The 199,781-nt window shown below is 71.4% G+C and carries 201 protein-coding genes; 82 read left to right on the forward strand and 119 right to left on the reverse strand.

Annotated features, from left to right (window positions below):
- Positions 1 to 151: 151 nt before the first annotated feature.
- From ACWEN0_RS24295 to ACWEN0_RS24310, 4 genes are read right to left on the reverse strand one after another with little or no spacing between them, the layout of a single operon-like run.
- On the reverse strand, positions 152 to 454 hold the full coding sequence (locus ACWEN0_RS24295) for a hypothetical protein (protein ID WP_451977611.1): 303 nt from the start codon (positions 452 to 454) through the stop codon (positions 152 to 154).
- A gap of 50 nt (positions 455 to 504) precedes the next feature.
- Positions 505 to 1,500, reverse strand: coding sequence for a methylmalonyl Co-A mutase-associated GTPase MeaB (meaB, locus tag ACWEN0_RS24300; protein WP_451977614.1), 996 nt, complete (start codon positions 1,498 to 1,500; stop codon positions 505 to 507).
- A gap of 3 nt (positions 1,501 to 1,503) precedes the next feature.
- Positions 1,504 to 3,672 carry a methylmalonyl-CoA mutase gene (gene scpA / locus ACWEN0_RS24305; protein ID WP_451977617.1) on the reverse strand — a complete coding sequence of 723 codons (2,169 nt, stop codon included), beginning with the start codon at positions 3,670 to 3,672 and terminating at the stop codon, positions 1,504 to 1,506.
- Positions 3,669 to 5,504, reverse strand: coding sequence for a methylmalonyl-CoA mutase family protein (locus tag ACWEN0_RS24310; protein ID WP_451977620.1), 1,836 nt, complete (start codon positions 5,502 to 5,504; stop codon positions 3,669 to 3,671). The genes scpA and ACWEN0_RS24310 overlap by 4 nt, the downstream gene beginning before the upstream one ends.
- Before the next feature lie 123 nt (positions 5,505 to 5,627).
- Here ACWEN0_RS24310 and ACWEN0_RS24315 point away from each other — a divergent pair, with 123 nt between their 5' ends.
- Positions 5,628 to 7,349 carry a serine/threonine-protein kinase gene (locus ACWEN0_RS24315; RefSeq protein ID WP_451978158.1) on the forward strand — a complete coding sequence of 574 codons (1,722 nt, stop codon included), beginning with the start codon at positions 5,628 to 5,630 and terminating at the stop codon, positions 7,347 to 7,349.
- On the opposite strand, the gene ACWEN0_RS24320 is transcribed toward ACWEN0_RS24315, so the two are convergent.
- Positions 7,346 to 7,978 (reverse strand): MerR family transcriptional regulator, encoded by a 633-nt coding sequence (locus ACWEN0_RS24320; RefSeq protein WP_451978161.1) that lies wholly within the window; start codon positions 7,976 to 7,978, stop codon positions 7,346 to 7,348. The two genes, ACWEN0_RS24315 and ACWEN0_RS24320, sit on opposite strands and share 4 nt — an antisense overlap.
- A gap of 113 nt (positions 7,979 to 8,091) precedes the next feature.
- Between ACWEN0_RS24320 and ACWEN0_RS24325 the strand changes: the two genes are divergently transcribed.
- From ACWEN0_RS24325 to ACWEN0_RS24335, 3 genes are read left to right on the forward strand one after another with little or no spacing between them, the layout of a single operon-like run.
- A complete protein-coding gene (locus tag ACWEN0_RS24325; RefSeq protein ID WP_451977623.1) occupies positions 8,092 to 9,033 on the forward strand; it encodes a hypothetical protein in 942 nt (313 codons plus the stop codon).
- Positions 9,030 to 9,449, forward strand: a complete 420-nt coding sequence (locus ACWEN0_RS24330) for an ABA4-like family protein (protein ID WP_451977626.1) — start codon at positions 9,030 to 9,032, stop codon at positions 9,447 to 9,449. The genes ACWEN0_RS24325 and ACWEN0_RS24330 overlap by 4 nt, the downstream gene beginning before the upstream one ends.
- Positions 9,446 to 10,225 (forward strand): purine-nucleoside phosphorylase, encoded by a 780-nt coding sequence (locus ACWEN0_RS24335; protein ID WP_451977629.1) that lies wholly within the window; start codon positions 9,446 to 9,448, stop codon positions 10,223 to 10,225. Before ACWEN0_RS24330 ends, ACWEN0_RS24335 begins: the two co-directional genes overlap by 4 nt.
- Positions 10,226 to 10,265: 40 nt before the next feature.
- On the opposite strand, the gene ACWEN0_RS24340 is transcribed toward ACWEN0_RS24335, so the two are convergent.
- Positions 10,266 to 11,426 (reverse strand): glycosyltransferase, encoded by a 1,161-nt coding sequence (locus tag ACWEN0_RS24340; protein WP_451977632.1) that lies wholly within the window; start codon positions 11,424 to 11,426, stop codon positions 10,266 to 10,268.
- Between the two features lie 30 nt (positions 11,427 to 11,456).
- Between ACWEN0_RS24340 and ACWEN0_RS24345 the strand changes: the two genes are divergently transcribed.
- The 8 genes from ACWEN0_RS24345 to hisS all read left to right on the forward strand — a co-directional run bounded on the left by ACWEN0_RS24345 (position 11,457) and on the right by hisS (position 18,870).
- A complete protein-coding gene (locus ACWEN0_RS24345; protein ID WP_451977635.1) occupies positions 11,457 to 13,091 on the forward strand; it encodes a phospho-sugar mutase in 1,635 nt (544 codons plus the stop codon).
- Positions 13,091 to 13,543: a flavodoxin family protein gene (locus ACWEN0_RS24350; protein ID WP_451977637.1), complete on the forward strand. Its 453-nt coding sequence runs from the start codon at positions 13,091 to 13,093 to the stop codon at positions 13,541 to 13,543. Before ACWEN0_RS24345 ends, ACWEN0_RS24350 begins: the two co-directional genes overlap by 1 nt.
- A gap of 325 nt (positions 13,544 to 13,868) precedes the next feature.
- On the forward strand, positions 13,869 to 14,273 hold the full coding sequence (locus tag ACWEN0_RS24355; protein ID WP_451977640.1) for an XRE family transcriptional regulator: 405 nt from the start codon (positions 13,869 to 13,871) through the stop codon (positions 14,271 to 14,273).
- Positions 14,270 to 14,791: a hypothetical protein gene (locus ACWEN0_RS24360; RefSeq protein WP_451977643.1), complete on the forward strand. Its 522-nt coding sequence runs from the start codon at positions 14,270 to 14,272 to the stop codon at positions 14,789 to 14,791. The genes ACWEN0_RS24355 and ACWEN0_RS24360 overlap by 4 nt, the downstream gene beginning before the upstream one ends.
- The gene (locus tag ACWEN0_RS24365; RefSeq protein ID WP_451977646.1) at positions 14,788 to 15,915 is read left to right on the forward strand and encodes an MAB_1171c family putative transporter; all 1,128 of its coding nucleotides are present in this window, start codon (positions 14,788 to 14,790) and stop codon (positions 15,913 to 15,915) included. The genes ACWEN0_RS24360 and ACWEN0_RS24365 overlap by 4 nt, the downstream gene beginning before the upstream one ends.
- Position 15,916: 1 nt before the next feature.
- On the forward strand, positions 15,917 to 17,080 hold the full coding sequence (locus ACWEN0_RS24370; protein ID WP_451977649.1) for an amidohydrolase family protein: 1,164 nt from the start codon (positions 15,917 to 15,919) through the stop codon (positions 17,078 to 17,080).
- Between the two features lie 86 nt (positions 17,081 to 17,166).
- Positions 17,167 to 17,556 (forward strand): hypothetical protein, encoded by a 390-nt coding sequence (locus ACWEN0_RS24375; protein ID WP_451977652.1) that lies wholly within the window; start codon positions 17,167 to 17,169, stop codon positions 17,554 to 17,556.
- A 24-nt stretch (positions 17,557 to 17,580) separates the two neighbouring features.
- Positions 17,581 to 18,870, forward strand: coding sequence for a histidine--tRNA ligase (gene hisS / locus ACWEN0_RS24380; protein ID WP_451977655.1), 1,290 nt, complete (start codon positions 17,581 to 17,583; stop codon positions 18,868 to 18,870).
- Between the two features lie 124 nt (positions 18,871 to 18,994).
- Here hisS and ACWEN0_RS24385 read toward each other — a convergent pair whose 3' ends face one another.
- The 8 genes from ACWEN0_RS24385 to ACWEN0_RS24420 all read right to left on the reverse strand — a co-directional run bounded on the left by ACWEN0_RS24385 (position 18,995) and on the right by ACWEN0_RS24420 (position 27,497).
- Complete coding sequence (locus ACWEN0_RS24385) at positions 18,995 to 20,185, reverse strand: sensor histidine kinase (RefSeq protein ID WP_451977658.1); 1,191 nt, start codon at positions 20,183 to 20,185, stop codon at positions 18,995 to 18,997.
- Positions 20,182 to 20,829 carry a response regulator transcription factor gene (locus tag ACWEN0_RS24390; protein ID WP_451977661.1) on the reverse strand — a complete coding sequence of 216 codons (648 nt, stop codon included), beginning with the start codon at positions 20,827 to 20,829 and terminating at the stop codon, positions 20,182 to 20,184. The genes ACWEN0_RS24385 and ACWEN0_RS24390 overlap by 4 nt, the downstream gene beginning before the upstream one ends.
- Positions 20,830 to 20,893: 64 nt before the next feature.
- Positions 20,894 to 22,174 (reverse strand): cation:proton antiporter, encoded by a 1,281-nt coding sequence (locus ACWEN0_RS24395; RefSeq protein WP_451977664.1) that lies wholly within the window; start codon positions 22,172 to 22,174, stop codon positions 20,894 to 20,896.
- Complete coding sequence (locus tag ACWEN0_RS24400; RefSeq protein WP_451977667.1) at positions 22,171 to 23,436, reverse strand: cytochrome P450; 1,266 nt, start codon at positions 23,434 to 23,436, stop codon at positions 22,171 to 22,173. Before ACWEN0_RS24400 ends, ACWEN0_RS24395 begins: the two co-directional genes overlap by 4 nt.
- Positions 23,433 to 24,503: an alpha-hydroxy acid oxidase gene (locus ACWEN0_RS24405; protein ID WP_451977670.1), complete on the reverse strand. Its 1,071-nt coding sequence runs from the start codon at positions 24,501 to 24,503 to the stop codon at positions 23,433 to 23,435. Before ACWEN0_RS24405 ends, ACWEN0_RS24400 begins: the two co-directional genes overlap by 4 nt.
- Positions 24,503 to 26,041: an NAD(P)-binding domain-containing protein gene (locus tag ACWEN0_RS24410; RefSeq protein WP_451977673.1), complete on the reverse strand. Its 1,539-nt coding sequence runs from the start codon at positions 26,039 to 26,041 to the stop codon at positions 24,503 to 24,505. The genes ACWEN0_RS24405 and ACWEN0_RS24410 overlap by 1 nt, the downstream gene beginning before the upstream one ends.
- An 80-nt stretch (positions 26,042 to 26,121) precedes the next feature.
- Complete coding sequence (locus ACWEN0_RS24415) at positions 26,122 to 27,045, reverse strand: aldo/keto reductase (protein WP_451978164.1); 924 nt, start codon at positions 27,043 to 27,045, stop codon at positions 26,122 to 26,124.
- 50 nt (positions 27,046 to 27,095) lie between these two features.
- On the reverse strand, positions 27,096 to 27,497 hold the full coding sequence (locus tag ACWEN0_RS24420) for a MerR family transcriptional regulator (protein ID WP_451977676.1): 402 nt from the start codon (positions 27,495 to 27,497) through the stop codon (positions 27,096 to 27,098).
- 83 nt (positions 27,498 to 27,580) lie between these two features.
- On the opposite strand from ACWEN0_RS24420, the gene ACWEN0_RS24425 reads away from it, so the two are divergent.
- On the forward strand, positions 27,581 to 28,189 hold the full coding sequence (locus ACWEN0_RS24425; RefSeq protein ID WP_451977679.1) for a TetR/AcrR family transcriptional regulator: 609 nt from the start codon (positions 27,581 to 27,583) through the stop codon (positions 28,187 to 28,189).
- On the opposite strand, the gene ACWEN0_RS24430 is transcribed toward ACWEN0_RS24425, so the two are convergent.
- Genes ACWEN0_RS24430 through ACWEN0_RS24440 form a run of 3 tightly spaced genes read right to left on the reverse strand, consistent with a single transcriptional unit; the run spans position 28,171 to position 30,174 of the window.
- Positions 28,171 to 29,148, reverse strand: coding sequence for a pentapeptide repeat-containing protein (locus ACWEN0_RS24430; RefSeq protein WP_451977682.1), 978 nt, complete (start codon positions 29,146 to 29,148; stop codon positions 28,171 to 28,173). The two genes, ACWEN0_RS24425 and ACWEN0_RS24430, sit on opposite strands and share 19 nt — an antisense overlap.
- Positions 29,123 to 29,746, reverse strand: a complete 624-nt coding sequence (upp, locus tag ACWEN0_RS24435; protein ID WP_361101620.1) for a uracil phosphoribosyltransferase — start codon at positions 29,744 to 29,746, stop codon at positions 29,123 to 29,125. The genes ACWEN0_RS24430 and upp overlap by 26 nt, the downstream gene beginning before the upstream one ends.
- A 5-nt stretch (positions 29,747 to 29,751) precedes the next feature.
- Positions 29,752 to 30,174: a protein-tyrosine phosphatase family protein gene (locus ACWEN0_RS24440; protein WP_451977685.1), complete on the reverse strand. Its 423-nt coding sequence runs from the start codon at positions 30,172 to 30,174 to the stop codon at positions 29,752 to 29,754.
- An 85-nt stretch (positions 30,175 to 30,259) separates the two neighbouring features.
- Here ACWEN0_RS24440 and ACWEN0_RS24445 point away from each other — a divergent pair, with 85 nt between their 5' ends.
- The gene (locus tag ACWEN0_RS24445) at positions 30,260 to 30,874 is read left to right on the forward strand and encodes a DUF1707 SHOCT-like domain-containing protein (RefSeq protein ID WP_451978168.1); all 615 of its coding nucleotides are present in this window, start codon (positions 30,260 to 30,262) and stop codon (positions 30,872 to 30,874) included.
- Here ACWEN0_RS24445 and ACWEN0_RS24450 read toward each other — a convergent pair.
- Positions 30,871 to 31,506 carry a Uma2 family endonuclease gene (locus ACWEN0_RS24450; protein WP_451977688.1) on the reverse strand — a complete coding sequence of 212 codons (636 nt, stop codon included), beginning with the start codon at positions 31,504 to 31,506 and terminating at the stop codon, positions 30,871 to 30,873. The two genes, ACWEN0_RS24445 and ACWEN0_RS24450, sit on opposite strands and share 4 nt — an antisense overlap.
- 108 nt (positions 31,507 to 31,614) lie before the next feature.
- Between ACWEN0_RS24450 and deoC the strand changes: the two genes are divergently transcribed.
- The 4 genes from deoC to ACWEN0_RS24470 are packed head-to-tail and all read left to right on the forward strand — an operon-like array spanning position 31,615 to position 35,144.
- Entirely contained in the window at positions 31,615 to 32,589 is a 975-nt protein-coding gene (gene deoC / locus ACWEN0_RS24455; RefSeq protein WP_451977691.1) for a deoxyribose-phosphate aldolase, read from the forward strand.
- On the forward strand, positions 32,589 to 34,022 hold the full coding sequence (locus tag ACWEN0_RS24460; protein ID WP_451977693.1) for an aldehyde dehydrogenase family protein: 1,434 nt from the start codon (positions 32,589 to 32,591) through the stop codon (positions 34,020 to 34,022). The genes deoC and ACWEN0_RS24460 overlap by 1 nt, the downstream gene beginning before the upstream one ends.
- Positions 34,015 to 34,881 carry an aldehyde dehydrogenase family protein gene (locus ACWEN0_RS24465; protein ID WP_451977696.1) on the forward strand — a complete coding sequence of 289 codons (867 nt, stop codon included), beginning with the start codon at positions 34,015 to 34,017 and terminating at the stop codon, positions 34,879 to 34,881. Before ACWEN0_RS24460 ends, ACWEN0_RS24465 begins: the two co-directional genes overlap by 8 nt.
- A 32-nt stretch (positions 34,882 to 34,913) precedes the next feature.
- Positions 34,914 to 35,144, forward strand: coding sequence for a hypothetical protein (locus ACWEN0_RS24470; RefSeq protein WP_451977699.1), 231 nt, complete (start codon positions 34,914 to 34,916; stop codon positions 35,142 to 35,144).
- On the opposite strand, the gene ACWEN0_RS24475 is transcribed toward ACWEN0_RS24470, so the two are convergent.
- On the reverse strand, positions 35,141 to 36,010 hold the full coding sequence (locus ACWEN0_RS24475; protein ID WP_451977701.1) for a GH12 family glycosyl hydrolase domain-containing protein: 870 nt from the start codon (positions 36,008 to 36,010) through the stop codon (positions 35,141 to 35,143). The genes ACWEN0_RS24470 and ACWEN0_RS24475 overlap by 4 nt on opposite strands.
- Before the next feature lie 63 nt (positions 36,011 to 36,073).
- Positions 36,074 to 36,724: a TetR/AcrR family transcriptional regulator gene (locus ACWEN0_RS24480; protein WP_451977704.1), complete on the reverse strand. Its 651-nt coding sequence runs from the start codon at positions 36,722 to 36,724 to the stop codon at positions 36,074 to 36,076.
- 179 nt (positions 36,725 to 36,903) lie between these two features.
- Here ACWEN0_RS24480 and ACWEN0_RS24485 point away from each other — a divergent pair, with 179 nt between their 5' ends.
- Genes ACWEN0_RS24485 through ACWEN0_RS24495 form a run of 3 tightly spaced genes read left to right on the forward strand, consistent with a single transcriptional unit; the run spans position 36,904 to position 39,563 of the window.
- Positions 36,904 to 38,124: a cytochrome P450 gene (locus ACWEN0_RS24485; protein ID WP_451977707.1), complete on the forward strand. Its 1,221-nt coding sequence runs from the start codon at positions 36,904 to 36,906 to the stop codon at positions 38,122 to 38,124.
- 10 nt (positions 38,125 to 38,134) lie between these two features.
- Entirely contained in the window at positions 38,135 to 39,334 is a 1,200-nt protein-coding gene (locus ACWEN0_RS24490; protein ID WP_451977710.1) for a cytochrome P450, read from the forward strand.
- Positions 39,335 to 39,368: 34 nt separating this feature from the next.
- The gene (locus ACWEN0_RS24495; RefSeq protein WP_284747985.1) at positions 39,369 to 39,563 is read left to right on the forward strand and encodes a ferredoxin; all 195 of its coding nucleotides are present in this window, start codon (positions 39,369 to 39,371) and stop codon (positions 39,561 to 39,563) included.
- Between the two features lie 61 nt (positions 39,564 to 39,624).
- On the opposite strand, the gene ACWEN0_RS24500 is transcribed toward ACWEN0_RS24495, so the two are convergent.
- Genes ACWEN0_RS24500 through ACWEN0_RS24520 form a run of 5 tightly spaced genes read right to left on the reverse strand, consistent with a single transcriptional unit; the run spans position 39,625 to position 44,803 of the window.
- Positions 39,625 to 40,698: an ABC transporter ATP-binding protein gene (locus ACWEN0_RS24500; protein ID WP_451977713.1), complete on the reverse strand. Its 1,074-nt coding sequence runs from the start codon at positions 40,696 to 40,698 to the stop codon at positions 39,625 to 39,627.
- A gap of 2 nt (positions 40,699 to 40,700) precedes the next feature.
- On the reverse strand, positions 40,701 to 41,543 hold the full coding sequence (locus tag ACWEN0_RS24505; protein ID WP_451977716.1) for a carbohydrate ABC transporter permease: 843 nt from the start codon (positions 41,541 to 41,543) through the stop codon (positions 40,701 to 40,703).
- Complete coding sequence (locus ACWEN0_RS24510) at positions 41,540 to 42,472, reverse strand: carbohydrate ABC transporter permease (RefSeq protein ID WP_451977719.1); 933 nt, start codon at positions 42,470 to 42,472, stop codon at positions 41,540 to 41,542. Before ACWEN0_RS24510 ends, ACWEN0_RS24505 begins: the two co-directional genes overlap by 4 nt.
- Positions 42,472 to 43,806 carry an ABC transporter substrate-binding protein gene (locus ACWEN0_RS24515; RefSeq protein ID WP_451977722.1) on the reverse strand — a complete coding sequence of 445 codons (1,335 nt, stop codon included), beginning with the start codon at positions 43,804 to 43,806 and terminating at the stop codon, positions 42,472 to 42,474. Before ACWEN0_RS24515 ends, ACWEN0_RS24510 begins: the two co-directional genes overlap by 1 nt.
- Complete coding sequence (locus ACWEN0_RS24520; RefSeq protein ID WP_451977724.1) at positions 43,799 to 44,803, reverse strand: zinc-dependent alcohol dehydrogenase family protein; 1,005 nt, start codon at positions 44,801 to 44,803, stop codon at positions 43,799 to 43,801. Before ACWEN0_RS24520 ends, ACWEN0_RS24515 begins: the two co-directional genes overlap by 8 nt.
- Before the next feature lie 128 nt (positions 44,804 to 44,931).
- On the opposite strand from ACWEN0_RS24520, the gene ACWEN0_RS24525 reads away from it, so the two are divergent.
- Positions 44,932 to 45,912, forward strand: coding sequence for a sugar-binding transcriptional regulator (locus ACWEN0_RS24525; protein ID WP_451977727.1), 981 nt, complete (start codon positions 44,932 to 44,934; stop codon positions 45,910 to 45,912).
- Positions 45,913 to 45,988: 76 nt separating this feature from the next.
- A complete protein-coding gene (locus tag ACWEN0_RS24530) occupies positions 45,989 to 46,534 on the forward strand; it encodes a suppressor of fused domain protein (RefSeq protein WP_451977730.1) in 546 nt (181 codons plus the stop codon).
- Between the two features lie 4 nt (positions 46,535 to 46,538).
- On the opposite strand, the gene ACWEN0_RS24535 is transcribed toward ACWEN0_RS24530, so the two are convergent.
- From ACWEN0_RS24535 to ACWEN0_RS24545, 3 genes are read right to left on the reverse strand one after another with little or no spacing between them, the layout of a single operon-like run.
- Positions 46,539 to 46,667, reverse strand: a complete 129-nt coding sequence (locus ACWEN0_RS24535; protein WP_451977733.1) for a hypothetical protein — start codon at positions 46,665 to 46,667, stop codon at positions 46,539 to 46,541.
- Positions 46,661 to 47,785, reverse strand: coding sequence for a C45 family autoproteolytic acyltransferase/hydolase (locus ACWEN0_RS24540; RefSeq protein ID WP_451977735.1), 1,125 nt, complete (start codon positions 47,783 to 47,785; stop codon positions 46,661 to 46,663). The genes ACWEN0_RS24535 and ACWEN0_RS24540 overlap by 7 nt, the downstream gene beginning before the upstream one ends.
- A 38-nt stretch (positions 47,786 to 47,823) precedes the next feature.
- A complete protein-coding gene (locus ACWEN0_RS24545; protein ID WP_451977738.1) occupies positions 47,824 to 50,328 on the reverse strand; it encodes a DEAD/DEAH box helicase in 2,505 nt (834 codons plus the stop codon).
- Positions 50,329 to 50,479: 151 nt separating this feature from the next.
- Here ACWEN0_RS24545 and ACWEN0_RS24550 point away from each other — a divergent pair, with 151 nt between their 5' ends.
- Positions 50,480 to 51,739, forward strand: coding sequence for a primosomal protein (locus tag ACWEN0_RS24550; protein WP_451977741.1), 1,260 nt, complete (start codon positions 50,480 to 50,482; stop codon positions 51,737 to 51,739).
- 231 nt (positions 51,740 to 51,970) lie between these two features.
- On the opposite strand, the gene ACWEN0_RS24555 is transcribed toward ACWEN0_RS24550, so the two are convergent.
- Together ACWEN0_RS24555 and ACWEN0_RS24560 are read right to left on the reverse strand one after the other, a co-directional pair.
- Positions 51,971 to 53,182, reverse strand: coding sequence for an MFS transporter (locus ACWEN0_RS24555; RefSeq protein WP_451977744.1), 1,212 nt, complete (start codon positions 53,180 to 53,182; stop codon positions 51,971 to 51,973).
- A 101-nt stretch (positions 53,183 to 53,283) separates the two neighbouring features.
- Positions 53,284 to 54,378 carry an adenosine deaminase gene (locus tag ACWEN0_RS24560; RefSeq protein WP_451977747.1) on the reverse strand — a complete coding sequence of 365 codons (1,095 nt, stop codon included), beginning with the start codon at positions 54,376 to 54,378 and terminating at the stop codon, positions 53,284 to 53,286.
- A 213-nt stretch (positions 54,379 to 54,591) separates the two neighbouring features.
- Here ACWEN0_RS24560 and ACWEN0_RS24565 point away from each other — a divergent pair, with 213 nt between their 5' ends.
- Positions 54,592 to 55,683 carry a PA containing protein gene (locus ACWEN0_RS24565; protein ID WP_451977749.1) on the forward strand — a complete coding sequence of 364 codons (1,092 nt, stop codon included), beginning with the start codon at positions 54,592 to 54,594 and terminating at the stop codon, positions 55,681 to 55,683.
- A gap of 104 nt (positions 55,684 to 55,787) precedes the next feature.
- Here ACWEN0_RS24565 and ACWEN0_RS24570 read toward each other — a convergent pair whose 3' ends face one another.
- The 7 genes from ACWEN0_RS24570 to ACWEN0_RS24600 all read right to left on the reverse strand — a co-directional run bounded on the left by ACWEN0_RS24570 (position 55,788) and on the right by ACWEN0_RS24600 (position 64,931).
- Positions 55,788 to 57,071 carry a thymidine phosphorylase gene (locus ACWEN0_RS24570; protein WP_451977752.1) on the reverse strand — a complete coding sequence of 428 codons (1,284 nt, stop codon included), beginning with the start codon at positions 57,069 to 57,071 and terminating at the stop codon, positions 55,788 to 55,790.
- Positions 57,068 to 57,457 (reverse strand): cytidine deaminase, encoded by a 390-nt coding sequence (locus tag ACWEN0_RS24575; RefSeq protein ID WP_103353020.1) that lies wholly within the window; start codon positions 57,455 to 57,457, stop codon positions 57,068 to 57,070. The genes ACWEN0_RS24570 and ACWEN0_RS24575 overlap by 4 nt, the downstream gene beginning before the upstream one ends.
- Positions 57,458 to 58,735 carry an ABC transporter permease gene (locus ACWEN0_RS24580; protein ID WP_451977755.1) on the reverse strand — a complete coding sequence of 426 codons (1,278 nt, stop codon included), beginning with the start codon at positions 58,733 to 58,735 and terminating at the stop codon, positions 57,458 to 57,460.
- Entirely contained in the window at positions 58,735 to 59,832 is a 1,098-nt protein-coding gene (locus ACWEN0_RS24585; protein ID WP_451977758.1) for an ABC transporter permease, read from the reverse strand. Before ACWEN0_RS24585 ends, ACWEN0_RS24580 begins: the two co-directional genes overlap by 1 nt.
- On the reverse strand, positions 59,829 to 61,400 hold the full coding sequence (locus tag ACWEN0_RS24590) for an ABC transporter ATP-binding protein (protein ID WP_451977761.1): 1,572 nt from the start codon (positions 61,398 to 61,400) through the stop codon (positions 59,829 to 59,831). The genes ACWEN0_RS24585 and ACWEN0_RS24590 overlap by 4 nt, the downstream gene beginning before the upstream one ends.
- Before the next feature lie 79 nt (positions 61,401 to 61,479).
- Positions 61,480 to 62,622 carry a BMP family lipoprotein gene (locus tag ACWEN0_RS24595; RefSeq protein WP_451977764.1) on the reverse strand — a complete coding sequence of 381 codons (1,143 nt, stop codon included), beginning with the start codon at positions 62,620 to 62,622 and terminating at the stop codon, positions 61,480 to 61,482.
- Positions 62,623 to 62,939: 317 nt separating this feature from the next.
- Positions 62,940 to 64,931, reverse strand: coding sequence for an NPCBM/NEW2 domain-containing protein (locus tag ACWEN0_RS24600; protein ID WP_451977767.1), 1,992 nt, complete (start codon positions 64,929 to 64,931; stop codon positions 62,940 to 62,942).
- A 393-nt stretch (positions 64,932 to 65,324) separates the two neighbouring features.
- Between ACWEN0_RS24600 and sdhC the strand changes: the two genes are divergently transcribed.
- The 5 genes from sdhC (at position 65,325) to ACWEN0_RS24625 (ending at position 69,793) form a co-directional block, all read left to right on the forward strand.
- Entirely contained in the window at positions 65,325 to 65,768 is a 444-nt protein-coding gene (sdhC, locus tag ACWEN0_RS24605) for a succinate dehydrogenase, cytochrome b556 subunit (protein WP_285456018.1), read from the forward strand.
- Position 65,769: 1 nt separating this feature from the next.
- Positions 65,770 to 66,183, forward strand: coding sequence for a succinate dehydrogenase hydrophobic membrane anchor subunit (locus ACWEN0_RS24610; RefSeq protein WP_451977770.1), 414 nt, complete (start codon positions 65,770 to 65,772; stop codon positions 66,181 to 66,183).
- A 19-nt stretch (positions 66,184 to 66,202) separates the two neighbouring features.
- Entirely contained in the window at positions 66,203 to 67,957 is a 1,755-nt protein-coding gene (gene sdhA / locus ACWEN0_RS24615; protein ID WP_451977773.1) for a succinate dehydrogenase flavoprotein subunit, read from the forward strand.
- Positions 67,957 to 68,727, forward strand: coding sequence for a succinate dehydrogenase iron-sulfur subunit (locus ACWEN0_RS24620; protein WP_451977776.1), 771 nt, complete (start codon positions 67,957 to 67,959; stop codon positions 68,725 to 68,727). Before sdhA ends, ACWEN0_RS24620 begins: the two co-directional genes overlap by 1 nt.
- Positions 68,728 to 68,878: 151 nt before the next feature.
- On the forward strand, positions 68,879 to 69,793 hold the full coding sequence (locus ACWEN0_RS24625; RefSeq protein WP_451977779.1) for a hypothetical protein: 915 nt from the start codon (positions 68,879 to 68,881) through the stop codon (positions 69,791 to 69,793).
- A 287-nt stretch (positions 69,794 to 70,080) separates the two neighbouring features.
- On the opposite strand, the gene ACWEN0_RS24630 is transcribed toward ACWEN0_RS24625, so the two are convergent.
- Both ACWEN0_RS24630 and ACWEN0_RS24635 read right to left on the reverse strand, forming a co-directional pair.
- Complete coding sequence (locus tag ACWEN0_RS24630) at positions 70,081 to 71,475, reverse strand: S8 family peptidase (RefSeq protein WP_451977782.1); 1,395 nt, start codon at positions 71,473 to 71,475, stop codon at positions 70,081 to 70,083.
- Positions 71,476 to 71,538: 63 nt separating this feature from the next.
- Positions 71,539 to 71,772 carry an SCO4848 family membrane protein gene (locus ACWEN0_RS24635; protein WP_451977785.1) on the reverse strand — a complete coding sequence of 78 codons (234 nt, stop codon included), beginning with the start codon at positions 71,770 to 71,772 and terminating at the stop codon, positions 71,539 to 71,541.
- Positions 71,773 to 71,815: 43 nt separating this feature from the next.
- Here ACWEN0_RS24635 and ACWEN0_RS24640 point away from each other — a divergent pair, with 43 nt between their 5' ends.
- A complete protein-coding gene (locus ACWEN0_RS24640) occupies positions 71,816 to 73,057 on the forward strand; it encodes a D-alanyl-D-alanine carboxypeptidase family protein (RefSeq protein ID WP_451977788.1) in 1,242 nt (413 codons plus the stop codon).
- Here the strand turns inward: ACWEN0_RS24640 and ACWEN0_RS24645 are convergent.
- From ACWEN0_RS24645 to ACWEN0_RS24675, 7 genes are all read right to left on the reverse strand, one after another.
- A complete protein-coding gene (locus ACWEN0_RS24645; protein WP_451977791.1) occupies positions 73,054 to 73,491 on the reverse strand; it encodes a winged helix-turn-helix transcriptional regulator in 438 nt (145 codons plus the stop codon). The two genes, ACWEN0_RS24640 and ACWEN0_RS24645, sit on opposite strands and share 4 nt — an antisense overlap.
- On the reverse strand, positions 73,488 to 74,492 hold the full coding sequence (locus ACWEN0_RS24650; protein ID WP_451977794.1) for an NADP-dependent oxidoreductase: 1,005 nt from the start codon (positions 74,490 to 74,492) through the stop codon (positions 73,488 to 73,490). Before ACWEN0_RS24650 ends, ACWEN0_RS24645 begins: the two co-directional genes overlap by 4 nt.
- A gap of 8 nt (positions 74,493 to 74,500) precedes the next feature.
- Positions 74,501 to 75,607, reverse strand: coding sequence for an acyl-CoA dehydrogenase family protein (locus ACWEN0_RS24655; RefSeq protein WP_451977796.1), 1,107 nt, complete (start codon positions 75,605 to 75,607; stop codon positions 74,501 to 74,503).
- A gap of 56 nt (positions 75,608 to 75,663) precedes the next feature.
- Positions 75,664 to 76,674, reverse strand: a complete 1,011-nt coding sequence (gene yhjD / locus ACWEN0_RS24660) for an inner membrane protein YhjD (RefSeq protein WP_451977799.1) — start codon at positions 76,672 to 76,674, stop codon at positions 75,664 to 75,666.
- Between the two features lie 45 nt (positions 76,675 to 76,719).
- Positions 76,720 to 77,220 carry an AAA family ATPase gene (locus ACWEN0_RS24665; RefSeq protein WP_451977802.1) on the reverse strand — a complete coding sequence of 167 codons (501 nt, stop codon included), beginning with the start codon at positions 77,218 to 77,220 and terminating at the stop codon, positions 76,720 to 76,722.
- Complete coding sequence (trpS, locus tag ACWEN0_RS24670; protein ID WP_451977805.1) at positions 77,217 to 78,251, reverse strand: tryptophan--tRNA ligase; 1,035 nt, start codon at positions 78,249 to 78,251, stop codon at positions 77,217 to 77,219. Before trpS ends, ACWEN0_RS24665 begins: the two co-directional genes overlap by 4 nt.
- 313 nt (positions 78,252 to 78,564) lie before the next feature.
- Positions 78,565 to 78,954, reverse strand: coding sequence for a hypothetical protein (locus ACWEN0_RS24675; protein ID WP_451977808.1), 390 nt, complete (start codon positions 78,952 to 78,954; stop codon positions 78,565 to 78,567).
- A 468-nt stretch (positions 78,955 to 79,422) separates the two neighbouring features.
- Here ACWEN0_RS24675 and ACWEN0_RS24680 point away from each other — a divergent pair, with 468 nt between their 5' ends.
- Complete coding sequence (locus ACWEN0_RS24680) at positions 79,423 to 80,151, forward strand: chitinase (protein ID WP_451977811.1); 729 nt, start codon at positions 79,423 to 79,425, stop codon at positions 80,149 to 80,151.
- Between the two features lie 57 nt (positions 80,152 to 80,208).
- Here the strand turns inward: ACWEN0_RS24680 and ACWEN0_RS24685 are convergent, their stop codons facing one another.
- Positions 80,209 to 80,706, reverse strand: a complete 498-nt coding sequence (locus ACWEN0_RS24685) for a MarR family winged helix-turn-helix transcriptional regulator (RefSeq protein WP_451977814.1) — start codon at positions 80,704 to 80,706, stop codon at positions 80,209 to 80,211.
- Between the two features lie 81 nt (positions 80,707 to 80,787).
- Here ACWEN0_RS24685 and ACWEN0_RS24690 point away from each other — a divergent pair, with 81 nt between their 5' ends.
- Positions 80,788 to 81,261 (forward strand): cupin domain-containing protein, encoded by a 474-nt coding sequence (locus tag ACWEN0_RS24690; protein WP_451977817.1) that lies wholly within the window; start codon positions 80,788 to 80,790, stop codon positions 81,259 to 81,261.
- Here the strand turns inward: ACWEN0_RS24690 and ACWEN0_RS24695 are convergent.
- Positions 81,258 to 82,064 (reverse strand): exodeoxyribonuclease III, encoded by an 807-nt coding sequence (locus ACWEN0_RS24695; protein WP_451977820.1) that lies wholly within the window; start codon positions 82,062 to 82,064, stop codon positions 81,258 to 81,260. The genes ACWEN0_RS24690 and ACWEN0_RS24695 overlap by 4 nt on opposite strands.
- 63 nt (positions 82,065 to 82,127) lie before the next feature.
- Here ACWEN0_RS24695 and ACWEN0_RS24700 point away from each other — a divergent pair, with 63 nt between their 5' ends.
- The 3 genes from ACWEN0_RS24700 (at position 82,128) to ACWEN0_RS24710 (ending at position 84,499) form a co-directional block, all read left to right on the forward strand.
- On the forward strand, positions 82,128 to 82,886 hold the full coding sequence (locus tag ACWEN0_RS24700) for an MBL fold metallo-hydrolase (RefSeq protein ID WP_451977823.1): 759 nt from the start codon (positions 82,128 to 82,130) through the stop codon (positions 82,884 to 82,886).
- A gap of 409 nt (positions 82,887 to 83,295) precedes the next feature.
- On the forward strand, positions 83,296 to 83,871 hold the full coding sequence (locus tag ACWEN0_RS24705; RefSeq protein WP_451977826.1) for a TetR/AcrR family transcriptional regulator: 576 nt from the start codon (positions 83,296 to 83,298) through the stop codon (positions 83,869 to 83,871).
- A gap of 79 nt (positions 83,872 to 83,950) precedes the next feature.
- Positions 83,951 to 84,499: a permease gene (locus ACWEN0_RS24710; RefSeq protein ID WP_451977829.1), complete on the forward strand. Its 549-nt coding sequence runs from the start codon at positions 83,951 to 83,953 to the stop codon at positions 84,497 to 84,499.
- A gap of 6 nt (positions 84,500 to 84,505) precedes the next feature.
- Here the strand turns inward: ACWEN0_RS24710 and ACWEN0_RS24715 are convergent, their stop codons facing one another.
- A complete protein-coding gene (locus tag ACWEN0_RS24715; protein ID WP_451978171.1) occupies positions 84,506 to 84,802 on the reverse strand; it encodes an SH3 domain-containing protein in 297 nt (98 codons plus the stop codon).
- 194 nt (positions 84,803 to 84,996) lie between these two features.
- Entirely contained in the window at positions 84,997 to 86,220 is a 1,224-nt protein-coding gene (locus ACWEN0_RS24720; RefSeq protein ID WP_451977832.1) for an NADP-dependent isocitrate dehydrogenase, read from the reverse strand.
- 256 nt (positions 86,221 to 86,476) lie between these two features.
- Between ACWEN0_RS24720 and ACWEN0_RS24725 the strand changes: the two genes are divergently transcribed.
- Genes ACWEN0_RS24725 through ACWEN0_RS24740 form a run of 4 tightly spaced genes read left to right on the forward strand, consistent with a single transcriptional unit; the run spans position 86,477 to position 88,693 of the window.
- On the forward strand, positions 86,477 to 86,986 hold the full coding sequence (locus tag ACWEN0_RS24725) for a hypothetical protein (protein ID WP_451977835.1): 510 nt from the start codon (positions 86,477 to 86,479) through the stop codon (positions 86,984 to 86,986).
- Between the two features lie 25 nt (positions 86,987 to 87,011).
- Positions 87,012 to 87,392, forward strand: coding sequence for a DUF2203 domain-containing protein (locus ACWEN0_RS24730; RefSeq protein ID WP_451977838.1), 381 nt, complete (start codon positions 87,012 to 87,014; stop codon positions 87,390 to 87,392).
- Positions 87,393 to 87,401: 9 nt separating this feature from the next.
- Positions 87,402 to 88,019: a class I SAM-dependent methyltransferase gene (locus ACWEN0_RS24735; protein ID WP_451977841.1), complete on the forward strand. Its 618-nt coding sequence runs from the start codon at positions 87,402 to 87,404 to the stop codon at positions 88,017 to 88,019.
- Positions 88,016 to 88,693: a hypothetical protein gene (locus ACWEN0_RS24740; RefSeq protein WP_451977844.1), complete on the forward strand. Its 678-nt coding sequence runs from the start codon at positions 88,016 to 88,018 to the stop codon at positions 88,691 to 88,693. Before ACWEN0_RS24735 ends, ACWEN0_RS24740 begins: the two co-directional genes overlap by 4 nt.
- 84 nt (positions 88,694 to 88,777) lie before the next feature.
- Here the strand turns inward: ACWEN0_RS24740 and ACWEN0_RS24745 are convergent, their stop codons facing one another.
- Positions 88,778 to 89,191: a DUF2000 family protein gene (locus ACWEN0_RS24745; RefSeq protein WP_451977847.1), complete on the reverse strand. Its 414-nt coding sequence runs from the start codon at positions 89,189 to 89,191 to the stop codon at positions 88,778 to 88,780.
- 49 nt (positions 89,192 to 89,240) lie between these two features.
- On the opposite strand from ACWEN0_RS24745, the gene ACWEN0_RS24750 reads away from it, so the two are divergent.
- Both ACWEN0_RS24750 and ACWEN0_RS24755 read left to right on the forward strand, forming a co-directional pair.
- The gene (locus ACWEN0_RS24750) at positions 89,241 to 90,017 is read left to right on the forward strand and encodes an AraC family transcriptional regulator (protein WP_451977850.1); all 777 of its coding nucleotides are present in this window, start codon (positions 89,241 to 89,243) and stop codon (positions 90,015 to 90,017) included.
- 48 nt (positions 90,018 to 90,065) lie between these two features.
- The gene (locus tag ACWEN0_RS24755) at positions 90,066 to 90,647 is read left to right on the forward strand and encodes an HhH-GPD-type base excision DNA repair protein (RefSeq protein WP_451977852.1); all 582 of its coding nucleotides are present in this window, start codon (positions 90,066 to 90,068) and stop codon (positions 90,645 to 90,647) included.
- 18 nt (positions 90,648 to 90,665) lie between these two features.
- On the opposite strand, the gene ACWEN0_RS24760 is transcribed toward ACWEN0_RS24755, so the two are convergent.
- Positions 90,666 to 91,298, reverse strand: coding sequence for a spermidine synthase (locus ACWEN0_RS24760; protein WP_451977854.1), 633 nt, complete (start codon positions 91,296 to 91,298; stop codon positions 90,666 to 90,668).
- A gap of 12 nt (positions 91,299 to 91,310) precedes the next feature.
- Positions 91,311 to 91,745, reverse strand: a complete 435-nt coding sequence (locus ACWEN0_RS24765) for a TrmH family RNA methyltransferase (RefSeq protein WP_451977857.1) — start codon at positions 91,743 to 91,745, stop codon at positions 91,311 to 91,313.
- Positions 91,746 to 91,940: 195 nt separating this feature from the next.
- Between ACWEN0_RS24765 and ACWEN0_RS24770 the strand changes: the two genes are divergently transcribed.
- The gene (locus ACWEN0_RS24770; protein WP_451977860.1) at positions 91,941 to 92,129 is read left to right on the forward strand and encodes a DUF1918 domain-containing protein; all 189 of its coding nucleotides are present in this window, start codon (positions 91,941 to 91,943) and stop codon (positions 92,127 to 92,129) included.
- Here ACWEN0_RS24770 and ACWEN0_RS24775 read toward each other — a convergent pair.
- Positions 92,126 to 93,292 carry an MFS transporter gene (locus ACWEN0_RS24775; protein WP_451977863.1) on the reverse strand — a complete coding sequence of 389 codons (1,167 nt, stop codon included), beginning with the start codon at positions 93,290 to 93,292 and terminating at the stop codon, positions 92,126 to 92,128. The genes ACWEN0_RS24770 and ACWEN0_RS24775 overlap by 4 nt on opposite strands.
- A 110-nt stretch (positions 93,293 to 93,402) precedes the next feature.
- Here ACWEN0_RS24775 and ACWEN0_RS24780 point away from each other — a divergent pair, with 110 nt between their 5' ends.
- The gene (locus tag ACWEN0_RS24780) at positions 93,403 to 93,726 is read left to right on the forward strand and encodes an ArsR/SmtB family transcription factor (protein WP_451977865.1); all 324 of its coding nucleotides are present in this window, start codon (positions 93,403 to 93,405) and stop codon (positions 93,724 to 93,726) included.
- A gap of 202 nt (positions 93,727 to 93,928) precedes the next feature.
- Positions 93,929 to 95,110 (forward strand): MFS transporter, encoded by a 1,182-nt coding sequence (locus ACWEN0_RS24785; RefSeq protein WP_451977867.1) that lies wholly within the window; start codon positions 93,929 to 93,931, stop codon positions 95,108 to 95,110.
- Here ACWEN0_RS24785 and ACWEN0_RS24790 read toward each other — a convergent pair.
- Positions 95,107 to 95,430 carry a DUF3017 domain-containing protein gene (locus ACWEN0_RS24790; RefSeq protein ID WP_451977870.1) on the reverse strand — a complete coding sequence of 108 codons (324 nt, stop codon included), beginning with the start codon at positions 95,428 to 95,430 and terminating at the stop codon, positions 95,107 to 95,109. The genes ACWEN0_RS24785 and ACWEN0_RS24790 overlap by 4 nt on opposite strands.
- Positions 95,430 to 96,284 carry a bifunctional methylenetetrahydrofolate dehydrogenase/methenyltetrahydrofolate cyclohydrolase gene (locus ACWEN0_RS24795; RefSeq protein ID WP_451977873.1) on the reverse strand — a complete coding sequence of 285 codons (855 nt, stop codon included), beginning with the start codon at positions 96,282 to 96,284 and terminating at the stop codon, positions 95,430 to 95,432. Before ACWEN0_RS24795 ends, ACWEN0_RS24790 begins: the two co-directional genes overlap by 1 nt.
- A 187-nt stretch (positions 96,285 to 96,471) precedes the next feature.
- Here ACWEN0_RS24795 and ACWEN0_RS24800 point away from each other — a divergent pair, with 187 nt between their 5' ends.
- Positions 96,472 to 99,477, forward strand: a complete 3,006-nt coding sequence (locus ACWEN0_RS24800; RefSeq protein WP_451977876.1) for a glycohydrolase toxin TNT-related protein — start codon at positions 96,472 to 96,474, stop codon at positions 99,475 to 99,477.
- 43 nt (positions 99,478 to 99,520) lie between these two features.
- On the opposite strand, the gene ACWEN0_RS24805 is transcribed toward ACWEN0_RS24800, so the two are convergent.
- Both ACWEN0_RS24805 and ACWEN0_RS24810 read right to left on the reverse strand, forming a co-directional pair.
- The gene (locus tag ACWEN0_RS24805) at positions 99,521 to 100,108 is read right to left on the reverse strand and encodes a pentapeptide repeat-containing protein (protein WP_451977879.1); all 588 of its coding nucleotides are present in this window, start codon (positions 100,106 to 100,108) and stop codon (positions 99,521 to 99,523) included.
- A 23-nt stretch (positions 100,109 to 100,131) separates the two neighbouring features.
- The gene (locus ACWEN0_RS24810; protein ID WP_451977882.1) at positions 100,132 to 100,590 is read right to left on the reverse strand and encodes a VOC family protein; all 459 of its coding nucleotides are present in this window, start codon (positions 100,588 to 100,590) and stop codon (positions 100,132 to 100,134) included.
- A gap of 75 nt (positions 100,591 to 100,665) precedes the next feature.
- On the opposite strand from ACWEN0_RS24810, the gene ACWEN0_RS24815 reads away from it, so the two are divergent.
- The 4 genes from ACWEN0_RS24815 to ACWEN0_RS24830 are packed head-to-tail and all read left to right on the forward strand — an operon-like array spanning position 100,666 to position 102,652.
- Positions 100,666 to 100,971, forward strand: coding sequence for a hypothetical protein (locus ACWEN0_RS24815; RefSeq protein WP_451977885.1), 306 nt, complete (start codon positions 100,666 to 100,668; stop codon positions 100,969 to 100,971).
- Entirely contained in the window at positions 100,968 to 101,474 is a 507-nt protein-coding gene (locus ACWEN0_RS24820; RefSeq protein WP_451977888.1) for a helix-turn-helix domain-containing protein, read from the forward strand. The genes ACWEN0_RS24815 and ACWEN0_RS24820 overlap by 4 nt, the downstream gene beginning before the upstream one ends.
- Positions 101,443 to 101,871, forward strand: coding sequence for an acyl-CoA thioesterase (locus ACWEN0_RS24825; protein WP_451977890.1), 429 nt, complete (start codon positions 101,443 to 101,445; stop codon positions 101,869 to 101,871). Before ACWEN0_RS24820 ends, ACWEN0_RS24825 begins: the two co-directional genes overlap by 32 nt.
- A gap of 31 nt (positions 101,872 to 101,902) precedes the next feature.
- Positions 101,903 to 102,652, forward strand: a complete 750-nt coding sequence (locus ACWEN0_RS24830) for a class I SAM-dependent methyltransferase (RefSeq protein WP_451977893.1) — start codon at positions 101,903 to 101,905, stop codon at positions 102,650 to 102,652.
- On the opposite strand, the gene ACWEN0_RS24835 is transcribed toward ACWEN0_RS24830, so the two are convergent.
- From ACWEN0_RS24835 to ACWEN0_RS24850, 4 genes are all read right to left on the reverse strand, one after another.
- Positions 102,624 to 105,929 (reverse strand): error-prone DNA polymerase, encoded by a 3,306-nt coding sequence (locus ACWEN0_RS24835; RefSeq protein WP_451977896.1) that lies wholly within the window; start codon positions 105,927 to 105,929, stop codon positions 102,624 to 102,626. The genes ACWEN0_RS24830 and ACWEN0_RS24835 overlap by 29 nt on opposite strands.
- Entirely contained in the window at positions 105,930 to 106,346 is a 417-nt protein-coding gene (locus ACWEN0_RS24840) for a hypothetical protein (RefSeq protein ID WP_451977899.1), read from the reverse strand.
- Positions 106,347 to 106,348: 2 nt separating this feature from the next.
- Entirely contained in the window at positions 106,349 to 107,956 is a 1,608-nt protein-coding gene (locus ACWEN0_RS24845) for a DNA polymerase Y family protein (protein ID WP_451977902.1), read from the reverse strand.
- A gap of 247 nt (positions 107,957 to 108,203) precedes the next feature.
- Positions 108,204 to 108,902, reverse strand: a complete 699-nt coding sequence (locus ACWEN0_RS24850) for a hypothetical protein (RefSeq protein ID WP_451977905.1) — start codon at positions 108,900 to 108,902, stop codon at positions 108,204 to 108,206.
- A gap of 215 nt (positions 108,903 to 109,117) precedes the next feature.
- Between ACWEN0_RS24850 and ACWEN0_RS24855 the strand changes: the two genes are divergently transcribed.
- The 3 genes from ACWEN0_RS24855 to ACWEN0_RS24865 are packed head-to-tail and all read left to right on the forward strand — an operon-like array spanning position 109,118 to position 110,906.
- Entirely contained in the window at positions 109,118 to 109,585 is a 468-nt protein-coding gene (locus ACWEN0_RS24855) for a GNAT family N-acetyltransferase (RefSeq protein WP_451977908.1), read from the forward strand.
- Between the two features lie 47 nt (positions 109,586 to 109,632).
- Positions 109,633 to 110,403, forward strand: a complete 771-nt coding sequence (locus ACWEN0_RS24860; RefSeq protein ID WP_451977911.1) for a hypothetical protein — start codon at positions 109,633 to 109,635, stop codon at positions 110,401 to 110,403.
- Positions 110,400 to 110,906 (forward strand): GNAT family N-acetyltransferase, encoded by a 507-nt coding sequence (locus tag ACWEN0_RS24865; protein ID WP_451977915.1) that lies wholly within the window; start codon positions 110,400 to 110,402, stop codon positions 110,904 to 110,906. Before ACWEN0_RS24860 ends, ACWEN0_RS24865 begins: the two co-directional genes overlap by 4 nt.
- Here the strand turns inward: ACWEN0_RS24865 and ACWEN0_RS24870 are convergent.
- The 5 genes from ACWEN0_RS24870 to ACWEN0_RS24890 form a co-directional block, all read right to left on the reverse strand.
- Entirely contained in the window at positions 110,903 to 111,604 is a 702-nt protein-coding gene (locus ACWEN0_RS24870) for a hypothetical protein (protein ID WP_451977918.1), read from the reverse strand. The genes ACWEN0_RS24865 and ACWEN0_RS24870 overlap by 4 nt on opposite strands.
- Before the next feature lie 30 nt (positions 111,605 to 111,634).
- The gene (gene purH / locus ACWEN0_RS24875) at positions 111,635 to 113,194 is read right to left on the reverse strand and encodes a bifunctional phosphoribosylaminoimidazolecarboxamide formyltransferase/IMP cyclohydrolase (protein WP_451977921.1); all 1,560 of its coding nucleotides are present in this window, start codon (positions 113,192 to 113,194) and stop codon (positions 111,635 to 111,637) included.
- Complete coding sequence (gene purN, locus ACWEN0_RS24880) at positions 113,184 to 113,801, reverse strand: phosphoribosylglycinamide formyltransferase (protein WP_451977924.1); 618 nt, start codon at positions 113,799 to 113,801, stop codon at positions 113,184 to 113,186. Before purN ends, purH begins: the two co-directional genes overlap by 11 nt.
- Before the next feature lie 77 nt (positions 113,802 to 113,878).
- The gene (locus ACWEN0_RS24885; RefSeq protein WP_451977927.1) at positions 113,879 to 115,330 is read right to left on the reverse strand and encodes a cell division protein PerM; all 1,452 of its coding nucleotides are present in this window, start codon (positions 115,328 to 115,330) and stop codon (positions 113,879 to 113,881) included.
- Between the two features lie 60 nt (positions 115,331 to 115,390).
- A complete protein-coding gene (locus tag ACWEN0_RS24890) occupies positions 115,391 to 116,017 on the reverse strand; it encodes a TetR/AcrR family transcriptional regulator (RefSeq protein WP_451977930.1) in 627 nt (208 codons plus the stop codon).
- A gap of 72 nt (positions 116,018 to 116,089) precedes the next feature.
- On the opposite strand from ACWEN0_RS24890, the gene wzt reads away from it, so the two are divergent.
- The gene (gene wzt, locus ACWEN0_RS24895; RefSeq protein WP_451977933.1) at positions 116,090 to 116,833 is read left to right on the forward strand and encodes a galactan export ABC transporter ATP-binding subunit Wzt/RfbE; all 744 of its coding nucleotides are present in this window, start codon (positions 116,090 to 116,092) and stop codon (positions 116,831 to 116,833) included.
- A 34-nt stretch (positions 116,834 to 116,867) separates the two neighbouring features.
- Here wzt and ACWEN0_RS24900 read toward each other — a convergent pair whose 3' ends face one another.
- The 5 genes from ACWEN0_RS24900 to ACWEN0_RS24920 form a co-directional block, all read right to left on the reverse strand.
- Positions 116,868 to 117,647, reverse strand: a complete 780-nt coding sequence (locus ACWEN0_RS24900; protein ID WP_451977936.1) for a DUF5336 domain-containing protein — start codon at positions 117,645 to 117,647, stop codon at positions 116,868 to 116,870.
- A gap of 208 nt (positions 117,648 to 117,855) precedes the next feature.
- Positions 117,856 to 118,746, reverse strand: a complete 891-nt coding sequence (sucD, locus tag ACWEN0_RS24905) for a succinate--CoA ligase subunit alpha (RefSeq protein ID WP_451977938.1) — start codon at positions 118,744 to 118,746, stop codon at positions 117,856 to 117,858.
- Position 118,747: 1 nt separating this feature from the next.
- A complete protein-coding gene (gene sucC, locus ACWEN0_RS24910; RefSeq protein WP_451977941.1) occupies positions 118,748 to 119,917 on the reverse strand; it encodes an ADP-forming succinate--CoA ligase subunit beta in 1,170 nt (389 codons plus the stop codon).
- A 119-nt stretch (positions 119,918 to 120,036) separates the two neighbouring features.
- Positions 120,037 to 120,360 carry a hypothetical protein gene (locus tag ACWEN0_RS24915; protein ID WP_451977943.1) on the reverse strand — a complete coding sequence of 108 codons (324 nt, stop codon included), beginning with the start codon at positions 120,358 to 120,360 and terminating at the stop codon, positions 120,037 to 120,039.
- Positions 120,350 to 122,221 (reverse strand): hypothetical protein, encoded by a 1,872-nt coding sequence (locus ACWEN0_RS24920; protein ID WP_451977946.1) that lies wholly within the window; start codon positions 122,219 to 122,221, stop codon positions 120,350 to 120,352. The genes ACWEN0_RS24915 and ACWEN0_RS24920 overlap by 11 nt, the downstream gene beginning before the upstream one ends.
- Positions 122,222 to 123,059: 838 nt before the next feature.
- Between ACWEN0_RS24920 and ACWEN0_RS24925 the strand changes: the two genes are divergently transcribed.
- Complete coding sequence (locus ACWEN0_RS24925) at positions 123,060 to 123,740, forward strand: M23 family metallopeptidase (protein WP_451977949.1); 681 nt, start codon at positions 123,060 to 123,062, stop codon at positions 123,738 to 123,740.
- A 274-nt stretch (positions 123,741 to 124,014) separates the two neighbouring features.
- On the opposite strand, the gene ACWEN0_RS24930 is transcribed toward ACWEN0_RS24925, so the two are convergent.
- Together ACWEN0_RS24930 and pcrA are read right to left on the reverse strand one after the other, a co-directional pair.
- A complete protein-coding gene (locus tag ACWEN0_RS24930) occupies positions 124,015 to 124,146 on the reverse strand; it encodes a hypothetical protein (RefSeq protein WP_451977952.1) in 132 nt (43 codons plus the stop codon).
- A 417-nt stretch (positions 124,147 to 124,563) separates the two neighbouring features.
- Positions 124,564 to 126,975, reverse strand: coding sequence for a DNA helicase PcrA (gene pcrA, locus ACWEN0_RS24935; RefSeq protein WP_451977955.1), 2,412 nt, complete (start codon positions 126,973 to 126,975; stop codon positions 124,564 to 124,566).
- A 155-nt stretch (positions 126,976 to 127,130) separates the two neighbouring features.
- Here pcrA and ACWEN0_RS24940 point away from each other — a divergent pair, with 155 nt between their 5' ends.
- From ACWEN0_RS24940 to ACWEN0_RS24970, 7 genes are all read left to right on the forward strand, one after another.
- Positions 127,131 to 127,556 carry a DUF1707 SHOCT-like domain-containing protein gene (locus ACWEN0_RS24940; protein ID WP_451977958.1) on the forward strand — a complete coding sequence of 142 codons (426 nt, stop codon included), beginning with the start codon at positions 127,131 to 127,133 and terminating at the stop codon, positions 127,554 to 127,556.
- 161 nt (positions 127,557 to 127,717) lie between these two features.
- Positions 127,718 to 128,014, forward strand: a complete 297-nt coding sequence (locus ACWEN0_RS24945; RefSeq protein ID WP_451977960.1) for a chorismate mutase — start codon at positions 127,718 to 127,720, stop codon at positions 128,012 to 128,014.
- A 64-nt stretch (positions 128,015 to 128,078) separates the two neighbouring features.
- Positions 128,079 to 128,396 (forward strand): hypothetical protein, encoded by a 318-nt coding sequence (locus ACWEN0_RS24950; RefSeq protein ID WP_451977964.1) that lies wholly within the window; start codon positions 128,079 to 128,081, stop codon positions 128,394 to 128,396.
- A gap of 337 nt (positions 128,397 to 128,733) precedes the next feature.
- Positions 128,734 to 129,894: a hypothetical protein gene (locus ACWEN0_RS24955; protein ID WP_451977967.1), complete on the forward strand. Its 1,161-nt coding sequence runs from the start codon at positions 128,734 to 128,736 to the stop codon at positions 129,892 to 129,894.
- A 260-nt stretch (positions 129,895 to 130,154) separates the two neighbouring features.
- Positions 130,155 to 131,015 (forward strand): hypothetical protein, encoded by an 861-nt coding sequence (locus tag ACWEN0_RS24960; protein ID WP_451977970.1) that lies wholly within the window; start codon positions 130,155 to 130,157, stop codon positions 131,013 to 131,015.
- Between the two features lie 215 nt (positions 131,016 to 131,230).
- Complete coding sequence (locus ACWEN0_RS24965) at positions 131,231 to 132,871, forward strand: serine/threonine-protein kinase (protein WP_451977973.1); 1,641 nt, start codon at positions 131,231 to 131,233, stop codon at positions 132,869 to 132,871.
- 13 nt (positions 132,872 to 132,884) lie between these two features.
- On the forward strand, positions 132,885 to 133,964 hold the full coding sequence (locus ACWEN0_RS24970; RefSeq protein WP_451977976.1) for a serine/threonine-protein kinase: 1,080 nt from the start codon (positions 132,885 to 132,887) through the stop codon (positions 133,962 to 133,964).
- Here ACWEN0_RS24970 and ACWEN0_RS24975 read toward each other — a convergent pair.
- A complete protein-coding gene (locus ACWEN0_RS24975; RefSeq protein ID WP_451977978.1) occupies positions 133,961 to 134,863 on the reverse strand; it encodes a LysR family transcriptional regulator in 903 nt (300 codons plus the stop codon). The two genes, ACWEN0_RS24970 and ACWEN0_RS24975, sit on opposite strands and share 4 nt — an antisense overlap.
- Positions 134,864 to 134,966: 103 nt before the next feature.
- Between ACWEN0_RS24975 and ACWEN0_RS24980 the strand changes: the two genes are divergently transcribed.
- Positions 134,967 to 135,935, forward strand: a complete 969-nt coding sequence (locus tag ACWEN0_RS24980) for a DMT family transporter (RefSeq protein ID WP_451977981.1) — start codon at positions 134,967 to 134,969, stop codon at positions 135,933 to 135,935.
- A 278-nt stretch (positions 135,936 to 136,213) separates the two neighbouring features.
- Here ACWEN0_RS24980 and ACWEN0_RS24985 read toward each other — a convergent pair whose 3' ends face one another.
- Positions 136,214 to 136,894 carry a response regulator gene (locus ACWEN0_RS24985; RefSeq protein WP_451977984.1) on the reverse strand — a complete coding sequence of 227 codons (681 nt, stop codon included), beginning with the start codon at positions 136,892 to 136,894 and terminating at the stop codon, positions 136,214 to 136,216.
- 7 nt (positions 136,895 to 136,901) lie between these two features.
- A complete protein-coding gene (locus ACWEN0_RS24990) occupies positions 136,902 to 138,203 on the reverse strand; it encodes a PspC domain-containing protein (RefSeq protein WP_451978174.1) in 1,302 nt (433 codons plus the stop codon).
- A 130-nt stretch (positions 138,204 to 138,333) separates the two neighbouring features.
- Between ACWEN0_RS24990 and ACWEN0_RS24995 the strand changes: the two genes are divergently transcribed.
- Positions 138,334 to 139,632 (forward strand): PspC domain-containing protein, encoded by a 1,299-nt coding sequence (locus ACWEN0_RS24995; protein WP_451977987.1) that lies wholly within the window; start codon positions 138,334 to 138,336, stop codon positions 139,630 to 139,632.
- Positions 139,625 to 139,861 carry a hypothetical protein gene (locus tag ACWEN0_RS25000; protein ID WP_451977990.1) on the forward strand — a complete coding sequence of 79 codons (237 nt, stop codon included), beginning with the start codon at positions 139,625 to 139,627 and terminating at the stop codon, positions 139,859 to 139,861. Before ACWEN0_RS24995 ends, ACWEN0_RS25000 begins: the two co-directional genes overlap by 8 nt.
- Before the next feature lie 55 nt (positions 139,862 to 139,916).
- Here the strand turns inward: ACWEN0_RS25000 and guaA are convergent, their stop codons facing one another.
- Entirely contained in the window at positions 139,917 to 141,473 is a 1,557-nt protein-coding gene (gene guaA / locus ACWEN0_RS25005) for a glutamine-hydrolyzing GMP synthase (RefSeq protein WP_451977993.1), read from the reverse strand.
- A 107-nt stretch (positions 141,474 to 141,580) separates the two neighbouring features.
- Between guaA and ACWEN0_RS25010 the strand changes: the two genes are divergently transcribed.
- Both ACWEN0_RS25010 and ACWEN0_RS25015 read left to right on the forward strand, forming a co-directional pair.
- Positions 141,581 to 142,126, forward strand: a complete 546-nt coding sequence (locus tag ACWEN0_RS25010) for a DinB family protein (protein WP_451977996.1) — start codon at positions 141,581 to 141,583, stop codon at positions 142,124 to 142,126.
- A gap of 87 nt (positions 142,127 to 142,213) precedes the next feature.
- The gene (locus ACWEN0_RS25015; RefSeq protein ID WP_451977999.1) at positions 142,214 to 142,669 is read left to right on the forward strand and encodes a hypothetical protein; all 456 of its coding nucleotides are present in this window, start codon (positions 142,214 to 142,216) and stop codon (positions 142,667 to 142,669) included.
- Here the strand turns inward: ACWEN0_RS25015 and ACWEN0_RS25020 are convergent.
- Positions 142,657 to 143,265, reverse strand: a complete 609-nt coding sequence (locus tag ACWEN0_RS25020) for a rhomboid family intramembrane serine protease (RefSeq protein ID WP_451978002.1) — start codon at positions 143,263 to 143,265, stop codon at positions 142,657 to 142,659. The genes ACWEN0_RS25015 and ACWEN0_RS25020 overlap by 13 nt on opposite strands.
- Before the next feature lie 74 nt (positions 143,266 to 143,339).
- On the opposite strand from ACWEN0_RS25020, the gene ACWEN0_RS25025 reads away from it, so the two are divergent.
- Both ACWEN0_RS25025 and ACWEN0_RS25030 read left to right on the forward strand, forming a co-directional pair.
- Positions 143,340 to 144,374 (forward strand): zinc-dependent alcohol dehydrogenase family protein, encoded by a 1,035-nt coding sequence (locus ACWEN0_RS25025; protein WP_451978005.1) that lies wholly within the window; start codon positions 143,340 to 143,342, stop codon positions 144,372 to 144,374.
- 42 nt (positions 144,375 to 144,416) lie between these two features.
- The gene (locus ACWEN0_RS25030) at positions 144,417 to 145,862 is read left to right on the forward strand and encodes an aldehyde dehydrogenase family protein (protein ID WP_451978008.1); all 1,446 of its coding nucleotides are present in this window, start codon (positions 144,417 to 144,419) and stop codon (positions 145,860 to 145,862) included.
- On the opposite strand, the gene ACWEN0_RS25035 is transcribed toward ACWEN0_RS25030, so the two are convergent.
- From ACWEN0_RS25035 to ACWEN0_RS25045, 3 genes are all read right to left on the reverse strand, one after another.
- Positions 145,859 to 147,331: an FAD-binding oxidoreductase gene (locus ACWEN0_RS25035; protein ID WP_451978011.1), complete on the reverse strand. Its 1,473-nt coding sequence runs from the start codon at positions 147,329 to 147,331 to the stop codon at positions 145,859 to 145,861. The two genes, ACWEN0_RS25030 and ACWEN0_RS25035, sit on opposite strands and share 4 nt — an antisense overlap.
- A gap of 161 nt (positions 147,332 to 147,492) precedes the next feature.
- Positions 147,493 to 148,200, reverse strand: coding sequence for a maleylpyruvate isomerase N-terminal domain-containing protein (locus tag ACWEN0_RS25040; protein WP_451978014.1), 708 nt, complete (start codon positions 148,198 to 148,200; stop codon positions 147,493 to 147,495).
- 10 nt (positions 148,201 to 148,210) lie between these two features.
- Positions 148,211 to 149,920 carry an FAD-dependent oxidoreductase gene (locus tag ACWEN0_RS25045; protein WP_451978017.1) on the reverse strand — a complete coding sequence of 570 codons (1,710 nt, stop codon included), beginning with the start codon at positions 149,918 to 149,920 and terminating at the stop codon, positions 148,211 to 148,213.
- A 165-nt stretch (positions 149,921 to 150,085) separates the two neighbouring features.
- Here ACWEN0_RS25045 and ACWEN0_RS25050 point away from each other — a divergent pair, with 165 nt between their 5' ends.
- Positions 150,086 to 150,280: a DUF397 domain-containing protein gene (locus tag ACWEN0_RS25050; RefSeq protein ID WP_451978020.1), complete on the forward strand. Its 195-nt coding sequence runs from the start codon at positions 150,086 to 150,088 to the stop codon at positions 150,278 to 150,280.
- On the opposite strand, the gene ACWEN0_RS25055 is transcribed toward ACWEN0_RS25050, so the two are convergent.
- The 4 genes from ACWEN0_RS25055 to guaB all read right to left on the reverse strand — a co-directional run bounded on the left by ACWEN0_RS25055 (position 150,264) and on the right by guaB (position 154,101).
- Complete coding sequence (locus ACWEN0_RS25055; RefSeq protein WP_451978023.1) at positions 150,264 to 151,397, reverse strand: GuaB3 family IMP dehydrogenase-related protein; 1,134 nt, start codon at positions 151,395 to 151,397, stop codon at positions 150,264 to 150,266. The genes ACWEN0_RS25050 and ACWEN0_RS25055 overlap by 17 nt on opposite strands.
- A 92-nt stretch (positions 151,398 to 151,489) precedes the next feature.
- Positions 151,490 to 152,020 (reverse strand): hypothetical protein, encoded by a 531-nt coding sequence (locus ACWEN0_RS25060; RefSeq protein WP_451978026.1) that lies wholly within the window; start codon positions 152,018 to 152,020, stop codon positions 151,490 to 151,492.
- Positions 152,021 to 152,094: 74 nt separating this feature from the next.
- On the reverse strand, positions 152,095 to 152,538 hold the full coding sequence (locus tag ACWEN0_RS25065; protein WP_451978028.1) for a DUF3574 domain-containing protein: 444 nt from the start codon (positions 152,536 to 152,538) through the stop codon (positions 152,095 to 152,097).
- Between the two features lie 51 nt (positions 152,539 to 152,589).
- The gene (gene guaB / locus ACWEN0_RS25070) at positions 152,590 to 154,101 is read right to left on the reverse strand and encodes an IMP dehydrogenase (protein ID WP_451978031.1); all 1,512 of its coding nucleotides are present in this window, start codon (positions 154,099 to 154,101) and stop codon (positions 152,590 to 152,592) included.
- 129 nt (positions 154,102 to 154,230) lie between these two features.
- Between guaB and ACWEN0_RS25075 the strand changes: the two genes are divergently transcribed.
- Positions 154,231 to 154,626, forward strand: a complete 396-nt coding sequence (locus ACWEN0_RS25075) for a DUF5319 domain-containing protein (protein ID WP_451978177.1) — start codon at positions 154,231 to 154,233, stop codon at positions 154,624 to 154,626.
- Positions 154,627 to 154,703: 77 nt separating this feature from the next.
- Here the strand turns inward: ACWEN0_RS25075 and ACWEN0_RS25080 are convergent, their stop codons facing one another.
- From ACWEN0_RS25080 to ACWEN0_RS25100, 5 genes are all read right to left on the reverse strand, one after another.
- Positions 154,704 to 155,645, reverse strand: coding sequence for an anti-sigma-D factor RsdA (locus tag ACWEN0_RS25080; protein ID WP_451978034.1), 942 nt, complete (start codon positions 155,643 to 155,645; stop codon positions 154,704 to 154,706).
- Positions 155,645 to 156,217 (reverse strand): sigma-70 family RNA polymerase sigma factor, encoded by a 573-nt coding sequence (locus ACWEN0_RS25085; protein WP_026468912.1) that lies wholly within the window; start codon positions 156,215 to 156,217, stop codon positions 155,645 to 155,647. Before ACWEN0_RS25085 ends, ACWEN0_RS25080 begins: the two co-directional genes overlap by 1 nt.
- Before the next feature lie 400 nt (positions 156,218 to 156,617).
- A complete protein-coding gene (locus ACWEN0_RS25090) occupies positions 156,618 to 157,214 on the reverse strand; it encodes a response regulator transcription factor (protein WP_003073605.1) in 597 nt (198 codons plus the stop codon).
- 131 nt (positions 157,215 to 157,345) lie between these two features.
- Positions 157,346 to 158,200 (reverse strand): hypothetical protein, encoded by an 855-nt coding sequence (locus tag ACWEN0_RS25095; RefSeq protein WP_451978037.1) that lies wholly within the window; start codon positions 158,198 to 158,200, stop codon positions 157,346 to 157,348.
- A gap of 62 nt (positions 158,201 to 158,262) precedes the next feature.
- Entirely contained in the window at positions 158,263 to 159,207 is a 945-nt protein-coding gene (locus ACWEN0_RS25100; RefSeq protein ID WP_451978040.1) for a MerR family transcriptional regulator, read from the reverse strand.
- A gap of 209 nt (positions 159,208 to 159,416) precedes the next feature.
- Here ACWEN0_RS25100 and ACWEN0_RS25105 point away from each other — a divergent pair, with 209 nt between their 5' ends.
- Positions 159,417 to 159,719 (forward strand): WhiB family transcriptional regulator, encoded by a 303-nt coding sequence (locus ACWEN0_RS25105; RefSeq protein WP_043792619.1) that lies wholly within the window; start codon positions 159,417 to 159,419, stop codon positions 159,717 to 159,719.
- Between the two features lie 111 nt (positions 159,720 to 159,830).
- Here ACWEN0_RS25105 and groL read toward each other — a convergent pair whose 3' ends face one another.
- Together groL and groES are read right to left on the reverse strand one after the other, a co-directional pair.
- On the reverse strand, positions 159,831 to 161,444 hold the full coding sequence (gene groL, locus ACWEN0_RS25110; RefSeq protein ID WP_451978043.1) for a chaperonin GroEL: 1,614 nt from the start codon (positions 161,442 to 161,444) through the stop codon (positions 159,831 to 159,833).
- A gap of 89 nt (positions 161,445 to 161,533) precedes the next feature.
- Positions 161,534 to 161,827 carry a co-chaperone GroES gene (groES, locus tag ACWEN0_RS25115; protein WP_007031106.1) on the reverse strand — a complete coding sequence of 98 codons (294 nt, stop codon included), beginning with the start codon at positions 161,825 to 161,827 and terminating at the stop codon, positions 161,534 to 161,536.
- Positions 161,828 to 162,150: 323 nt separating this feature from the next.
- On the opposite strand from groES, the gene ACWEN0_RS25120 reads away from it, so the two are divergent.
- Positions 162,151 to 164,016: an N-acetylmuramoyl-L-alanine amidase gene (locus ACWEN0_RS25120; RefSeq protein ID WP_451978046.1), complete on the forward strand. Its 1,866-nt coding sequence runs from the start codon at positions 162,151 to 162,153 to the stop codon at positions 164,014 to 164,016.
- Between the two features lie 19 nt (positions 164,017 to 164,035).
- On the opposite strand, the gene ACWEN0_RS25125 is transcribed toward ACWEN0_RS25120, so the two are convergent.
- Together ACWEN0_RS25125 and xrtP are read right to left on the reverse strand one after the other, a co-directional pair.
- Positions 164,036 to 165,412, reverse strand: a complete 1,377-nt coding sequence (locus ACWEN0_RS25125; protein WP_451978049.1) for a glycosyltransferase family 2 protein — start codon at positions 165,410 to 165,412, stop codon at positions 164,036 to 164,038.
- Entirely contained in the window at positions 165,409 to 165,918 is a 510-nt protein-coding gene (xrtP, locus tag ACWEN0_RS25130; RefSeq protein WP_451978180.1) for an exosortase P, read from the reverse strand. Before xrtP ends, ACWEN0_RS25125 begins: the two co-directional genes overlap by 4 nt.
- A gap of 364 nt (positions 165,919 to 166,282) precedes the next feature.
- Here xrtP and ACWEN0_RS25135 point away from each other — a divergent pair, with 364 nt between their 5' ends.
- The 3 genes from ACWEN0_RS25135 to wecB all read left to right on the forward strand — a co-directional run bounded on the left by ACWEN0_RS25135 (position 166,283) and on the right by wecB (position 168,480).
- Positions 166,283 to 167,050, forward strand: a complete 768-nt coding sequence (locus ACWEN0_RS25135) for a choice-of-anchor P family protein (RefSeq protein WP_451978052.1) — start codon at positions 166,283 to 166,285, stop codon at positions 167,048 to 167,050.
- A 2-nt stretch (positions 167,051 to 167,052) separates the two neighbouring features.
- The gene (locus ACWEN0_RS25140; RefSeq protein ID WP_191315657.1) at positions 167,053 to 167,232 is read left to right on the forward strand and encodes an LPXTG cell wall anchor domain-containing protein; all 180 of its coding nucleotides are present in this window, start codon (positions 167,053 to 167,055) and stop codon (positions 167,230 to 167,232) included.
- 96 nt (positions 167,233 to 167,328) lie between these two features.
- The gene (gene wecB, locus ACWEN0_RS25145; protein ID WP_451978184.1) at positions 167,329 to 168,480 is read left to right on the forward strand and encodes a non-hydrolyzing UDP-N-acetylglucosamine 2-epimerase; all 1,152 of its coding nucleotides are present in this window, start codon (positions 167,329 to 167,331) and stop codon (positions 168,478 to 168,480) included.
- A 1-nt stretch (position 168,481) separates the two neighbouring features.
- On the opposite strand, the gene tsaD is transcribed toward wecB, so the two are convergent.
- From tsaD to tsaB, 3 genes are read right to left on the reverse strand one after another with little or no spacing between them, the layout of a single operon-like run.
- Positions 168,482 to 169,528 carry a tRNA (adenosine(37)-N6)-threonylcarbamoyltransferase complex transferase subunit TsaD gene (gene tsaD / locus ACWEN0_RS25150; protein ID WP_451978054.1) on the reverse strand — a complete coding sequence of 349 codons (1,047 nt, stop codon included), beginning with the start codon at positions 169,526 to 169,528 and terminating at the stop codon, positions 168,482 to 168,484.
- Entirely contained in the window at positions 169,528 to 170,007 is a 480-nt protein-coding gene (gene rimI / locus ACWEN0_RS25155; protein WP_451978057.1) for a ribosomal protein S18-alanine N-acetyltransferase, read from the reverse strand. Before rimI ends, tsaD begins: the two co-directional genes overlap by 1 nt.
- The gene (gene tsaB / locus ACWEN0_RS25160) at positions 170,004 to 170,669 is read right to left on the reverse strand and encodes a tRNA (adenosine(37)-N6)-threonylcarbamoyltransferase complex dimerization subunit type 1 TsaB (protein WP_451978060.1); all 666 of its coding nucleotides are present in this window, start codon (positions 170,667 to 170,669) and stop codon (positions 170,004 to 170,006) included. The genes rimI and tsaB overlap by 4 nt, the downstream gene beginning before the upstream one ends.
- 99 nt (positions 170,670 to 170,768) lie before the next feature.
- Between tsaB and ACWEN0_RS25165 the strand changes: the two genes are divergently transcribed.
- On the forward strand, positions 170,769 to 172,193 hold the full coding sequence (locus tag ACWEN0_RS25165) for an acyl-CoA synthetase (protein WP_451978063.1): 1,425 nt from the start codon (positions 170,769 to 170,771) through the stop codon (positions 172,191 to 172,193).
- Positions 172,186 to 173,517: a carboxyl transferase domain-containing protein gene (locus ACWEN0_RS25170; protein WP_451978066.1), complete on the forward strand. Its 1,332-nt coding sequence runs from the start codon at positions 172,186 to 172,188 to the stop codon at positions 173,515 to 173,517. The genes ACWEN0_RS25165 and ACWEN0_RS25170 overlap by 8 nt, the downstream gene beginning before the upstream one ends.
- A gap of 15 nt (positions 173,518 to 173,532) precedes the next feature.
- Here ACWEN0_RS25170 and tsaE read toward each other — a convergent pair whose 3' ends face one another.
- The 8 genes from tsaE to glmS are packed head-to-tail and all read right to left on the reverse strand — an operon-like array spanning position 173,533 to position 182,953.
- Positions 173,533 to 173,997, reverse strand: a complete 465-nt coding sequence (gene tsaE, locus ACWEN0_RS25175) for a tRNA (adenosine(37)-N6)-threonylcarbamoyltransferase complex ATPase subunit type 1 TsaE (RefSeq protein ID WP_451978069.1) — start codon at positions 173,995 to 173,997, stop codon at positions 173,533 to 173,535.
- Complete coding sequence (locus tag ACWEN0_RS25180) at positions 173,994 to 175,091, reverse strand: alpha/beta fold hydrolase (protein ID WP_451978072.1); 1,098 nt, start codon at positions 175,089 to 175,091, stop codon at positions 173,994 to 173,996. The genes tsaE and ACWEN0_RS25180 overlap by 4 nt, the downstream gene beginning before the upstream one ends.
- Positions 175,088 to 176,203 (reverse strand): alanine racemase, encoded by a 1,116-nt coding sequence (gene alr, locus ACWEN0_RS25185; RefSeq protein WP_451978075.1) that lies wholly within the window; start codon positions 176,201 to 176,203, stop codon positions 175,088 to 175,090. Before alr ends, ACWEN0_RS25180 begins: the two co-directional genes overlap by 4 nt.
- 28 nt (positions 176,204 to 176,231) lie before the next feature.
- Positions 176,232 to 177,326 (reverse strand): ABC transporter ATP-binding protein, encoded by a 1,095-nt coding sequence (locus tag ACWEN0_RS25190; RefSeq protein WP_451978078.1) that lies wholly within the window; start codon positions 177,324 to 177,326, stop codon positions 176,232 to 176,234.
- 3 nt (positions 177,327 to 177,329) lie between these two features.
- Complete coding sequence (xylB, locus tag ACWEN0_RS25195; RefSeq protein ID WP_451978081.1) at positions 177,330 to 178,760, reverse strand: xylulokinase; 1,431 nt, start codon at positions 178,758 to 178,760, stop codon at positions 177,330 to 177,332.
- Positions 178,750 to 179,583, reverse strand: a complete 834-nt coding sequence (locus ACWEN0_RS25200; protein ID WP_451978083.1) for a DeoR/GlpR family DNA-binding transcription regulator — start codon at positions 179,581 to 179,583, stop codon at positions 178,750 to 178,752. Before ACWEN0_RS25200 ends, xylB begins: the two co-directional genes overlap by 11 nt.
- 56 nt (positions 179,584 to 179,639) lie before the next feature.
- Positions 179,640 to 181,079 carry an NAD(P)H-hydrate dehydratase gene (locus ACWEN0_RS25205; RefSeq protein WP_451978086.1) on the reverse strand — a complete coding sequence of 480 codons (1,440 nt, stop codon included), beginning with the start codon at positions 181,077 to 181,079 and terminating at the stop codon, positions 179,640 to 179,642.
- A 14-nt stretch (positions 181,080 to 181,093) separates the two neighbouring features.
- The gene (glmS, locus tag ACWEN0_RS25210; protein WP_451978089.1) at positions 181,094 to 182,953 is read right to left on the reverse strand and encodes a glutamine--fructose-6-phosphate transaminase (isomerizing); all 1,860 of its coding nucleotides are present in this window, start codon (positions 182,951 to 182,953) and stop codon (positions 181,094 to 181,096) included.
- A 343-nt stretch (positions 182,954 to 183,296) separates the two neighbouring features.
- Between glmS and ACWEN0_RS25215 the strand changes: the two genes are divergently transcribed.
- Positions 183,297 to 184,121 carry a dienelactone hydrolase family protein gene (locus ACWEN0_RS25215; RefSeq protein ID WP_451978092.1) on the forward strand — a complete coding sequence of 275 codons (825 nt, stop codon included), beginning with the start codon at positions 183,297 to 183,299 and terminating at the stop codon, positions 184,119 to 184,121.
- Positions 184,122 to 184,146: 25 nt separating this feature from the next.
- On the opposite strand, the gene ACWEN0_RS25220 is transcribed toward ACWEN0_RS25215, so the two are convergent.
- From ACWEN0_RS25220 to ACWEN0_RS25240, 5 genes are all read right to left on the reverse strand, one after another.
- Positions 184,147 to 184,620 carry a hypothetical protein gene (locus ACWEN0_RS25220; RefSeq protein ID WP_451978095.1) on the reverse strand — a complete coding sequence of 158 codons (474 nt, stop codon included), beginning with the start codon at positions 184,618 to 184,620 and terminating at the stop codon, positions 184,147 to 184,149.
- A gap of 19 nt (positions 184,621 to 184,639) precedes the next feature.
- The gene (locus ACWEN0_RS25225) at positions 184,640 to 187,177 is read right to left on the reverse strand and encodes a WXG100 family type VII secretion target (protein ID WP_451978098.1); all 2,538 of its coding nucleotides are present in this window, start codon (positions 187,175 to 187,177) and stop codon (positions 184,640 to 184,642) included.
- Positions 187,177 to 187,455, reverse strand: coding sequence for a hypothetical protein (locus ACWEN0_RS25230; protein ID WP_451978101.1), 279 nt, complete (start codon positions 187,453 to 187,455; stop codon positions 187,177 to 187,179). The genes ACWEN0_RS25225 and ACWEN0_RS25230 overlap by 1 nt, the downstream gene beginning before the upstream one ends.
- Positions 187,456 to 187,630: 175 nt before the next feature.
- Entirely contained in the window at positions 187,631 to 187,891 is a 261-nt protein-coding gene (locus tag ACWEN0_RS25235) for an acyl carrier protein (protein WP_451978104.1), read from the reverse strand.
- On the reverse strand, positions 187,884 to 189,425 hold the full coding sequence (locus tag ACWEN0_RS25240; protein WP_451978107.1) for a fatty acyl-AMP ligase: 1,542 nt from the start codon (positions 189,423 to 189,425) through the stop codon (positions 187,884 to 187,886). Before ACWEN0_RS25240 ends, ACWEN0_RS25235 begins: the two co-directional genes overlap by 8 nt.
- 30 nt (positions 189,426 to 189,455) lie before the next feature.
- Between ACWEN0_RS25240 and ACWEN0_RS25245 the strand changes: the two genes are divergently transcribed.
- Positions 189,456 to 190,334 (forward strand): cytochrome P450, encoded by an 879-nt coding sequence (locus ACWEN0_RS25245; RefSeq protein ID WP_451978110.1) that lies wholly within the window; start codon positions 189,456 to 189,458, stop codon positions 190,332 to 190,334.
- A gap of 47 nt (positions 190,335 to 190,381) precedes the next feature.
- Here the strand turns inward: ACWEN0_RS25245 and glmM are convergent, their stop codons facing one another.
- From glmM to rplM, 3 genes are all read right to left on the reverse strand, one after another.
- Positions 190,382 to 191,716, reverse strand: coding sequence for a phosphoglucosamine mutase (gene glmM, locus ACWEN0_RS25250; RefSeq protein WP_451978113.1), 1,335 nt, complete (start codon positions 191,714 to 191,716; stop codon positions 190,382 to 190,384).
- Between the two features lie 169 nt (positions 191,717 to 191,885).
- On the reverse strand, positions 191,886 to 192,386 hold the full coding sequence (rpsI, locus tag ACWEN0_RS25255; protein ID WP_451978116.1) for a 30S ribosomal protein S9: 501 nt from the start codon (positions 192,384 to 192,386) through the stop codon (positions 191,886 to 191,888).
- 14 nt (positions 192,387 to 192,400) lie between these two features.
- Positions 192,401 to 192,853: a 50S ribosomal protein L13 gene (gene rplM / locus ACWEN0_RS25260; RefSeq protein ID WP_257927182.1), complete on the reverse strand. Its 453-nt coding sequence runs from the start codon at positions 192,851 to 192,853 to the stop codon at positions 192,401 to 192,403.
- 262 nt (positions 192,854 to 193,115) lie between these two features.
- Here rplM and ACWEN0_RS25265 point away from each other — a divergent pair, with 262 nt between their 5' ends.
- Both ACWEN0_RS25265 and ACWEN0_RS25270 read left to right on the forward strand, forming a co-directional pair.
- On the forward strand, positions 193,116 to 194,009 hold the full coding sequence (locus ACWEN0_RS25265) for a hypothetical protein (RefSeq protein WP_451978119.1): 894 nt from the start codon (positions 193,116 to 193,118) through the stop codon (positions 194,007 to 194,009).
- Between the two features lie 28 nt (positions 194,010 to 194,037).
- Entirely contained in the window at positions 194,038 to 194,727 is a 690-nt protein-coding gene (locus tag ACWEN0_RS25270; protein ID WP_451978122.1) for a DUF4333 domain-containing protein, read from the forward strand.
- Between the two features lie 75 nt (positions 194,728 to 194,802).
- Here the strand turns inward: ACWEN0_RS25270 and ACWEN0_RS25275 are convergent, their stop codons facing one another.
- The 5 genes from ACWEN0_RS25275 to eccCb all read right to left on the reverse strand — a co-directional run.
- Positions 194,803 to 195,096, reverse strand: a complete 294-nt coding sequence (locus ACWEN0_RS25275) for a WXG100 family type VII secretion target (RefSeq protein WP_451978125.1) — start codon at positions 195,094 to 195,096, stop codon at positions 194,803 to 194,805.
- A 60-nt stretch (positions 195,097 to 195,156) separates the two neighbouring features.
- Entirely contained in the window at positions 195,157 to 195,474 is a 318-nt protein-coding gene (locus ACWEN0_RS25280) for a WXG100 family type VII secretion target (protein WP_451978128.1), read from the reverse strand.
- Positions 195,475 to 195,724: 250 nt separating this feature from the next.
- Positions 195,725 to 196,081, reverse strand: a complete 357-nt coding sequence (locus tag ACWEN0_RS25285) for a hypothetical protein (protein WP_451978131.1) — start codon at positions 196,079 to 196,081, stop codon at positions 195,725 to 195,727.
- A 16-nt stretch (positions 196,082 to 196,097) separates the two neighbouring features.
- Positions 196,098 to 198,086, reverse strand: coding sequence for a type VII secretion-associated protein (locus ACWEN0_RS25290; protein WP_451978134.1), 1,989 nt, complete (start codon positions 198,084 to 198,086; stop codon positions 196,098 to 196,100).
- A 97-nt stretch (positions 198,087 to 198,183) separates the two neighbouring features.
- Positions 198,184 to 199,781: type VII secretion protein EccCb (gene eccCb / locus ACWEN0_RS25295; RefSeq protein ID WP_451978137.1), on the reverse strand; the 1,598-nt coding region annotated here is incomplete at its 5' end.

Here is a 199,781-nt window from a genome sequence, read left to right on the forward strand (position 1 = left end):
TCACGCATCGTGCCGATCGATCTGTCGTACGCATTTGCAGACGATCGTGCACCATGCAGGAGGCAAGGCGCGCCTCCAACGTGGCCGTCCGAGATGGCCGGTACTGGATCTGCGTTGAACGGCGTGCAGGATTTCGGCAAAGCCGAAGGCGTCAGGACCCCTTGGCCCGCTTCGAACGGATCCGCCGGCCCCAGATGACGACGCCGAGCAGGACGACCGCGATCAAGCCCGCGATCAGCTTGTTCTTCGTCTTCTGGGTGTTCGCCTTGTCGGTCTGGGCCGGGTCGAGGACCGGGCCCGGCGGCTGGGTCTGAGCAGGCGCGAACGCCGCTCCGGCGTGCGTCACGGCCACCGTGACGGCCGCCGGGCGCACCGGCTCGGCCAGCGCCGGCGACGCGGTGAACAGCACCGCGCCCAGCAGCCCGACCAGGACCAGACCCCGCAGTTTCGCCATGTCATCCCTTCGCCACGACCAGGCATTCTCCCCGCGGACCGCCCCGGCTGTCAGCCACCACGAGGTGGACTGAACGCGTCGAGGATCCGCTGAGCACCGAGGGTAGCCGTCAGCTCACCGTCTCGCACCGCCCGTTCGACGTCGGGAACGACCGTTCGCACGTCCGGATGTGCCGCCAGGCGACTCAGCAGCTGCTCGCGGACCATCGCCCACGTCCAGTCGACCTGCTGCTGCCGGCGGCGGGCGTCGAGTTCGCCGGACGCCGAGAGCGTGTCGCGGTGCGTCTCGATCGCACCCCAGACTTCGTCGAGACGCAGGTTGTGCAGGCCGCTGCAGGTCAGCACGGGCGGGGTCCACGACGCCTCGGGCCCGTAGATCATCCGCAGCGCGCCCGAGAGCTCCCTGGCGGCCTTGCGGGCGTCCCGCTCGTGGTCGCCGTCGGCCTTGTTGACCGCGATGACGTCGGCGAGCTCCAGCACGCCCTTCTTGATGCCCTGCAGCTGGTCGCCGGTGCGGGCCAGCGTCAGGAAGAGGAAGCAGTCGACCATGTTCGCCACGGTCACCTCGGACTGCCCGACGCCGACCGTCTCCACCAGCACGGTGTCGTAGCCGGCGGCTTCCATCAGGACGATCGTTTCGCGCGTCGCCCGCGCGACGCCGCCCAGCGTCCCGGACGTCGGCGACGGCCGGATGAACGCCCGTTCGTCGACCGCCAGGCGCGCCATGCGGGTCTTGTCGCCGAGGATCGACCCGCCGGTGCGCGTCGACGACGGGTCGACGGCCAGCACGGCCACGCGGTGGCCGGCCGCGGTCAGGTCGGTGCCCAGCTGGTCGATGAATGTCGACTTGCCGACACCGGGCACGCCGGTGATCCCGATGCGCCGCGCGCCGCCGGCCGACGGCAGCAGCTCGACCAGCAGCTCCTGGGCCAGCGCGCGGTGGTCTTCCCGCTGCGACTCGACCAGCGTGATCGCCTTCGACAGCGTTCCGCGGTCGCCCGCCAGCACGCCCTTCGCGTAGGCGGTGACGTCGATCTTGCGCGGCAAGGGTCAGGACTCCTGCGCCGTCAGCTGGCCGAGCAGGTCGATGGCCGCGTCCGCGAGCACCGTGCCGGGCCCGAAGATCGCGGCGGCGCCGGCCTCGCGCAGCGCCGGGTAGTCCTGCGGCGGGATGACGCCGCCGACCACGACCATGATGTCCTCGCGGCCCAGCTCGGCGAGCTCGTGGCGCAGCGCCGGCACCAGCGAAAGGTGCCCGGCGGCCAGCGACGAGACGCCGACGACGTGCACGTCCGCCTCGATCGCCTGCCGCGCGACCTCGGCCGGGGTGGAGAACAGCGGGCCGACGTCGACGTCGAAGCCGATGTCGGCGAAGCCCGTCGCGATCACCTTCTGGCCGCGGTCGTGCCCGTCCTGGCCCATCTTCGCGACCAGGATCCGGGGCCGGCGGCCCTCCTCCGCGGCGAACTCTTCGACGAGCTGACGCGCCTTCTCGACGTTCTGCGACTTACCCACCTCTTCGCGGTAGACGCCCGAAATCGTCCGGATCTGCCCGGAGTGCCGGCCCCAGAGCTTCTCGAGCGCGTCGGAGATCTCGCCGACGGTGGCCTTCGCCCGGGCCGCGCCGATGGCCAGCTCCAGGAGGTTTCCGCCGTTCCCGGCGCCCTCGGTCAGCCGCCGCAGCGCGTCCTCGGTCGCCTGGGAGTCGCGCTCGTCGCGCAGCCGCCGCAGCTTCTCCAGCTGCTGCGTCCGGACGCCCGCGTTGTCGACCTTGAGGACGTCGATCTCTTCGTCGTCGGTGACCTGGTACTTGTTGACGCCGATGACGGGCTGGCGGCCGGAGTCGATGCGGGCCTGCGTGCGTGCGGCGGCCTCTTCGATGCGCAGCTTGGGGATGCCCGCGTCGATCGCCTTGGCCATGCCGCCGGCCTGCTCGACCTCGCTGATGTGGCCCCACGCCTTGCGCGCGAGGTCGTAGGTCAGCTTCTCGACGAAGGCGCTGCCGCCCCACGGGTCGATCACGCGCGTGGTGCCGGACTCCTGCTGCAGCAGCAGCTGCGTGTTGCGCGCAATCCGCGCGGAGAAGTCGGTCGGCAGCGCCAACGCCTCGTCGAGCGCGTTCGTGTGCAGCGACTGCGTGTGCCCCTGGGTCGCGGCCATCGCCTCGACGCACGTCCGCACGACGTTGTTGTAGACGTCCTGCGCGGTCAGCGACCAGCCCGACGTCTGCGAATGCGTCCGCAGCGAAAGGGACTTGGAGTTTTCCGGCGAGAAGCCCTTCACCAGCTTCGCCCACAGGAGCCGTGCCGCGCGCAGCTTCGCGACCTCCATGAAGAAGTTCATGCCGATCGCCCAGAAGAACGACAGCCGCGGCGCGAACTTGTCGACGCTCAGCCCGGCGTCGACGCCCGAGCGGAGGTACTCGACGCCGTCGGCGAGCGTGTACGCCAGCTCCAGGTCGGCGGTCGCCCCGGCTTCCTGCATGTGGTAGCCGGAGATGGAGATCGAGTTGTACTTCGGCATGTGCTGCGAAGTGAAGGAGAAGATGTCGGAGATGATCCGCATCGACGGCTGCGGCGGGTAGATGTAGGTGTTGCGGACCATGAACTCCTTGAGGATGTCGTTCTGGATGGTCCCCGCGAGCTGCTCCGGTTTGACGCCCTGCTCCTCGGCCGCGACGACGTACAGCGCGAGCACCGGCAGCACCGCGCCGTTCATCGTCATCGACACCGACATCTTGTCCAGCGGAATCCCGTCGAAGAGCTGCCGCATGTCGTAGATCGAGTCGATCGCGACGCCCGCCATGCCGACGTCGCCGGAGACGCGCGGGTGGTCGGAGTCGTAGCCGCGGTGGGTGGCCAGGTCGAAGGCGACCGAAAGCCCTTTCTGCCCGGCGGCGAGGTTGCGGCGGTAGAAGGCGTTGGACTCCTCGGCCGTCGAGAACCCGGCGTACTGGCGGATGGTCCACGGCTGGTTGACGTACATCGTCGGGTACGGGCCGCGCAGGAACGGCGCGATGCCCGGGTACGTGCCCAGGAAGTCCACATCGGACAGGTCGTCCGCCGTGTAGACCGGCTTGACGCCGATGCCCTCGGGCGTCTCCCAGTCCAGGGCGTCCGGGCCCTTGCCGGTGGCTTCCTGGACCGCGCGAACCCAGGCGTCGCGGTCACCCGGCGACGGCGTGCCGAGGTCGAGGCCGGCGAAGTTCGGGATGCTCATCGGGTGACTCCCAGCTTGACGTGCAGGCCGTTCAGGACGTCGAGGGCATCGCAGCCGGCGAAGACGTTGGCGTCCACTCCGTCATAGGTACCCTTGCCCGCCACCAGCAAAAACTCGGCGCCGAGGGACGCGGCGACTTCGGCCGCCGAAGCGGCGTACGCGTCGTCCGTGCCGCAGAGACAGGCGATCTTCGCGCCGGACTCGCGGAACGCGCCCGGCAGGTCGTCGGTCGCGCCCGGGTTGACGGCTTCGATCCCGCCCGCCTGGAACAGGTTGGCCGCGAACCCGGCCCGCGCCGTGTGCGCGGCGACCGGGCCGAGCGTCGCGAGGAAGATCTTGGGCCGCTCACCGTGCGAAGCGAGGTACGCGTCCGAAGCGTCGCGAAGCGCCTCGAAGCCTTCGGCGTAGCGGTGCCGCGGCAGCCCGCCTTCCACAGTGGACTCGAGTGGCTCCCGGGTCACCGGCTTCTCGGCCAGGTTCGGGAACTCGCTGACGCCGGTGAGCGGGTCGCGGCGGGTGGCGATCCGCTTCGAGCGCTTCTCCCACGTCGAAGCGAGCCGCCCGGCCAGCGCGCCGGAAGAAAGCTCCTCGACCAGGCCACCCGCGGATTCGATGGCGGTGAACTCCGCCCAGGCCGCGTGCGCGAGGTCGTCGGTCAGCTTCTCGACGTACCAGGAGCCGCCCGCCGGGTCGGCCACGCCGGCCAGCTTGGACTCCTCCAGCAGCACGGCGTGGGTGTTGCGGGCGATCCGCGCGGCGAAGGCGTCGGGCTTGCCGATCGCGGCGTCGAACGGCAGCACCGTGACGGCGTCCGCGCCGCCGACGCCCGCGCCGAAGCAGGCGACCGTCGTGCGCAGCATGTTCACCCACGGGTCGCGGCGCGTCAGCATCGCCGGCGACGTCACGGCGTGCTGGCGCATCGGCGACGAGAAGCCGCACACCTCGGCGACGCGCGCCCAGAGGCGGCGGGCCGCGCGCAGCTTCGCGATGGTGGAGAACTGGTCGGCCGTCGCGGCGATCCGGAACTCGAGCTGCCCGGCCGCGGCCTCGACGTCGAGACCCGCGTCCGTCAGCGAACGCAGGTAGGCGACGCCGGCGGCGACCAGCGCGCCCAGCTCCTGCGCGTCCGACCCGCCGGCCTCGTGGAACGGCAAGCCGTCGGCGACGATCGTGCGCACCTTCGGGTACTTCGCGGCGACACGCGCGGCGAGCGCGGCGGCCGGTCCGAGGTCGGCGGGCGAGCCGGTGCGCGCCGCCAGCCCGATCGGGTCGGCGCCCAGCACGGCGGTGGCCTCGCTCGCCGGGATCTCGCGCTCGTCGAACAACTCGAACAACGCGGCGGCGGCTTCTTCGTACGAGGCGCCCGCGTCCAGGACGACCGGCGCCAGGTCGAGGTAGACCTCGTTGAGCGCGTCGGCCAGCGAAGCGGGCGGGACGGACAGCCAGATCGACGTCACGCCGCCTTCGAGGTCGGCGAGGATCGCCTTGTTGACCGCGCGCGCGTCCTCGCCGGTGAAGCGGGCGCGGACGTCCCAGCCGGTGCTGACCTGGCCGTCCGGGCGGGACCCGCGCACGAACGGCGGCAACCCCGGGAAGCCGGTTTCGCCCGGCACGTCTTCCGCCGTGTACAGCGGCTGGATCTCGATCCCGTCGTAGGTCCGCGTGACGAGCTTGCTCTCCGGGGCACCCGCGAAGTCCTCCGGCAGCTTGCCGCTCTTGCGCAGGACACCGGCGACGAGCTCCTGCCACTGCTCGCGCGTCGCCTGGGGGAACTCGGCCGCCAGGTCGAGTTCGGAGATCGGCGCTGACTCCGGACCGGCCACTTCAGTCATACCCAGTGATGGTAGAGGCACGGGCCGCGTCCGACCTGTGACTCTAGTCGCGCCCCTAAGCAGATAAGGGTCGGTCGCGTACGACACAATCAGGGGGTGCCCCCCTCCAGCGAAGAGACACGAGTGGTCGCCGGTCGTTACCGGCTGCGTTCGGTGCTCGGCTCCGGCTCGATGGGCACGGTGTGGTCGGCCTACGACGAGTTCCTGCACCGCCAGGTGGCCGTCAAGGAGATGAAGGTGCCGCCGGGCATCCCGGCGTCGCAGGCGGACGAGCTGCGGGAACGCACCCTGCGCGAAGCCCGCGCGATCGCCGTCCTCTCTCACCCGAACGTGATCATCCTGCACGACGTCGCCCGCGAGGACGACCAGCCGTTCGTGGTCATGGAACTGCTGCCTTCGCGCAGCCTCGCGCACATCCTGCGCGACCACGGGCCGCTGACCGTCGGCCAGGCGGCCGCCGTCGGCATCGCCGTGGCGTCCGCGCTGGAGGCCGCGCACGCCGCCGGGATCACCCACCGCGACGTCAAGCCCGGCAACGTCCTGGTCGCCAGCGACGGCCGGATCAAGCTGACCGACTTCGGCATCGCGCGCAACGTCTCCGAGGCGACCATGACCCGCACCGGGATCATGCTCGGCTCCCCCGCCTACATCGCGCCGGAGGTCGCCTCGGGCGGCGCCGTCACGCCGGCCGCGGACCTCTGGGGCCTGGGCGCGACGCTGTTCGCCGCGGTCGAGGGCGCGCCGCCGTACGACGCCGACGGCGACCCGCTGGAGACCGTCGGCAAGGTCGTCAACGGCAAGGTGCCCGCCCCCAAGGCCGGTCCGCTGGCCGACGTCATCGGCGCGCTGATGAAGAAGGAGCCCGGCGACCGGATCACCCTGCGCGACGTCCGCCACCGGCTCTACCCGCTGCAGACGAAGACGCCGCTCGACCTGTTCGGGCCCGAGCTGTTCCACACGCCGGACGGCAAGAAGACGTCCGCGCAGCCGGACGCGTCCGACACCCAGGTGATCAAGACCGTCCTGCCGGAGAAGCCGGAGAAGAAGGCCGAGGGGTCGAGCAGCGAGCTCGCCGCCGACCCCGGCCCGCTGCCGTTCCTGCGGCCGCCCGCCCCGGCACCCGCGTCCACCCCGGAGCCAGCAACGGTGTTCGTCCCGCAGCCGCGGCCCGGACGGCGCACCACCGCGGCGACCGTCGTGCTCATCGCCGTCGCCGTGCTGCTGTTCCTGGTGGCCGCGGGCGGCGGGTTCGCGCTGGCCAGGACGGTCGGCGGGCAGTCGCTCTTCCCCCCGGCCGCCGCGCCGGCGGGCACGCCGAACGAGCCGACCGAGGTGCCGGCGCCGAACCTGGTGTCCCAGACCGGCAACGGCAGCTACACCAACGGCGACGGCGGGCAGTTCACCCTCGACGTGCCGGAGGGCTGGCAGCGGTTCGTCGCCCCGCACAACACCAAGTTCGGGCTGAGCCTGGCCATCCAGTACGTCTCGCCGGACGGGCGCCGGTCGCTGCGGCTCGAGCGGCTGACGAAGTACTTCGCCCAGTTCGACAACGACGACGAGTACATCGCCTGGCTGAAGCAGTCCAACGCCGACAACGGGCTCGTGTTCTTCCCGACGCAGAAGATGCCGGACGGCAAGGGCACGTCGCTGACCTACCGCGTCACCGAGGGCGCCGCCCTGCCCCAGGGCGAGCAGACCGGCGGCGCCCGCGTGACGTTCGCGAACCTGATCGAGGCGGGCACCAGCCTGTGGGTCCTCTCGGTCACCGCGCCGGCCGTGCAGGAGACTGCGGCCAGGGAAGACGTCTTCGACCGCGTCGCGCCGACGCTGAAGGTCTCGGACTAGGGTGCCCGGTCCAGGATCTCGCGGGAGACGCGTTCCTGGGCGAGGTGCCGCAGGCCGGTGAAGATCCGGTCGCCCAGCACGGTGGCGACCAGGCCCGCCTCGATGATCTTGTCGAACGACGTCAACCCGGTCACGACCTCGACGTCGAGTTCCGCGACGCGCACCGCCAGCCCGAAGTACTCGTCGAGGCGGTCGGCGAACTTCTCGTGCCCGAGCTCCTTCGCCGTGGCCAAGGCGGCGACCAGGTTGCCGACCGTCCGGTTCTCGGGCTCGTGCCACTTCCAGCCGTGGCGCTCGGCGAAGTCCCGGAGCAGCGCGGTCGCCCACGCGGCGGCCTCTTCCGACACCTTCGGCGGGGTCCCGGCCAGCTCCTGCTGGACGACGCCCATCGTCTCGTGCGGGGTCTGGTCGCCGTCGATCGCCGCGAGGACCGCGCCGACCGAGGCCAGCGGCAGTCCGCCGACTTCGGTCAGGGCCTTGACCAGCCGCAGCCGCTGGACGTGCGCCGCGGAGTAGCGGGCCTGGTTGGGGCTGGTGCGCTCGCCCGCCGGGAGCAGGCCTTCGCGCAGGTAGTACTTGACGGTCGCGACCGGCACGCCCGACTCGGCGCTCAGTTCGGCCATCCGCATGCGCATCCGCTCCGATCCCAGGGTGGGACTCCGGGTCAACCCTGAAGACTTCTCAGTATGGATAGCTTAGCTTCCCATAACGGAGAGTTTGACTATCCGTTCTGGGAGGGACCATGACCATCCTCGCCGACGTCCGAAGCCGGACCCACGGGTGGCACCGGCCGTCCGCGGTCGCCGCCGCCACCTTGGGGGTGGTCGCGGTGCTGTGCGTCGCCGCGCTGCTCCTCGACCAGCGGACCCTCGAGGGCGCACCGATCTGGGCCAAGCCGTTCAAGTTCGCGGTGTCCGGCGCGCTCTACTTCGCCACCTGGAGCTGGCTCGTCTCGCTGCTGCCGCGGTTCCGGCGCACGGCGGGCCGGCTGACGAACTTCCTGGTGCTGATCTTCGGCGCCGAGTACTTCCTGCTCGTGGTCCAGGCCGTGCGCGGCCGGGCGAGCCACTTCAACGTCGCGACCCCGCTGGACGCCGCGATCTACGGCGTGATGGCCAAGATGATCATCGGGCTCTGGGTCGCGACGCTGGCGCTGACCGTGCTGGTGATGTTCACGAAGCTCGAAGACCGGGCGAGCTTCTGGGCCGTGCGCGCCGGCGCCGTGCTGTCGCTCGTCGGGATCTCGCTCGGCATCCTGATGACGAACCCGACCGCGCAGCAGCTCGCGCAGTGGCAGGCGGGCGGGCGGCCGGACATGGTCGGCGCGCACACGGTCGGGCTCCCCGACGGCGGCCCCGGCCTGCCGATCCTCGGCTGGAGCACGGTCGCCGGCGACCTGCGGATCCCGCACTTCGTCGGGATGCACGCGCTGCAGGCGCTGCCGTTGCTGGCCATCGCGCTGGCGGCCCTGGCCCCGCGCTTCGCCCGGCTGCGCGACGACGTCGTCCGCGCGCGGCTCGTCCTCGTCGGCGCGGCCGGGTACGCGGGCCTGACCGGGCTGGTGACGTGGCAGGCGCTGCGGGCGCAGCCGCTCGTGCACCCGGACGCGCTGACGCTGGGCGCGTTCGCCGTGCTCGTGGCGGGCGTCGGGCTCGGGTCCTGGGCCGCGGTGCGCGTCCGATGACCCTCTTCGGCCTCGCGTTCCCGCTGGCGGCGCCGTTCTGGGCGCTGATGATCCTGGCGCCGGAGTGGCGGTGGACCGCGCGCGTCATGCGGTCGCCGTGGGTACCGCTCCTGCCGCTCGTCTGCTACTTCGCGCTCGAACTGTCGCACTTCGGCGAGTGGGGCCGGGCGATGCTCTCGCCCGACCTCGGGGTGCTGCGGACCCTGCTGGCCACGCCGTGGGGCGCCGGGCTCGTCTGGGCGCACCTCATCGCGTTCGACCTGTTCGTCGCGCGGTGGATGTACTTCGAGGGGCGCGAGCGGGGCATCTCGCCGTGGGTCGTCAGCCCGATCCTGCTGCTGACGATCTTCCTCTCGCCGTTCGGGCTGGTGGTGTTCCTCGTGGTCCGGGCCGTCCGGATACGCTCCCTGGCATGACTGAACACGAGGCCGCGGCCGCCATCGCCAAGCGCACCGGCGTGGACGCGCACGACATCGCGGTGGTCCTGGGATCGGGCTGGCGCCCGGCGGCGGACGTCATCGGGGAGTGCGAGACGGAGATCCCGTTCGCCGAACTGCCCGGCTTCACCACGCCCGGCGCGGTGGGCCACGGCGGCACCATCCGCTCGCTGAAGATCGACGGCAAGAACGTCCTGGTCATGCTGGGGCGGACGCACTTCTACGAGGGCAAGGGCATCGACCCGGTCGTGCACAACGTGCGCACGGCCGCGGCGGCGGGCGTCCGGACGGTGCTGCTGACCAACGCGGCGGGCGGGCTGCGCGAAGGGTTCCGCGTCGGGCAGCCGGTGCTGATCTCCGACCACCTGAACCTGACGGCGCGTTCCCCGATCGTCGGGGCGAACTTCGTCGACCTGACCGACCTGTACTCGGCGCGGCTGCGCGGCATCGCCCGCGAGATCGACCCGTCGCTGGAGGAAGGCGTCTACGCGGGCCTGACCGGGCCGCACTTCGAGACGCCGGCGGAGATCCGGATGCTGCGCACGCTGGGCGCGGACCTGGTCGGCATGTCGACGGTCCTGGAGGCGATCGCGGCCCGCGCGGCCGGCGTCGAGGTGTTCGGCCTGTCCCTGGTCACGAACCTGGCCGCGGGCATGACCGGCGAGCCGCTGAACCACGAAGAGGTCCTGGAAGCCGGCCGCGCCGCGGCCACGAAGATGGGCTCCCTGCTGCGGGAGCTGGTCTCCCGCGCCTGACCGGAATGGCGGCACTTCCCGGGGAAGTGCCGCCATCGGCTCAGGCGAAGCCGGGGAGCTGGGCGGCGACGTCGGCCGGGGAGGGCATGGCCGCGACTTCCGCCGCCAGGGTGCGGGTCGCGTCGGCGACCGCGGTGTCCGTGAGCAACGTGCGGGCCCGGGAGGCCACGGCTTCGGCCGTGACCTCGGCGGCGAGCAGGCGCGCGCCGACGCCGGCCGCGACGACCGCGTCCGCGTTGCTGAACTGGTCCGCGCCCTGCGGGAGCAGCAGCTGCGGCCGGCCCGCGCCGAACGCGCCGAGCGTCGTGCCGCTGCCGCCGTGGTGGACCACCAGGTCGACGTGCGGCAGCAGCTCCGACTGCGGGACCCACGCTTCGAGCCGGACGTTCGACGGCACCTCGCCGAGCGCCGCCGGGTCGACTGTCGGGCCCGTCGCGACCAGGACGTCGACGTCCAACCCGGACAGACCTTCGATCGCCGCGCCGAGGACGCCCGCGTGACCCATCGCCGTGCCGAGCGTCAGGTAGACCAGTGGCCGCGAGCGGTCCAGCACGCCCGCGGGCAGCTCGCCCGGCTCGCTCCAGCCGACCGGCCGCAGCGGGACGCGCTTCGTGCGGGCCAGGAAACCCGGCTCCTGCACCGATTCCGGGCAGATGTCGACGAACGGGCCGCCGAACGCGAGGTCTTCGCCGACGGTGATGCCCAGTTCCGCGGCGTGGGCGCGGATCGCGTCGCGGATCTGCACGACCATCGGGTCGTCGGCCGACACCCGGCCGAACCCGTGCGCCACCACCGGGATCCCGGCCTTCATCGCGGCGAACGCGCCGCCCGAGTTGCCCGACTCGCTCACCACCAGGTCCGGCCGGACCTGCTCGAACAGCGGCAGCAGGTCGGCGACGAACCGGCCCGGCATCAGCTCGCCGAACACCTTCGCGACGATCGGGCCGAGCACCTCCGGCGGGATTTCGCCCGGCGGGCGCCGCGGGCCGGCCGGGCCGGCTCCGGCGAACGCCTGGCCGAACGCGTCCCTGATGGCGAGCCCGGCCGCGGCCGTCTCGAGCCCGGCTTTGGTCAGCTGTGGCAGGAAATCTTCGGACGTGGCGAAGACGACGTCGTGGCCCGCGTCGCGCGCGGCGACCGCCAGCGGGACGAGCGGGAACGTGTGACCGTAGGACCCCAGTGAGGTGAAGAGCAAGCGCACTCCCCCGACCCTAGCCCGTAGGCTGGCGCGGTGACTGTGACCTCCACCCTGCGTGACGCCGCGTTCCGCTGGATCGCCGACGACCCCGACGACGACGCCCGCGCCGAGCTGCAGGACGTCCTCGCCCGGGCGATGGGCGGCGACGCCGCGGCCGGCGACGAGCTGGCGGACCGGATGGCCGGGCCGCTCGAGTTCGGCACCGCGGGGCTGCGCGGGCCGGTGCGCGCCGGGCCGAACGGGATGAACGTCGCCGTCGTCACCCGGACGACGGCCGGGGTCGCCCAGTGGCTGAAGGCGCACGGGCACGCGGGCGCGCTGGTCGTCGTCGGCCGCGACGCGCGGCACGGCTCGGAAGCCTTCGCGACCGCGGCCGCCGAGGTGCTGTCCGCGGCCGGCTTCGACGTCAAGGTGTTCCCCAAGCCGTTGCCGACGCCGGTGCTCGCGTTCGCCGTCGGCCGGCTCGGCGCGGTGGCGGGCATCCAGATCACCGCGTCGCACAACCCGCCGGCGGACAACGGGTACAAGCTCTACGACGCGACCGGCGGGCAGATCGTGCCGCCGTCCGACGGCGAGATCGAGCGGGCCATCGAGGCCGCGCCCGCCGCGGTGAGCGTGCCGCGGGCGCCGGGTGCCCAGGTCGTCGACCTGCTGGACGCCTACCTCGAAGAGGTGGCGGCGCTGCCGATGGGCGCGGACCGCGTGGTGCGGGTGGCCGCGACGGCGCTGCACGGCGTCGGCGCCGACACGCTGCACGCGGCGTTCGAGCGGGCCGGGTTCACCGACCTGCGCCTGGTGGCCGACCAGGCGTCACCGGACCCGGACTTCCCGACGGTGTCGTTCCCGAACCCGGAGGAACCGGGCGCGACGGACCTGCTGCTCGCACTGGCGTCCGATGTGGACGCCGACCTGGCGATCGCCCTCGACCCGGACGCCGACCGGTGCGCGCTCGGCGTCCGCGAGCGCGACGGTTCCTGGCGGATGCTGCGCGGCGACGAGACGGGCGTGCTGCTCGGCTCGTACTTGCTGTCCACAGTGGACCGCACGGTCCTGCCGGACCCGCTGGTCGCGACGACCATCGTCTCGTCGTCGATGCTCGGCGAGATCGCGAAAGCCGAGGGTGCCCGCTACGCCGAGACGCTGACCGGGTTCAAGTGGCTGGTCCGCGCCGGCGAAGGGCTCGTGTTCGCCTACGAAGAAGCGCTCGGCCTGTGCGTCAACCCGGGCTTCGTGCGGGACAAGGACGGCATCGCCGCCGCGACGCTGGCCGCCGGGTACGCCGCGCGACTGAAGGCCGAGGGCCGCACGCCGCTGGACGTCCTCGACGACCTGGCGCGACGGTACGGCGTCCACCTGACCGACCAGGTTTCGCTGCGCGTCACGGACCTCGCCGTCCGCGGGCAGCTGATGGCGAAGGTGCGGGCGACGCCGCCGGCCGAGCTGGGCGGGGTCGCGGTGACGCTCGAAGACCTGCTGCCGGACGCGGACGTGCTGCGCCTGACCGGCGAAGGCGTCCGCGTCGTCGTGCGCCCGTCCGGGACCGAGCCGAAACTGAAGGCGTACCTGCAGGTCGTGACGCCGGTGACGGGCTCGTTGGCGGACGCGCGGGCCGCGGCGCAGGAACGGCTGACGGCGCTGCGCCGGACCGTCGAGGAGCTGCTCGCCTGATGCCGAGGCTGCTGATCGTCCACCACACGCCGTCGCCGTCGACGCAGGCGTTGTTCGAGGCGGTGCTGGCCGGGGCGGCGCACCCGGACATCGAGGACGTGGAGGTCGTGCGCCGGCCGGCGCTGGCGGCGACCGTGCCCGACGTCCTCGAGGCGGACGGCTACCTGCTGGGCACCCCGGCGAACCTGGGCAGCATGAGCGGCGCGCTGAAGCACTTCTTCGACACGGTCTACTACCCGTGCCTGGACGCGACGCGCGGCCGTCCGTTCGGCTACTGGATCCACGGCAACAGCGACACGTCCGGGACCGAGCGCCAGCTGCTGGCCATCACGACGGGACTGGGCTGGGCGAAGGCGGCGGACCCGGTGATCACGACGGGCGATCCGGACAAGAAGACCCTCGACGCCTGCACCGAACTCGGCGGCACGCTCGCCGCGACGGTGATGGCCTGACGGAGACATTCAAACGGAGACATTCAAGAAGATTAGGGGGCCTGTCACCGGAAGCCCTGGGGGTCGACCTCCGGCAACAGGCCGTTGGCCAAGGGATCGCCGCGAGGGCGTTCAACCTTGGCTCCCGAAGCGTACTACAGACGGCCGATCATGACGAGTCGGCGGACACGACGGCCTCTCGTCTTGCGGTTCCGTACACCCCCAGGGTACGGAGAGCAAGACGAGAGGCGCGCCAACTGTAAACCACTGCATACGATAGCTGTCAACATGTGCGTACAGTGGTTTCCCGGCTAGAATTTTCACGGCGGAAACCTAGGGGGCGGAGATGGCACGGGAACGCACCTTCGCGGAGCGCCTCAGCGCCCTGATCGAGGCGGCTCGGGTGGACGGCCGCGCGCCGCACAGCTACCGGGAGATCTCGGCGGCCGTCGAGCGGGCCGGCGGGCCGGCGATGTCGCCCGCCTACCTGCAGCAGCTGGCCACGGGCAAGCGCGTCAACCCGAAGATCCACTACGTTGAGGCGCTGGCGAAGCTGTTCGGCGTGCCCGTGACGTACTTCTTCGACGAAGAGGCGGCCGCACCCCCGGCCGGGGAAGCGCAGCTGATGGCGATGCGGGCACAGGAGCTTTCGCCGCAGGGGCGAAGGCAGGTCATGGACCTGCTGGATCTGGTGGAGCGCTACGAACGGGCCGAACGCGAGGGCCGGAACCCGGAGGACGCCGCGCGATGAAGGAACGGGAGCTGCGCCGCCGCTGCCGCAAGCTGCTCAAGCAGCTCGACATCGGCCCGCCGCTCGACGTCGAAGTCCTGTGCGCGCGGCTCGGGGAGCAGCGCGGGAAGCCGATCCGCCTGATGGCCTACCCGCTCGAGGTGCCGGGCCCGTTCGGCTGCTGGATCGCGACGTCGGCGGCCGACTACATCTTCTACCAGGCCGAAACGACGAAGTCCCACCAGGACCACATCATCCTGCACGAGCTCGGCCACATGCTGGCCGACCACCACCCGCACGGCGACGCCGAGCCGGCGGACTTCCTGCGCGGCCCGGTTCCGGATCTTGACCCGGATGCCGTACACCGCGCGCTGCGCCGGTCGTCCTACGATGACGCGCACGAGTGGGAAGCCGAGACCGTCGCGACCATCATCCTCGAGTGGGCGTCGGTCCTGAACTACACGATCCCGCGGCGCGCTGCGGACCGGGATCTCCGCCGGATCCAGGGGGCGCTCGGCGATCACCAAGGGTGGTTGTGAGCACACTTTTCAGCCCCGTGAACATTGTCGCGCTGGTGCTGTTCGCCGCCGCGCTCGCGTGGCGGATCTACCAGGTGCAACGTGCGCCGACGGTGCCGAACTGGGCGGTGACGGCGTGCGTCGCCGGGTTCGCCGCGGCGTTCCTGCTGCAGCAGCCGGTGGTGTCCGACGAGGTCGACGCGGTCCTCGGTCTCGGTGCCGCGCGCGTGGCCAACAACGCGCTGCTGGCGTGCGGCGTGTGCGCGCTGGTCATCTTCTTCCTCGGCTCGGCGCTCGGCCCGCGGCGCTACCGCCGGGTGGCGGTGGAGCTGGTGCCGCTGGCCGCGGCGATCGCGCTGATGATCGTCGCGATGGCCCTGACCCCGCCGCAGCTGCGCGGGCTCCCGCTCGGGCCGTCGACGATCCACGACTCCGGGATCGCCGTGTTCTACCTCGGCGCCGGCCTGTACCTGATCTACGGCCTCATCGCCTGCACCGCCTGGATCGTGCGCTACCAGCGGGTGGCCGACCGGCACCTGCGGATCGGCCTGCGGCTCAGCGCGGCCGGCATGGCCTGCGCGGCGATCGGCAGCATCTTCCGCGCGCTGTACATCGTGGTGGCGTGGGCGTTCGGGCCGGTCGTCAAGGTCCTGCTGCTGCTCGGGGTGCCGTTCGTGATCATCGGCGGGATGCTGTTCCTGCTCGGCGTCACCTACCCCGGCGTCCGGGCGCGCGTTGCGGCGCTGCGACGCCGGCGTCAGCACCGCCGGGAGCACCAGGCGCTGGGTCCCTTGTGGACGGTCCTGGTCCAGGCCTTCCCCAGCATCGTGCTGCGGACGCCGCCGCGCCGCCGGAGCGAACGGCTTTCGCCGCGCAGCATCCACCGCGTCCACTACCGCCGGGTGATCGAGATCCGGGACGGCCTGGTGCAGCTTTCGCCCTACCTGGACGCGGACTTCGGCGAGGTCGTCGCGACCGACCCCGGCGCCGCGGCGGCCGCGTTGAAGACGGCGCTGGAGCGGCACGCGGCCGGCGAGGAGAGCGACGGCCACGCCAAGCAGATCCTGCCCGCGCCGGCGGACGACATCGAATCCGACGTCCGGCCGCTGCTCGCGCTGTCGGCCGCACTGGAGAACGGGGCGTGACGTGGACATCCTGATCACCGCCGGCCGGGTGCTGCCCCGGCCGTCGGCGCCGGTGGAAGACGGCGCCGTGCTGGTCCGCGACGACGTGATCGTGGCGGCCGGCCCGCGCGCGGACGTCGTCGCGCAGGCGTCACCGGACGCCGAGCGGCACGACTTCCCCACCGCCACCGTGCTGGCCGGGCTGTTCAACGTCCACGTGCACCTGGCTTTCGACGCGTCCCGGGAGATGCTGGCGCACTTCTCGGCCGGCACGTCGGTGGATGACGCGCGCTCGCGGCTGTCTTCGATGCTGCGCAGCGGGGTCACGACGGTGCGGGACCTCGGCGACCGCGGGCACCTCGGTGCGGCGGTCCGCCAGTCGTTCGACGGCGAGGCCGCGCCGCGGCTGCTCGTGTCGGGGCCGCCGATCACGGTGCCGGACGGGCACTGCCACTTCTTCGGCGGGGCGGTCGCTTCCGACGACGAGATCCGCGCGCTGGTCGACGCCAACGCCGAGGCGGGCGCGGACGTGATCAAGGTGATGGCCAGCGGCGGCCAGATCACCGAGGGCGGCGCGGACATGTGGGAGTCGCAGTTCTCCGAGCGCGAGCTTTCGGTGGTGGTCTCCCACGCGGCTTCGTACGGGCTCCCGGTGGCCGCGCACGCGCACGGCGCGGACGCGATCGAGGCGGCGGTTTCGGCCGGGGTGTCGACGATCGAGCACTGCAGCTTCCTGACCGGGCCGCGCTCGTTCGACCGCCGCGACGCCGTGGCCGCGCGCATGGCGGCGTCGGGGATCTCGGCGTGCTCGACGAGCAGCCGCAACTGGCGGGTGATCGTCGAGAAGCTGGGTGACGACGCGGCGCAGGCGATGTACGGGCGGCTCCCGTGGCTGGAGGAACACGGCGTCCGGCTGCTGTCGGGGACGGACGCGGGCCTGCCGGGCTCGGTGTTCGACGACCCGGTGGGCGCGCTGGAGCTGTACGAGTGGCTGGGCTTCCCGCGGCGGCGGATCCTCGAGATCGCCACCTGCGACTCCGCGGCGGGGCTGGGCCTCGCCGACGTGACCGGGCGGCTCGAAGCGGGCCTCGCCGCGGACGTGCTCGTCGTCGAGGGCGATCCGCTGGCGTCGCTGTCCGCGCTCCGGAACCCGCTCTTGGTGCTGGCCCGCGGCCGGGCGGCCTAGGTCCCCGATCGGGGAACGGCTGATTTGGTGACAGCGTTTTAAAACAGTGTTACTGTTGCGCTCACCCACCTCGAAGGAGTCCCCCGATGCACGGACCGACCCAGCTGTTCACGGTGATCGCCCTGGTCTCGCTGCCGACCGTGATGTACGGCGGCTACGCGCTGATGGGCGTGCTGCGCGAGAAGAAGCTCACCGAACACCAGCGCGCGATGTTCCGCGCCGGCCACGCGCACGCCGGCGTCCTGCTGATCCTCGCCCTGGTCGCGCTGCAGATCCTGAGCCGGACGACCTTCTCCGGCAGCACGCTGTGGATCGCCTGCTTCCTGCTGCTCTTCGGGATCCTCGCCCAGTCCGGCGGGTTCTTCCTGCACCTGGTCCCGGGCCGGGGCAAGCTCGGCGGGCGCGTCACGTCAGCCGGCGCGGTGCTCCTCGGCGCCGCCACGCTGCTCACGGCCTACGGGGTCGCCTTCGCCTGAGCGCCGGTCGTTAAGCTGGGTGACGTGCCTGAATACCTGCCGACCGCGCCCTACAAGGGGACCCGGGACTTCCTGCCCGCCGAGATGTCCGTGCGCACCCAGGTGTTCGGACATCTCTACGAGGTCCTCGAGCGCCGCGGCTTCCTCCGCTACGACGGCCCGATCCTCGAATCGGCCGAGATCTACGAGCGGAAGTCCGGTCAGGAGCTCGCCGACAAGCAGCTGTACACGCTGACCGACAAGGGCGGGCGGCGGCTGGCGCTGCGCCCGGAGATGACGCCGTCGGTGGCCCGGATGATCGCCGGGAGCGCGAAGTCGCTGTCGTTCCCGGTCCGCTGGTACAGCCACCCGAACTGCCACCGGTACGAGGCGCCGCAGCGCGGCCGGGTCCGTGAGCACTGGCAGATCAACGCGGACATCTTCGGCTCGGACAGCGCGAACTGCGAGATCGAGATCTTCGAGCTGGTGCACGACCTGATGGCCGCGCTGGGCGCGACGCCGGACATGTTCGTGCTGCGCGTCAACGACCGGAACCTGCTGACGTCGGCGCTCACCGACGTCGCGGGCGTCTCCGAGGACCACTTGGCCCAGGTGTTCGCGCTGGTCGACCGCTGGGAGAAGTACCCGCGCGAGAAGCTGGCGGAGAGCGCCGCCGAGATCGGCCTGTCGGACAAGGGGTTCGAGAAGCTGGCCGAGACGCTCGGTGCGGGCGAGGCGCTGCTCGACGAGCTGCCGGCCGAGGTGCGCGAGCAGTCGAACCTGGTGCGCGTCTTGAACGGCAGCGCGGGCAGCCTGGTGAAGTACGAGCCGATGATCGTGCGCGGGCTGGCGTACTACACGTCGACCGTGTTCGAGGTCTTCGACACCTCGCCGGAAAACCGCCGCGCCCTCTTCGGCGGCGGCCGCTACAGCGACCTCGCGTCGATGTTCACGCCGCAGCAGATCCCGGGCATCGGGTTCGGCATGGGTGACGTCACGCTGATGGACTTCCTCGACACGCACGGCCTCACGCCGGCGCCGCGCAGCGAGGTCGACGTCATGGTGATCCCGGTGACCGAAGACCTGTCGGACGAGGCCCGTTCGGTCGCGCAGTCCCTGCGCGCCGCCGGGCTCCGCACGTCGACGCCGATCGAGCACCGCAAGCTGGGCAAGGAGCTCGGCCGCGCGGACAAGGCGGGCGCGGTCGCGGTGGTGATCGTCGGCCAGGAGGACTGGGCGGCGGGCAACGTCACGGTCCGCAGCCTCGCCACGCGCGAGCAGAACCCGGTCGCCATCGCCGACGCCCCCGCCGCGGTCCAGGCCCTGCTGGCCTGAACCCCGTGCTCAGCGGGGCATCACGCGTGTTCCCAGAGGCATCACGCGTGATTGGGGAGGCATCACGCCGATGCCCCTCCAATCACGCGTGATGCCCGTCCAATCACGTGTGATGCCTCTCTGATCACGCCGGGTCGGCGCGGAGCAGGCGCAGGGTGAACGTGGCTCCGTCGCCGGGACGGCCTGCGGCCGCGATCGTGCCGCCGTGGCCCGTCACCACTTCGCGGACCAGGGCCAGGCCCAGGCCGAAGCGGCGGCCGTCGCCGTCCGAGCCGCGGGCGAACCGCTCGAAGATGCGTTCCGCGTCGGCCGCCGGGAAGCCGACGCCCGTGTCGCGCACCCGCAGCTCCACGTGCCGCTCGTCCGGCACGCCCAGCCACACCTCGATCGAGCCGCCGGGTGGGGTGTGGCCCAAGGCGTTGTCCAGCAACGCCGAAAGCACGCGCCGCAGCGCCGTCGGAACGCCCTGGACGACGTACTCGCGCCGCTCGCGCGTCACCGCCAGCCGGACGTGGCCCTCCCCCGCGCGCACCGCCTCCGCCGCGACGGCTTCCTCCGCCAGCGACCCGAGTTCCACCAGCTCCAGCGATTGCCGGTCGCACGCCTGCGCCGACAGCAGCAGGTCTTCGACGACGTCGCCGAGCTCCCGCGTGCCGCGCACCAGCTGGTCGAGGTCCGCCGCGTCGCGGCCGGACGCGCGCCGGGCCAGCAGTTGCGCCCGCGTGTGCAGCCGGGTCAGCGGGGCACGCAGCTCGTGGGAGGCGTCCGCGACGAACGTCCGTTGCCGCCGCAGCGCGTCGGCCAGCGGGCGGATCGCGCGGCACGCCAGCACGCGGCCGCACAGCACGGCCGCCAGCAGGGCGAGCACCTCGGCGACGATGAGCCCGGACACCAGCGCCGAACGGTCCTGGATCTGGTACAGCTCCTCGAAGAACGCCTGCGAGACGACGCCGCCGCGGTTCTCGACGCGGATCGTGTAGGTCATGCCGCCGATCGAACGCCGTTCCGTGTGGACGTCGCCGGGGGACGGCACGGTCGCGGTCAACGCCGGGATGGGCATCCCGGCCGGCGGCGGGCCCGCGGGCGCGTGCAGGGCCGGGGTGAACAGCCAGACGCACCCCGGCGGGGTCGCGGCCGGGCCCAGCTCGGTCGTGCGGGCCAGCGTGCGGTCGGCCTCGGCGTGCTGCCGCGAAATCAGCATCCCGTAGGCGATCCCGCCCGCGACCGCCACCAGCAGCGAAACCACCACGGCGATCTGCGCGGTGATCGCCCACCGCGCCCGCCGCAGGGCCCGCTCTTCGGGGTCGGGTCTCATACCGCGCCGATCTGGTAGCCGAGGCCGTGCACGGTCCGGACGACGTCGCGGCCGAGCTTGCGCCGCAGGTAGTACACATAGGTGTCCACAATGGACTCCCCGGTGGAGTCGGCGAAGACGCTCGTGCGCAGTGTCGCGCGCGGGTGGATCGCCTTGGGCCGCTGCGCCAGGGTCCGCAGCAGCTCGAACTCCCGCCCGGACAGCGTGATCCGCTCCCCGCGCGGCAGCACGACCTCGTGCCGCCGCAGGTCGAGGGCCGCGGTGCCGACCGGCAGGCACTCGGCACCCTCGAGGTCGCGACGGCCGAGCGCGCGCAGCCGGGCCAGCAGTTCCTCGGCCTCGAACGGTTTGACGAGGTAGTCGTCGGCACCGGCGTCGAGGCCGCCGACGCGGTCGGCGAGCTCGCCCAGCGCCGAAAGCACCAGGACCCGCGTGGTCACCCCGCGCGCCCGCAGCCGGACGAGCAGCTCGAGCCCGTCCAGCACCGGGAGGCGGCGGTCGATGACCATCACGTCGTACTGCCCGGTGAGCCCGAGGTGCAGGCCCCGCTGGCCGTCGTGCGCCGCGTCGGTTTCGTAGCCCTCCTCCGCGAGCAGTTCGGCGAGCAGGCCCGCCAGCTCGCGGTCGTCCTCGACCAAGAGCACTCTCGGTTTAGCCGCCCCATCGTGCACGAACCCATACTGGCAGTGATCTTCCGGAATTGAACCCTCAACTTTTCCCGGTTACCGGGACCGGCTCGGCCGTCGGGAGCACCTCGCTGGTCCCCTTGCGGGCATCGCGCCGGTCGAGCCACCCGAGCACCGGCGCGGTCATCACGGTCGTGACCAACGCGACGAGCACCAGCACCGTGAACAAGGCGGGCGAGACGATCCCGGCGGCCAGTCCGACGTTGAGCGCGATCAGCTGCATCAGCCCGCGCGCGTTGACGAGCACGCCGACGCGCGAGGCGATCGCCGGCGGCTCCCCCGCCAGCCGAGCCGCGCCCCAGGACGCCCCCAGCTTGCCGACGATCGCGACGAGCACGCACACCACCGCGAACGCGAGCAGCTTCGGGTCCGCGAGCAGCGCGAACCGGGTGTTCAGGCCGGAATAGGTGAAGAACAGCGGCAGGAACACGATCCGCCCGATCGGCATGATCTTCGCGAGCACGGCGTCGGCCGCGGGCGCGCGGGGGAACGCGATGCCGACGCAGAACGCGCCGAACACCGCGTACAGCCCGATGGTGTCGGTGAACCAGGCCGCCGCGAACAACGTCATCGCGGTGATCAGCACGCGCTGGTCGACGCTGACGCGCTCGCTGCTCATCGCCTTGGCCAGCAGCCGCCGCCCGACGATGAACACCAGCCCCGCGAACAGGACACCGCCGCCGAGCGCGAGCGCGACCGGCCCGGCCGAGCCGGCGTGCATGCCCAGCACGACGGCCAGCAGGACCCACGCCAGCACGTCGTCGAGCGCGCCGCAGGCCAGCGCCAGCGAGCCGAACCGGGTCGAGGCGATCCCGCGTTCGGTGATGATCCGCGCCAGCATCGGGAACGCCGTGATCGCCAGCGCGACGCCGACGAACGCCATCGACGTCACCGGCGAAACGCCCTCCTTGCCGATGCCGACCCAGCTCAGGCCGACGGCGCTGACCCCGAAGCCGAGTACCAGGGGCACGAGCGTCCCCGCCGAGGAGATAGCGGCGACCGCCTTGCGCGACTTCCCGATGCTGCTCAGGCTGAACTCGTAACCGGCGCCGAACATGTAGATCACCAGGCCGATCTGGCCGCCGACGTAGAGCAGCGACCGGATGGCGTCGGGGAACAGGGCGGCCTGCACGCCCGGCAGCAGCAGGCCGAGCAGCGACGGGCCGAGCAGCACGCCGGAGATCATCTCCCCGACCACCGGCGGCTGGCCGAGCTTGACCGCGACCAGGCAGACCAGCCTGACCACGACGAGGATCACCACGACGGCCAGGAAGAAGACCGGCGCCGCTTCGGACGGGCTCATGACTCACCTCCGGCGAAGTACCTGGAACAGAGGGCTTGCTTCCGCGCGTCGAGCACCATGTACGTCCCGAAGACCAGCTGGGCGAAGCTGCGCCAGACGTCTTCCCAGCGGTCGCGGACCGCGAGCCACACCAGCGGCGCGTGCTTGCGGCGGGCGCCGCGCGGCGTGAGCAGCACCGGGCCGCGGTTGGGGATCGAGCGCGTGTGCCCGGCCGTCGAGGCGAGGCTGAACCGGCGCAGGACCTCCTGGGCCACGACGCGCATGGTCACCGGGGCCAGGCCGCGGGCCGGGCAGGCGCGGTTCTGCGCGACCCCGAACGGGATGAAGTCGTCCTTCGCCGTCTGCGCGGCGAAACCCGGGTAGCTGAAGCACAGCACCGTCCCGGCGGGGATCGTCAGGTCCGGCAGCTCGATGTCCGCGGTCGAGATCCGGTGCGCGATGCCGAACAGCGGGAACGTGCGCAGGCCGTCGAAGATCACCTGGTCCAGGTAGGCGTCGTCGTCCGGGTGCGCGGCGAGCCGGGCTTGGACGTCCGGGTCCTGCGCGATGATCATCAGCAGGTGCGCCATCGCCTCGGACATCTGCACGACGGCGGTGTTGAAGAACGTGCCCTGGAGGTAGAAAGCCTGCTCCTCCGGCGTCAGCGAGTCCGGCAGCGGGTGCGGGATGTCGGCGAGGCGCCGGCGCAGGTACTTCGTCAGCCGGGCCCGGCGGCGCATGTTCCGCGGCCGCACGCACTTCAGGGCCGAGACGACGTCGTCGGCGTGCCCCACGATGAGGTCCCGCGCCTCCGGCGGGCACGGCTCGTCGAACACGAGCTCGTAGTACAGCTCGGCCCAGATCGGCATCATCTCGTCGCGCAGCCGGACCAGCCCCGGGCCGAGGCCGTCGAGGACGTGCGCGGCCACCCGGCGGGCCAGCTCTTCGGAGTCCTTTTTGGACTTGACCAGGATGTGCCGGGTGCACTTGGCGACCTCGTCGTAGCGCGGCCCGGGTTCGAGGTGCTCCTGGTGCACCTCGGGCCCGGGTGCGAGCCAGTACCAGAACAGGTCGGACAGCGCCGCGCCCTGGCTGCGGCCGTTCGCCGCCGGGTCGGCGTAGACGCGCTTGAAGTCGCGGGCGCCGACCTGCTCGCCCGGGATCGTCACCGTGTCCTCGCCGTTGACCAGCGCGAAGATCTTCATGCGCAGCGCCACGACCCGGCCGGGCAGCCACGCGGGCGCGGTCGCCACGGCGGCCGCCGCCAGCGCCTTGCCGATCATCGCCGCACCTGGTCCGGGGTGAGGTCGGCCGGGTGCCGGCCGCCGCACATGGCCAGCGCTTGGTCGAAGTCGTCACGCAGCAGCTCCAGGACCTGCGTGACGCCGTCGCGGCCGGCCGCGGCCAGGCCCCAGACGACCGGGCGGCCGACGCCGACCGCGTCCGCGCCCAGGGCGAGGGCCTTGACGACGTCGGTGCCGCGGCGGATCCCGCCGTCGAGCAGCACCGGGATCGCCCCGCCGACGGCCGCCGCGATCTCGGGGAGGACGTCGACCGTGGCGGGCACGGTGTCGAGCTGCCGCCCGCCGTGGTTGGACACGACGATCCCGGCGACGCCGTGGTGCACCGCCAGCCGCGCGTCCTCGGGGTGCAGGACGCCCTTGATCAGCACCGGCAGCTTCGTCTTCCCCCGCAGCCACGCGATGTGGTCCCAGTTCAGCCCGGCCGACATGACGATCTCGCGGACGTGGCTGGTGTTCCCGCCACTGCGGTTCTCGCCGATGTTGCGCAGGTTCTCCACGACCAGCCCGGCCGGCAGGTCGTGGAAGTCGTTGCGGTCGTCGCGCTCGCGGCGGCCGAGCACCGGCGAATCGACGGTCACGACGAACGCCTTCACCCCCGCGGCTTCGGCGCGCCGCACGATCGCCTCGGTGAACTCCAGGTCCGGCTGCAGGTAGAGCTGGAACCACAGGCCCGGATCCGGCGCGACCTCGCGGGCCGCCGCGGCGATGTCCTCGATCGCCGTGGTCGAGGCCATGCTGACGATCATGATCGTGCCCGCCCGGGCGGCGGCCCGGGCCGTAGCCACCTCACCATCGGCGTGCGCGAGCCGGTGGAACGCCGTCGGGGCGACGAGGATCGGCATCGAGGACGGCGTCCCGAGCAGCGTCAGGCTCAGGTCGCGCTTGTCGCTTCCGCGCAGCACCCGGGGCAGCAGCCGCAGCTTCTTGAACGCCGATTCGTTCTCCGCCAGGGTGATTTCGTCCTGCGCGCCGCCCGCGAAGTAGTCGTAGTGCACCGGGTCGAGGCGTTGCCGGGCCGCCGCCTCGAACTCCGCGACCGTCCGCATCACAGCTCCCGCGCGAAGAACGCGGTCAGCGGCTCGACGTGCACCTCTTTGTCCCATTCGTTCTCGAGGTTCTCGGTGACGTGGTGGGTGGCGACGAGCTCGCCGCGGCGGTAGTGCCGGACGATCGGGTGCAGGTAGTGGCCTTCGCCGTGGTCGTTCGCCTTGTCCTGGGCCGCGCGCGCGACGAAGTCGAACGGGTCGATCTTGTCGTGGTCGGGGCCGTAGTCGAGGGTGACGACGTAGGCGTCCTCGGGCGGGTTCGCGAGGACCCGGTCCACCGGCACCTCTTCGCGGTAGCGGGCGGTGTCGCCGTCGACCTCGAGGACGTCACCGAGGAAGCCGAACTGCTGGTACAGCGCCGAAGTCCGGTTGATCCGGCCGATCACGGCGTCGGTGAGCGCGTCCGGCTTGGCGGGCAGTTCGACGCTCGGCCACGGCGTGTCGTGGTACCGCTCGTCCAGGACCTTCGCCAGCGCGCGGACGCCGTAGCGGAAGCCGTGGATGAACGCGCTCGTGGCCTTCTTGAAGTCGCGGACCTGCGTGATCGTGCCGGCGAAGAAGAGACCGGGCACGTTGACCGACTCCCAGTCCGGCGTCTGCGCCGGGAAGCGGTCGTTGATCGTCAGCTCGGGACGGCAGTCCTCGTCGAACAGAGAAGCGTCGAAGCGGAAGCCGGTGCAGCCGATCACGCGGTCGTAGCGGATCTCCTTGATGACCTCGTCGGCGCGGGCGAAGGCGAACTTGACGTGGTAGCCGTCGGCGTCCTTGCGGATCTCGCGGACGTCGCCGTCGAGGATCGCGTGCTGGAGTTTCAGCTGGTACATGTCGAGGATGCCCGCGTTGTACGCGCGGAGGTGCCCGACGAAGTGGGTGCGCCACGCGAGCTTCACCGGCCGCGGCCCGCCAACGTGCACGACCGCGGCGGTCTCGCACAGGTTGTCGGCGGTCTCGAAGGCGGAGTTCCCCTTGCCCAGCACGAGAACACGCTGGCCGGTGAAGCTCTTCGGGTCGACGTCGACGTCCGCGTACTGGTCGATCAGCTCGACGCCGGGGAACTGCGGGATGTACGGCTTGGTGACGCCGGTGGCCAGGACGAGCCGGCGCGCCTGCCATTCGTCATCACCGGCGGTGACGACGAAGAGAGCGCTTTCCGGATCGCGGCGGATGCGCGTCACCCGGGTGTCGTAGCGGACCTGCACTTGGTGTTTCGCCGCGTAGTCGGCCAGGTAGCGAAGCAGATCCGGGGCGTCCGGGAAGAGCTTCTCGCTGTAGTCCGTGAACAGGACCGGCTCGTCGTCGCCTTCCGCGAGGATCGAGTTCCAGTCCATCCGCAGGCGCAGCTCGGGATCGCCGTACCCGGTGTGCTTCTTGTTGATGGAGATGAGGGTCCGGTGCCGGGGGAAGGTCTCGAAGAAGTGGCCGGGCGCGGAACCGGCCTCCAGCACCAGGTACCGGTGCCCGGCGTGGCCGAGGTGCTGCCCCAGCTGCAGCCCGGCCGGCCCGGCCCCGACGACCAGACAATCGAGCACTTCCGCCACGACGACCTCCTGCAGGCTCGGCACCTTGATCGATGCCGAGCCTGCTCCGGAGATCTCAGAAAAGGCTCAGAAGGAGTTGCCTACCGGCCGGCGGCGCGCGCCAGCCGCTCCGGGTAGCGCTCCCCCGCGACGGCTTCCGCCGGCGCGGCCGCTTCGATGGCCGCGAGGTCGTCCGCCGTCAGCTCCAGCGAAGCCGCCGCCACGTTCTCCTCGAGGTACTTGCGGCGCTTGGTCCCCGGGATCGGCACGACGTCCTCGCCGTGGGACTGCACCCAGGCGAGCGCCAGCTGACCGGCCGTGACGCCCTTCTCCTCCGCCAGCTTCCGCAGTGCGTCGACGATCGCCGTGTTGCGCTCGAAGTTGCCCTCCGCGAAGCGCGGCAGGCCGCGGCGCATGTCGTCCTCGGGCAGGTCCGCCACGGACTTCACCGCGCCCGTCAGGAATCCGCGCCCCAGCGGCGAGAACGGCACGACGCCGATCCCCAGCTCCCGGCAGGTGCCGAGGATTTCGCCTTCGATGCCGCGGGTCCACAGCGACCACTCGCTCTGCAGCGCGGTCACCGGGTGCACCGCGTGCGCGGCGCGGATCGTCGCCGCGCTCGCCTCGGAGATCCCGGCGTACCGGATCTTCCCGGCGGCCACCAGCTCGCCCAGCGCGCCCCAGGTCTCCTCGATCGGCGTGGCCGGGTCGACGCGGTGCTGGTAGTACAGGTCGATGTGGTCGACGCCGAGCCGGCGCAGCGACTCGTCACAGCTCTTCTTGACGTACTCCGCGTCACCGCGCGCGCCCATCGCGCCGTCGGTCCACACGATGCCGAACTTCGTCGCGAGGACGACCTCGTCGCGCCGGCCGGCGATCGCGCGGCCGACCAGCTCCTCGTTGACGCCGTTGGCGTAGACGTTCGCGGTGTCCAGCAGCGTGACCCCGAGGTCGAGCGCCCGGTGGATCGTCGCGACCGACTCCTGCTCGTCGTCGCGGACGCCGTAGGACTGGCTCATCCCCATGCAGCCGAGCCCCTGGGCGCTGACCTCCAGGGCGCCGAGCTTCCTGGTCTTCACGCGGAAATCTCCTCCATGCCGGGTTCGACGCCGAGCACCTTGCGCTCGACCTGGGCGTAGTTGTCGATCTTGTAGTCGAGGACGTCGAGGCAGGCCTGCAGCTCGGCGATCCGCTCGGCGACCGACCGGCGCTGCTCCACCAGCAGGGCCTTGCGGCGGCCCGCGCTGGCCACGCCGTGCCGGCGCAGCGACGCGTACTCGCGCATGCTCTTGATGGGCATCCCGGTGGTGCGCAGCTTGGTCAGGAACCCCAGCCAGCCGAGGTCCTCGTCGGAGTAGGCGCGGCGCCCGGCGGTGTCGCGGGCGGGCGGGTCGAGCAGTTTGATGCGCTCGTAGTACCGGAGGGTGTCGATGGACAGTCCGCTACGTCGCGCGGCTTCCGCTATCGAGTAGCTCATGACCTCGACACTACGACCTGGAGTGCACTCCAGGTCAACTCCCGGCCTGGCGATTCATAACAGTGTTGCGCTACGCTGCGTGGATGGCTCGACCACGCACGCACGACGAAGCGCTGCGGCTGAAACTGCTCGACCGCGCCGGTGAGCTCATCGCCGCGGACGGGCCGAAGGCGCTTTCCCTGCGCAAGCTGGCCGCCGACGCCGGCACGTCGACCACCGCCGTGTACTCCCTCTTCGGCGGCAAACCCGAACTGGTGAACGCGCTCTACACGGAAGGGTTCCAGCGCTTCGGCGCCCGCATGGCGGGCACGCCCCTGACCGGCGACCCGGTCGAAGACCTCGTCGCGCTCGGCAGCGCCTACCGCGCCAGCGCGCTGGCCGACCCGAACCTCTACGGGATCATGTTCACGAAGTCCCTGCCGGGGTTCGAGCCCAACGAAGACGCCGAGAAGCTGGCCCGCAAGACGCTGGAGCCCCTGGAGGCGATCATCCGCCGCGCGATCGCCGACGGCGTCTTCCTCGACGTCCCCCCGGAGACCGTCGCGGTCGGCTGCTGGGCCTTCGTGCACGGGCTCGTCTCCCTGGAACTGACCGGCAACCTGCCGGAGGGCTTCGACGTCACGAGCTCGTACGAAACGGCGTTGCGCGCGAACGCCTCCGGCTGGCTTCGGCCTCAGGAACCGCCGTCCTGACCGAACTCCGCCCCCGCCAGTTCGAGGCCGTCGTGCTCGCCGTCGTCGAATTCGGCTTCGCCGTCGAAGACGGCGTGCGCGAACTCGAACCGGCCGCCTGACCGGGTCCGGGTGAAGACGGCGTCGCCGCCGAAGTGCGCCCGGGTGAAGAACGCGCCTTCGGCGAAGACCGTGCGGTCGAAGTTCGCGAGCGCGGTGAACTCCGTGCCGTAGAAGCCGGTCCGGCGCGCGAAGGTCGTGCCGCGGATGTGGACCGCGCCGACGAACTTCGCCCGGCTGAAGTCCGCGGAGTCCACGCTGCAGCCGCTCAGCCGGAAGTCGACGAGGGTGGCCCGCTGCAGGTCGAGCGACATGCCGGGCCAGTAGCCGGCCGCGTCGTGGGTCAGGTGCGCCTTGAGCAGGTCCTGCGCGGCCAGGCGGACCAGCGTTTCGCCCGCGTCGGGGTCCTCGGCCAGCCGGCGGGCGGTCGTGCCCCTGAGCCCCGCGGGCGGCCCGTCGAAGGGCATCCGGAGGTAGGCGCACAGCACGTTGACGATCGTCTGGCGCTGCTTCGGGTTGTCCTGCCCGAGCCGCTCCAGCGCGTACAGCCCGCCGAGGCGCACCGGCGGCTTGTCACTGCCGAGCTGCTCGACGGCCTTGGTGTACAGCTCGGTGACGCGCCGCTCCTCCAGGTCCCGCTCGGTCACCCCCGCGACGCGGGTCGTCTCGGCGAGCTGCAGCTCGAGCGTGCGCTGGCGGCGCGTCGCCAGCCACAGCGCGAACACCCCGCCCGCGCCGGCGCCCACGCCGAACGCCGTCTTGACCGCGTCGATGCGCACCGGCGCGTCCGGTTGCCCGGACCAGGCCAGGAAGAGCCAGAGCAACCCGGCCGTCACGACCGCGACCCCGGCGGCCGTCACGGCGATCCACCGCCACTTCAGGACCGGCAACGGCTCAGACGGCGCCGTACTGGCGGTCACCCGCGTCGCCCAGGCCCGGCACGATGAAGCCCGAGTCGTTGAGGCGCTCGTCGATGCTGGCCGTGACCACCCGGACCGGCAGGCCGGTCTTCTCCAGGTGCGCCAGGCCTTCCGGCGCGGCCAGCGCGCAGATGGCCGTGACGTCGTCGGCGCCGCGGTCGGTCAGCAGCCGGATCGTGTACTCCATCGAGCCGCCGGTGGCGAGCATCGGGTCGAGCACCAGGACCGGCCGGTCGGCGAGCGACTCCGGCAGCGACTCGAGGTACGGCGTCGGCTTGAGCGTCTCCTCGTCGCGCGCGAGGCCGACGAAGCCCATCTGCGCGTCCGGGATCAGCTTGTGCGCCTGGTCGGCCATGCCGAGGCCGGCCCGCAGCACCGGGACCAGCAGCGGCGGCTTGGCCAGCGTGTAGCCCTCGGTGCGGGCGACCGGCGTGTGGATCCGCTCGGTCTTCACCGGCACGTCGCGCGTGGCTTCGTAGACCAGCATGACGGTCAGCTCGTGCAGCGCGGCCCGGAACGCGGCGCTGTCCGTGCGCGCGTCGCGCATCGTGGAGAGCCGGGCCTTCGCGAGGGGGTGGTCGACGACGTGCACATCCATGCGGGTCAATCTAGTCGTTTCGCGAAGCTCTTCACCCAGCCGCGCTGCCAGGGCGTTTCGACGGCGCGTTCGTGGTAGTGCTCTCGTGTCCAGGCGACGGCTTGGTGTGCGGGGACGCCGGACAGGATCGCCAGGCAGGCCATGACCGTGCCGGTGCGCCCCGCGCCGCCGTAACAGGCGACTTCGACGGATTCGGTCTTGGCGCGCGCGTGGAGGGCTTTGATCTTTTCGCGGGCTTCTTCGGGGTTGACGGGCAGCAGGAAGTCCGGCCAGGTGATCCACTCGTGCGGCCACGTGATACCGCCGCCGTGCTTGCGCCGCAGCCGGCTCGTACCCAGGTAGAGCCCGAAATCCGGCTCGGGTCCCTCCGGGCGTGGCTTGCCCAGCCCCCGGCCTCGTACGCGGGTGCCGTCCGGAAACTCGACCATGGGCTCAGTGTCCTCCGGAAGATGGACACACAGGGTGGTTTTCGCCGCTAGGCTGCCCCGGGTGAGCGAACTGACGCCCGACCAGATGCGGGCTTCCGACGCGGACCGTGAACGCGTCGCGCAGGTGCTGCACAACGCCCTCTCGGAAGGCCGGATCACGGTGAACGAGCTGGAAGAGCGGCTCTCGACGGTCTACGCGGCTAAGACGCTCGGCGAACTCAAACCGGTGACGGCGGACCTCCCCACGTCGCCGGCGGCCATCGAGCCGGCGACCACGCGGGCGCTGGCCTTCCCGGACCAGCGCATCGGCGGCCACCCGGGCAGCCCGGTGTCGATCGGCGTGCTGTCGGGCGCGGTCCGCAAGGGCAGCTGGGTCCTCCCCCCGCAACACAACAGCTTCGCGTTCTGGGGCGGCACGGAGATCGACCTGCGCCAAGCCCGTTTCGCGGACCGCCAGTGCACGATCACGGCCGTGGCCATCATGGGCGGCATCCAGATCACGGTCCCGGACGACATCAACGTGGACGTCACGGGAATCGGCTTCATGGGCGGGTTCGTGCTGGAGGACAAGTCGGGGGCACCACCCGCACCGCCGACCGCACCGACGGTGAAGATCAACGGGCTCGGGTTCTGGGGCGGGGTCGTCGTCTACCGGAAGCCGGCCAAGCGGTCGGAACCACCGCAGATCGAAGGGGCTTAGAGCAGCCCGGCGAGGTCGACGTTCACCGTGAAGGGGTCGGTCACGGTGAACGGCCCGTCGTGCACGGCCGCGGGCGCGTAGGTCTTGGTCGTGGGGTCGAGCTGGTAGCGGAAGACACGGAGCTTCCCGGGGTCGTCGGTGTTCTCGACGCGCCAGAAGTGCTGGATCCCACCGGCGGCGTACTCGCCGGGCTTGTCGATCTGGTCCGCGGTGACCGAGCCGGGTGACATGACCTCGACCACGAGACTGCAATGTTCCGGCCTGAGCACCGCTTCGCCCGGCAAGCTCGAGCTGTACACCACGACATCCGGACGCCGGTTGAGCAGCGGCACGTCACGCAGCCGCAGGTCGACGTCGGTGGCGACCTCGAGGTCAGGGCCGGATGCCGCCTCGAGGACGTTCGCCAACCGTCTGGCGAAGATCTGGTGCGGGCGGCGAGGTGCCGGGTTCACGACGATGGCTCCATCAACGATCTCGATGCGACGGCAGATTTCTTCTGGCAACGCATCGTAATCGGCGACACTCAAGCCCGTGACCGGAAGCTCCATCCAGTCAGGCAGAGCAGTCATCTCGGCTCCCAACCCGCGCCAACCACTTTTCTGGCCTAAATAGAACCACAGTTGTTGCGACATTCCTTGGTCCCCAGCCACCAATGTGACACGACCTGCCGACAACGTCACACCGAGTGACCCACCTCCGGACCCCGCACACTGTCGGACCCGCCGCCTAGACTCAGCGGCATGACAGCCACGACCAGCACGTCAGCGGCGCCGGCCACCCCGGCACCGCTGGCGGACGCGACTCGCGACGAAGCGAGCCTGCGCCGGTTCCTGCTCGGGCTGCCCGGTGTCGACCAGGTCGGCGTCGAGCAGCGCGCGGCGGGCCTCGGCACGCGCAGCATCAAGAAGGATGCCAAGCGGTGGGCCATCGACACCGCCATCTCCATGGTCGACCTGACCACGCTGGAGGGCGCCGACACCCACGGCAAGGTCCGGGCGCTCGCCGCGAAGGCGGTCCGCCCCGATCCCGAGCGCCAGGACACCCCGCGCGTCGCCGCCGTCTGCGTGTACCCGGACATGGTCGCCACGGCCGTCGAAGCGCTCAAGGGCAGCGGGGTGCACGTCGCGAGCGTCGCCACCGGCTTCCCCGCCGGGCGCACCAGCCGCGAGATCAAGCTGGCCGACACCAAGATCGCCGTCGACGCGGGCGCGCACGAAGTCGACATGGTGATCGACCGCGGCGCCTTCCTCGAAGGCCGGTACATGGACGTCTTCGAGGAGATCCAGGCGATCAAGGCCGCGTGCGGCGACGCCCACCTGAAGGTCATCCTCGAGACCGGCGAGCTGGCGACCTACGACAACGTGCGCCGGGCGTCGTGGCTGGCGCTGCTGGCCGGCGGCGACTTCATCAAGACGTCCACCGGCAAGGTCTCCCCGGCCGCGACGCTGCCGGTCACGCACATCATGCTGCAGGCCGTCCGCGACTGGTTCGTGACGACCGGCGAGCTGCGCGGCGTCAAGCCCGCGGGCGGCATCCGGACGACGAAGGACGCGATCAAGTACCTCGTCGCGGTGCACGAGGTCGCCGGCGAGCAGTGGCTGGTCCCGGACCTGTTCCGCTTCGGCGCGTCCAGCCTGCTCAACGACCTGCTGCTGCAGCGCCGCACCCAGGTGGACGGCCACTACAGCGGCCCCGACTACGTGACGGTGGACTGATGCCCGTTTTCGAGTACGCACCGGCGCCCGAGTCGCGCGCCATCGCGAACCTGAAGGACCACTACAAGCCGTTCGTCAACGGCCAGTTCGTCGACGGCTCGGGTGAGCCGCTCAAGACGATCAACCCGGCCACCGAAGAGGTCCTCGCCGAGGTCGGCACCGCGTCGAAGTCCGATGTGGACACCGCGGTGAAGGCCGCGCGCAAGGCGTACGACTCGGTGTGGTCCAAGATGCCGGGCACCGAGCGCGCCAAGTACCTCTTCCGCATCGCGCGGCTGATCCAGGAGCGCTCACGCGAGCTGGCGGTGCTGGAGAGCCTCGACAACGGCAAGCCGATCAAGGAGTCGCGCGACTCCGACGTCCCGACGGCGGCGGCGCACTTCTTCTACCACGCCGGCTGGGCGGACAAGCTGGAGTACGCGGGCTACGGGCCCAACCCGAAGCCCCTGGGCGTCGCGGGCCAGATCATCCCGTGGAACTTCCCGCTGCTGATGCTGGCCTGGAAGATCGCCCCGGCGCTGGCCACCGGTAACACCGTGGTCCTCAAGCCCGCGGAGACGACCCCGTTGACCGCGCTGGTGTTCGCGGAGATCTGCCAGCAGGCGGAGCTGCCGCCGAGCGTCGTCAACATCCTGCCGGGCGCGGGCGACATCGGCGCGTCCATTGTGGAGCACGCCGGCATCGACAAGATCGCGTTCACCGGCTCGACCGAGGTCGGCAAGGCGATCCAGCGCCAGGTCGCGGGCACGCCGAAGAAGCTGACCCTCGAGCTGGGCGGCAAGGCGGCGAACGTCGTCTTCGAGGACGCACCGCTCGACCAGGCCGTCGAAGGCATCGTCAACGGCATCTTCTTCAACCAGGGCCACGTCTGCTGCGCGGGCTCGCGGCTGCTGGTCCAGGAGTCGATCGCCGAAGAGGTGCTGGAGAAGCTGCGCTACCGGGTGTCCACGCTGCGCATCGGCGACCCGCTGGACAAGAACACGGACATCGGCGCGATCAACTCGGCCGAGCAGCTGGCGAAGATCCGCGGGCTCGTCGAGTCCGGCGACGCCGAGGGCGCGCAGCGCTGGACCAGTCCCTGCCCGGTGCCGGACCGCGGGTTCTTCTTCGCCCCGACGGTGTTCGCGAACGTCCACCAGTCGATGCGCATCGCGCGTGAAGAGATCTTCGGCCCGGTGCTGTCGGTGCTGACGTTCCGCACGCCGGACGAGGCCGTCGCGAAGGCGAACAACACGCCGTACGGGCTGTCGGCCGGTATTTGGACCGAAAAGGGCTCCCGGATCCTGTGGATGGCGAACCAGCTGCGCGCCGGCGTGGTCTGGGCCAACACCTTCAACCGCTTCGACCCCGCCGCGCCGTTCGGCGGCTACCAGGAATCCGGCTTCGGGCGCGAAGGCGGCCGCACCGGCTTGGAGGCCTACCTCGATGTCTGACCGGATTTCCGTCGCCAAGACGTACAAGCTGTACATCGGCGGCAAGTTCCCGCGATCGGAGTCGGGCCGGGTCTACCCGGTGACGGACCCGAAGGGCAAGTTCCTGGCGAACGCGGCGCACGCGTCCCGCAAGGACGTCCGCGACGCGGTGGTGGCGGCCCGCAAGGCGTTCCCGGGCTGGTCGGCGGCGACGGCCTACAACCGCGGCCAGGTGCTCTACCGGGTGGCCGAGGTACTGGAAGGCCGCCGCGACCAGTTCATCGCCGAGGTGTCGGCGTCCGAGGGCCTGACCGCGAAGAAGGCCGAGTCCACTGTGGACGCGGCGATCGACCGCTGGGTCTGGTACGCGGGCTGGACGGACAAGATCGCGACGGTCCTCGGCGCGGCGAACCCGGTGGCGGGCCCGTACTTCTCGTTCACGGTCCCGGAGCCGACGGGCGTGGTGGGCGTCTTGGCGCCGCAGCAGTCGTCCCTGCTGGGCCTGGTCGAGGTCCTGGCCCCGGTCCTGGCGACCGGCTCGACGGCGGTGGTGGTCTCGAGCGCGGAACGCCCGTTGCCGGCGATCACCCTGTCGGAGGTCCTGGCAACGTCGGACGTCCCGGGCGGAGTGGCGAACATCCTGACGGGCCACGCAGCCGAGCTGGGCCCATGGCTGGCATCGCACGCCGACGTCAACGCCCTGGACCCGACGGGGGCGACCCCGGAGGACCGCCCAGGGTTGGCACGCGAAGCGGCGAACACGGTGAAGCGAGTGCTGACGGTCCCGGCATCCGAGCCGGACTGGACAGCAGCCCCCGACCTGACCCGGCTGCGGAGGTACCTGGAGGCCAAGACGGTCTGGCACCCCCTGGGCGTCTGAGTTCCCCGACGACGGAGGCCATCGCCCAGGCGGTGGCCTCCGTCGCTTCGTTGCTGTGCACCCTCTTCTTCGGCGCTACCTTCACGGCGAACATCACCTGGAACGACGCCCCGCATCCGGCGAACGTGCACCCGGTGACCCCGGCGATCGCTCTCTACCCGATGCTTCCGCTCGTCGCCGTCGGGCTGACAGTGACAAACCTCGTGGTCGGCTGGCCGCTGTTCCGCCCGTCGCAGCGGACGATCCTGCGGTACGCCCGCTAGCTCATCGTCACCGAGAAGTCCGTCAACGTGAACCGGGCCTTGCCGCCGCCCGTTGAGCAGAACTCGATGCCGTAGCCGATCTGGTTGACCGTCGGGTTCGCCGGGATGAGGCCCTTGCCGATCGCCCACGCGATCATCGCCTTCAGGTCCACGCTTCCCGAGTACTGCGTCGCGCGGGACACGAACGCCAGGTAGCCGCCGTCGTTCGCCCAGACGTCGTACGTCTCTCCGGCCGCCGTGTACGTCGTCAGCTTGTCGCCCGACGGGACCTGCTTCAGGTTCTCCGTCCACACCATCAGCTCGCTGACACCCGGGCCGTCGCCGACGCCGTTCAGCCACAGGTCGTACGCCACGTCGTAGATGCCGACACCCGGACCGCGGCCGGCGAACGTCGATTTGATCACGGAATAGTCGTTGAACGGTTTTCCGTTGAGGTCGTTAATGTCCTTGTGGACGTTCGGGTAGGTTTTCACCGACGTCGAATCGGGCTGGCTGGAATCCACGTACCAGTTGTCGTACGCGCACGCCCGCAGCGTTTCCGGGCCCGCCTCGTCGGAGTTCCACATGTTGTTGTGGACGTAGTAGCCGCCGTCCGACCAGCCGCCGTCGGGGTCGCTCGTCGAGAACTCCGGGCTGCGGCAGCCGCGCACCGGCGTCGTCGACGGTGCGGCCGGAGCCGGTACTGCCGCACGGGAAGAAGGCGTGGTCGAGGCCGGCGAAGACGGCGGTGACGACGAAGACGGCGAGGTGGTCGCCGGCACCGGGACCGAGGCCGGCGCGGCCACGCCGCCCACCGGGCCGTCGCCGCAGCCGGCGAGCACGAGAAAGGGAATCGCCCACAACGCGGCCAGCATTCTTCGTCGCATTTTCCCGCCCGCAGCCTGATGTCCGGCAGAACGAGGCGGGACCTTAACACGCGAATCTGAGAATCAGGTGTGGTCGTCCGCGGGATCCAGATCGTGCGACGTGATCGGCCGCCCGGGCAGTTCCGAGCCCGGCCGCGCCGAAAGCCCGTCGATCATGATTCCGACGCACCGGCGAGCCGCCATCTCCGCCACTTCCGGCGACTTCGCGCGCATCTGCCGCAGGAGCGTCGCGAACAGGATCGCGATGTCGCCCGCGCCGACGTCCGGGCGCAGCATGCCCTCGGCCTTGGCGCCGTCGACGAACTCGTCGAGGACCGTCAGGATCTCGTCGCGCAGCCGCCGGACCTCGGGGTCGCTCTTCAGGATGACCAGCGCCCGCTGCGACACCATCGCCAGTTGAACGCTCAGCTGCAGCTCCACGGACTGGCGCAGGAGCCGCTCCAGCGCGCGCCACGCGGACGTCTCCTCGGCGGCGATCACCCTGGCGTCGACGAGCACGCGCTCGAAGTTGTCCATCGCGACCGCGCGGACCAGCGCGTCGCGGTCGGGGAACCGGCGGTACAGCGTGCCGACACCGACGCCGGCGGCGCGGGCGATCTCCTCCATCGGCACTTCGGGCCCGGAGAGGGCGAAGATGCTCTTCGCGGCGGCCAGGATCTGATCGCGGTTGCGCCGCGCGTCCGCCCGCAGGGTGGTCTCGGGGTCTGCCGTCATGCCGTTCGCCTCTCGCTGAATCGCGCGGGGTGATTCTCGCATGGTCAAGGGGCCACGCACTCGAACTCCAGTGGGTCACCCGTTAGCTAGTGGACGACTTCCTTCCACTTCGGTACCTTGGGGACTAGAACCGGAATGTAATCCTCCGCATACGTTACGTCCGATTTAGGGGGCCCGAAATGACCGAAGTCGCCGAACCCACCACGAAGGGTGACGTCTTCCCGCTCGCCCGCACGTGCCCGTTCGCCCCGCCGCCGTCGTACGAAAAGCTGCGCGCGGCAGGTCCGGTCCAGCGCGTCGGCCTGCCCGACGGCTCCGAGGCGTGGGCCATCACCCGGCTGGAAGAGGTCCGCGAGATGCTGACCGACCCGCGGTTCAGCTCGAACCGGTTCAACCCGGGCTTCCCCATCCTGACCCGCGAGGGCCGCCCGCAGCGCCGCCGCTTCACCGCGTCGCTGATCAACATGGACCCGCCGGAGCACGGCGCCGCCCGCCGCGAGGTCGTCGGCGAGTTCACCGTCAAGCGGATGAAGGCGCTGCAGCCGCGGATCCAGCAGATCGTCGACGAGCACATCGACGCGATCCTCGCCGGCCCGAAGCCCGCTGACCTCGTCTCGGCGCTGAGCCTGCCGGTGCCGTCGCTGGTCATCTGCGAGCAGCTCGGCGTCCCGTACGCCGACCACGACTTCTTCCAGTCGCGCAGCTCCACCCTGCTGAACCGGGAGGTGACGCAGCAAGCGCGCATGCAGGCGGTCGAAGAGATGCAGGGTTACCTCGACCAGCTGGTCAGCGCCAAGGAAGCCGACCCGACCGACGACCTCCTCGGCCGCCAGGTCCTCAAGCAGCGCGAGGAGCACGGCGACGTCGACCACGACTCGCTGGTCTCGCTGGCGTTCCTCCTGCTCCTCGCCGGGCACGAGACGACGGCGAACATGATCTCGCTCGGCACCGTCGCGCTGCTGGAGAACCCCGACCAGCTCGAGCTCATCAAGAACGACCCCGGCAAGACGCTCGACGCCGTCGAGGAGCTGCTGCGGTACTTCACGATCGCGGAGTTCGCGACGTCGCGCGTCGCCACCGAAGACGTCGAGATCGGCGGGCAGCTGATCCGTGCGGGCGAGGGTGTCCTGGGCCTGAGCTACTCCGGCAACCGCGACGAAAGCGCGTTCGAGGACGCCGACAAGCTCGACCTCGAACGCGGCGCCCGCCACCACGTCGCGTTCGGGTTCGGCCCGCACCAGTGCCTCGGGCAGAACCTGGCCCGGATGGAGCTGCAGATCGTCTTCGACACGCTGTTCCGCCGCATTCCGGAGCTGAAGCTGGCCGCGCCGGTCGACCAGCTGCCGTTCAAGCACGACTCGCAGATCTTCGGCCTCTACTGCCTGCCCGTGACCTGGTGAGGGGGACGCCATGACCACCGTCGAAAAGCACGAGTTCCCGATGACCCGCACGTGCCCGTTCGCACCGCCGCGGGCGTACGAGGAGATCCGCGAGGGCGGCTCCGTCGAGCGGGTCCGGCTGCCCGACGGCGGCCACGCCTGGGTCGTCACCCGGCTCGAGGACGTCCGGACCGTGCTGAACGACCGGCGGTTCAGCGCCGACCGGCAGCACCCGGACTTCCCGCAGCTGGTCAAGGGCGGGTTCCGCCGCCAGGGCGACGAACGCACGATGATCACCATGGACGCGCCCGAGCACGGCCCGGCGCGCAAGGCCGTGCTCGGCGAGTTCACCGTGCGCCGGATGGAGGCGCTGCGGCCGCGGATCCAGGAGATCGTCGACGGCCAGATCGACGCACTGCTGGCCGGGCCGAAGCCCGGCGACCTGGTCGAGACGCTGTCGCTGCCGATCCCTTCGCTGGTGATCTGCGAGATGCTGGGCGTGCCCTATGCCGACCACGACTTCTTCCAGACCCACACGGCGAGGCTCATCAAGCGCGCGACACCGCCCGAGGAGCGGCGGGCGGCGTTCGACACCATCCGCGGCTACATGGCGGACCTCATCGCGGAGAAGGAGCAGAACCCGCCGGACGACCTGCTCGGCAGGCAGATCGTCAAGCTCCGCGAGGACGGCACGTACCGCCGGGAGTCGCTGGCGGCGACCGGGTTCCTGCTGCTGGTGGCCGGGCACGAGACGACGGCGAACATGATCTCGCTGTCCACCGTGGCGTTCCTGCGCAACCCGGAACAGCTCGCGGTGATCAAGGCCGACCCGGGCAAGACGCTCGACGCCGTCGAGGAGATGCTGCGCTACTGGACGATCGTCGACGCGGCCACCGCGCGCCTGTGCGTCGAGGACATCGAGGTCGGCGGGCAGCTGATCCGCGCCGGCGAAGGCGTCCTGGCGCTCGGCTACGCGGCCAACCGCGACCCGCGGGCGTTCTCCGACCCGGACGAGCTCGACATCGAGCGGGGCGCGCGCCACCACGTGGCGTTCGGTTTCGGGCCGCACCAGTGCCTGGGCCAGAACCTCGCCCGGATGGAGCTGCAGATCGTGTTCGACACGCTGTTCCGGCGCGTTCCTTCGCTCGGACTGGCCGCGCCGGTGGACGACCTGCCGTTCAAGGACGACGCGAACATCTACGGCCTGTACCGGCTGCCGGTGACCTGGTAGAGATCGAAGGGCCATCCCACCACAGGAGAGAACCATGAAGATCATCGCGGACACCGGCAAGTGCGTCGGCGCCGGTCAGTGCGTGCTCACCGAGCCCGAACTGTTCGACCAGAGCGAGGACGACGGCACGGTCATCGTCCTGAACGAAACGCCCGAGGGCGCGCTGGTCGAAAAGGCCCGCGAAGCGGTGCACGTCTGCCCCAGCCAGGCCCTCTCCCTGCAGGAGTAGCGACGGAAACGGCCACCTCGCGGGCAAGGGGTTTCCCGCGAGGTGGCCGTGGTCTGTTCTTTCAGGAGAGGCGGAGGGTGGTCTCCGGGTTGAAGGCGTGGGTTTCGCCTTCGCCGCGCAGGCCGACCCGGACGTTGTCGCCCATCCGCGGCGGCGTGCGGCCGTCGACGCGGACGACGAACCGGTCGTCGCCCACCTTGCCGTGCAGGTAGGCGTCCGCGCCCAGCTCCTCGACCAGCTCCACCACCAGCTCGAAGCCGCCTTCGGAGACCAGCTCCAGCGACTCCGGGCGCACCCCGAACACCACCTCACGCAGGTCACCTGCCGCGGAGAGCACCGACCGCGGCAGCGGCAGCACGACGTCACCCAGCTTGACGCCGCCTTCGGTCAGCGGCAGTGTCGCCAGGTTCATCGCCGGTGAGCCGATGAACCCCGCCACGAACGAGTTCTTCGGGTTCTCGTACAACTCGCGCGGCGACGCGCACTGCTGCAGCACGCCGTCCTTCAGGACCGCCACCCGGTCACCCATCGTCATCGCCTCGACCTGGTCGTGCGTGACGTAGATGGTCGTCGTCCCGAGCCGCTGTTGCAGCTGGGCGATGTTCGCGCGCGTCTCCACCCGCAGCTTCGCGTCCAGGTTGGACAGTGGTTCGTCCATCAGGAACACGCTCGGCTCGCGCACGATCGCCCGGCCCATCGCGACGCGCTGCCGCTGCCCGCCCGACAGCGCCTTCGGCTTGCGCTCCAGGAACTTCGACAGGTCCAGCAGCTTCGCCGCTTCGGCCACCTTGGCGTCGATGTCCGCTTTGGACAGTCCACGCAGCTTCAGCGCGAAGCCCATGTTCTCGGCCACGGTCATGTGCGGGTACAGCGCGTAGGACTGGAACACCATCGCGATGTCCCGGTCCTTCGGCGGCAGGTTCGTGACGTCCCGGTCGCCGATGTGGATGGCGCCCTCGTCGACGTCCTCGAGCCCGGCGAGCATCCGCAGCGCCGTCGACTTGCCCGAGCCCGAGGGCCCGACCAGCACCAGGAACTCGCCGTCCGGCACGGTGAGGTCGAGCTTGTCGACCGCGCGCACTTCCTGGGCGCCCGGGTAGATCCGCGACGCCTGTTCGTAGCTCACTCCGGCCATGACTACTTCACCGCTCCCATCGACAGGCCCCGGACGAGGTGGTTCTGGGCGATCCAGCCGACGATCATCACCGGCAGCGAGGCCAGCAGCGCGGCGGCGGAAAGCTGGGCCCAGTACAGGCCCTCACTGGTGATGAACCCGACGAGGAACACCGGCACGGTGCCGGCGCGCGCCGCCGTCAGGTTGACCGCGTAGAAGAACTCGGTCCAGGAGAAGATCACGCAGATCAGCGCCGTCGCCGCGATCCCGGGCGCGACCACCGGCATGATGATCTTGCGCAGCAGCGTCGGCAGGTTGGCGCCGTCGATGCGGCCCGCCTCGATCATCTCGTGCGGGACTTCCAGGAAGAACGACCGCATCATCCAGATGGCGAGCGGCAGGTTCATCGACGTGTAGAGGATGACCAGCGCCCACACCGTGTCCAGCAGCTCGGTGTTCTGGGAAATGATGTACAGCGGGATGATCGCCGCGACGATCGGCAGCATCTTCGTCGAGAGGAAGAACCCCAGCGCGTTCGACGTGCCCTTCACGGGCGCCAGCGACAGCGCGTACGCCGCCGGGACGCCGAAGAGCAGCACCAGGATCGTCGACAGGATCGTGACGAACGCCGAGTTCGACACGTACGGCAGGAACCCGCCGTTGAGGACGTTCGAAATCTGGTCGAACGTCGGGCTGAACAGCAGTTTCGGCGGGTCGGTGTAGGCGTCCGCTTCCTGCTTGAACGCCGTGAGGATCATCCACAGCAGCGGGAAGACGAAGAGGATGGCCAGCACCCAGGTCGCCAGGGTCAGCGACCCCTTCCCATAAGCGCGCTTGCGCGGACGGCTTGCGACAGCGGCAGTCATTTCACGCCTCCGCTCACGGAGAAGGTGCGGAACATCAAGCGCAGCGCGAAGGTCGCGACGATCATCGTCAGGATCACGACGATCACGCCCATCGCCGACGACTGGCCGACGTCGAAGCCCTCGAACGCGCGCTGGTAGATGTAGTACGGCAGGTTGGTGCTCGCCGTGCCCGGCCCGCCCTGGGTCATCAGGAAGATCGCGTCGAAGCTGTTCACGATGTAGATCGCGCCCAGCAGCGTCGCCAGCTGCAGGAACCGCGACAGGTGCGGCAGCGTGATGGAGACGAACGTGCGCCACCGGCTGGCACCGTCCACAGAGGCTGCTTCGAGGACCTCCTTGGACTGGCTCTGCAGGCCCGCGAGGATGAGCAGCATCATGAACGGCGTCCACTGCCACACGATCTGCGCCATCACCGAGGCCAGCGGGAACTCCGAAAGCCAGTCGACGTCGGTGCCGAAGACGAAGTGCAGCAACCCGTAGGTCGGGTCGAACATCGTCGTCTTCCACAGCAGCGCGCCGGCCGCCGGCAGGATCAGGAACGGCGTGATCAGCAGCGTCCGGACGACGCCGCGGCCGAAGAACTTCCGGTCCAGCAGGATCGCCAGGCCGAGGCCTAGCAGCAGCGCGACCAGCACGCACACGACGGTCAGCACCACCGTGTTGAGCAGTGCGACCAGGAACGTCGTGTCGCTGAAGACGTCGATGTAGTTGTCGAGGCCGACGAAGTGCCGCGAACCCGGCCGGACCAGGTTCCACGACTGGAACGAGTAGAACACGGTGAGCAGGAAGGGCAGCTGCGTCACCGCGATGACGAAGATCAGCGCGGGCAGCAGCGGCAGCCGCCGCTTGGCCGCCGTGCTCAGGCCCTTCTTCTCCTCGACCTTCGCGTGGGTGTGGGACTGGGGCGTGTCTACGGAGAGCGTGGACATCACTGCACCGCCTTGTAGGAGTCGCCCACCGTCTGGGCGTAGTCCTGGGACTGCTTCAACGCGTCGTCAACGGACTCGCGGCCGGCGATCGCCGCCGACAGCTGCTGGCTCACCCGGGTGCCCAGGTCCTGGAACTCGGGGATGCCGACGAACTGGATGCCGGGGTAGGGCACCGGGTTCGCCATGGCCTTCTGCTGGTTCGCGTCCGCGATGCCGTCCAGCGTCGGCTTCGCGTAGGCCGCGGCGGCCTTCGCGTAGTCGGGGATGTCGTAGGTCGACTGGCGCACGCCCGGCGGGACGCGGTTCCAGCCGTAGGTCTGGCCGACCTTCTGCACGTACGCCTTGTCGGTCATCCAGGCCATGAACTTCCAGGCCGCGTCCTTGTCCTTGGCGACCTTCGGGATGCCCAGCGCCCAGGTGTAGAGCCAGCCGCTGGCCTGCGTCTTGACGACCGGGGCGGGCGCGTAGCCGGACTTGCCGACGATCTTGCTGCTCGACGGGTCCTCGTTCGTGCCCGCCATGACCGTCGCGTCGTACCACATCGCGGCCTGGCCCTGCGTGTAGCGCGTGCCGCACTCGGAGAACCCGGCGCTGGAGGCGCCGACTTCGCCGTGGTCGCGGATCAGGTTGACGTAGAAGTTCGCGGCTTCCTTGAACTCCGGCGACGTCAGCTTGGCGTTCCAGTCCTTGTCGAACCACTGCGCGCCGAAGGTGTTCGCCACGGTCGTGAACGGCGCGAGGCTCTCGCCCCAGCCGGGCTTGCCGCGCAGGCAGATGCCGCTGACGCCGTTGGCCTTGTCGTCGAGCTTCGCGGCGTACTCGGCGATCTGCTGCCACGTCGGCTTGGCCGGCATGGTGATCCCGGCCTTCTCGAAGAGGTCCTTGCGGTAGGCCAGGAACGACGACTCGCCGTAGAACGGCACCGCGTACATCTGGTTCTGGTAGGACAGCGACTGCTTGATGCTGGGGATGAAGTCGCCTTCGTCGTAGCCCTGGGTGGCCGCCATGTGCGGTTCGAGGTTCTCGAGCCAGCCGTTGGCCGCCCACTGCGGGGCCTCGTAGTTGCTGATCATGACGACGTCGAACTCGCCGCCCTCGGTGGCGGTCGACGCGGTGATCTTCGCGCGGGCCTGGTTTTCCGGCAGCGACACGAACTTCAGGTTGATGCCGGTGGCCTTTTCGAACTCCGGCGCGAGCGAGATCGCGTCCTTCATCTGCGGGTTGGACACGATCGCGATGACGAGCGTGCTGCCCCCGGTGCCGATCGAGCCGGCGCCCGCGCAGCCGGTGGCCAGCAGCGACGTCGCGGCGAGGAGGGTGAGGAGCTTACGCACGGCCGCCTCCCGGGAGTACTTGGACCTTGAGGCCCGAGCCGCTGCGCATCTTGGCCAGCGCTTCGGGGTACTGCTCCAGCGGCAGCGTGTCCGTGAGCAGCGAATCGGTGTCGATAGCGCCGCCGGCGACGAGGTCGAGCGCGGTGCCGAAGCTGTGCAGCACGGCCATCGAGCCGACCACGGTGATTTCGTCGTTGTAGATGCGGAACGGCGAAAGCGCGACGCGGGCCTCGGCCGGTGCGACGCCGAAGACGAGCAGCCGGCCGCCGCGCCGGATCGAGTCGAAGGCGGCTTCGATGGCGGGTGCGGCGCCGGTGGCGTCGACGGCGACGTCGAACTTCTCGCCGTTCAGCTCGCCGACGTCGGTCGCGGTGGCGACGGCGCCGAGGCTGGTCGCCCGCGGCAGCCGGGCCGCGTTGCGGTCGACCACCGTGACCTGCGCGCCGGAGCGCTGCAGCAGCTGCTGCATGATCAGGCCCATCGTGCCGGCGCCGACGACCAGGAACCGTTCGCCGGCCTCGACGCCGACGCGGCGCACGCCGTGCACCGCGCAGGAGACGGGCTCGACCAGCGCGCCCTGCTCCCACGTCATCGAGTCGGGCATGCGGTAGCAGTTGGCCGACGGGACGGCGACGAACTCCGCGAAGGCGCCGTCGACGGTGTCGCCGGTGGCGCCCCAGTTCGCGCAGAGGTTGCCGTGGCCCGCACGGCACGGGCCGCAGTAGCCGCAGAACAGGGACGGGTCGACGGCGACGCGGTCGCCGATCTTCCACTCGCCCGGCACGTCGGCGCCGAGCTCGACGATCTCCCCGGCGAACTCGTGACCGGGGACGATGGGGTACGGGGTGGGCGGGAAGTGCCCGTCCGCGATGTGCAGGTCGGTCCCGCAGATCCCGCACGCTCCGACCTTGACGACGACCTGACGTTCTCCGGGTTTCGGATCGGGCACCTCGCCGACCCTGATCTCACCGGGCCGGTCGACGATGGCGGCACGCATGCCTAGCCCCTTCCTCGCGCTCATATGAGCGGCGTTGACCTATGGCGTCGAGAACATGTGAAGGCATTACAGGTCTGACGTCGGTGTTACGTCAACCTTTCGGGCAGATTTCGGTCTATAGTGCTCATATGAGCGCGTCTAAGAAGCAGTCTTCGCTCACGGAGGCGATCCTGCTGGCCACCATCGCCCGGCGCTTCTACGTGCAGGGACGTTCCAAGCTGGAGATCGCCGACGAGTTCGGCGTCAGCCGCTTCAAAGTCGCGAGGATGCTCGACACGGCCATGGAGTCCGGCCTGGTGCGCGTCGAGTTCTCGCTGCCGGCGCCGGTGGACCTGGCGCTGTCCGACGAGGTGCGCTCGGCCTACGGGCTGAAGCAGGCTTTGGTGCTCGAACGCTCAACCGAGCGCGAGCCGAAGGAGGTGGTCCGGGCCAAGATCGGGACCCTGGCCGCCCGGCTGCTGGAGGAGATCGTCCGGCCGGACGACGTCGTCGGGCTGTCGTGGGCGCGTTCGGTGAACGCGATGACCGAGGCGATCCGGTCGCTGCCGCGGTGCCCGGTCGTCCAGCTCTGCGGGGTGCAGGCCGGGATGGACATGCGCGGCCGTTCGGTGGAGACGGTCAGCCGCGTGACGGCCGTGTCCGGCGGCGACGCCTACCCGATCTTCGGCCCGCTGGTGCTGCCGGACCGCCGGACCACGGAGACGTTGCGGCGTCAGCCCGGCATCGCGGAAACGTTCGGGCAGTTCCGGCACCTCACGAAGGCCGTGGTCAGCATCGGCGCGTGGCAGCCGGGAGAGTCGACGGTGTACGACGCGCTGGACGAAGCCGAGCGAGCGGCGATCGCGGCCCGCGGCGCGACGGCGGAGGTGGCGGCGCGCCTGTTCGACGCCTCGGGGAACGCGTTGTCGACGGGGCTGGCGCACCACGTGCTGGCGATCAGCCACGAGGAGCTGATGGCGGTCCCGGAGGTGATCGCGCTGGGCTACAGCCGTCCGAAAGCGGCGGCGGTGGACGCGGTCCTGCGGTCCGGCATGGTGTCGACGCTGATCACCGACGCCGCGGCCGCGGTGCCGCTGCTGACCCTGGCCGCGAAGAACCCCCCGTCGTGAGAGCCCGGGCCGCGCCCGATGTGCCGTCGCCGTGAGCGTCCGGCCGTCCTCGCGCCGGCCGGGTGAGAATGACGCGGTGGGACTGATCGAACACCTCGAGGAGCGGCTGGGCCCGCTCACCGGCGGCTGGCGACGCGACGGCTTCCAGGTCGGCGCGTACGCCGGCGCCTTCGGCGCGAAGTGGTTCGCGACCGCCGGGCTGAGCCGGCACCCCCTGCATTCTCCCCGGTCGGGACGGCACCTGTGGCTGGAACTGGTCGCGGGCAGCTACCCGGGCGAGTTCGCCGAAGGCCTGCCGCACCTGCTGGGCCAAGTCGCGGACGAGGTCATCGCGTCGGGGCGGCCGCTGCTGCGCGGTGACGTCCTCGGCCCGCGCGGGCCGTTCACGCCGGGCAGCGCGATGGAGGCGCTGTACGCGGCGAGTCCCGTGTACTTCGACGACGCGTTCGCGGCGGTCGACGTCGACGACGGGAACCGGGCGGCCATCGTCTGGCTGGTGCCGATCTCGGCCGGCGAGGCGGCTTACGTCGCTTCGCACGGTTGGAAAGCCTTCGAGGACGAGCTGATCCGGCTCGACCCGGATCTGCTGGACCCGGGCCGCGCCGGGCTACCGCCGGCCTGACCGGTCAGAGGCCGTATTCGATGGCGGTCGCGTCGGTCGCGTACTCGACCGCCGTCGCCGCCGTCGCCGCTGGGGCGAGCACGAACGCCAGCACTCCCGCGGCGAAGATCCCCGCCAGCAACCGCTTCACCATGGTTCCCTCCCAGGTTCCGGAGCTTCCACGCTAGCGCGGGAAGCGCCCTGCCCGGCGGCGATTGCGCCGTTGAGCGCACCGACTGCGTCGATGTCGCCCACGGCCAGCTCCGCCGCACGGGCGCGCAGGGGTTCGCCGCCGCGCGGGACCACGGTCACCAGCCCCGAGTCCAGGTCCGCGACCAGCGTGCTCACCGTCATCAGGTCGTCGCCGCCGGTGGCGTTGCGGTACACGCTGCCGGTCAGCGCCGAGACCAGCCACGCGGCGTCCGGGTCCGGCGCGCTCAGGTGCGCGCACAGCTCGGCCCGGTTCAGGCTCTCCTCCGGCGCGGCGTCCAAAGTGGGCGGCAGCTGCCGGAAGTGGTTGGTGTGCCAGGAAAGTCCACTCGCGACGGTCAGCACGGCCGTCTCGTTCCCCGCCTTCTCCACCACGGTGACGGACGGCGAGCCGACCTGTCCCATCGTGTACGCGAACCCGCCCGCCGACGACCGCCTGCGCAGCAGGGACACCGCCTCCCGGACGTTCGTCGCGCGTTGCGCCGAGCGCGCCACGAAGTGCCGGCCCGCGCACGGCGAAGGCGCCACCACGCTCACGCTGTCGATCCCCCACACCAGCCCGTGGGTCGTGATGGTGAACGTGTTGGCCGGCAGGAAACCCGGGTACCACCAGACGCACACGCCGGGCTCGCCCTCGATCAGCAGCGTCAGCAGCCGCCCGATGCCGTCGAACACCGGGGCGCCGTCTTCGTTGTGCCCCAGCAGGCTCGGCGAACCCACCCACGCGAGGTCGGTGCACCCGGTGCCGTCGCCGGTGCCGAGGTCGCCGCGCAGGTTGGCCAGCAGCAGGTCGTCGAACGGCACGCCCGCGCCCGCCGCCAGCGCCGTCAGCTCGGCGTACGCGTCGGGGTGCTCGACCTGCGACGCCGATTCGACGGCCCGGAACAGCACCGGCGACCGCTTCGCCCGCGCGGTCACCGGCCACTGCGAGAGTCCGTCGAGGACGGTCCGGATGTCCTCGGCGGCGTACTCCCCCAGCGCCCGGAAAGCGGCTTCCCGGGGACCCCGGACGATCGTCCAGCGCACGTCGCCGATCCGGTGCTCCCGCACTGTCGCCACCATGTGATCACGATGACTGAGCGGTCAGGAATCCGCAACGGTTACTGCGGCCCCACCTCGGTCACCCGGACCACCGCGGCGCCGGCCTCGTCCGACGCCGCCAGGTCGACCTCCGCGCTGATGCCCCAGTCGTGGTCGCCCGCCGGGTCGTCGAAGATCTGCCGCACCTTCCAGACGTCCGGCTGCTGCTCGATCATGAGCAGCTGCGGGCCGCGCGCGTCCGGGCCCGTGCCGAGCGAGTCGTACTCCTCGAAGTAGTCCTCGACGGCTTCCTGCCACGCGTCGGCGTCCCAGCCGGACGCCGCGTCCAGCTCGCCGAGCGGGAACCACGCCCGCCGCGCGAACAGCTCGACCCGGCGGAACAGCTCGTTGCGCACCAGGACGCGGAACGCGCGCTCGTTGCGCGTGACGGCGGGCGGCTCGGCCGGCGGCCGGTGCGACACCGGGCCTTCCTCTTCCGGGTGCCGCAGCGCCTCCCACTCGTCCAGGAGGCTCGAGTCGACCTGCCGGACGAGCTCGCCGAGCCACTCGATGAGGTCCTGCAGCGCCTCGGTCTTCGCCTCGTCGGGCACGGTGTGGCGCAGCGCGTCGTAGACGTCGGCGAGGTAGCGCAGCACCAGGCCTTCCGACCGGGCGAGCTGGTAGAACCCGATGTACTCGACGAAGTTCATCGCGCGCTCGTACATGTCGCGCACGACCGACTTCGGCGAGAGCTCGTAGTCGGCGACCCACGGGTGGCCCTGCCGGTAGCTGCGGAACGCCGCTTCGAGCAGCTCCTCGAGCGGCTTCGGGTACGTGACGTTCTCGAGCAGCTCCATCCGCTCGTCGTACTCGATGCCCTCGGCCTTCATGGCGTTCACGGCCTCGCCGCGGGCCTTGAACTGCTGCTGCGAGAGCACCGGCCGCGGATTGTCCACAGTGGATTCCACGATGGACACGACGTCGAGCGGGTACGACGGCGACTCCAGGTCGAGCAGCTCGATCGCGGCCAGCGCGAACGGCGAAAGCGGCTGGTTGAGCGCGAAGTCGAACTGCAGGTCGACGGTGAGCCGGATGATCCGGCCCTGGTCGTCCGGTTCGGACAGCCGCTCGACGACGCCGGCGGCGAGCAGCGCGCGGTAGATCGCGATCGCGCGCAGGATCAGCTTGCGCTGCGACGGCCGGTCCTCGTGGTTGTCCTCGAGGAGGTGGCGCATCGAGTCGAACGCGTTGCCCGGCCGCGAGATCACGTTGAGCAGCATCGAGTGCGTGACCTTGAAGCTGGAGGTCAGCGGCTCGGGGTCGGCCGCGATCAGCCGGTCGAACGTGCTCTCGGTCCAGTTGACGAAGCCTTCCGGCGCCTTCTTCCGGACGATCTTCTTTTTCTTCTTCGGGTCGTCGCCCGCCTTCTCCAGCGCCTTCGCGTTCTCGACGACGTGGTCGGGCGCCTGCACGACGACGTAGCCGTCGGTGTCGTAGCCCGCGCGCCCGGCGCGGCCCGCGATCTGGTGGAACTCGCGCGCCTTGAGGTGGCGCTGGCGGACGCCGTCGTACTTGGTCAGCGCGGAGAAGACCACCGTCCGGATCGGCACGTTGATGCCGACGCCGAGGGTGTCGGTCCCGCAGATCACCTTGAGCAGCCCGGACTGCGCCAAGGTCTCGACCAGCCGCCGGTACTTCGGCAGCATCCCGGCGTGGTGGACGCCGATGCCGTGGCGGACCAGCCGCGAGAGCGTCTTGCCGAAGCCGGCGGAGAAGCGGAAATCGCCGATCAGCTCGGCGATGGCTTCCTTTTCCGCCTTGGTCGTGACGTTGATGCTCATCAGCGTCTGCGCGCGCTCGATGGCCGCGGCCTGCGAGAAGTGCACGACGTAGACCGGCGCCTGACCGCCGTTGAGCAGCTCGGACAGCGTCTCGTGCAGCGGCGTGAGCGCGTACCGGAAGGTCAGCGGCACCGGGCGCTGCGCCGACGTCACGACGGCGGTCGGCCTGCCGGTGCGGCGGGTAAGGTCCTTTTCGAAGAAGGACACGTCGCCCAGGGTCGCCGACATCAGGACGAACTGGGCGTTCGGCAGCTCCAGCAGCGGCACCTGCCACGCCCAGCCGCGGTCGGGCTCGGAGTAGAAGTGGAACTCGTCGGCCACGACCTGCCCGACCGGCGCGTCCGCCCCGAACCGTAACGCGATGTTCGCCAGGATTTCCGCCGTGCAGCAGATGATCGGGGCATCCGGGTTGACGCTCGAGTCGCCGGTCATCATCCCGACGTTGTCGGCACCGAAGATGTCGATGAGCTGGAAGAACTTCTCCGACACCAGCGCCTTGATGGGCGCGGTGTAGTAGCTGCGGCGGCCCTGGGCGAGCGCGGTGAAGTGCGCGCCGACGGCCACGAGGCTCTTCCCGGACCCGGTCGGCGTCGAGAGGATGACGTTCGATCCGGAGACGACCTCCATCACCGCCTCCTCCTGCGCCGGGTACAGCTCGATGCCCCGCTCGGCCGTCCAGGCCGTGAAGGCTTCGAACAGGGCGTCGGGGTCGGGATCCGCAGGCAGGAGGTCTGTGAGAGTCATCAGACGTCCATCGTGCCATCCGCTCGTCGCAAAGTCGGCAGGGGCGATCGCATCGCGCGTGGTAAACCCGTAGGCTTCGCGGTACCGCGATGGTCCCGGGAGATACTTCCGGTCTCGCGCGCACACGGGCGGTACTCCGGAGGGCTAAGGAATGGCACAGGACATCATCCCGATCGAACTCGGGCTGCCGCAGGGCGACGTCGTCACCCTGTGGGCGCCGCGCTGGCGGGAAGACGGCGAGGAGTGGGAAGCGTTCCTCGGCGACGAGGACGACCTGTACGCCTTCCCGGACGCCGCCCACCTGGCCGCCTTCGTCCGCACGTCCGAGCGGCACGACCTGATCGACCACCCGGCGTGGGACGCGGTGCCGTCGCTGAACGTGCCGGAGCTGATCCCGGACGAGGACCACACCTACGACCTCGTCGGCGTGCCCGAGCTCGTCGCCGAGGAGCCGGACGTCTGGCACATCGCCGAGCTGGCCGAGATCGTCGGCATCGTGCGGTCGCTCGCCGACGTCTGCGACCTCGAAGAGGTGCACGAGATCCTCGACTCGACCGAGGGCTTCTCGCTGCTGGACCAGGGCACGTTGCCGTTCACCGGGAGCGTCGGCGTCCAGGTGTGGAACGACCTGTCCGAGACGGTGTCGCAGAAGTGGGACACCGTCCTCGACGCGATCGACGGCCTGGTGACCCAGCCGGACGTCGACGAGAAGGTCCTGGAGCAGACGGCCGAAGAGCTGGCGGCGTTCCACGAGGAGTCCGCCGAAGCCGAGGCCGGTGCGGAGGGCGAAGAGGACCTCGAGGCCATCGATTCCGCGGACTCCGACGACGAGGACGAGGAAGACGACGCCCCGGTCGGCTTCTGGGCCGAGGTCGGCATCGACCCGATCAAGATCATCACGTCCGGCGCGGAGTACTACACGCTGCGCTGCTACCTCGACGACGCGCCGGTGTTCCTCGGCAGCGAAGGCGAGATCGACGTCTTCACGTCGGAGAAGGCCCTGGCGCGCGCCCTGGCCGACGGCAAGGACCTGGCCGACACCGACCTCGCCGACGTCTCGACGTGGGAAGAGGTCCTGGCGAAGGCGACGGCGGGCGAGCTCGAGATCGAGGTCGACACCGAGAACACGTACGTCCTCACGGGTCTGGACGCGGACATCGCGGAAGGCCCCGAGGCGATCGACCCGACGCAGCTGGAGCTGGCGGTCGAGCTGATCACGGACGCGGCCGACTGGGCGGGCGACGACTCGGCGGAGACGGCACTGGCGGGCAACGAAAGCCTGGGCTGGCTGGTGTCGTTCGTGCTGCGCCCGGACCCGACGCGCCTCGAGCCGTCGGCGCCGTTCGACGCGGAGCAGAGCGCGTGGCGGAAGCTCGTGGAGACGTTCGAGAACCGCCTGACGGTCGCCTGACTTTCGCCTGATTTTTCCCGCCGAAGGCCGCCTCCCGGACCCGTCCGGCAGGCGGCCTTCGCCGTGTCGACCCCCTAATCACGCGTGTCGACCCTCCAGACACGCGTGTCGACCCTCCAGTCACGCGCGGCCGGAGCCGGTTCACGTGCTCAGCCGGGCATCTCGCGTGATTGAGCGGGCCTCTCGCGTGATTGAAGGGGCATCACTCGTGATTGGAGGGTCGACACGGGGTCAGTCCTCCGACGGGTGTTCGGCGCGGGTCGGGACCACCAGGACTGCCAGGGCCGGGAAGATCGCTGCCACGCAGAAGGCCAGCGCGTAGCGGCTGTCGCCGATCACCAGGCCCAGCAACGGCGGTGTCAGCGAGGCCGCGATGTTCTGGCCCGTGTTCTGCGTGCCCATCGCGCGGCCCGACCACGCCAGGCCGGCCAGCTCGGCGGAGGCCGTGAAGCCCAGGCCGTTGTCCGCCACCGTGATGACGCCCGCCAGCGCCAGGGCCAGCAGCACCAGCCACGGCCAGGAAACGTCGCCCAGCGCCACCAGCAGCATGACCAGACAGCTCAGCACCGCCAGCTGACGCATCGGGCGCAGCCGGCTGCCGACGCGGTCGGACCACCAGCCCGACCCGAGCCGCCCCGCCGCGCCCAGCACCTGGACCACCGCCAGGTACCAGCCCGCGGACAGCGGGCTCCAGTGCTGCACCGCCACCAGGTACACCGGCGCGAACGCCGACACCGCGAACTGCGGCACCACCAGCAGCGCGCTCGCGCCGTGCACCCGCCACAGCGCCGCGTGCCGGTACGGCGAAGGCGGCTTCTCCCCCGAAGCCGGCCGCGGCGGGCGCGGCGGGTCCGTCACCAGCCACGCCACCAGCAGCGCGACGACGATCGCCAGCCCGGCCGGCAGCAGGACGGCCGCGCGGAACCCGAAGTGCGCGGCCAGCGGCGGCAGCCCGAGCGCGGCGACGCCGACGCCGAGCGGCTGGGCCGTCTGGCGGATGCCCATCGCGACGCCGCGCTCGGACTTCGCGAACCAGCCCATCACGACGCGACCGCTCGCCGCGTTCACCGAAGCCGTGCACGCTCCGGCCGCCAAGAACACTCCAAAGAGGAGGCCGACCGGGTGAGTGCCGACGCCGGCGTACACCAGGAGTAACCCCGACGCCCCCAGTCCGAGCGCCATGATCAGACGCTCTCCGTAACGGTCCGCAGCCGCGCCCCACACGATCAGGGTGAACAGCAGCCCGATGCTCGGCGCCGCGACGACCGTGCCCGCCTGGGCCAGCGACAGCCCCTGGTCCGCCTGCATGGCCGGGACCAGGAACGGGATGCCGTAGAGGAACGAGCAGCTCGCGGTCTGCGCGGCGAGGCCGAGCGCGAGGATGAGCCACCGCCGTGAACTCGCGTGCACCTGCTCACCCGCATCGCCAGCGACCTGCGCCATCATCGTCACCGTCTCAAATATTGAGAAGCACTTCCTACATAGTGAACGATAGTTGGCATGGCTAAGGACCGCAAGCGAGTTGCGGTCCGAAGCGGAAAGGCTCAGCTCAGCGCGGCGTAGCCGGGCTTGATGACGTCGTCGATCAGCGCGAGCCGGGAGTCGAAATCGATGAACGCGGATTTCATCGCGTTGATCGTGAACCAGCGGAAGTCGTCGAGGCCATACCCGAAGGTCTCGTGCAGCGCGGTGAATTCGCTGGTCATCGTGCATCCGCTCATCAGCCGGTTGTCCGTGTTCACGGTCACCCGGAAGCGCAGCCGCTTGAGCAGGCCGATCGGGTGCTCGGCGATCGAGCGGACCGTGCCTGTTTGGACGTTCGACGTCGGGCAGATCTCCAGCGGGATGCGGCGGTCGCGGACGTAGCCCGCCAACCGTCCAAGGTGGACCGTGCCGTCCGCGTCGGTCTTGATGTCCTCGACGATCCGCACGCCGTGCCCGAGCCGCTCGGCACCGCAGTGCTGAATCGCCTCCCAAATGGACGGCAACCCGAACGCTTCGCCCGCGTGAATCGTGAAATGCGCATTGTTCTGACGCAAATACTCGAAAGCGTCGAGATTCCGGGTCGGCGGGAATCCGTCCTCCGGCCCGGCGATGTCGAACCCCACGACGCCGGCGTCGCGGTAGCGGACGGCCAGGTTCGCGATCTCGAGCGCGCGGGCGTGCTGGCGCATCGCGCAGAGCAACGTCCCGACGCGGATCGTGCCGCCGTTCGCGGCCACCCGGCGTGTGCCCTCCGTGAACCCCGCCTGGACAGCCTCGACCACCGCATCGAGTGACAGACCGCGTTCGACGAACAACTCCGGTGCGTAGCGCACCTCGGCGTAGACGACGCCGTCGGCGGCCAGGTCCTCCACCGCCTCCGCGGCGACCCTGACCAGCGCTTCCTCGGTCTGCATCACCCCGCAGGTGTGCGCGAACGTCTCGAGGTAGGACACGAGTGAGCCGGAGTCCGCCGCCCGGCGGAACCAGGTGCCCAGCTCGGCGGGATCGGTGGTGGGCAGACCGGCGTAGCCGGTGGCTTCGGCGAGCTCGGCGACGGTCGCCGGGCGCAGACCGCCGTCGAGGTGGTCGTGCAGGAGCACCTTGGGGGCTCTGCGGAGTGTCTCGCTGGTCAGAACAGGGCTTTCGTCAGGCATCCCCCAACGGTAACCTCGTTGTCATTCCCCTACATGGCCGTAACTCTCAGCCTCACGCTAACCCTCAGCGTCGACGATCATGTGACGAATCGGCCATCCGGGGGCTGCCTCCGCAATAGGCTCTTCACGGGGGCCATACAGACAGCAATTTTTGCAATCGATAAGCTTCGTGGCACGTCCCTCCATTTCCCCGCCGACGAAGGACACACAGCAGTGACCACTGACAACCACATTGCCGCCCCGTCCTTCGACCGGATGCGCAACATGCTGGTGCGCGCGGCCGAAGTGCGTGAGAGCGAGCAGCAGCAGATCTTCGACGCGCTCGACGACATCTACGCCCGCCTCGCGCCGGTGGACTCGCTGGGCGCGGTCCGCAAGCGGCTGTCCGAGATGCCCGACCGCACCGAGGTCAGCGTCCTCGCCGAGCGCCTCGACGAAGCGATGTCCCGCCTCGAGGCGCAGGACAACGTCCTCGCGGCGCTGACCCGCGCGATCGAGGCCCTCCCGGACAAGCTCGCCAAGCCCTTCGCCCAGCTCGACGGCCGCCTCGACGGCGTCGCCGCGCGCTTCGAGGGTGTCGCGGGCCGGATGGACGGGCTGGAGGACAAGCTCCAGAACATCCACCGCCGGCTCGACGAGCTGGGCGGGCACCTGGACAAGCAGGACGCGAAGCTCGAGTCGCTGCCGCAGTCGGTGCACGGCCCGGTCCGCGAGCGGATCGACCAGGCCGAGTCGACGCTGCGCGAGCGCGTCGACACCGCGGACCACGAGCTGCGCGCGAAGGTCGACGAGCTCGACCGCGCCACCAAGGAGCGGATCGGGGCCAACACCGAGGCGCTCAAGACCGCGCTGACTGAGACCGGCGAGATGATCGACGCGTCCGACCGGCTGGAGAACCTGGGCAACCGGCTCGAGACGGTCACCACCCGCCTCGACGAGCTGGCCGGCCGCCTCGACAAGGTGGAGGACGGCTTCCTCTCCGGCATCGGCGAGCTCGACGGCGCGCTCAAGAGCGGGCTGTCCAAGGTCGAGGACACGCTGGCGAAGCAGCCGGACTCCGACTCGGTCGACTCGCTGGTCCGCAAGAGCAACGACGAGAGCGTCCGCCGCATCGGCGGCCAGCTCGACGAGGCCATGGCGACGTTCGCGGAGCTCATGCTCGGCGGCGGCCCCGCGGTCCAGCAGATCGCCCCGCCCCCGCCCGCCCCGCGCCAGCCGCGTCGCAGCTCGCGCAACGGCCGGGCCCCGAAGGCCGCGGACCCGAAGGCCAAGACGGGCGAAGGCGCCGAAGAAGCCACTGAATAAGCACTCATGAAGAAGGCCCCCGCCGGCGAACGGCGGGGGCCTTCTTCATGGCCTTCGAGAGGCGCGGGCGTCACTCGGACGGGTGATCATCTCGGCGATGAGCCTCACAGCTCGCCGCGGATCGTCTCCCGGACGATCGGCGCCGGCTCGGGCGCCGACGAAGCTACCGAGTAGGCGCCTTCCAACGCCTCCAAGGCCGCCGGAACCGCTTCCGGGGTGTCCGTGTGCAACTCCAGCAGCGGCTCACCCTCGGTGACGGCGTCCCCGGGCTTGGCCAGGCACAGGATGCCCGCCGCCGCCTGGACCGGGTCCTCCTTGCGGGCCCGGCCCGCGCCCAGCCGCCACGCCGCGACGCCGACGCCGTACGCGTCCAGCGAAGCCAGCACGCCCGAAGCCGGCGCGACGACCGTGTGGACGTGTGAAGGCGTCGGCAGGGGCGCCGCCGGGTCGCCGCCCTGGGCGGAGATCATCCGGCACCACGTCTCGTACGCCTCGCCCGACGCCAGCACCGCCGCCGGGTCCGTCGAAATCCCGGCCAGGGCCAGCATCTCCCGGGCCAACGCCAGAGTCAGCTCGACGACGTCCGCCGGCCCGCCGCCCTGGAGCACCGAAACCGATTCCGCGACCTCCACCGCGTTCCCGACCGCGCGTCCCAAGGGGACGTTCATGTCGGTCAGCAGGGCCGTCGTCGGTACGCCGTGGTCGACGCCGATCGAGGTCAGGGTCGTCGCCAGCGACCGCGCCTGGTCGAGGGTCTTCATGAACGCGCCGGACCCGAACTTGACGTCCAGGACCAGCCCGGACGCGCCCTCGGCGATCTTCTTGCTCATGATGGAGCTGGCGATCAGCGGGATCGACTCCACTGTGGACGTCACGTCCCGCAGTGCGTACAGCTTCTTGTCCGCCGGGGCCAGCCCGGACGTCGCCGCGCAGACCACCGCTCCGACGTCCTCGAGCTGCGCCTGGATCTCCGAAGTGGACAGTGCGGCCCGCCAGCCGGGGATCGACTCCAGCTTGTCGAGCGTCCCGCCGGTGTGGCCGAGCCCGCGCCCGGACAGCTGCGGCACGGCCGCCCCGCACGCGGCCACCAGCGGCGCGAGCGGCAGCGTGATCTTGTCGCCGACACCGCCCGTCGAGTGCTTGTCGACCGTCGGCCGCGAGACGTCCAACGAGAGCCGCTCACCGGACGCGATCATCGCGCCGGTCCAGCGCGAGATCTCGCCGGAATCCATGCCCCGCAGGAAGATCGCCATCGCGAGCGCCGACATCTGTTCTTCGGCGACCACGCCGCGCGTGTACGCGTCGACGACCCAGTCGATCTGCTCGTCGGACAGCCGGCCGCCGTCCCGCTTGACGCGGATCACGTCGACCGCCGCGAACGCGCTCACGGCAGGTCGTCCGGGCCGAACGCGTCCGGCAGGACGTCCGACATCGGCAGGATGCCGCTGGGCGTGTCCACCAGGCACGCGGATCCGCCCAGCTCGAACAGGATCTGCCGGCAGCGGCCGCACGGCATCAGCAGGTCACCGGCGCCGCTGCGGCACGCGACCGCGACCAGGCGCCCGCCGCCGGACAGCCGCAGCTGCCCGGCCATCGTGCACTCGGCGCACAGCCCGAGCCCGTAAGAGGCGTTCTCGACGTTGCACCCGGTCACCACGCGTCCGTCGTCGACGATCCCGGCGACCCCCACGTGCAGCCCCGAATAGGGCGCATAGGCGTGGGAAGCGGCCTCGATCGCCTGAGAGCGCAGCGCGTCCCAGTCCACAGTAGACACTCAGTCCTCACCCCGCCGGTACGGCTGGCCGTCGGCCTTCGGCGGCCGCAACCGCTGCGATGCCACCGCCAGCACGATCAGCGTCACGAAGTGCGCGGTGTACGGGATCAGGTCGGACGGCAGCGTGTCGTTCGACCAGTAGATCGCGTACAGCACCCCGGCGCCGACGACGCCGAGCCCGGCCGCGATCCACTGGCGGCGGAACAGCTGCACGACGACGATCACGCCGACCAGGATCACCGCGCCGTACAGCAGCGCGAGCACCGCTTCGCCACCGCCGGCGAGCTGGAGACCGTCCGCGTAGCCGAACAGCGCCGCGCCGCCGAGCAGGCCGCCCGGGCGCCAGTTGCCGAAGATCATCGCCGCGAGGCCGATGTACCCGCGGCCGTTCGTCTGGTTCTCGAGGTAGTCCGCGCCGCCGCGCAGCAGCACCAGCGACGCGCCGCCCATGCCGGCCAACGCGCCGGAGATCAGCATCGCGATGTACTTGTGCCGGTAGACGTTGACGCCCAGCGACTCCGCGGCCACCGGGTTCTCGCCGCACGAGCGCAGCCGCAGGCCGAAGCGGGTCTTCCAGAGGACCCAGAAACTCACCGGCACCAGGATGATCGCGATCATCGTCAGCGGCGCCACCTCCGTGACCAGGCCCCGCAGGATGCCCGCGACGTCGGAGATGCCGACGCGCTGCTCCTTCTCGAGGTCGCCCAGCCAGTCCGAGAGGAACGTCGCGGAGTAGGTGTCGAACTTCGGCACCACCGGCGACTGCCGCGGGTTGCCCGACAGCGGCTCGAAGATCAGGTTCGCCAGGTACTTCGTGACACCGAGGCCGAGCAGGTTGATCGCGACGCCGGAGACGATGTGGTTGACGTTGAACGTCACCGTCGCCACCGCGTGCAGCAGCCCGCCGAGCGCGCCGAAGACGAGTGCGGCCACGAGCCCGGCCCAGACCCCGCCGTTGTACGAACCCCAGGCGGCGCCCCAGGTCCCGAGGATCATCATGCCCTCGAGGCCGATGTTGACGACGCCCGCGCGTTCGGCCCAGAGACCGCCCAGCGCGCACAGCAGGATCGGCAGTGCGAGCCGCAACGCCGTCGACGCGGTGTTCGACGACGTCAGCGCGGAGACGCCGGTGGAGTACGACGCCGTCGAGATGACGGCGATGGCGACGACGGCCCAGATCACGCCGCGCAGCCAGCCGGGGATGCGGGACCGCTTGCGGTGCACCGGCATCGTCGTGCCGGCCCCCGGTTCCGGCCGGGAGAAGTCGGTGACGGCCATCAGACCGCACCCCCTTCGGCGACCGAAGCGCCCTTGCGGCCGTTGCCGCCGAGTGCGCGGCCGACCCTGCGTTGTTCGGCGGCCAGGTCGGCGCGGCGCACGACCTCGTACGCCACGACGACCGACAGCACGATGATGCCCTGCATGATCGTCGCGATCTCCTTGGACACGTTGATCTGCTCCAGCGACACCGCGGAGGTGTCGAGGAACGCCCACAGCAGCGCGCCGAGCGCGATGCCGCCGGGGTGGTTGCGGCCCAGCAGCGCGACCGCGATGCCGGTGAACCCGTACATCTGGGTCGAGGTGATGCCGTAGCTGTAGTCGCGGCCGAGCAGCTCCGGCATCGCGACCAGGCCGGCGACGCCGCCGGAGAGCAGCATCGCGATCAGCGTCATCTTCTTGGCGTTGACGCCGCCCGCGGCGGCCGCGGTGGTGGACTCGCCGGACGCCTTGAGCTCGAAGCCGAACCGCGTGCGGTTGAGCATGAACCAGTAGGCGCCGCCGATGACCGCCGCGATGACCACGAACCCGAAGAGCGTGCCCGAGCCGAGCGGGATGCCCGGGATCCGGCCGGACGGCTCGATCACGCGGGTGCCGATGTTGTTGCCGGTCTGCACGCCGAACTGGTCGGCGTTGATGAGGAACGCGATGATGCCGCCGACGATCGAGTTCAGCATGATCGTCGCGATCACCTCGCTCACCCCCCGGGTGACCTTGAGGATCGCCGGGATCGCCGCGTACGCCGCACCGGCGACCACGGCGACGATGAGGATCACCAGCGTGTGGATCACGGGCGGCAGCTTCAGCGCGCCGCCCGCGATGGCCGCGACGACCGCGGCGAACCGGTACTGGCCCTCGACACCGATGTTGAAGAGGTTCATCTGGAAGCCGATGGCCACCGCGAGCCCGGACAGGTAGTACACCGTCGCGAGGTTCACCGTGTCGACCGCGGTGGAGCCCTTGAACATCTGGCCGATCATCGTGCCGTACGCGGTGAGCGGGTCGGCCCCCGAAATGATCAGCGCGATGGCCGACAGCAGCACGGCGAAGACGATCGCCAGCAGCGGTGGCAGCAGTTTCGTGCGCCAGGAGGTCATTCTGCGTCACCTTCTCCGGCGCCGGTCATCGCCGAGCCCAGTTCCTGCGGGGTCACGGTCGCGGGGTCGGCCTCGCTCACGAGACGGCCGCGCAACATGACGCGGATCGTGTCGGACAGGCCGATCAGCTCGTCGAGGTCGGCCGAGATCAGCAGCACGGCGAGGCCGGCCGCGCGGGCCAGGCGGATCTGCTCCCAGATCAGCGCCTGCGCGCCGACGTCCACGCCGCGGGTCGGGTGCGAAGCGACCAGCAGCACCGGCTCGCCGGACAGCTCGCGCCCGACGATCAGCTTCTGCTGGTTGCCGCCCGAGAGCGCGGCGGCCGGGACGTCGATCCCGGGCGTGCGGACGTCGTAGTCGCGCACGATCCGCTCGGTGTCGGCGCGGGCGCCCGCGATGTCGAGCAACTGTCCTTTGGAGACCGGTTCGCGGGTCTGGTAACCGAGGATCCGGTTGACCCACAACGGTTGCGTGAGCAGCAGGCTGTGCCGCGTGCGGTCCTCGGCGATGTAGCCGATGCCCGCTTCGCGCCGCGCCAGCGTGCCCGCCTTGGTGATGTCGCGCGCCTTGCCGTCCGCGTCGACGAGTTCGATCGTGCCGCCGGACGGCTTGCGCATGCCCATGATCGTCTCGACGAGCTCGGTCTGGCCGTTGCCCTCGACGCCGGCGACGCCGAGCACCTCGCCCGCGCGCACGGTGAAGGTGACGTCGTCGAGCGCGTTGCGGTCGGAGCCCTCGGCGCCCAGCGTCAGCCCGGTCAGCCGCAGAACGGCGCGGTCGGTGACGGTGGACTCGCGGGTCTCCGGGCTGGGCAGCTCCGAGCCGACCATCATCTCCGCGAGCTGGCGGGAGGTGATGGTCTTCGGGTCGGCGGTGCCGACCGTGGTGCCGCGGCGGATCACCGTGACGGTGTCGGCGATCGCGCGGACCTCGTCGAGCTTGTGCGAGATGAAGAGGAACGTATAGCCGTCGGCCTTCATCTCCCGGACGGTCGAGAACAGCGCGTCGACCTCCTGCGGCACGAGGACCGCGGTCGGCTCGTCCAGGATGATGATCTTCGCCCCGCGGTAGAGCACCTTGACGATCTCGACGCGCTGGCGGTCGGCGACGCCCAGCTCTTCGAGCAGCGTGTCCGGCTTCGCGTGCAGGCCGGTGCGCTGGGCCAGCTCGGCCAGCCGGGCGCGGGCCGCGCGGCCGATGCCGTGCAGGGCCTCGGCGCCGAGGAACACGTTCTCGCCGACGGTCAGGTTGTCGGCCAGCATGAAGTGCTGGTGCACCATGCCGATCCCGGCGCGGATGGCGTCCTGCGGGTTGCGCAGGCGCACCTCTTCGCCGTTGATCGCGATCGTGCCCTCGTCCGGCGGCTGCATGCCGTAGAGGATCTTCATCAGGGTGGACTTGCCGGCGCCGTTTTCGCCACAGATGGCGTGCACCTCGCCCGTGGCGACGGTGAGGTTGACGTCGGAGTTGGCCACCACACCCGGGAACCGTTTGGTGATCCCGGTCAGCTGGACGGCGGGCGCGCCCCGGTCGGGGACGGCCTCGGCCGGGGCCTCGGCAGTGCTCATGGGCGGGAGAATTCCATATCTCGTCTAAACGCGTGAGGGGCCCGGAGGAGAAATCCTCCGAGCCCCGACGCGAACTGCCTTACTTCTGCGGCTTGTCCGAAACGGTGATCGCGCCCGAGATGATCTGGGCCTTGTAGCCGTCGAGGACGTCCTTGATGTCGTCGACCTTGCCGCCGGAGGTGGCGTAGCCGACGCCGTCGACCTTGAGGTCGAACCGCTTCGGCAGGCCGCTCAGGTCACCCTTCGCGACGGCCTGCACGTAGTCGAAGACCGCGACGTCGACGCGCTTGAGCATGGACGTGATGATGACGTCCTTGTCCGCCTCGACGGTCTTCTGGTTGTACTGGTCGGAGTCGACGCCGATGGCCAGCGCGTTGCCCGACTTCGCGGCGTCGAAGACGCCCTTACCGGAGGCGCCGGCGGCGTGGTAGATCACGTCCGCGCCCTTGGCGATCTCGGCCTGGGCCTTCGCGTTGCCCTTCGGCGGGTCCTGGAACCCGGAGAAGTCACCGGCCGGGGTCAGGTACTCGTCCTCGATCTTGATCTTGGACGAAACCGTCTTCGCGCCCTGCAGGAAGCCGGCCTCGAACTTCTGGATCAGCGGGGTGTTGACGCCGCCGACGAAGCCGATGTGGCAGCTCTTGCTCTTGTACGCGGCGGCGACGCCGGCCAGGAACGAGCCCTGCTCCTCGGCGAAGACCAGCGGCGTCACGTTCGGCAGGGTGATCGAGTCGTCGTCGACGATCGCGAACTTGGTGTTCGGGTACTTGGCCGCGACGACCTTGACCGACGGCGCGTAGGCGAAGCCCACCGCGATGATCGGGTTCAGGCCCGAGGAGGCCATCTGGTCGAGGCGCTGCTGCTTGGCCGACTCGGCCTCGCTGGCGCTGGCGGTGCTTTCGCTGACCGTCGTGACGCCGAGGTCGCTCTTCGCCTTGTCGGTGCCCGCGGCGGCGGCGTCGTTGAAGGACGCGTCACCCCGGCCGCCGACGTCGAAGGCCAGGCCGATCTTCAGCTTGCTGCCGTCCACCTTGCCGCCCGCGGCGGCCGTGCTGCTCGACGCGGCGGGGGCCGCGGGCGGCTTCTGCGCGGTGACGCAGTCCGAGCCGCCCGACGAAGGCGCGGCGCTGTTGTTGCTACTGCCACCGCTCGAGTCCTTGGCGCACCCGGCCAGGGCGAGCACCCCGGCCATGGCCGCGGCGGCCAGCGCGGTTCCACGCATGCGACGCAACGTGTTTCTCCCTCCCCGCTGATCCAGCGGATGTCCAGGGCACGACCGGGCCCACTGCCGGGTCGACTGGTGGACCGTACCCAACGGACAGGAATGCGCCATAGGAACGGCACGCTACGTAACACAAACGTTTACTCACGAGTCTTGCGCGCGACGAACTGGACACCGAACGTGATCATCGAGCACGCACGGGCCTGCTTTCGGCGAGCGACCTCACTCTGGGACGGCCAAACTGCCGTTTTGTGTGACTCAGTGTGCCGGAATGTCCGAGGGTTGGGCCAGTCCGGTCACCCAGTGAGATCGCGGGTTCAGCCGCAGGTGAGCCGGGCGGCGGCCCAGTCGCTGCGGTCGTAGGAGTTCCCGTCGCCGCCGTCGGTGATCACCAGGCGCAGGTACTGGGCGCCGTGCAGGTCCGCCGCCAGCGGCAGCGCCGGGTCCTGCCAGGTGCGGACGCCCGTGGCGGCCACCTTCGAGCCGTCCGCCCAGATCTCGAACGTCGCCGAGCCCTGCTTGTTCGTCGCCTTGCGCTCGTCGTCGATGCCGACGTCCGCCGTGAACGCCGTGCACCGGCCACCGACGTAGAAGACCAGCTCGCTCGGGGCGTGCGCGCCCAGGCCCTTCGGGTAGCCGACGCCGTTGATCGTCAGCGGCTTGCCGTCGCCCGCCGGGATGCCGCCGTTGGACATGTCGCGCTCGACCGGGCCGTAGCCGTTCTTCTCCGCCGCCCAGCGCAGGTCGCTCGCCCAGGCGGGCGCGCCCGGGGGCGCCGCGGGCACCGTCAGCTGCTGGTCGCCGTGCCACGAGACCTGGCCGAAGCCGAGCGTCCGGTAGGTGACGCCGCTGTTCAGCACCGCCGTCGTGCCCTCGGTGCCGGACGGCGGGGTCACGCGCCAGCGCCCGGCCGCCGTGTCACCCGTGGCGAGGACGAACGCCCGTGGCCGGGCCAGCTGCTCGACCCGCCACCCCGCGGGCGCGGTCAGCGTGACCCGCGGGTCGAACACCGGGACGCGCGCTTCGTCGGTCGCGGACACCGTGACCTCGAACGGCTTCCCCGCCGGGGTGATCTCCCCCGGCACGCCCGGCACCGGCGCGGCCAGCTCGACGCCCGTGCTCACCATGGGCGCGTCGCCCAGCCACGCGCCGCCCGCGTGCACCCGGTAGACGACTGTCGCGTGTGGTGGGACGACCGCGGAGATCCGGCCCGCCGTCTGGAGATCGCGGTGCGCCCAGAGGTCACGCGCGGAGTACCCGGCGGCCTTCGGGAGCCCGGCGGCGGCGGCCGTGGTGCCGATCGTGGCGTTGGCGGACGTCTCGTTGAAGAGCGCGACCGCGACGTCCCCGTTCTGCAGCGGCTTCGCGAAGACCCAGCGACCGTCCTGGTTGGACAGCACCCGCGCCTGGACGCCACGCCGGTCCTGGTCGAGCGCGATGACCTCGGCGTTGCGCAGGACGTCGAAGTTCTCCGGCGACACCTTGCGCAGGTCGGCGCCGATGAGCAGCGGCGCGGCCATCATCGCCCAGAGCGAGAAGTGCGACCGGTACTCGACGGTCGTCATGCCGCCGTTGCCGACCTCGAGCATGTCGGGATCGTTCCAGTGGCCCGGCCCGGCGTACGGCGCGAGCGGCGCGTTCGCCTTGAGGATCTGGAGCACCTTGGCCCAGTTGTCCTTGATGTCGCCGGTCGTGCGCCACAGGTGCCCGACGTCCGCACCCCACTCCCACGGCTTGTTCTCGCCCCACTCGCAGAGCGAGTACACGATCGGGCGACCGGTCTTCGCGAGCGCGTCGCGCATCTTCGTGTAGCGCTCGAGCGCGGGCCGGCCCTGGTTGTTGCAGTTGTCGTACTTGAGGTAGTCGACACCCCAGTCCGCGAACGTCTGCGCGTCGACGTCTTCGTGGTCGAGCGCGCCCGGCTGGGTTTTCGCGCAGGTCAGCGTGCCCGCGCTGGTGTAGATGCCGAACTTCAGGCCCTTCGAGTGGACGTAGTCGGCCAGCGCCTTGATGCCGTGCGGGAAGCGCGCCTTGTTCGCCTGCATCCGGCCGTCGGCGTCGCGCTGGGCCTCCGCCCAGCAGTCGTCGACGTTCACGTACTGGTAGCCGGCCGCTTCGAGGCCCTGCGCGACGAAGATGTCGGCGGTGTCGCGGATGATCTGCTCGTCGACGGCGCACCCGGTGGTGTTCCAGTTGTTGAAGCCCATCGGAGGACTGAGCGCCAGCCCGTCCGGCAGGGCCCGGGCGGGAGTGACCGCCACCACGGGGAGCAGGGCCGCGACGGCGATCACCAAGCCGAGTCGTCTCACCAGAACGTCACCCCATCGTGAGAGATCCGATGTATATGCGAGTGACAGTAGGAATAGGCCGCTAGTTGGTCAACAACAAACCGGACGTACCAGCCTATCGGCCTAGCGCATCAGATATCAGATGCTGCAGAGATCGGATCACCAGTGAGGAGCGTGGACAGTTGGGCCGCACGGCCGAGTGTGCTGCGCCACACCGCCGGGTGGTGGGGCGGGAATACCGGTGTCTGGTCCATCACAGACAGGAACCCGGAGGTGAGCCGCGTGCCGGGTGCGGGTCTAGCATCCGATTCATCCAGGCTCGATGACGTTGATCTCGGCACTGCCGCCGCTTCACGGCGACTGCGGACCTCACGGCCACCGGGCACATAGTCAGACGTTGGAGGCCGTTCACCGATGTCCACCACGGCGAGCACTGCCCCCGAGGCAGGCGCGAGCGATCGGGCGGGTGCCTCACGCCGGCAGGGGACCTTCTACCGGGGTGACCCCGGCATGTGGTCCTGGGTGCTGCACCGCATCACCGGCGTGCTCACATTCTTCTTCCTGTTCGTGCACGTGCTCGACACCGCGCTCGTGCGCGTGTCGCCGAACACCTACGACCAGGTCATCGAGACCTACAAGACGCCGATCGTGAACCTCCTGGAGGTCGGCCTCGTCGGCGCGGTGCTGTTCCACGCTCTCAACGGCATCCGCGTCATGCTGGTCGACTTCTGGTCGAAGGGCCCGAAGCTGCAGAAGGCGATGCTGTGGGTCATCGGCGTGGTCTGGGTCGTCGTGATGGTCCCCGGTGCGTTCTTCATGCTGAAGCGCACCGTCGAAACGCTCTTCGGGGGTAACTGACATGGCCGACCTCGCCCTCGCGAACCCCCGCACGCCGAAGCGTCCCGCCGCGCGCCGCAGCAACTTCGAGCTCTACAGCTGGCTGTTCATGCGGATCTCGGGCCTGGCGCTGATCATCCTGGTGCTCGGCCACCTGCTGATCATGAACATCCTCGACGGCGGCGTCCACCGGATCAACTGGGGCTTCGTCGCCGGCCGCTGGGCCTCGCCGTTCTGGCAGTTCTGGGACCTGGCCATGCTCTGGCTCGCCGAGATCCACGGCGGCAACGGCCTGCGGACCATCATCGACGACTACGCGCGCAAGGACAGCACGCGGTTCTGGCTGAAGATCGTGCTGTACGTGTCCATGGCGCTGATCCTGGCCGTCGGCACGATGGTGATCTTCACCTTCGACCCGAACATGCCCGCGAACTGAAGCCCGGAGAGCTCCCACCATGCAGTTCCACAAGTACGACGTGGTGATCGTCGGCGCCGGCGGCGCCGGCATGCGCGCGGCCATCGAGTCCGGCCAGCGCGCCCGCACCGCGGTCCTCACCAAGCTCTACCCGACCCGGTCCCACACCGGCGCGGCCCAGGGCGGCATGTGCGCCGCGCTGGCGAACGTCGAAGAGGACAACTGGGAGTGGCACACCTTCGACACGGTCAAGGGCGGCGACTACCTCGTCGACCAGGACGCCGCGGAGATCATGGCCAAGGAAGCCATCGACGCGGTCCTCGACCTGGAGAAGATGGGCCTGCCGTTCAACCGGACGCCCGAGGGCAAGATCGACCAGCGCCGCTTCGGCGGGCACACGCGTGACCACGGCAAGGCCGCGGTGCGCCGCGCCTGCTACGCCGCGGACCGCACCGGGCACATGATCCTCCAGACGCTGTACCAGAACTGCGTCAAGTACGGCACGGAGTTCTTCAACGAGTTCTACGTGCTCGACCTGATCACGTCGGAGGACGAGAACGGCAACCCGATCGCCTCCGGCGTCGTCGCCTACGAGCTGGCCACCGGCGAGCTGCACGTCTTCCAGGCGAAGTCGATCGTGTTCGCCACCGGCGGCGCGGGCAAGATCTTCAAGACGACGTCGAACGCGCACACCCTCACCGGTGACGGCCTCGGCATCATCTTCCGCAAGGGCCTGCCGCTGGAGGACATGGAGTTCTTCCAGTTCCACCCGACCGGCCTCGCGGGCCTGGGCATTCTCATTTCCGAAGCCGTCCGCGGCGAAGGCGGGATCCTGCGCAACGCCTCCGGCGAGCGGTTCATGGAGCGCTACGCCCCCACCATCAAGGACCTCGCGCCGCGCGACATCGTGGCGCGCTCGATGGTGCAGGAAGTGCTGCAGGGCCGCGGGTGCGGCCCGAACAAGGACTACGTCGTCCTCGACGTCACGCACCTGCCGGTCGAGGTCCTCGAGACCAAGCTGCCGGACATCACCGAGTTCTCGCGCACCTACCTGGGCGTCGACCCGGTCAAGGAGCCGGTGCCGGTGTTCCCGACCTGCCACTACGTGATGGGCGGGATCCCGACCAACGTGCACGGCGAAGCGTTGCGGGACAACGAGAACGTCATCCCCGGCCTGTACGCGGCGGGCGAGGTCGCGTGCGTGTCCGTGCACGGCTCGAACCGCCTGGGCACGAACTCGCTGCTGGACATCAACGTGTTCGGCCGCCGCGCCGGCATCGCGGCCGCGGAGTACGCGCTGGCGCACGAGCACGTCGAGCTGCCGGAGAACCCGACCCAGCTGGTGGAAGAGCAGCTGGCGGGCCTGCTGTCGGAGCACGGTGACGAGCGCGTCGCCGACATCCGCAAGGAAATGCAGCAGACGATGGACTCGCACGCTTCGGTGTACCGGACCGAGGACACGCTGAAGCAGGCGCTGACCGACGTCCAGGCGCTGAAGGAGCGGTACCAGCGGATCACGGTGGCGGACAAGGGCAAGCGGTACAACACCGACCTGCTCGAGGCCGTCGAGCTGGGCTTCCTGCTGGAGCTGGCCGAGGTCCTGGTCGTGGGCGCGCTGGCCCGCAAGGAGTCCCGCGGCGGCCACGCCCGCGAGGACTACCCGACCCGCGACGACACGAACTTCATGCGGCACACCATGGCCTACAAGCAGGGCACCGGTCTGGCGTCCGACATCCGGCTCGACTACAAGCCGGTCACCTTCACCCGCTACGAGCCGATGGAGCGGAAGTACTGATGACTAGCGTTGCCGAAGCTCCTTCGTCTTCTGCCTCGGACGAGCACACCCCGATCACGGTCACGCTGAAGATCCTCCGGTTCAACCCGGAGGTCGACACGGAGCCGCACTGGGAGTCCTACGACGTCCCGGCGCAGCGCACCGACCGGCTGCTGAACCTGCTGTTCTACGTGAAGGACTACATCGACGGGACGTTCTCGTTCCGCCGGTCGTGCGCGCACGGCGTGTGCGGCTCCGACGCGATGCAGATCAACGGCATCAACCGCCTGGCGTGCAAGGTCCTGATGAAGGACCTGCTCGAGAAGGACGGCAAGAAGACGACGATCACGATCGCCCCGATCAAGGGCCTGACGACGTTGAAGGACCTGTACGTCGACATGGACCCGTTCTTCGAGGCGTACCGCGCGATCAAGCCGTACCTGATCACGTACGGGAACGAGCCGACGCGCGAGCGGATCCAGTCCCAGGCCGACCGCGACCGCTTCGACGACACGACGAAGTGCATCCTGTGCGCCTGCTGCACGTCGTCGTGCCCGGTGTACTGGAACGACGGCTCGTACTTCGGCCCCGCGGCGATCGTCAACGCGCACCGGTTCATCTTCGACTCGCGTGACGAGGGCTCGGAGGAGCGCCTGGACATCCTGAACGACGGCGAAGGCGTTTGGCGCTGCCGCACGACGTTCAACTGCACCGACGCCTGCCCCCGCGGGATCCAGGTGACGAAGGCGATCCAGGAAGTGAAGCGCGCGCTGCTCTTCAAGCGCGTCTGACACCTTCCGCAACATCGAAGGGCCCTCCGGCGACTATGTCGGAGGGCCCTTCGTTTGTTGCGCTCCTGGGAAACGGTGCGTAGTTGGGCTAACGTGAAGAGTTGCTGGTGGGAACGGTCTCTCTACGGGCCGACTACGGAATGCGAGCGCAATGGGTGCTGCTTCGGACATCCGGAGACTCGTCGCGCGCCGGTTGGTGCCCCTGGTCGCAGATCTCGAAGAGTACGTTTTCCGGCACGGCTACTTCCGCGCGCTGGCCGGAGCACTGGCCTCCCTCGGAACCGTCGGCCTGCTCGGCCAGATCCTCGGGCTGACTTGGCTCCGGATCACCTTCGCGACCTTGGCGGCCGGCCTGTTCGTGCTGGTCAGCGCCATTTCCTTCGCTGGGACGCAACGACTGCGCAGCCAGCTCAAGCACATTGAACAGCTCTTGCACACCTACGCCGACCAAATGCACTCCACTTCACCCCTCGCGGTGCGGGAATGGCGGCAAGAAGTGGTCGTCGACGAGAACGGCGACGCCCGATGCCGGCGCGAACTGGTCCTCGACGCCGCTTCCAACGGCACTCTCCGGTACGTCTCGGTCAACCTCGTCTACTACGGGAGCACCCGCCTGACGAACCGGGCCAGGCGGAAGGTGCAGTGCAAGGCGTTCCATGCCGGGGAGGACGACACCGAAGAGCGCACACGGGCGAACGCCACCTCCGTGTGGACGTTCTCGCGGGAAGGAAAGCCCCGGCTGGACATCTACATCCACCTGGGTTCCGTGGTCCAGGCCGGCGACCTCGTCACGGTCGAGTGGGACTGGCCGGGATTCTCGGCGGACCTGATGAACGGCACGAGTCCGGAGAGCTTCGACGTGCTCTTCGCCAAGGAAATCGGGCAGTTCGAACACCGGGTGATCTTCCGGAACATCCGGTACCCCAACGCCTTCAAGGTGCGAAACCAGGGTGCCCAGAACCTGCAGCGGCTCCGGCGCGGCCAAGACGTGATCGTCGAGTTCTCCGCGCGCGAACCCGAGATGAACCAGCGGATGGGGTTCGTCGCCGACTATTCGCAGTCCTGACACGAGAAAGCCCGGAGCCACCAAGGCGGTCCGGGCTGCGGAGCACCGATCGAAACGATCAGTTGCCACCCGTCTCGGAGCCGCCTGACATGGAAATCCATTCCCGAGCCGCCGTTCCCGGTGGCTCTTTGTTCGGGCCAGTTGGTCCGGTCAGGTTACACCGGGCGCGGGAAAACAGCTCTCCTCCGCTGCGAAATTACACTCGGTCAGGCGAAGAAAGCGTTCAGTGGTCCAGATAAGTGAAGGGCTCCTCGTCCACATCGGACGAGGAGCCCTTCGTCTCACGGTCAGCGCACCGCGTCCAGGGCGTTCACCAGGCCGTGGCCGTAGTACGAGTTGTTCTTCGCCGGGCCTGTGCACTCCGTCTCCGCCGATGCGCACTTCACCGGGTCGGCCTCGCCTGTCAGGAGCCGGGAAAGCAGCTGCGGCGGCAGGCCGCGGAACTTCGATGCCAGCAGTGCCGCGACGCCGGCAGCGTGCGGCGAAGCCATCGACGTTCCGCACTTCGAGCCATAGGGCCCGCCGAACACCGTCGTCGAGAGGGGGCAGGCCGGACCGGCGCCGTCAGGAGGCTGCTGGGAGAAGTCCCCACCGGGGGCCGTCACGTCGATCTCGCCGTAGTTGCTGAACGAGGACTTCGTGCCCGCGTAGCCCACCGATGACACCGTCACCACGCCGTCGATCGCCTTCGGCAGGATGCCGCACGACGAATCCACCGGGTGCGGGCGGTTCGGGTCCGTGGTCTGCGTCCGGGTGTCGAAGCCCGAGTTGCCGGCCGCCGAGACGTTCAGAACGCCGTGGCGCGTCGAGAACTCGATCGCCCGACGCACCGCCTCGTATGCCGCCGCGTCGCCCGGCTCGTGCGAGCAGAAGAACATGCCCGGGTCGATGTAGTAGCTGTTGTTCGTCACCTGGAAGCCGTGCTTGGCCGCCCACACGAAGCCGCAGACGGCCGACTCCGGGAAGATGTAGCCGTCGTCGTTGACCACCTTCACCGAGGCCAGGCGGACCCCCGGCGCGATGCCCGTGAAGCCCGCTGCCGGGTCCTTGCCCGCGATCGTGCCCGCCACGTGCGTTCCGTGGTCGGACGTCGTCGGGGCCCACGAGGCCGGCGTCAGGTCAGGGGCGCCCGTGACGCAGCCCGCCGACGAAGAAGGCGAAACAGCGGCACGGAGAGCCGGGTGCGTGGCGTCGATGCCCGAGTCCAGCACGCCCACCGTCACCGACGAGCTGCCCTGGTAGACCTTGTTCGCCTCGGGCGCGTGGATCGCCTTCATGTCCCACTGCTGCGCCGAAAGGTCACCCGCCGCGGTGACGGACCGCGTGTCCTCCAGCGTCCGGACCGCCCCCAGCGAGGACCGGGCCGAAGCGGCGGAAGCCACGTCCTTGCCGCCCGAATAAGCCCGGTAGACGCCGATCTTCTGCTGGAAGTCCGCGTTGCGCGAGCTGGCGATCGCGACGCCGATCTCGCCGTAGTACGCCACCTTCGTGCCGCACTTGGCCGCCAGCTCCTTGTCGACCGCCGACGCGCGCGTGCCCGGCTGGTAGGTCACCACGTAGGTGTACGGCGTGCTCGTCGTGTCGCAGGCGACCGGCGCGGCCTCGGCCGCCGGTGCCGCGGCGAACAGGCCGCCCCCGACGACCAGTGCCAACGGGGCCGCCATTCGGCGTAAACGGGACATTCCACCTCCAGAGTCAGTGGCGTCAACCTAAACCGGCCCCGGGGACCGCGCCACCGACCAAAGTCAGGAAGCGGCCCGCGCACGCACCCCGCGCCACCCCAGCACGCCGATGATCGTGCCCAGCACGAACGACACCACGGTCAGCACCGCGTGCACCACGAAGTACGCCGTCGGCGAGCCGTCGGGCGTCCAGGACCGGTCGCTGTCCCACAGGTTCTTGGCGAACGTGATCCAGATGATCCAGGACCACACGCCGAAGGCCAGCAGGAACAGCGACGTGCCTCGCGAAATGCGCATGCCCCTGAGTATGCGGCCCGGGCCGCGGCGCTAGATTGCGTGGGTGCACTCCGCTGTTTCCCGGTCGCTCAAGGTCCTCACGACGACGCTCGCCGCCGCCCTCCTGGCCCTGAGCACGCCGGCCTTCGCGGCCGCGGCGCCGCAGCAGGGCCAGTGCGCGAACCGGCAGGCCCCGCCGGCGCCGGTCGACACGTCGGAAAAGCCGGCCCCGGGCCGCCAGGCCCCGGCGCCGCTCGCCGTGCCCGCCGACCCGGTCGGCGGCCCGCGGATGGCCGAGTGCGGCCTGATCACCCCGCAGGGCGCGCTCAACCCGCCGGACGGCAACACCGCGGCCTCGTGGGTGGTGCAGGACCTCGACACCGGCGCGATCATCGCGGCGAAGGACCCGCACGCCCGCGAGCGGCCGGCGTCGCTGATCAAGACGCTGCTCGCGCTCGTCGTCGTCACCCAGCTGAACCCGCAGCAGGTCGTCGTCGCGACGAAGGAGGACGCCGAGCAGGAGTGCACCTGCGTCGGGCTCGTCGCCGGCGGGCAGTACACCGTCGACCAGCTGCTGCACGGCCTGCTGATGCACTCGGGCAACGACGTCGCGCACGCCTTCGCCACGCAGCTCGGCGGGGTCGACGCGGCGGTGGCGAAGATGAACGCGCTCGCGGCCCGCATCGGCGCGCTCGACACGCGCACCGCGACGCCGTCGGGGCTCGACGGGCCGGGCATGTCGACCTCGGCCTACGACCTCAGCCTGATCTTCCACTACGCGATGAAGCAGCCGGAGTTCGCGAAGACCGTCTCGACGAAGAACTTCGAAATCCCGGCGACCGGCGGCAAGCCCGCCATCCCGATCTTCAACGACAACAAGCTGCTCGGCGTCTACCCCGGCTTCCTCGGCGGCAAGACCGGCTTCACCGACGACGCCCGCCACACCTACGTCGGCGCGGCGCAGCAGAAGGGCAAGCGGCTCGCGGTCGTCATGCTGCGCGCCGAGCAGAAGCCGACGCGGGTGGTCGACCAGGCCGCCAAGCTGCTCGACTACGGCTTCGCGCTGGAGGCCGACCACGCCGAGCCGGTCGGCAAGATCGACTACCAGAACGCCCAGGCGACGCCGCAGGGCAACAACCCGACGTCGCTCGCCGACGGCACCGGCGGCAGCGGGACGTCCTCGACCGCGGCCGCCGCCAAGGAGGACCCGTTCGGCACGACCGGCTGGATCATCACGCTGGTGGTGTTCCTGATCATCGTCGGCGGGTTCGTCGTCGGGCACCAGCGCAAGAAGGCCGCGGGCTAGCGGAACCCCGGGCCCGGCTCGGGGGTCACCTTGTCGGTGGCGATCGCGCCCCCGCAGTGTCCACACGCGACATACGTGTCGGCGATCTCGCCGCAGTCCTTGTGCCGCAGCAGGATCGGCGGTCCTTCCGGCCCGGCGAGGTGCTTGTCGCCCCACTGCATGAGGGTGACGACCGCGCCGAACAGGTCGCGCCCCGCCTTCGTCAGCACGTACTCGGGCACGGGGTCGACGCGCTCGAGCACGCCCGCGTCGACGAGGGTCTTCAGCCGGGCCGACAGCGTCGGGCGCGGGATCGACAGGTGGCGCGCGAATTCGCCGTAGCGCCGCACGCCGAAGAACGACTCGCGCAGGATGAGCAGGCTCCACCGCTCGCCGACCAGGTCGAGCGCGCGCCCGACCGAGTCCGCGGTGAACCGGTGCCGCAGGTCGGTCACAGCGCGAGCACCAGCTTGCCGGTGTTCTCGCCGCGGAACAGCTTAAGCAGCGTCTCCGGGAACTTCGCGATCCCGCCCGCGACGACGTCCTCGCGCGACTTCAGCTTGCCTTCGCGCAGCCAGCCGGCGAGTGCGTCGACCGCTTCGGCGTACCGGTCGGCGTAGTCGAAGACGACGAACCCGGTCATCGACGCGCGCCGCACCAGCAGCTGCATGTAGTTCGCCGGCCCGCGCGGCCCTTCGGTGCTGTTGTACTGGGAAACCGCGCCGCTGAGCACCACGCGGGCGCCGCGCGCGAGCCGCGCCAGCGCCGCCTCGAGGACCTCGCCGCCGACGTTGTCGAAGAAGACGTCGATGCCGTCGGGCGCGTGCTCCTTGAGGTCGGCGCGGACGTTCCCGGCGCGGTGGTCGACGGCGGCGTCGAAGCCGTGCTCCTCGACGAGCATCCGGCACTTCTCCGGCCCGCCGGCGATGCCGACGACGCGGCAGCCGTGGATCTTCGCGAGCTGCCCGGCGACGATCCCGACCGACCCGGCCGCGGCGGACACCACGACCGTCTGGCCCGGCTCGGGCCGTCCGACGTCGAAGAGCCCGAAGTAGGCGGTGATCCCGCTGATCCCGAGCGTGCCGAGGAACGTCGGCGCCGGGGCGCGCGAGGTGTCGACGACCTGGACGTCCTTGCCGTCGGAGACCGCGAAGTTCTGGACGCCGAAGGTGCCGAAGACGTGCTGCCCGGCCGTGAACCCGGGGTGGCGCGACTCGACGACCTCCCCGATGCCGGCCGCGCGCATCACCTCGCCGATCCCGACCGGCGGCACGTACGAGCGGCCGGCGTTCATCCAGGTGCGCATCGCGGGGTCGAGCGAGAGGTACTGGACCTCGACCAGGAACTCCCCTTCGCCGGGCGACGGGACGGCTTCCTCGGTGTACTGCCAGTCGGTGTCCTTCGGCAGCCCGGCGGCCGGGCGGGCGGCGAGGCGGTACTGGGCGTTGACGGGCACGGGACTCCTCAGAGCTGTTCGGTGCGGGCGGGCACGCCCAGCAGGAGCTTGCCGGACAGCTCGAAGCTGGCCGGGTTGACCTGGAAGTGCGCGGTCGCCGTGTGGGCGTCGCGGAACCGGCGCTGCAGCGGCGAAGTCTCGTAGATCGCGGCGCCGCCGCCGAGGTCGTACATGCTTTCGGCGACCTTCGCGGCCGTGCGCGTGACGTGCGTGGCGGCCAGGCGCAGACCGAGTTTCAACTGGTCCGGCACGGGTTCGGTGCCTTGCGCGGCCTGCCAGGCGTCGTCGATGCTCGTGTAATACAGCAACCGCGCGGCGCGCAGGGCGGCCTCGGCCTCGGCGACCGCGGCTTGTGTCTGCGACCGTTCGGCGAGCGACCGGCTGGAGCCGAGCGGCCTGCGCGTCGAGGCGAGCTCGACGAGGTCGTCGATCGCGCCGCGCGCGTTGCCGAGCGCGGCCGCCGCGACCGACAGCGCGAAGTAGCCGAAGAGCGGGAACCGGTGCAGCGCAACGGCTTCTTCCGGCGGCCCGCCCAGCACCGAGAAGACGCGGTGCTCGGGGACGAACAGGTCGTCGGCGACGCAGTCGTGGCTGCCGGTGCCGCGCAGGCCGGTGGTGTGCCAGGTGTCGAGCACCTCGATGTCGGCCTTCGGCAGCGCCGCCACGGACAGCGCGCCCTCGTGCACGAACCCGGCGAAAAGCCAGTCACAGTGCGGGATACCGCTGCAGAACGCCCAGCGGCCGGAGACGGTGTAGCCGCCGTTGACCTTCTCGCCGGTGCCGCGCGGTGCCCAGACGCCCGCCGCGACCGTGCGCGGGTCCCCGAAGACCTCCTCGGCGCACTTACGCGGCGCGTAGGCCGAGAGCAGGCTGCTCGTCACGGCGATCGAGACGCACCAGCCCGCCGACGCGTCGCCGCGCGCGACCGTCTCGGCTGTTTCGAGGCTGAGCGCCGGCGGCGCTTCGGGGCCGCCGAGGTAGCCCGGGACGCCGCTGCGCAGGAGCTGGGCGTCGGTCAGCTTCGCGACCAGTTCGGCGGGCAGGGCGCGCTGCCGTTCGGTGACGGGTGCGAGCGTCCGGGCGAGCGCGGCGCACTCGCGGGCGGCGTCCAGCATGAAACCTCCGGTTCAGATTTCTTACCGGTTCAGTTTCTTTACCGCCGTGCTCGCTGTCAAGGCTTGCGGCGGCCCCCGAGCCACGCGAGCAGCGCACCGGCGCTGAACGCACCCGCGACGGCACCCAGGCCCGGTCCGCGCTGGACCGTGACGCTCTGCTCGAGCCGCACTGGCGGCGGGGGCACGACGACCCGGCGCTCGTTCTCCTTCGCCGTCGCGGTCCAGGCCGTGATGAGCAGGAGGAAGCGCGAGACGAGGTTCGCGAACACGAGCAACCCGATGACCGGCCCGAAGATCGCGGCCGCGGGCGACTTCGTGACGCTCGCCAGGTAGACGGTGGCGACCTGCTGCAGGACGACGAACCCGACGGACGCGACCACGGCGCCCTTCACGGCACTGCGCAGTGCGACCCGCTCACGCGGCAGCCGCGCGATCACCCAGAGGAAGACGAGGGTGTTGGCGAGCAGGCCGAGGACGATCGTCGCGACGCGGAGCAGGAAGTTCGCCCAGCCGGCCCCTTCGAGCCCGACGAGCTTGAGCAGGCTGTGCCCCACGAACCCGCCGACGGCGGTCAGCGCGAACGAGACGGCCAACGCGACGCCGAGCCCGATCAACGCGACGAGGTCCTTGAGCGTCTGCTTGACGATCGGCTGCGACTGCTTTTCCTGGCCCCACTGCGCGGTGAGCGCGTCCCGCAGGTTCGACATCCAGCCGATACCGGAGTAGAGGGCGAGGAGGAGACCGAAGATCCCGATCCCGCCCCCGGAGTCGACCGCGCCGTTCACGATGCTCATGACGAGACCGCGCAGGCCCTCGGGCACGGAGTCGTTGATGCTCTGGGTGATGTTGTGGATGATCGCCTGGTCGTGGTTGACGACCAGCCCGAACACGGCGAAGCCCACCATGAACAGCGGAAACACCGACAGCACGCTGAAGTAGGTGATCGCGGCGGCGTAGTGGTTGCCGTACCGCTCGGTGAAGGCGTCGTTGGCGCGGATCAGGTGGTCGAGCCACGGGTACTTCCGCCGCAACCGCGGCAGGAGCTTTTCCTTCTCTTCGTTCGCCACTGTGAAACGCTAACCACGGCCCGTGACTCCCGCAACGCGAGCGGCCTACGCGAGGGAGGCGAGCAGGCCCGGGTAGGCGTCCTCGGCGGTGAGGGCCGGCACCCCGCGGCTCGCGGCGAACGCCTCGACGGCGTCGTAGGCCGCGTCCAGTTCGGACCCGCCCAGCGGCACGACGGTCTCGATCTCCGACGTCCCACGCTCGGTGAAGCGTTGACGAGCCACTTCGCGCCCCGGCAGGAGCACGAACTCGTGGAAGGTCGCCTGCGTCTCGCGGGCCAGTTCCTCGAGCCGTTCCGGAAAGCCCGGCCGGGCGACCAGCTGCGGCACGACGACGTCGTGCCCCGCGATCAGGTGCGCCCGCGCGGCCGCGACGGCGACGTCACGCGCCAACAGGCCCGCGTGGCCCGGCTCCGCGCGCCAGCCGCCCACCATCGCGCGGAGCCGGTCGACGTCGAGGGCCAGCGCCGGCGGGTGGTCGTCGGCGTACCGCCGGGCGAGCGTCGACTTGCCGCTGCCCGGCGGGCCGTTCAGCAGGAGCAGCTTCACCGCACCGGCGGCAGGAACCCGATCCGGCGGTAGGTCTTGGCCAGGGTCTTCGAGGCCACCTCACGGGCTCGCTCGGCGCCCGCGGCGAGCACCTTGTCGAGCTCGGCGACATCGTCCAAATAGGACTTGGCGCGCTCCTGGATGGGCGTGACCCACTCGACGAACAGCTCGCCGAGGTCCTTCTTCAGGTCGCCGTAGCCCTTGCCCTCGTACGCGGCTTCGAGGTCGGGGATCGTCCGCTCGCTCAACGCCGAGTAGATGGTCAGCAGGTTCGAGACGCCCGCCTTGTTCTCGGGGTCGAACCTGACCTCACGGCCGGTGTCGGTGACCGCCGAGCGGATCTTCTTCGCCGAGCGCTTCGGGTCGTCGAGCAGCTCGATCAGGCCGTTGACGGTGGGCGCCGACTTGCTCATCTTGGCCGTCGGGTCCTGGAGGTCGTAGATCTTCGCCGTGTCCTTGATGATGTACGGCTCCGGCACGACGAACGTGGCGCCCAGCCGGTTGTTGAAGCGCTGCGCGAGGTCGCGCGTCAGCTCGAGGTGCTGGCGCTGGTCCTCGCCGACCGGGACCGCGTCGGCCTGGTAGAGCAGGATGTCCGCGGCCTGCAGGACCGGGTAGGTGAAGAGGCCGACGCTGGAGCGGTCGGAGCCCTGCTTCGCGGACTTGTCCTTGAACTGCGTCATCCGGCCGGCCTCGCCGAAGCCGGTCTGGCACTCCATGACCCAGCTCAGCTGGGCGTGCTCCGGGACGTGGCTCTGCACGAACAGCGCGGTGCGCTGCGGGTCGATACCGATGGCGAGCAGCTGCGCGGCCGAGACGCGGGTGCGCTGCCGCAGCACCTTCGGGTCCTGCTCGACGGTGATGGCGTGCAGGTCGACGACGCTGTAGAAGCACTCGTGGGTGTCCTGCAGCCGCACCCACTGGCGCAGCGCACCGAGGTAGTTCCCGAGGTGGAACGAGTCGGCGGTCGGCTGGATCCCGGAAAGAACCCGCGGACGACGTGCGGCGGCGACGGTCTGCTCATCGGACACGCAAGGATTCTTCCAGGCCCGGGGCGGCAGCGGGCGCGGAGGGGGCCCAGCCTTGGGGTTTCCCCCAAGGACGGCCGGGGTTCTCCGCGGCGACGCAGGGCCGTCCTGCGGCGAGCGACGCCGAGAACTTCCGGCCGGTTCTCGCCGGGACTGGGGGGTCGCCCGCGGCGAGCGGGGACCTCAGTCAGGTTCTCGGCGGTGGGCAGGGCCGCCCCGCGGCGCGCGAGCCGGGACCTCCGGCCGGTTCTCGGCCACAGCAGGGCCGTCCCGCGGCGAGCGCCTCCAGCCGGGTACTCCCTGCGGAGAGGCTGGGTCAGGCGTGCGGGCGCTGGGTGAACAGCGGGCGGGTCGGCGTCGCGTCGGGGTCGGCCAGGACCGCCTCGGCCATTGCCGTGACCGGGCCTCGGACCTCCGGGGCCGCCACCCTCGGGTCGACCGGTGGTGCGGCCGGGGCTTGCGCCGCCGTCGCCGCGGCTTCGCGGGTCTTGCGGCGCTGGCGCAGCACTCCCAGCGTCATGCCGACGATGCCGAGCGCGACCGCGACCAGCCCGACCGGGCCGAGCACGCCGAAGGCTTCCGCGTTGGTGTCGGCCTGCACGGTCGTCGCGTCGGCGAACGCGCTGCCGGCGCCGGCCAGGAGCAGCCCGGCCGGGGCGAGCGCGACGACGGCGGCCGCGCGGAATCCGCGCAGCGTGGACCGCATCAGGAGTTGACCTGGGTTGCGCACCGGAGTGCCTCCCGCGAGTGACGAGCGCAGTGTCTTCACCCAAAGTCTCACCCATACGAGTGAGACGCTGCGTGCTACTGGTCAAAAAACTACCGAGTGTGTCAAGGCCCGGAGGTCCCTGTCGACTCGGTGGCCGAGGGTATCGCCCAACCGAGAACACGATCCGGGCACCCCCGCGGTTCACTTCGCCACCCGAGTGGGTGTTGCGGAAGGCGGAACGCTCATACTCAAAGTAGAGAGTGGCCGATCCTTGTCCGGTCGTTCATCACCCGTTCAACCCAATCGGCTCTCACCCTCTGCCATTTGCCGCAGTGCCCACTGCTCCGATCGCGCCCTCTTATTCGGAAAACTTTTCACACGATAGTGATTGGTCTATACCTCTTGGAGTAGCCCATTCGGCTCGGTCGGACCGCGCACGACCGGCGTGATCAAGAGGAGTCCCGAATGTCTATCCCCCGGTTCCTGAAGCGCGCCGGAGTGGCGGTGAGCGCGCTCGCCGCCGCGGCCGCGGCCATCGTCCTGCCCGGCACGACCGCGTCCGCCGCCGCCGACGCCTCGTTCGTCGTCAGCGAGGCCCAGTTCAACCAGATCTTCCCGGGCCGCAACAGCTTCTACACCTACAGCGGCCTCACCGACGCCCTGTCCGCGTACCCCGCCTTCGCGAACACCGGCGACGACACCGTGAAGAAGCAGGAAGCCGCCGCGTTCCTCGCGAACGTCGACCACGAAACCGGCGGGCTGGTCTACATCGTCGAGCAGAACACCGCGAACTACCCGCACTACTGCGACGCGAGCCAGTCCTACGGCTGCCCGGCCGGCCAGGCTGCCTACTACGGCCGTGGCCCGATCCAGCTGAGCTGGAACTTCAACTACAAGGCCGCGGGCGACAACCTCGGCATCGACCTGCTCAACAACCCTTACCTCGTCGAACAGGACGCGGCCGTCGCGTGGAAGACCGGCCTCTGGTACTGGAACACGCAGACCGGCCCGGGCACGATGACCCCGCACGACGCGATGGTGAACCAGCGCGGCTTCGGCGAGACCATCCGCAGCATCAACGGCTCGATCGAGTGCAACGGCGGCAACCCCGCCCAGGTCCAGAGCCGGATCGACAAGTACACCCAGATCACCGGGATCCTCGGCGTCCCGACGGGCGACAACCTTTCCTGCTGAGCCGGGCGCGGCGAGAAGGGCCTTCCCGGGTTCGCCCGGGGAGGCCCTTCTTCGCGCTCAAGGCGTGTCGAACGCGGCGAGGAGCTTGCGCAGGACGTCGTCGAGCAGGGTGATTTCCTTACCCCCCAAGGAAGACAACAGCTCGGTGACGTTCGCCGTGTGCTCGGTCATCGCGGCGTCGACGGCCTCGAAACCCTTGTCGGTCAACCGGATCCGGAAGCTGCGCCGGTCGTTCGGGTCGAGCGCGCGCTCGACGAACCCGGCCTTCTCCAGCCGGTCGAGGCGGCTGGTCATGCCGGCGCGGGACATCATCAGCGTCGCGGACAGCTCGGACGGGATCAGCGTGTACGGCGACCCCGACCGGCGGAGCGCGGCCAGGACGTCGAACTCCCCGCGTTGCAGGCCGAACTTGCCGAACACGCGCTCCTGGGCCGGCCCGAGCACGAGGCTCAGCCGCCCGAGCCGGCCGGCCACACCGATGGCGGTCAGGTCAAGGTCGGGGCGTTCGCGTTGCCAGGCCGACACGACGGCGTCGACGGCGTCTTCGTCACTCACCGGCCCAGCTTATTCGATGCCAGCACTATTCGTCGCCTGATAGTTTGACAGCGAACTATCAGGCGTGGAATTATCTTGGGCATGACGACATTGCTGGTACGGCACGACGAAGCCGAGACGCTCGGCTCGACCCCCGACACCATGACCTTGCTCGCGGACGTGTCCCACACCGGCGGGCACCTGAGCGCGAGCCGCGCGTCACTGGGCCGCGGGCGCGACGGCGCGACGCCGCACTTCCACACGTCCTCGGCGGAGATGTTCTTCGTGCTGGACGGCGAACTGGAAGTGCTGAACGGCGAAGGGATCGTGACGGTGCGCGCGGGCGACATGCTGTTCGTGCCGCCGCACAACAACCACGCGTTCGGGGCGACGTCGAGATCCGGCGCCGACGTGCTGATCGTGTTCACGCCCGGCGTCGAGCGCTTCGAGTACTTCCGGATGATCGACCGGATCCGGCGGGGCGAGGCGTCGCCGGCGGAGATCCTGGCGTCGCAGGACCGGTTCGACAACCACTTCGTGGACAGCGAGGTGTGGCGCGCCGCCCGCGCGGCCTAGATGTCGTAGGTGGCGGTGACCGGCGCGTGGTCGGACCACCGCCGGTCGTAGGAGTCGGCGCGCTCGACCACGACCTCGACGACCTTCTCGGCCAGGCCGGGCGTCGCGAGCTGGCAGTCGATGCGCCAGCCGGAGTCGTTGTCGAAGGCCTGGCCGCGGTAGGACCACCAGGTGTAGGGGCCGGGGCCTTCGGGGTCGAGGCGGCGCTGGACGTCCGTGTAGCCGGCTTCGGCGTAGACGCGGCCGAGCCAGGCGCGTTCCTCGGGGAGGAAGCCGGAGTTCTTGCGGTTGCCGCGCCAGTTCTTGAGGTCGATGGTGTCGTAGGCGATGTTCCAGTCCCCCACGACGACGACTTCGCGCCCGGCCGCGGCGGCCTTCGCCCGGAGTTCGACGAGGTAGGGCAGGAACGCGGCCATGAAGCGCTCCTTTTCGTCCTGGCGTTCGGTGCCGACGTCCCCGCTGGGCAGGTAGAGGCTCGCGACGACGACGTTCGGCAGGTGCACTTCGAGGTACCGGCCGCTGTCTTCGAACTCGGGCTCGCCGAAGCCGACGCGGACTTCCTCGGGCTCGACCCGGCTGTAGACGGCGACGCCGTTGCGCCCCTTGGCGGCGGAGGGCGCGTGCACCGCGAACCACCCCTCGGGCTCGACGACGTCCGCGGGAAGCTGCTCCGCCGTGGCGCGCACTTCCTGGCAGCAGACGACATCCGCCTTCGTGGCCGCGAGCCATTCGACGAAGCCCTTCTTGGCGGCGGCGCGGAGGCCGTTGACGTTCACGGTGGAGACGGTCAGCACGTCCTGCACGCTACCCGGCGAGGCGTCGCGCGTTGACCCGGGTGGCAGGCCCCGCCGTGCCAGACTGCCGCCATGGACGAGAGTCGGCTGACCGTGCTCGGGAGTTGCGGTGCGTGGCCGGAGCCCGGGCGGGCGTGCGCCGGATTCCTGTTGTCGCACAACGGCTTCCGCGTCGTCCTCGACCTCGGGTACGGCGCCGCCTCGCGGCTGTTCGCGCACAGCCGCGACCGGCTGCCGGACGCCGTCGTGGTGACGCACGAGCACCCGGACCACTGCGCCGACGTGAGCGCGCTCGGGCGGGCTTGGCACTACACGGTCCAGGCCGAGGCAACCGGCGAGCCGCCACGGCTGCCGATGTTCTGCACGCCCGGCACGGTCCATCGCCTCGAGGCGATGGAGCCGCGGCCGCACCCCACGGAACTGTTCGACGTGCACGACATCGCCACACCGGCCGACCTCGGCCCGTTCCGCATGACGGCGTTCTCGTTGCCGCACTACGTGCCGAACTTCGGCGTGCGCCTCACCGCACCCGGGCTCACGGTGGTCTACACCGGCGACACGGGCACCTCACCGGCCCTGGCCGACCTCGGCCGCGACGCGGACCTGGTCATCTGCGACGCCACCCTCCGCACCCCACCGGCGGAGGGGGAGCCTCGCTTCTTGATGACCGCGACCGAGGCCGGCGAGTGGGCCGCACGCGCCGGAGCACGCCGGTTGCTGTTGACCCACTTCTGGCCGGGGACCGACCGCGCCGCGGCCGCCGCGGAAGCCGCCGCCGAGTTCGGCGGGGAGGTGCTGGTTGCCGAGGAGGACCTCACGGTCGAACTCTGACGCGCGCGGAGGACATCATGGTCGACCTCATGACGCGCGCGAGGACCTTTCGGTCGACCTCATGACGCACGCGAGGACCTTTCGGTCGATCTCCGAACCGCGCGAGCGAAGTGAATCTCACCCCGCGCTCGGACCCCCGTCCGAGCGCGGTCCCCAGGCTCGATCCCCCGGCAACCAGGATCCACCTGCCCGCGAGACTCCCCCTGGAGACCCCACGGACACAGCCGCACCCCTGCCGCATTCAGTTGTCACCCGTCCCCGGGCGGGCACCTCCTCTTCCGCGGCCCAACGCCGCCGACCTGCGAACTTCCACTGACCAAAGTTCTAGCACCCACCACCGACAAAAACGGCGCCTTGACGACTCAGGCTACGGCAATTAGCTTTAAAGCTATGCATAGTAGCCAAGCAGATGTCACCTAGAGCGGGCCTGACCACCGAAGCGGTGGTCGACCTGGCCCTCACCCTCATCGACGAGGCCGGCCCGGAAACCCTGAGCCTCGCCAAGGTCGCCGAACGCGCCGGGGTTGCCGCGCCGTCGCTCTACAAGCACGTCAAGAACCTCGCCGACCTGCGGCGGCTCGTCGACCTGAGGGTCGTCCAGGAGATGGCTGAAGCACTCCGGGACGCCGCCACCGGAAGGGAAGGGGCGAAAGCCGTCGAGGCCGTGGCCGATGCCTACCGCGACTACCTGCGGCGGCACCCGCACCGCACCCGCGCGCTCGTCACCGCTCCTGACGAAGCCGATGCCGAACTGAGCAAGGCCACCCACGCCGTCGCGGAAGTCGTCTTCGCCGTGCTGCGGCCGTTCGGCTTCGACCACGTCCAGGCCGTGCACGCGACCCGGTGCCTGCGCGCGGCCGTCCAGGGCTTCGCCGGGCTCGAGGCGTCCGGCGGCTTCGGCCGGCCCGAGGACGTCGACCAGAGCTTCGAGGTCCTCAAATCCATGCTCGTCCAAGGTCTCACGAACTACGCGGAGCAACCATGAGTTTCATCCTCGCCGTCCTGCTCTTCACCGTCGTGCTCGGCGTGCTCGACGCCCGTTTCCCCTGGACGGAGGCCCGCAGATGATCGCCGGGCACTTCGGGCTCGCCGCGGCCGTCAAGGCGGGACGGCCGGCCATTCCCGTGTGGACGCTCATGCTCGCCACCGCCTGGCTCGACGTCGTCTTCGTGCCCCTCTACCTGACCGGCGTCGAGACGGTCGATGGCGAGGGCTACGGAGGCGGCGTCATCCACGCCGACTACACGCACTCCCTCGTCGGCGCACTCGTGCTCGCCGCGCTCTTCGGCCTGGTCGCGAGCCACTGGCTCGGTCGCGAAGCCGGGCTCATCTTAAGCGGCGTCGTCTTCTCGCACTGGCTGCTCGACCTCGTCGTCCACCGCGCCGACCTGCCGATCCTGCCCGGCAACGCCGGCGACCTGCCGACGTTCGGCTTCGGGCTCTGGCGGCTGCCCGCTGTCTCGGCCGTCGTCGAACTGCTCCTGCTGGCCGTCGGCATCGGCCTCTACTGGCGCGCCGCCGCGAAACGCGACCCGAAGCGCGCCCGCACGCTCGGCCTGTCGGCCGCGGCGTTCGGTGTCGTGACGCTCGCGGCCGACCTGATCGGGCTCTGAACGCGCTCAGCAGGTGGAGCCGGCGACCGGCTGGGTGAACGCCGCGGCGACCCACTTGTCGTCGGCCACCTTCCGGAAGCCGTTCTGCACGCCCGGCAGCGCGTCGAACTGGGCGTCCCGCAGGTACTTCCCGACGATCTTGGCGTTGCCGTCGGCTGTCTCGCGGGCGTTCAGGACGTCCGCGGTCACGGTCACCTTGCACCCGGTCGCCGAAGCTCCCGAGGCCTGCTTGTCGGTGTTCAACGCGTAGATGACGACGACCGCGATGACCGCACCGATGATGATCAGCGTCTTCTTCGACAACCCGAGCATGACGCCTTCCTCCAACCGCGAATCCCGTCCCGTGCCAAGGGTAGGCAATCCTTTACCCGGACGGACAGCGCCGGACGCAGCAACCACCCGGAGGCGCCAGCGGCGTCACTCCGTGGTGACACGGCGTGAACACGAAGAGGGCCCCTCCCCGGCGGAACCGGGAAGGGGCCCTCTTCGAAAGCGACTCAGCCCTGGGCGATCTTCTTCGCCAGGTTGTCGTCCAGCGTCGCGAGGAACTCCTCGGTCGTCTGCCACGGCTGGTCCTTGCTGATGAGCAGCGCGAGGTCCTTCGTCATCTGGCCGCTCTCGACGGTCTCGACGACGACCTGCTCCAGCTTGTTCGCGAAGCCGATCAGCTCCTGGTTGCCGTCCAGCTTGCCGCGGTGCTCGAGGCCGCGGGTCCAGGCGTAGATCGACGCGATCGGGTTGGTCGACGTCGGCTTGCCCTGCTGGTGCTGGCGGTAGTGCCGGGTGACCGTGCCGTGCGCGGCCTCGGCCTCGACGGTCTTGCCGTCCGGCGTGCGCAGCACCGACGTCATCAGGCCGAGCGAGCCGAAGCCCTGCGCGACCGTGTCGGACTGGACGTCACCGTCGTAGTTCTTGCACGCCCAGACGTAGCCGCCCTCCCACTTCATCGCCGCGGCGACCATGTCGTCGATCAGGCGATGCTCGTAGGTGATGCCCTTGGCGTCGAAGTCGGCCTTGAACTCGTTCTGGAAGATCTCCTCGAACACGTCCTTGAACTGGCCGTCGTAGGCCTTGAGGATGGTGTTCTTGGTGGAGAGGTACACCGGGAGCTCGCGGTCGAGGCCGTACTGCAGCGAGGCGCGCGCGAAGTCCTCGATCGACTTCTTGAAGTTGTACATCCCCATGGCGACGCCGCCGCCCTCGGGGAACTGCGCGACCTGGAACTCCATCGGCTCGGAGCCGTCGTCCGGGGTGTAGCTGACGGTCAGCTTGCCCGGGCCGGGGACCTTGAAGTTGGTGGCGCGGTACTGGTCGCCGTGCGCGTGGCGGCCGATGATGATCGGCTTCGTCCACGTCGGGACCAGGCGCGGGATGTTCTGGATGACGATCGGCTCGCGGAAGATCACGCCGCCGAGGATGTTGCGGATCGTCCCGTTCGGGGACAGCCACATCTTCTTGAGGCCGAACTCCTCGACGCGCGCCTCGTCCGGGGTGATCGTGGCGCACTTGACGCCGACGCCGTGCTGCTTGATGGCGTTGGCGGCGTCGATGGTGACCTGGTCGTCGGTGCGGTCCCGCTCCTCGATACCCAGGTCGTAGTAGTCCAGGTTCACGTCCAGGTACGGGTGGATCAGCTTGTCCTTGATGAACTGCCAGATGATGCGGGTCATCTCATCGCCGTCGAGTTCGACGACGGTGCCCTGGACCTTGATCTTGGCCATGAGCAGCGGTGCTCCTTCCGCGGATCTTCGCGTTCTTCTTTAAGTCTTCGCCGGTAGCGGTACAAGCGTACTGCTTGACGGACCTGGATGGTTCAAGTAGTGGTCGGTATCAAGTCTCCACCCGCGCGTTGTGGCGAGCCTCACGGGGCGGTACCGCCGTTCGCCGGATCCGACCGCTCGCCGAGCGACCGTCGCGCGATGGGGTGAACCAGGGCACGATGCCACCCGTGAACTCATCATGCGGGAGGTGACGGCCTTGTCGACCCATCGGTACGCGGAGTACGAAGACGACTACGAGGACTACGACGACACCACGGACGTGCTGGACGAGCGGCCGCGCCGCGGTGTCGCCCACCTGGTCAGCGCGCTGGGCGGGCTCCTGCTCACACCGGTCGCGCTCGGCCTGCTGAGCTGGGGCGGCCTGCGCCAGCAGCAGCTGATCCAGGCGACGCTGAGCACCAACCGCGACCCGCTGGGCATCGCGCTGCTGGCCGGCGGGGCGATCCTGCTGCTGGTCGTCGCCGCGCTCGGCGCGCTGTCCGCGGTCGGCCCGATCCTGGGCGGGCTGATCTACGGCGTCCTGCCGGGCGTGGCCGCGATGGCCGTCCCGGAGTGGGGCTTCAAGCTGGTGAACCTGATGCCGAAGAGCGACATCGCGTACGGCGTCATGGACTTCCTGTTCATCGGCGGCCTGCTCGGCGTGGGCTTCCTGCTGGTCGGCAGCGGGCTGGCCAACGCGCTGGTGCGGCGGCGCCGAGAGGCCTGAGCGACGCCGGTGGGATCATCGCGCGATGGGTTTGTTCACCGTCGCGGAGGCACGCGACGAACTGGCGCGGCTGCGGCCGGTCCTCGACGAACTGGTCCGCGTCCGGGCCGACGCGGCCGAACTGGCGGCGTCGCTGCGCCCCGGCGGGCGGGCCACGGAGCTGGGCGGGCTGCCCGAGTGGAAGGCCGCGCAGGCCCGGCTCGACGACCTGATGACGACGGTCCAGCACACCGGCGCGGAGCTGAAGGGGTTCGCGCCGCTGCTGGTCGACTTCCCGGCCGAGCTCGACGGCGTCGACGTGCTGCTGTGCTGGCTGGAAGGCGACCCGGAGCTGGGCTGGTACCACCGCACCGACCTGGGGTTCGCGGGCCGCCGTCCCCTGAAATTCGCTGGTGAGCCCCACTAGGTTGGGTCCGTGGACCACGACTCGAGAGCAGCCCTCTTCGACAGCACGGCCGAGCACTACGACGAAGACGAATTTCACGCTTTGGTGGCCGACGCGCTGGTTTCACCACTCCCCTCCTCGCCGGGACTCGTCCTGGATGTCGCCGCGGGGACGGGCTTCGCGGCGTACGCGGCATTGCAGCTGAAGCCGTCGCGCGTGCTGGCTGTCGACTTGTCGCCGGCGATGGTCGAGCGGGCCACGGCGAAGGCGGCTTCGCTCGACCCGGACGGGGTCATCGAGTGGCGGGTCGGGCCGGCGGTGCCGATGCCTTCACCGGACGCGTCGGCCGACGTGGTGCTGTGCGCGTCCTCGCTGCACTTCCTGGGCGCGGTCGCGTTCGCGGACTGGCTGCGCGTGCTTCGGCCGGGTGGGCGGCTGGCGTTTTCGGTGGTTTCGGGGTCGCGGTTCAAGCCGTCCGGCCCGTTCGCCGAGTTCGTGCCGGCGGACCTGTCGTTCCCCCTGGACGAGGCCGGCGCGGGGGCCCTGGCCTCGGCGGCGGGCTTCGTGGAGGTGTCAGCCCGGACGTTCACCGCCGAAGGCGGCGACCGGGTCCGCAGCGTCTTCCTGGTGCACGCCACGGCGCCGTGAGGCTGGACCGGTTCGCCGACGGCCACCTGACGGCGATCACCAGTGTCGGCGGCCGGGTCTCGGTGCTGCTCGAGGCGTACGCGGAGTACCGGCGGGTGCCGGGCGACGTTTCGGTGGTCGAGGTGTTCGAGCTGAGCGCCGATCAGGCCGAGCTGGAAATGGCCGAGCCGCCGGCTGCGGACCACACGATCGAAGAACCTTCATGGTGGGAGGACGGCGGGCGCACGACCGTCGAGTTCTTCGCCCCGCTACGGATCCGGGTCTCCGCCGCCGCCTTCGAGCTGAAGTCGCTGGGAATCGAGCGGCGGACCGTGCTTCCCAAGCCGTCCGCAAATGTTTGCACCCTCGCCATCGCCGAGATCCCGGCACTGGGTCCCGACGTCGTGTGGCGCACCTTGGGCGGCGAGGCGGGGGCGCCCGCCGATCCCGACGGCTGGTTCCTCCAGCGCCGGGACCGGCTGACGTCCTCCACCACCGGCGTCTTCTGCACGACCTCCGCGGACCGCGTCACCTTCGAGCGCCGCGACGCCGACGACGACCTCTGGCGCGCGGTGCAGCTCCTCGGCGGCCACGCGAGCCGCGTGTGGTCCGGGAACTGCGTGTTCCAGCCCACCGACTGGGTCACCTGGTTGACGACAGGCCAGCTACCGCCGGTCGGGCGGCTCAGGCCGTGAAGTGGACCTCGCCGCGGGTGGCCGGGCCGTCCGGGGTGCCGTCCTCCGAGGTGCTTGCGCCGTTCACCACGCTTTCCAGGACGTCTACTTGTGCAGCGAAGCACCCTTGAGGATCTTGTCCACCGCGTTCTTCGGGCCGTGCACCGCCAGCCCGGCCAGGGCGAGCTTCTCCCCCGGCACCGCGCGGACCGTCGCCCGGTTGTCGACGTCGTTGCCCGTGTGGAACAGCTCGTCGGTGAAGATCGAGATGCGCAGGCCGCGGCCCAGCGCGCGGGTGTGCGCCGCCGTGAGAACGTCGCCCGGACCCGAGAAGACCAGCACCGGCTGGCCGAACATCGGCAGGTACTCCGTGTCGTCGGCGTCGCGGTAGGGCTCGCCCATCAGCTCCGGCGTCACGTGGGCGATCCCGCTCACCAGGAACGCGGTGACGTTGAGCCGCTGCCAGGACGCCAAGTCGTCGCGGAGCAGGACGGCGATCTTCGTGTCGAAGGAACTCATGGGCCCAGACTCGCCCGTCGGGGACCCGCGCGTCTTGTACGTTCTTGACATGGCCCACGTGGAAGCTTGGCGGCCGGCGGTCCCGGGGATCGCCGAGGTCTTCCACGCCCGCTTCACCACCCACGCCTACCCGCCGCACACGCACGACACGTGGACGCTGCTGATCGTCGACGACGGCGTCATCCGCTACGACCTCGACCGCCACCACCACGGCGCGCTCGGCCCGGCCGTGACGCTGCTGCCGCCGAACGTCGCGCACGACGGGCGCGCCGCGACCAGCCACGGCTTCCGCAAGCGCGTGCTCTACCTCGAGACGTCGGTGCTGGGCGAGGACCTCGTCGGCGCGGCCGTCGACCGGCCGAGCGTCGCCGACGGGCTGCTGCGCACGCGGATCCACCAGCTGCACGAGTCCCTCGCCCACCCCGGCGACGCGCTGGAGGCCGAAAGCCGGCTGGTGCTGGTCGCCGAGCGGCTGCACACCCACCTGGGCAGGCCGGCCCGCCACGAGCCGAAACGCGGTCTCGCCGACGACCTGCGCGACCTCCTCGACGCGAAGCTGCCCGAAGCGCTGACGCTCGCCGAAGCCGCCGAGACACTCGGAGCGCACCCGGCGTACCTCGTGCGCTCTTTCGGCGCGCGGTTCGGCCTGCCGCCGCACCGCTACCTGACCGGCCGCCGCGTCGACCGCGCCCGCCGGCTGCTGCTCGCCGGGGCACCGGCCGCCGACGTCGCCGCCGTCACCGGGTTCACCGACCAGGCGCACCTGACGCGGCACTTCAAGCGGTACCTGGGCACGACCCCGTCGAGGTACCGGAAAACCCCGTGACGGGCAAGAGCGCACGTAAGAAGAGGTCTCTTGTGTCAAGATGACGACATGCTGCGCGAACTGCACCTGACCGGCGACCCGGCCGCCGACAAGCTGCTCAACGACGACCCGTTCGCCCTGCTCGTCGGCATGCTCCTCGACCAGCAGTACCCGATGGAGCACGCGTTCGCCGGCCCGCGGAAGATCGCCGACCGGATGGACGGGTTCGAGCTGGCGAAGATCGCCGCGACCGACCTCGACACGTTCGTCGAGATGTGCGTGGTCCCGCCGGCGATCCACCGCTACGGCGGTTCGATGGCCCGCCGCGTCCACGCGCTGGCCGAGCACATCATCGAGAACTACGACGGCCGCACGGAGGGCATCTGGCTCGACGGGCGCCCGAAGCCCGACGGCCCGACGGTCCTGAAGCGCCTGCGCGCCCTGCCCGGCTTCGGGGAGCAGAAGGCCAAGATCTTCCTGGCGCTGCTGGGCAAGCAGCGCGGGGTCACGCCCAAGGGCTGGCGTGAGGCAGCGGGCGCGTACGGCGACCGCGGGTCGCGCCGGTCGATCGCCGACGTCACCAGCGCCGAATCCCTTGCCCAGGTCCGGGCGTTCAAGAAGGCCGCCAAGGCCGCCCCGGCGGCGGGCTGACGCACCAGGAAGGCAGGGCTACCGCGTCGCGAACCACAACACGTCCGGTTCGCCGCGGGGGACCTCCACCGGCACCTCGCGGACGTCGGCGAAGTGCTCCCGTAGACGCGCGGCGAACGCCGGGGCCGTGGCCGCGCTCCACACCGCCAGCACGCCGCCCGGGTTCAGCACCTCACGCAATCGCGCCAGGCCGGCGTCGGAGTACAACGCGGTGTTGTTCTCCGTGACCGTCCACTCAGGACCGTTGTCGATGTCCAGGCACAGCGCGTCGTACCGCGCCGAGGTCCCGGCGAGCCACGAGACGAGGTCCGCCTCCACCACCGTGACCCGAGGGTCGGCGAGGGCGTCGCCGTGGACCGTCCGAAGTGGACCCGAGCGGTTCCAGGCGATCACCGCCGGCTCCCGTTCCACCACCACGACCGAAGCCGCGCCGGCGTCGAGGGCCGCGCGCAGCGAATAGCCGACGCCGAGGCCGCCGATCAGCACGCTCGCCCCCGGCGACAGGGCGCCCGTCACCAGGAGGCGCTCGGACTCGCCGTTGCGGGTGTCCATCAGGAACACGCCGTTCTCGATCACTTCGAACGCTTCGCCGTCGCGCCGCAGCACCAGTTCGCCGCCGCGGCCCGCGACCGTCTCCACCACCTCGGCCACCCGTCGACCTTCTCACAGCAGGCCGGCGAGCTTGTACAGCACCAGACTCCCCGCCACCGCGACGTTCAGGCTCGCGCCGTGGCCCACCATCGGGATTTCGACGACGGTGTCGAGGAAGTCGAGCGCTTCCGGCGGGATGCCGGTCCGCTCGTGGCCGAGCACGGCGATCGTGCGGCCGCGGGCGGCCGGGAGGTCCGCCAGCCGCACCGCCTCCTCGGCCAGCTCGACGCCGACGACCGCGGTGCCGGCGGCTCGTTCCCGTGCCAGCCAGGCCGGCGGGTCGTGCACCCAGTGCACGCATGCCGGGCGCCGCAACGTGTTCCCGCGGCGCAGCGCCTCCGGCACCCACGGGAACCGCGGTACGGCCAGGCACGCGCCGACCGCGTCACAAGTGCGCAGGAGGGTGCCGAGGTTCGCGCCGTGCATCGGCCAGAGCGGGGCGGCCACGAGGTGACCCCAACAGGGATGTGGCTGGGTTCGCCGGGACTTCCGCAGCTCGCGGGGCGTGCGGACCCGGATGGCGGGGCTCACCGGCGCCGAGGCGCGGCGCCTCCGTTTTCGTCGATCATGCCCTCGATTCTAACCCGTTCGCCGGGACCGCAGACCGGTTCGCGCTCCTACCCTGGACACGGAGGTGAAGCCATGTACGCAGGAGTAGGAGACGAAATCCAGGTACACGGCCGTACCGTCGGGTCGGCCGAGCAGCGCGGCGAGATCCTCGAAGTCCGCGGGCCCGACGGCGCCCCGCCCTACCTGGTGCGGTTCGCCGACGGGCACGAAGGACTCGTCTACCCCGGGCCCGACTGCGAAGTCCAGGCCCACGCCGACTAAGCGGCGACCGGCTCGCGGACCCGGCCCCACGCGGCCCCGACGAGCACCAGCGCGACCAGGGTCAGCGCGGCCGCGACCTCGGGCAGCACCAGCGGGCCGCCCGAGTCGAGCACCGCGCCCCCGACGACGCCCGACAAGCCGACACCGAGGTAGATCGCCGACGCGTTGAGCGACAGCACCAGACCCGCGTGGCCCGGAGCCAGCTCGATCAGGCGGTGCTGCACCGGCGGGCTGAACGACCACGTCGCCACGCCCCACACGAACAGCGCGACGCCCGCCACGACCGGCGTCGTCGTCGCGATCGGCAGCAGCGCCAGCACGACCGTGATCCCGGCCGTCACGACGAGCAGCGGCGCGCGCGAACCCCAGCGGTCGGCCGCCCGGCCGCCGGCGAAGTTGCCGACCGCGCCGCCGACGCCGTAGCAGAAGAGCAGCACCGTGACCGCCGTGCCGTGCAGGCCCGCGGTCGCGGCCAGCAGCGGTGACACGAACGTGTAGACCATGAACGCGGCGAGGCACCCGAGGACCGTGACGGCCAGCATGACGAGGACGCGCGGGTCGCGGCCCGCGGCGAACCGCTCGGAGAGGCGCACTCGCGGCGGCGCGGCGACCGGCGGCAGCGCCATCCGCACGGCCAGGGCGCTCGCCAGCGAGAACGCCGCGACCAGCGCGAACGCCGCCCGGTAGCCGAGGTGCTGCGAGATCAGGCTGCCCAGCGGGACGCCGAAGATGAGCGCGACGGTCAGGCCGCCGAACACGAGCGCGATCGCGCGGCCCCGGCGTTCCGGGCCGGTCAGCTGGGCCGCCACGGCACTCGCCGCGGGGGTGAACACCGCGGCGCCGATCGCGGTCACCACCCGGGCCACCAGGAGCGTGCCGTAGCCGGGCGCGAGGGCCGCGAAGAGGTTGCCGGCGGCGGTGACGGCGAGGGCGGCGACCAGCAGCGTCCGGCGTTCCCAGGTGCCGGTGACGGCGGCGAAGAGCGGCGAGCCGACCGCGTACGCGATGGCGAAGGCGGTGACGAGCTGCGCCGCGGCCGTGGCCGAGACGTGCAGCTCGCCGGTCAGCGCGGGCAGGAGCCCGGCGACGATGTAGCCGCTGGTCCCGACGCCGAACGCGCCGAAGGCGAGGACGGAGATCCTCGACGACGTGGGTGTGGACATGGGTGGGTCCCCCAAAGCAGGAGCAGGGCTTGGTTCGACGAACGTCGTAGTTCGACGATCACCGTACTACGCGGCCCCGACAATTTCGACCGGCGTCGTACAATGGACCCATGGCCAAGCCCGCGACCCTGCCGCCGCTCGTGCACCCCGAGCGGGACGAGATCACCGTCGAAGGCGTGCTCCGCGCCCTGGCGGACCCGGTGCGGCTGGCGATCGTGCGCCAGCTCGCGGCCGCGGACCACGAGATCGCGTGCGGCGGGCTGACCGTGCCGGTGACGAAGTCCACAATCACCCACCACCTGAGCATCCTGCGCCAGGCCGGCGTCGTGGCCGGCCGCCAGGAGGGGACCACCCGGTTCAACTCGTTGCGCCGCAACGATCTCGACGCGCTGTTCCCGGGGCTTTTGGCAGGCGTGCTCGCCGCTCCCCGCTGATTACGTCGTTACGGTGTGGATCGTCACCCGAATACCCGGATGACAACGACCCCCTCCGTCGGTTGGACTGTCGGTGGGCAGCTCACGGCGCTGGGGCCGGATGGCTGTCTTCCTTTTTGAAACTTCACTGAACCGATCCAGTGACCCCGGCCACGAGATCGGCCAAGTAATCGATTTCCCGCACAACCCTGGAAGGAGTGCCGTGCCCGTCGCGCTGCTCGCGCTCGCCATCGGAGCTTTCGGCATCGGGACCACCGAGTTCGTCATGATGGGCGTGCTGCCCCAGGCGGCCGCCGACTTCGGCGTCGACATCCCGACCGCCGGCTACCTGATCTCCGCCTACGCCCTCGGCGTCGTCGTCGGCGCCCCGCTGCTCACCGCGGTCGCCGTCCGGCTGCCGCGCAAGACCATGCTGCTCGCCATGATGGGCCTGTTCACGCTGGGCAACGGCCTGTTCGCGCTCTCGCCCAACCACGAGTTCGGCGTCGCGTTCCGGTTCCTCGCCGGGCTGCCCCACGGTGCGTTCTTCGGCGCCGGCGCGGTGGTCGCGTCCAGTCTGGTCGGCCCCGGCCAGCGCGCGAAGGCCGTGTCGATGATGTTCCTCGGCCTGACCCTGGCGAACGTCATCGGCGTGCCGCTGGGCACGCTGCTCGGTCAGCAGGTCGGCTGGCGCGCCACCTTCGGCGTCGTCGCCGTGATCGGCCTGGTCGCCGCGGCGGCCATCTGGAGGCTGGTGCCCCACCAGGGCAAGCCCGCCGACGCGTCGTTGCGGGGTGAACTGGGCGCGTTCAAGCGGCCGCAGGTGCACCTCGCGCTGGCGATCGTCACGTTCGGGCTGGGCGGCGTGTTCGCCTGCCTGTCCTACATCACGCCGATGCTGACCGACGTCGCCGGCTACTCGCCGTCGAACGTCACGCTGCTGCTGTCCCTGGCCGGGGTCGGCATGACGATCGGCAACCTGCTCGGCGGCCGCCTGGCCGACCGCGCGCTCATGCCGGGCCTGTACGCGGCGCTGCTGTCCCTGGCGTGCGTGCTCGGGATTTTCACGATCACCGCGCAGGGCAAGGTCGGCGCGGCGATCACGATCTTCTTCGTCGGTGTCGCCGGGTTCATGATCGGCCCGATGATGCAGGCGCGGATCATGGAGAAGGCGGGCGGCACACCGTCCCTGGTGTCGGCCGCCGTCCAGTCCGCGTTCAACATCGCGAACTCGATCGGCGCCTACCTCGGCGGCCTGGTCATCGCGGGCGGCCTCGGCCTGGTCGCCCCGAACTGGGTCGGCGCGCTGCTGGCCGTGTTCGGGCTGAGCCTGGCCATCGTCTCCGGCACGCTCGACCGCCGCGAAGCCCGCGCCGACAAGCGCGAGCTGGCGATGGCGTCCTAGCTCGGGCTGAACGGGCCGCCGATGATCGTCAGGGCCACGTACAGCACGGCTGCCGCGAGGCCGGCGTAGGTCACCACGTCCACGACCTTGCCGCGGATCGCGAGCAGGCCCGCCCTGGCGGTCGGCAGCACCGCCCGCAGCACCCCGGCGAGGAGGAGCGCGGCGCCGATCAGCGCCGCGCCCTCCCGCCAGTGGTACTGCACGATCCGCAGGGCCGCCACGGCCACCACCAGCAGCACCACCGCGAACGGGAGCTGGGTGAACCGGGCCCGCCCGCGCCGGCGGTCGGACGTGTCCCGCCGGTCTTCCGTCATCGTCATCAGCCTTGGACCGAGCGCTCGGCCGCTTCGACCACGTTGCTGACCAGCATCGCCCGGGTCATCGGCCCGACCCCGCCCGGGTTGGGCGAGATCCACCCCGCCACCTCCGCCACGTCCGGGTGAACATCGCCGGTGAGCTTGCCGTCCACGTGGGACACGCCGACGTCCAGCACCGCCGCCCCCGGGGCGACCATGTCCGGCGTGATGATCCCCGGCACACCCGCCGCGGCGACCACGATGTCGGCGCGCCGCACCTCGGCGGCCAGGTCGCGGGTGCCGGTGTGGCAGAGCGTGACGGTCGAGTTCTCGCTGCGGCGGGTCAGCAGCAGGCCCAGCGTCCGGCCGACGGTGATCCCGCGGCCCACGACCGTGACGCGCGCGCCGTTCAGCTCGACGCCGTGGCGCTTGAGCAGCTCGATGATCCCGTACGGCGTGCAGGGCAGGGCGCCCTGCTGGCCGAGGACCAGGCGGCCGAGGCTGACCGGGGCGAGGCCGTCGGCGTCCTTCTCCGGGTCGATGCGCTCGAGCACGCGGTTCGCGTCGAGGTGCTTCGGCAGCGGCAGCTGGACGATGTAGCCGTGGCAGGCCGGGTCGGCGTTCAGCTCGTCGATGACGGCTTCGAGCTTCTCCTGGGTGATGTCGGCCGGCAGGTCGCGGCGGATCGAGTTGATCCCGATCTTGCCGCTGTCGGCGTGCTTCATCCGCACGTACGAGTGCGAACCGGGGTCGTCGCCGACCAGGACGGTGCCCAGGCCCGGCGTCACCCCCTTCGCGGCCAGCGCCGCGACGCGCGGCTCGAGCTCCGCGAATATGGCGTTCTTGGTGGCCTTGCCGTCGAGAATCTTCGCCGTCACGCGCCCCATTCTGGCAAAGGGAGCCCCGCGCGTCGCTCCTGGCTCAGCCGGGCGCGGCGCGTAAAGTGATCGGCATCCCCGCTCGGTCCACTCGCGACGGCGACCGCGATCAAGCTGTGATCTACCGCACGTCGCATCACGCGAGGTCAGACCGTGTGCCACCGGGTCCCCGGGCGGCAAAACCCACATGCGGGGTGCACACGCGCGCGCGAACAGTCAAAATGTCCCCGTGGCACAACCGACGACGCAGCTGAACGCGACCGAGCAGGACACCCTGGTCAAGCAGATCGGCCTTGCCCTGCTCCGTGCCGCCCCGCGCGACTGGCGCAAGGTCACCGCGGAGTACCGGGCGGTCGGGAGGTACCACGAGCTGACCGGCGAGATCGTCACCGAAGACGGGACGGTCCACGAGTGGCTCGCCACCCACGACATCGCGACGCTGTTCGGGCGCCTGCGCGGCGGCATGTACCGCGACGGCCGCGGCACCTGGTTCAACGCGCGCTACCAGCTCGACCACCCGTCCAGTTACAACCTCGAGTACAACCGCGACGAGCCGGTGTGGAACCTCGCGCCGCCGCCGCAGGCCTACTCGGACGAGCTGCGGATGTTCCCGCGCACCGAGGACAACGTGCCCGACTGGCTGATCCGGCGGATGTCCGGGCTCGGCCCGGAGCAGCCGGGGCCGCACTTCCGGATCGCGCGGATCTTCGACACGATCGGCCCGGCCGGCCGTCCGGTCATCAACCGCCCCGACCTCGAGGTCGAGGAGCAGGACCGGTTGCTGGAGTATCTGGACCACGCGCCGCTGGTCGTCACCGAGCGCGGCTACGACATCGACCGGCTGGCCGCGACGCCCGAGGCGACCGTGCCGGTGGCCTTCCACAGCGACGGCCAGTGGATCTGGCCCGCCGCCGTCAACTTCTACCTGCGCAAGTACGGCGTTTCGCCGGAATCGGACCTGGTCGAGCACGTCCGGGCGGTCGGCTTCGCGCTGCCACCGGTCGACGAGCCGACACTGCAGGCCGCCGGCGCGTACCTGACCCGGGGCAACCAGCCGCCACCCCAGCAGCAGCGCCCGGCCGGGCCGCCGCCGCAGGGCCCGCCGCCCCAGCAGCAGGCGCCCGTGGGCCCGCCGCCCGTCATGGCGGCGCCGCCCCAGCCCGTCGTGCCGCCGCAGCAGCAGCCGCCCGGGCCGGTGGAGCCGCCGCTCGCGGCGCGCGCCCCCGAGCCCGAGGCCCCGGCCGAAGAGCACGAATACGCCGAAGAGGCCTACGACGACCAGGAGTTCGACGACCGCTTCGCCGACGAAGACCACCAGTACGGCGAAGAGGAGTACGACCAGGCCGAGCACGCCTCCGGCACGAACGGCTCGTCGCCGGAGCCGGGCCGCGTGCCCGACCTCGACGAGACCGCGGAGTACGTCCCCGACCAGCCGATCGGGCACGGCGAGCAGCCGCGGGACGACGAGGGCGGCCACGACGAGCACCCCTCGCACCGCGAGGACGAGGCACACCCCGCCTTCGACGCCGGGTCCCACCGGGACGACGAGCCGGCGCACGCCGCGTTCCAGCCCGGCCCGCGGGACGACGAGCCCGGGCACGCCGGATTCCAGCCTGGTCAGCGGGACGTGGAGCCAGGGCACGACGCCTTCCAGCCCGGTCAGCGGGACGTGGAGCCAGGGCACGACGCCTTCCAGCCCGGCCAGCCGGACGACGAACCCGCGCATGCCGGATTCCAGCCCCAGCGGGACGACGAGTCCGGGCACACCGGCTTCCAGCCTGGTCAGCGGGACGTGGAGCCGGGGCACGACGCCTTCCAACCCGGCCAGCCGGACGACGAACCCGCACGCGCCGGATTCCAGCCCCAGCGGGACGAGGCGCCCGCGCGAGCCGCGTTCGAGTCCGGCCAGCCGCGCCGGGAGGGCGATGAGCCCGGCGGCTTCTCGCCGCGACGCGACGAAGCCTTCGAGCCGGACGAGCCGGCGCACGCCGCGTTCGACCCCGGTCCGCCGACCATGATCACGCAGACCGAGGTGCCCGGCGTGCTGCCGGTCCCGGAGCCCCCGGCGCCCGCCCCGGCCCAGCCCGCCGAGGCGCCGCAGCAGGCACCGCGGTCGGGCCGTCGCGCGCTGCGCCGCGAGACCCCGGACCACCCGGTGCTCGCCGGCCTGCAGAGCAAGCTGGACGAGCTCGAGGTGCCCGAAAGCGGCTACAAGCTGGGCGAGCCCGCCGAGCACGGCTGGAGCGTCGAGCAGGTCGACGAAGGCTGGCGCGTCGGCTGGTACGACGGCAAGCTCAGCAACCCCGCGGTGTTCGGCGACGCCGAGGACGCGGCCGCGTTCATGCTCGGCAAGCTGCTGCTCAACCCGGAGGGCCACGTGCCCGACGAAGAGCCGCCGCCGCTCGCCGAGCCGGAACCCGAGCCCGAGCCGGAGCCCGTGCCGCAGCGGGTCGTCGCGACGGTGTCGCCGGAGGTCGCGACGGGCTCGTACCCGGTCCGCAAGCCGGACCCGGTGCCGCCGCAGGAGCAGACGGCGTTCACCAGCGCCGAGGAGCTCTTCGGCGACCTCGAAGACGACGAGCCGACGGCCCCGCCGCACCAGCCCGGCTCGCCCACGCCCGTCCCGGCTGGGCCGCCCCCGGTGGCCCAGCAGCAGGCCGGCCCGCCGCCCGCGGCCCCCGCGCCGCCCCGGCGGGAGCCGCCGTCCGCGCCGACCGTCCTGGCCCCGCCGGTTTCGCCGGGTGCCCCGCCGGTCCCGCCCGCGCCGCCGGCCCCGCCGCAACGTCGTGACGAGCCGGCCCGCCCGGCCGTCAACGGCGGCGGTGGCGGCGGCCAGCAGCAGTGGCCGATCGGGCCGATGGCCGGCGAGCCGCCGCTGACGCTGTTCCGCGGCAAGGAGCTGCGCGAGCTGCCCGCGGGCAGCGAGCTGGACCGCTTCGGCGGCCCGAACGGCAACCTGACGTACGCGGCGGGCACGCCCTTCGCCGAGCGCTCGCTGGTGCCCGAGTGGGTGAACCGGCCGTACCACGTCTACCGCGTGCAGCGGCCGCTCGAGACGCTGGCCGGCGTCGCGATCCCGTGGTTCAACCAGCCGGGCGGCGGGTCGGCGTACCTGCTGCCGGCGTCGATCGAGGAACTGCTCGCCGAGGGCGACCTGATCGAGCTCGACCCGGGCGAACCGCCGATCGACTGAGTCCCGCTTCGAAGGCCCCGGCGCTGCCGGGGCCTTCGTCGTGTCAGCGGATGACCAGGCCGTGGGCCGCGGCGAACGCCAGGGCCGTCTCGACGTCGACCTGCGCGCCCCGCAGGTCGGCCTGCACCAGGGCGTTCGCGTCGAGGCGGGCGCCGCGCAGGTCGGCGCCGTCGAGCTTCGCGGCCTGCAAGCGGGCGCCCGTGAGGTCGCTGTCCCGCAGGTCGGCGCCGGTGAGGTCGGCCTCGGTCAGGTTGGCTTCGCGCAGCCGCAGCCCGGACAGCCCGAGCCGGCGCAGCCGCGCCTTGGACAGCGACGCCAGCGAGAGGTCGCACTCGGTGAGCGCGATGCCCGCCAAGCCGCTCTCGGTGAACGACGAGCCGAGCAGCGAGCACGACGTCCAGCGGCTTTCGACGAGCACGGAGCGGTCGAAGGTGCAGGAGCGGAACGCCGACGCGTCGTGGCGCGACCGGGCCAGGTCGGCCCGGGTGAACACGCAGTCGTCGAACGTGCAGCCGCGGGTCCGCAGCCCGCTCAGGTCCGCCCCGGTGAAGTCGCAGCCGGTGAACCGGCGCTTTTCCCACCACTGCCCGGACAACACCGCTTCGCGGTAGTCCTCCCCCGTTTCCAGCACGGGGCCCAGGGTGCCACACGCGATCAGAGCCGCACGCCCTGGACGTAGTTCATCGCCTCGACGTACTCGGGCAACCGCGCGCGCCGCGCCATTTCGGCCGCGTCCAGGTTCTCCAGGCGGGTCTGGATCCACCACAGGTTGCCGAACGGGTCGCGCACGCGGCCGACGCGGTCGCCGAAGAACAACACCGTCTGGCGGGTCACCTCGGTGGCGCCGGCCGCGATCGCACGCCGTTGCGTCTCTTCGCTGTCCGGCACGTAGAGCCGCAGGAAGGCCGGGGTTTCGGCCCAGCCAGCGGGCGAGTCGAACGCCATCACGACCGCGTCGCCGATGCGGACCTCGGCGTGGTCGATCTTCCCGTTCTCGCCGAGCACCCTGGCGATCTCCTCGGCGTCGAAGGCCGCCTTCAGGAAGTCGATCAGGGCGGCGGTGTCGCGGCCGATGATCCACGGGGTGACCGTCGTGTAGCCGTCGGGAACCATGTTTCCTCCTCGTCGGGTGTGGTCACGACCGCAGGATCGAATTAGGTCGGTTCCTGACCGCTGCATACTGGGTTCATGGGAGTTCCCCTGCGGCCGGTGGCGGCGCGGTCGGTGTACCGCGAGGTCGCCCCGCCCGCCGCGCTGGCCGGGGTGCTGGCCTGCGGCTGGCACGGGAGCACCGGCTGGGCGCGGTCGCTGCGCGTCCTCCCCGACGGCTGCGCGGACCTCGTCTGGGACGGTGCCGCGCTCACGGTCGTCGTCACCGTCGGGCGCCGTTGCGGCTGTGGGTTCCGGCGTCCGCGTCGCGGGTCGGGGTGCGGCTGCGGTGCGGCGCCGCGGCCGCCGTACTCGGGACCGCCGTGCCGGAACTGCCCGCCGTGACCAGGTTGAGCGACCTCTGGGGCCCGGACGCCCGACGCGCCGAAGAGCAGCTCGCGTCGTCCGGTCCCGAGGCGCAGCGCGGAATTCTCGAATCGCTCGTCGCTCGCCGCGGCGCGATGCCGGACCGGCGGGTGCTGGCCGCCGCGCACGCTCTCGGCACGGCCGCGCGGACGTCCGATGTTGCGGTGGGCATCAGCGAGCGATCGTTGCGGCGCCACTTCGTCCACGCGGTCGGTGCCGGCCCGAAGCAACTGCACCGCGTCCGGCGGTTCCAGCGGTTCCTGCGCCGGGTGGAACCCCTCGCGGGCGGGCGGACGACGCTGGCCCGCGTCGCCGCCGAACTCGGGTACGCCGACCAGTCCCACCTCGGCCGCGAATGCCGCCGCCTGTCCGGCTCCTCCCCCGCCGCCCTCGTACGGGTGGCCGAAAAGTTCCAGACACCCGCGGCGACCGCACGCCACGATCGACCGCATGTTCCGAGTCACCATCGAGGTGCGCGCTGACGACCTCGACGTCAACGGGCACGTCCGCGGCCCGGCCTACCTCGCCTACGCCGACCACGCGCGCTGGGTGTGCGTCCGGGCCGCGGGCATCGACCCGGCCGCGCTGGCCGCGCGCCGGATCGGCCCGGTGAACCTGGAGACGACCGTGCGGTTCCGCCGTGAGCTCGTCCCCGGCAGCGAGGTGTCGGTCGGCTGCGAATTCCACTGGGGCACCGGCAAAACCTCCCGCGTGACGCAGGAGTTCCACGCCCCGGACGGCACGCTCGTCGCGTCGGTGTCGTCGGTCTCGGGGCTGCTCGACCTCGACCGGCGACGGCTGCTCCCCGACCCCGGCGCGTACTGGCAGGAGCTGGCGGCGCGGCCGGAGCTCCTCGGCCTGGCCCCGAAAACGGCGTGATCTTCGCGGGCCGGCTGGCTACGGTGACGCCGTGCCCGACCACGACTACGTCGACCCGTACCTCGCGTCGCTGTACGACGCCTTCAACCCGCGGGAGAGCTCCGGCGACTTCGAGTTCTACCTGCCGGTGATCATGGCCGCGGAGTCGGTGCTCGACGTCGGCTGCGGCACCGGGTCGCTGCTGCACTGGGCGCGCGAGTCCGGCCACCGCGGACGGCTCGTCGGGCTCGACCCCGCCGAGGGCATGCTCCTCCAGGCCCGCCGCCGCGACGACGTCGAGTGGGTGCACGGCGATTTGTCGACCGTGGCTTGGGAGAGCGAGTTCGACTTCGCCGTGATGACCGGGCACGCGTTCCAGGTGCTGCTGACCGACGACGAGCTGCGGACGGCGTTCGCGGCGGTCCGGCGGGCCTTGAAACCCGGCGGCCGGTTCGGCTTCGAAACGCGCAACCCGGCGGCTCGCGGTTGGGAACGCTGGACGCCTGCGCACGTTTGGAAAGCCGGCGACGTGCGGTCGTGGAACGACGCCGGGCCGTTCGAGAACGGGTACGTCACCTTCAAGACCACGTACGAAAGCCCGAGCTGGGACGCACCGCAGTACAGCGAAAGCACGCTGCGGTTCCTCGACGTCCCTGCGCTGAACGCGTTCATCGAGGACGCCGGCTTGGTCGTCGACGAGCAATACGGCTACTGGGACCGCACGCCGGTGACGTCCGAAAGCCCGGAGATCGTCACGATCGCGCGGCGCCCGCTCACTGGAAGTCCCGCGACTTCGCCTTGATCCGCATCGGCAGCGCCTCGACGCGGTGGGCGAGCACGCTCACCACGCCGTCGGCCTTCTCCAGCACGCCGCGGACCAGCAGCGCCGAACTGGCGCGCGCGACGCGGTGGTAGCGCTGCCACAGACCGAGCGTGCAGATCACGTTCACCATCCCCGTCTCGTCCTCGAGGTTGAGGAAGGTGACGCCGCCCGCGGTCGCGGGGCGCTGCCGGTGCGTGACCGCGCCGCCGACCAGCACCCGCGCGCCGTCTTCGAGCTCGGCCAGACCGCTCGCCGGGACGACACCCATCGCGTCGAGGCTGTTTCGGATGAACTCGGTCGGGTAGCTGCCCGGCGACACCCCGGTCGCCCACACGTCCGCCGCCGCGACGTCGAGGCCGTCCATCCCCGGCAACACCGGGGCCTGCCCGCCGACCAGGCCCGGCAGCTTCTCCGGGCGTTCCCCGGCGACCGCGCCCGCGGTCCACAGCGCCTGCCGCCGGTCGCCGCCGAAGCCGGCGAACGCACCGGCCGTCGCCAGCGCCTCGATCTGCGGCGTGGTCAGCCGCACGCGGCGGGCGACGTCGGCCATGTCGGTGTAGTCGCCGTTCGCCAGCCTTTCCGCGACGATCGCCTTCGCGAGGTCCTCGCCGATCAGCCGGACGGTGCTCAGCCCGGTGCGCACGTCGTGGACCTTCCCGGCGCCCGCCTCGAGGGTGGCGTGCGGCAGGCTGCGGTTGATGTCCGGGCCGTGCACGGTGACGCCGTGGCGCCGCGCGTCGGCGACCAGCGACTGCGGTGAGTAGAACCCCATCGGCTGCGCGCGAAGCAGGCCCGCCAGGAACGCGTCCGGGTGGTAGAACTTGAAGTAGGCACTGGAAAACACGAGGTGCGCGAAGCTCAGCGCGTGGCTCTCCGGGAAGCCGAAGTTCGCGAACGCCTTGAGCTTCAGGAAGATCTTCCCGGCGAGCTCCTCTTCGACGCCGTTCGCGATGGCGCCTTCGAGGAAGCGCTGCCGCAGCCGTTCCATCTTGCGGTCCGATCGCTTCGACCCCATCGCGTGCCGCAGCTGGTCGGCCTCCGCCGCGGTGAAGTTCGCGACGTCCAGGGCGATCTGCATCATCTGCTCCTGGAACAGCGGCACGCCTTTCGTTTTGTGCAGCGCGTTTTTCAGCAACGGGTGGTCGTAGTCCCACTCCTCGATCCCCTGCTTGCGGCGGATGTACGGGTGCACCGAGCCGCCCTGGATCGGACCGGGCCGGATCAGCGCGACCTCGACCGCGAGGTCGTAGAACTCCGTGGGCCGCAGCCTCGGCAGCGTCGCCAGCTGCGCCCGGCTTTCGACCTGGAACACGCCGACCGCGTCGGCGCGGCAGAGCATGCCGTAGATGTTCTGGTCGGTGAGGTCCAGCTCGGCGAGGTCGATCTTCTCGCCCTTGTACTCTTCGACGAGGTCGAGCATGTAGTGCAGCGCCGAGAGCATGCCGAGCCCGAGCAGGTCGAACTTGACGAGCCCGGCGGCCGCGCAGTCCTCCTTCTCCCACTGGATGACGCTGCGGTCGGCCATCCGCGCCCACTCGACCGGCACGACCTGGCTCACCGGCTCCTCGCACATGACCATCCCGCCGGAGTGGATGCCGAGGTGGCGCGGGAAGTCCTCGAGCGCGAACGCGAGCTGCACCACCTCGTCCGGGATGTCGTGGTCGTGGTCCTTTTCGGTGGTGCGCAGGGAACCCCAGCGGTCGATCTGCTTGCTCCAGGCGTCCTGCTGACCGGGCGAATAGCCGAGCGCGCGGGCGGCGTCGCGGACCGCGGACCGGGCGCGGTAGGTGATCACGTTCGCGACCTGGGCCGTTCGGAGGCGGCCGTGCTTCTCGAAGACGTACTGGATGGCCTCCTCGCGGCGGTCGGACTCGATGTCGAGGTCGATGTCCGGGTAGCCGTCGCGGTCCGGGGCGAGGAAGCGCTCGAACAGCAGCTTGTTGGCCACCGAGTCGACCTTTGTGATGCCGAGCGCGTAGCAGACGGCCGAGTTCGCGGCCGAGCCGCGGCCCTGGCACAGGATTTTGTTCTCGTTGCAGAACCGGACGATGTCCCAGACGATCAGGAAGTAGCCGGGGAAACCGAGGTCTTCGATGATCGCGAGCTCGTGCTCGATCTGTTCGTTCGCCTTGTCTTCGTGGTCTTTGCCGCTGAACCGCTCCGCCGCGCCCTTCTCGGTCAGCTTCCGCAGGTAGGTTGCCTCGGTGTGGCCGTCGGGGACGTCGAAGGGCGGCAGCTTGGGCGCGATGAGCTTGAGCGGGAACGAGCATTCCATGCCCAGCAGGGCCGAACGCCGGACGGCGCCGGGGTAGCGCCGGAACAGGACGTCCATTTCGGCGCCGCTGCGCAGGAACGCCGTCCCGGCCGCGGGCAGCCAGCCTTCGAGGTCGTCGATCCCCCGCCGGGCCCGGATGGCGGCGAGCGCGTCGGCGAGCGGGGCGCGTTCCGGCCGGGCGTAGTGCGCCGCCGTGGTGGCGACGGTGGGCAGGTGCATCTCTTCGGCGAGCTTCGTCAGGAGGTCGTTGTGCGTGCTGTCGAGCGGCTGGCGGTGGTCGGTGAGCTCGACGTAGACGTTGTCACGGCCGAAGCGCTCGACGAGGTTCCCCAGCGCCTCGGCGGCAGCACTCGGGCCCTTCGTGACGAGCGCGGAGCGCACCGCGCCCTTGCGGCACCCGGTGAGGACGACGCACTGCCCGGCGACCTCCTCGGCCACCGCACCGAGGTCGTAGATCGGCTTGCCCTTTTCGGCGTCCCGGTGGATCTGCCCGGCGGTGATGGCGCGGCAGAGGGCCCGGTAGCCCTGGTCGCCGCGCGCGAGCAGCAGGAGGTGCTCGCCTTCGGGGTCGGCGAAGCCGTTCTGCGGGCCGCTCAGCCCGAAGCTGAGCTCGGTCCCGAAGACGGTGTTGACGCCGAGTTCCCGCGCGGCCTCGGCAAAGCGGACGACGCCGTACATCCCGTCGTGATCGGTGAGGGCGATGGCGTCGAGCTGCAGGCGCGCCGCCTCTTCGACGAGCTCCTCGGGATGGCTGGCACCGTCGAGGAAGCTGAAGTTGGAGTGGCAGTGCAGCTCGGCGTAGGGGACGCGGACGGTCTCGCCACCATCGTCGTTGCGCCGCGTGAGGACGTCGTCCGGCCGCTGGTAGGCCTCGCGCCGCCGCCCCCAGGCGGGGCTGTCACCGTGGTCGCCGGGAGGAACCCCGCCGGCCAGGGTGCGGGCGAGGTCCTTCCAGCGCACGGGCGGGTTGTTCCAGCCCATTCAGCGGTTCCCGTCGCGGTGTTCATCGGCGGCCGCGCGGCGTCGCCGATGCCAGTTGGAGGGGTGGTTCCAGCGACTGCGGGCTTCGGCATCGCTCATGCGGCAGCCGTTTTCGTCGGAGACGCGTGGGATCGGGAGGTCGATCACCGGACAGACCCACTCTTCGTCGAGGTCGGCTTCCGGTAGCTGTCCCCACACCGACCACTTCTCGGAGCCGGTCTGCGGATCCCGGTCGGCGGTTGGTCGCTCATCGCCGGTGCCGGGTTCCGGGAGCCGTTGGCCGGGCGTCCACCTGCCCTCGGCGGGGCCTGGCTCCGGGATCTCCCGCAGCCATTCGCGCTCGTCCGCTGGGCGGGGTGCTGCCTCCGGTTCGGCGCGCAGCCAGGCGCGGAGCTTGCGTGCGTAGTCCTCGTCCATGCTCAGTCGTACACTCCCTCGACCGTCCACAGTGGATTTTCCGTGCCCGCGCAGTGCACCAGCACCGCCTCGGGCGGGTCGTCCGCCTCGCCCGCGAGCAGCAGCTGCAGCCGCGCCCGCCGCGGGCCGGGTCTTCGGCGGTCGGCCGCCAGCGGCCACGGGCCCGCCCATCCCACGACCGCCCTCGACGGGCCGCCCGTGATGCTCAGCCCGTGCGGCGGCGCCGTGACCTGCTCGCGCGGGGTGATGCCCACCGGCCGGCCGGTGGCGTCGAAGACCTGGGCCGGCACCGGGCGGTCGAGGACCGTCGCCGGGGACGGCGCCGGCAAGCGTCCCGGCCAGGTCGCGTCCGGCGGGGTCGTCCGCTCGCGCGGGTCGCCCCACGGCACCAGGCGGACGCGGCCCGCCGGGTCGCGGCCGCCGTCGAGCAGCGGTGTCACCACACCTTCGGGGCCGAGCAGGCCCTGGACCCGCACGAACGCCCGCGCCGCGCGCTCGTCGTCCTCCTCCGAACCGCCGTTCTGCCACAGGTCGAGCTGCAGCGACCGCCCTTCGACGGTCTCCTCGGGTTCGAGCCGCAGCCGCACCACGCCGGACGTCGGGCGCTGCCCCGGGGCTGCGCGCAGCCAGCCTTCGAACTGCCAGCGCACGCGGTCGGCGACCCCGGCGGGCGTCAAGGGTTCCGCGCAACGCCACGCGCGCCCGAGGTGTTCGCCGTCTTCCGTGACCGCGTAGATCCCGAGCCGGGTGCAGGCCAGGCCATGGCCGGCGAGGGCGGCGCAGAACCGCGTCGCGAGGCCCTTGGCGAGGAACGCCGCGACGTCGACCCGCTCGACGACCGGGTCGAACTCCTCGGCCAGCGTCAGTTCCGGTGGTGGGCGACGGCGCAGCGGCGGACGTTCCGAGCGTCCCCGCGCCAGCCGGTGGGCCAGCAGCCCGGCGGCGCCGAAGCGGTTGGCGACGTCGCGCTCCGGCAGGTCCGCGAACGCGCCGAGCGTCCGCAACCCGAGCCGGCGCAGGAGATCGACGAGCTCCGTGCGGTCGGCGCCGGGCTGGTCGAGCTCGGTGACCGGCAGCGGCGCGAGGAACTCGGCGACGCGCCCGGGTTCGACGAACTCCCCGCACCGAGCGGCGAGCGTCGCGGCGAAGAGCCCTTCGGCGACACCGACCTGACACTCGACGCCCGCGGCGGCCGACACCTCGTCGACGAGCCGCTCGACGAGGGCGTGCTCACCACCGAAGTACCCGGCGGCCCCGGCCACGGGAACGGCGACGAGCCCCGGCCGCACGACCTCGACCCCGACGACGAGCGCCTCGACCGCCCGCGCGACGGCCTCGAAGAGCCGCGCGTCCCGTCCGTCGTCGGCGGCGAAGACGGCCAGGTCCGGACAGTTCGCCTGCGCCTCCCGCCGCCGCATGCCCCGCCGAACGCCGTTGCTCCGCGCGACGGCGTTGCACGCGACGACCCGGTTGGCACTGAACACGGCAGCCGGTTCGGTGACGGGCACCTGCCCCACGGCCGCGGCGGCGACGGCGGGCCAGTCCGGGCACCAGAGGACGAGCATCCGGGTGGGCTGCTCGGAAGTACTGCGCTGCGCGGGGACGGTCATGCGACCTCCCAGCCGGGACGGCTCGCACACGCCGAGGGGTGGCTCGCCCGCCCGGCCAGTCGGCTCGCGTGATTAACAGGTCGACACGCGTACCGGCCGGGTCGGCTCGCGTGCCCAGAGAGTCGACGCGCGTGATTAACGAGCCGACTCGCGTGACTGGAGGGTCGACTCGCGTGATTAGCGAGTCGACACGGGGTTGGGTGTGGGGCTGGGAGGCGGGTGGGGGTCCACTTTGGACGGGAGGGGCTCATGCCGTCGCCTCGGTTCGGAGGGTCAGGCGGGGTGAGGCGGGAGCCGCGGCGCCGGACGGGCCGGGGAGGTGGAGGGTCGCCGTGAGCGGACGGGCTGCCGCGCCGCGGCCGTGGGCGCGGACCGTCACCCGGCGCTCCTGGAGGTGGCCGTACCCGTCTTCGAGACCCGTCCACGGCTCGACGCGGCAGGACAGCTCGACGTCCGCGCCCGGCCAGGCGCCGAACGCCAGCAGGACCGCGCCGCGGTGCCGGGCGCGGGCCGACAGCCGCCGCGCCACGGCTGCCTGGACCGCCCCCGCGTGGACCGCCACCACGTCCACGCCGTCGAGGAGGGCCGCGACCACCGCCGGCAGCTCCGCGCCCGGACGTGGGACCAACGCCACCCGGGCGAGGTCGACGCCGTGCTCGGCCGCCGCCGCCAGCCCCAGCGACGGCATGCCGACCACGGCCGCCCACGACCCGGCGGCGGTGGCTTCGGCGAGCAGGGCGAGCAGCAGTGACGTCGCCCCGTGGACGGCCACCGTGCTCCCCCGCCGCAGCCCGGCCGCGGGCAGCAGCCCGGCCAGCGCCGGGGCGACCGGGAGCACCCTTCCCGTCGCCCGCGCCTGGCCGGCCTGGGCCGCGACCCGGCTCGCCGTGCTGACCCCGGGCAGGGCCGCCAGCCGGGCCACGGGCGGCTCCACCACAGCGGTCACCGCACGCACCTCCCCACCACGGACTGGGCCGGCGGTCGGGCCTCTCCCAAAAACACGACCGACGGCTCTGGTCCGCCGCGGGGAAGGCGGCGGTTCTACGTCGAACACTTGTTCGACGTAGACCAGTCAATCGTGAACCCCGGGACCTGTCAAGTCACCCACAAGCGGGGTAATGCAGTTGCCCGGGCGACCTCCCGATCGCTAGACAGACCCGCGTGGAGCTCACCGGAATCCGGCCCGAAGACTGCGCCGAACTGCTCGTTCTGCAGCGCTGCTGCTGGGTCCAGGAGGCCGTCCTCAACGGCACCCTCGACATCCCCGCGCTGCACGAAAGCCTCGAAGACGTGCGCGACTGGACGAAGACCTGGTCGGTGTGGGTCCTGCGGCAGGAGCACCGCCTCGTCGGCGCCGTCCGCGCCCGGCTCGAAGGGGACTGCTGGGAGATCGGCCGGCTGATGGTCGCACCGGACCTGGCCGGGCGCGGGCTCGGCCGGCGGCTGCTGGCGCACGCGGAGTCGCACGCGCCCGCCGAAGCCCGCCGGTTCGCGCTGTTCACAGGGGCCCGCAGCACCCGCAACATCACGCTCTACCAGCGCGCCGGCTACCGGCTCACCGACGCGCCCGCGGCCGGCGGCCACATCGCCGGCGCCGTGTACCTCGAGAAGGACGTCACACAGCGCTAAAAACTCGGTCCGCCCTTCTGACGCTGTGGGTTCGGCTAGATTGCCCGGTGGACTTCTGGGGGGTGACGATGGCCAAGGGACCGGTTCTGTGGATCGCCGGGGCACTGGTCGTGGCGGGCGCGGTGGTGGCCGTGGTGGTCACCGCCGGCGGCGGGGTGCCCGGCGCCGACGCCGCGGCCCCGGCGCCGACGACCATCGGCGCGGAGTGGCGCTCGTTCCGCGCCGACGTCACCGGGATCCGCCCGGGCCCCGACGACGTCAGCCTGTTCGTGCAGGTCGCCTTGCCCGGCAAGGATCCCGGGTGCGTCCGGGAGCCGCGGATCGAGCAGGTCGTGGAGTCGAAGACGGACGTGCGCGCCGACGTCGTCTACTCGACGCGGCCCGCGTCGGGTGGCTGCCAGGACAAGGTGCCCGCGGAGCTGCGGCTGACGACGGCCGAGCCGGTCGCGGACCGGACCGTGATCCTCAACGGCGACAACGGGAACGCCTGGCACAAGCTCGGCGCCGGCTGGGGCCACTGCGCGCCCCAGGGCACCTGCGCCCCGCCCGCCGACCACTGCGACCCGGCGTGGATCGGCGCCGCCGTGTCCGCGACGGGCGCCGAAAGCGCGGGCACGACCCGCGCCTGCGACCCGGGCTGGCTGGTCCTCGACCTGGCGCCGCACCAGGCCGCCCCGCCCGCCCGCTCCGTGTTCCGCTGGAGCGACACCGGGTGGACGGCGTTCGCGCAGGTCAAGTCGGCCGGTTGCGCGGAGATCCGGGCGGCCGAGCCGAAGTTCCCCGTGGCGCTCTGCAAGACGCTGCCCGCACCCGCGTGAACGAGGTCGCGCTGCGCCCCTTCCGCGAGGAGGACCTGCCGGTCCTGGACCGGTTCTCGACCGACCCGGCGGTGCTGGGCCCGCACCAGTGGACCGGCTTCACCGACCCGCGGGCGCGCCGCCGCCGCTGGGCCGAAGACGGTTACCTCGGCGCGCACGACTCGGCCCTGGCCGTGACGGCCGGCGAGGTCGTCGCCGGCCTGGCGAGCTGGGAGGCGGCCGACCGCGGCGGACCGGCGGGCGGCTGCTGGGAAATCGGCCTGACGCTGCTGCCGGAGCACCGCGGCCGCGGCCTCGGCACGGCCGCGCACCGGCTGCTCGTCACGTACCTGTTTTCGGTCACCCGCGCCCACCGGCTGGAGGCGTTCACCGACGGCGAGAACGTCGCCGAGCAGAAAACGCTGGAGCGGGCCGGGTTCCACCGCGAAGGCGTGATGCGCGAGGTCACCTGGCGCGGCGGGAGCTGGCGCGACGAGGTGGTTTACGCGCTCTTCCGCTCCTAGCCCAGGCGCTTGACGACCTCGGTGCCGACCGTCTTCACCGCGTCGTCGGTTTCCTGCTGCGGCATCGGCGAGTTGGAGAAGAAGCCCTTGTCCCAGCCGGACACCTCGACGATGACGACCGTCGTGCCCGTGAGCACGTGCAGTTCGGAGCCGCTGAACGCGCTCTTGGTGACCAGGCGGACCAGCGCCGCCTTGTCCCCGATCCCCTGGACGCCCGTCGGCGGCAGGGCCGGGTCCCGCGGCTGGAACAGGGTGTTCGCCTGCTCGCGCGCGTTCTCGCCGGAGTACGCGGTGATCCGGACGCTCAGGGTGGCGTCGCGGACGTTCTCGTCCGGCCCCGGCTTCCAGCTGCAGTTGACCTGCTTCAGCCCGGGAACGTCGGCCGTGCCCGGACCGCCGGCGGCGAAGCTCGGGAAACCTGCCTTCGCCAGCGCCTGGGGCGGCACCTGGCACTCGGCGGGCACCGGCGTCGAAGCCGGTGCCGCGCCGGTGCTCTTGAAGTAGTCCTTCGCGAAGATGCCGAGCGGGATGCCCGCGCCGAGCAGCACGACGACGACGCCGATGATCGCGAAGATCAGCCCCGTGCGCTTCTTCTTCGGGGGCGGCATCGGCGGGTCGTAGCCGGGCGGCGGGTACCCGGGCGGACCCGGGTACCCCTGCCGGCCTTGGCCGTAGCCGTACTGCGGCGGTTGCTGCATCGAGCCCTCCCTCTCGAAGCGAAGCCGGGGTCAGTGCGCGAAGTGGCGCGTGCCCGTCAGGTACATCGTGACGCCCGCCTTCTCGGCGGCCGCGATCACCTCGGCGTCGCGGACCGAGCCACCGGGCTGCACGATCGCGCGCACGCCCGCCTCGACCAGCACCTCCAGGCCGTCCGGGAACGGGAAGAACGCGTCCGACGCGCCGACCGAGCCCTTGGCCCGGTCACCCGCGCGCGAAACCGCGAGCCGCGAGGAGTCGACGCGGTTGACCTGGCCCATGCCGACGCCGACGGTCGCGCCGTCCGCGGCGAGCAGGATCGCGTTCGACTTCACCGCGCGCAGCGAGCGCCACGCGAACTCGAGGTCGCGCAGGGTCTGCTCGTCGGCCGCGGTGCCGGTGGCCAGCGTCCACGACGCCGGGTCGTCGCCCGGCGCGTCGATCGCGTCGACGGTCTGGACGAGCACGCCGCCGGAGATCTGGCGGAACTCGATCGGCGCCTGCGCGGTCTCGGGCAGCTTCAGCAGCCGGATGTTCTTCTTGCGCTGCAGGATCTCCAGCGCTTCGGCGTCGAAGTCCGGCGCCAGCACGACCTCGGTGAACACCTCGGCGATCTGCTCGGCGGCCTCGCGGCTGACCGGCCGGTTCGTCGCGATGACGCCGCCGTAGGCCGAGACCGGGTCGCAGGCGTGCGCCTTGCGGTGCGCCTCGGCGACGTCCGTGCCGACCGCGATGCCGCACGGGTTGGCGTGCTTGATGATCGCGACGGCGGGCTCGGCGAAGTCGAACGCGGCGCGGCGGGCGGCGTCGGTGTCGACGTAGTTGTTGTAGGACATGGCCTTGCCGTGCAGCTGCTCGGCGTGGGCCAGGCCGGCCCGGTGTCCCTTGTAGAGCGCGGCCTTCTGGTGCGGGTTCTCGCCGTAGCGCAGCACCTCGCCGCGCTCCCAGCTGACGCCGGAGAACTCGGGGAAGCCGGAGTCGTCCGCGGGCGCGTAGACGTTCGAGAACCAGGACGCGACGGCGATGTCGTAGGACGCCGTGTGCGCGTACGCCTGCGCGGCGAGGCGCTTGCGGTCGTCGAAGTCGAAGCCGCCGTCGGCGACGCGCTCGAGCACCCACGCGTAGCGGGCCGGGTCGACGACGACCGCGACGCTGCCGTGGTTCTTCGCCGCCGCGCGGACCATCGCCGGGCCGCCGATGTCGATGTTCTCGACGCAGTCCTCGACGCTCGCGCCGGACGCGACGGTCTGCTCGAACGGGTACAGGTTCACGACCAGCAGGTCGAACGCCGCGATGTCCAGCTTGCGCAGCTGCTCGACGTGGTCGGGGTTGCCCTGGTCGGCGAGCAGGCCGGCGTGCACGCGCGGGTGCAGTGTCTTGACGCGGCCGTCGAGCGACTCGGGGAAGCCGGTGACGTCTTCGACCGGCGTGACCGGGACACCCGCGTCGGCGATGACCTTCGCCGTGCCGCCGGTGGAGACGATCTCGACGCCGGCCGCGTGCAGGCCGGTCGCGAGGTCCAGCAGGCCCGCCTTGTCCGAGACGCCGATCAGCGCCCGGCGGACCGGGCGCCGTCCCAGGTCAGTGCTCACGAAATGTCACCTTTCGTCCGTCCACGGTGCAGCCACCGCGGCCGAGTCGCTCGATCGTTTCCACCAGCAGCCTGCGCTCGACGGCCTTGATCCGTTCGTGCAGGACGTCTTCGGTGTCGTCGTGCTCCACGACGACCGCTTCCTGGGCGATGATCGGCCCGGTGTCGACCCCGGCGTCCGCGAAGTGCACGGTCGAGCCGGTGACCTTGACACCGGCCTCGAGCGCGTCGCGCACCGCGTGCATCCCGGGGAAGGACGGGAGCAGCGCCGGGTGGGTGTTGACGACCGTGAAGCGGCCGAGGAACTGCTCGCCGAGGATCTTCATGAACCCGGCGGAGACGACCAGGTCGGGCTCGTACGCGGCGACGGCCTCGGTCAGCGCCTTGTCCCAGGCGGCGCGGTCGGGGTGGTCGGCGACGCGGACGGTGAACGACGGGACGCTCACGCGCTCGGCGCGGGTCAGCGCCTCGATGCCGGTGCGGTCGGCGCCGACGGCGACGACCTTGGCCGGGAAGCCGGACCGGCCGGTGGCGTCCAGCACCGCCTGCAGGAGGGTGCCGGAGCCCGACGCGAGCACGACGAGCTTCACCGGAGTGGGCAGCTCCAACCGTTGAGACAGAGCGGGCTCCTTGCCGCGGGCGGTGCGCAGCCGGGCGCACGGCGCTTCACCAGGTCACGTCAACCCTAACGGTCGGTCTCGTCCGGCTCGACGTCGCCGCAGGTCTCGGTGCCTCCGGTCACAGCTTCGTCCTCGACCGGCTCGTCTTCGAGGCCCAGTTCGGCGTCGGCCTCGGCTTCGAGCTCCGCGTCCTCGGGAGACTCTTCGGGTTCTTCTTCGGGTTCTTCTTCGTCCTCTTCGGACGCTTCGAGCTCTTCGACGGCTTCGGCCGCTTCCTCGGCGTCGACGTCTTCGGCGTCCTCGAAGGCTTCGTTGTCTTCGAGGGCTTCAGGCGGCGCGGGCGGCTCGTGCTCGCCCGTGAAGAACGCCGTGAAGGAGCCCGGGATGACGATCCAGCAGAACGTGACGACCGAGGCGACCCCGACCGGCACGCTCACCGGGTCGAACGGACCGTCGCCGAGCCGGCCGCCGGACAGCGTGCCCAGTGCGAGGCAGCCGAGCGCGACGACCGTGCCGGCCACCGCGACCGTGCGGATGCGCTGCGCCGGGTCGGCGTCGGCCTTGCGCAGCGTCCAGCCGATCAGCACGCCGGTCGCCGCGGGCAGCACCAGCAGCGCGGGCCACCACGCCGAGTGGTGTTCGGGCAGGCCGCCGAGCAGCGGCACGCCGGGCACGGCGCCACCGCGGTAGCCGAACATCCCGACGTTCAGGTCGCCGATCGAGAAGCCGGGCCCGGTGACGAACGAGAGCGCGGCCGTCACGGCGTTCGGCAGGTACAGCACGGAAAGCAGGAACAGGCCGAAGCTGCTGCCGAACGCGGGCTCGTAGATGTCGGCGACCGTCCGCCAGGACAGCGCGGTCGCGACGGTGAACACGGCGGCGCCGCAGGCCACGAGCACCGCGAGGGCCAGGGCGCCGGCCTTCAGCCCGCGCACGGCCAGGGGGTCGAGGCGTTCGGCGACGGCGTCCGGCAGCCCGCAGCGCCAGATGATGCCCGCCGCCGACGCCAGCCCGGCGAGCAGACCCGGCACGGCAAAGGCGACCAGCGGGTTCGCCGTCACCGGGGAGCCCTGCGCGCACAACGCGATGACCAGGCCGAACACGGCGTGCGCGCCGGTGACCGTGCCGAACACCGGCAGCGCTTCGCGCGGTGAGCGGCACCCCAGGCGCTGCACGGCACCGGACGCCGTCCGCGCCGCCAGCGCGAGTGCGCCCAGCGTGGGCAGCAGCGGCAGCACGCCGAGCGGGTGCCCGCCGATGTCGAGGCGCACCTGGTGCGCGGCGAGCCAGCCGGGGCCGGCGGCCAGCAGCACGCCGATGCCGGAGAAGACGGTGCGCTCGGCGGTGAGCGTGACGAGCGTCAGCACGGTCGCGACCGCGGCGTAGCCGGTGACCAGGGGACCGAGCGCGGCGGCGAGCAACACCCGCACCCGCGCCGCCCGCGAGAGTCCGACGCCGGGTTCGAGGTCGCCCACCGGCTCTTCGCGGGAGTCGGTGAGCACATCCATGATCCGCACCCTGACATCCGCGCTGGTCCGTCCGGGTGAGCCACGCCGCCGCGCGGCGACGTGGGGAAGCTAACCCACCCGGTCGAGTGGCCCCGCCAAGTAGGCCAGGACCAGCGCGGTCGTCTCGGCGGCCCACGCGTCCCAGGTCAGGTCGTCGGGCCAGTACCGGCCGCTGGCGGCCCGGTGCACGCACGAGCCGATGATGGTCCGGCCGGCCATCCGGACGGCCGCCGCGTGGTCTTCGCCGAGGCCGGTCCGGACGGCTTCGACGAAGGCGTCCAGGATCGTGGCCAGCGCCTCGAGGCCACGGTCGCGGCCTTCGGCCCGCTGCGCGTCGAGCAGCTCGGGGAAGATCCGGTCGTGCCGCGCGAACGTGCGGGCCATGGCCTGGACGAACGCGCCGACGATCCCGCTCAGCCCGGGCCCGGGTGCGCGAAGCGCTTCGCCCACGGCGGCCTCCAGCTGGCCGAGCAGCTCGTCCTTCACGGCGTAGAGCAGCTGCTCCTTGCCGGCGAACCGGCGGTAGATCGCGCCGACCGACAGGCCGGCCTGCTCGGCGACCGCCGCGACCGTGAACTCGTCGAGGCCCTGTCCGGCCAGCACGTGCTCGGCGGCGGCCAGCACCTTCCGCAGGGACTCCCGGCTGCGCGCCTGCTGCGGCGGGCGGAAGGCCGGCTCGGCGGACTGCTCACTCACCGGCCGCACGTTACCTCCCCTCACCTGAATGCGAATGATAACGTGCATTCGCATACCAACCGAGGGGGCACCATGGTGAGCATCGAGGTGCGGGACGCCTGCGTCGATTTCCCGGTCTTCGACGCCAGGACCCGGTCGCTGAAGAAACAGGTGTTCGGCAAGGCGGGCGGGCCCATCGGCGCCGACGCGAAAGTGCCGGTCATCGAGGCCCTGCGGGACATCACCCTGACGCTGGGCGAAGGCGACCGGGTCGGCCTGGTCGGGCACAACGGCGCCGGGAAGTCGACGCTCCTGCGGCTGCTGTCCGGCATCTACGAACCGACCCGCGGCAGCACGCGCGTCGTCGGCCGGATCGCGCCGGTGTTCGACCTCGGCGTGGGCCTGGACCCCGAAGTCTCGGGCCACGACAACATCATGATCCGCGGCCTGTTCCTCGGCATGAGCCGCCGGCAGCTGGCGAAGCGCGTCGACGACATCGCGGAGTTCACCGAGCTCGGCGACTACCTGCAACTGCCGTTGCGCACCTACTCCGCGGGGATGCGGGTGCGGCTCGCGCTCGGCGTGGTGACCACCATGGACCCCGAAATCCTCATCCTCGACGAAGGCCTCGGCGCCGTCGACGCGGCGTTCATGGCCAAGGCCCGCGACCGGCTGGTGGACCTCGCCCGCCGCGCCGGCGTCCTGGTGTTCGCCAACCACTCCGACGAGCTGCTGCGGGAGCTGTGCACGAGCGCGCTCTGGCTGGACGAGGGCCGGATCCACTTCGCCGGGCCGTTGGACGAAGTCCTGGCCGCATACAAGAAACACCCGCTGTGACCGGGCGTCACAGCGGGTGTTTCCAGGACCAACGTCAGTTCGACTTGCCGAACCCGCCCGGCGGCGTGCCGGGGTTCTCCGGCGGCGGCTGCTGGAAGAACTGGCCCTGCTGGGGGGCGTAGGTCGTGGCCTGCTGCCCCGGCGGCGGCGTGGTCGACGGCGGGTTCGGCGAGCCGTACTGGCCCGGCTGCGAGAACGGCGCCGACGGCTCACCGGTGGACGCCACCGGCCCCGGCTGGACCTGCGTCCCCTGCGGGTAGCCCTGGCCGGGCTGGCCGTACTGCTGCTGACCGGGCTGGCCGTACTGGCCGTACTGCGGCGCGGCGGGCTTCGGCGCCGGCGGCTTGATCACGTCGTACTCGAGCAGCAACGCGCCGACCGCGACGATCATCTGCAGGATCCCCAGGATCAGGATGACGGTGACGACGCCCGGCGACGTCTGCATCCCGACCAGCGTCTGCAGGACCTCGAGCGCGCCGAGGACGCTGAACAGCGCCGCGAACGGCAGCGTCTTCGGGCCCTTCGGCAGCGCGTGCAGCCCGGCGAGCAGGCCGCCGCCGAGCAGGAACGTGCCGCCGAGACCGACGTCACCGGTTTCGGCGAAACCCAGGAAGTACTCGACCAGACCGAAGACCGCGACCACCAGCGCGAGCAGCAGCGGCAGGTTCTGGGGCAGGCCCGCGGCTCCGCCGGGCGACGGCGCCTGGTGCGAGTGCGGCGGCTGCTGCGCCGGGAAGCCACTGGACGGCGGTCCGGGGGGCTGCTGGCCGCCACCCTGCTGGGGGTAGCCAGGCCCACCGCTGGGGAAGGTCATCGGATGCACTCCTGTCGGTTCGACCGGCACTCCGGGGTACGAAGACACCCGGGGGAAGACGAGGCGGCTTGTGTGCGCAGAACGCTAGCGCACTACGCGGCCGCCGACCCAACAGACGCGTGAATACCTCGAGAGGTTTCGTCCCCAAACGCGGTGAGGCCGGGCACCGCGGTCGGTGCCCGGCCTCACCAGGAGCAATGCGTCGAATTCAGCCGAGGCTGTTGTACAGCTCACGTGCGAGGACGGCGGTCTCGCTCGGGGTCTTGCCGACCTTGACGCCGGCGGCCTCGAGGGCCTCCTTCTTCGCGGCGGCCGTGCCGGAGGAACCCGACACGATGGCGCCCGCGTGGCCCATGGTCTTGCCCTCGGGCGCGGTGAAGCCCGCGACGTAACCGACGACCGGCTTCGTCACGTTCTCCTTGATGTAGGCCGCGGCGCGCTCTTCGGCGTCGCCACCGATCTCGCCGATCATCACGATGACCTTGGTCTCGGGGTCCGCCTCGAACGCCTCGAGGGCGTCGATGTGCGTGGTGCCGATGATGGGGTCACCGCCGATGCCGACCGCGGTGGAGAAGCCGATGTCCCGCAGCTCGTACATCATCTGGTAGGTCAGCGTGCCGGACTTCGACACGAGGCCGATCTGGCCCGGGCCGGAGATGTCGGCCGGGATGATGCCGGCGTTCGACTTGCCGGGGCTGATCACGCCGGGGCAGTTCGGCCCGATGATCCGGGTCTTGTTGCCCTTCGCGACCGCGTGCGCCCAGAAGTAGGCCGAGTCGTGCACCGGGATGCCCTCGGTGATCACGACGGCCAGCGGGATCTCGGCGTCGATCGCCTCGACGACCGCGTCCTTGGCGAACTTCGGCGGCACGAAGATGACCGACACGTCGGCGCCGGTCTCCTTGATGGCCTCCTCGACCGTGCCGAACACGGTGAGGTCCTTGCCCTCGATGGTGACCGTCTGGCCGGCCTTGCGGGCGTTGACGCCGCCCACGATGTTCGTGCCGGACTTCAGCATCTTGGTCGCGTGCTTCATGCCCTCGGAGCCGGTGAGCCCCTGGACGATGACCTTGCTGTTCTCGTTGAGGAAGATCGACATCTCACGCACCTGCCGCGGCGAGCTCGGCAGCCTTGTCGGCCGCGTTGTCCATTGTGTCCACCACGGTGACCAGCGGGTGGTTCGCGTCGGCCAGGATCTGGCGACCCTCGACGACGTTGTTGCCGTCCAGGCGGACGACCAGCGGCTTGGCAGCCTCGTCGCCCAGGATCTTCAGGGCCTCGACGATGCCGTTCGCCACCGCGTCGCAGGCGGTGATGCCGCCGAAGACGTTGACGAAGACGCTCTTCACGTCGGTGTCGTTGAGGATGACGTCCAGCCCGGCCGCCATGACCTCGGCCGACGCGCCGCCGCCGATGTCGAGGAAGTTCGCCGGCTTCACGCCGCCGTGCTTCTCGCCCGCGTACGCCACGACGTCCAAAGTGGACATGACGAGCCCGGCGCCGTTGCCGATGATGCCGACCTCGCCGTCGAGCTTGACGTAGTTGAGGTTCTTGGCCTTGGCCTTCGCCTCGAGCGGGTTCTCCGCGTCCTTGTCCACCAGGGCCTCGTGGCCCGGCTGGCGGAAGGAGGCGTTCTCGTCGAGGGTGACCTTGCCGTCGAGGGCGATGATCTTGTCCTGCGGGTCGCGGACCAGCGGGTTGACCTCGACGAGGGTGGCGTCCTCGGAGACGAAGGTCTCCCAGAGCTTCACGACGACGTCGGCGGCCTCGTCGATGATCTCGGCCGGGAAGTTGCCGGCCTTCAGGATCTCGAGCGCCTTCGCCTTGTCGACCCCGGCGATCGCGTCGACCGGGATCTTCGCGAGCGCGTCGGGGCGCTCGACCGCGAGCTGCTCGATCTCCATGCCGCCCTCGGAGGACGCCATCGCCAGGAACGTGCGGTTCGCGCGGTCCAGCAGGAAGGAGAAGTAGTACTCGGACGCGATGTCCGAGGCTTCGGCCACCAGCACGCGACGCGTGATGTGGCCCTTGATGTCGAGGCCGAGGATGGCTTCCGCCTTCTCCTTCGCCTCGTCGGGCGTCTGGGCCAGCTTGACGCCGCCCGCCTTCCCGCGGCCGCCGACCTTCACCTGCGCCTTGACGACGACCTGGTTGCCGATCTGCTCCGCGGCGGTCTTGGCTTCTTCGGGGGTGCTAGCCACCGAGCCCGGCAGAACCGGTACTCCGTGGGCGGCGAAGAGATCCCTCGCCTGGTACTCGTAGAGGTCCACTACTCCAGTCTCCTGACGACACGCCACTGTGGTGGTCCGTGTTACCGGACCGCGCTGTCGGACCAGTCGAGGTTAGCGACCTGCGCAGACGCAGGGGACTCCGCACCTGGTGAAGTCGGTCACCGTACGCGGTCAGGCGGTGTTCCCGCGGTGTGAGACCGCCCACCGGCCAACGATTCCACGACTTCTCCGGGGTCCGCGGCGGTGAACACGCGAACGCCGTTCAACGCCCCGGCGAGCTCCGGCGGCGGTTCGTCGCCGAGCACGCCGACGGCGTCCGGGTCCTCCTGCTCGGCGGTGCGGACGATCTGCTCGACGGTGTCCACCCGGCCGGCATGGACGACCTCCATACCTTCGTCGCGCAGGACGCGGCCCAGCGCGACGGCGGCCGGGTCGGGCCGGGTGAACTCGACGAGCAGCACCCGGAGGCGGTCACGAGGCACGGCGTCCGCCCGCGGCCGAGAGTCCCGCCGCGACGAGCAGCGCGACCACGGCGGCCAGTGCGACCCAGAACCCGGTCGACGGGCTCGCGCCGCCGAGCGCGCCACCGACGAGCGGCAGCTCCGCGGCGTGCAACGCGACGAGCAGGGCGGCGCCCGTCAGCAGGGCCGCGGCCGGCTTCGGCCGGGACCTCAGCGCCAGCAGAGCGGCGCCGACGACCACCACGGCAGCGGTCAGCAGCCCCCACGAAGGCGTGTCGAAGTCCGACCAGAGCCCGGGCGCGACGTAGCCGGGAACGCTGAAGACGGGCAGCCCGAACGCGGCGACGGCCAGCACCGCGCCGGCGACGACGGGGGTGAGCACGTTCTTGTCCGGCGCGGCGCCGTCCCCGGCGTCTTCGCGTTCGACGACGCCGGTCCCGACGGCGGCGAGCCCGGTCAGCGCGGCGAGCACCAGCGCGGCGAACGTCCAGGCCGCGCCGGCGCCGAGGTCGTAGGTGAAGGCCGGGGTGGCGCCCGAGGTGCCGCCGAGGTTCGCGCCGCCGAACCCGGCGAGGTTGCCGGCCTGGGTGGCCGTCAGCGCGGTGTTCAGGACGGCCGTCCCGGCCAGCACGATCCCGGCCCAGGCGAGCCCGAGCACGGACCGCGCGCCCGGCGCCGTCTTCGGGACGAGCGTGCCAAGGGACGGGACGGCGACCACGAGCGCGGCGACGAGCAGGAACCACCGCGCGGGACTTTCGGCGGCGGCGCTGACCGGCGCGGCGGCACCCGGGTTCAGCGCGCTGACGGCGACCTGCGGCGCGAAGGTCCCGACCAGGGCGGCGACGGCGGTGGCGAGGCCGAGCACGCCGGTCGTCAGCCGCCACCAGAAGAGCCCGGGCAGCTTCGCGCTGCCGGCGAGGTCGCCTTCGGGCTTCTCGGGGGCTTCGGCCAGGGGCGTGAAGGCGAGGCCGGCGATGACGAGCGTCGCGCCGAGCGCGAGGAGCGGCCCCCAGGTGACGTCGAGGTCGGCCCGGAAGAGGGCGGCCAGCACGGGCGGCACGGCGACGGCGAAGGTCCCGGCGGTCAGCCCGAGAAGCGCACCCCGGGCCGTGCGCTCGGACGGCGCGGCGAGCGCGACGACGGCGGTCAGCGGCAGCGCGGCGGCGAGCAGCAGGTAGCCGCCGAGCGCGAGCCAGGGCCCTTCGAAGGCCGCGCGGGCGAGGAGGAAGCCGTTGGCGGAGTCGACGGGCTCGGTCAGCAGCCCGACGGACGCGGTCACCGCGAGCAGCGGGACGAACAGGCGCCACCGCCGACGTTCGGGTTCGTCGTCTTTCCGGCTCGCGCGCCAGGCGGCGACGCCGGCGGCCCCGGTGAGGACGTGCCCGGCGACGAGCAGCCAGAACCCGGCCCCCACGGCCGAGCCGCCGACGAAGTGGTCGGGCAGGTAGAGCTCGGGCCGGATGGTGAGCGGCCCGTTGACGGCGAACTGCAGGTCGAGGACCAGCCGCCCGGGAGCGAGCGCGGCGAGCCCGAGGACGATCCCGGCCCCGAGCCCGGGCTTCCCGGCGGCGGAGACCCAGACGGCGGCGACGACGGGGGCGAGCGCAAGCAGGACCAGCCACGGCCAGCCGGCAAAGCCGGGACCGGCGGCGGGCGAGACGCGAACGAAGGCCGCGGCGGAGAGAGCAACGGCCCCGAGCCCGGCGAGCCCGAGCGCGACCGTGGGCCGGCGGTCGTCTTCGGCCCAGGTGAGCGGCTCGCTGCGGGTGTCCGGCTGCGCGCGCTTTCGCTCACCGGAGGGCGGCCGGGAGGCGGGATCGTGCTCGTCCGGAGTGGCCGGGGATCCGGGCGCGGTGCCGGGAGGCTCAGATCGTGGGGGCATTGGCAGCGACGCTAGCAAGCCCGAGGGTCGAGGGAGACGCCCGCGGGGTGGCGGGGCGTCAAGCGGCGGCAGAGGCCGGGCCGGACGGAGGGCAGCGGGCCGAGCAAGGCGCTGCCGGGCCCGCGCGGGTGGCCAGTGGTCGCCGGGGCGTTACCCAGGTGCGCGAGTCACGCCGTCACGGGCGGGCGGGTTCGGCCGAGAGGCCGCGAAAAGCGACAAAACGGACTACTGACGACCGCTTCCGTACCCGAGTCGGCGAGCGGTCAAACTCCGTCGTTGAACGGTCGGCTCGCGTCGCGGCTCGACAGTCGCCGTCGCCGTCGCGAGAGGGCGGGACGCGGGCGCGAGACGTCGAAAGTGCTCGAACATCCGCAGGCAAACCCTTATTCCGCCCCTTTCCGCCACCACTGCCCATAGGTGGTTTCGCACCGAGCACAAGAGCTGTAAGCCAAGTCACAACGATCGTTGTAAACCCCTTCTAACTTTGGGTAATTCCCACAGGTGGGCGCCTGATCGATGCCACCCGATCGGCCGACGCGCGGGGCAGATCTTGCTTACAGCGGTGCCCCTTCGTTACTGTCCCCCGGTCCCCATTACAGTCAGGTCACGAAGCAGGACGACGAGCGAACCACCCCCGAGGTTGGCTCACCGGGTTCCCCCGCCCGCAGTCCTCAGACCCGGCTCCCCGACGATGGAAGGCTCTGTCTTGGCTTCACACCGCTCCCCCGGCGGCCAAGCTCCTTCCCCGGCACTGAAGGACGCACTCGAAGGTGCGGTCGTCCGTGTCCGGGGTGCGCACCGCATCGCCCCGCCCTCCTCGGCCCTTCGTGGCCGTGTCGTGGTCGCCGCCGTGGCGGCCGGTGCGTTCGCCGCCGCAGCTGCGGGACAGACCCTCAAGACCGTCACCGATTCCGACGCCGCCGTGACGCCGCTGGCCAACAGCCAGGACGCCAGCGCTTCCCTGACCGCGGGAGGTGCGGGCTCCGGGGGTGCCCCCGAGCTCCTGCCGACCGGGCACGCCGTCGACGCCTCCGCCGAGGCCGCGAAGATCGCTGACAGCGCCTCCATCACGCAGGCCCGTGAGCAGCGCGAAGCCGACGCCGCCAAGAAGGCCGCCGAAGACGCCGCTCGCCCCAAGACCTGCCTCCCGGCCCACGGGACCTTCACCTCGGGCTTCGGTGCCCGGTGGGGCACGAGCCACCTCGGCATCGACATCGCCAACGCGATCGGCACCCCGATCTACGCCGCCTCCGACGGCACCGTGATCGAGGCCGGCCCGGCCAGCGGCTTCGGCCTCTGGGTGCGCGTCCAGCTCGACGACGGCACGATCCAGGTCTACGGCCACATGAACAGCTTCTCCGTCAAGGAGGGGCAGAAGGTCAAGTGCGGCCAGCAGATCGCCGAGATCGGCAACCGCGGTCAGAGCACCGGCCCGCACCTGCACTTCGAGGTGTGGCAGAACGGCACCAAGAAGATCGACCCCCGGCCCTGGCTGGCCGCGCGCGGCATCGTCATCTGATCCGTTCACCCCATTGCGATCTTCGTCCGCGAAGACGCCGCGTTCGAACAATCCGGCTGCAGCGCCATGATCCGCCGCTGAGGGCCGACGACGTCCCTCGGCCGCGCGAAGAACGGCAGCCCGCAAGGGAACGCCGTGGCTGATCAAAAGGTGGCTGGTCAACAGCCGAAGAATGGTCCAGACCGGCGCAGCCCGCCCGAAGTCCCTCAGGGCGCCCGAGACCTTCTTGAGCCCCCGCAAGGCCGTCAGAAACGGCCTCAGGGCCCGGAACCGGCTAGCGCTGCCCGCCCGGCAACCGGCGGATGAAGTACGCGACCGCGACCTGCCACACCGTGCACAGCCCCGCGCGCCGCCGCACGGGCAGCCGGTCCCAGAACAGCCGGTCCCAGAGCCGCCGACCCTGCACCTCGGCGCCCCCCGCGGAGCGGACACGCGCGGCGCGACGTGTCGTCCAGCGGCGTCCCCGGCCGCAGGACACACAGTGCCCACAAGTGACGCAGTGACCGTCCGCGCCCAGCTCGTGCTGCCTGAGCAGCGCTTGCCAGGCGGCGGCCAGCCGGCACGCCTCCGCTCCCGCACGCGAAGGATTTCCCGGGGCCCCCGAAGGCGCCCGACCCCGATCGGGAACCGCAGTCCCCAGGACTCCTCGCAAGTATTTCTGTACCCCTTCGGCCAACAGGTGAAACAGCACCGCGTCCACACCACACTACCCCCTCCGTCGAACTCTTGTTCGATCACGGGGTCAGTTGTACCGGGTGGGTACGACGATTTCGGCGGCGATCGCGAGGATCGCCGCCGGATTCACTCGTCCGGGTAACGCGCGCTAGAGCTTCACCATGGGGACGCTGCCGATCAGCATCAGGCGGACCTTGCCGGCCGCGCCGAAGTCGATCGTCGCCGTGGCCCGGGGGCCGACGCCGTCGCACGAGATCACCGTGCCCAGGCCGTACTTGTCGTGGCTGACCCGGTCGCCGACGTCCAGCTTCAGCGCCACCGTGTCCTTCCAGCCCTTCCCGAACGGCGACGTGCCCGAAGACGGCGAAGGCGAAGACCGGCGCCCGCCCCACGTCGTGGCCGCCCGCGGGGTGCCGCGCGAACCGCCGCCGAAGCCGAACCCGGGGCTGGACGGCTCGAGCCGCCGCCAGTCGACGAGGTCCGGCGGCAGCTCGTCGAGGAACCGCGAAGCCGGGTTCATCGACGGCTGGCCCCAGGCCGAGCGCGTGATCGCGCGCGAGACGTACAGGCGCTTCCGGGCCCGCGTGATCGCGACGTACGCGAGCCGCCGTTCCTCGGCCAGCTCGGTCGGGTCGCCCAGCGCGCGCATGTGCGGGAAGACCCCGTCCTCCCAGCCCGTGCAGAACACCACGGGGTACTCCAGGCCCTTCGCGGTGTGCACGGTCATCAGCGTGACCACGCCCGCGCCGCCGTCGCCTTCCTCGCCGCCGTCGGGCGAAGGCACCGAGTCGGCGTCCGCGACCAGCGACACGCGCTCGAGGAACGCCGGCAGCGAACCCGGCGCCGGGACACCCTCGTCCACGACCAGCTCGGCGTTCTCGTCCGCGACGACCTCGGCGGTGATCTCGGTGAACTCGCGCGCCACCGTGACGAGCTCGTCCAGGTTCTCCACGCGCGTGTGGTCCTGCGGGTCCTCGGACTCCTCGAGTTCGATCCGGTAGCCCGTCTTGTCCATCACCGCTTCAAGGACGTCGTGCACCTCGGCGCCGTCCGCGATCAGCGCGCCCAGCTCGTCGAGCATGGCGACGAACCCGCCGATCGCCTTGACCGAACGCGGGTTCAGCAGCGCCACCTTGCCGTCGACGGCGTCGCGAAGCGCCTGCGCGAAGGAAATGCGCTCGCGCTCGGCGTGCGTCGCCACGACGGCTTCGGCACGGTCGCCGATGCCGCGCTTGGGGACGTTCAGCACGCGGCGCAGGCTGACCGTGTCCTCCGGGTTCGCCAGCACGCGCAGGTACGCGATCATGTCGCGGACTTCGCGCCGCTCGTAGAACCGCACGCCGCCGACGACCTTGTACGGCAGGCCGAGCCGGATGAAGATCTCTTCGAAGACGCGGGACTGGTTGTTGGTGCGGTAGAAGACGGCGACGTCGGAGTAGTCCGCCTCGCCCTTCTCGGCCAGCGAGTCGATCTCACCCGCGACGAACGCGGCTTCGTCGTGGTCGTTGTCTGCGACGTAGCCAACGATCTTCTCGCCGTCACCCGAGTCGGTCCACAGCCGCTTCGCGCGGCGGTTCGGGTTCCGCTCGATGACGGCGTTCGCCGCGGACAGGATCGTCTGCGTGGAGCGGTAGTTCTGCTCCAGCAGGATGGTGTGCGCGTTGGGGAAGTCCCGCTCGAACTCCTCGATGTTGCGGATCGTCGCGCCGCGGAAGGCGTAGATCGACTGGTCCGCGTCACCGACGACGACCAGCTCGGCGGGGTCCACCCCCGCCTCGTTCGGCGCGGTCCCGGCCAGCTCGCGGACCAGGGTGTACTGCGCGTGGTTCGTGTCCTGGTACTCGTCGACCAGCACGTGGCGGAACCGGCGGCGGTAGTACTCGGCGACCGCCGGGAACGCCTGCAGCAGCGAAACCGTGCGCATGATGAGGTCGTCGAAGTCGAACGCGTTGGCCAGCGAAAGCCGCCGCTGGTACTCGACGTAGACCTCGGCGACGCGGCGCTCGAGGTCGTTGGCCGCGTTGGCCGACGCCGTGTCCGGGTCGGTGAGCTCGTTCTTCAGGTTCGAGATGTGCACGGCGAGCGTGCGCGCCGCGTACTTCTTCGGGTCGATGTCGAGGTCGCGCGCGACGAGCGTGATGAGCCGCTTCGTGTCGTCCGAGTCGTAGATGGAGAAGTTCGACGACATGTCGAGCGTTTTGGCTTCACGGCGCAGGATCCGCACGCACATCGAGTGGAACGTCGACACCCACATGGCGTTCGCGCGGCGCCCGACGAGCGCGGCCACGCGCTCGCGCATCTCGGCGGCCGCCTTGTTGGTGAACGTGATCGCCATGATTTCGCCCGGGTGCACGCGGCGTTGCCCGAGCAGGTAGGCGATCCGGCGGGTCAGCACCCGGGTCTTGCCCGATCCCGCGCCCGCCACCACCAGCAGCGGGCCACCGGCGTGGGTGACGGCTTCGCGCTGGGCGGGGTTCAGGTCGTCGAGCAGCTCGGCCTGCCCGCCGGAAGCGGGCTTGCGCGCGGGGGTCTCGGCGGGGAGATCGAAGAGGGTGTCCATCGTCCGTCCACGCTACCCCGGGCGGGTCCGGCTCCGGGCAAAGCGTGCCGGGGTGGCGGCTCCGGGGCCCGCCGCGGCTACCGCGCCGGGCGTAGCGCGAGGTGTCGCCTGGCGTCCGACGCGCCGGCGGCCCGCCGCGCGGAGCATCGGCGGACATGGAAGACAACCGCACCGCCCGCATCCGGGCCGCCGACGCCGATCGCGAACGCGTCGCCACCGCCGTCCAGACCGCCGGCTCCGAAGGCCGGCTCACCCTCGAAGAGGTCGAAGAGCGCCTCACCCACGTCTACGCCGCGCGGTTCACCGACGAGCTGACCGCGCTCACCGCCGACCTGCCGCGGCCCGCGCCGGCCGCGCCCGGGTTCCCGCTCACCTTCGCCGCGCTGCGGCGGCATCCCGCGCTGCGGCTGCACCTCGCCGTGGTCGTGGCGATCGCGGTCGTGGCCATCGTCCGGTGGGCGGTGCTGGGCGCCGGGTTCTTCTGGCCCGCGTTCCCGGTGTTCTGGCTCGCGGTCAGCGTCTTCGTTCATGCCCGGGTGCGCTCGTTCCGGGAGACGCGCGGGACCGCTGTGCCATACTGAACCCATGCGGCACCACGCAGAGCGATTTTTTTACGGGACCCGGACTCCGGCTCCCGTGATCGCGTAGTGCCCGAACCGCCATCACGCCAGCCCCGGAGTCCACGGACCCGGGGCTGTCGCCGTCCCAGGGGCCGGGTCCGGGCACCGAGGGAGAGGTCCCGATGAACGCACAAGCGACGAACGCCGACGGCCAGCCCGCCGAGCACACCCCCGCCGGGGACGACATCGCGTCGCTCCGCGAGGAGATCGACTGGCTGGACAAGGAGATCCTGCGCCTGGTGAAACGCCGGGTCGAGGTGTCCAAGACGATCGGGGCCGCGCGGATGGCCGCGGGGGGCACGCGCATCGTCTACAACCGCGAGATGGACGTGCTCGCGCGCTACCGGGAGCTCGGCCCGGACGGCAGGCAGCTGGCCATGGCGCTGCTCAACCTCGGCCGCGGGCGGCTCGGCCGGTAACGGTTGTCCGAATTCGGGGTCTTCCCTGAGGCACCGGCGGCCCGGCTGCGGGCAGACTGGACGCATGGACTGGCTCGTCAACCTCATCGCCGTCATCGTCGCGCTCGCGAGCGTGCTGGCCGCGCTGGGCCATGTGGGTTATCTGGCGCTGCTGAACAACGCGGCGGGTAAGCGCGGTGCCAGTGGCGCCCCGGTCGGGCAGTACGTCCGCAGCCGCTGGGCCATCGCCGGTGGTACCACAGCGGCGTCCTTGTTCGCCTGGCTGCTCACGGCCGGGGGACCGACGCTCGACGTGGTGGCGATCATCGTCGCTGCGGGTAGCGGTGTGGTGGCGACGAAGGCCCTGCAGTCCACGCGGGACCGTTACCGCTCCGGAGGCTGAATCCCCTGACCTGGGGTGATGGCGCTGAGTGAAACTCCGCAGCGTCAGCTTCCCCCTATCGGTCGCGCCCGACCGAGTGAAACCTGTGCAACTTGCAGGTTTGGGGGCGACTTTCTACGCCGGATGCTCCTAGGGTTGACGCCGTGAGGACCCTTGCGTCTGGGTCGGGCGAAGCCCGGAGGACGCGCGGGGGCACCGGCCCCGCGCGCCCAGTCTCGCATGCGCGTGCATCTGCGCAGGATTCGGAACGCGAAGCCGCTCGTGAGGATGGTGCTCCGATCGGGTCGTCCTGCGGCCGGACGGCGTCAGGACCGGGCCGCCGGGTGGTCGAGCCCACATGACCCACGGCACGGAGTTCCACGGACGCGGCACCGCGCCCGCGCATCCCGGGCGGCACCGGCTCGGCGGTTCGGACGGCTGGACGCCGCCCCTGCCCCCGGCCCGCGCCCCGCGCCACCACGCGGCCGGCCCGGCGCCGGTCGACCCGCCCGTCTCCGGGTCCCTCCCGCTCCCCCAGCCGCTGCCGCAACCCCGCGACCGGCGGCCCGCGGCCCCGCTCTTCCCCGCGTCGCAGGGCAGCCTGCCGCTGGAAGACGAAGCCGAGATCACCACGGAGTCGCGCGCCGACCAGGCGGCCCGGCGCACCCGCGTCTCGCTCGCCACCCCGCAGGCACGCGGCGTGGAGGAGGACGAAGACGTCCGGATCTACGCCGCGCCCCCGATCGACGGGCTCGGCGGCTTCACCATCGGCTCGGTGCCGGCGTCCGTGACCCCGCCCAAGACGTGGAAGAAGGCGGCCTGGTTCGCCACCGGTGCCTCCGGTGCCGTCGTCGTCGGGCTGCTGTTCGCCGGGTCGTACCTGGTCGGGAAGCCGCCGGCGGACGACGCCGTGCAGGGCGCGTGGCCCGGCTACCAGGGCGCCCCGACCGTCATCGACCCCTCCGGCGAGCCCCCCACCGACTCCCGGCAGGGCGGTTCCGCGGCGGGCCCCGACAGCTCGTCCCGGCCGGACAAGGAGGCCGGGCGGACCAGCGGCGGCGGCGCGGGCCCGGTCGACGGCGTCGCCCCGCCTCCCCCGGCGAGCACCGACGGGCCGCGGACGACCGACACCACGACCAGCCCGAGCGCCGCGCCGCAGAAGCCCCCGGTCACGCCCGCCCAGCGCGAAACCCCGGCCAAGGCGCCGTGGTGGTACTCCTTCCCGCCGGACGCCCAGACCATGGGCGACAACTCGGAGAAGTTCTTCAACACCGTCACGACGGACCCCGCCACGGCGTCGTCGGTGACCACCGGCCAGCTGCACGACCAGGGCGCGCAGGCCCTCGCGGAGCGGTACGCCGGCATCGCCTACTTCGAGGTCAAGAAGGTCAGCATCGACCAGCAACGCGGTGTCACGGTGAACACGGTCGAGATCACCCACACGGACGGTTCCAAGACGATGGAACAGCGCACGCTGACGTTCGGGGACGGCGACAAGATCACTTATGACGGTCAGTAGCTGCACCTGCACGTGCGGTTCGCCCGTTCCGATGCACGTGCGGTGCGCTGAGCGGTTATCCCTGGTCCGGGTGGGTGACATAAGCTGCCGCTCGTCGTATCGCGACGGCATTCCGGCGACAGAGCCTGGTGATGCCCGTCCGCACAGGGTTACCTGACGACAGCGGATCCGGAACCGGCCACGAGTCGGCCATCCGGACCAACGGAAGCCCGGCCGAACGGCCGAGCCGCCGTCCCCGGAACCCCAGAGCGAGGACATTCGTGCTTGATCGGCAGCGAACACGGCGTGAAGCACCGCACGCCGTCCGCGTCGAGGACGTGATCCCGGCCGAGATACTCGACGGCGTCGGCGACGCCGACCGCGACTATCTCGAGCAGGTCTTCCGCGACCCGCAGAAGTTCCTGCCGCCGCGCACGGAGCCCGTCCGTGAGCCGGAACAGGACGACGACGCGGGTGACCCGGAGAGCCGGTTCGTCCGCCGCGCCAAGCTGGCCGGGCTCGTCGCCGCGGGGGCGCTCGTCGCCGGCGCGGTGGTCGCCGCGCCGATGCTGACCAGCGCGCACCGGGCGGTGTCCGACACCGCCCAGGCCACACCCAGTGGCTTCAGCGGCGCCGCGGAGCTCGGCGGCCTCGCCGTCCCGCAGCACCAGGCCGGGGGCGGCGCGCCCGAGCAGCGCAGCGTGCCCACGGCGAGCACGCACTCCGGCGGCGCGCCGTCGGCGGAGGAGTCCAGCGGCGGCAGCCCGCAGCCCCAAGCCGGGCCGGCCCCGGCGGACGCGGTGCCGGACGCGGCGGCCGACGCGCGCAGCGCGGCCCGGAAGATCCAGGCCGTCAAGGACTTCTACGCCGCCATCGCGCGGGATTCGGCGGGCGCGCTGGCGCTGCTGAGCCCGTCCCTGGCCGACGGCGCGGCCGGCGAGCTGGTCCGCACCTGGAGCTCGATGGACGCCATCGACGTCCAGGAGGCCGACACGCAGATCAAGCCGGACGGCTCGATCCTCGCGGTCGCCACGCTGCACCGGCCGGACGGCGCCCTCGTGCGCGTGACGCAGCTGTTCCGGGTCGCCGACGCCGGCGGGCTGATCACCGAGGCCGAGCTCATCTCGGCCCAGTACATGTAGCCCTCGGCGATCACCCCTTCACCCGTGGTTCAAGTGCCTGTACCGGATTCGTGTGCGCAGAGTGAGCGCCTAGCCTTGTCACGGGCCGGTCTCAGCGAAGCCGGCACACAGCCCACGACATGTGCATACGCTCCAGCGAAGCGGCGTGCGCGTGGCCGCGTCACCAGGCACCGATCCTCACGCCCTGGTGAAGTCGGAGCCCAAAGGGAGGTCGCGTGAGCGACGAGGGTCGCCTGGTCGCCGATCGATACCGCATCGTCGGCCGGATCGGCACGGGCGCGATGGGGGCGGTCTGGCAGGCGCACGACGAGGTCCTGGGCCGCACCGTGGCCATCAAGCAGCTCCTGCTCCAGCCGCACCTGGACGAGCACGACAAGGAAGACGCCCGGCAGCGCACGATGCGCGAGGGCCGGATCGCGGCTCGCCTGCACCACCCGAACGCGATCTCCGTCTTCGACGTCGTCACCGACGACAACGGCCAGCCGTGCCTGATCATGGAGTACCTCAACTCCACCAGCCTGGCCGCCGTGCTGCAGGAACGCCGCACGCTGCCGCCGACCGAGGTGGCGCGCATCGGCGCCCAGGTCGCGGCGGCCCTGCGCGAGGCGCACGCGGTCGGCATCGTGCACCGCGACATCAAGCCGGGCAACATCCTGCTGGCCGGCAACGGCACCGTGAAGATCACCGACTTCGGCATCTCGCGCGCCAAGGACGACGTCACGGTCACCAAGACCGGGATGATCGCCGGTACCCCCGCCTACCTGGCCCCCGAGGTCGCGATCGGCGGCGACCCGGGGCCCGAGTCGGACGTCTTCTCGCTCGGCTCGACGCTCTACGCGGCGTGTGAAGGCCAGCCGCCGTTCGGGCTGTCGGAGAACACGCTGAGCCTGCTGCACGCGGTCGCGGCCGGGCAGATCATCCCGCCGCGCCAGTCCGGGCCGCTGGCCAGCGTGCTGGCCGTGCTGCTGCACCCCGACGTCCAGCACCGGCCGACCGCCGAGGAGTGCGAAGAGCTGCTCGCGGCCGTCGCCCGGGGCGAGACGCCGCTGGGCGCCCCGGCGGACGAGACCGTGATGTCGCCGTCCGCGGGTGTCCTCGGGGCCGGTGCGCTCGGGGCCGGCGCCCTCGGCGCGGCCGCCGCCGCGGACCCGAACGCGACCCAGATGTTCGACGAGGTCCCGGCGGGCCACTCGGGCAGCCTCCTCGACGGCGGTCAGGCCCCGACGCAGGCCGTGCCGTACTACGACGAGGACGACTACCCGGAGGGCTCCGGCTACCCGGAGGACGACTACGACGGGTACGACCGCTACCCCGAGGACCACCAGCCGCAGCAGTACGTCGGCGGCGTGCCGCCGGGCCTGGCCGCGACCCGCGCCGTGCCGGTGCCGCCGCACGAGCAGGGCCCGTACGCGGACGACCCGTACGACGACTACGACGACGAGCCGCCCCCGCCGCCGCGGCGCGCGACCGGCCCGGTCGACGACGAAGACGAGCGGCCCGGCGCCTGGAAGCGCCCGGCGATCATCGGCGGCGTCGTGGTCGTGGCCCTGGTCGCGCTGGCCGTCTGGCTGCTGAGCCCGAACAACCCGGAGGCACCGGCGGCGCCGGTGTCGAGCAGCAAGCCGAAGCCCGCCGCGACGTCGGAGTCGCTCCCGTCCACGACGGAGGAGCCGATCAGCACGGCGGAAGTGCCGCCTCCGGCATCGGAGACGACCTCGTCGAGGCGGACGACCACGCGGAGCACCGAGCCGAAGACGACTCCGAAGACCACGACGCCTGAGACGACGACGTCCGAGTCGACCAGCGAGAAGCCGACTACGTCGACCTCGGCGCCGCCCACATCCACCACGCCGTGACCCGAGGTAACACTTGAGTTCTGAAGGAACCATCGTCGGCGGCCGGTTCCGGCTGGACCAGCCGATCGGCCGTGGCCGCGCGGGCATCGTGTGGCTGGCGTTCGACACGCGGCTGTTCCGCACCGTCGCGATGAAGCGGATGTACCTGCCGGTCGGGCTGACCGGCGAGCGCGCCGAGCAGGCCCGCGCGGCCGCCATGCAGGAGGGCAAGGACGCGGCGCGGATCGAGCACCCGTGCGCGATCAAGGTGTTCGACGTGCTGCCCGACGGCCAGGACGTCTGGCTGGTGATGGAGTACATCCCGTCGCGCAGCATGGCGACGTTCCTCGCCGAGCACGGCCGGCTGACGCCCGACCAGGCGGCGCTGCTGGGGATCCAGCTCGGCAACGCGCTCGCCGCGATCCACGCGGCCGGGTTCGTGCACCGCACGCTCGAGCCGGGCACGGTGCTGCTGGCCGACGACGGCGGCGTGAAGCTCACCGACATCGGCATCAGCGGCGGCGGGCCGCACGCGGCGTACGTGGCGCCCGAGGTGGCGCGCGGGCTGCCGCCGACGCCGCCCGCGGACGTCTTCTCCCTCGGCTCGACGCTCTACACCGCGGTCGAGGGCGTGCCGCCGTTCGGCGACGACGGGCAGTCCTCGGAACGTCCGCCGCAGAACGCGGGCGTGCTCACCGAGGCGCTGCGGAAGATGCTGCGCCCGGACCCGACGACGCGCCCGACCATGGCGGACACGGTCCGCTCGCTGAAGGCGATCACCGAGGGCCGGGAGACGGCGTTCATCCCGCCGACCGCGCCCGCCATGCCGACGATGCCCGTGGGCCGGCCGCCGATGCCGCCGTCGGGACCGCAGTTCCAGCAGCAGATCCCGGTCACGCCGCCGCCCGGCTACGCGGCCCAGGGCGCGACGCAGCAGATCCCGCCGGTGCACGCACCCCAGGCGACGCAGTACGCGCCGCCGCCGGCTCCTCAGCCGCCGCAGCAGCAGGGCGAGTGGACGCTGCCGGTGTCGAAGAAGACGCTGATCACCGTGGCCGCGATCCTGGCGGCCGTGCTGGTCGGCATCCTCGTCTCGGAGCTGTTCTTCGTCTAAGCCACCTTGGCGGTCGCCGCGCGCATGGCCTCGAGCAGCGTGCGGACGGCCGGGTGGCCCCACGCGCGCGACGCCACGGCGGCGTGGATCGCGCGCGCCGGCTCCGGGTTGCGGATCTTGCGGACGACCACGCCCGGGTGCTGCGCGCCGAGCCCGAGTTCCGGGATCAGCCCGACGCCGATGCCGGCGGCGACGAACCCCTGCGCCGTCTGGTAGTCCTCGGATTCGACGACGACGTTCGGCGCGAAGCCGGCGGACGCGCAGGCGCTGTCCAGGATGTCGCGGCAGACGCCGGGCAGGCCGTCGACGCCGACCCACGGCTCTTCCGCGAACTCCGTCAGGTCGAGCACGCGCTTGCGGGCCAGCGGGTGGGTCTTGGGCAGCACGGCGCGGTAGGGGTCGTCGAGCAGGTGCACCAGCTCGACGCCCTTGGCGGGCGGGGTCCTGCGCGGGAAGACGGTGATCGCGACGTCGGCTTCGCCCGCTTCGACGTCGGCCATCGGGTCCTGCGGCTCGACCAGCTTGAGGTCGAGGCGGACGCCGGGGTGCTCGCGCCGGACGGCGGCGATGGCGGGCGGCACCAGGGACGCGCCGGCCGTCGCGAAGTAGCGGATCGCGACGCGGCCGATGCGGCCCTCCTTGAGCTCGGTCAGCGCCGCCTCGGCCTTCGCGAGCTCGGTGCTCAGCGTCTCGGCGTGTTCGGACAGCAGCGCGCCGGCCGCGGTCGGCCGGACGCCGCGCCCGACGCGTTCGAGCAGTTCGGTGCCGGCTTCGCGTTCCAGGGCCGACAACTGCTGGCTGATCGCGGACGGCGTGTAGCCGAGGTTGCGGGCCGCGGCGGTGATCGACCCGCTGGTGATCACGGCGCGGAGGACCTGCATGCGGCGGACGTCGAGCATGGCCCGATCGTACAGCTGAGCTTAAGCGTCCCTGCAGTTATTTTCGCTTGTCCTTATGACTCCGCGGCGCGAAGCTGGCGCTTGATCGGAGAAGGAGGACCGGGTGGGAGAGACGAAGACCCTGCTGAGGATCGCCGCGCTGGCGTTGATGTGGGGCTCGAGCTTCTTCTGGATCAAGCTGGGGCTGGGGATGTTCTCGCCGGTGCAGCTGGTGCTGGCGCGGCTGGTGCTCGGCGCGGCGACGCTGGTGCTGCTGTGCCGGCTGCAGGGAGCGCGGCTGCCGCGCGGCCGGCGGATGTGGGGGCACCTGGCGGTCGCGGCGTTCTTCCACAACGCACTGCCGTTCCTGCTGTTCGCGATCGGCGAGACGACGGTCGACTCGGGGATCACCGGCGTGCTGAACTCGACGACGCCGCTGTGGGTGCTGCTGGCGGCGCCGCTGATGGGGACGTCGTCGCGGATGACCGGGACCCGGCTGGCGGGCCTGGTCGCCGGGCTGGGCGGGATCCTGCTGATCTTCGCGCCGTGGCAGGCGTCGGGACTGCTGAGCTGGGGCGCGCTGGCCTGCCTCGCGGCGGCGGCGAGCTACGGCTTCGCGTTCGTCTACGAAGGCAAGTACCTGTCTTCGACTTCGGTTTCGCCGTACGCGATTTCGGGCGGGCAGATGCTGCTGGCCAGCGGGATGCTCGTGGTGGCGCTGCCCGCGGGCGGGTTCACGCCGGTGCACGTCTCGCCGGTGCCGCTGCTGGCGATGCTGGTGCTCGGGGTGGGGTCGACGGGCATCGCGTTCGCGCTCAACTACCAGCTGCTGGCGAGCGAAGGCGCGGTCGCGGCTTCGGTGGTCGGCTATCTGCTGCCCGTGGTCTCGGTGCTGCTGGGCGCGGTGTTCCTGGGTGAGCAGCTGAACCTGCGGGTGATCGCGGGCATGCTGGTCGTCCTCGGCGGGGTCGCGCTGACCCGCCTCCGGAAGCCGGAGCGAGGGGCCCTGGAGGAGCCCGGTGACCAGGCGGATGGGCTTGGTGACGACACCGCCGGGCGCACACCCCGGCCTCTCGCTCCCCTGGCCGACTGATCGGGTCGGTCCGGCGATGAACGATCCGGTTCGTTAGCAGCGGCTTTCTCGGGCGTGCTGTTAACGATCTAGTTCGTTAGCGTCCACGGCCAATGAACGTTCCAGTACGTTAACGAGCTCGGCGCGATGAACGAACCGGTGAGTTAACGCCGAGCCGAGGCCAATGGACGATCTAGTTCGTTAAACCGCCGGGCAGGGCGGCCGCAATGAACGATCTGGTTCGTTCGGGGCGGACGGTGGGGAGCGAACGGGCGGCGGCCGGGGCGACGGCTGGGAACTCAGACCAGGCGGCGGTCGGAAGCCCAGCGAGACAGCTCGTAGCGGTTCGAAAGCTGAGTCTTCCGAAGAACGCTCGAAACGTGCGTCTCGACGGTCTTCACCGAGATGAACAGCTCCGACGCGATCTCCTTGTACGCATACCCCCGCGCCAGCAACCGCAGGACGTCGCGCTCCCGCGGCGTCAGCAGGTCCAGCTCCGGATCGTTGATCGGCGCCGAACCGGGACGGTCCGCGAACGCGTCCAGCACGAACCCGGCCAGGCGCGGCGAGAAGACCGCGTCGCCGTCGGACACCCGGACGACCGCCCGGACCAGTTCCTTGGACGAGATCGTCTTCGTCACGTACCCGCGGGCACCCGCGCGGATGACCGCGATGACGTCCTCGGCCGCGTCGGACACCGACAGCGCCAGGAACACCACGTCCGGCAGCTCCGGGCGGACCCGGCGCAGCACCTCGGCGCCGCCGCCGTCGGGCATGTGGACGTCGAGCAGCACCACCTGCGGCTTCGTCCGGGCGATGCCCGCCACCGCCTCGGCCACCGAACCGGCTTCGCCGACCACCTTGACCTCGTTGGTGATCGAGTCGAGCTCCGTGCGCACCCCCGCGCGGAACAGCGCGTGGTCGTCGACGAGGAACACCTTGACCGGTTCGCGCTGGGTGTCAGTCACGTCGTCGAGCATAGCCGCCTCACGCTGCCCCCTTGCCCGCTTTCACCGGCATGGCGAGCTGCACTTCCGTGCCCTCCCCCGGCGCGGTGCGCACCTTGCACGTGCCGCCGTGGCGGGTCATCCGGCCGCGGATCGAGTCCGCGAGGCCGTGGCGGTCGTCCGGGACGAGGTCGGGGTCGAAGCCCTTGCCGCGGTCGCGGACGAACACCGTCACCGAGGTCGGCTCGACCTCGGCGAAGACGCTGACCTCCTCGACCCCGGCGTGCTTCGCCGCGTTGACGATCGCCTCGCGCGCGGCCTGGACCAGCGCCACCAGGGACTCGTCCAGCTCGGCGTCGCCGACGACCACCTGGCCGACCGAGATCGCGAACGTGTCCTCGACTTCGCCGCACGCCGTCGCGAGGGCTTCCGACAGCCGGCCGGTGGTCTGGGCTTCCTCGGCCGGGGACTTCTCGGCCGGCTTGCCGTAGCCGTTGGGGCCGTAGAGCCAGCCGCGCAGTTCACGCTCCTGGCTGCGGGCGAGCCGGGCGACCTCGCGGGGCTGCTCGCTCTGCTTCTGGATCAGGGCCAGGGTCTGCAGGACGGAGTCGTGCAGGTGCGCGGCGATCTCGGCGCGTTCGTCGGTGCGGATGCGGGCCTTGCGCTCGTCGGACAGGTCCCGGACCAGCCGCAGCCAGAACGGCACGGTCAGCACGGCGACGCCGATGAGCGTCGCGACGACCGCGATCAGCGCGAACTGGACCTGGTCGAGCGTGCCGCTGCGCAGCACGACGACCGTGATGCCGGTGATCACCAGCGCCACGCCGGCGACGATCCGGATCGCGGCCGACCAGCCGCCCCCGCCGAGGAACGCCCCCGCGAAGCCGTCCTTCGCCCCGACGCGCCAGCGGCGGCGCTGCGACTCGTCGGCCTCCCGCCAGACGACGGCGAGACCGATCATCGCGACCGCGAGCGGCACGGCGACCCAGCCGCTGATGAACCCGGTGAGCGTCCCGCTCGCGACGGCGAGGCCGACGCCCAGCGCGATCAGGCCGAACGCCTGCTGGCGCTCCTTCGACGTCGGCGCCTTCGCGGTTTCTTCGGTCTGCTGCTGGACGAACACCCAAAGGAGCCCGTACGCGAGCAGGCCGGCGCCGTTGAGGGCGGCGAGCAGCGCGAAGGCCGTCCGCACCCAGACGACCGGCACCCCGAGGTGGTCGGCGAGACCACCGGCGACCCCGGCGATCGCCCGCCCGGACCGGCGCCGGAACATCTTGGGCTTCTCCGGGACGGCCACCTGCTCGGTGGTGACGTGGTCGAGGGACTCCTGCACGGGGTCCATGGTCACACGCACGGGCCTGGGGTTCCATCGGGGAAGCCCCTGATCCGGTCCCCGGGGCGCGCCCCTCTCCGGGGAGAATCAGGGACCATCCCGGATGTCCGCCGGACCGGCGTGCCGCATGCTCTTCGGTATGAGTGGTGCGAGTGAGACACGGGCACCGAAGCCGAGTCCTCTGAACGGCTTCGAGGAAACCGTGAAGGACTTCTGGGTCAGCCGTCCGCGACGGCCGCACGCGGGGCGGAAGGTGGCCGGGGTGGCCGCCGCGATCGGGTACCGGTACGGGATCGACCCCGTCGTCGTGCGGGTCGCCTTGGTGGTCGCGACGATCTTCGGTGGGTTCGGTGTCCCCTTCTACCTGCTGGGGTGGCTGTTCCTGCCCGGCGAGAGCGACGAGGTCTCCGGCTTCGAGTCGCTGATCGGGCGCGGCCGGTCGTCCGTGTCGCCCGCGTTCGCCGTGGTGCTCTGCGTCCTCACCGTCGTCAGCGTCGGGGGCAGCTTCAGCGGCTCGTGGTTCGACGGCGGGGCCCTCATCAGCTTCGCGCTCATGGCCATCGCGCTCTACCTGCTGCACCGCAGCCGCGGCCAGGAGAACCGGCCCGCTCCGGTCGTCTCACGGGCGCACTCGACGTCCTTCACCGGGAACGGAGCCTTCACCATGACCGACACCGCGACCGCCGAGGCGAAGTCGCCGTCCCAGGGCTGGGATCCCCTCGCCGCCGACCCGGCCGGCTGGGACCTGCCCGAGCCGCCGTCGTCGCAGCCGCCGCCCGCGCCGCCGACGTCGGCGCACGAACCACCGCGCCACCACCCGCGCCGCCGCAACTCCAAGGTGGGCTCGGCGACCTTCGGGCTCGCCGTGGTCACCGCCGGCGGTGGCGTGCTGGCGAACCTCAACGGCGCCACCTGGTTCTCCGCGCAGCACATCATCGGCCTGGTGCTCGGCGTGGTCGGGATCGGCCTGGTCGTCGGGGCGTTCGCCCGCGGCGGGCGCGGCCTGATCGGGCTCGCGGTGCCGCTGGCGATCGCCGGCATGATCCTGACGACCGTGCCGTTCCAGAACTTCGACTTCCGCGGCGGCGCGGGCGACCTCAAGGTGACGCCGCGCTCGGCGACCGACGTGAAACCGCTCTACCAGCACGCCGCGGGCGACATCGACCTCGACCTGACCGCGCTGCCCGCCGGCTCGCCGATCACCACCGAGGTGGTCAACGGCGCGGGCGACACCAAGATCACCGTGCCGGACACCGCGGACGTCACCTACGACTGCCACACCGGCGCCGGCACGACCGACTGCTTCGACCGGTCCGTCGACGGCATCAGCCAGGACACCCTGAGCGGCACCGACTACGGCACGGACGGCCCCGGCGGCCAGAAGATCACCCTGCACGTCAAGAACAGCGTGGGCAACGTGGAGGTGCGCCGTGGCTGACCAGAACCCCTACGCCTACGACAACCCGGCGGAGGCTCCGCCCGCGCGGCGCGGCGTGGACGTCTTCACCCTGATCGTCGGGGTCGCGACGCTGCTGATCTCGGCCTACGTCCTCTCGGACGGCGCGAGCTGGCTGCCGACGTTCGACTTCCGCTGGGTGATCGCCGGCGGCGCGGTGCTCGTGGGGCTCATGCTCCTCGGCGCGTCCTTCGGGAAACGCCGCCGCTAGCACCGGAAACCACCACTCTCTCGAGGCCCCGGATCCCACGCCGGGGCCTCGAGTCCTATTCCCACTCGATGGTGCCCGGCGGCTTGGACGTCACGTCCAGGACCACGCGGTTGACCTCCGCGACCTCGTTGGTGATGCGGGTGGAAATCCGCTCCAGAACGTCGTAGGGCAGGCGCGTCCAGTCCGCGGTCATCGCGTCCTCGGACGACACCGGGCGCAGCACCACCGGGTGGCCGTACGTGCGGCCGTCGCCCTGGACGCCGACGCTGCGGACGTCCGCGAGCAGGACCACCGGGCACTGCCAGATGCTGCGGTCCAGCCCGGCCGCCGTCAGCTCCTCGCGCGCGATCAGGTCGGCCGCGCGCAGGGTGTCCAGGCGCTCCTGGTCGACCGCGCCGATGATCCGGATGCCCAGGCCGGGGCCGGGGAACGGCTGGCGCTGCACGATCGTCTCGGGCAGGCCCAGCTCCAGGCCGACGCGGCGGACCTCGTCCTTGAACAGCAGCCGCAGCGGCTCGACGAGCTCGAACTGCAGGTCGTCCGGCAGGCCGCCGACGTTGTGGTGGCTCTTGATGTTGGCCGTGCCCTCGCCGCCGCCGGACTCGACGACGTCCGGGTACAGCGTGCCCTGGACCAGGAACTTGTAGTCGCCCTGCGCCTTGAGGTCGCGCTCGGCCTGCTCGAAGACGCGGATGAACTCGCGCCCGATGATCTTGCGCTTCTCTTCGGGGTCGGTGACGCCGGCGAGCGCGTCGAGGAACCGCTCGCGCGCGTCGACCGTGACGAGGTTGACGCCGGTCGCGGCGACGTAGTCCCGCTCGACCTGGGTGCGCTCGCCCGCGCGCAGCAGGCCGTGGTCGACGAACACGCAGGTCAGCCGGTCGCCGATGGCGCGCTGCACCAGAGCCGCGGCCACCGCGGAGTCGACGCCGCCGGAGAGGCCGCAGATCGCGCGGCCGTCGCCGATCTGGTCGCTGATCCGCTGGATCTGCTCTTCGACGATCGACGACGTCGTCCACTGCGGCTTGATGCCCGCGATGTCGTGCAGGAACCGGCGCAGGACCTCCTGGCCGTGCGGCGAGTGCGCGACCTCGGGGTGGTACTGGACGCCGGCGAAGCGGCGCTCGACGTCTTCGAAGCCGGCGACCTCGGCGCCGTCGGAGGACGCGGTGACGACCGAGCCTTCCGGCGCCTTGGTGACGCTGTCGTTGTGGCTCATCCACGCGGGCTGGTGCGCGGGCAGGCCGGCGTGCAGGACGCCGCCGTCGCCGGTCACGCGGACCTCGGTGCGGCCGAACTCGCGGACCCCGGTCGGCTCGACGACGCCGCCGAGCGCGCTGGCCAGCAGCTGGTGGCCGTAGCAGATGCCGAAGATCGGGACGCCCGCTTCGGTGAGCTTCGGGTCCATGCTCGGGGCGCCTTCGGCGTACACGCTCGAAGGGCCGCCGGAGAGGATGATCGCCGCGGGGTTCTTCGCGAGCATCTCCTCGACGGTCGCGCTGTGCGGCACGACCTCCGAGTAGATCTGTGCCTCGCGGACGCGCCGGGCGATCAGCTGCGCGTACTGCGCCCCGAAGTCCACGACGAGAACCGGACCGGTGGGACTGGGCACCTGGCGACCTCCTGGCTGCGGCGGGATTGACGTCCATCGTCCCAGGTGGGCTGGGTCACCCGGGATTCAGGGCCGCCTCTGTCCTCGATCCTTCCTATGGTTCCCGCATGGCTGTGAACTGGACCAAGGAACTGACCGACCAGCTCGACTTCCACTGGCAGGTGCACACGCGCCCGAAGCTCGAGGGCCTCACCGACGAGGAGTACCTCTGGGAGCCGGTCGCGGGCTGCTGGACCGTCCGGCCGCGGAAGTCGGACGACGAACCCGGCACCGGGCCGTTCACCATCGACTTCGCGTTCCCCGAGCCGGCCCCGCCGCCCGTCACGACGATCGCGTGGCGGCTCAACCACGTCCTCGTCGGCGTCCTGGGCATGCGGACGGCGTCCCACTTCGGCGGCCCGGCGATGACCTACGACGACTACCCGTACCCGGGGACGGCGGCCGAGGCCATGGCGTTGCTGGACGAGTACTACGCCCGGTGGGTCGAAGGCGTGAAGTCACTCGACGACGAAGGCCTCGCGAAGGCGTGCGGCCCGGCTGAAGGCCCGTACGCGGAGTACCCGATGGCGACGCTCGTGCTCCACATCCACCGCGAGATGATCCACCACTGCGCCGAAGTCCTCCTCCTGCGCGACCTCTACCGGAGCCGGTGATCTGTAACGCCGAGTCACCGTCGGCCCGACACAACGGGTATCGAGGGCGGCGCCGACCCGGGGCCCGCCACCGCCGAGGGGGCCCGCATGCTCTACCGACTCCGCCCGCCCGGCCGTCTGACCTGGTGTGACGTGCCGGGTTACGCGGTCTGCCGCCCCGACGACCAGCCCCTGCCCGACTGGGAACGGCTGTCGTGGGTGCCCGCCGAAACGCGTGCGTTCAGCAACGACCTCCTGCGCATCGCCGTCCGCTACGGCACCCGGTCGGGCAGCGGGATCGTCCTGGACGCCCGGCACACCGAGGACCTCGGGCGGGCCGACGAGCTGCGGTGCGAGCAGATCGCCGTCGCCCAGGCCCGGGTGGACCTCCACCGGGGCACCGGAGTGGACGTGCTCGACGCGGGCCGGGACGCCCAGGCGTGGGACCGCGCCGAGGAAGCGGCCCGCCAGGCCGAAGCGGACCTCGCCGAGCTCCTGGCCGTGCCCCCGCAGCCGCACCTGGTCGCGCACTGGTGCCGCCTCGGTGGCCACTACCCGGACTGAACACTCCCGACCGGCCGCGGCAGGCTCAGGAAGCCGAGTGCCATTCCCAGCAGCAGGGGCAGGCCGTGGTTGTCGTGGACGAGCGTGTCGACCACGGCCAGCACCGGCGCCGCGAACGCCAGGACGCGGAACTGCACCGGCAGCGTGACGCCGTAGCGCCGCGAGGCCACCAGCACCACCACGGCCAGTGCGCCGACCAGGCCGGCCACGCACATCGAGTTGCCCGCGCCGACCGGGTTCAGCCAGACGTAGCTCATGAACTGGCCGAACAGCCCGCAGCCGAAGTAGAGCAGCAGCCACCGCGCGCGCCCGAAGACGCGCTCTGCGAGCGTGCCGGACACCGCCAGCCACACGAGGTTCGAGACCAGGCCGAACGCCCGGCCGTCCTGGAAGAACATGCCCGTCACCAGGCGGTACCACTGGCCGTCGTCGATGCGGGCCGCGTCGCGGACGACCGCGTCGTACAGCGGCGGGTGCACCAGCTGCGCGATCCCGCACGCCAGCGTCACCGCGAAGACCGCGGCCGTGAGGTACGGGCGGCGGGCTCCCGTGGCGAGGGCGGCGAACGGGTTGCGGGATGCGGCGCCGGTGGTCATGGACGAAAATCTAGGCGCGCCACCGCCGTCGCACCCCCGACGTTTGTCACGTTCCGCCCAGGGAAGGCCCCAGTATGCGAGCGACACTCATCTACGGCGCCGGCGACGTCCGGGTCGAGACCGTGCCGGACCCGAAGCCGGCCGAGCCCACCGACGTCGTCCTGCGCGTCGTGCGGTCCTGCATCTGCGGCAGCGACCTCTGGCCGTACGCCGACATGCCGCCGCGCGAGCACGGGCGCCGGATCGGGCACGAGTTCCTCGGGATCGTCGAAGAGACGGGCGCCGACGTCACGACCGTCAAGAAGGGCGACCTCGCCGTGGCGCCGTTCGTCTGGTCGGACAACACCTGTGAGTTCTGCCGGGAGGGCCTCCAGACGTCGTGCCTGCACGGCGGCGGCTGGGGCGCGAAGGGCGTCGACGGCGGCCAGGGCGAGGCCGTCCGCGTGCCGCAGGCCGACGGCACCCTGGTCAAGCTGCCCCACACCGAGGACGACGACCTGCTGGCGTCGCTGCTGACCCTGTCGGACGTCTTCTCCACCGGCCACCACGCCGCGGTGAAGGCGCGCGTGAGCGAGGGCCAGAACGTCACCGTGATCGGCGACGGCGCGGTCGGCCTCTCCGCCGTCCTCGCGGCGAAACGCCTCGGCGCCGCCCGGATCGTCCTCATGGGACGCCACCAGCCGCGAACCGACCTCGGCCGCGAGTTCGGCGCGACCGACGTCGTCGCCGAGCGCGGTGAGGAGGGCATCGAGAAGGTGCGCGAGCTGACCAACGGCCGGGGCACGCACGCCGTCCTCGAGTGCGTCGGCACCAGGGGTGCCTTCGAGATGGGCGTCGGGGTCGTGCGCGCGGGCGGCGCGGTCAGCCGCGTCGGCCTGCCGCAGTACGAGGACGCCCCCGTCGGCGTGGGCGTGTTCCGCCGCAACGTCACCATCACCGGCGGCGTCGCGCCGGCGCGGCACTACATCCCCGAGCTGTTGCCGGACGTCCTCGACGGCAAGTACCAGCCGGGCCGGGTGTTCGACCGCACGATCGACATCGAGGGTGTGCCGGACGGCTACCGGGCCATGGCGGACCGCGAGGCGTTGAAGGTGCTCATCAAGCCGTAACCCGTCCGGGTGGGGGTTCCCACCCGCATTACGTTGGTGGGTATGGACACGATCACCCCCGAGCCGCGCCCCGCGTGGATCGCCGGCCGCCCGGAGGCGGGCGCCACCACCCTCGTCGTGCACCACCCGTACGACGGCAGCGAGGTCGCCACGGTCGCTGTGCCCGGGCCGGAGCAGGTCGAACGCGCGGTGACCGCGGCGGTGGCCGTCGCGAAGGAGCTTCGCAGCACGCCGGCGCACGTCCGCGCGGGCGCGCTCGAGCACGTCTCGCGCGTGCTCGCCGGGCGCGCCGAGGAAATCGCCGAAGTGATCACGGCCGAGAACGGCAAGCCGCTCAAGTGGGCCGAAGCCGAGGTCAAGCGGGCCGTTTCGGTGTTCCGCATCGCGGCCGAGGAGGCGCGCCGGTTCACCGGCGACGTCCAGCGCCTCGACACCGACCCCGCCGGCGAGGCGCGGCTGGCGCTGACCCGCCGCGTCCCGCGCGGGCCCGTGCTCGGCATCGCGCCGTTCAACTTCCCGCTCAACCTGGTGGCGCACAAGGTCGCGCCGTCGCTGGCGATCGGCGCGCCGATCATCGTCAAGCCCGCGCCGCGCACGCCGTTGTCGGCGCTGATCCTCGGCGAGGTCCTGGCCGAGACGGACCTGCCCGAGGGCTCGTTTTCCGTGCTGCCGCTGGGAAACGAGGAGACCCAGGCGCTCGTCGCGGACCCGCGGCTGCCCGTCGTGTCGTTCACCGGCTCGGGCCCGGTCGGCTGGTCGCTCAAGGACGCCGCACCGCGCAAGCACGTCGTGCTGGAGCTCGGCGGCAACGCGGCGGCCGTCGTGCTGCGCGACTGGCCCGACCCCGAAGGCGCCGCGCACCGCATCGCGACCTTCGGCAACTACCAGGCCGGCCAGTCCTGCATCGCCGTGCAGCGCGTGATCGTGGACGCCGCCGTGGCCGAGGAGTTCGTCCCCGCCCTGGTGGAGGCCGTGGAGTCGCAGCGGACGGGCGACCCGTACGACCGCAACACCGACGTCGGCCCGGTGGTCGACGAAGCCGCCGCCGAGCGGATCGTCGCGTGGGTCGACGAAGCCGTCGAGGCGGGCGCGAAGGTCCTCACCGGCGGTACCCGCGACGGTGCGACCGTCGCCCCCACGCTGCTCACCGACGTCCCGCCGGACACCAGGGCGTGGAACGAGGAGATCTTCGGGCCGGTGCTCGCGGTGTCCGTTGTGGACGGTGTCGACGAAGCCTTCCGCGCGGTCAACGAATCCGCGTACGGCCTGCAGGCCGGCGTCTTCACCACCGACGTCCAGCTCGCCTTCCACGCCTCGGCGGAGCTGGAGGTCGGCGGCGTGATCATCGGCGACGTCCCGTCCTACCGCGCCGACCAGATGCCCTACGGCGGCGTCAAGGGCTCCGGGGTCGGCCGCGAAGGCGTGCTCGCGGCGATGAACGACCTGACCGAGGAGCGCGTCACGGTCTTCACCGGCATCGACCTCTAGGCCTGGACGCCCTGCCCGAACCGGAAGACGTTGAAGGGGTCGTACTTCTTCGCGATGTCCCCGAGGCGTTTCGCGTTGTCGCCGTAGTAGGCGGCCTTCCAGTCGGGCAGGGCGGGGTCGATGTAGTTGACGTACCCGCCACCCGCGCCCGCCGCGGCCAGGCCCGCCACGACCTCGCCGATCGAATCCGCGACCTGCGAGCGCGTCTTCGTCGTCGCGGGCGCGTAGACCTGCACGCTCGCCAGCGCGTCGCGGTGCCAGAACGCCGTCGCGTCCTTCGCCGGCTCGGCGACCTTGCCGCCGAGGCCGTCGATGAGCAGGTCCATGCCCGCGCGCCCGTCGGCGAGCGCGACGACCTTCCCCGCGTCGACGGGGGACGTGATGATCCGCGACGACCCGAGGAACGACTGCCGTTCGGAACTGCCCGCGAAGTAGTTCATGGCGCCGAGGTAGTCCAGGCTCTTCACGGTCCGCTGCGTCGGGCGCGCGCCGGCGTTGGCCGTGAGGTTGTTCAGCAGCGTGTTCAGCCCGGACGCGCCGCCGACGTAACAGCCGCCGACGCGGCACTGCACGGGCGATCCGCCGGAGAGCACGCAGTTCGCCCACAGCTCCGGCGGCATCGCGGCGATCCACTGCTGCCACGCACCGAGCACATCGGCCGCCGAACCGGCCGGGAACCGCAGGGAGAACACCGTGACGTTCGGCGCGGGATCGGTGTCGAAGGTGAACTCGGTGACGATCCCGAAGTTGCCGCCACCCCCACCGCGCAGGGCCCAGAACAGGTCCGGCTCCGAGCTCGCCGACGCCGTCACCAGCTTGCCGTCGGCCGTGACGACCTGCGCGGAACTCAGGTGGTCGCAGGTCAGGCCGTACTTGCGGGAGAGCACGCCGATTCCGCCGCCGAGGGTCAGCCCGGCGATCCCGACCGTCGGGCAGGAGCCGGCGGGCAGCGCGCGCCCGGCCCGCGCCAGTCCGGCGTAGACGTCCTTGAGCTTCGCGCCGGCGCCGATCACGGCCTGCGTGCCCTGGACGTCCACGTTGTTCAGGGCGGAGACGTCGACGATCAGGCCGCCCTCGGGGACGGAGTAGCCCGCGTAGCTATGCCCGCCGCTGCGCGCGGCGAGCGTCAGCCGCCCGGCGGCCCCCTGGACGCAGGCCTGGACGTCCTGGGGCGTCGCCGCCGTCGCCACCGCGACCGGGTTGTTGCCGTCGAAGAGCGGGTTGAAGGCGTGCTTGGCCGTGTCGTAGCCGTCGCCGCCCGGGCGCAGCAGGCCGCCGGTCAGCTTGGTGCGCAGGTCGTCCCAGTTCGGCGGGCCGGTCGGCGGGCGCGAGATGGGCGGCCCGGACGTCGTCGGGAGCGGCGGCGCGGTCGAGGCCACGGGATCCGAAGGCGAGCCTGAGCCGCACGCGGCCGCGACGGCACCGGCCGCCGAGACGCCGGCGACCCGGAGGAACGCCCTTCTGTCCATACGGGGGTGGACGTGCGGCCGTCCGGCGGGTTGCCCGGTCACCGGACCGGCCTGCTCACGCTGTCCACATCGGACTCCTCGCTGCCGGGGACGCCCAGTTTAGGACCGGACCCGAGCGTCGCGCGCTCCCGACCGGTACACGGAGGACGGTCGCGGGAAGTTCACCCCCACGCGGGGATGCGCGGCACGGTCCCGTCGAGGCGCTCGCCGCCGGAGCGCCCGCTGAGCCAGGCCAGCAGCTCCCCCGCCGGCCCGGTGACGGTCGCCCCGGGCGCGGCCCCCATCGACCACTCGAACCCGTCGGCGGCCAGGCGCAGCGCGGGCAGGTGGGCGCCGCGGGAGACGATCGCGTGCTGGACGACGTCCTCGGTGAGCGGGCCGAGCAGGCCGAGCACCCGGTCGAGGTCGTAGCCCCGGTCGAGGTCGGCGAGGTGGATGGTCAGCTCGGACAGCCGCATCCGCGCGACGACGGTTCCGGTGACGGGCGCGCCCTGCCGGTTGCGGGCTTCGCGCGCCCAGGCGTCGTCCGGCATGGCGACGGCGTACTCCTCGAACCGCGCGGCGGAGGCGACGAAGTCGGCGAGGATGTCGGCGGCACCGCGCTGGGCGCCGGCCTCGATGTCCGCGTCACGGGCTTCCGCGCTGGCGTACATCGGCGTCTCGACGCCGGTGTTCGCCCAGGTCAGGAGGTTCTTGAGACCATCGGCGTTGCGGGCGACGTGCGCAAGCACGTGCGCCCGCGACCAGCCGGGCAACGCGCTGGGTTCGCGCAGCTCCGGTTCGCCGAGGCCCCCGATGGCCCGGGCCCATTCGTCGTCGAGCAGTTTGATCCCGTCGAGCAGCGCGTGTGCCTTCTCGGATGCCGTCACGGCCCCGAGTCTAGGACCGGCGCAGCGCCGCCGGTGCGTCCGCCGGAACCGCCGGGTTCTTCGGTGCGACCGGCTCCAGCCGGACATAGGCCGAGTCCTGGGCGGGGCGGGCGTCCGGCTCGCCCTTGTTAGGCCAGAACGAGAACGCCCGCTCGGCCTGGGCCGTGATCGTCAGGGACGGGTTCACGCCCAGGTTGGCCGTGATCGCCGCGCCGTCCACCACCGACAGGCCCGGGTAGCCGAACACCCGGTGGTACGGGTCGATGACGCCGTCTTCCGCGGTGGCGCCGATCGGGACGCCGCCGATGAAGTGGGCCGTCAGCGGGATGTCGAAGATCTCGCCCCACGTGCCGCCCGCGATGCCGCCGATGTGCTCCGCCGTGCGCTCGTTGGCCTCGTGGCCGGCCGGGATGAAGCTCGGGTTGGGCTCGCCGTGGCCCTGCTTGGACGTGTACTTGCGCCGTCCGAACAGGCCGCGCCGCGTGTACGTCGTGATCGAGTTGTCCAGGCTCTGCATCACCAGCAGGATCACCGTGCGCTCGCTCCAGCGGTAGCCGTTGAGCAGCTTCGCGGCCTGGACCGGGTGCTTGAGCATGAACGTGACCGCCTGGCGCCAGCGCGGCACCGGCGACGCGCCGTCGGTCGCGATCGTCTGCAGCAGGCTCATCGCGTTGCTGCCCTTGCCGTAGCGGACCGGTTCGATGTGGGTGTTGTCGTCCGGGTGGATCGACGACGTGATTGCGACCCCGCGGCTGAAGTTGCGGCTCTCGTCGACGTCCGTGCGGGCCGCGCCGATGATCGCCTCGGAGTTCGTCCGGGTCAGCTCGCCGAGCCGCTTCGACAGCTTCGGCAGCGTGCCGGTGTCCTTCATCTTGTGCAGCAGGTTCTGCGTGCCCCAGGTCCCCGCGGCGAAGACGACCTTCTCGGCCGTGATCGTCGTCCGGAACTTCTTCGAGGTCGTCCCGGTCTTCTTCAGGTCGACTTCGTACCCGCCGTCGACCGGCCGCACGGACGTCACCGTCGTCAGCGGGATGACCTTCGCGCCGTCCTGCTCGGCGAGGTAGAGGTAGTTCTTGACCAGCGTGTTCTTCGCGCCGACGCGGCAGCCGGTCATGCAGGAGCCGCACTCGGTGCAGCCGACGCGCTCGGGCCCGGCACCGCCGAAGTACGGGTCCGCCGCCCGTTCGCCGGGCTTGCCGAAGTAGACCCCGACGGGCGTCGCGTGGAAGGAACCCTCGACGCCCATGTCCTTCGCGACCTCGCGCATCACGACGTCCGACGGCGTGATGGTCGGGTTCGTGACGACCCCGAGCATCCGGCTCGCCTGGTCGTAGTGCGGCGCGAGCTCCGCCTCCCAGTCGGTGATGTGCGACCACTGCCGGTCGCGGTAGAACGGCTTGAGCGGCCGGTAGAGCGTGTTCGCGTAGACGAGCGACCCGCCGCCGACACCCGCGCCCGCCAGCACCATGACGTCGTTGAGCATGTGGATGCGCTGGATCCCGTAGCAGCCGACCTGCGGCGCCCACAGGTAGCGCTTGAGATCCCACGACGTCTTCGCGAACTCGTCGTCGGCGAACCTGCGTCCGGCCTCGACGACGGCTACGCGGTAGCCCTTCTCGGTGAGCCGCAGCGCCGCGACGCTGCCGCCGAACCCCGACCCCACCACGACGACGTCGTAGTCGGGGCCACCCGCACTGGTGGTGGTGTTACTGGCAGTCACACCTTGAGCGTAACCCGGGGTTCCCGTCCTGACCAGAGGTAAGTTACTGGCCAGTCACCCTTCTGGACGCTTTCGCGGCCCACGACCGTGGGTACTTTCCCAAGTGCTCGATGTCCACGTCGGCGATTCACCGCTGAGCGGGACACAATCCCAGGAGGCACCACGATGAGCCCACGAACGCTCACCGGTTGGCGCAAGTCGAGCCACAGCCACTTCGAGGAGAACGCCTGCGTCGAGATCGGCACCGGTCCCGGCGTCGTCGGCGTGCGGGACACGAAGCAACCCGCGCCCCGGCCGATCCTCGTCTACTCGACCGAGGCCTTCGCCGCGTTCTTGGCGCACCTCACCGACGGACGGTGAGGCCCACCCGCTGGAACTCCTTGAGGTCCGAGTACCCCGTCTTCGCCATCGCGCGGCGAAGCGCTCCGAAGAGGTTCACGACGCCTTCCGCGTCGGACGACGGCCCGAACAGCAGCGTCTTGAGGTCGACCGCGTAGTCCGGGCCCGCGGCCACGCGCGAGCGCGGCAGGGACGGGTGGGCGGCCGCCGCCGTCCAGTACAGGCCCTGACCCGGCGCGTCCTGGGCGGCCGCCAGCGGGGAGCCGAGCATCACGGCGTCCGCGCCGCAGGCGATCGCCTTCGCGATGTCGCCCGACGTCGTCATGCCGCCGTCGGCCAGCACGTGCACGTAGCGGCCGCCGGTCTCGTCGAGGTAGTCGCGGCGGGCGGCCGCGGCGTCGATGATCGCGGTGGCCATCGGGACGCCGATGCCGAGCACGCGGTCGGTGCTGGTGACGCCCGGCGTGTAGCCGTGGCCGACGATGACGCCCGCCGCGCCGGTGCGCATCAGGTGCATCGCCGTGCGGTAGTCGCTGACCCCGCCGGCGATCACCGGGACGTCGAGGCGGCCGATGAACTCCTTGAGGTTCAGCGGCTCGGCGTCGCGCTGGACGTGCTCGGCGGAGATGATCGTGCCCTGCACGACCAGGATCTCGACGCCGGCGGCGATGAGGTCCGGGGTCAGCTCGGCGGCGTGCTGCGGGCTGACGCGCGCGGCGACCGTGACGCCGGACTCGCGGACGGTCTTGATCGCCTCGGTCAGCAGGTCGAGCCGGATCGGCGCGGCGTGCAGCTCCTGCAGCACGCGGCCCACCGCGGTCGGGTCCTCGAGGTCCTCGGCGGCGCGGACCAGCTGGAAGATCGCGTCCTCGACGTTCGGGTGCCGCGCCCAGAGCCCTTCGGCGTTGAGCACACCCAGGCCACCCAGTTCGCCGACGGCGACCGCGGTGCCGGGCGACACGATGGCGTCGGTCGGGTGCGTGACCAGCGGCAGGTCGAAGCGGTAGGCATCGATCTGCCAGGAGGTGGACACCACCGACGACGACCGGGTCCGCCGCGAGGGCACGATCTCGACGTCGTCGAGGTCATAAGCCCGCCGCGCGGTGCGGCCCATCCCGATCTCGACCAGGTCCCGCACGTGAAGCCTCCTCCGACGACGACAATCTGCCGTGCCCCATTGTCGCTAGTCCGCGTGGGTGACCTGCGCACGGGGGTTGCAACCGGCCGGCGTCACACCCGCACGAAGACGACGACCGGGGCCAGCAGGGCGCCCAGGGCGAGCGCCAGCCAGGTCGCGACCGGCGGGTAGACGTTCAGCCGGACCGCGCCGAAGTACACCGCACCCAGGGAGAAGAGGGCCGCGAGGATGAGCAGCACCGGGCGCACCACGCCCGGCCGCAGGTCGACCACGCCGCCGCCGGCGTGCAGGTAGGCGATGCTGCCGTCCGCCGTCGAGATGTCGGCGACCACCGGCTGCCCGGCCGGCAGGTCGAGGCCCGGGTCGACGGCCGTGATGCGGTAGTGGCGTCCCTCGGCCGTGTCGATCGCGACGGTCTGGCTCACCGCCTGCTCGTCGCCGCCGACCGGGAGCGCGCCCCGCTCGTGGGACACGACGTGCCCTTCGACGCGGTAGGTGGGCGCGTCCCGGCCGGCGAGCACCTGGCACATCAGGCAGACGACCCCGCCGAGCGCCAGCGACACGAGCGCGACAGCCGTGAAGAACACCCTGCGCAGCACTCGCGTGAAGCGGCCGACCGTCATGCCCACCAGTGCACACCACGACGGCCACGCAAGGCGATAGGCCGATTACCGTAAGCACGCTAGGTTACGGAAACTCAGAACGAGACCTTCTCCACCGAGTCCGAACGCAGTACGGACTCCTGCTGGAACTGCTTTTCGTAGTCGGCGCGAAGGCCTTCGATCTCGCGCTCGGCGTCCCGGTCGGAGAACGGGTACAGCAGGACGATCACGTGCGTGTGCTCGCGGACGACCGCACCGGACGCACCGCGCCACTGGCCGCTGCCGTCGAGCCGGGTGAAGCCGTCCGGGAACGCCGGGGTGATCTCGCGGTCGGAAAAGGCGGCGAACTCCTTGTCGGACACCTCGGTGCCGTCCGGCTTGCCGGTGCCGAAGAACAGCTCGGTGCGCTTCCAGAGCTCACCGGGCGACTGCTGAACCTGCGGGGCCGGCGTGCTGTCCGCGGCGGCTGCCCCGCCGCCGAGCCCCAGCAGCGCCGCGGCGACGGCCGTGCTCGCGAGTGTCCGCCTCGAGATGGTCATGGGCCGAGTTTCCCGGCCCATGACCAGCCGAGGAATGATCGAAAGGGCGGACTAACGCGTCGTGTAGTTGGGGGCCTCGACGGTCATCGTGATGTCGTGCGGGTGGCTCTCCTTGAGCCCGGCCGCGGTGATCCGGACGAGCTGCGCCTCCTGCAGCTCGGCGATCGTGTTCGCGCCCGCGTAGCCCATGCCCGAGCGCAGGCCGCCGACGAGCTGGTGCACGACGTTGGCCAGCGGCCCGCGGAACGGGATCCGGCCTTCGATGCCCTCCGGGACCAGCTTGTCCTCGCTCAGCACGTCGTCCTGGGCGTAGCGGTCCTTCGAGTACGACTTCGCCTGGCCCCGCGACTGCATCGCACCGAGCGAGCCCATCCCGCGGTAGACCTTGAACTGCTTCCCGTTGACCAGGATCAGGTCGCCGGGCGACTCGGCGGTGCCGGCCAGCAGGCTGCCCAGCATGACCGTGGACGCGCCGGACGCGATCGCCTTCGCGATGTCGCCGGAATACTGGATGCCGCCGTCGCCGATCACCGGGACACCGGCCGGGCGGCACGCCTGGTCGGCCTCGTAGATCGCCGAGATCTGCGGCACGCCGACGCCCGCGACGATCCGGGTGGTGCAGATCGAGCCCGGGCCGACGCCGACCTTGACGCCGTCCGCGCCCGCGTCGACCAGGGCCTGCGCGCCCGCACGGGTCGCGACGTTGCCGCCGACGATGTCGACCGAGTCGCCCAGCTCCTTCTTCAGCAGCGTGACGGTGTCGACGACCGCGCGGGAGTGCCCGTGCGCGGTGTCGACCATCAGCACGTCGACGCCCGCGTCGGCCAGCGCCATCGCGCGCTTGTGGCCGTCCGGGCCGACGCCGACCGCGGCGCCGACGATCAGGCGGCCGTCCGGGTCCTTCGTCGCCTTCGGGTACTGCTCGGTCTTCACGAAGTCCTTGACCGTGATCAGCCCGCGCAGCTTGCCCGCGCCGTCGACGATCGGCAGCTTCTCGATCTTGTGCCGGCGCAGCAGGCCCAGCGCCGCGTCCGCGGAGACGCCGACCTGCGCGGTGACGAGCGGCGCCTTCGTCATGACCTCGGACACCGGGCGGCTGTGGTCGACCTCGAACCGCATGTCGCGGTTGGTGATGATGCCCACCAGCGCACCCGACGCGTCGGTCACCGGGACGCCGGAGATCCGGAACTTCGCGCACAGGGCGTCGACCTCGGCCAGCGTGGCGTCGGGCGAGCAGGTGACCGGGTCGGTGACCATGCCGGCCTCCGACCGCTTGACGACCTCGACCGCGGCGGCCTGCTCGTCGATCGGCAGGTTGCGCTGGAGGACGCCGATGCCGCCCTGCCGGGCCATGGCGATCGCCATCCGCGCCTCGGTGACGGTGTCCATCGCCGCGGACACCAGCGGGATGCCGAGGGTGATGTTCCGGGTCAGCCGGGAGCTCGTGTCGACGCCGCTGGGCACGACGTCCGATTCGGCGGGCAGCAGCAGCACGTCGTCGAAGGTCAGGCCGAGCATCGCGAACTTGGCCGGAACGGGGGCGGTGTTGCCGTCGCTGGTCATAGCGGGTGAAGGGCCTTCCTGGCGCGGGATGAGCGGGGTCGCTGTGGCGACCCGGAGCCTTCCCCTCATGATATCCGGCGGGCGGGCCTGCCCCGGGTGGTGGGCGAGGCGCCGGGACCGCCGGGTACCGTGCAGGCCGTGGCGCACGATGTCCTGCCTCCAGACCCGTTCGCGGACGACCCGGACGACCCGGCCCGCGCGTTCCTCGACCACGAGGACCGGCTGGACGAGCCGATCAGCGACCAGGAACGCACGGAGCTGCTGGCCGATCTCTCCGATCTGGCCGTCTACCAGGCCCTCCTCGAGCCCCGCGGGGTCCGCGGGATCGTTGTGGACTGCGGCGAATGCGACGAGCCGCACTACCACGACTGGCACCTGCTGCGGGCCAGCCTGGAGCAGCTGCTGGCCGACGGCCGGATGCGCCCCCACGAGCCGGCGTTCGACCCGAACCCGGGCGACTACGTGAGCTGGGACTACTGCCGGGGCTTCGCCGACGGCGTGACGGCCAACGAAAGCGCCTACTGACGTTGTGAAAAAGGCCCTGGTGAGCTTGCTCACCAGGGCCTTTTCAGTGGTCCAGCCAGATGGCCGCCCGCGTTCTCTTACTGGCCTCCGGCCACGCTCTGCCCGGTGCCGCCGACCGAGGACTCGCTGCGCGGCGTGCCCGCACCCGGGTCGTTGCCGCTCGCGGCGGTCGTGGTCGGCGTCGTCGGCGTCGTCGGCGGGGGCTCGGTCGTCGGCGGCGGGGGTGTCGGAGTCGGCGTACCCGTGCCCGGGAGGCTCGTCGTGCCGCTGCCGCTGCCCGGGATCGACGTCGCGGAGCCGGCCGGCGGCACCTGCGTGGCCGAGCCGCCCGGGGGGACCTGCGGCGTCGAAGTCTTGGTGGGGCCCTGGACCGGCGCTTCCGGGTTCTGCAGCTGTGCGGCGAGCTGCCGGTGCTGCTCCATCAGCTGGTCGCGGTTGTCCTCGGCGCTGACCTGCGACAACGCGGCCTGGGCGGCGTCAAGGGCTTCGCGCGCGGCGTCGAGGTTGCCGCCGGCGATGGCCAGGTTGGCCTTCTCCAGGTCGAGTTTCGCGTTCGCGGCCGCCTCGACCGAGCGGGTGTGATCGGAGTACAGGACCTTCGCGAGGCCCCAGAGGGTGTCGCCGGGTTGTGCGGAGCGCGCGGCCAGCCCGGTGCCCGTGAACGCGATCGCCAGCACGGCGGCGGCGACGGCGACCGGGACGAGCAGCCTGCGGCGGCGTCCGCCCGACGCGTGCTTCTGCGCGAGGTTGGCGGTGGTGACGGTCCGCACAGCGGTGTCGACGTCGACCAGTTCGGCCAGCGGCTCACTGTCGATGTCTCTTCGCCACGCCACCAGCAACGCGTTGAGCTCCTGGTCGCCGAGTCCGTCGGCCAGCGCCGGGTCGGACCCGCCGAGAGCGTCGAGCAGCGCGTCGTCCGCCTGGACCGCCGACAGGTCGGCGGCGAACTCCGCCTCCGATGCCGACAAGCCACTGCCGAAGACGTCGTCGGGCTCGAAACCTCTCTCGTGACCGGTCACTAGATCACCTCCTCCGCGGCCAGGACCTTTCTCAGCCGCGCGAGGGCGCGGTGCTGGGCGACGCGGACGGCGCCGGGCGTGGAGCCGACCGCGTCCGCGGTCTCCTCCGCCGACAGGCCGACGACCACGCGCAGCACCACGATCTCCCGCTGCTTGTCCGGCAGCACCTGCAACAACTGGGACATCCGCTCGTTCAGCTCACCTTGCAGCGCCCGCTGCTCGGGGCCGACCCCGCCTTCGACTTCGTCGGGGATCTCGGCCACCGGCTCGGCTCGGTTGCGCGCCGCCGCGCGGTGCGCGTCGGCGACCTTGTGCTGGGCGATTCCGTAGACGAACGCCAGGAAAGGGCGGCCTTGGTCGCGGTACGAGGGCAATGCCGTTAGCACCGCGAGACACACCTCCTGCGCAACGTCGTCCGCCGAAGCGAACGATCGCTCCTGCCTGCCAACCCGGGCGCGGCAATACCGCACTACCAGTGGACGGATAGCAGCCAGCAGCCGCTCCACTGCCTGGGGATCTCCCTCGACAGCAGCGGCGACCGGCTCATCCAGTCCATCCCCCACATTGGCCATCGCAGACAACAGTCCCAGTGTTACGTGTAGGCGTGCAAAGAATCCGGCCCGTGGTTGCCCTCCACCGCGCACCGGTGACCGCTACCGTACCTGCGGCCCGCCTCGGGCCGACGCGCGCGGTACTCACCGGCGCGCCGCGACCTCCGGAGGCGCGGAAATACGGATTGTCCAGCTGGCTCGCGGTCGACAACGTCGAATCAACGAGCGAACGGCGTCGCGGGTACGGGATCCGTCGGAGGGACGGGGGCCAGGACGGGAATCCGTCCGGGCGGCTGCCCTTGCGGGCGCCGGAGTGTGATGGGGACCACACAGGTACGGGCCAGGGCGGTGCCGCCCTGGCCCGTCGTCACCTGTATTCCGGCCGTGTCAGGATCGAGGAGAGTGCCGCGGGGACGGGAGGTCAGCTGACCAGGCCGCGACGGAAGCCGTGAGCCACGGCCTGCGCGCGGTCGCGCACGCCGAGCTTGCGGAACAGCCGCCGGGCGTGGGTCTTGACCGTGTCCTCGGACAGGTACAGCTCGCGGCCGATCTGGCCGTTGCTCTTGCCCTGGCTCATCCCGCGGAGCACCTGAAGCTCGCGCTCGGTCAGCTGGACGCCCGGGTCGGACGGCTGACGGGGCGCGGGCACCGAGGTGCTCGCCAGGGTGTGGGCCAGCGCGGCGACCAGCTCCGGCCGGGACGCGTCCCAGCGGAGGTAGCCGCGGGCACCGCCGGCGATCGCGGCGGCGATGCTGCCCGCGTCGTCCGGGGCGCCGAAGACGATGACGTTCGCCTGGGGGTTGGCCGAGACGAGCCGCCGGGTGGCTTCGACACCTGTCGGGACCGCGCGTTGGGTTCCGACCAGCACGACGTCGACGGGCTGACGGGAGTACCGGGCCAGCAGCTCGTCACCGTGCGCTACGCAGTCGATGCGACTGACCCCAGGGACCGCGGACATCACTCGGGTGAGCCCTTCACGGACACTGCGTCGGTCGTCGCAGATCAAGACCGTCGTCACGGGGTTTCCTTCCTGCAGCCGGGTGACATTCCACTTCCCCTATCGGACGCTTTAGCCCGAACCTTGACACGATCCGGTGGCTTTTTTTGAAGTTTCTTAGCCCGGATGCCGGAACACCCCATTCCGACGGCTCAACCACCCGGGGCGGGCACCCATGGCGATTCCCCCGCGATCCTCCTCCCGCAAGGATCTGCGCTTCGTAACACTGCGTGCAACACCTCTGCCACTCTGAATCGATACTCCTCGGCGTGTCCAGGGCGCAGATCGGCCATCACGAGCGCCGCCGGCCACGAAAGTGAAAGCAGTTCGCATTCCTCGGCGGTCGCCATTGCATTTCCGACAAGACCGTCCGAAATCTTCCGGTGATCGGGAGCCCCGGCGGCCAGCAGGGCCACGGCCAGCACAATCCCGGATTTCACCGCGTGCCGCCGGGCACCGCGCTCGACAGCGGTTTCGAAAGCGCGCTCGGCGTGCGGCACGGCGGCGCCGCCCTGACCTGCGGCGAGCTCGATCTCGGCGCCGACCCAGCCGCCCCGGACCCGGGCCCGCCACCCGGCGTGCTGCCTGGCGGCCCTGGCGGCCAGGCGCCGCGCGGCCGTGAGCCGGCCGAGGGCGAGGTTGTCGGCGGCCAGGCCGAGGAGGGCGTCGGCCCTCGCGCCCGCGGCGTCGAGACCGTCGGGGTCGGGCGCGCTCGTCAAGGGCGCGGCCTTCGCGAACGCCTCGCCGTCGAGCGCACGCGCCTGGCGGTGCCCGCCCAGCTGCCGCCGGTGGGCGGCGAGGGTGCTGGCGGCGAGGGACGCCTCGAGCGGGTCGGTCTCCCGCCGGAGGGCGTCGAGGAGGGTCGCGGCGGCCGCGTACCGGCCCTGGGCGCCGAGTACGACGGCGGCGAGGAGCCGTTCCCGCGGGGAGCCGTCGCCGCGGGTGGCGGCGGGCTCGGGCAGCGGGTCGCCCCCGAAGGCGGCGGCCCGGAGGGCGGGTTCGTGCACCCGTCCTTTCTAGCGGGTGGGACCGACAAGAACCGGATCGGCGTGACCGGGTTCGCGACCCGCTACCGGCGGCCGCCCACCAGGACGTGCTCGATCCGGTCGGCCGCCTCCGGCAGGTCGGGCAGCAGCTCCACCTTGTCCGGCAGGCCCGCCGGGTCCCACCCGGGCCCGCACGCGAACAGCCGGCTCCGCTGCCGCCCGCGCGACACCCGCGCGAACAGCCTCGTGTCCGCCACGCCGCGGCGGTGCGCCCACAGCACCACGGCCGCCGGGGCGCTCCGGCGCACGGCCACCGCCAGGACCTCCGCCGGCAGCGGCACGCCGAACAGCTGGGCGCCGATCCGCCGTCCGGCCAGGGACGCGGCCAGCGCGTACATCGGCATCGAATCCCGCTCGTCCGGGACGCAGCCCAGGAGCACCGGGCGGGTGTTGCGGGGTTCGTCCAGCACCGGGGTCGCGCGGACGAGCGCCGCGAACACGCACTCCGCGAGCAGGTACTCGACCTCGGCGCCCGCGCTCGCCCCGCGCCAGCGGGCACCCAGCGCCGAGAGCACCGGTTCGATCACGCCCGTCCACGCCGCGAGCACGCCCAGCTCGCCGATGGTGTCCGCGAGCATGCGCTGGACCGCGCCGACGTCCATCGCCAGCGCCGCCGTGCTCAGCCGGCGGGCCAGCCGGGACCGGACCTCGAGGCCGTCGTCGGCGACCGAGGTCCCCGGAGGCTCGTCGGGCTCCTCCGGCTGCGGCGGGCCGGAGCGCGGCATCTGTTCGAGGGCGTAGCGCGCGGCCTCGGCCGTCGACGCGCCGCTCAGCAGCGCGCGCTGCATGAGTTCGAGCCGGCCGATGTCGGAGCTGCCGTAGCGGCGGTGCCTGCCGTCGGTGTGGCGGCTGGGACCGAGCCCGTAGCGGCGGTCCCAGGTACGGAGGGTGGACGGGGCGACCCCGAGCCGGCGAGCGACCGAGGCCACCGGCAGGGTGGGTTCTTCGGTGCCCGACCCAGCTCCCACGAGCCTCAATATCCAGGCACTCAGCGGAGTCGGCAACCGGAGGCGAAACCCCTGCTCACACATCCGGGGGATGCCTAACGGCTGAATCGAACCGAATCTCTTGAACAACTATTGGCGCGCTTCTAACGTTACCGCCGTTGCACCGAATGGAGTATCGGCACCACAGCAGAGCAGCTAGCGGCATCGACCGATTGACGGAGGCGGTCAGGATGGCAGACACGCGCAGGCTCCCAGGACCCAACGCCGACATGTGGGACTGGCAGCTCGAAGGGTCGTGCCGGGGGATGGACAGCGCGTCCTTCTTTCACCCGGACGGCGAGCGCGGCCCGGCGCGGGCACGGCGGGAGGCCAGGGCGAAGGCGGTCTGCCTGAGCTGTCCCGTCCTGGAGATGTGCCGCAGCCACGCGCTGGCGGTGCACGAGCCCTACGGCATCTGGGGCGGGCTTTCGGAGTCCGAACGCGAGCACCTCATCAAGTCCGACAAACGCGCGCTCAGCATGTCCGGCGGCTGAGCGCCCCACAGACATCGGAGGGCGGCACCGGGTGGGGTGCCGCCCTCCGTGCTGTTCGGGGCATGAGAAACGGGGCGGCACGCGTGCCGCCCCGTTCCCGTGGAAAACGCGTCAGTGCGAGTGGCCGTGGCCCGCCGCGGCGGGCTCTTCCTCGACCGGCTTCTCGACGACCGACGACTCCGTCGTCAGCACGAGGCGCGCGATCGAAGCGGCGTTCGCCACCGCGGACCGGGTCACCTTGACCGGGTCGACGATGCCGGCGGCCAGCAGGTCGGTCAGCTCGCCGGTGGCGGCGTTGAAGCCCTGCCCCCAGCCCTGCTCCTGCACCTTGTTGACGATGACCGCGCCCTCGTGGCCCGCGTTGGTCGCGATCCAGAACAGCGGCGCCGTCAGCGCGTCCTTGACGATGCGCACACCGGTGGCCTCGTCGCCCTCCAGGCCCAGGCCGTCCTCGAGCTCCTTGACCGCGTGGACCAGCGCCGAACCGCCGCCGGGCAGGATGCCCTCCTCGACGGCCGCCTTGGTCGAAGCCACGGCGTCCTCGATGCGGTGCTTGCGCTCGTTCAGCTCGGTCTCGGTGGCCGCGCCGACCTTGATGACCGCGACGCCGCCGCCGAGCTTCGCGAGCCGCTCCTGCAGCTTCTCGCGGTCCCAGTCGGAGTCGGTCGTCTCGATCTCCTTGCGGATCTGCGCGACCCGCCCGGCGATGTCGTCCTTCGAACCGGCACCGTCGACGATCGTGGTGTCGTCCTTGGTGACGACGATCCGGCGGGCCTGGCCGAGCGCGCCGAGGTCGACGTCGGACAGCTTGCGGCCGATCTCCGCGGAGATGACCTCGCCACCGGTGACGACCGCGAGGTCGTCCAGGAACGCCTTGCGGCGGTCGCCGAAGAACGGCGCCTTGACCGCGACGGCGGTGATCGTCTTGCGCAGCGAGTTCACCACGAGGGTGGACAGCGCTTCGCCGTCGACGTCCTCGGCGATGATCAGCAGCGGCTTCTTGGCCTCGACGACCTTCTCGAGCACCGGGAGCAGGTCGGCCAGCGCCGAGATCTTCTCGCGGTGCAGCAGGACGTAGGCGTCCTCGAGGATCGCCTTCTGCTCCTCAGGGTTGGTCGCGAAGTGCGCCGAGAGGAAGCCCTTGTCGAACTGGACACCCTCGGTGATCACCAGCTCGGTCGCCAGGGTCGACGACTCCTCGATGGTGATGACGCCGTCCTCGCCGACCTTCTCGACGGCTTCGCCGAGCAGGGCTCCGATGTTGGCGTCGCGCGAGGTCACGGTGCCGACCTGGGCGATGCTCTCGCGGCCCTTGACCGGGGTGGCCTTGCTCTTGAGGATCTCGACGACCTTGTCCGCGGCGGCCTCGATGCCGCGGCCGATGGACGTCGGGTTGGCGCCGGCCGCGACGTTGCGCAGGCCGACCTTCACCAGCGACTGCGCCAGCACGGTCGCGGTCGTGGTGCCGTCGCCGGCGACGTCGTTGGTCTTGGTGGCGACGCTCTTGGCGAGCTGCGCGCCGAGGTTCTCGAACGGGTCGTCGAGGTCGACCTCACGGGCGACGGTCACGCCGTCGAGGGTGATGGTCGGGCCGCCGAACTTCTTGTCGAGCACGACGTGGCGACCGCGCGGGCCGAGGGTGACCTTGACGGCGTCGGCGAGCTTGTTCACCCCGCGCTCCAGCGCGCGACGAGCGTCCTCGTCGAAACTGATCTGCTTGGGCATAGCGTGTTCCGCTTACCTTTCTCTGAACGCAAGAACGCCCCGCTCCCCGGTGTTGCGGGGCCCGGGGCGTCATGCGCTGCGAGCGGTCGTCAGTTGATGACGGCCAGCACGTCGCGGGCGGACAGGATGAGGTAGTCCTCACCGTTGTACTTGACCTCGGTGCCGCCGTACTTCGAGTAGATGACGACGTCGCCGACGCTCACGTCCAGCGGGACGCGGTTGCCCTTGTCGTCGATCCGGCCCGGGCCCACGGCCAGAACCTTGCCCTCCTGGGGCTTCTCCTTGGCGGTGTCGGGGATGACGAGGCCGGAAGCGGTCGTCTCCTCGGCCTCGCTCGTCTGGACAACGATCTTGTCCTCGAGCGGCTTGATGTTCACGCTCACCGGGTTGACCTCCACGGTCGTCGAAAGCGTTGGCAGGATGTGGTTACGGCTCTACCACCCCCGCCGTCGCGGGTGCCGGGGCTGTCGGGCCGTGCGATTAGCACTCTAGCCACGTGAGTGCCAGCTTCGCAAGGAGGGTGGCCGCGGGCGGGTCGAACGGGCGCGCAGGCGGTCTGACCGGCCGCTTTCACCCCACCGCGGCACCGAGGGCCGACGACCGGTCCCCGAGCCGCTCAGGGCGCGATTGGGCCGTGTTGGCCTCTACCCCCGGCGTGAGTTTCTGGTTAGGTTCTCACCGTCTGGCACCTGAACCCTGGGGGTTTATGCCCATGTCCCTCCCGAGAACGGCGGCGCTGGTCGCCGCCGCCACCCTCCTCACCTGGCTGGCCGCCGCGCCTGCCCAGGCCACCACCCGAGACCAGCGGCAGCGGGACTTCGCCGCCGCCGCGAGCGAGTTCGGTGTTCCCGAGAACGTCCTGCTCGGCGTCTCCTACCTCGAGTCCCGGTGGGACTTCAACGGCGGGACGCCCAGCACCGCCGCCGGGTACGGGCCGATGCACCTGACCGACGTGCGGGAGGCCGGCGTCGCCACCTCCCACCACGACGAGGGCACCGAAGACCCGCGTGGCGACGACGCGCGGCCCGCGCTGCACCCGCAGGCCGGGCCCGCCGTGCCGCCCGCCGGGCTGCAGACCGTCGACGAGGCCGCGCAGCTCATCGGCCAGGACGCCGGGACGCTCCGCAGCGACCCGGCGCAGAACATCCGGGGCGGCGCCGCCCTGCTGGCGAAGGACCACGCCGGAACGGCCAGCTGGTACGACGCCGTCGCGAAGTACAGCGGATCCACCGGAGACGCCGCGAAGACGTTCGCCGACGAGGTCTTCGACACCGTCCGGACCGGGGTCGCCCGGACCACCGACGACGGCCAGCAGGTCAGCCTGGCCCCGACGCCCGACGTGCGGACCCCGCCGCACGAGCAGGGCCAGACCGGCCTCGAGTGCCCGCGGACCGTCACCTGCGAGTCGGTCCCCGCGCCCTACCAGGAGCTGCCGAACGACGACTACGGCAACCACGACCTCGCGAACCGGCCGGTGAGCCAGAAGATCGACCACATCGTCATCCACGACACCGAGGGCTACTGGGACAGCGTCCTCAAGCTCGCCCAGGACCCGACGTACGTGAGCTGGCACTACACCGTCCGCTCGAACGACGGCCTGATCGCCCAGCACGTGCCGACCAAGGACGTCGCCTGGCACGCGGGCAACTGGTACGTCAACGCGAAGTCCATCGGCGTCGAGCACGAAGGCTTCGCCGCGAAGGGCACCTGGTACACCGAGGCGATGTACCGCTCGAGCGCGAAGCTCGTCGGCTACCTCGCGCGCAAGTACGGCATCCCGCTCGACCGGGCGCACATCATCGGCCACGACAACGTGCCGGGCACGATCCCGTCGACGATCAAGGGCATGCACTGGGACCCGGGCCCCTACTGGGACTGGTCGCACTACTTCGACCTGCTCGGCGCGCCGCTCGGCGGGTTCGGCCGGCCCGGCTCGTCGCTGGTCACGATCGACCCGGACTTCGCGAAGAACCAGCCGATCTTCACCGGTTGCGACACCGCCGGCCAGCCGTGTGCCGCGCGGGGCTCGGAAGCCGTCGTGCTGCACAGCGAGCCCAGTGAGACCTCGCCGCTGCTGAAGGACGTCGGCCTCCACCCCGACGGGACACCGTCCACGATGGACGTCGCGGACGTCGGCAGCCGCGTCGCGACCGGGCAGCAGTACGCCGTCGCGGACGTCAGCGGTGACTGGACGGCCATCTGGTACCTCGGCCAGAAGGGCTGGTTCCACAACCCGCGCGACGCCCGCGTCGCGAAGCCCGCGATCGGCTGGGTCGTCACCCCGAAGCCCGGCCTCGCGACGGTGCCGGTCTACGGGCGCGCCTACCCCGAGCCCGAGGCCTACCCGGCGAACGTGCCGGTGCAGGCCATCACGCCGTTGCCGTACACGCTGTCGGCGGGCCAGAAGTACTCGTCGGCCGGGACGGTCGGGTCGGAGTACTACTACGCGGTGACGTTCGACCTCGCCGACCACGTGGTGGTCAAGGGCAAGCTCGAGTACGTCCAGATCCAGTTCGGGCACCGGATCGCGTTCGTCAAGGCGGACGACGTCCGGTTCCTGCCGGCGTTCTGACCGGCGGCGGAGGTCGCGCTCACGCGTCGAGCGCGACCTTCGCCCCGGCCGCCTGTTCGGTGTTGCGGCGCGTCTTCGCCCAGCCGTTGCGGCGGCGCACCAGCCGGAACAACGCACGCCACGACGTCACGTAGAACGTGTAGATGTACGCCGCGTACGCGAAGCCGAGCCCGATGCCGCGCAGGACGTTCTTGCTGCGCAGGCACTTCAGCTGGTAGATCGGGCCCCAGACGAGGAACGGCAGCAGCCCGAACGAGCCGTAGATGGCGAACAGGATCCACGCGCCGCCGGTGAACCACGCCCACATCTGCGCCGGGTCGCCCGCGGTGCTCACCACCAGCAGGACGAACGGGATCGGGTACAGCAGCGAGCCGAGCAGCTGCAGCCACGGCTGGGCCAGGTAGTACATCATCTCCGCCGCGCCGAGCGTGCTGACGTGCGGCGAGTCCCAGATCCGCCGGAGGTACCGCGCGCACTGCATGGTGCCCTGGCCCCACCGCGTGCGCTGCACCAGGAACCGCCGCAGGCTGTACAGACCTTCCTGCGCCACATGGGAATCCGGGGTGAACCCGGTGCGCCAGCCTTCCGTCAGCAGGTGGACGCCGAGCTCGAAGTCCTCCAGCAGCGAGCCGCGCCACGGCTGGTCGTCGGGGCCCGCGATGGAGTCGAGGGCGGTGAGCCGGGTGAACTGGCCGTTGCCGCCCATGGAGATCGTGCCGGTGAAGCCGCGGGACGTCTGGATCGCCGCGATGGCCGTCCGGAACTCCAGGTCCTGCAACTGCGCGAGCTTCAGGCCGAACCAGCGGCCGACCGGGTTCCGCGACGGCGGCGGCGTCGCGACGTTGCTCATCCGGACGTCCAGCTGGACCGCGCCGATCCCCGGGTCGCCGAAGAGGTGCCCGGCCGCGCACACGTCCAGGCAGTTCGGCGCCGGCCGGCCGTCGGCGTCGACCACCACCACGACGACGTCGTCGCGCGAGGCGTCCGGGCCCATCCAGTCGTTCAGGGCCCGGTACGCGGCGTTGAGCGCGTCGCCCTTGCCGGTGCGGGCTTCGGGTCGCACGCGCGGCACCAGGTGCAGGTACGGGTCGTAGCCGCCGTGCCGCCGCCACAGCATCCGGACGACGCGGGCGGTCCGGTCCTCGGAGTCGTCGTCGACGACCCAGACGTGCGCCTTGCGGAACGTCGTGCGCAGGTAGCGGATGGTGTCGCGGATGACGGCCTCTTCGTCGCGGCACGGCACGAAGAAGTGCCACGTGAAGTCGGCCGCGTCGCCGACCGGGCCGGGCTTGCGGCGCAGGTACGGCACCACGATGAGGACGACGTAGACGAGGAACGCCACGCTCATCGTCAGCGCGAACGCCTGCGTGATCGCCAGCAGGACCTTGACGCTCATGCGGTCTTCTTCCGCGTGGCGAGCCAGACGAACAGCACCAGCGAGACGGCGCCACCGAGCACGCTCACCATGGAGCCGAGCAGCGTGTGGCCCCAGTAGTAGCCCTCGTCGGTGCCGAACCCGTGGACGAGCCCGACGATCGTGAGAATGCGCAGCTGGTTCACCAGCACGACGACGAGCGCGGAAACGCCGAGCGAAAAGAACAGCCGTTTCGCATTGCCCGGCCGGAAGTACAGCATGACCATGGTGACAACGAGCAGTGGCAGTAAAAGGAACGCCGACGAACATTCCGGCGTCATTCTCAACCCGAACGGAGCAGCGCTGCTCAACCCAAAGTAAACGGACTCCCGATCGGGGGCGACATAAACACCCGATGTAGTGATGACTTCGAGGATCGCGCCGGCGAGGCGCACTTCCAGTTCGCGGTAGAACCGCTCGCCCAGCACCAGCACGACGCCCGCGGCCGCCAGCGCGCTCAGCGCCACGACCAGCGAAAACCGTGCCATGCCTGCGTTCGGAGCGCTCGCTACGGCCACGACGGTCCTCTCGGTCTGGGTTCTTCGGTCAAGCTGCGGACCCCCGGGCGAGCGTAAGACACGACCGTGCCCCGGCTCTACCCGGAGGTGTGGTTTAAGCGGCCATTCGGCAAATGTCGCGGCGAACTTGCTAGGCCGACCGGGTGATGCTTCACGCGACCTGCAGGAACGTCCTCCGGGAATACCCAATGCGGTGATTCGGCGAATTTGGTGTGCTATTCCGGCCTCGCTTGGCGATAGTCGATTCGCGTGCCGAGTCGAGGCAAGCCGGGTCGATCCGCGCCACCGTCACGCACCCAACCCGGACAACCCAGCGAATTCGGAGGACCAGTAGATGAAGAGCTCCCTCGTGCGCCGCGGCGGCCTGCTCGCCGCGGTCGTGGCGAGCGTCGTGCTCGCCGGCGCGGCCCCCGCTTCGGCGGCCCCCGGCGACGGGTCGGCGTACGGCGTGAACGTCGACGTCACCCTGCTCGGCCAGCCGGCCGTCAAGGCGGGCCCGCTCGCCGCCGCGAACACCGCGGGCCCGACGACCAGCACGCTGGCCAGCGTCGGCCTGACCGGGATCCTGAGCACCGGCGTGATCACCACCGAAGCCAAGCGGGACGACAACTCCGGCTCGGTGACGGCGAAGGCGAGCACGGCCGACGTCGGCCTGCCGCTGCTCAAGGCCCTCGGGAACAACGTCGGCGCCAAGGCCGTGGAAGCGGTCTGCACGGCGACCCAGGAAGGCGTCAAGGGCAGCACCACGCTGGTCGGCGCGAACCTCGGCAGCGCCGGCGCGGTCGACGCCACCCCGGCGCCGAACACGCAGGTCAAGGTGGCGATCGCCGGGATCAACGTCGCGACGGTCATCCTCAACGAGCAGATCCGGAACAAGGACGGCAGCCTCACGGTCAACGCCCTCCACGTGAAGCTGCTCGGCGGGGTCGTCGGCGCGCTCGGCTCGGGTGACGTCATCGTGTCGTCGGCTACGTGCGGCCCGGCCGCGCCGCCGATGCCGCTGGCCTCCGGTGCCGGCCTGTGGATCGGGCTCGGGCTGCTCGGCGCGATCGCCGTGCCGTTCGGGACGCGCATCTACCGTCGCCGCACCGCCCGGGTCTGACCGTGTACAAGATGCCGGGCGCGGGCGTCGGCGTGGCCGGGGGTGGCGTGGGCACCCTCGCCGCCACCGGCGCCGACATCGGGTGGTGGCTGGCCGTCGGCGTGCTCCTGGTCCTGCTCGGGACCGTCGCGCTGATCGCCGTCCACCGCCGCAACCGCCGCCTCTCCCGGGCGCGGGAATAGGGAAACGGCCGTCGGCGTGCGCCCCTCGCACGCCGGCGGCCCCCTTGAGAGAAATTTTCCTGGACACTGGACTATGTGGAGAAGGGGCACCGCGGGGTGGATGTGATGTTGCTGGCCGGGACGCGCCCGGAAGCGCTGAAGCTCGCGCCGCTGGCACTGGCGCTGGACGAGCACCCGGCGCTGCGGCCGGTCCTGGTCCACAGCGGGCAGCACGCGGGCATGGTCGAGCAGGCCCTGGCGCCGTTCGGCCTGGTCGCGGACGCCTGGCTGGACGTGCCGCCGCGCGTCACCGGCGGCCAGGCGGAGCTCGTCGCGGGCCTGCTCCCCGCACTGGACGACGTCCTGCGCCGGCACGCCCCGGCCGCGCTCGTCGTCCAGGGCGACACGACGACGACGCTCGCGGGCGCGCTGGCCGCGTTCTGGCTGGGCATCCCGGTGGTGCACCTGGAGGCCGGGCTGCGCACGCGCGATCTCGCGGCGCCGTTCCCGGAGGAGGGCGCGCGGCAGATGGTGTCGCGGCTGGCGGCCCTGCACCTGGCGCCGACGCTCGGCGCGGCGGCCGCGCTGCGCTCGGAAGGCGTGGCGCGCCAGCGGATCGCGGTCACCGGCAACACGGTCGTCGACGCGGTGCTGGAGATCGCGGCGCGCGACCTGCCGGCGCGCGACACGGCGTTGGCGTTGCTGGAGATGGAGATCGCGGAGGCGGGCGAGCGGCTGGTGCTCGTGACCTCGCACCGGCGGGAGTCGTGGGGCGAGCCGCTGGAGCGGACGCTGGCCGCGGTGCAGCTGATCGTGGCCGAGCACCCGGACGTCCAGGTGCTGTTCCCGGCGCACCCGAACCCGCAGGTCCGCGCCCAGGTCGACGCGGCTCTCGGTGGCCTGCCGCGAGTGACGGTGACGGACCCGCTGGAGTACCCCGACCTGGTGCGCGCGCTGCGGCTGGCGTCACTGGTGCTGACGGACTCGGGCGGCATCCAGGAGGAGGCGCCGACGTTCGGCACGCCGGTCCTGGTGCTGCGCGACGTCACCGAGCGGACCGAGGTCGTCGACGCCGGCTGTGCGTGGCTCGTGGGCACGGACACCGAGCGCATCGCCGACACGGCCGCGCGGCTGCTCAGCGGAGCGCTGCGGCCGGCACAGGTCGGAAACCCCTACGGCGAAGGCAATGCGGCGATCCTGGCGGTCGCGGCGATCGAGGAACTGCTGGGCGTGGGCTCCCGGGCGCACCGGCACGCCGCGGCGTCCTAGGTCAGAGCGAGACCACGTTCACCGGCAGGGCCGGGTTCGCGCTGAAGTCCAACGGCGTCGTCGGGAGCTTGGCCGCCACCACGTGCGCGCCCAGGGCCGCGATCATCGCGCCGTTGTCCGTGCACAGGCGCGGCCGCGGGACGCGCAGCTCGATCCCGGCCGCCGCACAACGCTCCGCGGCGAGGGCGGACAGCCGCGAGTTCGCCGCCACGCCACCGGAGATGACGAGGGTGCCGATCCCCTGCTCCTTCGCCGCGCGGACCGCCTTCATGGTCAGCACGTCCGCGACGGCTTCCTGGAACGACGCCGCGACGTCGTCCACCGGGATCTCCTCGCCGCGCCGGGCCGCGCCTTCGACCCAGCGCGCCACCGCGGTCTTCAAGCCGGAGAAGGAAAAGTCGTTCTTGGCGTCGCGCGGGCCGGTCATGCCGCGCGGGAACGCGATCGCCGCCGGGTCGCCGTTCTTCGCCGCCTTGTCGATCGGCGGGCCGCCCGGGTACGGCAGGCCGAGCACGCGCGCGACCTTGTCGTACGCCTCGCCCGCGGCGTCGTCCACAGTGGACCCCAGCTCGGTGATCCCCGACGCGATGTCGTCGACGCGCAGCAGCTGCGTGTGCCCGCCCGAAACCAGCAGCGCCAGGCACGGCGCCGGCAACGGCCCGTGCTGCAGTGTGTCCACGGCGATGTGCCCGGCCAGGTGGTTGACGCCGTAGAGCGGCACGTCCAGCGCCGTCGCGTACGCCTTCGCTGCGGAGACGCCGACGAGCAGCGCGCCCGCCAGGCCCGGCCCGGCCGTCACCGCGATGGCGTCCACATCGGACAGTGCCAGCCCGGCCTTCTCGAAGGCACGCGCGGTCGTCGGGACCATCGCCTCGAGGTGCGCGCGGCTGGCGACCTCGGGCACCACGCCGCCGAAGCGCGCGTGCTGCTCGACGCTGGAGGCGACCTCGTCGGCGAGCAGCTCGACCGTGCCGTCGTCGTGCAGCCGGACCAGGCCGACGCCGGTCTCGTCGCACGAGCTCTCGATGCCCATGATGATGCGTGACATCAGCCCGCCACCTCGTCTCGCGTCCGCGCCGGGCGGACCATTGTGTACGCGTCGGCGCCGGAAGGCTGGTAGTAGCGCTTCCGGATGCCTAGCCGTTCGAAGCCGTGGTTCTCGTAGAGCGCGAGCGCCGTTTCGTTGTCGGTGCGGACCTCGAGGAAGACCGGCGCCTCGAACTCGTCGGCCCGCTCCAGCAACGCCCGCAGCAGGGCCTTGCCGATGCCCTGGCCCTGGTGCTCGGGCGTGACGCCGATGGTGTGCACGGTCGCCTCGTACTCGCCGCGGCGCCGCCCGACGACGGCCAACCCCGCGTAGCCGAGCAGCTCGTCACCCTCGTCCGGGCGGGCGGCCAGGTAGAAGTTCCCGGCGTCCAGTTCGGAGTGGAACGCGCGCGAGCTCCACGGGTCGTCGCCGGGGAAGAGGATCTGCTCGATCTCGACGCACCGGGCGATGTCCCGGCGGCGCAGGGGCTCGAGTCTCACGGCGCGGTCACCCGTTTCGGCGCGGCGGGCTCGGCGGCGTCGGGACGGCGCAGGTACAACGGCGTCAGCGGCGCGGGCGTTTCCTTCGCCAGCAGCGCGCTCCGAGCGGCCTTGACGAGGCCGGCGGGCGACGGGAAGCGCGGCTCGATCGGCTGGACGTCGAGTGCGGCGGCGTACAGCACGGCGCCGTCGCCGGCCGCGACCTTGACGTCGGTCTCCAGGTCGGCCGGGCGCTGGACGTGCGGGCCGTCGACGCGGTTCCCGGCGGCGTCGTAGCTCGCCCAGTAGACCTCGCGACGGCGCGCGTCGGTGAGGACGAGGAAGGCGCCGTCACTCGGGGCGACGTCGGCGGCCAGCGCGTCGAGGCTGCAGACGGGGTACACCGGGATGCCGAGGGCGTACCCGAGCGCGGCGGCGGTGGCCATCCCGGCGCGCAGGCCGGTGAAGGGGCCGGGGCCGACACCCGTGACGATCGCGTCCAGATCCTTGAGGCCCACGCCGGCGGCTTCGGCCGCGGCCAGCGCGTGCGGCGTGATCAGCTCGCCGTGGGCGCGCGGGTCGACCGTGACGCGGTCGCCGCGCGTCTCGACCCTGTCGCCGTCCACCGCGACGACGCCCGCGGTCACCGCCGGGGTCGAGGTATCGATCGCCAGTACCAACACGGTAACCAAGCGTACGACCAGGGTCTTCGACGGCTTGCTGCAGGGGACTGATCCGCAAGGTAACGTGCGGTTGGAGTCCGACTCTGGGAGGTCCCCGCGGTGCCCGCCCCGTTGTTCCCCGCCCTCGCCGACGGTTCCGCCAAAGAGGCTCTGCGCTTCGGCGACCACGTGCTCACCTACGACGATCTCGGCGCTGTCGCCGGCCACCTCGCCCGAGACCTGCCGCGCGGCCGGGTCGCGGTCTGGGCGACGCCGACCGTGCACACCAGCGTCGCCGTCGTCGCCGCGCTGCTGGCCGGGGTCCCGGCCGTGCCGCTCAACCCGAAGATCGGCGAGCGCGAGCTGGCGCACATCCTCGCCGACAGCGAACCGCAGCTGGTGCTCGCCGAGCCGGGCGCCGAACTGCCCGAGGGCCTGGCCGGCCTGCCCCGCCGCGACATCCCGTTGACCGGCGAGAAGACGCCCCTGGCGGCCGAGCCGGACGCCGAGGCGCCCGCGCTGATCGTCTACACGTCCGGGACCACCGGGCCGCCGAAGGGCGTCGTCCTCCCCCGCCGGTCGATCGCGACCACGCTCGACGCCCTGGAAGACGCCTGGCAGTGGACCGCGGACGACGTCCTCGTGCACGCGCTCCCGCTGTTCCACGTGCACGGCCTGATCCTCGGCATCCTCGGCCCGCTGCGCCGCGGCGGCTCGGTGCGCCACCTCGGCCGGTTCTCGACCGAGGGCGTCGCGAAGGAGCTGACGAACGGCGCGACGATGATGTTCGGCGTCCCGACGATGTACCACCGCATCGCCGGCGAAGTCGGCACGAACGCCGCCCTCGCGGAAGCGCTTCGCAAGGCGCGGCTGCTCGTCTCCGGGTCCGCGGCGCTGCCGGTGCACGACCACCAGCGGATCACCGAAGCGACCGGCCAGCAGGTCGTCGAGCGCTACGGCATGACCGAGACGCTGATGAACACGAGCGTCCGCGCGGACGGCGAACGCAAGCCCGGCACCGTCGGCGTGCCGCTGCGGGGCGTCGAACTGCGGCTGCTCGGCGAGGCGGGCGAGGTGATCGACGACGTCGAGACCGTCGGCGAGATCCAGGTGCGCGGCCCGAACCTGTTCACCGAGTACCTCAACCGCCCGGACGCGACCGCCGCCGCGCTCGACGGCGGCTGGTTCCGCACCGGCGACATGGCGACGCGCGACCGCGACGGCTACGTCAAGATCGTCGGGCGCAAGGCGACCGACCTGATCAAGAGCGGCGGCTACAAGATCGGCGCGGGCGAGATCGAAAACGCGCTGCTCGAACACCCCGGCGTCGCCGAAGCGGCCGTCACCGGCGAGCCGGACGACGACCTCGGCGAGCGGATCGTCGCGTGGATCGTGCCCAGCGGGCCACCACCGTCGGCCGGGGAGCTGGCCGACCACGTCGCGAAGCTGCTCTCGCCGCACAAGCGCCCACGGGTCGTCCGATACCTGGATGCCTTGCCGCGCAACGACATGGGCAAGGTCATGAAGCGGGCACTCGGTGCCTAGGCAGCCGGCGCGCGAGGTCGTCGCCGCGATCGCGAACGACTTCGAAGAGTTCCCCACCCCGCTGCGCGACGAGCCCGCCGACGGGCCGATCGACTGGCCCGGCTACCGCGAAGCGCGCTCCGCCGCCGAAGAACGCACCGGCGAGAAGGAGTCGGTCATCTGCGGGACGGCGAAGATCGGCAACGTCGAAGCCGTGCTGATCACGTTCGAATTCGGCTTCCTCGGCGGCTCGCTCGGGCAGCGGACCGGCGACCGGATCGAGGCGGCGTTCGCGCACGCCCGCGACGCGCGCCTGCCGGTGGTGTCGCTGATCTCGACCGGCGGCAGCCGCATGCAGCAGGGCATGCGCGCGTTGATGCAGCTTCAGCGCGTCGCGCGGGCCTCGGCCTTGACGCGTGCTTCGGGCATCCCGCAGATCTCGGTGCTGCGCGACCCGACGACCGGCGGCGGCTGGGCGACGCTCGGCGCGGGCGCCGACGTCATCCTCGCGCTGCCCGAGGCCCAGGTCGGCTTCGCGGGCTCGCGGGTGCGTCCCGTGGGTTCGCCGGAGGCCTACACGGCCGAGGCGAAGCTCGAGTGGGGCCAGGTCGACGAGATCGTCTCGCCGGACGCCCTGGGCGTGACGCTGGAACGGTGGCTGCGGCTGCTCACCGCGCACTCCTCGGCGGCGGCTCCCCCGCCGTCCGCGCTGCGGCCGGCTTCGGTGCCGGACACGGGCTGGGAGGCGGTGCAGGCCGCGCGCTCGCCCCGGCGGGCGCGGGCGCACGAGTACCTCGACGCGTACTTCGAGTGGCGCTCGGAGGTGAGCGGCGACCGCGCGGGCGGCGTCGACGAAGGGGTGTTGTGCGGCTTCGGCTGGCGCGACGGCCGGACGATCGCGTACGCGGCCCAGTGCGGCACGCCGACGTCGCCCGCGGGCTTCCGGACGGCGGCGCGTCTGGTGCAGCTGGCGTCCCGGCTGGGCATCCCGGTGCTGACGTTGGTCGACACCCCGGGCGCGGCGAACGACGCGGCCGCGGAGCGCGCCGGCGCGGGCGGCGCGATCGCGGCGATGTTCGAGGCGGTCGCGACGGCGTCGATCCCGGTGACGACCCTGGTGATCGGCGAAGGTGGCTCAGGCGGCGCACTGGCGTTCGCGGCGGCGGGCTCGACCTGGGTGGCCCCGGACGCGTACTTCTCGGTGACGTCCCCGGAGGCGGCCGCGGCGATCCTCAAGCGCCCGGTCGAGGAGGTCCCGGCCATCGCGAACCAGCTCCGGCTGCGCCCCCAGGACCTCGTCGACCTGGGCGTGGCCCGCGCGGTCGTGAGTGAGAAGCAGGGTTAGCACACGGTTTCCCACTCACGACATCTTCGCGAGCTCCGGTACGCGGTCGGCCCAGGTGCCGTGGGGTTCCAGGGTGACCTCGCGGACGTCGTCCTCGCGGCGGTCCAGCCGCACCACCAGGTAGTCCTCCGACAGCCGCTCCGCCGAGCCCTCGCCCCACTCGACCACGATCGCCGAGCGCTCCAGGTCCGTGTCCAGGTCGAGGTCGTCCAGCTGGGACAGGTCGCCGCCCAGGCGGTACGCGTCCACGTGCACCAGCGGGACGCCCGGTGCACCCGCCGGGTGGACGCGGGCCAGCACGAACGTCGGGCTGCTGACCCGGCCGCCGACGCCGAGGCCGTCCGCGATGCCGCGGGTCAGCGTCGTCTTGCCCGCGCCGAGCGGGCCCGCCAGCAGCACGAGGTCACCGGCGCGCAGCACGCGGCCGAGCACGCGCCCGAAGTCCATGGTCTCTTCGGGCGTGGGAAAAACGAAGGTCAACGCTGCCACCACCAGTTTCGCCGGGACGTAGATTCGCCGTCCACACCGGAACAGCGTTGCAGGAGATCGATCAGATGGCTGTTCACCAGCTCGGGCTGCTCGAGCTGCACCATGTGGCCGGCGCCGCGGACGCGCACCAGCTCCGCGTCGGGCAGCTCGGACGCGATGCGCTCGGCGTGCGAGAACGGCGTGAAGCGGTCCGAGTCGCCGCCGATGACCAGCACTTCCGCGTGCTTCAGCCCGGCCAGGGCGGCGTACCGGTTGTGGCTGCCGAGCGTGTCGACGAAGTTGACCAGCCCGCGGACCGGCGTCACTTCCAGCATCTCGAGCATGAAGTCGACGAGCCGGGGCGCGACTTCGCGGCTGCCGAACGCCAGCCGTCGCACGGCCTGGCGGGTCAGCTGCCCGCCCGCGGCACGCACGAACTCGACCAGCCCCGGCTGCCACCCGGCGAGCCCGCCGGCCGCCCGCGTCAGGGGGTTGTACTTCGAGAGCAGCGGACGCGGCAACCCGCGTGCGCCCACTTCGCCCGCGGCCGTCGCGATGAAGGCGACGCCGCACACGCGGTCTTCGAACAGCTCCGGGAACTCGGCGGCGAGCTCCATGATCACCATGCCGCCCATCGAGTGCCCCATCAGCACGATGGGTCCCTCCGGCACCACGGACCGCAGCACGACGTCGAGGTCGCGCGCGAGCTGCTCGATGGTCGACGTCTCCGCGTTCGCCGCGCCGGACAGGCCGTGGCCGCGGTGGTCGTAGTACACCTGACGCACGCGCGGCAGCCTCAGCGACGCGAGGTCGCGGCGCTGGAAGTGCCAGCAGCGCCGCGAAAGCGCGAAGCCGTGGACCCCCACGACAGTCAGTTCCGGTTTCCCGCCGTCTTCCGGGTCGATCTCCTCGACCGAAAGCGGCGTGCCGTCCTCGGCCGCGACCGTGGAAGTACGGTCCGGCTTCAGCTCCCCCAGCGGCTCGTCCACGTACGGATCCTCACTGTGCCGCCGCTGCTGCGCGGCGACGATAGCGGCGGCGGCGGTCCCGGTGGCGATGGCCCCGACCCCGCCCGCGATGGCCAGCAGTCGTCGTGAAGGTGTCACGAGCGCTCCCCCAGATACCGGCGCCGCACCCGCGGCCGGTACATCGACGTCACGATCTCGTAGTCGATGGTGCCCAGCTTGTCGGCCCATTCGCGAGCCGTCGGCTCGCCCTGTACCCCGGCGCCGAACAGCACGACCTCGTCGCCGGCGGACGGCTCGAAGTCGCCGCAGTCGACCACCAGCTGGTCCATGCAGACGCGCCCGGCCACGGGCCGCCGCTGCCCGCCGAGCCAGACGTCCATCCGGCCGGACAGCGACCGCGGCACGCCGTCGGCGTACCCGGCCGGGACCAGCGCCAGGTTCGTGGCGCGCGGGGTGGTCCAGGTGTGGCCGTAGGACACCGATTCCCCGGCGTCGACGCGCTTGACCAGCGTGACCGCCGACCGGAACGTCATCGCCGGGCGCAGGTCTTCGGCCTGCGGCACCGGGTTGAGCCCGTACATCGCAATGCCGGGCCGGACGAGGTCGAAGTGCAGGTCCGGCCGGGTCAGCACGGCCGCGGAGTTGGCCAGGTGCCGCTTCGGGTCGAGCCCGGCCGCGCGGGCCGCGTCGTACGCCTCGGCGAACCGCTTGGCCTGCATGTCGATCGACGGGTGTTCGGGCTCGTCCGCGCACGCGAGGTGGGACCAGATCGCGACCACCTCGACCCGCGGTTCGGCGGCCGCCGCTTCGACCAGTTCGGCCCAGCGGGCGGGCGGGCAGCCGTTGCGCGACAGCCCGGTGTCGATTTTGAGGTGCACACGCGCCCGGGTACCCGCCGGCGTGGCGGCCGCGATGCGGCGTAGCTCACCCAGGGAGCTGGCCGCGAGGTCGACGTCCGCTTCGATGCCCGGCGCGAAGTCGACGTCCGGGGTGTCCAGCCAGCTGAACAGCCGGGTCGTGATCCCGGCTTCGCGCAGCGCGAGGGCCTCGGCGAGCGAGCAGGTGCCGAGCCAGCTCGCGCCGGCCTCGACCGCGGCGCGCGCCACCGGCAGCGCGCCGTGGCCGTAGGCGTCGGCCTTGACCACGGCCATCACTTCGGAGCCGGGCGCGCGGGCGCCCAGCAGGGTGAGGTTGTGGCGGATCGCGTCGAGGTCGATGTCGACCTGGGCGCGCGGGAAACTGGAGGACATAACGCCTCCAGTTTCCCATGACCCGAGGTCAGGGCAGGCGAGCCCCGTCACCTGTGGCCGAGAACACGTGCAGCTCGTCCGGGCGGATGCGCAGGTGGAGCGTGTCGCCCATGGCGGGCGGCGTGCGCGGGTCGACGCGGGCGACGATGTTGGACTGCGTGCCCTCGGCGTCGCTCTCGGCCAGCTTGCCGTAGACGTACGCGTCCGAGCCCAGCTCCTCGACCAGGTCCACCTTGATCGGCAGGGTGCCGTCCTCGCTGGTGGTGACCTCGAGGGCCTCCGGGCGGAAGCCGAGCTTGACGGTGTCGCCGTCGGCGGCCGCGATCGTCTCGCGTGACAGCGGCACGCGCGCGCCACCCAGCTCGGCACCCTCGGCCGTCAGCTTCGCCGTGACGAGGTTCATGGCGGGCGAGCCGATGAACCCGGCGACGAAAGCGTTTGCGGGCCGGTCGTACAGCGCGCGCGGGGTGTCGCACTGCTGCAGCAGGCCGTCCGACAGCACCGCGACGCGGTCACCCATCGTCATGGCCTCGACCTGGTCGTGCGTGACGTACACCGTGGTGACGCCGAGGCGGCGCTGGAGCGCGGCGATCTGCGTGCGCGTCGAAACACGCAGCTTCGCGTCGAGGTTCGACAGCGGCTCGTCCATCAGGAAGACCTGCGGCTCGCGGACGATCGCGCGGCCCATCGCGACGCGCTGGCGCTGACCACCGGAGAGCGCCTTCGGCTTGCGGTCGAGGTACTGCTCGATGTCCAGCAGCTTCGCGGCCTCGAGGACCTTCTGCTTGATCTCCGACGCCGGGCGCCCGGCGATCTTCAGCGCGAAGCCCATGTTCTGCGCGACCGTCATGTGCGGGTACAGCGCGTAGTTCTGGAACACCATCGCGATGTCGCGCGAGCGCGGCGGCAGCTGGGTGACGTCGCGGTCGCCGATCCAGACGGCGCCGTCGTCGATGTCCTCGAGCCCGGCCAGCATGCGCAGGCTGGTCGACTTGCCGCAGCCGGACGGGCCGACCAGCACCAGGAACTCGCCGTCGGCGATCTCCAGGTCCAGCGCGTCGACCGCGGGGCGCTCCGAACCGGCGTAGCGCCGGGTCGCCTTGTCGTAGGTGATGGAAGCCATCGGTCAGTCCTCTCCGAGAGTCCGCCGGACCCCGTGCGCCGCTTCGCGGGCTTCGAGGTGGCGCTGCTGGATCCGGTGGCCCTCGGCGCGCTGCGCCTCGGTCGGCTCGTCCAGCTCGAGCCGGAGTTTCTGGTTCTCCTGCCAGGACGGGGGTTCCGCACTGGAAGCCAGGGCCCACGCCGCCTGCCGCGCCGCGCCGATGGCGACGTACTCGGCGACGTCGGGCAGCTGCACGGGCACGCCGAACACGAGCGGCGCGACCGCGCGGACGGCGGCCGACTGTGCGCCCCCGCCGATCAGCAGCACGCGGTGGACGTCGAGGCCGTGCGCGCGCACCGCGTCGAGGCCGGCGGCCAGGCCGCACAGCATGCCTTCGACGGCACTGCGCGCGAGGTTCTCCGGGGTCATGTTGGCCCGGGTCAGGCCGGTCAACGAGCCGGTGGCGTCCGGCAGGTTCGGGGTGCGCTCGCCGTCGAGGTACGGCAGGAACGTCAGGCCGCCGGCACCCGGCTCGGCGCCGAGGGCGAGGCGGTCGAACTCACCCAGCGTCGCGCCGAGCATCGTCGCCGTCGCGGTGAGGACGCGGGCGGCGTTGAGGGTGCAGGCGAGCGGGAGGAACCGGCCGGTGGCGTCGGCGAACCCGGCGACCTCGCCGGACGCGTCGGCGGCGCCGTGCTCCGCGACACCGAACACCGTGCCGCTGGTGCCGAGCGAGACGACGACGTCGCCCGGCTGCAGTTCGAGCCCGAGCGCGGCGGCCATGTTGTCGCCGGTGCCCGCCGAGACGAGCACGCCGTCCTTCGTGTGGCCGGCGGCGTCGGCCGGGCCGAGCACGGTGGGCAGCTCGGGCGTCCGGCCGCCGAACGCGTGGCTCAGGACGTCGAGGCGGTAGGCGTTGTCCGACGGCGAGAAGTAGCCCGTGCCGGACGCGTCGCCGCGATCGGTGACCGGGTCGCCGCCCGTGAGCTTCCAGGTCAGCCAGTCGTGCGGGAGCAGGACGCGCGCGACGCGGTTGGCGAGCTCCGGCTCGTGCTCGGCCAGCCAGCGCAGCTTCGTCACGGTGAAGCTCGCGACCGGAACCGAGCCGACGGACTTCGCCCAGACCGAGGGCCCGCCCAGCTCGTCGATGAGGTTGAGCGCCGCCTGCGCGGAGCGGGTGTCGTTCCACAGCAGCGCGGGCCGGACGACCTCGCCCTGCTCGTCGAGGGTCACCATGCCGTGCTGCTGGCCGCCGACGCCGATGGCCTTGACGTCGTCGAGGACGCCTCGGGTGGCTTCGGTGAAGGCGTCCCACCAGGCGGCGGGGTCGACCTCGGTGCCGTCGGGGTGCGGCGCACGGCCGGTGCGGACGATCTCCCCGGTGCGCGCGTCGCACACGACGACCTTGGTCGACTGCGTGGACGAGTCGATCCCGGCGACCAGCTCAGCTGTCATAGGGCTGCCCCTCTGCGACGTGTTCGACGATCTCGATCGCGGTGCCCGCGTTGAGCGCGGCCTCGATCTCTTCGGTGGGGGTGAACTCACCGGTGATCAGCAGGTCGTAGTCGCCGACGTCGCCGTGCGCGTAGGTGGCGGTGCGGCCGAACTTCGAGTGGTCGACGACGAGGACGGTCCGGTTCGCGACCTTGAGCGCGGCCTTCTTGAGCTCGGCGTAGTCGCGATCGGGGTGGAAGAGCCGCCCGACCGCGACGGCCGTGACCGACACGAACGAGATGTCGGCGCGGATCGAGTCGAGCAGGTTCAGGACCTCGGGACCGGCGCAGGAGTCGTACTCGTGGGAGTAGCGACCCCCGGCGAGCACGACGTCGACCTTCGGCCCGAGCAGCCGCGCGGCGTGCAGCGAGTTGGTGACGACGGTGAGGGCGTCGATCTCGGCCAGGCGCTTGACCAGCGGCAGGAGCGTGGTGGAGTCGTCGACGAAGACGGTCTGGCCGGGCTGGACGTGGTTCGCGGCGGCTTCGCCGAGCGCGTCCTTCTCGCCGTGGTGGAGGGTGTCGCGGAAGCGGGCGGCGGTCTCGATGGTGAGGGCCGGGTAGGCCTCGACCTTGCCGCGCAGCTTGCGCAGGAGGCGGCGCTCGGCGAGGTCGTCGAGGTCGCGGTGCATGGTCATCAGGCTGACCTTGAACCGGGTGGTGAGGTCGTCGATGCGGACCTCGCCCTGCTCGATGACGTGGTCGAGGATCTCCTGCCGGCGCTGTTCGACGGCAGCGTCGGACGGCCGGGTCTTCCGGTCTCCGGGTGCTGTGCCGCCGCTCACACGGCATTCTTACCAGATTTGTCCCCTGGAGTTAACAGAGAACTCGATAACTCTGCTCAGGACATGAGGGAGCGGACCGACCGGATGGCTTCCGGGATCGCGTGGACCAGGCCCGATGCCGACGTCGGCGCGTTCTGGGCCGCGATCGCGCCGGCCAGCGAGTGGACGTTCGCGGCGGCCGCCGCGGCCAGCCACGGGTCCAGGCCCGCCGCCAACAGGGAGCCGACCAGGCCGGACAGGACGTCGCCCGACCCCGCCGTCGCCAGCCAGGCACCGCGCGGGGTGTTCACCGCGACCCGGCCGTCCGGGGCCGCGATCACCGTGACGTGCCCCTTCAGCAGCACCACCGCGTCGTACTTCTTCGCCGCTTCGCGCGCCGCCGTCACGCGGTCGGCGCCCGGCTTGCGGCCCATCAGGCGCTCGTACTCGCCCGCGTGCGGTGTCAGGACCAGCGGCGTGTCCGGGTCACGCGCGTCCAGGACGTCCGGGGACTTCGCGATGATCGTCGTCGCGTCGGCGTCCGCGCAGACCGGGACGCCCTGGCCGAGCACGTGCCGCAGCACGTCCCGGCCCTCCGCCCCGGTGCCGATGCCCGGGCCGACCACCCACGCCTGGACCCGCCCCGCGTCCGCGACCGTGCCCGTCGCGATGATCTCCGGCCACTGCGACCGGACGACGTCGGCCGCGTGGCCCGCGTACCGGACCATGCCCGCCGTCGCGCGGACCGCCGAGCCCGCCGCCAGCACCGCCGCGCCCGGGTACGTCGCCGAGCCCGCCGCGACCCCCACGACGCCCTGGCTGTACTTGTCGTCCTCGGGCCCCGGGACCGGCCACGCCGCGGCGACGTCCACGACGTCGAGCCGCTGGAGGTCGGGGTCGGCCAGGTCGAGGCCGATGTCGACCAGCACGACCTCGCCGCAGTGGGCGGGCGCCAGCGCGTGCACCGGCTTGCGGGCGCCGAACGTCACGGTGCGGGTCGCCTTCACGGCCGGGCCGTCGACCGCGCCGGTGTCCGGGTCGACGCCGCTGGGCAGGTCGACCGCCACGATCGGTGCCTCGACCAGCTCGACGAGCCGCGCGGCGTCCGGCCGCAGCGAGCCCTTCGCGGAGATGCCGACGATGCCGTCGACCACGACGTCCGCCCGTTCGATCCACTGTGGACCTTCTTCGGCGGGCACCGCGCGGCCTCCGGCCCGCTTCAAGGCTTCGAGTCCCTTGGCGTGGGCTTTCTCGGGCTTGAGCAGGATCGCCGTGACGGCCACCCCGCGTCGGCGCAGGAACGCGCCCGCCCACAGGGCGTCACCGCCGTTGTCGCCGGAGCCGACCAGCAGCACGACCCGGCGGCCGGAAACGCCGCCGGCGTGGTCGTCGAGGAGATCCGCGATCTGCACCGACAAGCCGAAGGACGCGCGCCGCATCAGCTCGCCTTCCGGCGTGACGGCGAACGCCCGCCCCTCCGCCTCGCGAATCCGTTCCGTGGTCCAGATTCCCTGCACGGCGGGGCCTCCGCTTACTCGACAGTGACCGACTTCGCCAGGTTACGCGGCTTGTCGACGTCGTACCCGCGGGTGCGGGCGATCTCCGCGGCCAGCACCTGCAGCGGCACCGTGGACACCAGCGGCTGCAGCAGCGTCGGCACCGCGGGGACCTCGATGAGCTCGTCGGCGAACGGCCGGACGGTCTCGTCGCCCTCTTCGGCGATCACGATCGTGCGGGCGCCGCGGGCCTGGATCTCGCTGATGTTCGAGACCAGCTTCGAGTGCAGGACCGCGCGGCCCTTGGGCGACGGCATCACGACGACGACCGGCAGGCCCTCTTCGATCAGCGCGATCGGGCCGTGCTTGAGCTCGCCGGCCGCGAAACCCTCGGCGTGCATGTACGCGAGTTCCTTGAGCTTCAGCGCGCCTTCGAGGGCGACCGGGAACCCGACGTGCCTGCCGAGGAACAGCACCGCGCGCGAGTCGGCGATGCGCCGGCCCAGGTCCCGCGTCTGCTCCACAGTGGACAGTACCTTTTGGACGGCCGCGGGCATGGCCTCCAGCTCGGCGAACTCGCGGGCGACCTCGTCCGGGTACTTGGTGCCGCGCGCCTGCGCCAGCGCCAGGCCGACCAGGTAGTTGGCCGCGATCTGGGCGAGGAACGCCTTCGTCGACGCGACGCCGATCTCGGGACCGGCGTGGGTGTAGAGGACGGCGTCGGACTCACGCGGGATCTGCGCGCCGTTGGTGTTGCAGACGGCCAGCACGCGCGCCTTCTGCTCCCGCGCGTGCCGGACGGCTTCGAGCGTGTCCGCCGTCTCGCCGGACTGCGACACCGCGACGACCAGCGTGTCCCGGTCGAGGACCGGGTCGCGGTAGCGGAACTCGGACGCCAGCTCGACCTCGACGGGCAGGCGCGTCCAGTGCTCGATGGCGTACTTCGCGACCAGGCCGGAGTGGTAGGCCGACCCGCAGGCGACGACGAAGACCTTGTCGACGTCGCGGAGGTCCTGGTCGGAGATGCGCTGCTCGTCGAGGATGACCCGGCCCGACTCGAAGTGCCCGCGCAGCGTGTTGGCCAGCGCCTCGGGCTGCTCCTCGATCTCCTTGAGCATGAAGTACTCGTGGCCGCCCTTCTCGGCGGCGCTGAGGTCCCAGTCGACGGTGAACGGCTTCGCCTGGGCGGCATCGCCGTGGAAGTCGGTGACCTCGTAACCCTCGCGCGTGATGACGACGAGCTGGTCCTGGCCCAGTTCGACGGCCTCGCGGGTGTGCTCGATGAACGCGGCGACGTCGGAGGCGACGAAGTGCTCGCCCTCCCCGACCCCGACGACCAGCGGCGACGACCGCCGCGCGGCCACGATGGTGTCCGGCTGCTCGGCGTGCGTCACGACCAGCGTGAACGCGCCTTCGAGGCGGCGGCAGACGGCGGCGACGCTGGCGGCCAGGTCACCCTTGGTGTCGCCTTCGGTGTAGGCGCGGGCGACGAGGTGGGCGGCGGTCTCGCTGTCGGTGTCGCTGGCCATCTCGACGCCGTCGGCTTCCAGCTCGGCGCGGAGGGTGGCGAAGTTCTCGATGATGCCGTTGTGCACGACGGCGACGCGCTGCGAGGCGTCCCGGTGCGGGTGCGAGTTGCGGTCGATCGGCGCGCCGTGGGTGGCCCAGCGGGTGTGGCCCATGCCGGCGGTGCCGGTGATGCTGTCGCGGCCGACCTTGTCGAGCTCGGCTTCCAGGTTGGCCAGGCGGCCGGCCTTGCGCTCGACGGTCAGTTCGCCACCGTCCAGCACGGCGATCCCGGCCGAGTCGTACCCGCGGTACTCCATCCGCCGGAGCCCGCCGAGGACGACGTCCAGAGCCGGGCGGTGCCCGACATATCCCACGATTCCACACACGCGCACCAGCCTAACGAGGGATGTTCGGCGGATTGACTGGGTCCGGAAAGGGTTCTTCACCTGCGGTTATCGCTGTCGTGGTGGTCCGGACCAATGCGGTGTCACCCACACGTGTGCGGGTGGTGGCCCGCCACCCCGGAGTCTGATTGTGACTACGGCCGGCAGGACCGCGTCAAGGCGGGAAAGCGTGCCTTGACCCGGTGCTGCCGGCCGTGTTCTGGCTTCGGATCGGGGTTGCCGGGAGAGGGCTGGGTGGAGTGCCGGTTGCGCTCTCCGCTGCCTGTCTCTTGGCTCCGAGCGCGGCGGGCGCGCCTTCGGCGGAGGTGCACAGTAGGGTTCCCGCATGGCCAGCAAGCCCAAGCAGCTGCTCGCGGAGTTGACGCACCCGGGTCCGCACGAGGTCCTGCGGGGCAATCTCGCCCTGGTCGGGCTGCCCGGCGTCGTCTTCACGCCGCGCGCCGGGCTCGGGTTGCCCGCCGTGGCCTTCGGGCACGGGTGGCTGCAGCCGCCCGAGCGGTACCGGCAGCTGCTGCACCACCTCGCCAGCTGGGGCATCGTCGCCGCCGCGCCCGCGACCCAGCGGGGCCCGCTGCCGTCGCACCGGCTGCTCGCCGCCGATCTGCTGACCACCCTCGACGTCGTCACCACCGTGCGGCTCGGGCCCGACGGCATCAGCGTCGACCCGGCCAAGCTCGGCCTCGCCGGGCACTCCACCGGGGGTGGCTCCGCCGTGCTGGCCGCGGCTCAGGACGCCCGGGCCGAAAACCCCCGGATCAAGGCCGTCGCGACCATCGCCGCCGCCCAGACGCTGCCGCCCGCGACCGAGTCCGCGAAGGCCATCACCGTCCCCGGCCTGCACCTCGCCGCCGAGGAGGACCTCGTCGCCCCCAAGGTCGGGCACGCCGAGGCGATCACCGACGCCTGGGGCGGCGAGGACGTCCAGCTGCGCACCCTCGGCAAGGCGACCCACCTGGGCGTCACCGAGGGCCGGCACTGGTCGCAGCTGATCATGCACGGCAAGCCGCACCGCAAGACGCAGCAGGTCACCCGCGCGCTGTTCACGGCCTTCTTCCTCACGCACCTGACCGGCACCGACAAGTACCGGCCGCTGCTCGAAGCGGACGTCAAGCTCGCGCCCATCGACCGCGAAGAAGAGCCCGCCCACTGACGCGGGCGGGCTCCGGGGACATCCCTCAGACCAGCCAGCTGGTGCTCGAGAAGTCGTCCTCGTCGTCGGGCTGGCGGGCGTGCCGTCCGCGCTTCGGCGGCTCCGGCGCCGGGGGCGCGGCGGGAGGTTCCGGCGCGGGCGGGGGCACCGCCGCCGTGGCCGGGACGGCCGGCGTCCCGTAGCTCGGCGTCGGGTAGGCCGTGTAGCCGGTGTCCGCCTCTTCCTCGTGGACGCCGAACTCCATCAGCGACTCGCGGCCCTTGTCGGCCAGGGTCTTCTCCGTCGCCCAGCCGCCCGCGCTCTGCTTGCGCTTGTTGAGCTCGTCCATGTGCTCGGCGTACTTCTGCGCGGCCGCCAGCTCGTTCTTCAACCCCTCGCGGGCCTGCGTCTCGGCCTCCGCGACGCGGCGTTCGCGCAGCCCCCGCTGCTCGTCCTGCTCCCGCGCCGCGGCGTCCATCGTCGAGATCGCCGCGCGATACCGCTCTTCGGCGCTGCTCATCGGCCCTCCTCGGCCTTCGTCACCGGTCGTACCGGATCGAACGGTCACCCTCGTCGTCCAGCGAGCCGCTGATCCGGCCCTTCGCGCCGCTCGTCTCGAAGACGCCGCCTTCGATGCGGTACTGGCTCGGCCCGCGCTGCTGGTCACCGCCGCCACCGGGCGACTGGCCCATGCCGCCCATCATGCCGCCCATTCCGCCCATGCCGGACATCCCGCTCATGCTGCTCGAGGAGCTCGCCGCGGCCTGGTGCACGCCCGGGTCGACCGGGGTGGCCCCGAGCCCGCCGCCGTCGGCCGCGGGCAGGGACGCGTCGCTGCCGGTGTGGGCGCCCGGCTCGAGCGACACCGCGCCGGCGAAGTCGGCCGAACCGCCGCCACCGGTGATGGCGGAACCGAAGTTGCTCGCCCCGGCCGTCGTGGTCGCGTCTCCGCCACCGCCGCCGGCCACACCGGAGTCGCCGCCACCGACACTTGCGACGGCCGGCTCCGCGCCGGCGCTGCCGCCGAAGTCACCGGAGAAGTCCTGCCCGCCGGGCGCGGAGAACCCGCTCGACGCCGCTGCCGAACCGTGCGTGAAGCCGGGGTCCGGGTTGGCCGGCGCCGGGTCCTTCGTCAGCGGCGACTGGGCGCCCGGGTCGTGCTTCACGGCGGAGCCGCTGCCGTCGGTCGCCGACGCCGGGTCGGTCTTGAGGTCGCCCGCCTTCGGGTCGTGCTTCTCGTCGAGCGTGTAGGTGGTCGGCTCGCCCTTGCCGTCGTCGACCGTGACGATCGTCGGGCCGTTCGGGCCCTCGGGCCGTTCGGCCGTGATCTTGAGGTTGCCGTCCTGGATGTGGATCTTGCCGTCCGGGCCCGGCTTGTAGCTGCCGTCGGCGGCGGGCTGGCCGTCCTTGCCCGCGCCCGCGTGCTGGCTGCCCTGCGGGCCGAAACCGTCCTTGCCGTCGGCGGCGGCGCCGTCCTTGCCGTCCTTGGCCTTGTCGTCGTCACCCCAGTCGAGGTGGAAGTCCTTCTTGTGGCCGTGGCCGTCGTCCACGGAGATGTCCTGCTTGCCCTGCTTGTCGGGCTCGGACATCTCGATCGTGTTGTCGCCCTTCTTGACCGACACCGTGTCGGTGTCGCCGGTGTCCTTGATGGCCTCGCCGGTGGTCGGGTCGATCGGGTATGGCTTCCCGGTTTCCGGGTCCGTTTCCAGCGGCTTGCCGGTGATCGGGTTCTTCCCGTCCTCGTGCTTCGCCGGGTCTTCGGCCTTGGGCGGCTCGGCCGCCGACGGCGTCGTGCTGCCGCCGCCACCCGTGCTGCCGCCACCGCCGGTGCTGCCCCCGCCGCCGGTGGACCCGCCGCCGCCGTTCGAGCCGCCCCCGTTTGAGCCGCCGCCGTTCCCGTTGTGCTGGTCGCCGCCGCTCTGGTCCCCGCCCTTGTCGGTCCCCGCCGCCTCGGTCAGCTGGTTGCGGTAGCCGCCCATGAACTGCTCGAGCGCGCCGAACTGCTGGTCGATGGTGTCCTTGGCGGACTTGCAGGAGCCGTTGAACGCGTTGATCAGGCCCTGGTACTCGGTGGTGAACGCGCCGTCACGCCAGTAGCGGCAGACGTTGCGGCCGTACTCCTTGTTCTCGTCGTTGAAGCCGCAGTCGTCGTTCTGCAGCCGCTCGGCGAGGTTCGTCTGGTTGCCGTTCTTCGCGTTGACGGCGTCGACCCAGCCGGCGACCTTCATGAAGTCGTCGAACTTGTCGGTGTCGCCGTTGGCGATCTTGAGGACGTCTCCCGCCATGGTGATGTCGGCCTGGGCGATCGTCGTCCGGTGCAGCGCGAGGACCTCGTCGACCTTCTTCTTGACGGCCTCGAAAACGCGCGTCACGGTCTGCGGGATCAGCTTCGCGGCGCCGTCGATCTGCTGCGACAGCTCCTTGGAGTGCGGCTTGATGATCTCGTCGTACTTGATCTCGGCCGCGTTGGCGCCCTTGCCCTTCCACTCCCCGAAGAGGGTCTGGAGCTCGGTGTCGCTCGTGGTGAGCGTGTCCTCGACGACCTTGTGCGCCTTGCTCAGGTCGTCGGCCTCGGTGAGGAACTTCTGGAACTGGATCCCGCGGTTCTCGTGGAACTTGTCCCGGAGGTCCTTCTGGGAGTCGATGTGCCCGGTGCCGCCCTTGATCTTGTTCCAGATCTCGTCGGTCCACTGCACGAGGAAGTCGACCGCGACGTTGCCCTGGTCGAGTAGCTCGTCGGAGCTCTTCGCGCCGACCCCCAGTGTCGGCGGCGTGATTCCGTCGAGGTTCTTCTTCGCGGTGTTCTTGCGGTCGGTCTGGGCCTGCTGTTCCTTGCCCTTGGCTTCGGATTCCTGCTTCGCGCGGGCGACGATCTCGTCGGTGTCGTCGTTTTCGAAGATCTGGTAACCGTCGTTGTCGCCGTCGGAGTACCCGTCGATGTATTCCTTGGCGTACTTCTCTTCTTCGTCGTTGAAGTTGAAGGTGTTGCGGTCGTACTCCTCCATGAGATCCGACTTCGTCTTCATGGAGACGTTCGGATCGTCGAGGATCTTCTTGATTTCCGCCCAGTCCGCCATTACTTGCTCCCCGCCGCTTTCGCCTGCGCGCCGGCGTCCGCCTCCTGGGAGGTGTACTTCGAGCCCGCGGTCCCGATGCCGTTGCCCAGGTTCGTCAACGCGTTCGAAAGCCCGGCCAGGCCGGCGCCGATTTCGTCGATCCCCGACTTGTACTTGTCGAAACCGTCGCCGTGGACGCGGCCGAAGTCTTCTTTCTTCAGCTCGGTGGGCGCGACCTTCTTCCCTTCGGCTGCCGGGTCGTCCGCGACGTCCGCCAAGCGCATCTGCGCCCGCGTCATCGCCTCCGAACTCGCTGCATAACCGTCTGGCATGGTCGCTGCCCCCTTCGATCCCACAGTCCCTGTCCCGGGTTCCGAGACTGTGACGCACCCGGACGCCGTTCGGTGCCGTCGCAGATGCACACAGAGTCTAGCGTTCGGCCCCGCGCCCTACCTGGGCTTTGCCGAAGTGCACTCACCCAGTGGGGCGCTGCGCGGCGACCGCTTCGGAAATCACCTCGGCGACACCCCGGACGTCCACCAGGCGCTCGAGTTCGTCCAAGTCCACCGACACGCCGAAGTGCACCTCGGCGCGCGCGAGCAGCTGGACGCGCTGCCGGGACGTCATGCCGACGTCGTCGAACGGCGTCGAGTCGGTGAGCCGCTCGGGCGGGATCTCCAGCGCGAAGCAGACGATCTTCCGGATCTCCTCGGCGTAGGCGGCCGTGTCAGTCATGGCGCCCATTCTCGCCCCACCAGCGGTCGCGGGCCGCGGTGCGGGACACCTTGCCGCTGGAGGTCCGCGGCACCGCGCCCGGCGGCACCAGCCAGACGGCGCGCAGCGGCAGGTCGTGGCCCGCCGAGACGGCCCGCCGCACCGCGGTCTCGACGGTCTCGTCCGGGGCCGCGCAGCCGGCCACGACGGCGACGCCTTCGCCACGGTCGTCCCGCACGGCGAACGCCGCGACGCGCCCGGCCCGGATGGCCGGGTGCGCGGCTTCGACCGTGGCCTCGACGTCCTGCGGGTGGTGGTTGCGGCCGTCGACGATGATCAGGTCCTTCAGCCGCCCGGTGACGTACAGCTGCCCGTCGTGGACGAAGCCGAGGTCGCCGGTGCGGAGCCAGCCGTCCTCGGTGAAGAGGCCGCGCTCGTCCGGTTGGCCCCAGTAGCCTTCGGCCAGGTTGGGCCCGCACACCTGGATCTCCTTGTCGACAATGCGGATCCGCTGGCCGTACGGCCGCCCCACGGACACCAGCGGCGAACCGCCGTCGAACGTCGTGACCGTCGGGCCTTCGTCGCCCGCGCTCGCGACGAACACCGTGGCCTCGGCCAGGCCGTAGCACGGCTTGACGGCGGTGCGCGGCAGCCCGGACGGCGCGAAGGCGCGCTGGAAGGCGTCGATGCTGGCGGCGCGGACCGGCTCACTGCCGTTGAGCACCGAGTTGACGTGCGAAAGGTCCACCAGCTCCCCCGCTGCCTCCGCCGCGAGGTCGAAGGCGAAGTTGGGCGCGGCCGTGACCGCCCCGGGGTGGTCGGCGAGCAGCCGGATCCACCGCATCGGGTCGCGCACGAACTCCATCGGCGTGAAGAACACCGAGTGCGCGCCCAGGAAGACCGGCGTGCCGATGAGCAGGACCAGGCCCATGTCGTGGAAGAACGGCACCCAGCCGGCGAGGTGCGTCGACGCGCTCGCGTGGTAGCACTCCGTGGTCTGCCAGCAGGCCGCCACGAGCGCGCGGTGCGAGATCACGGCGCCGGCCGGGCGGCGCGTAGAGCCCGACGTGTATTGCAGGTACGCCGGGTCGGCCGGCGCGACCTCGGCGGGCGGCTCGGTGCCGTCGGGCTCGATCTCCTCAACGGCGAGGGCGGTGCTCGGCGGGATCTTGCTGAGGAGATCCGCCGAGGTCAGGCAGGCCGCCGGGGTGGCGTCCGCGAAGGCCGACTCGATCCGGGCGCGGCCGGAGCGGCCGGTCGGGACCGACAGCGGCACCGCGACACGGCCCGCGTAGAGCGTCGCGAGGAACGCGACGACGTACCCGAGGTCCTGCCGGGCGACGATCGCCACGCGATCACCTGGCCGGGTGGCCCGCCGCAGCTCCCGGGCGACACCGCGGACGCGGTCGAGCACCTGGGGCCACGTCAGCGTCTCGTCGGCGGGTCCGGGGAAGGTCCGGCAGGTGAAGGCCGGGAGGTCTTCGGCGGCGTTGCGAAGCAGGTAGTCCGTGAACGGTGTGGTCAGGACCTCGTCCGGGACGTCTGCGGGCGGCACGGGCCCATCCTGCCCTACCGTGTCGAAGCGATGGACGAGTTCGAGCGGCACGGGATCGGCGTGGTCTCCGGTCGCGACGCGTGCGCGCGGGCCCTGCGCTCGCCGGAGCTGACGTCGGATCCCGGCACCGGCTCGCCCAGCGTGCTGCTGCGCGACGGCGACGGCCACACGCGGGTGCGCGGGGTGCTGCGGGAGATCATCGCCGGACTGGAACCCTTGCCGGGCCCGGTCGTCGCCGGGATCGAGGCGGTCGTGGCCGGGCTGGGGTCGTCGTTCGACCTCGTGCGCGACTTCGCGCGGCCGGTGGCGGGCGCGGTGACGTCGGCGGTGCTGGGCGTGCCGCTCGACGACGTCTTCCTGGACCACCTGGAGCGGACGACGGCGAACCTCGACGTCTTCGGCGGCACCGACCGGGCCGGGCAGGCGTCGGCGTTCCGGCTGGCGGTGCAGCTCAGCCGGACGCCGGCCGGGCCGGGCGGGCTGACGGAGTTGCGGGCGGCCCACGCCGCCGGCCGGCTCGACGACGACGAGCTGGTGCTGAACCCGGTCGTGCTGGCCCACGCGGCCTACGAGAACTCGCTGAACTTCCTCGCCTGTGCCGGGCTGGAGCTGGCGACCTCGCCGGCTCCGCGGAGCGTGCGCGAGCTGGTGACGTCGATCTGCCCGGCGCGGTACGTCCTGCGCTTCGGCCCGGACGGCCCGCTGGCGGTGTCGCTGTCCGACGGCCTCCCGTTCGGCCTGGGCCGGCACGCCTGTCCAGGGTCCGGGGTCGCACTGGCCGAGGGCGAGATCGCACTGGCCGCGCTGGCGAAGGTGCTCGGCGGCGGCTGCCGGGTGGACGAAGTGCGGTGGAAGACCCACCCGGTGTTCCACGGCCTGGTCTCGGCGCGGGTTGTCGTGAGTGGTTAGGGCGGGGTTCTAACCGCCCTGACCACTCACGACAGCCGCGGGCAGACTCAGGAAACCGCCGACACCACGCCGGCCAGGCGATCCGCGGCCGCCTGGGCCGTGGACTGCGCCGGGGCCTCGACCATCACGCGGACCAGCTGCTCGGTGCCCGACGGGCGCAGCAGCACGCGGCCCTCTTCGCCCAGCTCGGCCTCGACCTCGCCGACCGCGTCGCGGACCTCGGACGAGCCGGCCACGGCCGCCTTGTCCGCCACCGGGACGTTCACCAGCACCTGCGGCAGGCGGTTCATCACGGCCGCCAGGTCTTCGAGGGACTTGCCCGTCTCGGCCATGCGGCTCATCAGGCGCAGGGCCGTGAGCAGGCCGTCACCCGTCGTCGCGTGGGCCGGCAGCACGACGTGGCCGGACTGCTCGCCGCCCAGGGCGTAGCCGCTCGCGCGCAGCTCCTCGAGGACGTACCGGTCGCCCACCGCCGTCGTGACGACGTTCACACCGTGGGCCTTCATCGCCAGGTGCAGGCCGAGGTTGCTCATCACGGTCGCGACCAGGGTGTCCTTGACCAGCTCGCCGGCCTCGGCCAGCGCGAGCGCCAGCACGGCCATGATCTGGTCGCCGTCGATCAGCTCGCCCGCCGAGTCGACGGCCACGCAGCGGTCGGCGTCGCCGTCGTGCGCGATGCCGAGGTCGGCGCCGTGCTTGACGACCGCCTCGCGCAGCCGCTCGGGGTGGTTCGAGCCGCAGTGCTCGTTGATGTTGATGCCGTCCGGCTCCGCGTGCAGCGCGACGACCTCGGCGCCGGCGCGGCGGTAGACCTCGGGCGCGGCGGCCGACGACGCGCCGTTCGCGCAGTCGACGACGACCTTCAGCCCGGCGAGCGAGTGCGGCGTCGCGCTCAGCAGGTGGGTGGCGTAGCGGTCGAGGGCGTCGTCGACGTCGTGGACGCGGCCCACGCCGGCTCCGGTCGGCCGGACCTTGCCGTCCGCGAGGCCGGCTTCGATCTCGTCCTCGATGCCGTCGGGGAGCTTGTGCCCGCCCGCGGCGAAGAGCTTGATGCCGTTGTCGGGCATCGGGTTGTGCGACGCGGAGATCATCACGCCCAGGTCGGCCTCGAGCGAGCCGACCAGGTAGGCCACGGCCGGCGTCGGCAGCACGCCGACACGCAGGACGTCGGCCCCGGCGGACGTGAGGCCCGCGACGACCGCGGCCTCGAGCATCTCGCCGCTGGCGCGCGGGTCGCGGCCGACGACCGCGACCGGCCGGTGCGAGCGGTCGTGCGCGGCGAGCACGCGGGCGGCGCTGGCCGCCAGCGCGAGCGCGAGCTCCGGCGTCAGCTCGGCGTTGGCCAGGCCACGTACCCCGTCGGTACCGAACAGGCGTGCCATCGATCGACCTCCTTGTGGATGACCACGACAACCTAGCGACGCGGGCGGACCGCCTTCGCCCACCCCTGAGTGTCGCTCCAACCCGCGGAAACGACACACCCCCGAAAAGCACCGGAGCGCCCATCCGATGGACGGATGGGCGCTCCGGGTGGTTGCGCCAGGGGCGCGATCAGCGCTTGCTGTACTGCGGGGCCTTGCGGGCCTTCTTGAGGCCGTACTTCTTCCGCTCCGTGGCGCGCGCGTCACGGGTCAGGAAGCCGGCCTTCTTGAGGGCCGGGCGGTCGTCCGCGTCGACCTCGACGAGCGCGCGGGCGATCGCCAGGCGCAGCGCACCGGCCTGGCCGGAGACGCCGCCGCCCTTGAGGTTGGCGAAGATGTCGAAGGAGTCCGGCTTCTCGACCGTGACCAGCGGCTCGCGGATGAGCTGCTGGTGCACCTTGTTCGGGAAGTACTCCTCGAGGGTGCGGCCGTTGAGCTTGAACTCACCGGTGCCCGGGACGACCCGCACGCGGACGACGGCCTCCTTGCGGCGGCCGACCGTCTGGGCGTTGCCGCCCGCGGCCCGCGACGGGCGCGGGGCGGCGGGGGTTTCGCTGGTGGCCACGGCGCCGGTCTCGGTCGCCTCGGTGGCCTCAAGGACCTCGGGGGTCTCGGTCTCGGTGCTGGTCACAGACTGTTCCTCACTCACTGCGCGACCTGCGCGATCTTGGTGATCTCGCGCGCCTGCGGCTGCTGCGCGGCGTGCGGGTGCTCAGCGCCGGCGTAAACCTTCAGCTTCTTCGCCTGGGCGCGGCCGAGCTTGTTCTTCGGCAGCATGCCCTTGACGACCTTCTCGACGAGGTGCTCGGGCTTGGTGTCGAGCAGCTCGCCGAAGGAGCGCTTGCGCAGACCGCCGGGGTAACCGCTGTGCCGGTACGCGAACTTCTGCTCGCGCTTGTTACCGGTGAGCGCGACCTTCTCGGCGTTGACGATGATGACGAAGTCACCGGTGTCCACGTGCGGGGCGTAGGTCGGCTTGTGCTTGCCGCGCAGCAGCGTGGCGACCTCGGTCGCCAGCCTTCCGAGCACGACATCCTCGGCGTCGATCACGTGCCAGGCACGAGTGACGTCGCCGGGCTTGGGGCTGTACGTGGGCAAGGGTCTACCTCGTCGTCAACATTGCGTGTGGGTTCTGTGCGGGCCTAGCGCTTACGCGCCGCAGCGCACAACGACATGTAAAGATACCCCCACGCCCACCGCACCCGTGCATCGGGGGTGGTGGAGGCGCCCATACTAGGCTCCGAGCTGCCCGGGCGCAGCCGGGATTCTACCCGGTTTTCCCGTCGAAGTGCCTGCACGCGACCGCACGACACGCGAGGATGGGACGACACGGGCCGCGCACAGCCGAGCAGGGGACAGCATGAGGAAACGACCGACGGCGATCTTCGTCCTGGGTGCCCTCCTGGCCCTGGTCAGCGCCTGCGGCCAGGCCAAGGCGGGCACCGCGCTGCCGAAGGGCGACGACGCGGCGGACTACGTCGGCGGCAAGTTCGAACAGGTCATCGGCAAGCTCGGCGACGCCATCACCGACACCCGCGACGTCACCAACTCGCTGGACGCCTACTTCAAGTTCGACGCCAAGTGGATCCACAGCACCGTGACGTCGGCCCGGACCGGCAACCCGGAGAGCCGCGCGGTGCGGCACCGCTCGCAGAAGAACCCCGACGAGATCATCGACACGTACACCCCGGCGGACGGCACGGTCGAGTACACCTACCTCGGCCCGATGTACGTCCAGAAGGGCGTCTCGCCGACTGCGTGGGTGTCGATGCCGAAGCCGGAGACCGGGCTCGTCCAGCCGTGCGTCTGGGGCGGGGTGCTGACGCCGTGCCGCATGGCGGCCTCGACCGTGGACGCCTACAAGGCCGACAAGCGCGCGGTCCGGGGGGCGAAGAGCCTCGGCGACGGGAAGACGGCGCTGACGGTCAACGTGCCGTTCGCGGTCTTCGTCAAGAACCGGGTCGAGATCCTGCCGCCGAGCATCACCGACCTGATCGGGCCGGAGCTGAAGAAGGCGATGGTGCCGACCACGATCACGCTGAACCCCGACGGCAGCCTGGTCTCGTTCGTGATGGACGCCAAGTTCACCGGCGACGGCCACAACGTCGAGCTCAAGTACGAGTTCAAGTTCACCGGCAAGGCGAGCCTGCAGGACATGCCGAAGCTGCCGGACGCGTCGCAGATCACGGTGCTGCCCGACCGGGCGGCGATGAACGCCTTCTACCAGCGGCTCGGCGAAGCGCAGGGCCAGTGACCGCCGCGACGACCCGAGGTGAGCACCGATGACCCAGCCACCCGACCAGCAGCAGCCGCAGTGGTGGCAACCGCCCGCCAGTCCGCCTTCCGGGTGGCAGCCCGAGCAGCAGGCGACCGGCCCGCACGCCGGGCAGTGGCAGCAGAACGCTGACCCGGGCACGGGCTCCTACACCGGCCAGTGGAACCAGGCGCCGCAGCAGCCCGGCACGAGCGGGTCGTTCTCCGGGCCGTGGCAGCCGGGCCAGCCGGCGGCCGGCCCGTGGCAGCCGCCGTCCCAGCCGACGCCGCAGCAGACCGGGACTCCGGCCGGCGGCCGGCCGGCGCAGCCTCAATACGGCGGCGGGTTCCAGCCGACGCAGTACGGCGGTCTCGGCGCGTTTTCCCCCGCGCCGGAAAAGAAGCCGAAGTCGAAGAAACCGGTGCTGATCGCGGGAGCCGTGGTTCTGGTGCTCGTCGTCGTCGGCGGCGCGGCCTGGCTCCTCGGCGCGTTCCGCGGGAACGTCCTCGAGCAACAGTCCCTTCAGGACGGTGTGGTCAAGGTCCTCAACGAGAGCTACGGCGAACCCGACGTGAAGAACGCGCAGTGCCCGGCGAACGAAGCCGCCGAGAACGGCACGACGTTCGACTGCACGGTGAAGATCGCGGGCCAGGACAAGAAGGTCACCGTGCGCGTGCTCAACGACCGGCCCGAGTACGAAGTCGGCGCCCCGCACTGAGTTTTCCCCACCAACGAAGAAACGGCGGGCGCCGCACCGAAGTGCGGCCCCGCCGTGGTTTCCGGGACTACCGGCTCAGAACAGGCCTTCGACGGCGTTGTCCGTGGCCTGGTAGCCGTCGGCGATCTGCGGCAGGGCGGCGGCGATCTGCGCCAGAACCTGCTTCAGGTCCTCGAAGCTCTGGTCCCAGGTGCGCTGGGCCTGGTCGTACTGGTCCTTCGCGGAACCGGTCCAGGTGGTGATCAGCGGCTTGAGGTCGTCCTTCAGGCGGTCGAAGGCCTGCTGCAGCTCGCCACCGGTCTGCTGGCAGTCGTCCGCCGCCGCGCGGATCGTGGCGTAATTGACCTTGATGCCGGCGTCATTGGGCATGATGTTCTCCTTGTGCGCTGGGAAAGTTTTGGTTGCGGGAAAGGAAGTTCAGGGTGAAGCTCAGCCGAGCGCGTCGAAACCGCGGTTGACGGCGCCCAGGATCTCCTGCTGCTGCTGCTCGGAACGCTCGTACTTCGAGCCGGCTTCCTTGAGCAGCTCGGCGATGCGCTGCAGCGACTGGTTCATCTTGCGGCCGTCTTCGTCGAAGCGCTGCATGACGTGGTCGAACGCCTTCTGCGCGTCGCCCTGCCAGCCCGCGCGGGTGGCCTCGATGCGGTCGCGAAGCGTGGACAGGTTCTGGTCCATGGCGGCGCGGACCTCGGTGACGCGACCCTCGGCCTCGGTGAACTGCTGAACTGTCCCGGTGAATCCAGCCATGCTGGAACCCCCTTCTCAAGAGTGGTTGTCCGTACCAAGCTTGTTCGTTGTACGGCCCTACGACGCAGACCTTGCCATGTCCGGTTCCCCCTTGTCGTGCTTTGCCGGTAAGTAGTTGCTTGCGTGAACGCCCGTGGCCGGAACCGGTCGCCGCCGGTATTCCGCGAACCCCACGACACAGCTACGCGTCACCCGAAAATGCGTTCGCCACCAGGGGAATTAGCACACGCACAGCGATCACGGACGGAACTCATGCGTCGCGTTTCATGATTCGCATCTGGGAAAAGTCTTCGTCCTCGTCACCCGTTCGAGGGGCACGAGCGGAGGGTTGCGAACGCGAAGGAACCGAATCGGCCGGATCCGGAACCGCGGGAACACCGAGCCCGCGCGCCCGGCGGAACCGTTCCGCGGCCGCGCGCAGCGTGCCGGACGCCGGGTCGCCGGGTTTCGCGCCGCGCCCGCCGCGCTTGAGCAGCTCGGCGTTTTCGCTGTGGTGGCGCAGGCTCCGCGCTTTCGCGTTCCCGGCAACGCGCCGGGCGTGCGTCACCGCGTCCTGGCCGATCCGCTTGAAGGACGCCGCGGCGCTTTCGAACTCTTCGGACGGCACCGCGTGCCCTCCTCTCTCAATTGAGGATCTCGACCGTGCGCACGGCCTGCGTGCACGCGGCGGTGACCCGGTCGCGCAGCCGCGCCGTGGCGTACTGGCAACCGATGTGCACCCGGATCTTGCCCTTCGCCACGACGTACCAGTCGACCTGGATGTCGGGGTGGTCCGGCTTGACCTCGTGGTAGCCGATGACGGTCCTGCCGGCGTAGGCGAGGCTCGGGTTGAACCCGCTCCAGCGGTCCGGGTCGCCGTCCGCGCTGCGCTTGAGCTCGTCGGCGAGCTTCTGCGGGTCGGCGGTCGCGTCGTAGTCCATCACGTACTCCTGCGCGACCAGCAGGTCGTTGCCGTCCCGGGACTCCTGCGGGTGGATGACGACCTGCCGGTCGGCGACCCGGTCGTCGGTCTGGACCCAGTCCTCCGGGGAGACGAACTTGAAGTCGTACTGCGAGAGCGTCCGGCCGCTCTCGGTCGGGCTGCCCGGATCGCGGAACAGGAAGACCCCGCCGACGACGAGCGCGGCCACGACGACCGCGGCGACGCCGAGCACGCCCCACAGCTTCCCGCGCCCCTTCTTCTTCACGGGGGCGGCCTCCGGCGGCCCGCCGAGCCGGACACCGGGCGGGCCCGGCTGGCCGGCGGGCGGGGTCCACGGCCGTGCCGCGGGCTGCCCGTGGGGCGGCGAAGGCGGGGCCGCGCGGTTCGGGAACCCGGTCGACGGGGGTGCCACGCGCGGCGGGGCCGGGCGCGGGGCGACGTCGCCGGGGCGGACGACCTCCGTGCGCTGCGCCGCCGGGTTGAGGGCGGCACCCGGCACCGCGCCCAGCCGGGCCATCGCTTCGCCGGGCAGCGCGCCGGTGCGGTCCGGGTCCACCAGCACCGCCCGCAGCGCGCCGCGCGCGACGACCGTTTCGGGCTGGTCGAGGCTCGTCGGCACGACGCCGGTGCGTTCGTGCACCAGCCGGGAGATCATCGGGATCCGGCTCGACCCGCCCACCAGGAAGATCGCGGTGAGCTGCTTCGGCCGCAGGCCGGCGTCGCCGATCGCCGCGACCGTCAGCTCCACCGCGCGGCCCAGCGGCGAGGCGATCAGCCGTTCCAGGTCTTCGCGCGTCACGTGCGCGTCCGCGAACGGCGGCGGCATCGGCACGTCGGTGTAGGCGTGCCGGGAGAGCGTCTCCTTGGCGCCGCGGACGTCCTGGCGCAGCACGCGACGGCGGCGCCGGTCGACCAGTTCGCGACCCTCGACGAGCTGGCGCCACGCGTCGGGGTCCACCGCCGACACCAGGGACCCGACGTGCTCCAGCAGCGCCTGGTCGATGTCCGCGCCGCCGAACGCGGGGTCGCCGCGCGTGGCGAGCACCTGGAACCCGCCGCGCTGCGGCCGGCCGGCCCGGTCGCGCGCGGTGTCCGGCGGCAGCCGCCGCACCACGCTGACGTCGACCGTGCCGCCGCCGAGGTCCAGCACCGCCAGCGCGTCACCGGGACGGCCGCTGAACTCGACGGTGCGGTCGCGCGTCACGTCCTGCGGCGCGAACGTCGCCGCGTGGTAGACCGCCGCCGCGACCGGCTCCGGCACCAGCGCGACTTCGCGCGCGAGCCCGCCGGCGGCCTGCCGCAGCAGCCGGGTGCGGATGGCGCCCCAGTCCGCGGGGTGGGTCAGCACCAGCAGGTCCACCTCGGCGTCCCCGGCCAGGCGGCGCGCTTCGGAAACCGCGCGCCCCAGCACGGCGTGCACGACGTCGGTGACGCGCAGGACGCTTTCGCCGAGCAGCAGCTCGCCTTCGTCGATCCGGCGCTTGGGGTTCGGCTCGTAGCGCGACGGGTCGACCGCCGCCTGCCGCTCGGCCTCCTGGCCGACGAACAACGTGCCATCGGCCGCCGCGAACACGGCCGAGGACATCAGCGGCTGGCCGTCGATCACCACGACCTGCGGATCGCGCCCGCTCACCGAAGCGACGACGCAGGTGCTCGACGTCCCGAAGTCCACCGCAACCCGGACCGTCACCAGCAGCTCCCGCAGTGTTCGTTCCCCACGCCCGGCCGACGGGGCGCACCCTCGGGGAGGAACCTACCCCCCACCGCGGCACGCCCCGCCACCGTGCTCAGTCGGGTTGGATCCACGACACCTGGATGAGCTGCTTGCCGGACTTGCGGGTGAGCAGGTTGCCCCGGCCCGGGGGCATGGCCGAGGGTTTGATGTTGCCGACCAGGGCGCCTTCGTCCCGGGAGCCGTTCATGACCATGCCCGGTGCCGCGATCTCCTTGAGCTTGCCGATGATCGGGTCATACATCGCCTTCGACGCGCCACCGGTGCGGCGCACGACGACCAGGTGCAGGCCGACGTCCTTGGCCTGGGGCAGGAAGTCGGAGATCTTCCGCAGCGGGTTGTTGCTGGAGGTGGCGACCAGGTCGTAGTCGTCGACCAGGATGAACAGCTCCGGGCCCTTCCACCACGACCGCGTCTTCAGCTGCTCCTGGGTGACGTCCGGGCCCGGCAGGCGCCGCGTCATCGAGTTGAACACGTCCCCGATCATGCTTTCCAGCTGCGCGGCCGACACCGCGTAACCGAGCAGCGAATCACCCTGCACGAACCCGAGCATCGTGCGCCGGTAGTCCACCAGCAGGATCAGCGCTTCCTTGGCGGTGAACCGCTCGGAAATACCGCGGGCGATCTGCCGCAGCAGGTTCGTCTTCCCGGACTCGCCGTCGGCGAAGGCGTAGAAGTGCGGCTCGGCGTTGAAGTCCAGGTAGATCGGCTGCAGGTCCTCTTCGTTGACCCCGATCGGGACCAGCTTGGAGTCGCGGGCACTGTCGAGCTTGAGCACCTCCTCGTAGGTGATCATCTCCGGCAGCAGCCGCACCTGCGGCGCCACCCGGCCCCGCCACGCGCCCTTCACCTTCGCCACCGCATCCGCCACCCCGGACGCGATCGTCTCCGGGTCGCTGGAGCCGTCGATGCGCGGCAGCCCGCCGAGCATGTGCAGCTTCTCCCGCGTCAACCCGCGCCCCGGCCGCCCGGCCGGGACGTTCACCGCCACCCGGCGGTCGATGTCGGACTCGGTCGGGTCACCCAGGCGCAGCTCGAACCGGGTGCCCAGCATGTCCTTGATCGCCGGGCGGATGTCGGCCCACCGGTTGGCCGAAATGACGACGTGCACCCCGTAGGACAACCCCTGGGTCGCCAGCCGGGTGATCGTCGTCTCCAGCTCCTCGAAGTCATCCCGCAACGCCCGCCAGTTGTCCACGACCAGGAACGCATCCCCGAACGGGTCCTGATCCGGCCGGATCTCCCCACGGCGTTTGCGGTTGCGGAACTCGGTCATCGAGTCGATGCCCATCGCCCCGAACCGGCCCTCCCGCTCGGTGAGCAGCGTGGTCAGCTCGGCCACGATCCGCCGCGCCTTGTCCGGCTCCCGCCGCGCGACCGCGACCCCGCCCACGTGCGGCAGGTCAGCCAGCCCCGCCAGCGTGCCACCACCGAGGTCCAGGCAATAGAACTGCGCCTCCTCCGGCGTGTGCGTCAACGCCATCGACATGACCAGCGTCCGCAGCATCGTCGACTTCCCCGACTGCGGACCACCCACGATCACCCCATGCCCCGCCGCGCCCGAGAAATCCGCCCACAACGGGTCACGCCGCTGCTCATACGGCCGGTCGATGATCCCCAACGGCACCTGCAACCGCCCGTTACCGAAAAACC

The organism is Amycolatopsis sp. NPDC004378, from assembly GCF_053602455.1.

What these genes read in the sequence shown, in the direction of transcription:
- ACWEN0_RS24335 (WP_451977629.1), top strand. Translation starts at nt 9,446, where the DNA reads ATGACTGAACACGAGGCCGCGGCCGCCATCGCCAAGCGCACCGGCGTG.
- ACWEN0_RS25190 (WP_451978078.1), bottom strand. Translation starts at nt 177,326, where the DNA reads ATGGCTTCCATCACCTACGACAAGGCGACCCGGCGCTACGCCGGTTCG.
- ACWEN0_RS24560 (WP_451977747.1), bottom strand. Translation starts at nt 54,378, where the DNA reads ATGCCTGACGAAAGCCCTGTTCTGACCAGCGAGACACTCCGCAGAGCC.
- ACWEN0_RS25015 (WP_451977999.1), top strand. Translation starts at nt 142,214, where the DNA reads ATGCTCTACCGACTCCGCCCGCCCGGCCGTCTGACCTGGTGTGACGTG.
- ACWEN0_RS24610 (WP_451977770.1), top strand. Translation starts at nt 65,770, where the DNA reads ATGGCCGACCTCGCCCTCGCGAACCCCCGCACGCCGAAGCGTCCCGCC.
- deoC (WP_451977691.1), top strand. Translation starts at nt 31,615, where the DNA reads ATGACAGCCACGACCAGCACGTCAGCGGCGCCGGCCACCCCGGCACCG.
- groL (WP_451978043.1), bottom strand. Translation starts at nt 161,444, where the DNA reads ATGCCCAAGCAGATCAGTTTCGACGAGGACGCTCGTCGCGCGCTGGAG.
- ACWEN0_RS25035 (WP_451978011.1), bottom strand. Translation starts at nt 147,331, where the DNA reads ATGGACAGAAGGGCGTTCCTCCGGGTCGCCGGCGTCTCGGCGGCCGGT.
- ACWEN0_RS25125 (WP_451978049.1), bottom strand. Translation starts at nt 165,412, where the DNA reads ATGAGCGTCAAGGTCCTGCTGGCGATCACGCAGGCGTTCGCGCTGACG.
- ACWEN0_RS24920 (WP_451977946.1), bottom strand. Translation starts at nt 122,221, where the DNA reads ATGCCCCCACGATCTGAGCCTCCCGGCACCGCGCCCGGATCCCCGGCC.
- ACWEN0_RS24825 (WP_451977890.1), top strand. Translation starts at nt 101,443, where the DNA reads ATGTTCCGAGTCACCATCGAGGTGCGCGCTGACGACCTCGACGTCAAC.
- ACWEN0_RS24620 (WP_451977776.1), top strand. Translation starts at nt 67,957, where the DNA reads ATGACTAGCGTTGCCGAAGCTCCTTCGTCTTCTGCCTCGGACGAGCAC.
- ACWEN0_RS24945 (WP_451977960.1), top strand. Translation starts at nt 127,718, where the DNA reads ATGAACGCACAAGCGACGAACGCCGACGGCCAGCCCGCCGAGCACACC.
- ACWEN0_RS24495 (WP_284747985.1), top strand. Translation starts at nt 39,369, where the DNA reads ATGAAGATCATCGCGGACACCGGCAAGTGCGTCGGCGCCGGTCAGTGC.
- ACWEN0_RS24690 (WP_451977817.1), top strand. Translation starts at nt 80,788, where the DNA reads ATGACGACATTGCTGGTACGGCACGACGAAGCCGAGACGCTCGGCTCG.
- sdhA (WP_451977773.1), top strand. Translation starts at nt 66,203, where the DNA reads ATGCAGTTCCACAAGTACGACGTGGTGATCGTCGGCGCCGGCGGCGCC.
- wzt (WP_451977933.1), top strand. Translation starts at nt 116,090, where the DNA reads ATGGTGAGCATCGAGGTGCGGGACGCCTGCGTCGATTTCCCGGTCTTC.
- ACWEN0_RS24745 (WP_451977847.1), bottom strand. Translation starts at nt 89,191, where the DNA reads ATGAGTTCCTTCGACACGAAGATCGCCGTCCTGCTCCGCGACGACTTG.
- ACWEN0_RS24955 (WP_451977967.1), top strand. Translation starts at nt 128,734, where the DNA reads ATGACCCACGGCACGGAGTTCCACGGACGCGGCACCGCGCCCGCGCAT.
- ACWEN0_RS24355 (WP_451977640.1), top strand. Translation starts at nt 13,869, where the DNA reads ATGGCACGGGAACGCACCTTCGCGGAGCGCCTCAGCGCCCTGATCGAG.
- ACWEN0_RS24465 (WP_451977696.1), top strand. Translation starts at nt 34,015, where the DNA reads ATGTCTGACCGGATTTCCGTCGCCAAGACGTACAAGCTGTACATCGGC.
- tsaD (WP_451978054.1), bottom strand. Translation starts at nt 169,528, where the DNA reads ATGTCACGCATCATCATGGGCATCGAGAGCTCGTGCGACGAGACCGGC.
- ACWEN0_RS25060 (WP_451978026.1), bottom strand. Translation starts at nt 152,020, where the DNA reads ATGACGGTCGGCCGCTTCACGCGAGTGCTGCGCAGGGTGTTCTTCACG.
- scpA (WP_451977617.1), bottom strand. Translation starts at nt 3,672, where the DNA reads ATGAGCATCCCGAACTTCGCCGGCCTCGACCTCGGCACGCCGTCGCCG.
- ACWEN0_RS24635 (WP_451977785.1), bottom strand. Translation starts at nt 71,772, where the DNA reads ATGCGCATTTCGCGAGGCACGTCGCTGTTCCTGCTGGCCTTCGGCGTG.
- ACWEN0_RS24845 (WP_451977902.1), bottom strand. Translation starts at nt 107,956, where the DNA reads ATGACCGTCCCCGCGCAGCGCAGTACTTCCGAGCAGCCCACCCGGATG.
- ACWEN0_RS25065 (WP_451978028.1), bottom strand. Translation starts at nt 152,538, where the DNA reads ATGACCATCTCGAGGCGGACACTCGCGAGCACGGCCGTCGCCGCGGCG.
- ACWEN0_RS24940 (WP_451977958.1), top strand. Translation starts at nt 127,131, where the DNA reads ATGGAAGACAACCGCACCGCCCGCATCCGGGCCGCCGACGCCGATCGC.
- ACWEN0_RS24525 (WP_451977727.1), top strand. Translation starts at nt 44,932, where the DNA reads ATGAGCGCGTCTAAGAAGCAGTCTTCGCTCACGGAGGCGATCCTGCTG.
- ACWEN0_RS24755 (WP_451977852.1), top strand. Translation starts at nt 90,066, where the DNA reads ATGCTGCGCGAACTGCACCTGACCGGCGACCCGGCCGCCGACAAGCTG.
- ACWEN0_RS24420 (WP_451977676.1), bottom strand. Translation starts at nt 27,497, where the DNA reads ATGAGCTACTCGATAGCGGAAGCCGCGCGACGTAGCGGACTGTCCATC.
- ACWEN0_RS24450 (WP_451977688.1), bottom strand. Translation starts at nt 31,506, where the DNA reads ATGTCGCAACAACTGTGGTTCTATTTAGGCCAGAAAAGTGGTTGGCGC.
- ACWEN0_RS24295 (WP_451977611.1), bottom strand. Translation starts at nt 454, where the DNA reads ATGGCGAAACTGCGGGGTCTGGTCCTGGTCGGGCTGCTGGGCGCGGTG.
- ACWEN0_RS24325 (WP_451977623.1), top strand. Translation starts at nt 8,092, where the DNA reads ATGACCATCCTCGCCGACGTCCGAAGCCGGACCCACGGGTGGCACCGG.
- ACWEN0_RS25225 (WP_451978098.1), bottom strand. Translation starts at nt 187,177, where the DNA reads ATGGCGGACTGGGCGGAAATCAAGAAGATCCTCGACGATCCGAACGTC.
- ACWEN0_RS24595 (WP_451977764.1), bottom strand. Translation starts at nt 62,622, where the DNA reads ATGCGTGGAACCGCGCTGGCCGCCGCGGCCATGGCCGGGGTGCTCGCC.
- ACWEN0_RS24800 (WP_451977876.1), top strand. Translation starts at nt 96,472, where the DNA reads ATGCGGGGTGCACACGCGCGCGCGAACAGTCAAAATGTCCCCGTGGCA.
- ACWEN0_RS25085 (WP_026468912.1), bottom strand. Translation starts at nt 156,217, where the DNA reads ATGGCCAATGTGGGGGATGGACTGGATGAGCCGGTCGCCGCTGCTGTC.
- ACWEN0_RS24485 (WP_451977707.1), top strand. Translation starts at nt 36,904, where the DNA reads ATGACCGAAGTCGCCGAACCCACCACGAAGGGTGACGTCTTCCCGCTC.
- ACWEN0_RS24510 (WP_451977719.1), bottom strand. Translation starts at nt 42,472, where the DNA reads ATGTCCACGCTCTCCGTAGACACGCCCCAGTCCCACACCCACGCGAAG.
- ACWEN0_RS24585 (WP_451977758.1), bottom strand. Translation starts at nt 59,832, where the DNA reads ATGACCTCCTGGCGCACGAAACTGCTGCCACCGCTGCTGGCGATCGTC.
- ACWEN0_RS25220 (WP_451978095.1), bottom strand. Translation starts at nt 184,620, where the DNA reads ATGAGCAGCGCCGAAGAGCGGTATCGCGCGGCGATCTCGACGATGGAC.
- ACWEN0_RS24750 (WP_451977850.1), top strand. Translation starts at nt 89,241, where the DNA reads ATGGCCCACGTGGAAGCTTGGCGGCCGGCGGTCCCGGGGATCGCCGAG.
- ACWEN0_RS24500 (WP_451977713.1), bottom strand. Translation starts at nt 40,698, where the DNA reads ATGGCCGGAGTGAGCTACGAACAGGCGTCGCGGATCTACCCGGGCGCC.
- ACWEN0_RS24475 (WP_451977701.1), bottom strand. Translation starts at nt 36,010, where the DNA reads ATGCGACGAAGAATGCTGGCCGCGTTGTGGGCGATTCCCTTTCTCGTG.
- pcrA (WP_451977955.1), bottom strand. Translation starts at nt 126,975, where the DNA reads ATGGACACCCTCTTCGATCTCCCCGCCGAGACCCCCGCGCGCAAGCCC.
- ACWEN0_RS24775 (WP_451977863.1), bottom strand. Translation starts at nt 93,292, where the DNA reads ATGTCCACACCCACGTCGTCGAGGATCTCCGTCCTCGCCTTCGGCGCG.
- ACWEN0_RS24405 (WP_451977670.1), bottom strand. Translation starts at nt 24,503, where the DNA reads ATGCGGACGGTCGCGGAGTTCGAGGCGGCGGCCCGGCAACGCCTCGAC.
- ACWEN0_RS24730 (WP_451977838.1), top strand. Translation starts at nt 87,012, where the DNA reads ATGGGTTTGTTCACCGTCGCGGAGGCACGCGACGAACTGGCGCGGCTG.
- sucD (WP_451977938.1), bottom strand. Translation starts at nt 118,746, where the DNA reads ATGTCGATCTTCCTCAACGAGAACAGCAAGGTCATCGTCCAGGGGCTC.
- ACWEN0_RS24330 (WP_451977626.1), top strand. Translation starts at nt 9,030, where the DNA reads ATGACCCTCTTCGGCCTCGCGTTCCCGCTGGCGGCGCCGTTCTGGGCG.
- ACWEN0_RS24460 (WP_451977693.1), top strand. Translation starts at nt 32,589, where the DNA reads ATGCCCGTTTTCGAGTACGCACCGGCGCCCGAGTCGCGCGCCATCGCG.
- ACWEN0_RS25245 (WP_451978110.1), top strand. Translation starts at nt 189,456, where the DNA reads ATGGACGAGTTCGAGCGGCACGGGATCGGCGTGGTCTCCGGTCGCGAC.
- ACWEN0_RS25105 (WP_043792619.1), top strand. Translation starts at nt 159,417, where the DNA reads ATGGCAGACACGCGCAGGCTCCCAGGACCCAACGCCGACATGTGGGAC.
- ACWEN0_RS25280 (WP_451978128.1), bottom strand. Translation starts at nt 195,474, where the DNA reads ATGGCTGGATTCACCGGGACAGTTCAGCAGTTCACCGAGGCCGAGGGT.
- ACWEN0_RS24705 (WP_451977826.1), top strand. Translation starts at nt 83,296, where the DNA reads ATGTCACCTAGAGCGGGCCTGACCACCGAAGCGGTGGTCGACCTGGCC.
- ACWEN0_RS25215 (WP_451978092.1), top strand. Translation starts at nt 183,297, where the DNA reads ATGGCCAGCAAGCCCAAGCAGCTGCTCGCGGAGTTGACGCACCCGGGT.
- ACWEN0_RS25120 (WP_451978046.1), top strand. Translation starts at nt 162,151, where the DNA reads ATGCCCATGTCCCTCCCGAGAACGGCGGCGCTGGTCGCCGCCGCCACC.
- ACWEN0_RS24815 (WP_451977885.1), top strand. Translation starts at nt 100,666, where the DNA reads ATGGGAGTTCCCCTGCGGCCGGTGGCGGCGCGGTCGGTGTACCGCGAG.
- ACWEN0_RS24545 (WP_451977738.1), bottom strand. Translation starts at nt 50,328, where the DNA reads ATGACTCTCACAGACCTCCTGCCTGCGGATCCCGACCCCGACGCCCTG.
- ACWEN0_RS25275 (WP_451978125.1), bottom strand. Translation starts at nt 195,096, where the DNA reads ATGCCCAATGACGCCGGCATCAAGGTCAATTACGCCACGATCCGCGCG.
- ACWEN0_RS24590 (WP_451977761.1), bottom strand. Translation starts at nt 61,400, where the DNA reads ATGAGCACTGCCGAGGCCCCGGCCGAGGCCGTCCCCGACCGGGGCGCG.
- ACWEN0_RS24415 (WP_451978164.1), bottom strand. Translation starts at nt 27,045, where the DNA reads ATGGGGATGAGCCAGTCCTACGGCGTCCGCGACGACGAGCAGGAGTCG.
- ACWEN0_RS24780 (WP_451977865.1), top strand. Translation starts at nt 93,403, where the DNA reads ATGGCCAAGCCCGCGACCCTGCCGCCGCTCGTGCACCCCGAGCGGGAC.
- ACWEN0_RS24440 (WP_451977685.1), bottom strand. Translation starts at nt 30,174, where the DNA reads ATGGTCGAGTTTCCGGACGGCACCCGCGTACGAGGCCGGGGGCTGGGC.
- ACWEN0_RS25030 (WP_451978008.1), top strand. Translation starts at nt 144,417, where the DNA reads ATGGACACGATCACCCCCGAGCCGCGCCCCGCGTGGATCGCCGGCCGC.
- ACWEN0_RS25050 (WP_451978020.1), top strand. Translation starts at nt 150,086, where the DNA reads ATGAGCCCACGAACGCTCACCGGTTGGCGCAAGTCGAGCCACAGCCAC.
- ACWEN0_RS25010 (WP_451977996.1), top strand. Translation starts at nt 141,581, where the DNA reads ATGGCTGTGAACTGGACCAAGGAACTGACCGACCAGCTCGACTTCCAC.
- ACWEN0_RS24395 (WP_451977664.1), bottom strand. Translation starts at nt 22,174, where the DNA reads ATGAGCCCGTCCGAAGCGGCGCCGGTCTTCTTCCTGGCCGTCGTGGTG.
- ACWEN0_RS24580 (WP_451977755.1), bottom strand. Translation starts at nt 58,735, where the DNA reads ATGGCCGTCACCGACTTCTCCCGGCCGGAACCGGGGGCCGGCACGACG.
- xylB (WP_451978081.1), bottom strand. Translation starts at nt 178,760, where the DNA reads ATGACAGCTGAGCTGGTCGCCGGGATCGACTCGTCCACGCAGTCGACC.
- ACWEN0_RS24975 (WP_451977978.1), bottom strand. Translation starts at nt 134,863, where the DNA reads ATGCTCGACGTCCGCCGCATGCAGGTCCTCCGCGCCGTGATCACCAGC.
- ACWEN0_RS24550 (WP_451977741.1), top strand. Translation starts at nt 50,480, where the DNA reads ATGGCACAGGACATCATCCCGATCGAACTCGGGCTGCCGCAGGGCGAC.
- ACWEN0_RS24540 (WP_451977735.1), bottom strand. Translation starts at nt 47,785, where the DNA reads ATGGTGGCGACAGTGCGGGAGCACCGGATCGGCGACGTGCGCTGGACG.
- ACWEN0_RS24490 (WP_451977710.1), top strand. Translation starts at nt 38,135, where the DNA reads ATGACCACCGTCGAAAAGCACGAGTTCCCGATGACCCGCACGTGCCCG.
- glmM (WP_451978113.1), bottom strand. Translation starts at nt 191,716, where the DNA reads ATGGCACGCCTGTTCGGTACCGACGGGGTACGTGGCCTGGCCAACGCC.
- ACWEN0_RS24555 (WP_451977744.1), bottom strand. Translation starts at nt 53,182, where the DNA reads ATGGCGCAGGTCGCTGGCGATGCGGGTGAGCAGGTGCACGCGAGTTCA.
- ACWEN0_RS24840 (WP_451977899.1), bottom strand. Translation starts at nt 106,346, where the DNA reads ATGGACGAGGACTACGCACGCAAGCTCCGCGCCTGGCTGCGCGCCGAA.
- ACWEN0_RS24675 (WP_451977808.1), bottom strand. Translation starts at nt 78,954, where the DNA reads ATGCGGTCCACGCTGCGCGGATTCCGCGCGGCCGCCGTCGTCGCGCTC.
- ACWEN0_RS25230 (WP_451978101.1), bottom strand. Translation starts at nt 187,455, where the DNA reads ATGACGCGGGCGCAGATGCGCTTGGCGGACGTCGCGGACGACCCGGCA.
- ACWEN0_RS24790 (WP_451977870.1), bottom strand. Translation starts at nt 95,430, where the DNA reads ATGACGATGACGGAAGACCGGCGGGACACGTCCGACCGCCGGCGCGGG.
- ACWEN0_RS25235 (WP_451978104.1), bottom strand. Translation starts at nt 187,891, where the DNA reads ATGACTGACACGGCCGCCTACGCCGAGGAGATCCGGAAGATCGTCTGC.
- alr (WP_451978075.1), bottom strand. Translation starts at nt 176,203, where the DNA reads ATGTCCTCCAGTTTCCCGCGCGCCCAGGTCGACATCGACCTCGACGCG.
- ACWEN0_RS25135 (WP_451978052.1), top strand. Translation starts at nt 166,283, where the DNA reads ATGAAGAGCTCCCTCGTGCGCCGCGGCGGCCTGCTCGCCGCGGTCGTG.
- ACWEN0_RS24985 (WP_451977984.1), bottom strand. Translation starts at nt 136,894, where the DNA reads ATGCTCGACGACGTGACTGACACCCAGCGCGAACCGGTCAAGGTGTTC.
- ACWEN0_RS24710 (WP_451977829.1), top strand. Translation starts at nt 83,951, where the DNA reads ATGATCGCCGGGCACTTCGGGCTCGCCGCGGCCGTCAAGGCGGGACGG.
- ACWEN0_RS24770 (WP_451977860.1), top strand. Translation starts at nt 91,941, where the DNA reads ATGTACGCAGGAGTAGGAGACGAAATCCAGGTACACGGCCGTACCGTC.
- ACWEN0_RS25025 (WP_451978005.1), top strand. Translation starts at nt 143,340, where the DNA reads ATGCGAGCGACACTCATCTACGGCGCCGGCGACGTCCGGGTCGAGACC.
- ACWEN0_RS24375 (WP_451977652.1), top strand. Translation starts at nt 17,167, where the DNA reads ATGCACGGACCGACCCAGCTGTTCACGGTGATCGCCCTGGTCTCGCTG.
- ACWEN0_RS24870 (WP_451977918.1), bottom strand. Translation starts at nt 111,604, where the DNA reads ATGCAGCAACCGCCGCAGTACGGCTACGGCCAAGGCCGGCAGGGGTAC.
- ACWEN0_RS24625 (WP_451977779.1), top strand. Translation starts at nt 68,879, where the DNA reads ATGGGTGCTGCTTCGGACATCCGGAGACTCGTCGCGCGCCGGTTGGTG.
- ACWEN0_RS24310 (WP_451977620.1), bottom strand. Translation starts at nt 5,504, where the DNA reads ATGACTGAAGTGGCCGGTCCGGAGTCAGCGCCGATCTCCGAACTCGAC.
- ACWEN0_RS25265 (WP_451978119.1), top strand. Translation starts at nt 193,116, where the DNA reads ATGAGGAAACGACCGACGGCGATCTTCGTCCTGGGTGCCCTCCTGGCC.
- ACWEN0_RS25270 (WP_451978122.1), top strand. Translation starts at nt 194,038, where the DNA reads ATGACCCAGCCACCCGACCAGCAGCAGCCGCAGTGGTGGCAACCGCCC.
- ACWEN0_RS24680 (WP_451977811.1), top strand. Translation starts at nt 79,423, where the DNA reads ATGTCTATCCCCCGGTTCCTGAAGCGCGCCGGAGTGGCGGTGAGCGCG.
- guaB (WP_451978031.1), bottom strand. Translation starts at nt 154,101, where the DNA reads ATGACCAGCGACGGCAACACCGCCCCCGTTCCGGCCAAGTTCGCGATG.
- sdhC (WP_285456018.1), top strand. Translation starts at nt 65,325, where the DNA reads ATGTCCACCACGGCGAGCACTGCCCCCGAGGCAGGCGCGAGCGATCGG.
- ACWEN0_RS24425 (WP_451977679.1), top strand. Translation starts at nt 27,581, where the DNA reads ATGGCTCGACCACGCACGCACGACGAAGCGCTGCGGCTGAAACTGCTC.
- ACWEN0_RS24995 (WP_451977987.1), top strand. Translation starts at nt 138,334, where the DNA reads ATGAGTGGTGCGAGTGAGACACGGGCACCGAAGCCGAGTCCTCTGAAC.
- ACWEN0_RS24900 (WP_451977936.1), bottom strand. Translation starts at nt 117,647, where the DNA reads ATGACCTTCCCCAGCGGTGGGCCTGGCTACCCCCAGCAGGGTGGCGGC.
- ACWEN0_RS24385 (WP_451977658.1), bottom strand. Translation starts at nt 20,185, where the DNA reads ATGAGACCCGACCCCGAAGAGCGGGCCCTGCGGCGGGCGCGGTGGGCG.
- ACWEN0_RS24445 (WP_451978168.1), top strand. Translation starts at nt 30,260, where the DNA reads ATGCGGGCTTCCGACGCGGACCGTGAACGCGTCGCGCAGGTGCTGCAC.
- ACWEN0_RS25020 (WP_451978002.1), bottom strand. Translation starts at nt 143,265, where the DNA reads ATGACCACCGGCGCCGCATCCCGCAACCCGTTCGCCGCCCTCGCCACG.
- ACWEN0_RS24990 (WP_451978174.1), bottom strand. Translation starts at nt 138,203, where the DNA reads ATGGACCCCGTGCAGGAGTCCCTCGACCACGTCACCACCGAGCAGGTG.
- ACWEN0_RS24350 (WP_451977637.1), top strand. Translation starts at nt 13,091, where the DNA reads ATGCCGAGGCTGCTGATCGTCCACCACACGCCGTCGCCGTCGACGCAG.
- ACWEN0_RS24320 (WP_451978161.1), bottom strand. Translation starts at nt 7,978, where the DNA reads ATGCGGATGGCCGAACTGAGCGCCGAGTCGGGCGTGCCGGTCGCGACC.
- upp (WP_361101620.1), bottom strand. Translation starts at nt 29,746, where the DNA reads ATGGATGTGCACGTCGTCGACCACCCCCTCGCGAAGGCCCGGCTCTCC.
- ACWEN0_RS24655 (WP_451977796.1), bottom strand. Translation starts at nt 75,607, where the DNA reads ATGCTGGACGCCGCCCGCGAGTGCGCCGCGCTCGCCCGGACGCTCGCA.
- ACWEN0_RS24630 (WP_451977782.1), bottom strand. Translation starts at nt 71,475, where the DNA reads ATGTCCCGTTTACGCCGAATGGCGGCCCCGTTGGCACTGGTCGTCGGG.
- ACWEN0_RS24480 (WP_451977704.1), bottom strand. Translation starts at nt 36,724, where the DNA reads ATGACGGCAGACCCCGAGACCACCCTGCGGGCGGACGCGCGGCGCAAC.
- ACWEN0_RS24720 (WP_451977832.1), bottom strand. Translation starts at nt 86,220, where the DNA reads ATGGCCAAGATCAAGGTCCAGGGCACCGTCGTCGAACTCGACGGCGAT.
- ACWEN0_RS24810 (WP_451977882.1), bottom strand. Translation starts at nt 100,590, where the DNA reads ATGGTTCCCGACGGCTACACGACGGTCACCCCGTGGATCATCGGCCGC.
- ACWEN0_RS24400 (WP_451977667.1), bottom strand. Translation starts at nt 23,436, where the DNA reads ATGATCGGCAAGGCGCTGGCGGCGGCCGCCGTGGCGACCGCGCCCGCG.
- ACWEN0_RS24950 (WP_451977964.1), top strand. Translation starts at nt 128,079, where the DNA reads ATGGACTGGCTCGTCAACCTCATCGCCGTCATCGTCGCGCTCGCGAGC.
- ACWEN0_RS24520 (WP_451977724.1), bottom strand. Translation starts at nt 44,803, where the DNA reads ATGCGTGCCGCCATCGTCGACCGGCCCGGTGAGATCAGGGTCGGCGAG.
- ACWEN0_RS24505 (WP_451977716.1), bottom strand. Translation starts at nt 41,543, where the DNA reads ATGACTGCCGCTGTCGCAAGCCGTCCGCGCAAGCGCGCTTATGGGAAG.
- ACWEN0_RS24360 (WP_451977643.1), top strand. Translation starts at nt 14,270, where the DNA reads ATGAAGGAACGGGAGCTGCGCCGCCGCTGCCGCAAGCTGCTCAAGCAG.
- xrtP (WP_451978180.1), bottom strand. Translation starts at nt 165,918, where the DNA reads ATGGCACGGTTTTCGCTGGTCGTGGCGCTGAGCGCGCTGGCGGCCGCG.
- ACWEN0_RS24535 (WP_451977733.1), bottom strand. Translation starts at nt 46,667, where the DNA reads ATGGTGAAGCGGTTGCTGGCGGGGATCTTCGCCGCGGGAGTGCTGGCG.
- ACWEN0_RS24835 (WP_451977896.1), bottom strand. Translation starts at nt 105,929, where the DNA reads ATGGGCTGGAACAACCCGCCCGTGCGCTGGAAGGACCTCGCCCGCACC.
- ACWEN0_RS24700 (WP_451977823.1), top strand. Translation starts at nt 82,128, where the DNA reads ATGGACGAGAGTCGGCTGACCGTGCTCGGGAGTTGCGGTGCGTGGCCG.